The following is a 230686-nucleotide window of genomic DNA, read 5'->3' as shown; positions in this document are numbered from 1 at the left end:
CACTGAAGATGAAGAATTACTTTTTGACAAGGTCGGCAATACTCTTGAGACTCTCTCTAACAGTCACATTCAAATATCTATTGATGACTTCGGAACCGGTTACTCTAATTTGTCTCAACTAAAGTTATTAGACATAGACACCTTGAAAATAGATAAATCTTTTGTCGATGAAGTAGAAACAGGTTCTATTCGTTCGACGCTAATCCCCAATATTGTGGCAATAGCAGATAAGTTAGAAGCTAACATTATTGCGGAGGGAATAGAAAACCAACTACAAGTCACAGAATTATTAAAAATGAACATTAGGTACGGCCAGGGTTGGTATTACAGTAAAGCCTTACCCTTTAGTAAATTTAAAAATTATGTAATAAATAATAGTAGTTTCAAGTTTAGCGGTAACGCCTTCGGTAATAATTTAAATTAAAAGTAAAACATGATTTTAACTCTCACCACAATCGACAGGTAATTATTGAATTGTTGGTACTGCCAAAAATAATCAAATATCTATGACATTTCCCGACAAAGAAATCTTTTTTACCACAGGCGCTTTAAAGTGCTTGAATACAGCGCTAATTTAAAAATAACCAAGGTATAAATAAGTGCGTCCAGTTTTAACTAACTTCGATTAATACTGGATACAATATTATTATTATTCATTTACTGAGCATGCGATATTGACCTTCCGGTTACTGGAAGGTTTATTCTACGCCTAATAACCCGTAATTCAATGAGAGTAATATGAGTGAATGTTGTGGTGTGAACGCTCAAGATAAAGAACAGCGTACGTTATTATGGACGGTACTGGGTCTTAATGGTGGCATGTTTTTTGTGGAATTTATTGCTGGTTGGTTAGGGGACTCAAGCGGACTAATGGCCGATTCGTTAGATATGCTTGCCGATGCCATGGTGTATATGGTGGGTTTATACGCCGTCGGAAAGGCCATTCAGTATAAAGCTAAGGCGGCATTATTTAATGGTAGTTTACAGTTGGTACTGGCCGGTTTGATATTGGTCGATGTGATAATGCGACTGGTGGGAGGCAGTGAACCGCAAACGGGCATTATGTTATGGATTTCGTTGCTTGCATTGGCAGTGAATCTATTCTGCTTTATTTTGTTGTCTCGTTATCGCACTGGCGATATTAACATGCGTGCCAGTTGGATTTGCTCACGAAACGATATGATAGCTAATGTGGGTGTGATTATATCAGCGGGCTTGGTTGTTTGGCTAGATTCAGCGATCCCAGATTTAATCATTGGTACGATTATCGCCTTGGTGATCGTGCAATCATCAGTGAAGATTGTTCAAGAGTCTAGGGCGATACTTAAGGGCGAAAATAAACCCAAGCCTTCTTGTTGTGGTTAATTAAATAAGTGACCCAAATCAACAAAAAAGCGACTAGTAGGTAGTCGCTTTTATTCGTTCTCAGTGCAAATAGCCTAGCCCATTAATCGTAATGTGCGTGAGAGTGGCCTTTGCTGGCATCGGTCCAGTGCCCTTCCGAGAGCGATAATATCACCGCATCAGCTTCGTTCAACAACTCAACAGATTCAGCCGTAAAACAGCCTCCAATCACCACTAAACTTTGATCAGACAATTCCCCTAGCTTAGTCAATGCTTTGTGCACTAAGCTGCTTTTCACTACGTTTTTACGATCGTGAGGAAAGGTAATCAAGGTGCAGGTGTCTTCAAGATGTGATTCACAACTCAAGGCTAACTTTCTGTATTCCGTAGGTACACGTTCTTTTACTAGGAACGACTCTAAATGCTTTTGAATATGAAATTTCATAATTTACTAATAGATCATCAATAAAAAGTAACAATATGGCAGCGCCATATCAATTTAGGTGTTTCAGCACTCACGGAATAAACCGCGAGGAAAACACAGTTTAAAGCTAACTACTTTGAATTTAATCGGCTAATGACTCGTATGTAGAATACGTAAAAGCTGATTATGAATAAACTTACCCTAGCAGCCAATGGAATTAAAGCGTTGTTTTAAATTTGTGCATAATAAATGTAAGAAATATCTACACAGGCATAAAAAAGGGCGCCTGAACGGCACCCTAAATACATCATAACTCTCTAAACGCTTAAAATTTAGCCCGTAATTGCACGCCGAAGTAACGGTCAGCATCGCGTGGTATTTGATAACGGAAGTTATCGCCACTGTAAGTGGTTACAAAGGTCTTATCGGTTAAGTTCTTACCGATTAAGCTAATGCGGTAGGCATCATCCTCAAACGAAAACGCTAAGCTTGCGTTTAAAATGCCGTAGTCTGGTAACAAATCGACTGCTGTCGCTGTGCCGCCCGGCGCGCCTGCATACATCTCGTCAGTGTATACATAAGAGCTATTTAAGATAACGTTCATGTTATCCAGCTCCCATAGGTACTCGCCTGTCACTGAGTATTTAAGATCAGGTGAGAAAGGTAAGTCTGCACCAGAGCGGCCTGTACAGTTTGCATCAGTCACTGGGCATTTAAACTCATCGACTTCAGCATCAACTCTTGATAAACCGCCGGTTAAGGTGAAGTTATCGGTTGCCTGCCACATAACGTCAAACTCAATTCCTTGCGTAGTGACCGAGCCCGCGTTAGTTAAGCGGGTGATTGTTACGCCATCAAGTAACTCTGAGTTATTCGCTTGGAAACCATCGATGTTAGTTCTGAATATTGCGGCATTAAATATTAAGTCATTGCTCGCGTATTTATAGCCTAACTCGTACGCATCTGATGTTTCTTTATCGATGGGGAGTGCATCAGCATCAGCCATGTTGTAGAACACGTTAAACGCTGGGCCTTTGTAACCTTGCGAGAAAGTGAAATACGCCATGCTGCTATCCGTTAAGTCGTACTGTGCACCAATTTTACCTGAAACATTGGTTTCATCTGTTTCACCTTGATAATTGGTCTCAAAGCTACGTACACCAACACCTGTGCGCTTGTATTCGTCGTTACTGCGACGGTCATGTGAGTAGCTCACCTCATCGTCAGTGTAGCGAATACCGAAGAGTAAACGTAAGTCGTCATTAATGTGGTATTTACCGTCAGCAAACAATGCCCAGTTATCGAACTGTGTGCGCATAAAGGCAGTCGCGCCAACGATATCGTTAGCATTACAGCTTAAGTTTTCATCGGCAATAAACTGATTAACTTGTGCTTCAGATGGGTCTGCTATACCAAGGCTTTCTGTTAAGTATGAGCCAATTGCCGCAGGGAATTGACCACCGTTGTTTTGACAACTTGCATCACGGGTAAAGTTACGCTCTGATTTTTGCGTCCACCAGAATGCACCTAATTGGTAATCAAAATCACCGCCAACAGGAGACGCTATACGAAACTCTTGAGAGGTTTGTTTCCAGTTTTGTACACCGGTGTCGTGCAGTTGAAATCCTACGCCGCCGTCAGGCACACTGCCAAAGTCAACAGGTAATGGAATAGAGCCCGTAGTAGATGTGAAATCACCTTCGCGGAATTCGGTGTTGTCCCAGCTACGGTGGGCTGTAATTGAGGTAAATTCGTGATCGCCGATCATTTTGTCTACTTGCACTGAGAAACCTGTGGTTTCATCTATGGTGCGGGTTTCAAAATCATGGTCGATTTTACGTTGGTCTAAATCTAGATCGCCGTTGCCTGTACTATTTGGTGCGGCATCAGAGGAAAGATAACGGTTGCTCGGTGCCAGTTCTAAATCGGCACAACAGTTGTCGTTAGACTTTACATTTTCAAAAATAAATAGAATGTCGGTATCGTTGCCGGCATCAATGTCTAACATACCGCGAATACCTTCTTTGTCGTATCCGTTAGTCGTTTCATTGTTATAGACATTGTCGATGTAGCCGTCGTACTGAGATTTCAATACGGTTAAGCTACCGTTTACATTATCGTTTAGGGCACCAGTAACACTGGTTTTTAAGCGGTATTCGTTACCCTGAAACAAAGTGACTTCGGCGGCACCGCCAAACTCATCAGAAGGGCGTTTGGTGGTAATGTTTACCACACCGGCAGAGGCGTTTTTACCAAACAACGTACCCTGAGGGCCACGTAATACCTCGATACGTTCTAAGTCGTATAAATCAACGAATGCTTGCCCTGAGCGACCTAACACTACGCCATCGACTACGGTCGATACGCTTGGCTCTGCGGCCACACTGAATGAAATAGTTCCGATACCACGTACGGTAATTGCGGAGTTACGGTTGGTGTTACCTTTACGGAAGCTAACAGAAGGTACCAATGCTTGTAGGCCTTCGATGTTCGCAGAGAATGCAGCGTTAATTTGATCTTCACGTAACACCGATACGGCAACGGGAACTTCGTTGAGGTTTTCTACGCGTTTTTGCGACGTAACGGTAATTTTCTCCATTAGGCCTTTATCTTCAACTGGCGCTGCTTCTTGTGCGCTGGCAGCAAAGCCGATTGTCATACACGTACCAATAGCGAGTGCGCGTGTTATGCCTGAATGTAGTGTGCTAGGTTTTAGTAACATGGTGTTCTCCACGATCTCTGTTTAGGGGTAAGTCCAGCTTTCATTCACCGTGTGTCCAGACGATGAATAAATTGTGCGTTTATGATCTCGGCTTACCATTCTTCGTTTATAGGTAATTTCTCTCGATGAGCGAAACTGTCATTGCGATGACTTATAGGGCATCTTGTGTCATACATTAGATGTCTTATATAAGACAAAAGATAGACAAAATTTAACTATAAAGTTAACTAATTGCAATCTTTTTGTTAAAACTGTTTAATATGAAGATATACGTGCTTAAAAATGTAATAAGCCACGCAACGCCCGAATTAAAGGCCATGTAGGGTAGGGCTAACTCATAAAGTTAGCCCTTAGTTATAGTGGGTATAATTATAATTGATACAATTTGATAACAGGCTTAGGGTACGTTCGCATCACATTGCGCAACTGAGGCTGTTAATAACTGAAGCCAATCACTGCCGTAGTTGTCTTCAAACCATTGACGCATATTCCCCGACGCGTCTTTGAATGCTTGTTTTTCGGCTAAAGTCGGGCGATAAACCGTACCACCGGCTTTTTCAAATAGTTTGTAGGAGTTTGCTTCTTGATTGAATACGAGATCGTTAGCCGCTTTTTGCTGATGCTCAAAACCTTTGTCAATAATGTCTTGTATCTCCTTAGGTAAAGATTGCCAAACGGGCTCTGAAAACCACCACAAAGCCGCCATATACGAGTGGCCATCTAGCACGATGTATTTTAAATGCTCTTCTAATTTGGCACCGATAATATCTTGTATACCGTTCTTACTGCCTTCGACCACACCTGTTGCTAGCGCGGTATATAACTCAGCCCACGACACAGGCGTTGGGTTAGCACCAAGTTGGCGGACTAATTCTTGTTGTATTTTAGCTGGCGTAGTGCGAATTTTTTGACCGACTAAATCACCAGGATGATGTATCGGTTTGCTGGTGGTCGCGAAGTTACGCCAACCGCCAGTGTTGGTAACGCCCATTAAGCGAATTTGCAGATTTTGTTCTAAAACAGTGGTACGCATCTTATCTAGAATAGGCCCTGCTAATACGCATTGTGCTTGAGCATCGTTATCAAATACATAAGGCAAGTCGAGCACTTGTGCAGGGGCGAAAAAGTTACCTGTGCCGCCTGCGGTAGTAGGAAACATCTCCAGCACGCCTTTTTGCAAGTTCCCTATGCACTCAGGTACACCACCACAAAACTGTCCCGACGAATAGAGCTGAACTTGTACTCGACCTTCGCTGGCTTTTTCTACGTATTCTTTAAAGGCTAATAATCCCACGTAGTCTTCATCTTGAGTCGAGGCTTGGATCGCCGCCTTGATAATAAATTCGGCGCGATCAGAATTTGAGTTAACAATCCCAACAAGGCTGGCAACAGCAATAAGGGCATAAACGGTGAGTAAAACGAGGCGTTTCGTATTCATATCAAGCAAACCCAAAAAGGCGAGGTAAGGTCATAGTGACCGCTGGGAAATAGGTAATAATGAAAATTACCAGAACTTCTACTGCCAAGAAGGGCAACATCTCATAAGCAATGTTTTCAGTTTTTTCGCCAGATACTGACGCGGCAACAAATAACACCAATCCCATAGGCGGGGTTGCCAAACCCACGGTCAAGTTAACGCACATGATTACTGCAAAATGCAAAGGATCGATACCTAAAGAGATAAAAATAGGCGCAAAAACGGGGCCGAGTATTAAGATTGCGGGCCCGGCATCTAAAAACATACCGATGGCGAATAAGAACAAGTTGATGATAAGCAACAGTAATAAAACATTGTCAGTAATACCGACGATTTGTTCGGCTAACGTATCAGCCATTCCTGATACGGTTATGATCCACGCGAACGTAACGGCCGAGCCAACGAGCAATAAAATGGTTCCAGATTGCACTGCTGCATTCACCAATATATGCGGTAATTTATCCAGTTTAAGGGTGTTAGTAACAAACAAGGTAATAATGAGTGCATAACCGGCTGCAGCTGCTGCCGCTTCAGTTGGGGTAAACACGCCCAGCACAATGCCACCTAATAAAATAACCGGTGTTAACAAAGGCAAAAACGACGTTTTAAGAGCACTGCCACGTTCATACCAAGTGGCTTTTTGGTTGGCCACAGGGTAGTTACGCTTTTTGGCGATACGGCTAGTCACAATCATTAAACCAGCGCAAATCAGCAACCCTGGGGTGATACCGGCTAAAAACATACCTGCAACGGATACGTTCATGATAAACGCATACAAAATCATGATCCCAGATGGTGGGATAATTGGCCCAATAACGGATGAGGCAGCAGTAACCGCCGCGGCGAAACGTCGGCTATAGCCATTTTCTTCCATGGCGGGGATCAGCATTTTACCCAGAGCTGAGGTGTCAGCTACTGCAGAGCCTGACAGACCAGCAAAAAGTACTGATGACAATATATTTACTTGGGCTAAGCCACCACGATAGTGACCAATCAAGGTTTGGCTAAAGCGTACAATAGACTGGGTGATACCGCCTTGATTCATTAGCTCTCCAGCCAATATGAAAAAAGGAACGGCCATAAGAGGGAATGAATTCATCCCCGAATATAAGCGCGTTAACAAGGCTGAGAAAAATACTTGGTTGCCATCAAGCATCAAGCTTACACCCGGGCCAATTAACAGTGCGAACACCACAGGCGTTCCAGCGGTTAGCAACAGAATGAACACCCAAAAATAACTGATAGACATATTATTCGACTTCCATGGGGGGAATGGTTTGCTCGGTGAGATAGTGTCGAGCAAAAAGTTGTTTGATCAGGTTCTCAATAGCGACCATAAATAACGCAGCAAACATTAAAGGTGCGCACGCATAAAAATAAGCCAATTTGATGGGGATTGAGGAAGCATATATTTCCATTCCCCCTTGCCAAAAAGCAACGCTCTCTTTAAAAAATATGGCGCTGATCATAATAACCAATATGGTAATAATGACTTCAGTCGTGCGGCGCAATCCATCCGGTAAAGCATCAGCGAACATCTCAATCGATACATTTAGATTTTCGCGATAGGCCCACGGCGCGACCAAACACGCAACCCAAACCATAAGGTACTTGGCGAGTTCTTCGGTCCAGGCCAATGAATCATTTAATACGTAACGATAGAATACTTGGGCTAATATCATAAGTAACATGGCAGCCAGTAATGCACCTGCAACATTCTTACCCAGTGAGCTGACCGCGTAATTGACCTTGCCGAGCGGACGATTGAATGCCAATAATCCGCGACTGACAGCATTTTGCATGAGATGTTCTCCGGCTGTGTGGCGTTATTTGGGCCAGTAATGGCTTATTTGTGGTTGTTGATCCGTTAATGCATTGGTGTGTTCAACATCGGGACCTAAGGGGATACGTTTACCTTTAGGTACGAACACGGCCATTTCTTGCAACCCTAAGGTTAAGCTATAGGTTTTCCCACCTTGGTAGGTTTGCTCACTTGGAAAGCGCTGCCACTCACCTTCAGGCAAGTAAAACTCTACTGAGCCGCCAGGTTTTAAGCTCGGCACCACCAACATATCGTCACCGAACATAAATTGCAGTTCAAAGGCGGCGGCTAAGCGATCTTTTGGAAAGGCCAATGCCATCGCTCGCATCAGAGGCACACCGGTTTGAGTCGCTTGTTGCATGGCGCTGTAAATATAAGGAAGTAAACGATAACGCAGCACTAATGCTTGATTTACCGCTTCTTCAGCTTCAACGCCATAACTCCAAGGTTCACGTTGGCCAATGCCGTGTAGACGCATGTGAGCACTGAAAACTGCGGCTTGTGACCAACGAATAAAGAGTTCTTGGTCTCGGGTATCTTTGTAGAACCCGCCGACATCGGTGGCAAAAAAAGGTGCACCTGACATACCCCAAGATAAGGCGCCACGTATGCTAGCACCTAAGCCGCCCCAATCTGCCTGTGGATCACCGCCCCATTGACTGGGAAATCTCTGGGAACCAGTCCAAGCTGAACGACTAAATAAGAAGGGACCATTTTTGGAATACTTCTCAGCCGCTTCGTACACGCATTTGTTGTACAAAAAGCTGTATACATTGTGCAAACGGTTACCTGAGTCACCGTTGTATGCCAACATGTTGTCGTCTTCCAATTGCTCACCAAAGTCAGCTTTGATCATGTCTATGCCTAAATCAAATAGCGGCTTGTGCGACTCTAACCAAAAGGCATAAGCATCTGGGTGAGTGAAATCGACAATACCGGATTCTGGTAACGGGGTTAAGACTTCGGCAAATGCACTCATATCCCATTTATATTGATACGCCTTACCGGTGCGCTTGTCTTTCAACAGCCAGCCTTTTTTGGCCATTTCGGCAAATAGGGGGTGCTGTACCGATACTAACGGGTATTCCCAAATACAGACTTTGAAGTTATCGGCTTTGAGTTGATTGATTACAGCCGCAGGATCGTCCCAACGTTTGGGATCCCATTCGAACGCGAAACGCGTATCTGTATCTTGCCAAGCACGGCCATCAAGGGTGATTACATCGCATGGCATTTTGTGATCGCGTACGTCTTTCGCTGTGGCTAACAATTCTGGTACATCTTTGTAATACGCTTTGGATAAAATAACCCCCAAACTCCATACTGGGGGCGTGGGAGCTTTGCCCGTTAAATCAGTGTAGGTGTTGATTATGGCGTTACCGTCGTCACCGTGCATGATGAAGATGTCTAAGGTTTCATCTTCTACCAATACACCATAAGCGCGTTGTGACCAGGTGGCGTAACCGATTGCATGGGTAACTGGCGAAGGAGTATGCACAAATATACCCCAGCCATTCGGACTCCAGCAAAAAGGTGTATTTTTATACGAAATTTCAGCATTAACGCCAAGAGCATCGTGGTTATACGAACGCACGAGTTGACCTCGTTTATTCAGATTCCCCCACTTTTCGCCCAAACCGTATACGGCTTCTTCGGTGGCTAGCTCTAGGCTAATCAACCAACCTTTATCCACTTTTGCTAATGGCGGTAAGCGGTAACGGCGGACAAAGTGACCATCGTTGGCCGTTTGTTGTACCGTTTTATTGTCTTGAATAAGCTCAAACGTGAAAGGGAAGTGTCCAATGACTAACTTGCTATCGCCTGCGATAAGGGTTGTTTGTTGATCGCCGTTAATGATTTCTGCGCTGATGATATCGGGTGTTGTAACCAATAAACCATAATCAGGTTGACCGCTTGCACCGATACGCAGGCGTACGCCAAAGGCATGAAAAGCAATATGTAAATTACCCTGTGAGGTAGGCAACAAGATACTACCATCACTTGATAAACTGGCCTCCCCAGTGATTTCGGCTTGTTTTATTTGGTTCCAATTTGGGGCGGTAACATCAAATGTAGACGTTAATTCAGACATGAACTTTTCTCACTGGTGATAATGATACGACTAAGGCTAAACACGATAGGTAGCTTGGCCTGATGTATTTAAATAATGCAATCTTATATAAGATATAAGTTATAGTAGTGTTAATTTCTTGTCAATCATTGTTGCGTTTAAGTTGAAGAGGTGACTCGGCGGAGACACGTTGCAGGAATTTTAAGTTATTGATAAGTTGCTTAAAAATTTGTCAATTAAGACTAAAAATAGTGCCAAGGTATGACAATAAAATTTATCGAAAATAAACATTAATGTTAACAAATCGGTATTATCTTGTATAAGATACTTAGTTAATATTACTCTTATATTTTGCTTTGAGAAATTTGCCGTATATGAATGAAAATCGCTTCGACAACAAACTCAGCCGCCCAGGCTTGGCTTTTCAGCCGTTATATAAACAGGTTGAAGAACAAGTCACTCAGCTTATTGTAGAGCAGCGCTGGAAACCAGGTGAGATGCTGCCTAACGAGTTCCAGCTTGCCAGCGAATTTGGCGTAAGCCAAGGTACCGTGCGCAAGGCATTGAACAGCCTAACCAGTGCTAAAATTCTGACCCGACGTCAAGGTATCGGTACGTTTGTTTCAGAGCATACTGGTCATCATGGTCTTTATAGATTTTACCCTTTGATAGCAGACGGTAAAAATCCAGAGTTACCCAAAGCTGAGTTATTGGCTATATCAACTCAAACGGCAAGTAAAAAAGTTGCATCTGCATTATTGCTTAAACCTAAAGAGAAGGTGATTGTACTAAGCAGAAGGCGCATTTTGGATAATGAATTTTGTATTGCTGAAACCATATATTTACCACATAAATGGTTTAAGGCATTACTGGATGAAAAAGAAGTGCCTCATACCCTGTACCATTTTTATCAAACCAACTTTAACCTGACTGTGCATACCATTCGTGACAGTATCAAAGCGGATCTCGCCACGCAAAATGACGCAGACACCTTGGATATAAAACTTGGTGAGCCGTTGCTTGAAGTCACACGCATCGCTCAGTCACTAAACGACAAACCGATGGAATATCGTGTGAGTCGTTGTCGCAGTGATAAATATCATTACTTGGTAGAATTAAATTAAGCACGTATGAGGTGCGCTTATCTACTTAGGTCACGACTAAGATGACGTGTGCGTTTCTCGTACTATTTCTGTTAACGCGAAGAGGACTTTCATTTTAATAAAACACTAAGATAGGACCACATAAATATTGTGTAGACACCTGCCTAAGATTATTAATTTACGGTTATCTCCAGATTATAGGTTCGAATCTTGTCTGATAGGTTCGAATCTTGTCATTTCTGCCGTGGCTCGGTTGCTCCAGCGTAATAGGATCTAAATTCTGTACATTTCGCTAGTGTTGTCTTTACGGACTAACGCGTCCGCTAAAATAGTAGTCATTCCTCTTAAGAATTATCGCGATAATGGGCCTTTAAATCAGAATTTGGGACAATATACACAGTTTGAATACCATTTTTCTCAGAGATATCAGACGTTTCAATACAATAGACTAACGGGTTGCGTTTAACGGCTATTTAGATACGTACTTCTTCTATGCGTAGGTGGACCTCAACGAATTTAATATCCATCGGCATGTTTTGCTTCGTTAGTTATATCCAATAAACGCCTGTTGCTCATCATACGCTCAGTGGCCCTAGACCAAATCCTTTTTTAGGTGTCAAGCCGCGTAGGCTCACTTATTTCTGGGTACGCATCAGTTGCCCTGATTTTAGGTGCATACCACTAACAGCATGGCCTACAGTTTATATATCTTCGCGCAATAGCACTTCCATTTAACGATATAAAGAAAAGGAATTTATTTAATTTAACTCCACAGTATTCGTGGGCAAATCCCTAGCAAATATAAAAACCATATCATTAATATGGAACGCTTCATCAGTGCATATTGGCGCATATATAGATTTGACGGTTGATCATTTATTAGGTGTTGAATGTCCTGATTGACGCATTAATACACAATCAAAAATCTGCTGAAAAAAAACATGAGGGTGACAATCGAAATAGGGGGAGTTGGTGCACCGACCACGTTTATTACTAAGCAAATTTTTCTTGGCCAAGATCGGCTTGATTTTATCGAACAGGAACTTGCCCGCGAGTACAATTGGTGTTCATTCGCTCCGCTAATTTTGCTTGAATACTCAGTCATCCAAGATGAATTTAATTTGCTCATCAGCGAGTATTTGGCTGATAAGTACTGGTTTACCGACTTCGTCTAATTCAACCAAACCTATACCCGAACCGTTAACCAATCGCTCACCGGCAGAGGCATGTGAAGGCTTAAGCGGTGTAACACGCATGTTACGCCGTTTGGTTAAGGCATTTAACGGTGAGTAGGGCGCGTATAACCAGCGGTTTAATCGGTCTAGCCAATTGAGCAAATTTTCGGGGAAAGTATTGCGCAGGCCGCTACTGGTAATTTGCCAAATATCTGGGCTGTTACGTCGACGTTTTATTTTCACGTGATAAGCGTACGAATAATGCACATCACCGGATAAAATCACAAAGTTTTGCGGTGTTTGCCGATGGGTAAATAAATTTAATAAGTAATTGGCACTACCTGGATGGGCCATCCAATTTTCTGCATCGACCATCAACGGTTTCCCTAATCGTGTAAACACCCTTTGTATGGCTTCAATAAGTTTCACTCCAAATATAGGCGCAGGGGAAACCAATACCACGGCGGGTTCGTTGATAAGAGTTTGTTGTAATTCGGTTAGTGATTCCCAGTCCATCAAGCCTGACGGTTTGTTTAGTTTAGACTCCGACCACCAACGTTGAGTACGCGTATCAAGTACCAATAACTTAGGGGAAGTAGGCCAGTGGTAATGCCACTGCTCGAAATCTATTAACTGATCGATAGTCAGATTGTGTTTTGCGGCGCCCAAATCATTCAGGCTTAGTTGGATATTATCGAGTAACTCATCACTGAATTTTTCAGGGGCATTCCCCCAACCTTGACACAATAGATAAGCCATTAAAGCATTGCCTATAATGCGTCTTGAAAATGCATTGCCATAGGCTGTTTGTTCCCAACCAGCGGTTAGATTCCAGTCATCGGTAACATCATGATCATCAAACATCATGGGACACGGCAGATGCGCCATTACGCGCCTAGTGCGATGTAAACCGCTGACAAATTGTTCAATTATGACTAATTCTGCTTGGTAATTCCCCGCGTTTTGCTCATCGATTGTTTGCGGCATAATCGTACTTGCCATGCCCCAGCACTCGGGTGACCAGCAAAGCAAGTACATGGTGACCATTTCTGCAAACGAGACTAGATGATTATTAGCATGCACGGTGGTAAAAACTGGCTTTTCAGCGGATTTGAACAATGGTATACGCAATGTCTGGCTACTTGCATCGCTAGGTAATATTTGAATCCGATGATTATATAAGGCTTGCGCGTTGTGTAGCGCGTGGCTGTCAGGCACATTTGATTGAGTAAATGTCTCGTTGCCGATACCTAATGCAGGAATAATACTGTGAATGGCTGTCAGCATTGGGGCGGCTACATCATCTGCGTAAATTTGATCGCCTGACATCATTAATAAACTTGGCCATTGCATTACGTCATCCGCTATTTCTGCCAGTAGTTCGTCAGCAATTACTAACCCATCTGGGCTTTCATGGTGAGGTTTTCGGCACGACCCATGCAGAATTTTTCGTAAGCGTGAATGAATTACAAAGCCGGGTGTTGACCGCTTTGGATAGCAAATATCAGTGAGTAAATCGGTCAGTAAAATCGAGGTACTATTCTCGCAAATAAAGCTTAATTGATAGCCAATCCAACAATCCGCTGGCAGAGGGGTGGCAAGACGTAAGTGCATCAAATGAATATAAAGGTGTTCGCCTGACTTGATACACCTGTGCTCAGGATTACTCACAACTTCGCTGTCACGTTTGTTCTGGCTAAGATTGTACGTCTGCGCTACTTGCCCATCGGGTGTCAAGGTGAGAGATATGTCAACGGGCGCAGTAGTGACTAACCATAAGGTGACTTGATTGACCGTCAACTTTTTTAAAATAGGACCAGCCAGTACCTTTACATCTGGTTGTTGCAAACTGTCTTCCTAATCAAGAGTGTGGGTATGCTAATGAGGATTTATTCTAACAATTTTCCTTTAGGTTAATCTAGCAGGTCATGGGGTTTAGCCTAACGATATGACTTTGCTGCTTTGGGTGAGCAGGTTAATGACTTTAGCTTTGTATAAAAGGGCATTCATTATTTATAAAGTCAGCCGATATATAGAAAGTCAGCCGATATATAGAAAGTCAGCCGATATATAAATAAAGCAGGCTTGGTAGACCTGAAAACCAATGATTATGCTCGATTAATTACGATAAGCGTGCTGATATATGTCTTTTACATTACTTCAGTCGTGTATATTTTTTATATCGACTATATTTGAACCGTTAATTAACTATTTGGTTTGTAGGTTAATTTTATTCATCATCACTTTTAGCCAAGGTTTGAGTCATTATTTATCTAAGCGGCTTTCGTTTTTCAATATTAAACGATGTTGTGCGGTGTTGGTGCTGTTTTTAGCATGTTTGGGCGTGCATGGTTTGATGATTTATTTGTTTAACGTTTAATACGTCGGATTGTCGTTTTTAATAATATAATTTTTTGTTTTGAGTGGACTGAAAGGATTTAAATGAATTTTTTTAAAGATTTATCGATTAGATATAAACTTCTTTTGTTAGCATTAACGCCATTAATCATCGCTTTAGTCTTTATTTTGAACAGTGTGCTTAGAAACTATCAGGCGCTCAGTGTCATGCACAAGGCACAACAACTAGGTATTTTGGCGACAACAGCCAGTCAATTAGTTCATCAATTACAAAAAGAGCGCGGATTTTCAGCAGGTTATATCGGTTCAAAAGGGCTACAATTTTCGACCGCGTTAAACACTCAGCGTAAAGAAACTGATTTGCAGCTAAACCAGTATCAATTGTTTATTGAACAGCTTGAACGTGATCGTTACGATCAACGTCTTTCTACGCTTCTAACATCATTAACTCAGCGCTTTGAAAAGCTCAATAATATGCGTCAACGAATTAGCCAGCAGGTTGTTCCCGTAGGTGAAGCCATTGGTTATTACACCACAACCAACGCCTTATTATTGAGTATTAGCAGCGTTATCTCTACCACTATTGATGAACCGAGCATCAGTAACCAGACCTCTGCTTATTTGAATTTCTTGCAAAGTAAAGAGCGCGCAGGTATCGAACGCGCAGTGCTAAGCAATACGTTTTCTGCTGGACAATTTGCGGACGGAGATTACATCAAATTCATTACCCTGATATCGGAACAAACCACCTATATGAACGTGTTTTTGGATTTCGCTTCTGAAAATCAAGCCGCGTCTCTTGAAGAGATAGTTGCTGGGCAAGATGTTGAAGAAGTTGAACGTTTACGCGGTGTTGCTTTGCAGCAATTAGATGACTTTAGGATTGAGGCAACACACTGGTTTAAGGTCGCAACGGGACGGATCAATAAATTAAAGGAGTTTGAAAATTTATTAGCCGATGAACTTCTTACCTCTATCGACAACGCTGAGGCTCAAGCGAAGAGAAACTTGTTGTGGCTTATCGCGTTATCGGCGCTGACATTAATCATTAGTTTGAGTTTGAGTTTTGTATCGATACGCCAACTTAGAAAGCAAATCAGTTCTCTTTCAAAAGCGATGATGGAAGTGCAGCAAGAGTCGAAGCTTACCGCCAGAGCAAAGCAATTCAGCAAGGACGAATTGGGCATTTTAGCCGTCGACTTTAATAAAATGGTGATACATGTTGCTTCACTCACTAGCAATGTACGTAATGCTAGTCATGCGCTTGCTCAGATCGTATCTGAAATATTGAATATCACGAACACCGTAGATGAAGAGGTTCGTTCAGGTTTAAGTCAGACTGAACAGGTGGCGGTTGCCATTAATGAAATGGAAGCTGCTGTGCAAGAAGTTGCAGCCAACTGCGCGGGGACTGCCGATAAGTCAAGGCAAGCGAGTGATGCTGCCAATAATGGAGAAATGCTCGTCAATGAAGCGAGTGAAAAGGTAACAAAACTCTCTAGTGAGATTGATCATTCTAAGAGTATCATTCAATTGGTAGCCGACGACAGTGATGAAATTGGTAGTATTTTAGATGTGATAAACGGTGTAGCAGATCAAACTAATTTATTAGCGTTAAATGCAGCGATTGAGGCCGCTCGCGCTGGAGAGCAGGGCCGAGGTTTTGCCGTTGTCGCTGATGAAGTGCGTTCATTAGCGAAAAAGACAGCCGAGTCGACAGCGCGTATTAAAAGCATGATTGAGCAGTTGCAAAGCCGCAGTAAGCAAGCCGTTCAAGCCATGTTAAATAGTCAAGAATCAACCAACCAAACCGTTGTAGGATTTAAAGGTGTACTTACCCAACTAGAAAACATCACCAGTCAGTCAGCGTTGCTCAGTGATATGAATTTACAAAATGCAGCGGCGACTGAGGAGCAGTCAGCGACGGTAGATGAAGTTAATAGAAATATTATTAATATTCAACAAACCTACCTAAGCACCAACGAAAATGCTGTGTTATTAAAAAAGAGCGCCAGTACTCTAGACACGGTAGCCAAATTGCTAGATGAAGAAGTCAGCCGCTTTATTGTCTAATTTCTGAGGGATACACTACACAGTTTAATAGTGCGGCTCTCCAGTAGAACAAAATATTCAAATATTGCATGTTCATATATAGAACATGCTCAACCTACCTATTACTACGCTAGATCTTTGATTAGTCGCTAGTAAATTATAAGGGCTGAATTGTTAAGTTTTTTTAATTCTACCTAAATATAAGCGCTCTCAAAGCACTTTGTTTTTTGTCATCCGTTTATTGATATGCTCTATAAATATTCTGCCCACAACAAGGTTATTTAAGTAATCTTTGCATTGAGTAACCGCATTTAAAATTCCAACAAACTAAAATAATGATAAATTGCATTGCGACTTTTATTACCCGATACTCTTAGCTGTAGAAGGATTGCCAATGACTTCTTATGGGATGAATTGTATGCGAGAGAAGGTCTAGTAGTCAGCTCATTACTGCGGTCTCAAGAAAAGGATTTATATGCTTAAAAGCACTATTGTTTTACTCAATGTTAGCTTCTTACTATTCCCTAAAATGGCTTTTTCTAATGAAGCCGAATTATTTCAATTTTACCCTGATTGCGATTATGACGTTATTGATACCGTTAATGTTAGTGGAAGATTGCGCTTTTCAACCGGCAGTACACTTGAGGAATCATTAGATAAAGCGCGACTTAGTGTGATTGAAGATATTTTACAACTAGCACGTGAAAAGGGAGCCGATGGGGCAATTCTAACTGAGAAATCGACTTACTTAGATAATAAAACTACCGAAACGCGTATTTCTAGAAATCGCGTCATATTCAAAGCTGAATTAGTCAATAATTGTTATGTTGGTGCACCGTTATCTGAAAATGCCACTCCATTTGACGAAAAGGGCTTTAAAAAACGAGCGATAAATTTCTCATCTAATATTATGGCTGGTGCTCAGCATGTTATTACTTATGACATCGATACTCAGCGTTCTGCGCCAGCCGTAGCATCACAATCGATAAACTTCACGCAAGGCGCTTTCGGTTTACCGCTCAGCAGCACTTATCAGCAAATGTTGCAGCACTTTGGCACGCCTACAGGCACTTTTATATTAGGAAATAAGCGCAAAGTTGTTTCTTACGGTCGCGATTTCTGGTTAACTTTTCAAGATCAAAAGCTTATCAGTGTTACAAATAAAAATGTTTGGTTGAGCAATGAACTCTTAAGTATGATGGCGTTTGACCGACGGTTCGAGCTTCAAAATTGGCAAGTTTTAGACAGCATTAAATTTAATATGCCAATGACAGATATCGAATTATTGTTCAAGACTAAGCAAGATACTCAACACGTTGTTCGCATCAAACAAGATGGACTTTTGATAACCTTACACGGTGCAGCTAGTCGAGTTGTTTTAAACGAACTACCAGAATACGGCGCAACATTTTACTCCTTATCAAACGCTACTTTCACAGTTAAAAAACTAAATATTTTAACCAACCAAAGCGCAACTGACGAGCTTTCCAAATTTATCGAGGTTCAAGGCGGTAAAATGGACATTGAAGCATTGAAGTCCCAAGCTTTAGGATCAGTGCGCAGCGATAACGACAGCACAATGTTAATCATGGACAATCATATAGTGCTAGATGTTAAAGGTCAGGCACTAAATAAAGTCTATTTACTCGATTCCGCGTTTTCCAAAACGCTACTCAACACAGATTTTCCGTGGCAAATAGGCAAGTTGAAACAAGGATCATCTATTGAATACATTAAGGGGTACTTAGGGGATGATATTTTTGGCTTTGGCGATATGCTCGAAGTGAGTAATGAGCGGTATATACAAGAGCTTTATTTCAGCGACTATGACACAGGCTTGGTCCTTGATTCGTCTGAAATCACAGTATTTTAGGTTCTTCCAAGAATACCGAAATAGTGTTTTATTGGTTCAAGTGGTTGAACAGCAAAAAGCCGGCGTACCGGCTTTTTAAAATGATATAGCGAGGTAAATAAAAGTTTATTTTTTAAATCTTCTACCTAAACCCAAACCTAATAAACCCAAACCTAAAAATGCTAGGCTGGCTGGAGCAGAAACGGGGCGTTGATCCAAGCCGACTACGATGTTGTCGAATTCACCTGCAATACCTGAGGTAATCACACGGAATTTGTTAAAAGATTCATCAAAACTAAAGTTAATATTCACATACACGTTAGATGAATCAGCTACCTGATCACCAGCTTTACCATTTAACTGAGCCAGTAATTCAGGGCCAGTAATTTGTGCGACTAATACGTCATCTGAGTAAAATTCAAACGAGTTGTAAGCATCAACTGAGCCCCAATAGAAACCCAAGTAATTGATACTTGAGTTGGCTAAGTTTGGCGATATATTACCAATATTAGCTAGGAAGTCTTTGTAGTCGATGTCTACGTAACTTGCCTCGCCTATTGTGGTAGGGGTGGTATACGCGTAACAGGTAGTATCACCTGCAGGAGCTGCTGCAACATTCCCATCAGAACCTTTTCTAACGTTTAATACATTCATCTCACTGGGTGAAATAACCAGCGGTGAGTTGATGGCACAACCGTCAGATTTACCCGCTACATTATATTGCGTATCGCCGCCACCAGGAATACCTGGTATTGCTGTTGCTGTATCAAAAGTAGAAACGAAAAACCCATCACTAATAGCGTTAATTGTGTTATTTGCGTTTACATTCAAGCTGGTTTTGTTCGAGCCATCAGTCGCCGCTTGGCCACCAAAAGTAATTGTTGCTGCACCTGCTTGTTGCGCTATTGCTAGCATTAAAAGTGTTGCGATTGAAACTGATTTAGATTTATTGATTAACGCGTACATATTGTTTATTTGCCTTATAAGACAGTTGGGTTGTTGATGCTACTGAGAACGCCATAGCACAACTTGAGCCAACTTGTAAAACCCATATAAAACAAGTGGTTATGCTAAATTCTAGCTGATGTTAGATAGAAGTGTAAATTTTTTGATAGTGATTATTTTAAGGATCAGCAGCAACGGAGATTAAATGTGATAAAAATCAATCGATTGTAAAATTTACCGACTTGAAAAAGACTAAATTAACTGTAAATAAGATATTTTAAAAATTTGTAAAATCGGAGTGAATTTACGTTAAATATCAATTTAATCAATATGATATTTTTTAAGCTAGGTTAAGTTGATTTTAAAAAGTGTAAAATTTTTCGTTACAGGGCGATTAAAACCCCTCATGAATATGATCAGCAAAAAGAAATGTATCTAGTAAAGCAAGCTGAGCTAAATGCCTCATACTTGATGTGATCATTATTTAAGATTATACGACTAAATTAGCCGAAGTATGGAGGCTGCAAATCACATTAATCAACTGTGCATTATGTTAAAGAGAGTATCCTGCGGATGAAATAATCTTGTTATCTGAATTATGGAATTAAAGTGAAGCGGACATCGGCGTTTTTACATTTTTTTTCAACTATGTCGAGCCAGCCCTAACACTTCTTAGGGCTGGCTTTGCCTACGTCTAAAACGTTGCCATATCTGTCGCCATTTTCACTTCTCCAGCGAAATTCTGACGAATATAGCCAAGGGTCATTTCATTATTATTTTTCGTTCGATTCATAAAGTGCGATAACACCACAGTCTTAGCACTTGCTTGATTGGCTATTTTACCGATATCCAGTGGGCGCATATGCAGATTTATGGCAGCGCCAGTTGCGCCTTGTGGCACAGCATTGTGCATAACTAGAATGTCACTGTCTTTAGCCAATGCTGCTAAGGTATCGTTTTTGTTACTCATATCCCCTGAAAAGGTGATACTGCAATTATCTATATCAACTCGCCAGGCGAGTGCTGCAACTGGCCCATGGTGCACTGGACTGGCGGTGATGGTGATGTCGTCGCTAACCTTTTGGCTGTGCTGTTTTATCGGTGTAAGAGGAATGTTGTGCGCTTTGATGTGATAAGCCGCTTGGCTGCTGGTGTCAGTGTAATCACTTAAATAAGCAAAGGCGCCCTTATTGCCCAGTAAGCTGGCTAAATATGCGCTGGTATCGGGCATTAAGGCATTTCCGCTTGGACCATATATGGTTAAATCATTGGTGCGCTGGGTGAAGTACGACCCTTTCACATAGGCAGGCAAATCGGCACTGTGATCAACATGCAAGTGGGTTAACAGTACCGCCTGTAAGTCGGCGAAATTCGCCCCAGATGCGCCAAAGTTAACACTGCTACCAGGTCCTGCATCGATTAAGACCCGCGGTTTATTGTGATGCCAAATAAGATAACTAGCAGAGGCCCGGCCGTCGCTTAACTCAGGGCCGCCAGAGCCTAATACTTGCAGCGTAACATCTTGTTGTTGACAACGTTGTGTTTGCGCAAAAACCGAGTGAATACTCAGCGCTAATGTGAGTGTTAACAAGGCCTTAAGGCTTATTTTCCTTTTATATGAATAGCCTGAATTTATTGGGGGGATGAGCATGATAATTCCTCGGAAAGTGGCTTAATGTGTGAAAATTAGTCGCTGTTATGTGCGCGTATTCACAAATGTGATGGATTTTGTAGCATAAAAATTTCACTAGCTCCCTATAATCGTTCAAGAATTTATCATAGCTTCTTTTACAATAAGGACACATCTTATGTCAGGCGACAAGCTCAACGATACACAGATAGACAGTACCGAGGTTTGGGTAAACAAAGCAGATGTTGCACAAACCAAAATCGTTCATGGCCAATTAGACACGACCCAATTACTGGAAGGGCAGGCTATATTGCAGCTTAATCATTTTGGTTTTTCGGCGAATAATGTTACTTATGCCGTGACAGGGGACAAGATGGGATACTGGGGCTTTTTCCCGGCTGATGATCAGTGGGGCATTGTACCTGTCTGGGGATTTGGCACTGTTATCGCATCTAAGCATCCAAAGGCACAGGTCGGCGAAGTCGTTTATGGGTACTTCCCCATGGGGACACATCTGGTCGTCAATGTTGATAAGGCTAACGACGTAAGCTTTTTTGATACTCATCCGCAACGAGTCAGTAGTTCACCTGTGTATGATAATTACTTACGTTGTGCTCAAGACCCTGCTTACCAGCAAGATTCAGAGGCTTGGCTATTAAATTATCGCCCATTATTTATGACATCATTTGTGCTAGATGATTATGTTGGTGAACATATTAACGATAACGTCACCACCGTTTTACTGACGAGTGCATCCAGTAAGACCGCTTATGGTTGTGCGCATTTATTGATGAAGCATAAAGCGCAACGTGGTGGGCACTACCGTGTAGTCGGATTAACCAGTGCAACGAATAAAGCCCTTACTGAGTCATTTGGTTGCTACGATGATGTTCTTGAATATACGGATATTGATAAACTAAGCAAAGACGGCGAAAGCTGGGTGTTAGATTTCGCGGGTAATAAACAGTTATTACTCGACCTACAAGATTTGCTCGGCGATAAGCTCACCAAAGAGGTATTTATTGGAGCAACAGATGTTAAATCTCAATCTAATAAACCTAAAGGTAAGTTACATGGAGAATTGTTTTTTGCTCCTCATCAAGTAAAAAAACGCACTGAAGAATGGACGCGAGAGGGGTTCAACGAACGTTACGCGAAGGCATGGGGAAGTTTCAGTGCCCATATGCAGGACAAAATTAAGGTAGTCGAGTATAACGGCGCTCAATCAGTTGTTGACCTTTATAAGTTAGGATTAGCAGGTAATTTGAATAACGAAGAAATCAATGTTGTGTCCTTTTGAGCTATGTTGTGTCCATTTAATCAATAGGATTTCAAAAGAACAGTAGTTACTCAAAGGTGGTGAGCTATGCTTGCCACCATTTATCGCTTAAAACTGTAACTGGCAACGCTTTTATATATTTTAGGGCTATTATTCTATCTGCCTGATTTAAGAACTCCCCGAAAACGACTCGCCGCGTATCATCTATCAAACTCATTTGTATGCAGTCGAACGACCCTTGTGCTTCAATCAGTGCCACATGCGTGTAGTTGCGATCAAAGACCCAATCTTTTTGTGGTCGGTAAGTACCTGATTGCAGTTTTATTGAAGCGTCAGTGATGGTAATGACTTGCTGCTGATAAGTGTAAAGGGAAACTCGATAAGAAATAAACCACAGTAAACCTACCTCTATTCCTGCAAACGGGAGTACGAACCACGCTCCAATAAATGCCCATGCTATTGATATAATAAGCACCAAAGAAGCCACTATAGATACCAGTAATTTGGTTTGTGCCCAGTTTGCCGAGCGGTTAGGTGACAGGGTTAATACCCAATGATGATCTGATTGATCGAGTTTAACCATGATATTGCTTCTTTGTAGATTGGTATCGGGTCTGTGGGACTAATATAAGCGTTGAATGCCAATTCAACGGGTCAAAATCACTCAGTCTTAGGCTTAAATTACGTCCATCAATACCAATACCAATACCAATATCAATGCTGATAATGCAATCGTGTTCTCTAGGACGAATGAATATCATTATAATTATATTCCTATCAATTGTTTGCTTAGCCATTTTAGCTGGTAATTTTCAGCTACATAAGTCGCTATATTGCCAAGACGATGACTTTCTAAACGCGCTCCATTGTAACTAAGCAATATGTGAATGCTTGTTTTCGCTGAGTATTACCTTATTCGAATATTCGATAAATAATAGGAAACGGTAAACAGTAAACAGGGTAGATTGGTCAACGGTTTTCTGGCACAGTTCTGCCGATACAAAAATGTAGTGTAAATTTAATGTTTTCTCAACTTACTACTGTGCAAATTCGCAGGCTTATATTCGTCACTTGGTGCGTCGTATTTGCCACCTTACAAGACCCTTTACGGTTATTCGTCGACTATGCTGCCTTTGCAATGCTTGGTGTCATCGGGGCGGTTTTTGCGAATGCAACAGGTGCAGGCGGTGGCGTGGTCTTTGTGCCGTTTTTCCATCAGATGGGCTTTTCGCCAAGTGCGACCGTCGCCACCAGTTTTGCCATTCAGTGTTTTGGAATGACAGCGGGCGCGTTTACGTGGTGGCGCTTTCATAAAAAACAAAGTGTCAGCCAAGATGAAAATCTAAGCATTGAACAATATTCGGCTAAAGGCTTAAGTAAATTTGCTCTGCAAAGCGCTAGGCAACTACATTTAAATCAATGGCAGAGTTTGTATTCAGTTTTGTTATTGTCGATCCCGGCGTCGGTTGTTGGTTTACTCATCGCGCAGTTTAATCCCATATGGTTTGGTCCCTTAGCCAAAGGGGATATATTACATATTGGCTTTGGTGTGTTCTCTATTTTGCTCGCCATTTGCATGTTTTTAATGGTGGCCTTAACGGGACGCAAACTGCCGATAACGCAATTACGACCGTTAGATAGCATTTTGTTACCGATTATTAGTATTTGTGGCGGCATTATTACGGCATATTTATCTATTGGGGTAGGGGAATTGTTAGCGGTGTATTTAATTATGCGCGGTTTTAATGTGACCTTCTCTATTGCTTGTGCAGTGATGTTAAGTGCGGCCACTGTGTGGTCGGGCGTGATACACCATATTGTGCTGACTCAATATATTTATTGGCCTGTGGTGCTGTTTGCTGGGCCAGGAGCTATCATCGGGGGTGTTTTGGCTAAGCGTTTAGTACTGCATTTTTCGCCGAAACACCTAAAGCTATTTTTTGCTAGTTGGATCTTGATTTTGGGTTTATCGGGCTTAGTACTATAAGTATTCGTGCAGACCAATTTAACTTAGGTCTAATCCTTATTCTATCGCCCTTAACCAATGGGCTTGGGTTTTTATCGTTTTCGACAATAGGAGTAATCAGTGCTCACTCGGAACTTATCAGTGCGTATTTTGGATAGAAACCAGTCTTATGCGATACGAAGGTGAATAACGTTAATTCATTTCCAATTACACGGTTAACGTCACCTAGCTCAAAGGCTTGGTCGCAAGAACCGGGACAAATCGAGCAGCATATGCTTGACGATAACATTGCCAGTGAAGAGCCTCTTGAAATTTGGATTAAACACCCATTAAAAAATAACGCTAAAGCTAACTTGTTGCTTACCACAATGCGCAGCCCAGGTGACGACATCGCATTAGTGACAGGCTGGTTACACACCAGTGGCTTAATTGAAAATAGTGCTGATGTGCAAAGTGTTACTCACACTGGAAGCCAACGAATAAAAGGCACGGGGGGAAATCAAGTATTGGTTAGTTTGCATCCTCAAGCTGACTTCGATTTTAGCGCCTCCAAAAATCATGCTGCGAGTCATATTGAGTATGTGAATTCAGGTTGTGGTGTATGCGGTCAGCGCTCAATTGATTTACTACTTGATAAACGGCCTCCTAAAGCGCAAACCAACTGTCACACACTATCAGCGCACTCTATCTTGTCGTTAGCGAGTGCGTTGAGGCAAAGACAAACAGCTTTTTCGCTAACAGGCGGTAGCCATGGAGCGGGATTATTTAGTCTTGAGTCATTACCCGTTGCCGGAGGGGGGATTGCAGAAAATGACTGGCTGTTAGACGTGCGCGAGGACATAGGACGTCATAACGCACTAGACAAGTTGATTGGTGCACAGTTGCCTGTTTTATTGGGTGCCGAAGAGCATCACTACGGCGTAATATTAAGCTCTAGGATCAGCTTTGATTTGGTACAAAAAGCTGCGATGTCCAATTTGCATTTCATTTTGGCTATGGGGGCCCCGTCTAGCTTAGCCATTGAATTGGCAAAGGAATACGACATCTGTTTAGTGGGTTTTATTCAACAAAAACGCGTCAATATTTATACCTGTACACAGCGTATTAGCACGTAAATATGAGTGATGGGTTGGTATTTATTTTTTACCGGTTATTAATGAAATAAAGAATACCGGCTGTAAAGCGAATATCGACAGCTAATCGACAGGCTTATACATTTACTTTCGAGCGATTATTTATCAAAGGAGTCACCATGAAAACATCTTCGACAGCCGACAGTCAGGCTCGCTCATTTGATCCATCTGATACTCAGCGCATTGAAATCAGCCAGCCAAAGGAGTGGGCGGCTGGCATCCCTGCGGTGCTGTCAGCTTACAAAAATGTTACCAGCAAAGCTGGGCCTATTAAAGGCACGCGTTTATTATCCGATTTAAATCAGATCGAAGGCTTTGATTGCCCTGGCTGTGCTTGGCCTGATCCATTAGAAAAGCGCGCCACATTTGAGTTTTGTGAAAATGGTGCCAAAGCGGTGGCTGATGAGGCCACGACTAAGCGTGCTGATGCCGCGTTTTTTGCCGAGCATAATGTGAGTAAACTTCGAGGGAAGTCAGACCGTTGGCTAAATGACCAAGGGCGTCTTGTTCAGCCAATGTGGTTACCTGAAGGTGCAGAATATTATCAGCCCATTGACTGGCCGCAAGCATTCACCCTTATTAGTGAGCAGCTCAAATCATTAGATAATCCTAATCAAGCCGCGTTCTATACGTCAGGACGTACGGGAAACGAAGCGGCATTTCTGTATCAATTATTTGTACGCAAATTTGGTACTAATAATTTGCCTGATTGTTCAAATATGTGCCATGAATCGAGTGGCGTTGGCTTAGGAGAAACCATAGGTGTAGGCAAAGGTACTGTGAGCCTAGAGGATTTAGAGCACGCTGAAGCAATTTTTGTATTTGGCCAAAACCCAGGTACTAATCATCCACGAATGTTGTCATCGTTGCAGGCGGCTAAACGCCAAGGTGCTAAAATAGTCGCGGTTAATCCACTTGATGAGACCGGCCTTAAACGCTTCAAAAACCCTCAAGAAATATCTGGCGTTATTGGTAGTGGCACTGCTTTGCGTGATTTATATTTACCCGTCAAAATTAACGGTGATGTTGCACTGCTTAAAGGCTTGTGTAAGGCACTGATTGAGCGCGACAGCGATCACCAACCTGTTCTTGATCATCAATTTATCAAACAGTATTGCCACGGGTTTGATGCATTTAAAACTGATATAGAGCAAACCACTTGGTTGGACATAGAGCAAGGCTGTGGGTTGACTCAAGCCTTGATTCAGCAAGCCGCAGATATCGCTTGTGAGTCAAAAAAGACTATTTGTTGTTGGGCAATGGGGATGACACAACATAAAAATGCGGTGGCAAATATCCAGTTAATGACCAATTTTTTAATGTTGCAAGGCAATTTAGGAAAACCTGGCGCTGGTGTTTGCCCGGTGCGTGGTCACAGTAACGTTCAGGGTGATCGCACTATGGGTATTTGGGAAAAACCTGCCCCCGAGTTTTTAGATGCCTTAGGCAAAGAATTTGCTTTTAATCCGCCTCGAGATAACGGCGTGGACGCCGTTGAAACAGTTCATGGTATGCAAAAAGGACAGATCAAAGTATTGTTTGCTTTAGGGGGGAATTTCTTTAGAGCGATGCCCGATCACCAAGCAAATGATGCAGCGCTTACTCAATGTGAATTAACCGTGCAGGTTTCTACGAAGTTAAACCGTTCGCATTTACATACGGGTAAACAAGCGCTTATTTTGCCAGCACTAGGGCGAACTGAAATCGATACTCAAGCAAGTGGTATTCAGACCATTACGGTAGAAAATTCCATGGGTGTGATACAAACTTCTCATGGCAAAATTCCACCTGCATCTGACCTACTTAAAAGTGAGGTCGATATTATCGCCGAACTGGCACAGCATACCCTGCCGAATCATGGGATAGACTGGTTAGCGATGAGGGCCGATTATCGTCTTATTCGTGATCATATCGGTAATGTTATCCCTGGTTTTGAAAATTTTAATCATCGTATTGATACGTTAGGTGAGTTTGTATTACCGAATGCTGTCCGTGATGCGCGTCAATTTGCAACGGCCACCGGTAAAGCGAATTTTGTGGTCCATGATATTGAAAATATTGATGTACCAAAGGGGTGTTTGTTGATGATGACCATACGCAGCCATGACCAGTTTAATACTACGGTTTATACCAATAATGACCGCTATCGCGGAATTCATGGTACACGTAAAGTATTATTTATCAGTAAAGAGGATATCGCAGAATTGGGTTTAGTCCCAGATCAACATGTGAGCATTCGCAGTCACTGGCCAAATGATAAAGCAGCCCTTAGAGAAGTCAGTGATTTCGCACTGGTGGAATACGGTATACCAAAAGGCTGCGCGGCAGCTTATTACCCTGAAACTAACGACCTAATTCCTATTGGTAGCGTGGCCGATAAAAGCAATACGCCTGCGTACAAGTCTATTGTGATTAGCTTACACGCTAAAGAGATAAGTTGAAAAGTGCGCGCTTTAACAAAGAAAATATAAGGTGAAATGTGTGATAGACCCTAATGCACGAGATAAGATCAATAGACGTGGTACTTTGTTACTGGCGATACTATTAGCGGGTAGCTCGACATTACCAAGTTTAGCTTTTAGCCAGCAGCTCAGTGATGAAACAAGTAAAATTGTTGATAGTCGGGATGCCCAAAATGACGGTCCAGGTCTTGTCTTAAGCGTATCGCCTAAGTTACATGCTCTGCAACAGCGCTGGGCAAAAGTGAATTACACTTTACAAGGTGATGAACAACTCGCCGCGTTTGAAAGTCTTATTTCCCAAGCACGCGCGCTGACGCAAGAGCAACCGAATAATGCCGGTTATTGGGCTTGGCTGGGTATATGCCAATCAACCTCAGCGGCTGCAATAGGCGGCACAGGAGCGTTAGCTTTAGCCAAAAAGGCTAGAAAATCTTTGGAAAAATCAATAAAGCTTGATGATAACGCGTTAGATGGAGCTGCGATGACAACTTTGGGGGCGCTTTACCATAAATTGCCAGGTTGGCCATTAAGTTTTGGTAGCGATAAAAAAGCTAAGAAGCTGCTGGCCGAATCGGTCGAACGTCATCCAACAAGCATTGATGCCAATTTCTTCTTTGCTGAGTTCCTGTTTGACGATAACGACAATAGTGCCGCTCGGGAATACTTACTGTTAGCGCAGCAAGCTCCGACTCGCCCCGAACGGCCTATGGCTGATAAATATCGTCGAATCGCTGTTGAAACGCTGCTTAAGGAAATAGATAAAAAATGATTTAAGCTACTTGCTGAGGCTAAATTATTTCTTTAAAAGATATTTCCGTATTTAAAATACCTATGCCACACCCATATTGTCGCTGAGGTATTCTTTGCAGATCGTTTTATTGTTTATATATTTGTAGCACTTGTGCGTCGGCAGATAACCCTGCCGTAAATGCATAACATTGTGCGAGTAGCTAAAATAATCTCTGCTTAAGGGCTGTGCTTATTTATGCTGTTGATATACCACTAAGCCATTTGGATGATATCTGGCTGTTCACGTGTTCTGCTACAATACCCATGTTAATTAACTAGCTAGGAGAGAAATTTATGAAAAAAGGATTAGGCTTTTTGGTTTTGTTAGTATTGCTTATTGCAGGCGGTGCTTGGTATCTGTTAAGTGGTGCAGGGGACTTTATTCGTGCGCAAATTGAAGAGCAGGGAAGTCAATATCTTGGCTCCGCCGTATCGGTGGCCAACGTAGATTTAGCGCTGACCGATGGGCGAATGACCATCAGTGATTTAAGCGTTAAAAATCCGACAGGTTTTAGCACGGAAAATGCGTTCAGTGTAAATGCAATCACACTTGATTTAGGTGAAGTCCTTAATGAACCCTATATTGTTCAAACGGTTAACATAAGTGCACCGGAAATTTTATATGAAGTAGATGCAAGTGGGCAAGGGAACTTACTCGCGCTCAAAGACAATCTTCAAGCTAATCTACCAAAGACTCAAGATGAGCCCTCGCCGGCAGCAAAAGATGGTCCTAATCCGTTAGTTATCGTCGAAAACGTCACGGTAAGTAACGTTCGCCTGAAGCTAAATTTTGAGCAACTGCCTACAGGGGATTTAAATATAAAGACAAAGTCCTATGAGGTGACGTTACCTACTTTTAATGCAGGACCTATCGGCAAACCTAATGGTATGCCGGCTGACCAAGTTGGAATGGCCGTGGTCAATGCAATGCTTGATAACGTAATTGCCTCAGCTAAGTTAGAAGCGAAAAAACGTTTAGAAGCAGAGGCTAAGAAAAAAGTGAAAGAAGAGCTCGATAAACAAAAGGAAAAGTTGTTAGAAAAAGCAGGGGACAAACTTAAGGGGTTGTTCAATTAGGCGAGCAATTGAATGTCGTTTTGCCCCAAACTTGCATAGTGTGAGGACGGTGCAGAACGACACGTTGTGTTTGTGCCAAGAGGGTATGTGCTTTACCGACGTTGAAGTTGACGTTTTCGATTAAAAATCATTATATTGTGCAGATAAAACAAGATAAATATAAGAAGCAGAATATTTAGAATCAATATGATAGTGACTGATATTTTTACAAAATAAAGCAATAACGATTGCCTTAATCGGAATTTTCATACTATCTACTATTATTACTGGGTATTAATGAAGGCTTTAATTTAATCGATTTTTTTCAAAATTATTTAGAAAAGGTACATGAGTTTATTTTTTAAGACTAGATAAGATAAGCGCTATTATTTAAAGCGAGTTAAAAAACCACGCGTGATTTTTGCATCTTAATAATTTCACCATAGTAAAAGTCAATAATGCCATAACAAATTATTTTATTCATTCGGTCTTCATGTTCATAACGCTAATGGTATTCAATATTTGTTACGCATCTTTTATAATTTCCTAAATAATTCCTTTAATACATCCTATTAAAACCCAAGATAATAATACAGTTTCTTATCTTTGGGATTACCGCTATGCAGCCATACGATTAGTCACTGTTCGAGTAATTATACCAACTCCAGTAAACCCGAATTCAGATAATAAGTGCACCACTCAGCGAAAATGTAAAAGGACTTAATCAAGGCGTTTGAATGATAGCCATTTATTAAAAATTACATGGTGCTCTTTCAAGTTAGAGAAACACAGAGTCGGTCCTTTTAAAATTTGCCCGAAGGGAATTCCCCAACGGGATTTGTACTACGTTCTCGGTATTTGAAAGGGAACAACCATTACTGCGCACCGACGCCTTGTTCAAACCCGCTGGTTGAATTCCCAGAGGGCAATTGTTTATTGGAATTGGTATTAAACCTTGAAATGGCTTACAAGGGTTTGCAAGTTAGCGCCTAAAGTGGCGACCTTTTCACTAGTTTGGGTGGTTTGTACTGCACCAGCAGAGCTTTCTTCGGTAATTGTTTTGATGTTGTTAATACTGCGGCTCACTTCTTCGGTAACGTGAGTCTGTTCCTGAGCAGAGGTAGAAATTTGAGTACTCATATCCAATATAGTATTAATGGTTGAAGATATCGAAGCAAAAAATTCTCCTGTTTGCTCTGCTTGTTGTAATGTTGTGCTTGCGTTGGAACGACTTGATTCCATAACCATTACGGCTTCTTCTGCACCCGACTGTAACTGAGTAATAATTTGTTCAATTTCAGAGGTTGAGTCTTGAGTTCGTTTTGCCAAGGTTCTTACTTCATCTGCTACAACAGCAAAACCTCTACCTTGCTCGCCAGCTCTTGCCGCTTCAATGGCGGCATTAAGAGCGAGTAAGTTAGTTTGGTCAGCGATATTTTTAATCACATCTAGCACCGACCCTATGTTCTCACTATGTACTTTCAGTTTATCTAATACATCGGCAGAGTTGCCCACATCAGTGGTTAAAGTTTTGATTGAAATAAGCGTATCATTTACCATTTTATTGCCTGCAGCGACTTCATCATTTGCATTTGATGCCGCGGCGCTGGAGTTTTCGGTATTGCGGGCGACTTCTGCTACGGCAGAAGACATTTCGTCAACAGCAGTGGCTACTTGAGTGGTTTCACTGCTTTGTGCAAGTAAGCCTTTAGTTGATTGGCTACTAACGACAGTCATTTCTTCCGCGGCTGTTGCAAGTTGATTAGAGGAATTTACGACTTCTGAGATAATATTATGCAGTTGAGCAATAAAGTCGTTGCAGTAACCCCCTAATTCGCCAATTTCATCTTTTGTCGTCACATTAACACGTTGGGTTAAATCCCCTTGTGCGATATTCCGCAAAACTTTGTTAGTTGCTTTAATTGGCAACGTAATGCTTCGTATAACAAAAAAAGCAATAAAGCCGCTTATTACTACCGCGATTCCAGTGCCCAATATACTGAATGATTTAGCAAAGAAAGAAGTGGCATGTTGCTCATCTCCACGCGTTATTATCAACAGCTCTTCAGCATTGACTATATCTTTTAATACACTACGTATTTTATCCATCAGTAATTTACCCTTACCATTCCTCATCATATTAGTGACATCATCAATGGTTAAAGGATAATTATTCATTTCTCTACGTGCGTTAATTTCAGGTTGGGCGGCCAAATTAATCCAATCATCAATTTTCTTTTCAATCTCATTTATATTGCTAACGCTTACAGTCCCACCTTGTAAAATATTTCGCGCTTGATCTAAATGTACTTTTAAGCTTTGTTGGCCACCAATATAGGGTTCTAAGGAGGTATCTTGGCCTGATAATAGAAAACCTCGTTGCCCCGTTTCCATATAGACTAAATCCAAAGTAATGAGGGTTACAAGCTGAATACCTTTGGTGTTATTTGTTTGTCTAAATTGGTTGTCTAGGTCAGCTAGCATGGCACGAATACCATCAAAAATATTTTTTCCAATAAGTCTTTTTGAAATGTTTTTAAAATTAGCTTGGGCCTTTGCTCCTAAGGTAACTTGGCGTCTTGCCTCTATTTCGGGCCTCGCTACTTCTTTAGCCCACTGTGACTCTAAACTGTCTATTTCTTTCCAACGTTCAACCTGAGGTAAGTTATCACTTGTGAGCTGTTGCCCTTCGATTATCAATTCTTCAAATACAGCCCTTCCTGCGTTGTAAGGGTCCAGATATTCATCTTCTCCTGCGATGAGAAACCCTCTTTGCCCTGTTTCCATATCAACCATAACAGCCTGGACCGATTCAGCCTTACGTATAACCTCGTAGGTGTGGTTGACCCAACGAGAAGCATCTATTATGGATGATATGCTTATTGAAACAACAAGGGATGTGACCAACATTAATATCAGTATCACACCATAGCCTATTGAAATTTTGTAACTTACTTTCATCTTATTTAAAATATTCATTATGCTTCCATTTTAATTTAATGCATAAATTTAGCATCGATGTTCGGTGTTCGGTGTTCGGTGTTCGGTGTTCGTCGGTCAGTTTGTTATATGTTTTCATTGTTGCGTCTATTGCCGGCGAAAAAACGATAAGCATATATTCAGCTTATCGATTCTGTACCTATTCAAGTTTTGCATTTATTTTTTGAATGGCTAACAACGATATTCAATATTTGTTGAGCATCTTTCACGCTACATAGTACTTGGTATCGATTATTAAAATAGTGCACTAATATGCAAGCCGGCCCAGCTGTGATCGTTATTTTCACCTTCTGCACTTTTTAAATCACTACCACCAATATTATGTTCAAGGGTTGCACTTACCGAAAAGATATCGTTTAGCATATGGCTCGCAATTGCGCCAAAATATGTATGATTATGGCCGTTGTATTCTTTACTGGCATAGCCGAAATCGAAGGTCACTCTAGCGTAAGGTGTGATACTGAAATACGGGTTGATTTGGTATTCTTGTTCTAGCCCTAACTCTACAAATGAACCGTCGGCTTGGGTGCTATAGACAACATTTATATTTGGCGTTACCCAATCATTACCTGACCACGCAGCGCCAGCCCCTAATTCATTGTCAAAGCTGTTATCTTTAAAAAATTCCAAACGAGTGTAATTAGCAAATAGAGCAAAATTATTCCATTGATGGCTGTACTCTACTCCAACGTTGAGTTCATCATACTTGTTGCTTTGACCTTTTCCGTAGGCTGTACTTAGACTAATCGCATCCGTTACAGGATGGCTGAAATTAACCCAAATAATACCACCTTCAGGTAAGTTATTTCTCCCTTCAGATACATATTTGCTGTCATAACCGATATCTAATTCTGCAGCTAAGCTAATAAATGCTAGTGGTGTTGACATTAAGGCGATAAATAGTCGGTAGATTGAACTCAAATTGACGTCCGTGGTTAAACGGTAAAAAACAGTACCCATATTGTAGTTTTTATTATTGGTTGTACCATTAACCTAAAGTATCGTTTTAGTGGCTGTTGAATGTTTTTTTACTGATTGCCAGCTCTAAGATGTCTCGTCTCGCTGTATTACTTTCCTTGGATGAGTGCGCTGCTTAGGTCGACGAGTTCATCGGATAAACGGAGAACTTCGTCGCCGGACACCTGTACGTTGCGCACAGATGCGGTTGTACCCGCTGCTTTTTCCTGAATACTGTGAGTACTTTTCACCTGTTGCTGAATCACGTTTTTTTGCTGCAAAATCGCAGTAGATATATTAACCGTGCGTTCGCTTATATCATGTGCTGACACAGCCGCATCTTGAATATTATTCAAAACTCCCATTACGTTTTGAACCGCAGTAGTCGAGGTAGATTCGCACTTTATCATATGCTCAATAGCCTCTTTAACGACACCTTGAAGTAATGCAATGATATCGGTAATTTCAGTGGTGGAAGATTGAGTGCGTGAGGCAAGTGCGCGAACTTCATCAGCCACAACCGCAAAACCACGCCCATGCTCTCCAGCTCGCGCAGCTTCAATAGCCGCATTCAAAGCCAGTAAGTTAGTTTGATCTGCAATAGAGCTAATAACACTTAATACCTTTTCTATTTCATTCGTGCGCTCTTGCAGGCTGCCAATAGATTGAGATGCTGAGGATATGGTTTGGTTAAGGCTTTCAACTTCGTTTACAGATTGCTTTAGCTGAACGAACCCGTTTTGTAGCTGCTTAGATGACGACTCTAACTGATTTTTTGCGCTTTCAGTATTGTCGTTTATGTGCGAAACAGCACTAAATAACTGGTCTAAGGCAACGCTGATAGTATTGGTTTCGTCTTCCTGAACGGTAGAGTTATCAATCGAAATTTTAGCGTCAGTAATTAAATTTCCTGATATTGTTTTAAGACTACTGGAGGTATTGGTTAAGCGATGCGCAATATCTGCAATTTTACTAACAAACGCATTAATTGAAGTGAGTATTTCGCTAAATTCATCGTTATGTTTTGACACTAGCTTGCGATTTAAATCAATCTTACCTGTCGCTAGGCCATTAAGCATTTCAGTCACATTTGCAAGAGGCTTTAAAACTGCACTCTTAATAACGTAAATGATAATTCCCAGCAAACATAAGTTTAAAAAACTGGCCATAAAGACCACTGATTTCATATTGCTAAGAGACGCGGAATTGTCGATCGCACCTTGTTTTAAAGCTTCGGTGTTTTGCACTAAAATATTTTCGACTCGCTGGGCAATATTACTTGCAGCGGAATCAAATTTTTCCATTATTAAATTGCCGCCAATGGGACCCTGTGCAACATACGATTGCGCCATGGTTTGACCAATTTGATAATAATCAGCAAGGTCTTTTTTGGTCGACACTAACATATTTGGTGTAATGGCATTTAACGCAGCAAGGCTATCGAGATTTCGGATAGCCAGTTGGTAATGACTTTCGGCTACTTCGAAACCGTCGTCTAAACCATCTAGGCCCCTAGTTGCACTAATGTCAGTTAGCCACTGCTGAATTTGAACCACATTAAACTGAAATTTATAAGCTTCTTCTGTTGCTGGCGTAATGCGACCAGATATCTTTTCCACATTACTAGAGACTGTTAGGGTCAAGTAAGTAAGAGCGCCGCTCTGAGTCAATAGAATTGAGGCTACAGCGAAGATTAAAAACAACAATTTTTGCTTAATTGACATTGAGTATCCCGGTAATAGTAAATATATCGTAATGTTTTGCCGCTAAAATAAGGTATCGGCTTAAACATCAATATCAAGACATTTAATGCGAAAATATATTCTGTGTTATTTCGATTTCATATTTAAAGTAGCACAAAAAGTAAAAGGCAATGAATGGCTCTACTATGTTGTTATCGATAAACGGAGGCGGGATAAGGGTAGGCGTTGATTATTTGTTATCGAGTTAATTAAGTAAAATGAATATCATCTTGCTCTATGGAGTACATAATAACTGCCAGATTTAACGTTACTAACACGTTAAATCTAAGACGTAATATTTCGAATATGCCCCCACTTGTGTGTTTATCGGCAACTTTTTCGCGGTTTTCTTATACAGCAATTAAAATGTGCATCGACAAAAAACATAAAGTATTGAACCGTATTGTATGAACACTATTTATTCGAATATTATAGGAGCATCGGCAAAGTTTGGCGCGTGGAGCACTGCTATTGTAACTGCTCTATTCTTCTTAGGGTTTCTTTTAATTCTTCGCTGTCAGGGGATAGCTCTAGCGCTTTGGTAACAATGTTTTTTGCTTGTTTATACTTTTTTAAGTGCACATAAACAGTGGCGAGCGTATCCAAGTAATTACTATTCTCTGGCGAGTATTCAACGGCCTCTTTGGCAAATTTTAATGCTTCAAAGGGTTTTTTTTTGTGCCTCAACTCGATGTAAACCATATTATTGTATGGTTCAGAATACCTTGGGTTAATACTGATGGCTTTTCGATATAAAACTTCGGCTTGTTCGTAGTCACCAGCCATGTGATAAACATACGCAAGTTTGGTTTGGATCACCTCATTTTCACCATATTGTTCTATAGCTTGTCGATACGTACTTATTGCTTTTTCTGAATTACCTGATTCAGCATACACATCCGCCAAAATTACATAATCCATTGCTAAAGGATTTAAGTTCTTTTGAAGAGCAAGCGTAAAGTTGGTAATCGATTCAGTATACTGTTGTAGTTGCCGATGATAATTACCCTTAAGTTTGTAAGGTAATACCAACGCCGGCGAAGCATTAATTATTATGTTCAAAGGCTCAAGTGCTTGCGTTATGTTGCCAGCTCGTTCCAAAGCTAAACTTAATCCGTATAAGTACGAAATTTCCTGTGGTTTCGTTTCGAGCGCTTTTTTATATAACGTAATCGCGGCCGCGGCATCCCCAAACCTAGACAACTTGATGACAGCTAGTTCAACATTCGCTTCGGGCAAAGCAGGATTGATGCTTAGTGCCTTTTTGAAATCGTTGACCGCTTCATCAATGCGATTCTGCTTTAGTAAATAGCGCCCATGGGCAGTGTAGAGCTCTGCGCTATTGATTGTATGTTTAAATGCTGTAAGAAAATAAGCCTCGGCTGATTTTGAATTACCGAGGTTGTCTTCAATTTGGGCTAGGCCGATCAGTGCATTAATATTTTTTGGATCCCGTTCTAGCAATTTTAGATATTGCTGTTTAGACGACGCAATATCGCCCTTATTCCATTTTTCTATTGCGCGACTAAGTAATAGTTTGTCACCATCGAGGGGCTTAGATGTAATGGGGGCAGTGAGAGCTGGAACTGAGTATAAGGCCATGGCTATTGACGCCAACATAAATAGGTATATTTTCATAACGTCTATCTCTGAATTAAAAAAGCCTATAAACAATTTACAGGCTTTTTGTTATTTTATGCGATGACTAGCTAGGCTTACTTGCTTAATAGCATTCCTCTAGCTTTGCGACCCATGCTAAGTAAGGCTATTCCAAATATTGCAAGGGTACCTGGTTCAGGCACAGGGTTCGGGTCTACAGGTTTATTGTCGATAGAGGCTTCTGCTGTTATGGACAAGCCTGCGAAGAAGATATTGTCATTGTCGGAGGGATTTTGTGTATCGATAGTGACCAATGAGTCCCCGACATTTAAAAACGGCTCTAACGAATACAGCTCATCATCGCCATTTGATAAACTACAATCATGGTTGTTTGCCCTGTCATCGCCAATACCACCAATGGTAATGAGACCACCGTTTGACGCGAAACCATCATTCTGTCCGCCCGCACACGTAGTCAATGAGTTTCCATTTATATTTACAATTGAACTTTGTGTATTATTCGTCGATTGAAAACCGTAGCCAATGCCAAGTGAAAGCGTGGCTTCAAATCCCGGCGTAGCGAGATCTGCTGCCGTTAATGGATCTGCTAGGGAGATGAATGCACTGTCACCCGTTGTTTGACTAAACCCGTCTAAAAATGCGATTGAGCGCAATGTTTCAGCGGGATTACTATACACAATAGCAAGTGCTTCACCATCGATACTATTTGTGGGGTTTTCGCTTAAAATATCAAAGCTAAAAGGAGCTGCACTCCCCCCACCTACAGCAGCGGAGACTAAACTAGTGACATCTACTCTATAGGCCTCCAAAAATGCATTGTTAGCTCCTAGCGATGTCCAATCTGCGCCGCTAAAGGTTGTTCCATCGAAATTGACTGTTGGTATCGCTGAATTCGGGGTACCGGTTGAGTATAAAAAAGCAGCTTCAATTGTTGAGCCCGTAGGTACAACCGCATCAATTGAACAAGTCGGTGTACTGTTGCTTCCACATCCGTCTAGCGACCAATTACCATTGCCGTTAAAAGAATATGAAGGTGTTAAAGCGGCTGTGCTTGTAAACGATATTGCGCTTAATGTGGCTATTGCACAGAGTGTGAGTTTGGAATTATAAATATTCAAGTAAATCTCCTTATTACTTTTTATTCACCAAGACATCAAAACGAGGTGCGCTTAATAGAGCTTATTCTACTGCAACAGGAGGAAAGCATAAGTCAGGCCAAAAAAAATAGTTATATATTTCAGTAAGATAAAAAATTTACCGAGTTGAGGTTGTATAAAAAATGGACACTTTAGAAGGGCGGATATCGTTGTGATTTAACTTGATTGGCAAAAAATAACTATCGTTTTTTGATCTGGTCATTGATGGTTTAGTCATTCGACCGATAGAAGGTTCGTGTTAAATGGGCAACCAACTGATAGTCCGAGACTGAATAATAAAGTTAGGTTGTTAAATTTGCTATAATTAGGTTTTGTGCCGTCGACACGTAACTTGAGATAATGACCGTTTTTATGAATATACCTCAGAATGATGCGCCACTGTGTTGTCCATTTTGTAAGCAAGATAACCAATGTTCGGCTGTAGAATCAATTAGTTCGGCTCCTGTTGTTACTTCTGGGTCAACTACGCCAGATACGTTTAATAACGCGACAGTTTATCAGGCTAAGTCAAAGGCAAACTGTTGGTGTTTTGTGCAAAAGATACCCCAAGGATTGATTGACTTAGTCCCACAGGCCAATAAAGGTCAACAATGTATTTGTGCAGACTGCGCCGCCTATTTTATCCGCGATCCTGCAGGTTTTAGTGCCCAATATGGTGGCGCGGCTTGCTAACACTATTTAACAACTTAACCCTAGACGGTACATAGTCATTCACCCGTATTTCGCCTCTTAACATTAAGTAATTAATGTTATATAGGCGTCTTCTTATATGCCCTTAGTTCTTGAGTAGAGGTCAGCGTTAATAACCGGCTAGGGGACTGACAAGATCAAAAAGATGGCTGTTATCGAATAGACTTGCATTATCGCTTGTTAGAATAGCGGTTTGCGCATCCACACTAATGACCGTCAATACATGCTTTGTTTCACTGGTTAACATATTAAACATGTCACCATTTTGCGCGGGCACTGATTCACTCTTTATTAACTGGAATCTATCGCCCTCGGCTACGCCCATTTCACTACCAATATTAATCACTACATGTTGTGTGTTTTTATGAATAATCTGGCCGAGTGTTTTTTGGCAAGTAAGCGTATTGCTGATATCAATGACTGCACTGTTTACTGTGTTTAATACAACTCGGCCATAATCACTGCGCCAAAATAGGCTATTGTAGGTGTCAACGGGATAGGTTGCTTTAAAGTCCCAATCTGCTTCGCCATGATAACTGTGATTAAGTAGCATTTTGTTATTAAATGCATCGAATAAATATAACTGAAAGGTAAAGTTACGCCTAAGGGCGACATCGTCATTTATCAGTCCTTTAGTTGTTTGTTCAAAGAGGCTGATATCTCTAATATAACCAAAGAGTACAAACTGGCTGTGGTACTCATTGGCAAGGTAACGAGCGGTGTCCGAAATATATCCAAAGGTGGGTTCTTGCAGCACACTTTTTGGCATAAAAACCTGATTGATTAACTGTACTTTAGCCACAAGTTCATCTGATAGTAGCTGTTGCTCGACTCGCCGGCTAACCTGTGGACCTAAATCGAATATGGCGCCATAACTGGCTTGTGTTGGTTTCAACACCGGTAATTGTGTTACCAGTAGTGCTCGCATGTAATTGTCATGATTACAATCGAACAGAGGCTCAATATCTACTTTGACATAGACGTGCAGCACATCATCGATCACTTCTTCACTGAGAATTTCTACCCGTCTTATCTTACCTTCACTGCGTAGTTCGGTTTTACTGCTTTGCAGCAAGCCATCTAAGGAAATATCTTTGGCCGTGATCATTATCCCATGTTGAAATGAAGCATCGGCGATAGCATTTTTAATCGCAACTACCCGAATCGCATTTAAATCAGCTCCATCAACGGCCAGTTGGGCATTACCTTGATACCAAACAGCCGAAGCTTGGCTACTGCATAGGGCAAAGGTTAAAAACGATATTAAATAAATGAAGGTGTTTGCACGTAAGGCCATCATTTACTCAAGTATACCAAAGAGCTTGCCTAAAATGGACGACTCTTGATTTTCCTGTAATTCGCCTTTGCCGCTAAATTCGATGCGTGAATTACCGACTTTAACCGAACTCACTGTATTGTCGTTGTCGATATCACTGGGGCGTATCTCACCCGAGAAACGTATGTACTCTTCGCCTTTGTTAAGGGTCATCCATTTCTCACCCGCGACCAACAGATTTCCGTTGGGCATAATCTCAAGCACGTACACTGTTACGTCACCTTCCAGAGAGTTGTTTTGTTTGGTTTCTGCTGAGCTGTCGAACTCGTTTTCTTGTTCAAAATCAGCGTTGAGGTTGTCACCGGCAATTTTTAACGGGCCAGCATTGACCGTAACGGGATCGAGGGTGAAGTTTCCACTTTTGTCTCGTTTAAAGTTGAGAGATTTCTTTGACGAGGTTTTCTCCGACAATTGCACCAAAATCATGTCGCCAACCCGGTAGCGATTGTTACGCTGATATAGGCTCACAAGGTTATCGGGATCAAATAATGAACCGTTAGGCACTTTTACCGCTGGGAATGGGTCAACTCTGACAGGGCGAAACTCTGGGTCGCCGCGCTCTGGTCCTGAGCTGGAATCTTTGGTTTCAATTGCCCGTTGTTGTACGTTTGGGTTCGTTGGGCTGCTAGCTATGACTTGCTCGTCATTGGGTACAGTGGTGCTGCAAGCAGTGATCAGAAGTATCACCGCTGCAGTTAAGATTCTGATTAGCATGACTTTAAATTCAAATGAGTAAGCAAAGAATGATGGTCGCATATTCCTTTGAAGCTTGTCTGTATGGCTTGCGTCAAGGTTGTGTAATGAAAAGTCAACTTTGCAAAGTTACGTAAGTTTTCTGATTTATCCTCATAGGTTCTGATAAGACATTGATATTAAGGTTAAATTTTTATAAACGTAAATTCAGGGGACACGGTGAGCATAATCGAACAATTTTCGCTAAATAATACTCAAGGGGTTGATACGTCTTTATTACTGGGGGCTGACGGCAAGGCAGGTGTTAGCGCCGCTGTCGACTCTGCGACATCGGCTTCTCTTGAAAGTGTGACTGGGGTCGGGGCCTATTTCGCCGATATATTAGCGAGCATGCAAGGGGCGGCAACTGATCTTATTGGTTCTGGCGCAAATAGTACCAGTACCGCTCAGTCTGACTCGGCCACCTCAACTGAGGCTTCGAGTGTCGCCGCAACCGGTTTATTTGCTTCGCTTATTTCATCTGATGATGAGGCAAGTAGCACATCGACTCTTTCATCGGATAAGTCAATAATAGGGACGGCGTTGACGGCGGACGAGAGCCTTTCACAAATTCAACAGCAGTTAATGGCGTCGCTTAATGCTAGCTTGTTTGGTGGGTTATTAGGGGACACGGCAGGTACTGACGGTGCGACTAGCTTGCTATCAGGTATAGGCTCATCTTTTTCTGATGAATCACTCTCAGTTATGCAGTCTAATTTGCTGGCTAATTTACACAGTAGTTTATTCAGTGGGCTGTTAAGCGCTGATGGCACAATGTCTGAACAAAATGTTACCAGCACTCAAGATAGCACTGCAAGCAGTGAAGCAGAGTCAGGTTATTCGTTTCTACAAAATATGAGTCAGTTTTCATTCGGTGATGATGGATTTGGTTTAAATGAATTATTTGATACAGTAAACATTGCCCAGCACGTGCCAGTAGTTTCAAGCTTATATCAGGATATGACTGGCGAGCATATGAGCGCCGCGGCGAGCTTAGCGGGGGGCTTTTTGTATGGTGGCCCAACAGGGTTAGCACTGTCAGCTGTTGACTTAATGGTTGAAGGTTATACTGGCAGTACCGTAAGCGATGCAATCGTTGATTTTGATTATGCGGGTTATTTTTTTGGTAATAATCCTGCTGCCACAGCAGCTCAAGAAGCATTAAAAACTAATGACGAACCCATCGAAGGTTCGACTAATGCTTATCAGTTTGTGTCGCGGCTGTTTTAATAAAATCATGACGATGCGAGAGAAGTTAAATAACCATTATTCTAACTGAAATCAGCTTTTATTTGCGCTACTGTGGTCACTGGCCGTGTATATGAAATCAGGATCTCTCATGCATACTAATGATACGTCGAATCATTCCGACTATGCTCCTAAACCATTGGTCAATATCGATGCGCCCCAATGGAGCAAGGACGCAGTCATTTATGAAATTAATTTGCGCCAGTTTACTCAGCAAGGCACTTTGCAAGCTGCTATCGAACATTTACCACGCTTAAAAGCATTGGGGGTAAAAATATTATGGTTGATGCCGATTCATCCTATTGGTCGAAAAAATCGTAAAGGAAGCCTTGGTAGTCCTTATGCGGTGCGAGATTATTTCGGGATAAATACTGAATTTGGCACCCTGGAAGATTTACGCGAATTTGTAAACTCGGCACATCAGCATGATTTGTATGTGATTATAGATTGGGTCGCCAATCATAGTGCTTGGGATAATGGATTGGTTACCCAACACCCTAATTGGTATGCACGTAATCACCAAGGTGAGTACACTTCGACCCCGTGGTGGGATTGGGACGATATTATTGATTTTGACTATCGCCATGTTGGGCTTCGTACTTATATGGCTCGTGCTATGCGTTACTGGGTCGAAGAGGCTGATATCGACGGCTATCGTTGTGATGTGGCGGGTTTTGTTCCGCAAGATTTTTGGGCCCAAATACGTGTTGAACTAAGCCAAATAAAGCCCGTGTTTATGCTTGCTGAGTGGGAATCTCGAGATTTGCATTACGATGCATTTGATATGAGTTACGCATGGAGTTGGAACGAGGCCATGCATGGTATAGCCATGGGTAAATTGCCGCTGACTAAGCTTTATAAATACTATTCATGGAATGAAAAGACTTTTCCAAAAGCATCTATGCGAATGACGTTTGTGAGTAATCATGACAAAAACGCTTGGGATGGAACGCAATTTGAACAGTTCGGCGATGCACTAGAGTGCGCTATTGTTTTGTCTGTACTGGGGGAGGGAATGCCACTGATTTACAATGGGCAAGAAGCTGGCAACCCAAAACGTTTAGCGTTTTTCGAGCGAGACCCTATCGATTGGCAACCCCATAAAATTGGCGATTTATATGCCGCTCTTATTTCATTGAAAATGGCCAAAAGTGCGTTACACAATGGTTTGTGGGGCGCGCGCATGTTGCTAGTTGAAAACTCCCATCCACAACAAGTTTTCAGTTTTGTTAGGCAAGACGCAGTTGGAAAAGTATTTGTCCTGCTAAATTTTTCTGCCATGCACTTAACGATAACGTTACGCTCTACATTGGGTTATGGGCAATGTCAAAAATGGCCTAATAGCGAGGCCGTGATGCTTAACGCCAACAGTGCGATCACTTTAGAACCGTGGGATTGGCAGGTGTTTATTGGCTAAATTAGAAACCAAGAGAGAGCTGCCAATTATGTCTGTTTAGCGGCTAATCACTGGGCATTTTTCTGATCGTTTTTTAGTCGTTGGCTTAGGCGGTTGCTAAGGCGTGAATAATTTATCAATCAAAGAATAATTAAACTCTGAAAACTAACCCATAGTTTGGCATAATCGCTCTCTTTTTATCTCAAGGTACTTGCACTGCGCACTATGTCGAAGTCTTCTAAGCTGTTTGCCCCCGATGGCATTTTATCCCAAGCGATCCCCGGATTCACAGTGCGTCAAGCGCAAACTGATATGGCTAATGCGGTTGAAGAAGCAATTGAGCATAAGTCCGCTTTAATTGTTGAAGCCGGCACGGGAACGGGTAAAACTTTTGCCTATTTGGCACCTGCATTACAAGCCAAAAAGAAAACGATTGTTTCTACGGGTACCAAAAATTTACAAGAGCAACTGTTTCATCGAGACTTGCCGCTTATCAAGAAAGCCATTGGGGTAAATGGCAAAATTGCTCTGCTTAAAGGCCGTTCTAACTACTTATGTTTACACCGTTTACGCCAGCATGCTAGCAGCACTACCTTGCTTGATAGCACAACTATGGTGGAGTTATCAGATGTTCGGCGCTGGGCAACATCGACGAAAACCGGTGATATGGGTGAAATGAAAGCCCTAGCCGAAGACGCTAAAGTGCTGCCATTTGTCACCTCAACGATGGATAACTGCTTGGGCAAAGACTGCCCAGATTACGAAGATTGCTACATGATAAAAGCACGACGCAAAGCGTTGGATGCAGATTTAGTGGTGGTTAATCATCATTTGTTCTTTGCTGATATGGCCCTAAAAGATACCGGCTTTGGAGAGCTTATTCCTGAGGCTGACGTCGTTATTTTCGATGAAGCACATCAGATACCTGATATTGCCAGTGAATATTTTGGTGAGTCGTTATCTAGCAGACAGTTACATGATTTGAGTCGGGATCTGGAGCTCGTCTATCGTACTTCGCTCAAGGATGCTAAACAACTGCATACCGCAGGCGAAAAGTGCAAGATGATCTCTGCGGATCTTCGGATACTGTTTCCTGAAAAGGCGCAAAAGGGTAATTGGCGTGAAATGCTTTCCCGCGACGATGTGCAAACCCAAATCAGCAAACTGAATGATTCTTTAAATGTGTTGTACGAGGTGATCAAACTCCATCTTAGCAGGGACAAAGATTTAGACAGCATATTTGAACGTGTCAGTGACGCCCGTGCAAAGCTCACTCGGCTTACAGATTCGAATCAAAAAGGTGTGAGCCTTTGGTATGAAACGACCATGCGTCATATTGTATTGCATTTGACCCCGTTAAGTATTGCTGCGAAATTTTCGAAACTTATTTCTACCCCAGAGCGCACGTGGATTTTCACGTCAGCGACGCTTATGGTAGGCGACGGTTTTGAGCACTTTCAGCGTCAAATGGGTTTACAGCAAGCAAAGACACTTGCGCTTGATAGTCCATTTAACTACCAAAAACAGGCGATGCTCTGTGTGCCGCGATTTTTACCGGAACCCAATGCCAGAGAGATGCGCCAGACTCTGCTAGATATATCGATAAAACTGATTGCCGCCAGTGGTGGGCGCTGCTTTTTATTGTTTACCAGTCACGCGACATTGCGAGCTATTGCTGGCATGCTCGAAGATAAAGTAGATAATCCAATTTTAGTGCAAGGCACGACAACGAAGCGAGCCTTGCTCGAATCTTATGTAAATAGCGATAATGCGGTGTTATTGGGTACGGGAGCATTTTGGGAAGGTGTCGATGTCCGTGGCAACGATTTGACCTGCGTGTTGATTGACAAACTACCGTTCGCATCGCCAGATGATCCATTGTTGCAAGCCAGAATTGAAGATTGCCGTAAAGCAGGTGGTAATCCGTTTGGGCAGTTGCAGATCCCTCAAGCAGCCATCGCCCTCAAACAAGGGGCAGGGCGCTTAATTCGTGATGAGACTGACAGGGGGGTGCTGGTTATTTGTGATAATCGACTGGTTACCAAAGACTATGCAAAAACTTTTTTACGCAGTTTGCCTGATATGCGACGCACGCGACATTTACCCAATGCGTTGGCTTTTTTAGAAGAAATACACGCTGATGCGCAAGACGCTAAGAAGGCCGATAAAATTGTTAAGCGTAACGCTAACAATGTGGCTAAAGCTGCCGCACAATCTGCTGCAAATAAGGTTACTCAGCAGCTAGCGGAGCAAAACTTAGATAAAGAAAACGTGAGCCATTTAGGCGAGTCGACTGACGATAAGAATTTACCTGAGCATAGTGGCTTAGACACACCAGATATGTTTAACAAGGAAGCACAATGAATCTCTTGATCATTGATACCGCGACAGAGGCTTGCTCAGTCGCTTTACAAGTAAACGGACAGCGTTATCAACAATTTGATATTTGTCCCCAGCAGCATAGCCAACGTATTCTACCCATGATTGATGGTCTGCTTAAAGAAGCCAGCACATCTTTAGGTCAGCTTGATTATTTGGGATTTGGCCGTGGACCAGGCAGTTTTACCGGTGTGCGTATCGCCACGGGTATTTTACAAGGGCTAGCTTTAGGTACGGGTTTACATGTGGTAGGTATATCAACTATGGCTGCTATGGCGCAACAAGCGATTGACCTGCACCAAGCTGATGAAGTGTATTGTGCGATAGATGCGCGTATGGGCGAGGTGTATTTCGCACATTATCAAGCCGTTGACGGCTTAGCGACTTTAATTAACGAAGAACACGTATTGCCGCCTGAAGAAGCAACTGCAATATTGCTGAACAATAAAAGTAAACAAACCGCCTATGGCGTCGGAACAGGATGGGCCGCATACGATGCTCTGCTAGCCCCCCTTAACGAACAACAACGGCCACATATACTGACAGATATACTCTATCCCGATGCACAATTCATGCTGGCTTTGGTTGAAAATGGTGTGCAAAAAGGCCGAGCAAAAGAGATTGAACAGATTGAGCCAGTGTATTTACGCGACAAAGTAACGTGGAAAAAATTACCCGGTCGGGAATAAAGGCTAATAGCGCAATAGTACAAATTTGTGCTATAAGAATATTATTGAGTAACTGAATTAACGTCTTGTGGGAGTATCTGTGAGAGTCGAATCGTCCGTTAGCGCTTTACAAAGTCCTTTAAACGACAAAGCGATTAAGCGTAATAAACAACAAGATAATGTCGATTCTGCTGTGGCATCGGCTCTTGGTGGCGCTAAGGATGTACAGGACATTATTCGCAAGGGTTCAGTTGAAGTCTTTAGCCAAGCGGATTCATTTCGTCAACCGGCTACCTCAGACGATACCTCAACTTTTAGCTCACAGAACGCTATCGATACCTACCAAGGAGTATCGCGTGAAGAACGCCGTAGTGAAATTCAACAACTTCTCGGGGTTGATACCTTCGCCTGATGTATGTACCTCAGTTACGTTTAGAAACAACCCAGTCACAAAATGTTAAGTTAATATCTCGTTTAATCTGTAGTATTGTAAGTTCAATATGGTTTTTTTGAGGTGGTTATGTATTCCAAATTAGGCATCCTATTAGTGACGCTTTGGTTAGCGGGGTGTTCGACACTGCCTAAGCAAATTCAATTGCCTGATGATAGCAACTTGATTTCCTATCAAGACGCAGCATCGAAGTCTAAAGAGGTACTCGGGCAAAAAGCGCGTTGGGGCGGCATTATCGCCAAAATTGAAAATAAACCTGATAATACCTTAATTGAAATGGTTTATTACCCGTTGCGTAGTTATGGTCGTCCATTGCAAGCAGATGAAAGTATTGGTCGATTCCGCGTCTATGTGCAAGGGTTTTTAGATCCTATGGTCTATAAAAAAGGACGTACCATGACATTTACCGGCGATTTTGTTCGTCTGGAAAAAGGCATGGTAGGAGAACATGAGTATGTTTTCCCGACGCTTGCATCCACTGGTTACTACTTATGGAAAGAGATTCAACAAGTTGATGTGAATATGATCAACGTTTGGCCTTATGATTACTGGCGATACGGTTGGTATAATCGCCCATTTAATAATCGGGTCATATTACGCAGCACGCATCACACCAGAAGTAGCCCTGCAAAAATAAAGCCGGCGGCTAGCAAAAGCAATTAGTTTATCGCTACCTGCTTTAGCTCAAAGCAGGCAGTTTAAACGGCTACTCATGTCATACCTTACTCGGTATCTTTGATAGCCGTTTTTTTATGGATGAATTATGCAAGAAGTAGAATTTCCGTTACGTAATATCACTATTCGAGGTTTGGCGTTTGGCGATCCAAGTAAACCTCTTATGCTTGCATTACATGGTTGGTTAGATAATGCAGCAACCTTTATTCCACTGTCTGAGTATTTAAAAGAGTATTATATCGTTGCCATCGATTTTGCCGGGCACGGTAAATCTGACCACAGAAGTAAAGATGCGCATTATCACTTGGTCGATTTCGTTTATGATTTACATGAGTTAGTTGAATCTCAGAATTGGCATGACTTTATCCTATTAGGTCATTCTATGGGCGGTATTATAGGTTCTATGTATACCAGTTGTTTTCCGCAGAAGGTTAGTAAGTATATAACCATTGAGTCCTTAGGACCGGTTACAAAAGACAGTGAAAGTAGCCCTATACAATTACGCGAATCAATTGAGAGTCGCTTGCAGGGGGCCGCGAGCGAAGGAAAACACCCTAACAGCAAAAAAAGCGTTATTCGTGCTAGAGCGATTGCAGGGGGATTTTCCGATGCATGCGCGTCGTTGCTGGTGGAGCGTAATCTGCTAGAAGTAGATGGAAACCTACAATTTACAACTGATCGCCGCCTGCGTACTTTTTCATCCTTGCGCATGACCGAGTCTCAGGCAGCGGCTTTTTTGCAAGCCATTACTTGTCCGACCATTGTTATCATTGCAGACAACGGCTACGAAATGATGAAGAAAAATGCAGAATTACGGTTAACTTTGATTAGTAACGCTAAATTGGTTAATTCTCCGGGCTCGCATCACCCGCATTTAGATAACCCTGAGGCTGTATCTGTACATATTTTGCGCTTTTTACACGAAAATTAACTATATATAGGTAAAATGTTAATTATATGTAGTGATCTTCGTTTATCTTTATACTAGGTTTGGGTATTATGCGGCGCATTAAGTAGTATAATTGCCGTCGACCCGCACATGTCGTGCCTTTTCTTAGTGGTCGAGGTTGCGCCGAGGAGGCAAAGTGGAAAAATCTTGGTTTAAAAGTTACGACGCACGCGTGCCACAAACAATTAATCCCGACAGCTATTCGTCTATTGTTGATATTTTCGAGCAGTCAGTCAAAACCTACGCAGATAGCGTAGCCTACATTAATTTGGGTAAGTCGATTACCTTTGCACAGCTTGATCAGTATTCTAAACATTTCGCAGCTTATTTACAAAATTCAGGACTAAAAAAAGGTGACGCTGTTGCCATTATGATGCCGAATTTGCTGCAATACCCTGTTGCACTGTTTGGTGTGCTGCGCGCGGGTATGGTCGTAGTAAATGTTAATCCGCAATATACAGCCCGAGAATTAAAGCATCAGCTTAATGATTCAAATGCTAAAGCAATTGTTATTGTTGAAAATTTTGCCTGTACCTTAAGTGATGTACTCAGTGAAACGACATTAGAGACCGTATTACTAACGAAAATTGGCGATATGTTAGGTATGCCGAAAAAATGGCTAACCAACTTCGTTGTTAAATACGTTAAGAAGATGGTTCCGAGCTATTCTTTGCCCAAAGCAATACCGTTTATGGATACATTGAAGCAAGGCGCCACACAAAGCTATACGCGACCAGGTGTGACTGGCGACGATCTTGCCTTTTTGCAATATACTGGTGGCACCACAGGGGTGTCAAAAGGGGCAATGTTAACCCATAGAAATATGGTTGCTAATTTAGAGCAAGCTTCCGCTATCTTAAATACTGTGACTGTGCCAAATAAAGAGTTGGTGGTAACGGCGTTACCGCTTTATCACATCTTTGCCTTGCAAGCGAATTGCCTGCTATTCTTAAAGTTAGGGTGTGCTAACTTATTGATCACAAATCCTAGAGATATGGCTGGCTTTGTATCTGAATTAGCTAAATATCCGTTTACCGTTTTAACGGGTGTGAACACCTTATTTAATGGCTTGCTTAATACCCCTAGTTTTACCGAATTAGATTTTACCAATGTGAAGTTTTCACTCGGTGGTGGCATGGCGGTGCAACGCGCCGTTGCTGAACGCTGGTTTAAGTTGACGGGGCACGTACTACTTGAAGGGTATGGTCTTACTGAGTGCAGCCCGATAGTGAGTGTTAACCCGCCGCAACTTAAGCATTATAACGGTTCTATTGGTTTGCCTGTACCCTCTACTGACATCCGTCTGGTCGATGATGACGGGGTGGATGTTAAGCCCGGCGAATCAGGCGAGTTGTTGGTCAAAGGTCCGCAAGTCATGCTTGGTTACTTGAATCGACCAGAAGCGACAGATGAGATATTAAAAGATGGTTGGCTTGCTACGGGTGATATTGCTCGGTGTGATGACGACGGATATTTTTATATTGTTGATCGTAAAAAAGATATGATTCTAGTCTCAGGATTCAACGTATTTCCCAATGAAATAGAAGAAGTGGCTGCTATGCATGAAGACATCGTAGAAGTGGCTGCGGTTGGCATTCCTCATGAAGCGTCTGGTGAAGCTGTGAAGGTATTTGCAGTGCGTCGTCATCCGGGGTTGAGCGAGAAAGATGTCATCGATCATTGCCGCAAACATTTAACTGGTTATAAAGTTCCGAAAAAAGTTGAGTTTAGAGACGAGCTTCCAAAATCGAATGTTGGTAAGATACTGCGCAGAGAACTTCGCGACGAGAAATAGTAGAAGCCTTTAAGGCCTTTGATACTGTTTTAATGATAAACGCCGGCTTTTGCTGGCTTTTTTATGTGTTTGGAAAGACGTGCAATATATTTCGATTACCACAGATGAAGCATTGAACGCCTACTGCGCTCAATTGGCAAAAGCCCAGGCAATTGCCGTCGATACAGAATTTGTGCGTACGCGCACTTTATATCCACAACTTGGTTTGATTCAAATTTACGATGGGCAGCAAATTGCTCTAATAGATCCTTTAGAAATTAATGACTTTAGTGTCCTCAAGGCTATTTTTACTGACGCTAATATCATTAAAATTTTGCATTCGTGTTCCGAAGATATTGAAACATTTATGTGTTCACTTAATATTGTTCCAACGCCGATATTTGATACCCAATTTGCTGCGGCCATTGTGGGCATGGGGGCCTCTTTGGGTTACGCAAAGTTAGTCGAAATCATGTTGGATGTGCAAGTTGATAAAGGCGAGTCTCGGACAGACTGGCTTGCTAGACCGCTTTCACCACAGCAGTGTCAATACGCTGCTTACGATGTGCTGTATTTGTTTCAGCTTTATCCTGCACTGCGTGATAAAACGGTGGAGCAAAATCGTCAAGCTTGGGTCTTTACCGAAATGGATAACCTGACACGCAAAAAACAAAGCCAAATCCCCTTTGATTTGTTGTATCTGAATATTAAAAACAGTTGGCATGTGACGGGAAAATCACTTTACGTGTTACAGCAATTAACTGCGTGGCGGGCGAAAGAAGCCCAACAGCGAGATTTAGCGCTAAATTTTGTGGTACGTGAAGCTAATCTATTAGAAGTCGCTAAGAAGCTGCCCAGCAGTAAGAATGCGCTACATCAAATATCAGGACTCACTCCTCAGGAAATTCGTGTCAATGGTCAAGCCATGCTCGATATTATCGAAGCCGCGCAAAATGTTGATGAAAGCACTTATCCGCAGCCGGTAGAACGGCTGGTTGATTTTCCCCGATTTAAAAAAGTCACCGCTGCGGTTCGTGAAGTCTGTGTACGAAATGCTGAAAAACTCGGCGTGCCTGTTGAATTGATTGGATCTAAGAAGCAGATTAATCAGCTTATTAAATGGTGCTGGTTCAGTGTTGATGACACACGAGCACAAGGGCTACAACCCGATCTGCTGGACGGTTGGCGAGGAGAATTCTTGCAAGCCGAGTTGGCAGGGGTTGACGGTTTGAATATTCCAGAGTCTGCTAATGCTTAATTTATTGTGTGCAGTATATAAAAGTAGCAAAAAAACCGATACGTATTTATATGTTCCTGGGCGCGACGATTTTTCTCGGGTACCAGAAGCATTAATGAAGATGTTTGGTGCGCCGCGTTTTATTATGATCATGCCAATTAAAAAGGATCGCCTCTTAGGGCAAGTTGATATTCAGACTCTACGAGACGAGTTGACGAAAAACGGTTTCTATTTACAGTTACCGCCACCTGAAGAGAATTTACTCAAGCAACATTTGGCAGCACACCCCCCCAAAATATAAAATTATGGGGTGGCCATTTAGCATTATTTTCTATTCGTTAAGTATTTTTTTATGGGTCTAAGATGACTTAGGTCCAACCATGCTTATATTTGAGTTATTCTTAGGAGGATATTATGTCTCGCTTTAATGCTTATTTGATGCTTTTTATTGGAACACTGATGTTGAGTCCACCTGGTCTTGGGCAAACTGAAAAATCACAGCAAGGCTTCGAACTTTATCTGCAAAATTTTAAAACCGAAGCCATTACTAAAGGCTACGAAGCTGACTTTCTTGACCGCGTTTTCATTGATGCGACCTTTCGCAAACGTGTCGTCAAAGCAGATAAAAACCAGCCCGAAAGAAAAATAACCCTCGATACATATTTAGCCACTCGAGTACCGGATTGGAAAGTACAACAGGCCGTTGCATTATATCAAAAGCATAAAGCGCTACTTAGCCAAGTAGAGAAAAAATTCGGCGTGCAAGCGCGTTTTATTTTAGCGCTTTGGGGGAACGAAAGTAATTTTGGAAAAATCACCGGTAATTATCCGGTAATATCTTCATTGGCTACCATGGCCTATGAAGGGCGCCGCGAAAGTATGTTTAGAAAACAGCTTTATGCGGCGCTTGATATTCTGCGCCAAGAGCATATTAGCCAAAACGAATTCCTTGGATCTTGGGCCGGCGCGATGGGGCAAAGTCAATTTATGCCTACTTCGTTTTTGCATTATGCTTATGATTTCGATGGTGATGGTAAAAAAGATATTTGGAACAATCCTGCCGACGTGTTTGCGTCTATCGCTAATTTTCTTAAAACAGAAGGCTGGGATGACAGCGGAACATGGGGTCGTCAAGTTCGATTAAAGGAAGGCTTCGACCTTTCATTAGCGGGTTTAGATAAAGCAAAAATGCATACCCTAAAACAGTGGCAAGAATTAGGCGTTAGTCGTTATGATGGAAGCGCATTACCTTCAGTGGCTGTGAAAGCATCGTTAATCATGCCTGATGGTGAGAAAGGGCGTATTTACTTGGTTTACAATAATTTTCATACTTTGATGGGTTGGAACCGCTCTAGCTATTTTGGCGTGGCAGTGGGTTATTTATCAGACCGTATTAAAAAGGGCAGTTAAATGTATCAGCATCATTTTATAAGTGGCGATGCCATTGATTTACCGATAGGCAAGGTGGTGTGCGTTGGACGTAATTATCTTGAGCATATAAAAGAATTAAATAACGACGTACCCAAACAGCCATTGTTATTTATTAAACCTAGCACTGCACTTTGTGATATTCAGCAACCCATATATATCCCAAAAGGGCACGGTAGTTGTCATAACGAGCTGGAAATCGCTGTTTTAATCGGCGAGCGGTTAACTAATAGTGATGAAAAATCTGCAAAACAGGGCATTTTAGGTCTTGGCTTAGCCTTGGATCTTACGCTTCGTGATGTACAAGACCAATTAAAGGCCGATGGCCAGCCTTGGGAGCGAGCGAAGAGTTTTGATTCAAGCTGTCCTATGTCCAATTTTGTGCCTGTGGGGGACATCGATCTTGAACGAAATATTCAGTTTAGTATGGCTGTAAATGGTAAACTTAGGCAACAAGGGAACAGTGTACATATGATGCATAGCATTTTGTCTTTACTCGTCAATATTTCGCAAACATTTACCTTATTACCCGGTGATATTGTATTAACGGGCACGCCTAAAGGCGTGGGCCCATTAGAGGTTGGCGACGATTTAGACATAATGCTGATAGATCACTTTTCCGTTAAGACTAAAGTTATTTGAACACAATGCGTGCATTAGCTAGCATTTAAAGTAGTTTTTGCGCCAGAAATTAAGAGTACTCGCTAATGGCATTCACCCAACAGCATCGCTTAGATTTAGCCAATAAGTTGGTCGTTTTCGAAGCATCTGGTCATGTTGATCATGTGGACAAGATGGAAATAGTCATCAAAAAAGCGATTAATTTAGCGCATATGCACAATCTAATAGGAATACTGTTCGACCTTCGTGAAGTGAAGTTAAGTTACCAATCGATGGATATTATTAACCTTTTAGTGCGAATGCGGGACGAAGATTGGTTGGGCGGGCTAAGACTGGCGCGACTGGTAAGTGGGTTAGATCACACCAATGATTTAGTTGCTGAAATTTATGAAAAGTTTAATTTACCCGTAAAGAATTTTGAATCTAAAAGTAAGGCAATTGCCTGGTTACTATATAATTATGAATGATAAGTTTTGGCTAGATACGCCACTAGAAAAAATGAACGAAGCACAGTGGGAATCAATTTGCGATGGCTGTGCAAAATGTTGTCTTCACAAGTTTATAGACGATGAAGCGACCGAAAACGCTGGGCCTACGGCACATATCAATACTGGCGAACAAATCCACTACACTAATATTGCATGTGGTTTATTAAATACAAAAACATGTAATTGTACCCGATATGATGAACGGACAGTGTTAGTGCCAGACTGCGTCAAGCTAACCAAAGAGAATATCAGCGATATATTCTTTATGCCAACCAGTTGTAGCTATCGACGTTTGCATGAAGGACGCGGTTTGCCCTCTTGGCATCCACTTCTGAATAAAGGCAAGAAAGCCAAGATGCATAAAGTCGGTATGTCAGTGCGTGGTAAAACAGTTTTTGATCACGATGTTGAGTTAGAAGACTTCGAAGATTATATCGCCGTGTGGCCTTTGGAAGATGTAGAGTAGTTTTACTGAGCATCTAGAGAAGACAAAAATTGCTCGGCAGTCCTCAGATAGGCTTGCTTCTTACTTTCATCCATCTTATCAACTTGGTGGCACATCATCGCCCAACGATGATTTTTACGTAATGAATTTTGATTTTTAATTATCCATCGCCAATAGAGGGCATCCCAAATATCAGACCAAGGCCCCTTTTTGTAATGACTCATTTTAATGATGTAATTTGAACCACTAAAATACGGCTTGGTTGTGATTTGGCCCCCATCGGCGTTTTGGCTCATTGCGTAAACATTGGGCACCATAACCCAGTCATAGCTGTCTACAAACATGTCCATAAACCAGCGATAAATGTCATTCGGTTTGAACTCACATAGAAAGAAAAACCCACCCAAGACCATTAATCGCTCAATGTGATGACAGTATCCGGTGCCTAGAATTCGTTTTATCGTATCATCAACAGGCGTGATCCCTGTGTTACCTTGGTAAAATGACGCTGGAATGGTTCTATGATGTTGCCAGTCATTGCGGCTACGCATTGCCACACCTAAGTCACTATAAGTTGCTCGCATAAATTCTCGCCAACCAATAATTTGCCGAATAAACCCCTCCAGGCTGGCAAGACTTACTTGATATTCATTGGCATAGGATAAGGCCTGACCGACTACTTGCTTAGGTGTGAGTAGACCGACATTCAACATCGGGGTCAGTACGCTATGATAGAGCCAGTGCTGACCTTCAACGATAGCATCTTCATAAGGGCCAAATGAGGCAAAGCGTTGCTCAAAGAAAGCTGTTAACCAGTCTTGCGCTGCTGCATGCGTGACGGGGTAAATAACGCTATTACCGTCACCGGGATGGTGAGAATATTCGCTATGTATACGCTTAATGGCATCCGTGTGATATTTAGTTTCTTTTGCTAAAACAAGTATGGGCAGTTTAGTGAGCTCTTTTTTAGGGATTTTTTTGCGATTATCTTCATCTAAACTCCAACGCCCTGAAACAGGTTTGTCGCCATCGAGCAAAATATTCAAGCGGGTTCGTTGAAATCGATAAAAGTCAGCCATAAACCAACGTTTTTTGCCAGCACGATAAGCGTCATTCTGGCGTTGAGTATTAATAAATCCTGGATTTTTATACCATTTTATCTGTATTTTTTTCTCTTCTGCATGACATTCGAGACGTTGTTTGAGTAAGTAGTCGACAGGATCTAAGGTGTGAATTAGCGTAATACCTTGCTCAGTAAGCGCGTCAAATAAACGCACCAAACTACTTTTACTTTGCTTATGCTTTGGTTGATAAGCAATATAATGACATTCAAAACTATCTTTCTCTAAACGTTCACGATAATAAGCCATTGAAGCAAAGTGTAATTGTAGTTTTTGCTGATGGAAGCATTGAGGGTAATCATCGTCACCGAAAAATAGATCGTCTTCAACTAACCATATTCCATGGCTTTGAGTTTCTAAACACGGATGCTCAGCAAATAATTGGTGAGGGAAAATAATACTAACTGATCGCAAGGTTTTGCTCACTTTAATGAGTGAATAACGTTAACTATTCACTTCTACGCCACAGAAATATTTTAGATCTATTCTTACACTGCCCGGATAGTGTCAATTTAAGCAAAAGCGCTTTTATCTGCGTGGGCAACTGCAGGATTGTGCCCCGTCTTTCTACAACCCGTAAAATTGAGTTTGCTAAGATTGAGTACAACTATCTTGTGCTGCATATAAAAAGGGAGCAATGTGCTCCCTTTGATTAAGATGTAAATCGCTGTTTAAAGCGCACGCTTTACTGCTAATCGGCTCAATAGCACCACTAACCAAATAACACTGTAAATGGCAAAAACGACCATCATCCATTGAGGCATGCTCATATCCATGAATTGCCAATCGATATTCCCGCAATCGCCAGTGGCAGCAAATATGTTGGGTAACCATTCGTGTAATGGCAACCAAAAGGGAAAGTTTGGCACGATCTCGCAGGTGGCGAAAAATGGATTAGCCGCAGTTTGAATATCATAGTGTTCAAATGCGATTAACCCACCCCAAATAGCTGACACTCCCCATAGGGTAAAGGCCAGTAATCGCGTGAGTAGATTATTCGTTATCAACACGGGAATACAGGCAAACATGATCCCGAATATTGCCGTTCGTTGATAAATGCACATAATACAGGGCTGTAAATCCATAGCATGTTGACTAAATAATGCATAAGCCTCTAACACTAGAGTCGATAAAAACAGCAAGCTCCATGCAAGACGGTTCTCGGTTAAATTTGAAATATAATTCATGGTATTACTCTTAAAATATTCACTTCAAAAACAAAAAAGCACCGCTTTAAGGCGGTGCTTTCAAAGCCAATACAGCCTTAGTGGGCGACTGCGGCAGCTCCTATCGTGGCACTGTGATGCTGAATAAAGCCCATATCATACAACCAAGACGTTAAATCAGCTAAGCCAAAATAGGTCGCAGCTAAACCAACGATGGTCAGTACAATCGTATAAGGCAGTGCCATGTAGACCATCGTACCGTATGACAAACGCAATAGCGGTGCAATTGCTGAGGTTAGCAAGAACAAGAATGCTGCTTGTCCATTAGGGGTAGCAACACTTGGTAAGTTAGTACCTGTGTTAATGGCTACGGCTAACATGTCGAACTCGTCACGCGTGATATGACCATTGTTTAATGCGGCGGTTACTTCAGTAATATAAACCGAGCCAACGAATACGTTATCACTGACCATAGATAACGCCCCGTTGGCTAAATAGAACATCACCAGTTGAGAGCGGCCTTCGAAGGTCAGTACCCAATCGATTACAGGCGTAAATAATCCCTGGTCGATAATAACGGCGACAACACCAAAGAACACACATAACAGGGCGGTAAAGGGCAAGGCTTCTTCAAATGCTTTACCAATCGAATGCTCGTCGATAACACCATTTAAAGACGTCGCTAATACAATGATCGATAAGCCAATTAAGCCAACCGCTGCAAAGTGACCTGCGAGACCGATAACTAACCAGACGCCAATAAATCCTTGAACCCATAATTTAGCAGTGTCTTGCTTGGTACGGGTTGTTTCTTGTTCTTCACTGTGAGCAGTCAATATCTCGCGCACTACTGTGGGTAACTGTGCACCGTAGCTAAACAACTTAAGCTTTTCTAACATAAAAGTTGTGGCAATACCGGCGAAAAATACCGGAATAGTTACGGGTGACATACGCACAAAAAATTCGGCGAAATTCCAGCCCGCTTTGTCAGCAATAATTAAATTTTGCGGTTCACCTACCATCGTCATAACACCGCCAAGGGCAGTGCCGACTGCAGCATGCATCATCAGGTTTCTAAGGAAAGCTCTGAAATCTTCTAAGTCTTGACGCTTGGGCTGAGCCACATGGTCATCACTGGTATGGTCATGATCTGCGTGAAAGTCTTTGCCTGAAGCGACTTTATGGTAGATGGAATAGAATCCCATGCCCACAGCAATAATAACCGCAACCACCGTTAGGGCATCGAGAAAGGCTGACAGAAACGCTGACGCTGCCAAAAAGGCCATGGACAGCGTGATTTTATTCTTTAATTTAAGCAATAGCTTGGTAAACATAAATAACAGCATGTCTTTCATAAAGTAAATACCAGCGACCATAAAGACCAGCAGTAACACTACTTCAATGTTAACGACAATCTCGTGCTTCATGTGCTCAGGGGAGGTCATGCCAATAAAAAGCGCCTCGATGAGCAATAATCCACCTGGTTGCAATGGGTAACATTTCAACGCCATCGCCAGAGTAAATATAAACTCTAAAACTAATGCCCAACCAGCTAAATAAGGGTCCAATATAAATAAAATCGGATTGAAAATAAGAAATGCGAGAATAGATTTTTTATACCATTCAGGGGCTTGGCCTAAAAAGTTGCTGTAAACAGCACTAACGATTGATTGTTGCATAGATTGAAACCTTTAAAATTTTCTAGCTTTTATAACTACTTTGTAAAATTTGTAACCGAAAAATGCAAGGGAAATCGCATGCTTAGCTACATTTAACTTAAATAAAGTGATTAAAAGTTTACTTATTGATTGTGACAGTCAGTATATAACTTAACAACTTGTTAAAGATTCATTGTTCCCAATAAAAATCATCTGGTACAATCAGTTTATAACAAAATAATCTTGATAAACTTGCGAGCAATCAAATGATTTATAAGGCACAGAGTCCCGCTGGATTTGCCGAAGAGTACATAGTTGAGTCTATATGGAGTAGTCGTTTTCCTCCAGGTACTATTCTTCCCGCTGAGCGTGAACTATCAGAATTAATCGGGGTAACCCGAACTACATTACGCGAAGTATTACAACGTCTTGCTCGCGACGGCTGGCTAACCATTCAACATGGTAAGCCGACCAAAGTGAACAATTTTTGGGAGACCTCAGGACTAAATATTCTAGAGACTTTGGCTCGTCTAGACGAAGAAGGTATATCTGAACTAGTTGATCACCTTTTAGCTGCGCGCACTAATTTAAGCGCAGTGTTTATTCGCGGCGCCATACGTAACAATGCCGAGAAGACGATCGAGATCCTCGAAAAATATATTGATGTTGAAGGTGATGCAGTCACCATTGCGGTAAATGACTACCAGTTAAATCACGACCTTGCGTTTGCTTCGGGTAACCCAGTATACGTGCTTATGATGAATGGTTTTAAAGGTCTATACTCACGCATTGGGGGCTATTATTTCTCAAGTGAAAAATGCCGTGTATTAACCCAAGGTTACTACAAACAATTGTTATCTCTTGCCAAACAAGGCGACTATGAAAGTGTGCCGTTAGTTATTCGTAATTATGGAATTGAAAGTGGCAAATTATGGAATGAGATACGTGACGATATGCCAAAAGGTATAGCGGACTAACATCACTGTGTAGTTATCTACGTAAATAAAATCGTCACAATAAGCCGCAATTTATGCGGCTTATTTGTTTTCACAAGGGGGCTTACATTAATCTGACCTACACAGCTGTTTATCAGTGTCGTTACTTACATCAATCTAATCGTTCGTGACCAATAAAATTAGCAATAATGACGTTATTTCGTTAAGCGGTAAAAATTACAAATCCTGGGAAAATCTATCTAAGTGATGCTTTTCATTCATATGGCAGTATACCGAGCGTCAGACCAAATTGTTTCTCAAAAAATACAATCAAAATAATCCGTTAGCTAGGCTTAAGCTAATGAATTTTATGTGATTTTTTATCGAAATTAACGGGTGTCAGTAAAAAGAAACAGTTTTAACCCTAATCTTGTGCAGATTTACTGACAAAGTCTTATAGGCGGGACTATTTTGCGACGGATAATAATACCTGTTAGTTTTTCACACTTTTTTTAATTCCTATTTCTCTAGGTTATTCTCAGCTTATAGCATGGCTTTGAAGGTTGTCTTTTATCGCTAAATTCGTTGCATCTAATCTTACTGTTATCGCCGCTTGCCTATATTACTTGCAGTCTGAGTCCTTTTTAATAATTTAAAATGGAAATAATAAATTAGCTTATTACGGGCTGCCCGGCAACGCAATTTGCATTTCAGTACCCATCAGAATTCGGTTAACGACTTCTTATACTTTTGTCTAATACTGGGTTGGTTTGGCACAAATCTGATTTTTGGATCGAAATTTGCAAATTCATACACACAAGTTATGCCCAGTGTATTGAAACGCTACAAATCAGCAAAGGAAGTCAAAGCCCAATGAGAATCCAGAATTCCTTCAATAAGCAGCATCCCAAGACACGAGTATGTCAGTGGAATAGATTGTCGCGTCTCTCCGGTTTAGTGTTTTTAGTGGTCAGTGTCGGCGTATCTAGCCAAACGCAGACGCCCGTGCAAGAGCCTATCAATAGCAAAGAGCAGAAGGTCAAACCGGTTACCGAAAAAGTCCAGCCGGTTGCAGAAGACGTGATTGTGCCCGTTGTGGTTAAAACCAGTGAAGAGCGGGTGTTCGACTTAGTCACAGAGCAAGCGAAAGCCGCAGCAGCAAAGCCGTACGTGCAACCCAATCAAAATTTACCTGCTGAATTAGCGGATATGACCTATCAGCAGTACCGTGCTATTCGTTTTAACCCCGAGAAAGCGCAATGGAAAGACAAAGCTAAATTTGAGATGCAATTATTTCATCCTGGCTTTCTCTACCGAACGCCCGTTGGAATAAAAGTGGTCGACGATAATAGCGGTACTAAAAATATGCTGTTTGAAACGGACCGCTTTATTTACGAAAAAGATGCCGCGCCCCTTAAGGGGTTAGTGCCTAAAGACGCTGGATTTGCCGGTTTTAGAATTCATTACCCGTTAAAGACAACTGACTATAAAGATGAAGTAGCTGTTTTTTTAGGAGCGTCTTATTTTCGCTTAATTGGGCCAGGGCAGATATTTGGGATTTCTGCCCGTGGTTTAGCGGTTGATACGGCAGAGGCAAGTGGTGAAGAGTTTCCTTCGTTTACTAAGTTTTGGGTTTTAGAGCCAAAATCAGACGATAGTAAGTTAGTATTTTTTGCTTTATTAGACAGTAAGTCAGTTACCGGTGCTTATCGTTTTGAACTGGTACCCGGCTTGAACACTGTTATGCATGTACAGAGTGCCGTTTTTGCTCGTGAAGATGTGAAAAAACTTGGTGTTGCTCCGCTTACCAGCATGTATTTAAGTGGCGAGAACGATACACGTAAATTTGATGACTTCAGACCTGAGGTTCACGATTCCGATGGTTTGTCTATGCACACCTCACGCGGAGAGTGGATTTGGCGCTCGTTGAATAACCCCAAAGGCTTGCGCGTAACGTCTCTCCAAGACAATCAACCCAAAGGATTTGGTTTGCTGCAACGAGACCAAGATTTTACTAGTTATCAAGATACAGAAGCGAACTATTATGCTCGCCCTGGTATGTGGATAACGCCTGATAATCAATGGGGTAAAGGTCGAGTTGAGTTAGTCGAAATTCCAACCAATTCTGAAACCAATGACAATATTGTTAGTTACTGGGTTCCCGAGAAGCCATTCAAAAAGGGCGAAATGCGTGAATTTGATTACACCGTAAAAACTGTCAATGGGGGACTCAATGAAGACGTCACTGGTCGGGTGACACGGGTATTTAATAGTTGGGCTGCATTACCGGGGCAAGATAATGCGCCGAGTAAAAGTGAACGACAAATGGTTGTGGATTTCAGCGCTGACGCGTTTGCTAATTTAGGCCAGACAATCCGCTTAAAGCCACACTTAACTTTGTCGTCTGGTAAGTTCAAAGATTTAGAAGTCATGCAGTTGCCTGATAAGACGACCTGGCGGGCACAGTTTAAGTTGATACCTGACAGTAATGAAGCTATTGACATGCGCTTGTACTTAACGCTTTCAGATGAGCCAATCAGTGAAGTGTGGAATTACGTTTGGAGCGCCAATGAGGTCGAGTGATTCTGCCTTTAGGGGCAATCAACATAACAGTGAGGGTGGAACTATGTTTATCGATATAAAAGCTAAAGCAGCCCGCAAATGGGCATATGCTGTGATGGTATTTATCACTTCCATTGCTGGTAGCTGGATGATGTACGAAATTTTCTCTGAGAGTGGCGTCACCACGTTAGAGGTTGTGTTGCTAGTGTTGTTCAGCATTACATTCTTGTGGATTTCGGCGGCATTTTGGAGTGCGTTCATTGGATTTATATTGCAACTTTTTGATATAGACCCGCTCAAGCTAAGTCGTAACAAGCACAGCGTTGGTCAGGTGGATAAAGTGGCCATAAAGAATAGACACGCGGTAGTTATGCCTGTTTACAATGAAGACACAGATCGTATTATGGCTGGCTTCGAAGCCTGTCTTATGGATTTAGAAAACACTGGGCAGCTTGAGCATTTTGACTTTTATATGCTTAGCGATACGCAAAACCCAGATATGGCGCAAGCAGAACTAACTGCATGGCATGAGTTGTGCCAAAGGGTTGGTAACTTATCTGAAAATATCTATTATCGCCGTCGTGAAAAAAACGTTCATCGTAAAGTAGGTAATCTTGCTGATTTTTGTCAACGCTGGGGTTACCAATATGATTCGATGATCGTACTTGATGCGGATAGTATTATGACGGGGGAGTGTATGTTGACGCTGGTTAAAGCGATGCAACAAAACCCCATGTCAGGTTTAATCCAAACTGTACCTATTCCGGTTCGTCAGCAAACTTTATTTGGTCGTTTTTTGCAATTTGCCTCTTGTTTGTATTGCCCGATGCTGGCCACAGGACAGGCCTTTTGGCAAACCGATAGTGCTAACTATTGGGGACACAATGCCATTATCCGTGTCGATGCCTTTATTCAACATTGTGGGTTACCCACCTTAGGCGGCAAAGCCCCTTTCGGTGGCGATATTTTAAGCCATGACTTTGTTGAAGCTGCGCTGCTACGAAGAGCCGGTTGGGATGTATTATTATTAGCTGACTTGGAAGGGAGTTACGAAGAAATACCCAGTAATATTATCGATTACGCTACGCGAGATAGACGTTGGGTTCAAGGCAATATTCAGCATTTAGGCATCATAAACGGTAAAGGCCTTCACACCGTCAACCGATTGCATTTTTTGTTTGGTGCCTTGGCATATATGTCGTCACTCGTTTGGTTAGTCATGTTAGTGCTAAGTACTATCGACGCGGTAGTGCGAGCTACATCTGACAAAGTATTCTTCGCTTCGAATTATTCTTTATTTCCCGCTTGGCCCGTCGTTAAAACCGATTACATAATCATGCTGCTCAGTGCCACTGCCATTATGCTGCTTGGACCGAAATTATTGGGTGCTATCGTTGCTTTAGTCCGCCGTCGTGATCAATTTGGGGGCGGAATAGCGCTTATATCGGGTGCGATAATTGAAGCCGTTGTCGCCATTGTTATAGCTCCTTTAATGATGTTTTACCACGCGTATTTCGTCTTAAATGTGTTAATTGGTAAGAACGTAAGTTGGGATGCCCAAGGGCGAGAAGGGCGTATGGTTCCTTGGAAAGAAGCCTTTAAACGTACATGGGTAGCCAGTGCCATCGCTATAGGCTGGGGCGCGGTAACGTTAGCATTAACGCCCATTCTATTTTGGTGGTTGGCTCCAGTGCTATTTGGCTTATTATTAGCTGCGCCCATTATACGTTTTTCCAGTAGTTTGTATTTGGGCAAGCTTAGTCGCAGTTGGGGTATGTTTGTTAGTCCCAGTGAAGTAGAGGAAGTACCAGCACTGAGAAAACTGAGGATCCGTTTGGCCAATATGCAGCGCCAAGACGAAATTGTGTTATCAACGTCGCCTATGCCCCCTGAAAATTGGCAAGATATGCCAGAACAGAGTTTTGCTTTTCTATCGTCAAGTGTGGAGCTACCCACTCAAGGCTTAGCGAGTGAAAACAAGCACAGTTAACCTAGACTCACTGAGCGCAGAACCTCAGTGAGATAAGCCCTTGTATCAGACTAACCTTGGTCCGATAAACCAGTAACACTGCGCTTTGTGCCGGCCTTATGGCCGGCATTTTTTTATAAAAATCGCCGATAATTATCAATAGTTGAATCTACTTTATCATGTGGGTAGTTTAACAGTATTACCCAGTCTTAATTGTGCAAAAACCAATAGCAAAGGACGATATGACACAAGATCCGATGTTCAACTTACTCAGTGCTACGGCGCAAGGTGATAAGGCAGCATTCGCCAAACTTTATCAAGCGTCAAGCAAACAGCTATACGCCGTTAGCCTTAGAATGCTGAAGCGCAAAGAGTTAGCGGAAGAAGCTTTGCAAGAAGCCTATGTACGAATTTGGCACAATGCCTCTCAGTACCGAGTAGGAAAAGGTACCGTGCTAACGTGGATGATCAGCATCGCTCGTTATCGCGCTTTGGATATAATACGCTATCACGCTGTTCGCAAAGAAGAAGACTTCGAAGACAATGATGCGGCATCACCGTCCTTTGGCGAACCGATGACTGAAACCCAACAAGGTCTGTTGGAAAAGTGCATGCGAGCCTTGGACGTACAACAAAGGCAAGCTATTCACTTAGCCTATTTTAACGGTATGTCCCATCAAGAAGTAACGTCCCATTTAGATCTTCCTTTGGGGACCATTAAAAGCTGGATACGCCGAGGATTACAATCACTCCAAAGGTGTTTAAAGCTATGAACTATCTAAACCCTGAATTATATAATGCCCTTGCAGCTCAGTATGTTCTCGGTACGCTAAGAGGCCCAGCTCGCCGACGTTTTAGTCGGCTTATGATGGAATTTAGCGATATTAGCGAAGCGGTTAATCGCTGGGAGCTGTATTTAAACTCCCTTGGTGAACAATTGGCAGACGTAACGCCTGACGAAGATGTGTGGCATAAAATCGAACAGCGCCTGGGTTTCAGTCAATCTTCGGCGACGGGCACAGTCAACCCTGCACAAGACGATAAACATAAACAAGCTGAAATAATACCGCTTGCGCCTAGGAAGCCGCGCATATGGCAAAGCTTAGCGGGATTAGCATCAGCTGCCGCCTTGGTGCTTGCGGTGTTATTGGTTCAGATGGAGCTTGCGCCTACCCCTGAAGTAAAACAGTTAGCCATGTTCAGTAATCAACAAACAGATCTGCTGTGGAGTGTTGAGATCACCGATGAAAATATTGCAGTACAGGCCACCAAAGCGCTGCAAGCGAAACTCGACGCGGATTATGAGTTATGGATCGTGCCCGAAGACGGGAGTGCACCCATTTCATTAGGATTGTTGCCCAAAAGCGGGGCGCTTATTTTGGCTAAGCCGGCGTTGTTCGCACGGATCAATATTGCAGCATTGGCGGTTAGTATAGAGCCATTAGGTGGTTCACCGACTGGTGCACCGACTGAGGTATTATATACAAGTAAATTAGTGCTTCTTTAATTTAAGCATTCAAGTAATAAAATTCAGTATGTTATAAAAAGCGAAACGGCGGTTTCGCTTTTTTTTAATCTTTTTTTAGTGTTCTTGCATCCAGTGTCCTGACTTACCCGTTTAATTTAATTCAACAGGTACATAAAAAGGAAATGTCATGCATAAACCACAATTAACATTGATTACCGCTGCCATACTCAGTCTATCGATGAGTCACGCAACACAAGCTTCTAGCCACAGAGAGGCACCTAACGTCACACGCACGCCAACAGTTGATTCCACCGATTTCTACGCGTTTAACAGTTATGAGGAAGGCCGCGGCGACTACGTAACCCTGATTGCCAATTATATTCCATTACAAGATGCCTACGGAGGGCCTAATTATTTCGCCATGGATCCTGCTGCTATGTATGCGATCCACATTGATAACGATGGTGATGCCTTAGAAGACATGAGCTTCACGTTTAATTTTAGCCAGTCGTTGCCTAATGACAATGCGGGTGTTGCTCTTATGGTCGGCCCTGGAGGTGCACAAAAGTCAGTAGGCGTACCACTAAAAAATGTGGGAAGCGTCAGTGCTGGTGATCAAACGAATGCCAATTTCACGGAGAACTACACCGTTAATTTGGTGACAGGCCCCATGCGCACAGGTACGAGTGCTTCGGTAATGAACGATACGTCAGGTAGTGCAAGCTTTGGTAAGCCACTTGATTACATCGGTAATAAAACCTTTGCTAACGCTGAACAATACAAGGCCTACGCAGATAGCTTTGTATACAGCGCGACCATACCCGGATGCGATAGCCCAGCGAAAATATTCGTTGGTCAGCGCAAAGATGCGTTCACGGTTAACCTAGGTAAAGTGTTCGATTTAGTTAACTTTGTGCCCGTTGAAGGAGACAGCGCACCGAGTGCTGGAGATGCGGGGGGATTCCCAGATGGTATTACGCAATCTGCGGACAACGACGATTTAGCGGGTAAAAATGTCACCAGCATTGCCATTGAAGTGCCTAAATCTTGTTTGACTGGTTCGGGTAACGGCAGCATAGGTGCATGGACTACTGCGAGCTTGCCACAAGCACGTATTTTAAATCCAAATGCCAGTTTCGATAATACCGAGGTAAATGGTGGCGCGATGACACAAGTGTCGCGTTTGGGTTCGCCTTTAGTCAATGAATTGGTTATCGGTCTTGCTGATAAAGATACATTCTCAAGTGCTGCGCCAAAAGACGATGGGCAATTTGCTGATTACGTTACTCATCCAACATTACCAGCGTTGCTCAACATCTTATTTAAAGATGCGGTTAACACAACCTTAGGCGCTGAAATTGAGACTCTAGCTCCAACTAACTTCCCACGTACCGATTTGGTAACGGCATTCTTGACGGGTTTTGAAGGTGTGAATCAGCTTGCAATGGTTACGCCATCTGAAATGCTACGTTTGAATACCGCAATCGAAGCCAAATCAGCTGATATGCAGTCGCCGTTTGGAGTGGCAGGTGATGATTTAGCCGGATTCCCAAATGGTCGTCGTCCAGGCGATGACGTGGTCGATATTGCACTTCGCGTGGTAATGGGGCGTTTATGTTATCCCATTCCAGTTAACGGCACAGATACAGACCTAGGTTTGTGTGCGCCTGAAGATGCCAGTGTTGGTAATGTGCCCTTTACGGATGGCGCACCTAATAATGCATCTATGATGGAAACAAGCTTTCCCTATTTAGCGATGCCACTATCAGGTTCTGGCGCAGAATAAGGAGCATAAAATGAGCAACAAAAAAACCAGAAAACTGCCTCACCAAACAGGTATGAGCCAATTAAAAGTCTTAAGCTTCGGTTTGGCGGTAACGGTTATCTTAGCTGGTTGTAATTTTGGCAGTGACGATGACAACAAAAATGTCGCACCCAATGCTGTGTCTTTGGATTTAACTACTCAGACTGAGATCGCGATTACGGACATGCTCAGTGCCACCGACGACGATGGCGACGGCTTGATATTTAGTTTGGGCGAGGCGCCCACACAGGGTAGCGTAATGGTTAGTGATAACGGTGACTTTACTTATCAACCGAATCCAGAAGTAACGGGCAGTGATAGTTTTACGTTTTCGGTGAATGATGGAATTAATGAATCTGCCAGTGGCACAGTGAATATCACCATTGAAGCGCTAACGGTCTCGTTTAACACACAAAGCAGAGCTGCTTTCGCTCAGCAGTCACAAGACGAGCCGCTGGTTACAAATGGCCGTTCTTTTACTCAGGATGCGGACGACCCTGATGCTTACAACGATCTATTGCCTAACTGAAAAATAGTTTACGTACAAATCAACCGTTTGACAGCGCCAAGGAAGGCCCCCCTTCAAGGAGATATTAAAGGTGAATAAGCAAGTTTCTGCCATACGTGCAATAACGCTCTTTGGGTCGTTTTTGCTATTTATAAACACATCTTTAAGTGCCAAAAGTTATGTGCCAACATCTTTAGATACTGTGGTATCTAAGTGGACGGCGGTAATACAAATTGACTCTCCGCGGGAGAAAGTGGCCAGTTTATTAGCGCAAGCCAATATGCCCGGTTTAGCCAGTCGCTCTTATGGACAAGCCAGTGCATTAACCGAACAATTGCTCGACACATCCCCCAAAGATCGCCAATTATTATTTTATAAAGCACGAATAGCCCAGCACTATCACAGGTTCGATAAAGCCATCATACTGTTAAACGACATATTACGTTTCGAACCAAATCACGCTTCTGCACTGTTATTAAAGGCCAATATATTATTAGTTCAGGGCAATTTAGCCCAAGCAAAGCGCACGTGTCTGCAACTGCTTGGTGTCACTGAGTTATGGATAAGCGGCGCTTGTGCTTTGGAGGTAAATGCACAAGAGGGAAAGGGAAGCGATAATGCTGAGGTGAGTTATGTTCATCTGCAAAGTCTGATGCAAAACAGGTCATCAGGCAGTCATGTTGAAATTGAGCAGCAACTTTGGCTGACACAGATTTTGGCCGAACTGGCGGCTAAACAAGGGTTGTATGACATTGCATTGAAGCATTTGTTAGCATTTGATTTAACACAGGTACCCGTGAGTTATCTGGTGTTATGGGCCGATATTCAACTTGCAAAGGATTCTGCTCACCAGGTAATGAAAATCCTAGGTCCGATTGTTGAGCAGGCTGACAGTTTCGATGATGCATTATTACTGCGCTTGGCGTTGGCTGAGCAGCAGATAAGCAAAAAGACACACGTATGGGCTCAGCGTTTATCCCAGCGGATTAGCGTGCGCCTGCAACGTCAAGACACCGCTCATGCCGCTGACATAGCGCGCTATTACTTGGACATTTCACCGGATCGCAAAAAAGCACTTTTTTGGGCCAAAATTAACTGGCAACACGCGCGACTCGATGCAGATAAACGCTTGCTAGAGCGTGCTATGAACGTACAATATAACACGCAAGATGAACCCCAACAGCCAGCAGGAATATAATAGTAGTGAAGAATAACCATAATAAGATCAGATCCTTATTTATTTCTTTAGGATTCATGGTTAGCCTAATTAGTTTGCCCATTACCGCCCACCAACTTAGTACAGGTTACATCATTGCCACCCTAGATCAGAGTGGACGTATTATCGGTGAGTGGCAGTTGGGCTTAACGGATTTAGAGTTGGTTTTGGGCCTAGATGCTGACCAAAATGGTCAACTCACCTGGGGCGAGGTGACAAATAGGCGGGCCGATATCGCCAGTTATTTAGCAGAGCATATGCATATTAGTCGTGGACAGGCAGCCTGTACCACGCAATTCCAAGGTTTAGAGCGCTTAGAAGATCACGCTGATGCCGTTTATGCTGTGACAGACTTCAGTGCACAATGCCCTCTAAAGGGCACGCTTAGTATCGATTACAGCGCAATATTCGACAAAGACGACAGTCATGAAGTGGTGGTAAACATCAGTGACAAAGACAACACCCAGAGCTTTGTCCTGAGTCACTCACAGCGGCACATTAAGGTCGAGTTGGCTGATGGCAGCGGTTGGATAACCTTTAAGGAGTTTGTGCATCAGGGGATCATTCATATTTTGATTGGTACCGATCATATTTTATTTTTATTGGCGTTGCTGTTGCCTTGTGTACTGATTCGCAAAGACGGACATTGGCAGAGTAACCCAGAATTAAAAAAAGTACTTAGCACGACCATTTGGATTGTGAGTGCGTTTACGCTGGCGCATTCGGTTACATTAACAGCGACCGCGGTAGGTTGGTTAGTACCAAGTAGTCGTTGGGTTGAGTTCGGTATTGCGGTTTCAGTGCTATTTGCTGCACTGAATAACATCAAGCCGCTTATTCTGCGTTTGGGTTGGTTAACCTTTGGTTTTGGTTTACTGCACGGAATGGGTTTTGCAGGTGTGTTAGGTGAACTTGGTTTACCTGGGGATCAAAAGTTGTTATCGATTCTGGCATTTAACCTCGGTGTCGAAATTGGCCAGTTAGCTATCGTGCTGGTTGCATTACCTGTGCTTATTATGTTGGGAAAAACGGCACTGTATCGCAAATGGTTGATGCCTGGGGCTTCTATTGTCATTGCGCTGGTGGCATTAAATTGGGCGGTTGAACGCTTTTAAGCATGTAACAAAGACTACGTGATCTCATCGTCTACGAAAAGGCTAAGTATTTTTGTTATATAAAATACTCGGCCTTGGGTTACATGATGGCTAAAACGTTGTCGTTTAGCAAAAGCGATTATCCGCTAACCACTAAAGCGAAATTTGGCTTTCGGGACTGCCCCATAACATGTTTTTAAGCGGCTGCATTACGCCTTCGTTAATATCAAAACCATTTTCACGGTCAGTTTTGATTAATAGCGGGCCATCTAAATCAACGTATTTGGCACAATCGGTTAGCAGTGAAATAGGCGCCATGGCAAGTGAACTACCTACCATACAACCCAGCATTATTTCAAATCCCATGGCTTGCGCCTCTTGGGCGAGTAAAAATGCTTCACTGAGACCGCCTGTTTTATCAAGTTTAATGTTTACTACGTCGTAGCGATCCTTTAAATAGTTAAGTTCTTCTCGAGTATGGCAGCTCTCATCTGCACACAAGGAAACGGGAGAAGAATAATGAAGTAGGTCTTCATCTTCACCGGCCGGTAAAGGTTGCTCAATAAGCACCACGTTCAACGCTTTTAAGCTATCGCCGCACGCTTTTAAATCATGAATAGACCAACCTTCATTGGCATCGACAATAAATTGGCTGTCAGGGGAGGCCTGATGAATGGCCGACATTTTGGTGATAATGTCTTGATTATCCAACTTCACTTTTATCATTGGTGGGTGGCCAAGTGCTTTCGCTGCTTCGGCCATAGCCTCAGGTGTATCAATGCTCAAGGTTTGTGCGGTGACGCAAGGAGCAGGTGTATTTAAAGACAGCATATCGGCTACTGATTTACCCTGTTTTTTAGCTTTTAAGTCCCATAGGGCGCAGTCTAGAGCATTACGTGCCGCGCCAGAAGGCAGGGTATTAATCAGCGCCGATATACCAGATACGTCACCCTCAAAATCGGCTAAGCTTTTTGCTACTTCGTTGACTTGCGCTAGCACACTTTGAACGGACTCTTGATAGCGAGCATAAGGTACCGATTCAGCCCATCCTGTATGTGCCTCGTCACTTAGCGTGACGACCACTACATCAGCTTGGGTTTTCGCGCCCCGAGCAATACGAAAAACACTTTTAAGGGGAAACGCTTGTTGATATGCCTTGACCTGATAACCCATCTTGTTCACTCCAGTATTCTTAATTAACGGCTAAAGCGCTGCGAGAGCGTCGACAATAGCGGCAGTACCATCACGAAGCGGATCCACACAAGGTAGTGAAAATTGCTCACTTAACTGCTGACAAATTTCTCGGCCCTCTTCTACACTGACCGCAGAGGTATTTACACTGATACCAGCGATAACGACGTTAGGGTTCGTAAGACGTGCGGCTTGCAAATTAAGTGCAATGGTTGTTTCAATGCTGGGAAAAGCTGTGTTTGGCAAACCACGCATGTGTGTGCGGTTCAGTGCGTGGCAAATCACCAATGCATCGGGTTGAGAGCCATGCAGTAAACCCAGACTGACACCCGCAAAAGCTGGGTGAGACAAAGAACCTTGACCTTCAATAATATCCCAATGATCTTCACTCGCGTCGGGCGATAGTGACTCTGCGGCACCAGAAATAAAATCAGCTACCACACAATCAATCGCCACACCTTCTCCTGCTACCAATATGCCGCATTGGCCCGTAGCGCGAAAATCAGCCGCAATGTTTTGATCACGCATGGCTTGGTCAATGCTCAAGGAGGTATACATTTTACCCACGGAGCAATCGGTGCCCACGGTCAACAGGCGTTTGCCCGAGCGCTTACGGCCTGTACCTGTATTAAATTGCGGGTTTGGATGGCGTATATCCAGTAGTTCAACATTGTATTGCTTGGCGCATTGGACTAACTCAGGGTAACTAGTCAATTTTTGGTGAAGACCACTGACGATATGCATACCTTTTTTGATAGCGAGTTCAATTAATGGCAACCACTTTTTGTCTAAGATCCCACCGCTATTGGCGAAGCCCAAAACAAGACTTTTGGCCCCTTGTTTAGCGCCTTCTTCAATGCTTAATTTTTGCAGGCCTGTGCTGACGGTACAGCCTTCCACGCTGAGCTCACCCACACACAACTCTGGGCGCCAATGAGCGACACTTTGCGCCATTTTAATAGAAAGTGCATCGGTGGCATCACCAATAAACAGTAAATAAGGAGCGTGAAGAACCATGGATATTACCTTTTAAAAGAGCGCATCGTGATTAGATATGCTGTATGTAAATAAAATGCACGTTTTAATAGAGCGTGCTGAATATGGCATATGCTAGCGCGCTAGCAGGGAAAATAAAATGACTAAGTATTGCAGGGGTATAACCTTAGGTTATGTGTTTTTTTCACTTGTTGATTTTTGCTTAAAAATAAGGCGAAAATCCCTGAATGGCTATTAATAACAGTCAGTTTGGCAAATGCATCACAGCAATTAACATACCCGAAGTGCCTGCAAAAGACGCAAAAGCGATGTCGCTGGTTGAGATACTTATGCGGCCCAATACAACAATATTAGTTGAGCTAAAGATACTCACGGTGAAACGCCTTTATTAAACGCGGCTTTTAGAACTTGCGAGCTCGGCTAGCTCGTTGCGCTTATTTCATGCTAACGTGTGGCTCACAATACCCATTTAATTTATCTATCTGGCTGAGCCAAAAGACTTTTTTAGCTCGGAGCTAAGACCTTTATAATAAATAACACCAATAAACAATATAGGAGTGCATATGAAATCACCGCAAATTTTGACTCGCAGTCATAACAGCATTACGAGCTGTCCGACTATGAAAAAAACGCTATTAAGCTTGTCAATGCTCAGTGCTGCGTTACTTAGCAGTGCATTACTAAGCACCAGTGCAAGTGCTGATAGTGTGAGTGATAAGGTCAGTGCTGATATGCCTAAATTAATGGCTTTGTACAAAGATTTGCACGCACACCCAGAACTGAGTGGTTTTGAGGTCAATACCGCCGCTAAACTTGCCAAAAAAGCCCGTGATTTGGGTTTTGAGGTAACTGAAAAAGTTGGCGGTACTGGCGTCGTTGCGGTGCTTCAAAATGGCCCTGGACCTGTTTTGATGATACGCGCAGACATGGATGGCTTGCCCGTTATCGAACAAACAGGCTTAGCATTTGCTTCAAAGGTACGTGCCACCACTGAAGACGGGATTGAATCAGGCGTTATGCATGCCTGTGGGCATGATACTCACATGACCAGCTGGGTAGGAACGGCGCAAGCCTTGACTACGATGAAAGATAAATGGTCTGGCACCTTGGTGATGATCCTGCAACCAGCAGAAGAACGCGGTAAGGGCGCCCGAGATATGTTGGCGGATGGCCTATACGAACGTTTCCCTAAACCTAATTATGCCATAGCATTTCACGACTCAGCTGGTTTACCAGCAGGCACAATTGGCTATACCCCAGGCTTTGCTTTGGCCAATGTAGACAGCGTTGATATTATTGTAAAAGGTCAGGGCGGTCATGGCGCTTACCCGCACACCACGAAAGATCCTATTGTATTGGCAAGTCGCATTGTCGGTGCGCTGCAAACGTTAGTCAGTCGTGAGACAGATCCGCAAGATCCTGCAGTGGTAACCGTAGGTAGCTTCCACGCTGGTGCTAAGCATAATATAATTTCTGATCAGGCAACCCTGTTACTTACCGTCCGTAGTTACTCTGACGAAACTCGTCAACGGTTATTGGATGGTATTGCTCGTATCGCTAAAGGCGAGGCGATCACAGCTGGTATACCTGAAAAATTGATGCCTGAGGTCACGATTAAAGACGAATATACTCCGGCAACCTATAACACGCTTGAGTTTACTCAGAAAATGGCAAATGTACTTACCCAGCGTTTTGGTGAGAAGCGTGTAGTGGAAACCCCTGCTGTTATGGGCGGTGAAGATTTCAGCCGTTTCTACCGAGCGGATAAAAATATCGAGAGTTTGATTTTTTGGGTAGGAGGGGTGAAAGAGGCGGATTGGAAAGATGCCAAACAAAATGGCACGTCACTGCCGTCTTTGCATAGCCCTTATTGGGCTCCGCAAGCGGATGCCGTTATCGAGACCGCCACTGAAGCGTTGACCACAGCTGCTTTAAATATCCTGGCCAAAAAATAGCGGCGTACCAGATTATGACGCTTCATTAATAATTAAACGCTAGAAACAAAAAGCCCCGTGAATAGTATTTCTTCACAGGGCTTTTTTTATTGGTTGTACTTTTGTTGTGTAGCTTTAGGGCTTTTAATTAATCAAACCACGGCGTTTTAATAGCGCGTCAGTTGTCGGTTTGCTACCACGGAAATCGATATAATCTTGCATTAAATCTTTGCTATTACCCAATGACAAAACACTATTGCGGAACTTATCACCATTTTCACGATTTAATCCATCGTGTTCAGCCATATACGCAAATGCATCTGCGGCAAACACTTCGGTCCACAAGTACGCGTAATACCCGGCTGAGTAGCCACCGGCAAAGGCATGACTAAAATAGGCTGATTTATAACGAGGAGGAACAGGCGCGAAATCAATCCCGTGTTTGGCCAACGCTTTTTGTTCAAAGTCTGCGACATTATCAATTTTGGTGTCTGGGGTAATTGAGTGCCATTCCATATCAATTAACGCTGCGGCTAAATACTCAGTGGTATCAAAGCCTTGATTGAAGTGATGCGCCGCAAGCAGTTTATCGAGTAAAGGCTTAGGGATGGCTTCACCAGTTTGATAATGCTTAGCGTAGTTAGCGATTACTTCTGGGTTGATATCCCAGTCTTCGTTGAACTGAGAAGGGAACTCGACAAAATCTCGGGCTGTGGCAGTACCAGCCAAACTTGGGTATTTAACTTGTGAAAATAGACCATGAGCAGCATGGCCAAATTCGTGGAATAGTGTCGTGACTTCATCAAATGTGAGCAGCGTCGGCTGCCCAGCGGCTGGTTTAGGAATATTCAGTACGTTATATACCACAGGTTTTTGTTTAAGTAGTTCACTTTGCGTGACGAATTCGTCCATCCAAGCACCACCACCTTTGCCTTCGCGGGCATAAGGGTCAAAGTAGAATAAACCAATGCTACTGCCGTCTTGGTTAAATACTTCGAATGCTTGCACGTCATCGTGATAAACAGGTAAGTCTTTGCGTGCTTTAAACGTAATACCGTAAAGTTTTTGCATCGCAAAAAACAAGCCATCGTGTAATACCCGGTCAAGCTCGAAATAAGGCTTAATTAAACTTTCATCAAGGTCGTATTTCGCTTTACGCACCTTTTCCGAATAGTAAGCCCAGTCCCACGGTTGAACACTAAAATTTTCGCCACTGGCTTGAATTTGATCTTGAATGGCTTGAGCTTCTACTTCGGCTTTGGCAACGGCTTTAGGGGCTAGATCGTCAAGAATGTCGTAAACAGCAGCGGGGTTCTTAGCCATTTGGTCCGCGGTTACATAAGCTGCCCATGTTGGGTAGCCGAGTAATTTTGCTTTTTGAGCCCGCAGTTGTGCGAGTTTGATAAGCACTGGGCCATTTGTGCTCATGGCACGCTGAGAAGAAGCCTGCCAGATTTTTTTACGCAAGCTTCGATTCTCCAAACTACCCAAAATAGGCTGACGAGTGGTGTTAACCAATGTAATTAGGTAGCCCTCTTTCCCCGCTTCTTTTGCTGCACTGGCAAGGCTTGCTATTTCACTCTCAGATAAGCCAGCAAGCTGTGCTTTATCGTTGACAACAATAGTATCGTTTTTAAAAGATTTTAGAATATTTTGTGAAAATTCAGTGGCCAAGGTTGAAAGTTTGCCGTTAATTTCCCGTACAGTCGCTTTATCTGCATCATTGAGCTTGGCGCCAGCACGAACAAAGTTGTTGTAGTAGTGCTCAACTAAACGCTGATCCAGCGGGTTTAGCGACGCTTTGTTAGCATCAATCGTTTGAATTCGAGCAAACAAAGTGGGGTTAAGATAAATATTATCTTCATGAGCGGTTAGCTTAGGGCCCATGTCTGCTTCAATTCGTTGGTAATCGTCGTTTGAAATCACGCTGGCTAGGTTATAAAAAGTTTTACTTACTCTTGTTAGCAATTCACCGGATTTCTCCATGGCGACAATGGTGTTATCGAACGTTGGGGCTAATGAATTCTTAGTAATAAGCGCTATTTGTGCATTGTGTTCGGCTATACCAGCAGCAAAAGCAGGCTCATAATCATCGATGCTCAACTTGTCGAATTGAGGAGCTTGGTAGGTTAGGGGGCTTTTATTCATCAATATATTGTTAGTGGGTGACTGCATCGTTTTTACTTGCTTGGTATCGGTTTGGTTTTGATTAACTACATTACTCGAACAGGCGCCTAAAACAAGGGTCGCACCGACGGCAGCGGCAATAATTGAAATACGCATTAGAACTCCATAAATTGGTGGTATGCCATGCCCAAAATTGGGGGGGGAAAAATAAAATACGGTCGGCATATAAATCCAGAGTACTCTAACAAGCCTTTTGTATCGCTAACAATCCTTTCAGACCGAGAATTTGTAAGCGTTGGTGCAAATAACGCATTTAAATTGCGAGTATTTGTAACAAGTGTGTCAGATGAAACATCTTAATTGTTAACATGCTGTTTTTAATAGATTTTAAGCTATTCAATTGCAAGGCTTATAAATAGCCCTTACTCTGTGCCTTTATGCTTCTTTAAACTAACTTTGCTTGCCAAGGGAATGCTGCTTTATTATGCCAATTCAATCACTGCTGTTTGCTATTGAAGTTACCCTGCCTATTAGTTTATTGATTGTGCTGGGGATAGTGTTTAAACGTATTCGTTGGATAAATGAAGAATTTGCTATTGTAGGTTCTCGCTTAGTATTTAACGTCACATTGCCGTGTCTTTTATTCGTGAATATCGCTAAAACTGATTTAAGTGTCACGGCCCCTAGTGACTTATTGATTTTTGCTGTTGTCGCTACCACCGCCATATTTTTGTTATTTAACCTTTTGGCCTTAAATATTAAACAGCAAGAAGCAAGAGGGGCATTTGCTCAAGGCGCATGTCGAGGCAATATGGCGATAATTGGGTTGGCCCTGTGTGTCAGTGCTTTTGGGGAGTCGGCACAAGCGTTGGCCTCTATGTACTTAGCCGCCATTGTTATCTTGTATAATGTGTACTCAATTTTGACGCTTTATTACCATCAGTCGGCTACCGCTTCAATGAAGTTAGTCGCTTTAAGTGTGCTGAAAAACCCATTAGCGATTGCGATTGTATTAGCCATTATTGTGGCGCTTGTGCCGATTCAACTGCCAGAGTTACTGTATGAATCGGGTAGCTATTTAGCACAGATGACCTTACCGCTAGCGTTACTTTGTGTGGGGGCTTCAATTCGATTACAAGAGTTTAAAGCATCAAAACTGCTATATATCGCTATTGCTAGCAAGATAGTATTTATCCCGCTGGTAACGACGGTTATTGGCTACTTATGTGGTTTTAGAAATGAAGAACTGGGTGTGTTGTATATTATGATGGCAACGCCCACCGCGGCAGCTGCATATCCTATGGTGCGAGCGATAGGCGGCGATCATCATTTAACCGCCGCGATCATTGCCGGTAGTACCTTGTTTTCAATGTTTAGCACCACCCTTGGGCTGTTTTTATTGCATTACCTAGGATGGGTTTAGAAATACAACTTAACCTTGCACGGCTTTTAAAATCACTGGGGTTAATGATTCTGGCAGGGTTATTTTGCCAGCGAGGACGAATGCGTGGGCGTCTTGAGACATTTTTGCCCAGGTTTTACGGATGATATCAATCCATTTCTGTTCTGTGTACTCGGGGTGTTTAGCGGCAAAATTCAGCATATAATGTTCAATAAATACTAACCCAACGACATCTTCAAGTAGTTGAGTATCTGGGTTTGATTTAATGCCTACCTTGGCGACAGCATTTTTTGCTCGCTCAATATCTTGCTCATTAAAACCTGCTTGGGCCATGACGCTTGCGACTTTATCAGCATGAAACACATAAAGATCGCTACGCCATTTATGATAGCCCTCACGATCCATCGGGTAAGCACTGCGAGGCGACTGCCAACGCTGAATGTGTTGACCGCGAATAGCCAATTTCACCACGTGATCAGCATCACTTCTATAACGTTCTAACATGTTGGACATGCGCAGACTATACAATAGCTCTTTGGGCCAATCTTTCCCTTCTGCTTGCTCAACATTAGGATCTTCACTGTTGGCGCTATCGATAAGATTGACAGCTTGTTCAAAAGCGGCTTGGGTCATGGTGTTCTCCGAGAGGATGAAGTGGCGCAAAAATAGGATGTTAACCAACATTTTAACCTGAATTGAACCACTTTGCGTACGGATTTTAGCAACGGCGTTCAATGAGTAAAAGGGCAGGGCAATTAGGCTTATTCTCAGCAACGCATTACTTAACGAAAAAGGCCAAGGCTTACATGAATAATGCATGTTTGCCGTGGCCTTCACCTTGTCAAAAACAGGATTAAAAATAAGGATTAAAAAATTAAGTGAGTTGAATCTACTTAACCTTAATCCCCATATTATAAAGAGTGAAACCAAATATATCGGCGTACTCGTCTATGGTCTTGCTAATCGGTGTACCTGCACCGTGGCCGGCATTGGTTTCTATGCGAATCAGCATCGGATTCGACCCAGTATGTTTGGCTTGTAACTCAGCGGCGAATTTAAAAGAGTGAGCAGGTACTACGCGGTCATCATGGTCACCAGTGGTGATAAGTGTAGCGGGATAATTCACACCCTCCCGTACATTTTGTACGGGCGAATAAGTCATCAAGTAATCGAACATTTCTTTACTGTCTTGTGCTGTGCCATAGTCATATGCCCAACCCGCGCCAGCAGTAAAGGTATGGTAGCGCAACATATCCAACACACCTACCGCAGGTAATGCGACTTTAAATAATTCTGGGCGCTGCAACATAGTCGCAGCAACCAGCAAGCCACCATTAGAGCCGCCACGGATAGCAAGATAGTCAGGGCTCGTATAGTTTTGTGCAATTAGATACTCAGCCGCCGCGATAAAGTCATCAAATACATTTTGTTTTTGCAACTTAGTTCCCGCGTCATGCCAAGCTTTACCGTATTCTCCACCCCCACGTAGATTAGGCACGGCGTAGATCCCACCTTGCTCTAGCCATGCAGCATTGGTGCTACTAAATGAAGGTTGCAGGCTGATGTTGAAACCGCCATAGCCGTAAAGCATGGTCGGGTTAGTGCCATCAAGTTTAAGTCCTTTTTTATAGGTAATAATCATAGGCACTTTAGTGCCATCTTTTGAGGTATAAAATACCTGTTGGGACTCAAAATCGTCACTATCGAACTTCGCTTTCGATTTTAGGTATACCGATGACTCACCGCTTTTTACATCTAGGCTAAAGATGGTGCTGGGGGTTTTATAGTTGGTAAAGCTGTAGTACAGAATTTGCTGATCTATTTTGCCCTCAAAGCCATTGGCTGTGCCCACGCCAGGTAAGGTTACCTCACGGATCAATTTGCCGTTTTTATCTAGCTGTTTGACACTTGAAATAGCATCTACCATATAACTGGCAAAAATGTCTCCGCCACCGGTTGATACGTCCAATACGTTGTCAGTTTGAGCGATAAAGTCTTGCCAATTTTCAGGTTGGGGTTGGCTTGCATCAACGGATACTACGCGTTTATTCGGCGCATCTAGGTTCGTGACGAACAGTAATTTACTGCCCTCGTTATCTAGCAGATAGGTATCTGAATCATTGTTATCTAAAATGGTAATGAGTTGGCTATCAGGCTGCCTTAAATCTTTTAAATAAAGTTTATTACCTGAAGTAGAAACAGCCGCACTTATCAGTAAGTAATGGTTATCTTCAGTGACTTCACCTGATACATAACGATTCTTTTGCTCGGCTGTGCCGCCAAACACTAATGTATCATCAACTTGCTTATCGTTTAAAAGATGAAAATATAATTTATGTTGATCTGTTTTCGCAGACAATTCGCTGCCTTGTGGCTTGTCATAACTGGAATAATAGAACCCTTCATTACCCAGCCATGAGATACCGCTAAATTTTATATCGTTTAGGGTTGCACTGACGTTTTTTTTTGTTTCAATATCAATGGTGATCGCCTTACGCCAGTCGCTGCCACCTTCTGAAATCATATAGGTGACTAAGCTGCCATCTTTTGAAAAATCTAAGCCAGCTAATGAAGTTGTGCCATCTTCGCTAAACGTGTTGGGATCAAGAAACACCTGAGCTTTGCCGTTGCCTAATTGGCGATATAGTACCGCTTGGTTTTGCAAGCCGTCGTTTTTGAAAAAATAGGTGTACTTACCTTCTTTAAAAGGTGCGCTAACTTTTTCATAATCAAGCAACACTTTTAAACGTTCTTTTAGCTTATCGCGTGAGGGAACTTGGGCAAGATATGCTTGTGTTACTGCATTTTCGCTTTTAACCCATTGTTCGGTTTCGCTGCTGGTATCGTCTTCTAACCAACGATAAGGATCCGCTACTTGAGTCCCAAAATAGCTGTCGGTTGTATTGTCTTTACGGGTCTTAGGATAAGAGATATTCATTTTTTTTAATTGATTACTCGCGATTGAGGTGTCACGTGTTGGTGATACATGAGTAGAAGAGTTGGTGTGCGTACAGCCCATCAAAAGGGTACTGACGGTCACAGTTAATAACATTAGTTTCATTTTTTACCCTGATTATTGTCGTTTATTATTTATTATGGATACGTCTTTATCGCGCATTGGGTGCCGATAATACCTTATTCTTGGACGTGATGAGAAACGAGATAGATTGATAAAATAACTATAAATATTAGTTATGTTTTTTTATTAGTTTTAGTAATGACTAGATAAAACAAACGGTTATGTTAAAAAGCAGCTGACATTCGTTAACAGTTGGTTTACATTGTTTGTGCTTGGCGAGCTTAATGAGCCAAGCAGCGGCGGAAATGTCGAGGTAATAAAAGCACAATAAGAAGGCTCTTTTACCTCGACGCCTTTCTAGTCTGAACGCCAACAAGTTAATAGCGATCCTTGATGAATACATTTTCGTTTGTGGGAGTGTGTTAACCCAATGCGGAAGCATTTGTTATGTCACCTATACAGTCTGAGCAGTTCGATTTCATTATTGTGGGTGCAGGCTCTGCTGGTTGCGCATTAGCCGCCCGTTTAACCGAAAACAGCACATTTCGTGTTTGTCTAATTGAAGCCGGTGGCAAAGACAGCAATCCGTTTATTCATATACCTTTTGGTTTATCTTTACTTTCTCGCTTTAAAAATATCAATTGGAATTACAATACCGCTGCCCAACCACAGTTAAATAATCGAAAATTGTACTGGCCGAGAGGGAAAACCTTAGGTGGGTCTAGTGCGATAAACGCCATGTGTTACGTACGAGGCGTACCTGAAGATTACGATCGCTGGAATAATCAAGGTGCCGAAGGCTGGGGCTGGGATGCCGTACTGCCGTATTTTAAGAAGTCACAGGATCAACAACGGGGTAGTGATGCTTATCACGGTGTCGATGGGCCACTTTGTGTGGATGATTTGCGCTATGTTAATCCCATATCACATACCTTTGTCGCTGCGGCAAATGAGGTCGGATTACCCATTAGTTCAGACTTTAACGGTAACGAACATGAAGGGCTCGGTCTATATCAAGTGACCCACAAAAATGGTCAGCGTTGCTCGACGGCTAAGGGTTACTTAACCTTGGCGCAAGGGCGAGAAAACTTCACCTTGATTTCCCGCGCTTTGGTCGAAAAAATTATTATTAAAGATAAGCGAGCGGTGGGTGTCGCTTTACAAATTAATGGACGCGCACATGTTCTTAGCGCGAATAAAGAAGTCATACTGAGTAGCGGAACGATTAACTCCCCCCAATTGTTAATGTTATCGGGTATCGGCCCTAAGCAACATCTATCAAACAAGGGCATTCAGCTAGAAACTGACTTACCTGGCGTTGGGCAAAACCTTCAAGACCACTTGGATGCCATCGTGCAATACCGCTGTCAGTCTAAGGAAACTTATGCTGTCTCTGTAGGGAAATTACCACGCTATATGCAGGCTGCGGTTCGTTATTGGCATAAACGTAACGATATTTTTTCATCTAATATTGCTGAGGCGGGTGGGTTTGTAAAAAGTCAGTTTGCAGATGGGCTACCTGATATTCAGTATCACTTTTTACCGGCTATTCTTCTTGACCACGGCCGGCAAACTGCGTTTGGCTATGGATATGGACTGCATGTATGTAATTTATATCCTAAAAGCCGTGGCACAATTTCACTAGCCTCGGCTGATCCTGCTCAGCCCGTTGTAATCGACCCTCAATATTTATCTCATTCCGATGACCAAAAAGTCATGATCGATGGTATTCGTCAAGGCCGAGAAATACTGCAATCAAAGGGTTTTATACAATATCGAGGCGAAGAAGTCTTACCTGGTATTGATATGCAAACAGACGAACAGTTACTGACGTTTTTACGGGAAAACGCACAGACCATTTATCACCCCATAGGCACATGCAAAATGGGCGCGGATATAGATGAAATGGCGGTGGTAGATAATCAACTCAATGTGAGAGGAATTGAACGATTAAGAGTGGTTGATGCATCGGTTATGCCTAGCTTAGTTGGTGGCAATACTAACGCTGCGACTATCATGATTGCTGAACGAGCGGCTGATTTTATTAAAGCACATTATAGACAGGACTAAGTTTACGGTTTTGTACCGAGCACAGTGCGATTAAGTAACGTTTGTTTTTGGCGCAATTTTTTCTCTATTTTTGGTAAAAGGTTGGCATGTTTGTTACTGATAACATGGTAGAGAAAGATGCGCCTAAGATTTAGCATTTTTAAGTCATCGGGGATGATTTGGCGCTGATCGATCATAAATGTCGCATAATTGACGCGCTTACTACGCAGCATTTCTAGTGTGTTCGAGATAACCTCTTTTTTTAAAAGCCTGGCGCGTATATCAAAATCCGCTAAATAAAGCAGCGTTCTTTCGTTGGTTAATATGACATTTTTTCTGTTGCTGAGCACGGTAATATCACAGCTCACTTCTTGGCGACAGAGCAAGACTGTTGAGCCTCGGATTAACTCAGGTTTTACCAACGTTACGTTCTTATATTGTGTGGCAATTCGGCCGAATCGATATGCATCGGCATCGACTTTACCTTTGTCTAACATGGCTAATCCACGCAATGCTGGCGCTGGGATCAGATGTACTTTGAAACCTAACTCCGTGTAGATTTCTTTTAAAAGTTGTAAGTATTTTTCAGTTTGAGGATATTCTACATATGTGATTAAAAACTGTTTCTTGAACGCGTCAGAGGATGTAGTGGGGACAATTGATACTTGGTCGTTAGGTTCAGCTTGAGCAATGGCATTGATTGACAGCAGACAGTAAATCCAAATCACTAGGCAACTAACGGATATAAGTCGGGTTCTCATGTATTCAATAACATAAACGGCCATTTGAAAAAATGTAACATATTTTACCCGCTTACTATAATATTGTTGGTGAAAGAATGTTTATTTTATCCAGCAAAACCTAACACTTTTTTAATATTGTTGTGACTTTTATTCTTAACCAAACGTCTACTAAATTCATTCACTAAAAGAAGAAAAAATGATGAAAATCGCCATTTTATCTCGAAACAAAAAGCTGTATTCCACTCGCCGTCTACAAGAGGCGGCTATTGCCCGTGGTCATGAAGTCGATATCATCGATACACTTCATTGCTATATGGATATTTCAAGTAATAAACCGTCGGTACGTTTTAATGGTGAACCTTTGCCCGAGTATGACGCGATTATCCCGCGTATTGGTGCATCAGTGACTTTTTATGGTACGGCTGTGGTGCGTCAATTTGAAATGATGGGCAGCTTTAGCGTGAATGAATCAGTCGCTATTAGCCGTTCTCGAGATAAGTTGCGTTCAATGCAGTTGCTATCGCGCAAAGGTATCGGTTTGCCGCGCACAGGCTTTGCACATAGCCCAGATGACATCAAAGATTTGATCAGCAATGTAGGCGGAGCACCAGTGGTGATCAAGCTACTTGAAGGCACGCAAGGGATTGGCGTGGTATTAGCGGATACCAATAAGGCGGCAGAAAGTATCATCGAAGCTTTTATGGGCATAAAAGCCAATATACTCGTGCAGGAATATATTAAGGAAGCTGGCGGCGCTGATATTCGCTGCTTCGTCATTGGCGGTAAAGTGGTTGCTGCCATGAAGCGTCAGGGGGCGCCTGGGGAATTTCGTTCGAACCTACATCGTGGCGGTAGCGCTACGTTAGTCAAGTTAACATCAGTTGAACGGGCGACAGCAGTGGCAGCCGCCGGCGCTATGGGTTTAAACGTGTGCGGCGTGGATTTACTGCGCTCAAGTCACGGTCCCGTAGTGATGGAAGTCAACTCATCTCCTGGTCTTGAGGGAATAGAAGCGTCGACTTCAAAAGACGTTGCTAACATGATCATCGAGTTTATTGAAAATAAGAAATCTAAGCCTCATAGCACGAAAACCCGAGGTAATGGTTAGTTATGGTAACCGGTGCTCCTTTGAAAATAGGAAATCATGATATTGCACCTGGGGCGCGCATCAAGCTGCAGCTATCTGCTGCTCGCTTGTATACGGACACAGATATGTCTATTCCGGTTGAGGTCATCAGGGCTAAAAAAGATGGCCCTACGGTGTTTATCAGTGCCGCTATTCACGGTGATGAGCTCAATGGCATTGAAATAGTGCGCAGATTACTTGACTCTCCGTCGTTTAAATTAATTAGCGGCACTGTTATTGCTGTACCAATTGTTAATGTATACGGTATGTTGATGCAAAGCCGTTATATGCCTGACCGGCGAGACTTAAACCGCAGTTTTCCGGGGTCAACGAATGGTTCCTTAACGTCACGGTTGGCGCACATGTTCTTAACCGAAATTGTGTCTAAGTGTAATTATGGCATCGACTTACATACCGGGGCTATTCATCGCAGTAACTTGCCGCAAATTCGAGCGAATTTAAAGGATCCTGAAACGGCCAAACTTGCCCATGCATTTGGGGTGCCTGTGCTGCTTAATTCAGATTTACGTGATGGCTCATTGCGCCAAGCGGCAGATGAATCAGGCACCAAGGTGCTGTTGTATGAAGCGGGCGAAGCCTTGCGCTTTGATGAGTTGTCTATTCGTGCTGGTATAAAAGGGATATTCAACGTGCTCGTATCTTTAGGAATGGTATCGAAACGACGTCGTACTGAACCGAAAATAGAGCCGTTAGTCGCGTATAAAAGCTCATGGCTGCGTGCACCTGAAAGCGGCATAGTACGTGACCGTAAGAGCTTAGGGGATTACGTGAAACGGGGGGATTTACTCGCGGACGTATGCAGCCCTACCGGCGCCTACAGTAAACCGCTGCTGGCAAACCGTTCAGGGATCATTATTGGCAAGCAGAATATCCCCTTGGTACAAGAAGGTGATGCGATGTTTCATATAGCGTTGTTTGATGATCCAAAAGATGTGGTAGACAACATGGATCAGTTACACGAAAATTTGATGCCTGAAATGGATCCCCAAAGCATCGTGGTCTAAATTATTTGGTCTTTAATAGCCAATGTTAAACGCTTAAATTCTAAAAAAACGTCACTTTTGTGACGTTTTTTATATCTGTTATTTATACCGTTTGAGCGGTGATAATTACGATCATTATTGCAGCGCTTAACTGCCATCATGCTTTGAAACAACAACTTTAGATAACTTTACATTTCCCTGACAGCATTTGTACTTGATAAATGCTTTAATTCTCACATTATTCCAGCATTTAATTAGATTTTGCAGATATCACACTATGAAGAATACATCGTTAATAAAGGGACTCGTTATCGTAGCTGTTATAGCAGCCGCATTTTGGTGGTTTACCCAACCATCTCAATCTAGTGAGCGTATTGTCTATCACACTCAACCTCTGTCAGTCGGCAGAATTGAAAGCACAGTAAACTCATCTGGAACTATTTCTCCTGTGGTGACGGTCGAAGTTGGTTCTGAGTTATCAGGATTAATTTCTCAGTTAAATGTGGACTTTAACGACGAAGTAACCAGCGGACAGATTATCGCCCGTATTGATGATCGTACTGTGGTATCAAAGCTGCGCCAAAGTGAAGCAGATTTAGCGTCGTCGGATGCTAGCCTCGTGCAGCTTAAGGCGGCTCGTAAAAAGGCGCAAACCGAAGAAAAACTCGCCGAACGTGAATATCAGCGAACACGCGAACTGCGCAACAAAAATCTGGTCAGTGCCTCTGAGTTAGATATCAGTGAAACCTCCTACGAACTGGCTAAAGTCGCGATTGATACAGCTGACGCGGCTATTTTGGTTGGCAAGGCCAAAATACAACAATCTCAATCTATGTTAGAGCAAGCAAAATTAGATTTGGATCGTACCTATATTCGCTCTCCCGTGGACGGCGTGGTCATTGACCGACAAGTAGACAAAGGCCAGACCGTGTCGGCCAGTCTTTCTGCACCAACGTTATTTTCGATTGCACAAGATTTAGCCTCTATGCAGATAGAAGCTGACGTGGATGAGGCGGATATAGGACGCATCGCTAAAGACCAAACGGTTAATTTTACCGTCGATGCTTTCCCCGAGCGTAAGTTTAGCGGTGTGGTCACTCAAGTGAGAAAGTCCGCTACGGTGACCAATAATGTGGTGACATATAAAGTGATTATTGGCGTAAAAAACGACCGTTTGTTACTGCTGCCCGGTATGACAGCTAATGTCGATATCGTGCTTGGGCAACGTGATAATGTACTGCGGGTGCCTAACTCTGCATTACGCTTTTCACCCGATAGCGGGTCGAGTTCTGCCAATAGTAGCGCAGGGCCAAATGGCCGATTAGCTGAATTATTTGAACAGCTTGGGCTAAATGAGGCACAGCAAAAACAGGTGGCTGACGTGATGAGTAAAATGCGCGAATCAATGAGCGCAGCACGTGAAGCTGGCCCTGGTGGACCCGGTGGTCGCCCTTCAGGAAATGATGCGATGAAAAAAGTGCGTAGCCAGATGAATATTGCGCTGCAAAGCATCTTAACGCCAGAGCAAATGGAAAAATATAAAGTGCTTGGTCAATCACGCAGTGCTCAGAGCAAAGCGGGGGGAGATAAGCAAGATTACCAGCGTGGCGCGGTTTGGGTGTTGCGTGATGGCCAACCAAGTAAAGTAGATGTGGGCATTGGTATTGCCGATCTTGAATACAGTGAGATCCAATCTAAGCAACTCAGTGACGGTGACAAAGTTATCGTACGTGCCCAGAAGGTGACCGAATAATGTCTGAGCCGCTGCTTCGAGTTCGTCAGGCCAAAAAAGTATATACCATGGGTGATGAGTTGGTTTGGGCTCTCAAAGGCGTTGATCTCGATATATATCAAGGTGAATTTGTAGCGATTATGGGCAGCTCAGGCTCGGGAAAATCTACCATGATGAACTTGCTGGGCTGTTTAGATATCGCTAGCGAGGGCAGTATTGCCTTTGCTGGTCAGGAATTATCGACACTCAGTAAGAATGAGTTGGCGAGCGTACGTAATCAGCGTATTGGATTTGTCTTTCAACAGTTTAATTTACTGCCTCGTACTAGTGCGTTAGACAACGTTACGTTACCGCTACTGTACAGTAACGTTCCTGAAGCGGATTGGATCTCTCGTGCCAAACAATGCTTAGAAAGTGTGGGTTTAGGGTCTCGAATGGATCATCACCCAGGTCAGTTATCTGGTGGCCAACAGCAACGTGTGGCGATCGCTAGAGCATTAATAAACGATCCGCTGATGATTTTAGCTGATGAACCCACTGGTGCACTAGATACCCATACAGGGTTAGAAGTCATGGCGCTTTTTCAGCAACTTAATCAACAAGGCAAAACCATAGTGCTAGTGACTCATGAACCAGAAATTGCGGAATTTGCGAGCCGTAAATTGACGTTTCGTGATGGGGAATTGATCAGTGATGAACGTAATCAACATATACGCCAAGCAGCAGACGAGGGCGTAGCATGAAAATTGTTATTTTGCTTAAAACAGCGATAACCGCTCTTCGAGTCAATGTGCTGCGCAGTTGCTTAACCATGTTAGGTATAATTATCGGCGTGGCCGCTGTGATCATAATGGTCGCGATGGGCGCGGGGGCACAACAGAAAGTCGATGAGCAGATAAAATCGTTGGGGGGGAATGTATTTTTTGTGACGGGAGCATTTCGTCAAAGCGGCGGCGCGCGCTCTAATTCCGTGGTGAAAATAAATGAAGACGATGCCAATTTAATCGAAAAACAAGTACCAGGCGTGGAGGCTGCAGCACCCTATTTGTCCGCGTCGGGGCAAGTCATATATGGCAACTTAAACTGGTCCACAGAAATTGATGGCATCGACAATCGCTACTTCGTGGTGCGAGATTGGGGCATCGCCAACGGGCGTGAATTCACACCAGCGGAAATTAGTCGCGGCAGCAAAGTGGTGATCATCGGTGAAAGGGTGCGCAGCGAACTATTTGGCGCCAGCGATCCCATCGGCCAAACCCTGCGCGTGACAAATTTTAATGCCATTGTTATTGGAGTACTTAATGAAAAAGGCCAAGATGCCAGAGGAGAAGATCAAGACGACGTAATCTTTTTACCCATTAAAACGGTGCGCAATAAAATAACCGGTGTGAATGCGACTAATCCAAAATCTGTGAGCTTTATTCAGGTCAGTGCTTATGACGGTGAGGACATGGATTATATAGAAGATGAAATGTCGCTTTTACTTCGCCAGCGCATGCGCATTCCAGTTGGCGCAGACGACTTATTTCGTATTCGTAACGTGTCAGAAATGATTGCTACACGCGCTGAAACCATTCAGGTGTTTAATACCTTACTCGCGTGGGTTGCATCGGTTAGCTTAGTTGTGGGCGGTATCGGTATTATGAATATTATGTTGGTATCAGTGACCGAGCGCACCCGGGAAATCGGCTTGCGTATGGCGGTGGGAGCGAAGCCTTCCGATATTCTATATCAGTTTTTGATTGAATCGATAGTGTTGTGCGGTCTAGGCGGATTTATCGGGGTTATGATTGCTTATGGCTTTGTGTTTATTGGTAATCAATACGGCATTGGCGCTGGTGGAATTATTGAAACCAGAGTGGTGTTATTGAGTCTAGGTTTTTCCGGCTTGATCGGCGTGTTTTTTGGCTACTATCCTGCGCTTAAAGCGTCGCGCCTAGCGCCAATAGATGCGCTTAGGTACGAGTAAGGCCATAAAATAAAGTGTTTATACGCTTGCGTGAAAGAAATATTCCGTTATTCCTGTCTCATCAGTAGAGAATAGTAATCGAAGGAATTATTATGTGTAGCTCACCTAAAGGTGGACGTGGAAGTCGACCTCGTAGCGCGCCAAGTAAGAGTTTTTCCGAAAGCTTTACGGCACAGCAGAGGGCCAGATTTACCGATGTGGCGAATCGTGCTCAAGAGCGACGTGAACAGCGTTTAGCGACGAATAAACGCTGGCAAAAAAGCCAACACAGTGACATTAATAATAAAGTCGAATCGACCGGAAATCATTCACATAAAACGGGGATGCTTAGCTGGTTTACTGAGATATTTTCGGGGCATTAGCCAGCAAGTTTTATCGCAGCTTCTGTTAGCTTAGCGCTGGGTAATTTAGCTTCGATGTACCATGTATAAACAGTTATCCAATGTTATTTTAGTGGGATAATTTTCAACCATAAAGCCTAGTTTTTCATATGCCGTTATCGCACGGATATTATGACTAAACACAAAAAGTGAGCTAGTCGATACGGCTAACTCTTGTCTACCTACTGCGCTGAGCTTTTCAATTAATTCCGCAATAAAACCTTGTCCTCGAAACTCAGGATTAACCACCAACCGTCCTAAGTGGCATTTTCCTTCACGTAAATAGTATTGACCAAATGCCAATAATTCGCGTTGTGCTGATAATCCTGAGAATGATTGAAGGGACGTTAATTTTAGATCATATTTAAACGACGATAAGTCAAAAGGGTAGCGAAAGTTAGGACCTGACCAGATTGCCAATTGCGCTTCATCTTCGAACCACGTCATGAGTTGTCTAATATGTTTATCTGATGGGGCGATAAAGTCCATATTTGCTCCTGTGTGCCTAGTAGGTTAAACAACAAAATCGTCCCACCAATATCCATTTATCTTATCGTTGCTAGATGAAAAATACCCCATGCATACGATTATTATCAAATTCAAGCTACACTGAAATAAGGCAAATACTACATGCTAAAACAGACAGTTAGTCATAATTATGCACCTCAGTGTTAATACCTAAGATGGCTAGTACAACGTTTCAGGTTACAGAGCTGGAGTGCGATTGCCAATTTGTGATTGATATTGCACATTACCCACATGCTTGCGCCACTCTGTTTTGGCTTCTTGTATCAATTGAGGCTGTTCAAATAAGCGTATTGCACTTAATGCCAAGGTTTTGCTCGCTAGGTGCATGCCTTTGAAGCCGATGCTCATTCCGCCAGCAGCCACGGCTTGCCAACTATGAGGTGCTGTACCAGGTACCCAAGTAGCAGTAACAAATCCCGTAGTGGGCACGTTCCAGCTAATATCACCCACGTCAGTTGACGCTGTAGCATGATAAATATCGTCAGTGAATGGCATGATTTTTTGTTCGTTACCGATTTGGCGGACTGCGCGTTTACTGAGTGTTGGGCGAATTTTGTCGGCAAACTCTTGCTCTTTTTGTGAATATTCAATACCACCAAATGCCTGCATCGCTTCGTGCGTCACTTTGGCTAATGTCGCATTAGGCAGTGTGCTCCACACGCCTGACATAATTTCCCAGTCGACAGTGGTTTCTGTACCAAGGGCAGCTGCTTGTGCCGTTTTCTCTAATCGGGCCCATAAGGCAGGTAAATCTGCGGCTGAGGGGGTGCGCATATAATAATAGACTTCGGCAAATTCAGGCACCACGTTAGGTGCCCCGCCACCATGGGTAATAACATAATGAATGCGCGTATCAGACGGCACATGCTCACGCATCATATTGACCATGTAATTCATGGCTTCAACCGCATCTAAGGCTGAACGACCACGCTCTGGTGCAGCGGCTGCGTGAGAGGCAATGCCATGAAAACGAAATTTGGCCGTTTTATTGGCGAGGGTTGTCATAGGTTGCGTCGTGTTTTGATCGCCTGGATGCCAATGCAATACGCTGTCGACATCATCAAACAGACCCTCTCGGACCATATAGACTTTACCCGAGCCGCCTTCTTCCGCTGGGGTGCCGTATAAACGAATTTCGCCGTTTACCTTGTTCAGTACCAGCCAGTTTTTAATCGCTATTGCAGCCGCTAGTGAGCCTGCGCCAAATAAATGATGACCACATGCATGACCTGCGGCTTTACCTGAAATGGGGGCTTTGTGAGGAACTGCTCCTTGAGATAAGCCGGGCAGGGCGTCCATTTCTGCCAAAATGGCGATCACTGGCCCGGTGACTTGGCTTACTGAGCTAAGATGCTTCGAAGCACTACCTAAGCGATAACGAGCGACAAACGCGGTGGGCATACCTGACACGCCGACATCGACTTCAAAGCCATGCTCAATGAGGATGTCTTGCATGGCTTGACTGCTTTTTTGCTCGTGAAAGCGGGTTTCAGCCCATTGCCACATATTGTCAGCGAGAGTATTGCTCATTGTTTGTTGTTGGTTAACCTGCTGTTCAACAAATGCCGCAGCATCGCTGTTCGGGTTTAACGGGTTAGCTTTGGCCAACGTCGCGCATGTGTAAACGCAAGTCATGGCCAACAGGGCAGCTGTGCTTACGGAATAAACACGCTTTGAGTGTGCGCGTAATAGCGCCGCTAGGCTGTTATTTTTGGTCAACATAAAATGCTTCTGGTTCAACGTCTAATAGGTTTTCTACCAATGCTTTGGCTGCTTGCTTTGCAACGTAAGGAATAAGTTGGCGATTGGTGTTGTCACCCACTTCGTATGTGACGGCGTGAACTTTGTAATGATCAGCGATGTACTGCTTAAAGATGCCGCGATCTGGTGATGAGGCCGACTTATTCACGGTTTTGAAAACCCAACCTGTCTCGGCATCTAAATCGGATAACCAGCCTGCCATTAAAGGGATAGGCGCTAAATCATGATCATCTGGCATGGTGTAAAAGACATCATGAAAGGTAGAGTGAAAATCTACTGCAAATACAATTTTACCACCGTTTTGCACTATGCTGGCTATTTTGTCTCGCACCAGCCGTGTTTCTGCCTGCGCGAAGTTTTTCCAGTCGCGGTTTAGATCTATACCATTGGCGTTGTGCCGCCAGTTGCCGGTTTCAACGCCGTCTGGATTTAAGTCTGGCACCATCAGTACATTGAAACGCTCGAAGAAAGGAGTGCTCAAAGCGTCATCTAATAATAAGGCTTCACTGAAAGTAAATAGCGCCATGGCACCTGTCACTTCTGGCGGGTGTTGACGGCCTATGATCACCAGCCATTCTTTATTCTTTGCTGATTGCTTCACCAAGGCTTTGATAGGGCGGCCTTTTTCTGATTGCCCTAGCGTTTCAATCTCAAGGGTGGGTTGCTGGTTTTTGAGACTGGCTAACCAATTGTCATACTCTTGATTATCAATGGCTTCTTGAGCTGAAATCCAAATCGGCTCCTTGCCTGTGTTTAGGCTGATCCACATTTCTTTGCCTTTAGTGTCAAACGGAATGTTTTGCCACTGTGTGCCATTCGTGCTGAGTTTGGGTAGGTAACGAGGGTTGTTGCCATTGAATGTCAGCTTGATTTTTATCTGGGCATTTTGTTCTGATTGCACCTTAAAACCAAACCAAGGGCTAGGATTGACCGGCTCATTTTCTGGCAAAATACCAATATGGTATTCATGTTTAGCTAACCGTTCGCAGGTGCTTAAACGCGCGGTGCTGAAGTCGTTATGAAAAGTGACATCGTCAAACCGGCAGTCTTTGGCCTGACTTAACGCTGAAAAAGAGGTCATTAGCAGTATGGGGAGAAAATAGCGAAGCATGATAATTGTTGTCCATTCTTTGAGGGTAATAAGAAAAGCCAATCAGAGCGTTTCTGATTGGCTGAATGACTAGAACTTCTTGTTTAAGGTCATGTACAAGTAGCGGCCTGATGAAGAGTGAACACTGCTTTCATAGCCAAATGTGCCAGAAGTGAAAGGTGGCTCTTTGTCACCAATATTACGTACACCTAGGGTTAGCTTGCTATTCTCTAGCAAGCTGTTCTGCTCTTTGAACGAGTAGGAAGCGTAGGCATCAACGGTAGACCAATCGTCGATTTGTTGATAAATCAAATCACCGGCATCATCAAAGTAAGATAAGAAGACGTTTTCTAGCTCGCTGATGTATTTGTATTTAACCCCAGCGCCCCAACTGTCTTTTTGCCACTTAATACCTATGTTGCTGCGCCATTCGGGGCGACCATTTTTAGTGAGTAGGTCGCCAGCTGAACCAGGGATACCAACCGATTCACCATTGAATAGTACCGCTTCGTTACCGCTTTCTTGAGCATTGACAACCTGTTGAGTCACGGAGTCTAACCCTTGGTCAAACTGGGTTAAATTCGCGGCATTGGCGGTGAAGGTAAAATCGCCTAATTCAGTATTCATCTTGTATAAAATGCTGTAATCGACGCCTTTAATTTCACGAGGCAGCAGGTTGGTATAGTCGTTCGTAACATACAAAATTTCATTGTTTTCATCACGAATAACGTTGGCATTGCTGCCACCATTGGCACGAAGTAGCGTATCGTACAAAATCTGTGTTTGACTGCTTAAAATTCCCACCACGTCTTTTTGCTTTATGTGCCACCAATCTGCGGTTAACGTTAGGTTTTTCATAGGAGTAAACACAATGCCAGCAAAGGTGTTGGTACTGGTTTCAGGTTTTAAATCATCGCTACCATTACGAATTTCAAGGGTGCCTTGGCGAATGCCTGATATAGGATCAGAGCGGGTGTTTGAACGTGACACGTCAACCGCGGTCGTTTGCGGTAACCCCGGGGCTTTAAAGCCTTCGGCATAGGCAGCACGAAGCTGAACCATGTCATTAACTTGCCAAGCGAGGGATACTTTTGGCTTGGTAATATCACCTACGTCTGAAAAGCGTTCATAACGAGCGGCCAATTGCATGTCTAAGCTTTTTACCAGAGGTAAATCCGCTAGCAAAGGTACGGCAAATTCCACGTAGGTGGAAAACACATTGCGACTCCCAGACGAATCAGGCGTTGGGCTACTGCCTAGCACTGTACTGGCAAGAGCCGATGGATTGCCGGTGACCACATCAATAAAACTATCAGTGCCATTTAGAGCATCACTGCGGGCGTCAGAAAAACTTTCGTAGCGGTATTCGATACCCACTGCCATGCCGACGTCCCCAGCGGGTAACTCGAAAATGTCAGGGCGGGATATTTTAAAGTCATACAGGGCGAGCTCGGTTTCTGATTCGCGCTCGATATTGAACATAAAACTGTCGATAACGTCCTGGTCGTTACCTGTGTCATCGCCAATGTTTGGCAAGGTTAAGCTGCCACCGTTAAACAGGTCATAGGCTGTGCTTTGATCTGTACTGTTCACTGCTTGCTGAAACAAAGTAGTATTCACCCGATTCGCAGAGTCTAGGGTATGCGCTTTTGAATAAAGCAGTGCGGTGTCCCAATCCCAATCTTGATAGTAACCTCGCAGACCAGTTAAGAAGCGGTAGGAGTAATCTTCAACATTGATTTTACGCGGGCCAGTATCAATAGGGCGATAGCGTCTAACGGTAACGTCTTCGCCGAATGGATTGTAAAATGCATCGCTGGCGACAGTGAAACGCTGAGCGGTTAAGTTTCCGCTTTGTTCGCGTAGGCGGTCAGCTTCAGCTTGGTAATACAGAGCTTCGCCATACAATTCAACTTCATCGGTCAGGTTGTGGGTGAGCAATGCATATAAATTCACCCGACTCACTTCTGAGCTTAATGAGCGTTCTGAATTTGAATCGTAACGCAACTCACGATCTAAGCTGCCGCCGCCTGCGCATATGCCATTGCCAAGCGCTACTTCACAACCATTAAATGTATCTGGCTGAATGTGAAATGTGCCCAAGCTTTCTGAGCTTAACTCTGCCCAAGGCGTTGAGGTAGTGCGACCATCTAACGAAGTGTTGCCGACAAATTCAGGGTTCAAACCAGGATAATTACGGGTGTCTGAACTGGCTGCATATTCTCGCTCAGATGCCATAAGCATATCTTGCTCATACAGGCTGGCGCTGAGTGTCAGGTGGGTTTGTTCGTTGTTAAAAAACCAGCCGCCAGAGCCAGATAAACTGAAGGTGTCTTTGTCAGTGCCATCATTTTTACCGTATTGGAACTGCAAGTCGCCACCGGTGTTTTTGTCTTTAAGAACGTAATTAATAACGCCTGCTATGGCATCTGTACCGTATATTGCAGCGGCGCCGTCGCGTAATACTTCGACGCGTTTAAGGCCGCGTACAGGTAGGGCATTTGAGTTGACTGTAGTCACGGGCACTAAGTCTTCTGCTTGGGTACCAGGGTGCAATACTAAACGCCGGCCGTTTAGCAGAGTTAAGCTATAACCCGTACCTATACCGCGCAGATTGACCGAGGACACATCGCCACGGGCATCGTTTACACCGCCCACTACTCGCTCACTGTTAAAGCTGACTTCCCCTTGCTGGGGCAATTCAGCCAGCAAATCTGCACCGCTAGTAATGCCTAAATCTTCGAAGTCTTCTGCACTGAATGTGCTGATAGGCAATGCGCCAGAGTCTTGGTTGACGCGGATATTTGAGCCCACAACTTTGATGCGCTCAACACTGGCTTCGCCGTCAGCCTTTTTTGAGGGTGTACCTGCAGCGCTTTTTACTGGCTCAATAGGCGCAATAGTATCTTGCGTACTGGTGCTTGATGAGGTGCTCTTGCTTTTTTCGCGAATGATAAACGTACCCGCAGAGCGCTTAACGAACTCTAACGAGGTGTTTTCAAGTAAAATATTTAAGGCTTCTTCTACCGTTAGCGTGGCTGATATTCCACGAGTGGTAATGTTTGGGGTAATAGCAGAAGAAAACAAAATCTGCGTTTCACTTTCTTCAGCGAGTTCGAGCAATGCCGCATCGAGTTTTTGTGCAGGTATGTCTATGTTTTGTTGCTGTGTTTGAGCTGCAAAACTGTTCCCTGTTTGCAGCATGAGCATAATGCTGCAAGCAAGGGTGCTAAGTTTAAACGACTGATGTAATTTCATATGTGTGCCTCTATTATTATTAGAAATGACTGTTCCTATTAGAGGTATACGCAAGGCATTAAATGATCCTCCACAAAAAGTGAAAATTAGTGTCTTGCGCTCAATTCTATGTACTCAGGGTAACGGTCAATCTCAACAGGTAACGCGGCTTCAAGGGCGGACAAAATACTGTCTCCGTCTTTTAACTTAAATACCCCACTTATTTTTAGTTTGCCAAGATCTCGATTTTGAAGGGTGATTTTCTTCATGCGATAGCGATTAAATTCAGTGATAACGTTCGCCAGCGGCTCATTATTGAAACGAAATATTCCTTGCCGCCATTGTTGGTTGGCCAGCACTTCCTTAGAGGTTACACGGGTAATTACTTCACTGGTGCCGCTAAAAGCGCCGACTGAGCCAGCGGGGAGTAGGGTTTCTGCTTCTTCAAAATCTATATGCTCACTCGAGGGCAACGCCGATGGCTGTATTGCTACTAAACCTTCTGTCACAGATACCTTTAAGGTTGCATCAGACTTTCGCACATTAAATTTTGTACCAATGACACGAATGGTTTTCTCGCCTGTGTTAATGCTAAATATTCGATTTTCGTCTTTCGCTACATCAAAAAACGCTTCGCCGCGCTCTAACCATACTCGGCGCTGCTGACCCGTGAAATCTATTCTGATCGCACTGTCGGTGTTGAGTGTTACGACACTGCCATCAGGCAAGCCCACCGTACTTAATTCACCTACGGCAGTGTGATAGATATTTGGCTTAGGGATAGACGCTTGATACAACGGCGTGGGGCCAGGGATAGCTAGATACCACATCGCTAGCACGGTACACACTAAGCTTGCAGCAATGCCCGTTAACCAGTAAGCGTTTTTCTTCTTTGGTTGTGCTGTTTGAAACAGTTGATTACTGGTGTCCCAAATAGCAAGCATGGAGTCAAACTCCTGCTGGTGCTCAGGCGACCTATCGCACCAAGCGTAAATTTGCATTTCTTCTTCCGCGCTAAGCTCACCTGAATATAGACGGGCAACGTAAGTCGCCGCCTGCTTTTGTATTACTTCTTGATTCACATTGCTGCTCATACGGGAGACACCTTCGCTCTGATGGCAACCAACGCCGCTGAAATGTACTTTTCTACTGTGCTGACTGATACACCTAATGCGTCACTGATTTCCCGGTAACTCATGCCTTCTACTCTGTTTAACATAAATGCCTGTTTGTGGCTGGTTTTAATCTCTGCTAATGCCGTCTCTATTTCCCGCAACTGCTTTCTATTTTGCAGTGCTCGCTCGGGGGAAAATAAGGATGAAAAAATAGCCGTGTCTTGATCGCTTACATGGGCGTCTTTGCAGCGCACTTTAGCGCGACGGTCACGGTCGATTAATATATGGGTGGCAATTTGAAATAGATAATTACGTACGGTATCCATTCTACCTGACAGCTTTTGAGGTAAATCTTCTAGCTTCAACAGGCGCTCATATACTTCTTGCATCACATCTTCACAGTCGCTTTCACTCAATCGTGAGCGCACGCGAATAAAACGGCGCAATGCACTGCCATATTCATCGTACAGTTGTTTTACTAGCTGGCTGTTTTCATCTCTGGCAATGAGCTGTTGTTTTGCCCGATGTAGTTGGATGACTTTCACGCCTTATCCATTAAATAACCTTATGTTACTACGTATACGCAGCGAAATTAAAATACCTCAATAAATCTCGGAAATACTTTTGTATGCAATGTGAAAATATCCATGCTTTTACGCTAGGATAGGTCCACTCAGTGCAGCGTGACCTAACGACTATTCTACGAGGATGAACAGATGAGCGATGAAATACAGACATTAACCAGCACGGTTGTTTATGAAAACAAATGGATGCGCTTAAAAGAAGATAAAATTCGCCGCAGCAGCGGTAACGTAGGAATTTATAGTGTGGTTGAGAAACCTGACTTTGTGGTGATTTTAGCTGTGCAAGACGGCTTTATTCATCTAGTTGAACAATATCGCTATCCCATTAAAAAACGCTGCTGGGAATTACCCCAAGGCGCGTGGGAGGAAAACCCTGATGCTGATCATGCGCTATTAGCAGCGGGGGAGTTAAAAGAGGAAACTGGTTTGGTCGCGAATAAAATGCATTATCTGGGGGAACAATACTTAGCCTATGGGTTTTGCAATCAGATGTACCATATTTACCTTGCCACTGAACTTACCTTTACCCAAATTAATTTGGACCCAGAGGAAGAGGGGTTAATTACTAAAAAGGTGACCCTAACTGAGTTCGAACAAATGATTTTATCCGGTGAAATTAAAGATGCATCAACGGTGAATGCTTACGGGCTGGCCAAACTAAAAGGCATGCTTTAATTAAAATTGGCTAAGTATCTTATTTGTGACCACGTTTGAGATGTCTCGGAGAGCGCTTTGATTGAGTCAAAAAAACCTTGACCTAAAGTGGGCTATAAGTGGCATGATGATGTTTGTTGGCTTTTATAAAGATTTTACAAAATATTGATAAGAAGTCGCAAGACTATTTAAACGAAGTGATGGAGTAAATATGCAAGCGAGTTATTGGCATGAAAAGTGGCAAAAAGGCGAGACTGCTTTTCATCAATTTAAAGGGAGCCCTTTGTTAAAAACGCATTTTCCTGAGTTAGGATTACCTGAGTTAAGCCGTCTATTGGTGCCTCTTTGCGGTAAAACCAGAGATATTGCTTGGCTGGTGGCAAATGGTCATCATGTGGTTGCAGCCGAGTTGCATGAGCCCGCTGTTATTCAACTGTTCAAAGATATGGAAGTTGAGCCCAAGGTCATGCATTTGGATAAATTTGACCTCATTCATTATCAGGCTATGGTCGATGAGCTGACAATTGATGTTTACGTGGGGGATATTTTTCAACTAACCCCAACCTTAATAGGTCGAATTGATGCAATTTATGATCGCGCAGCGCTGGTGGCATTACCATTAGATATGCGTGAAAAGTATACCTTGCATATGCGGGAATTGACTGGTGCAGCTGCGCAATTATTGATTAGCTTCGATTATGAACAACATTTGTTACCTGGCCCACCGTATTGCGTAGATGCCGGTGAAGTTGCCAGTCATTATGGCGAGCACTATGTTGTTTCACAGCTAGCAAGCGAAGATGTTGTTGGGGGACTAAAAGGTAAGCTAAAGGCGAATGAAGAGGTTTGGTTGTTGAAAAAGAAAACCTGAAGGCGAGTCATAATTCAGGCTCGCCGCAGCTGATCGCGCAGCTAGTTGTCCAGCGGTTCGATTAGAATTGTGTTAATGGGCTGATTACGCACACATATCTTATTGTGTGATATCTTTTGGCAGAACCCGCTGTAGAGCTTGGCCGTTTTATCGCTTGTTTCTTTCACGTATTCACATGATTCGCGTAAGGCTTTTTCCTATACCAATTCCAATAAATAATTGCCCTCTCAGAATCCGTCCAGCGGATTTTGAACAAGGCGTCGGTGTGCAGCAATGGTTGTTCCCTTTCAAATACCGAGAACGTAGTGCAAAACCCGCTGGGGAATTCCCTTCGGGCGAATTTTAAAAGGACTTACTCTGTGTTGCTCGAACTCGAAAGAGCACCACTATTACGTCATTCAAGCGCCTTGATTAAGTCCTTTTAAATTTTCGCTGAGCGGTTAATTATTTACTGGAGTTGGTATTGCAAGCCAACTGAGCGTCTCTATCTACATGGCCTTCGTGCCCTAGGGCCCTGTAAGAGACCGATAACAGTAACGCTAGTGTTGCTACACCAGTTACGATTTGTACTATACGCTTGTGTTGACTGTTTTCATGATCTGAGTTCATCTGTTCGTTCTTGCTGATGTTCATAGATTGATCACTCACTGCCTATCCATTCACCTTGTTCACCATGAAAACAACCGATAAACATATTTTCACTTGGGCTGGCAACGTGATAGTGATAACCACGAGAGTCATCGGTATGACCGCGGCACTCGCCTAAGTCGGTTTCTTCAAATCCGCTGGCGTCTAACATGGCGTAAATACCATAACCGTCCAGTGCGTAACCAATCAAGCTGGCGTGCCCATCTTCCTCATCAGGACCGGTTGAGCATCCAGTAGCGGCATGATAGTGATAACCATCATTCGGGTTTATATGCCCGCCACAATCATCAAACGCCGCAATGGTATAATTGCTAAGTATTGCGTCAACTGGGGCTTGGGCTGCTAAAATAACGCCATTTAAGGAGATACCCATATTGCTGTTAACATAACTTGGGTTGGCTAAGGGAATGGGCGTAACTGGTAGCAGCAGGGTTTCATTAATGCCACCACCGTAATAGTCTAGATCACACTGTACACAATAGTTTTGATAAGCTGCATCCACGTTCGGACGTGCTGCTGCCTCGCAAGCTGTTTGGGTATCAGTGATATTAACCTCACCTGTACTTGGATCGTAAAGCAGCCATCCGTCCCCGTAAAGCGAGTCTAGGTTGCTGATAAATTCACCGTCTATGTCGTAAACTTCACCCGATCCATCAAACCAAATGCCTCCTTGCGATGCATCAGAATCAATGTTCGGTGGGCAAAAAGGACCGATTTCATCGACTACGGGTTCACCGGCAATTGTAATGCGATAACAGGTTGTTTGTGTACCGCCAGACAAGGTGCAACTTTCTGTGGTAATGGTTTCGATAACCGCATTATCGAAGAAAAAGGGGGGATCAGCAGCTTCTACTATTGTTTCAGTTTCAGTTTCAGTTTCAGTTTCAGTTTCTGAATCTGTATCCGTGGTGCTTTGTTGTTCCGTTGAATCCGTTACGCTATCGCTACACGCCAATAATAGAAACATCAAGGTGAAAATCAGCAGAGTTCGAAAATGGGGTAAGATTTGTTTCATGGCGTTATCTTTGTCTATTAACCTGATGTTACTTTAGGTTAATTAAGCGCAGATACTGTGCAGATATTCAGCAGATACTGCACATATTTAGCTTGCTGGAATTTGCAGTCACATCAGTTTATATCCGACGCCATAGACCGATTGTAATATTGGTTGTGGATCATCCGCTAGAGTGATTTTATTACGTAGGTTTTTCATATGACTGTCGATCGTACGATGGCTCACGATACGCGAATCATCATAGCAACTGTTCATCAATGACTCTCGAGAGAGAACCGCGCCAGGTCGGCCAAGTAAGCTTCTCAGTAAACGAAACTCAACGGGCGTGAGCTCTATCGGTGTGCCATTTCCCCTGCACTCGAATCGCTCAGTATCAATGGTGATGTGCTTGAAACTCAATATATTTGATTGGGTTGATGGAGTAGCAATAGAGGCTCGGCGCAATACTGCCTGGACACGTGCGACAACTTCTCGTGGTGAAAAAGGTTTGCAGACATAGTCATCAGCGCCAAAACCTAATCCCATCAATCTGTCTATCTCATCCACACGGGCTGTCAACATAATGATCGGTACTTGAGAAAATTTACGCACGTCTTTGCAGATGCTTAAGCCATCTTTACCTGGGAGCATCAAATCTAATATGACGCAATCGGGCATCTCTGATTTTATAGCGGCTTCGGCTTCGTCACCATGGTGAATAACGCGCGTTGAGTAGCCTTCTAAAGTGAGGAAGTCGACGAGGATTTGTGCAATCTTAGGCTCATCTTCAACGATTAATACGTGTTGTTTGCTGCTCATATTTATTCCTTCGCTGCCGGTAATTCTACCCTGATACAAACCCCGCCTAAAGATGAAGGCGATGCACTTATTTTGCCTTGGTGGGCGGTGACAATATTTCGACAGATTGTTAAGCCTAAGCCTGCGCCGGGAGCTGCGCGATTTCGTGAGGCATCCTGCCGATACAAAGGGTCGAACAACTTATCACAATCCGCCAGCGGTACACCGGGTAGGGTGTCGTTTATTTCAAATATTACTTTATTACCAAGTTGGCTCAGGGATAAAACAATTTCGCCCCCAGTATCGGTATACAAGATGGCATTGTTGAGTAAATTTATAAAAAGCTGTTCTAACCGCTGTGGATCCACCAAGCAATATACAGGCTCGGCAATTGAGGTTGATATTTTCAAACCTTTTTGCAGAGCTTTAGCATTTAGCGATGCCCGCACGTTATCGACGCTCTCGCTAATATCAATCAGACTAAAATGGTATTTCAGACCACCAACATCAGACATTGATAGTTGATAAAGATCATCCACTAAACGATGCAAAAGCAATGCTTCATGCTTTAATGATTCAACTTGTTCTGGACCAAAAGGGCGTATGCCTGCTTCTAATGCATCAAGCTCGCCGATTAAAATTGTTAAAGGGGTGCGTAGTTCGTGGGAAATATCGGCAAACCAGCGATTTTTTGCACTGCGCGTTTCATTCAATATATGACTTAATCCGTTTAGATTTCGCATCAGTGTGCCGAGTTCGTCTTGGCGCAGGGTATCAAGGTTGACATCATAGACACCGTGGCTTAGCCGCTCTACGCCATGCAGCACATCCTTAACGGGGGCGGTTAAACGCCTTGCAAGTAACCAAGAGGCAGCGCCTGCGATGAATAAACATAAGAAGCCGATGGCGATACTGGCATAACGTTGTTGCATGGAAAATGATGATGCCAACGAGCGCTCAGGTATCGTATCTAACCAACTACGTAATTCGCCTACTTTCTTACCTTTTAAGTAAATCGCGTGATTTAGTACCTCTTTGGCATCTGACTTTGGTTTACTACCCGTTAACCACTCTCCCTGTGCGTTAAAAAGCGCGGTAGGTGGGGCATCATTCCCATGTTCTCTTGGGCGAGGTGGCGGGCGCGCACCTTGATTGCGTGGTGACGACATCAAAGGACTTGGTTCAGATAATCTAGGCGGTCTACCACCTCTGGTCGGTATTGGGTCAAGATAATAGTCTAAGCCTTTGTTGATAACGGACTGCCAATCGTCCTTACGGGAGTAGGTCTGTGCCAATGTATCACCGAGTAGGCTAAGGCGTTGCTGCTCTAGCCCAGCAACAAAGTTGAGAAAACCTTGGTCAAAGCTCCAACGCGCTAAGCCTAGGGTAATCAGCAGCGTCAAGGCGGTAAGCCCAAGGAATGATAAAAAGACTTTACGGAATATATTCATACGCCGAGTATACCTGCGTGCAAGGAGCCTGCACTAGCGGCTTTAGGAAGATTAGCCAACTTCTCCATGTTATCTCCATCATTTCTGCACATTTGATCGTTAGAATCTGATGTAGACCTATTATTGGAGTAAAAAAAGATGCAATTATCAAAATTATTTTTCGTAACTAGCATGTTGGTTATTGACAGTACTGGCGTTCACGCACAAGAGGGCCGTGGGCAGGGTGAACGTCGTCCACCGCCTGAAGCATTTGAAGCATGTGTTGATAAATCAGAAGGTGACAGTGTGACGATTGAAACCAGACGCGGTGACACACTGAGTGCTACGTGCAAAATGATGAACGATAGTTTGGTTGCTGTCCCAGAAGATGCGAAGCGAGATTAGTCTCGCGTTTGTTTTAATACAACAAATCAAAAAAGGATAAATGAAATGCAAATAAATACTGCAAATCAATCTGTTAATACTCTCGTATCGCAAGATATTGGGCGACCCAAAGGGCCTCCGCCACCCCCTCAGGGCGGCGTGCCTCCTGGGTTAGAATCTGCCGTCTCTACTTTGTCTGATGATGAGCAGAGTTCTGTTACTGATATGCTTGCTAGCTTGAGTAAAGATCAGCAGTCATCGCTAAAAACGCAATTAGATGGATTGCGTGATGGTGCTGAAAGTTTGTCTGAAGAAGAATTGGGCGCAGCATTTAAAGATATACTAACGTCTTTATCGACTAATCAGTCTGGCTCGAGTTCACTAAACTTAGTGGACACTTTTGCCTAGATTAAGGTTAGATTACTATGTCTAGCTCATATCTTCAGTTGTGCCGATGTGGCTATTCGGCATTACTTTTTTAATTATGCTAAGTCTATATTTCGCAATCAGCAAATATCTCGTCAATGCTTTACCAACTGATGCGCCTCACGCTGGCCCTAAATCCGCTAAATAATTGCTCCGTTAACTGACAACTGTGCTTATCTAAAAAGTGAATAGTTAACTGAGAAGGTTGGAAGAAGTCTTTAATGGTTCGATTGCTATTCTTATTTCCTTGAAAGGTTGATATACCGAACGCCTCAGACGCTTTTTTACCACTATGAGACTCTAACGTTGGGATCAATACAGTGTGTAATATCTGTGCATCGATGTGCTGACAAAAGACCAAATTGTGATAGTGCTCTTTATAACGCAAACTCATGCCTATTTGCTCGCATAAGGTTTTAAGTTTTTCGATGCTTGTTGCTGAATCACTTTCTACATCGTCATTAACGCAAATGAGTGAAGAGTCAGAGCGTTTTATAGCATTAAAACCATCATCCGTTGCCACCAAGTTATGGAAAGAACTGATGCGGGCGAGTAACTCAGGTAAACCGCTCTCATCAGAAAAAGTTCTACCCTGATTTAATGCATTTATTCTGCGTTGATCCAAGTCTACACCGATGACCTTATGACCCAATGCAGCCATACAAATGGCTGATAATGCTCCTGCGTGGCCTAAACCAAATACACTGATGCGTTTGCTGTTTCGACACTGTGGCAGTTGGTAACTTTGCTCGCTTCCATTACTGAACGAAACTATGCGGTTATAGCCACGCGTATTGTCGACTGTAAGTTGAGGTTGATTAGAATAGGCACTAAAGGTTTGTGTGGTACTTAATTGCTGAGAATCAAACATGTATGGGTCCTTTGCTATCTTACTGCTGAATTTTGACGACTTATCTGCCACAGAGTAGCTAATGATTGGTAATTTGCAGTTCTTGTTCCATAATAAATTTAATCATTTAAAACATAGGCTTAAAGAATATAGCTGACGAATACATGCACCGAAATGTTGCAAATTTAAGACAACATTACACACATATATAGACTAATTTACGTTGAGCTTGTTGGTGAACTTCGACTATCTTGAGGTAGCACATTATCCGTTGGCTAAAATTGGCCTGTTGCCGGGAATGGCGCGTATTGAGGAATATCCTATGAAAGGCATTATCTTTGTAAAATTAAACCAGTTTGTTGATGAATTGTGGGGCGACGAATTTTGGGATGAGTTGCTTAACGTCGCCGATCTACCTAGTCACGGTATTTATACGTCCGTGGCCACGTATGACGATGAAGAGTTATTTACGTTAGTTGGTCTTATTATGGAAAAGAAAAACCTAACCGCGCAAGAGGCGCAAATAGCATTTGGTCAATGGATGTTTGAACAACTATTGCAAGCGGCTCCGCCAGAAGCCCACAAATTTACCGATGTGTTTAAATTTCTTTATGGTGTGCAGAATGTGATCCATGTTGAGGTTAAAAAACTTAATCCAGAAGCGATATTGCCAGAATTTGAATTTCTTGAGGAAACGCCAACCACATTAAGTTTTCATTATATTTCACCGCGAAAACTGTGTTACTTTTGCGAAGGAATAGTACAGGGGTTAGCTTCTCATACCGGCCAACAGGTAACCGTTGAGCAAACTGAGTGTGAACATCAAGGTGATGAACGTTGTGTCATGAAGGTGACAAAAGTTGTCTAAATCAATATCGGAACTAGAGGCAAGGATTGGTGTACTCGAGCGCAAAATAGAGCGTGAAAAAAAGGCTAGAGTGATGTCTGAACAACATTTAGAGGTTCACTCTAGAGCGCTTTATGAAAGCAATCAGTCACTGCAAACCTCTCTGGCTATTGCGAAAAAGAAGCAAGCTGAACTTGAATTCTTACGTCAAACATCGGGTGATGTTTCATCAGATATTTCGCTGCAAGAATTGATCACAAATACCGTAGAACTAACAGGCCAGTTTTTTTCTGTTGAATGTGGGCTATTTATTGTGACCAATAACGGTCAGGCACTTGAATCTAAAGTTGATAATATTTGGCGTGCGCCAAACAAATGGGTGAGCGATCCGGTGTTTTTCAATCAAGCAATTCAATTCTTACCGCTTGAGCAACAAGAAAGCCTCAGTATGTGGCTGGTGTCGTCTATTGACGATGAAGCCAGTCAGGCACTTTCAGGCTTTAAATGGATCGTCTTTGGAAACTTCGCTTTGCTTGGAGGGAAGATTGCCTGGTTGGCTTTTTTTAGTCGTGCGGAATTCTTAGATGAAGAAGCGTTATCTGTGCTCGGAACAGCTCGGGAGCACTTATTGAGCGGCATTACTCGCCGGGTGACGGATGTGAGTATTCGTAAGCGCACCGTAGAGCTACAAAACACTGTGGACCGTTTAAAGCAAGCTGAGAGACAATTAATCCAGTCGGAAAAAATGGCTTCGCTGGGCCAACTTGCCGCTGGTGTTGCCCATGAAATTAATAATCCAGTGGGTTTTATTCGTTCAAATATAGAAATGCTAGAAGAGTATTTGCAAGATTATCAAGGTTTACACTGCAGTATTGCCGAGGCGTTAACAGCTGAAGGTCAAATAGACACGCAGCAGTACAATGCGCTTTGCGATAAATATGATTTGGCATATATTCAACAGGATGCTCAAGACCTATTGATATCGAACTTAGAAGGCTTGGATCGCGTAAAGGAAATCGTAGAAAACTTGAAAACGTTCTCTCATAGTGGAGATGGCAAGTTAGAAAGAATAAGTCTTAATCTGTGTATTGAAGGGGCATTAAAAATTGCATGGAATGCGCTTAAATATGAGCACATAGTGGATAACCAACTAAATGCTGACTTGCCGCAAATTCTAGGAAATAATGGACAGCTACAACAAGTTTTCGTTAACTTATTTGTTAACGCGGCGTATGCCATGACAAACGGTGGAAAGCTGAGCATAAAATCTACGCTGACTGCTGACAGACTGATTATTGACGTCAGTGATACAGGCTGCGGCATGGATAAAAAAACGTTGGAGCAACTTTTCACCCCCTTTTTTACGACCAAGCCCATTGGTGTTGGGACAGGCCTAGGGTTATCGGTTTCTTATGCCATTTTAGAGTCGCACAATGTGCTGACACAAGTGCACTCTGCGGTGGGTAAAGGAACGCAATTCTCCCTTAGTTTTCCCCTTCCTGAGTAGGCACTTCTGCTTGCTCAATGAAAATAGTAAAACATTCAGTTCGTTGCTGTTCATACTGAGCCAATTGTTGAATTGATGTCTTTGAAAATACGTGGCCTTGGGGTAGAACCAAAATATGATTCTCAGTTAGAATATCCTCTTTCAAGCGCATGCCCTCTTGTAGATCTTTGACCTGTATCGCGCTTTCAATAAATTGACCGCTGATAACATCTGGATATTGGAGCAGAATGTCGATTATATTTGGCGCATAGCGCAAACCTCGATATTTTTTAAGTTCAGTAATTGCCTCAGCGTTTGACAGCGATGTTTTGCTTATTCTGCCTAATTTGTAGCGCCAAAAATCCCGTGCAACCGCTAGTATTTGCGCACCAATTGGAATTTGTTCCTGGCTGAGTTTATTGGCTCCGCTACCATCAATATGCTCATACTGGCAGGTAATAATATCTAATTCTGCACGTAAATGCGTGGCAGGACTGAGTATTTGCTCGGCAAATTTAGTTTGTTGCACAAAGATATGTTGCTGATTGAAATTGAGTTCGCAAAATGGCTTTGAATATAAGGCTGTATCCAACCCTAATAGCCCAATCTCGCCCAGTAACGCGGCAAAGCTGATTTGTGCCTGTTCTTTATCCGAAAGTGATAAGTGCTCCGCTAATTTATTAGATAAGTGACTGACACTTTGCGCAAATCCCCCGTCTAGATTGGGATTAATACTGATAAAATTATACAACACCCGTTGAGTCGCCAACGTATTGCGTTTTAGCTTTCTCATGGCGAGGGTAATTTGTTTGCTGCGTAGCTTTACCTTTTCATCTAAGTTGTGATTTAAGTCTTTGAGTAGGGCATTTTGTTTATTAATCAAACGGATTAATCGTGCGTTTTCAAGTTTAAGTTTAATTTTGGCCAGACCATCGCCGATGGCACATGTTAGCTCGGTATTGTCCCAAGGTTTTTGTAAATATCGGTCGATGTGGCCGTGATTAACCGCGTCGATAGTGGATGACATATCGGAGTATCCGGTCAGTAGAATCCGATAACAAATGGGCACTAAGGCGGTCGTTTTTTGCAAGAATTCGGCTCCCGACATAGCAGGCATTTTCATATCTGATACGATCACGTGTACCGTTTTTTGTTTTAGTATTTCAAGTGCTTCGGCACCACTTTGCGCTATTAATAATTCGTAATCCTGCTTGTGCAGAACGCGTTTAATCGCCTTGAGAATATTGATTTCATCGTCGACACACAAGACCGTATAAGTTTCTGACTCTTTCGGTGTTAATTCACTCATGGTGCTGTCTCCCAAATAAGGTTTTGCTAGTTGATTAGCGTCTCAATTGACGGTTTCTCGCTTTGTGATGATGCGGCAGGTAAGGTCAATATAAAGCAGCTACCTTTGGTTAGTTCACTGGTAACGGTGAGATCGCCGCTGTGTTCTTGAGCAATGCCAAATGAGATAGCCAGACCAAGCCCTGTGCCTTGTCCTTCAGGTTTGGTGGTAAAGAATGGATCGAATAATCGTTTAAGATTTTCGGCTGGAATACCATGCCCCGTGTCGCAGATCGACACATAAATCAGACCATTGTGGCTATATGTTTCGATAGTGATTGTGCCTCTATCACCAATTGCTTGGCCGGCATTGATCAGTAGGTTAGTTAAAACCTGACAAATTTTACCGACATTTATTTCAACTCGACTGACTTCTTGAAGCTTAGTAACAATATCGCAGTGATATTTTAGCTCATTACTGACCATACTTAAGGTTGTCTTAATACAATCGTTGATATCAAATAATTGCAGCGCTTTGCGGTCAACTTGGGAAAATTGTTTTAGTCCTGCGACGATATCTTTCACGCGGGTTAAACCTTCGCTTGATTCGCTGATAAGTTCGGGCATATCTTCTTGCATAAATTCTACGTTTTCATTATTGAGAAAGTCACCAATTTGAATTTCTAGGTTTTTTCGCTGTTCTGGGGCATCAGTTTTTTGCCAATCTGCAACAAGTTGGGTGAGCTTAACGTAAACTTTTGCATAATCTGATAAAGACGCTAAGTTACTGTTTACAAAACCTATTGGGTTGTTAATTTCGTGTGCGACACCAGCTGCGAGTTGCCCCAGAGATGCCATTTTTTCTGATTGAACTAGCTGCTCTTGAGCACTTTTTAGTTGAAAATTAATAAGGGTTAATTGCTCGTTCTTGTCTTCAAGTAATTGCGTACGGGCAACAACGCGCATTTCTAATGTTTGGTTTAGAGATTCCAATTCCGCTTGATAATTTTTTACGCGCACGCATTCAGCTTTAAGTGTTTCGATCATCTGATTAAAGGCTTGTGCTACTTCTCCCAATTCATCATTTGAAGTAATAGGGATCTGTGTATCAGTAAAATCTCCAGAGATAGCACTGTGAGATATTTTTTTTGCCCCAGCCTGAAGTAATTTAAGCTGATGGGTTAAATAATGGCCTAAGCCATAAGAAAATAGTGCGACCAGTATCAGCTCTATAAGTGCGATAGAGGTTGTCCATTGTTTTATTTTTTGGATAGCACTTAGTGCATTACTGACGCTTAAGCCGATTTCAACTCGGCCATATACTGTATCGCCTTCTATGATACTGGCGTATGTATCGAAGACTCCGTCGTTGACATCGTCCATTTGTTGATCCGCGCTAAAGTTACGGTTTAACGCTTCTTCTGAACCGCTTTGCGACAATATGCCATCACTACTGCTGATGACGCGTGCGTATACAATTCCAGGGTTTTTCAATGCTTCTAGAACAAAGTCGTCTAATGACGCAAGATCATAAGACAATACTGCATCTTTGGTAGTGGTAGAAAATAAGGTAGCCGTAGTGAATGCGTGTTTAACCAAGTCTTTGCTCACTGAACGACTTAAAAAGGTCACTGCGGTTACTACTAATGACAAAAGCAAAATAGCCTCGATAGTAGCGATCCCGATAATGGTTTTACTGCGTAATGACATGTGAATCCCCTTTATCTAACCTTGACCAGTCTTTTTCACTTAAGCGAGTTGATGCCAAGGATGCGAATATCTTCCCAGTCACTGTTATCAGCGCCCTCAAAAGCTACAAAATTGATTGCTTTTAATGCAGCTCTACCTTTTACGGTACTGTGCAAATTGACCAGGCTGGTTTGGATTTTTTGGCGTGCATCCGATGATACATCTGGATGACTGGCGATGGCGTGGGGGGTATGAGGTTGGGTTTTCCACAATATTCTAAGTTGCTCTCTTACATTCGCTGGCGCGTTATTAAATGTGCGTAAGATACCCCCACCCGCAGGAGATAGGCCTCGGGCTACACTAAGGTAGACTGAGTCATGTGACGATACGTAGCGACTCTTTACCGTGACATGATGCGCCGACAAATCAGCTTTTGGTAGTAGCGTTGCTGCGAAAGCAGCTGGAGCGGGAAAGGCCATCGTTATATCATTCAGTTCATTAATAGAGGCATAGGGTGCGTCTTTTCTTACGACGATAATTCCTTGAATATGTTTATCTTTTTGCTTAGCGAGCGCTTGGTAACCAGGGGATTCATTAAATACAACAAAATGATATGGGTTCATATAGGCAAAGTCATATTGACCTTGCGATAAACGACGCTCAAAAGTAGGAATGTTTGGTGCAGTGGTAAATATTAGCTTTACACCGCTGTCATCACTTATTTCCCGCAATAATGGTGTCCAAAGTTTGGCTAGCTTTTTAGCCGATTGTTGTGGTACTACGGCGAACGTTAATGTCTCTTGCGCGTGTGTTTGCGCACTTAAAATGATCATGCTTAATGCTAAAATTATAAACTTCATACTGTGCTCCTAAAGCAAATCACTAATGCGTTTAATTACGTAATAGTGCATCGATGGCGCTAAGTAATTCTTTATTGGCAAATGGCTTGGCTAAAGCCGCATCTGCGCCTAGATCTATGGCTTTTTGACGTTCGTCTTCTCCTAGCGCTGAAATAATTAAAATCTTTAAGGACTTGTCGGCATATTCTTGGCGAGCAAATGTCACGATGTCATAGCCATCTACGCCAGGCATGCTCAAATCGAGGGTCATTAATTGAGGTTTATAGGTTGTCAGTAAGGCGCCTGCCATAAATGGATCGGTGGCAATCACACTGTCGTAGCCGGCTCGCTTAGTTACACGGCTTATCGCTTTGGCTACCTGCAGTTCATCGTCGACGATGAGTACCCGTGTCTCGGGAGAAGCAAAATCAGCAGGAATAGGCAGCTTGTTTTCAGTTAAAAACGCAACGAAGTCTTCTTCTTTAACCCGATTGTTACCCCCTCCTGGAAGTTTGTAACCTTTTAACCGTCCGCTATCAATCCAGCGTATAACTGTGCGCAAGTTGACGTCACAGTACTTAGCTATGTCACCGGATGTTAAAGTTTTCATAAATATCTCTTAGCTGCCAAAAGTCGATGGATAAGTTATAACATCAAACGCAAAAATGACAAATAGGACTAAAGTGTAATATGTGACAATGGTGACATTGTGTAATTATTAGTCTCAAGAAATTAGCCGACATCATTTAAACGATAGGAATACTTCATGAGACAGTTAATGGCAGCTATTATATTGACGCTTAGTTCGACTGCTTTCGCTAGTAATGTCGATGTGTTTGGTGATGCGGTGTTACGTTACGAGAATGAAAGTCAGCATGTTAATTTGCCAGATAGAGAACGCTTACGCGCTATTTTCCGTTTAGGTATCAAAGGTAGCATTACCGATAACTGGACTGCCCAAGGCCGTTTGAGCACAGGATTAAAGAATAAACAGAACGTGCCGGCGATAACGCTAATTCGCTTCAATACTCAACCTCAGCCTGATAGGGATGTATTTGTTGAGCGCTTATATCTAACCGGGAAATTTACTGATGTAAATCTGTATATCGGGAAAATACCATGGAAAACCAAACACATAACAGATGTATTCTGGGATCGTAATTTAAGCCCTATCGGTGTGCATCTAGATTATCGTTTATCTGAGCGGCATCAACTGCAACTTGCTTCGCTCAAACCACTTGACGGGAATAGCGATGTGGTGGGTTTACTGAACATAGTTCAGTGGAATATGAGGTTTAGCTTTGACAAAGTAAAAGTAACATTTTCACCTTCCTATGTTGATTATAATGGCCAGTCAAATGCACAGTACGCCAAAAAAGATACCCAATTGGACAATCGCTTTTTACGTTTATCGAGTAGTCTTAGTTTTAAGGGATATCAATTGGGCGTGGATTTAGGTCAGTCCTTGAATGATTTTAACCAATTTGAACAATTCAGCGATCAGAAAACGAGTGTAGCGGTGCAATTGAAGCATGGAAAACTGGCTCAGCCAGGTGATTATTCTTGGCATTTACGCTATTTACATGTTGAGCGTTTCGGCGTTATCACTGAATTCGCCCAGAATGCTACTGCCCGGTTCGCTACATCCAACGTGCAAGGTCTAGATGTGAGATTGCGTCGAAAAATGGCAGATACATGGTGGTTGGGTGCACGCGTAAGTGATATGCGAACGATTGAAGGTCCAGAAGAACAAGGGCTGCGAATTCGTTTCGAAGGTCAGTACAAATTTTGAATCTTATTATTATGCTTTACTACACAACTTTAGAGGCAGGCCGCAATGAATAGCCAGCAAGTACACGTTACTCCAACAACAGGCAAGTTATTAATTGTCGATGATGAACCCAATATTTTATCGTCTTTAAAGCGCTGTTTAGTTAAAACACAGTTTGAGATTTTTATTGCCAATAGCGCCCAAGAGGGGTTAGCCATTATGCAAGAGCACAGCATTCAGGTGGTGTTATCCGATTTCAGAATGCCGATGATGTCTGGTGCTGAATTTATCCAACAAATTAAAGCAAGTTATCCTGATGTTATTTCCATGGTACTCAGTGGATTTGCTGATTTCGACTCTGCGATTAGTCTGCTAAATAGTGGCGCAGCCCATAAGTTTTTGCGTAAGCCGTGGAATAACCAACAGTTAATTGAAGAAATTGAGCAAGCGTTTGCTGAATATCATGCTCGCTTGCTTAATCGTCGGGTGTTAGAGGGGGAGCATAATCCAGAGTACTACGCTTTTGAACAAGCAGTGCGAGACAGGTTTGCTGAGCAACAAGAATTTTGCTTAGTGTCACTTAAAATCAACGATTATGACTTTCTAGAGCAACATGCTGGGCCAACGATTTTTACGGGCTTATTAACTGAGATTAGGGGGTTAGTACACAACGAGTTGCCTCAAGGAAGTCAAACCTTTGCTTTTGACAGCGGAAAAATCTTTATTATTATTCCGGACTATGAAAGTGAATCGATGATCCGCAAGCGCTTAACGATCATTAATCACAAGTTAAACGAGCCTAACACGCAACGTAAAGGCTGCGTGAAAATTAACAGTGTAATGGGCTATGCCTTAGCGCCCGCTGATGGAGACGACCCAAGTAGCTTGATGGAAAATTTGCGTTGTGCATTCTCTGTTGACAGCGTCGCTGTGGAGCATTTATGTCGTTTCGATTCAGCCTTAAGAGACTTACAACAACGCCAGCTCAAAATTAAAAACTCAATTAATGGGGCATTACGCGACAATCAATTTTTACTGCACTTTCAGCCTAAAGTACGCTTGCCGGATCAACTGATTGACAGCGCTGAAATTTTAATCCGTTGGCAGCACAATGAACTTGGTTGGATACCACCGAATGAATTCATCAACTTAAGTGAGCTCGATGGGCAAATAGAACAAATTGGGGAGTGGTTGATTGCCCAAAGTGTTAAAAAAATCGCTGAGCTGCACCGTTTTAGCAAAGATTTAAAGCGGGTAGCCATCAATATTTCTGCGCGCCAATTAGCGAACCATAGTGTGGTAGAGCAATTCGAGAGCTTGTTGGATCAATATGGGTTGCCGCCATCATTAATTGAAATAGAAATTACCGAATCGTGCTTGATACAAGATTTTGAGCAAACCTTAAAGGTGCTTTGGGAGCTCAAAGAGCTAGGCGTTAGTATTGCTATGGATGATTTTGGAACGGGGTATTCGTCATTTGCTTACTTAGCTAAGTTACCAATAGATGTCTTAAAGTTAGATAAAGTACTAGTGGATGGCATAGAAGACTGCAAAGAAATTCAAAGTATGATCGCAGGCCTAATAACTATGTGTCATGAGTTAGGTATTTCTGTTGTCGCAGAAGGCGTTGAACTAGCAGGACAAGTTGAACTATTGAAACAGTACAAGTGTGACTATATTCAAGGTTATTTCTTCAGCAAGGCACTGCCTAAACCTGAATTTGAAATGCTACTTTTACAACAACCATTTAGGAATTAGTACTTGCTGTTTATTTGGGGCAAATCAATCAATACCAATACCGCGCCTTGACCGCCCCATTCTAATGGTGCTTGATGGAAACCTTTAACACTGGGATGTTGAATTAACCAGTTCGGCACGTTCTTTTTCAGCACGTAACTGCCTATGCCATGTACTATACATACACAGTGATAATGCTGTTTCTGTGCGGCGTAAATTAAAGCCGCAATTTCCAGTTTCGCTTGCTCTTTATTCAGACCATGTAGGTCAAGGATGAGGTCTGGTGGGTATTCACCCCGTCGTAAGCGTTTGACCTCAAAGGTATCTGCGCCGGGTTGCACGTACTTTAGGGGTTGGCTCGTGTCAAAATATCCTTCGAAGCCATCTGAAAATTGAAATGTAGCATTCTGTTGCTTAAGGTCGCTTTGCGGACCGCGCTTTTTATCTATCAAGGTAGATTTAAGCTTGCTGGAAAAGCGTTGAGGCGGTATTTTGTCCTGCTTTAATGGCTTTACATCGGTAAACTCACTACGAAATAGTGCCGTATCGGATGAATCAGGTGTGGCATTTTTTTTCATAATGTTAGGCAGTGTGCTGAATATAAGGCGATCATGACGGCAAGTTTAACAAAGTCTTGGTGTTGAAACTATGTAAGGCGCTTGTTTAGGCTAAACAAATTTAGGTAAAAAATGAATAATAGTGTGGATATTGAACAAGCGGTAACTGATATGCATTCGATGTTAGATATGGTGCGTTGGGCGGTCAGTCAGTTTAATCAAGCTGGCTTGTTTTATGGTCATGGCACTGACAACCCTTGGGATGAGGCGGTATGTCTTACGTTATACTCACTCAATTTACCGCAAGATATGCTCAAACAAACTGGTGAGCAACTTTTTCAAGCTCGTTTAACTGAGACAGAAAAACGTGAGATAGCGGCATTAGTTCAACGTCGAGTCGAAGAGCGCATTCCTTTGGCTTACTTGATAAATCAAGCATGGTTCTGTGGTTTACCCTTTTATGTAGATGAACGTGTACTGATACCCCGTTCGCCTTTTGCTGAACTCATCGACGACAAATTTGCTGAGTGGCTATTAGCGCCTCCAACTCATATTCTAGATTTGTGCACTGGCGGTGGTTGCATCGCTATTGCCTTAGCAAATGCCTTTGACGGGGCGACCGTGGATGCTGTGGATATTAGCCCTGAGGCACTTGAAGTGGCCGAACTCAATATTATTGAACATCAGCTAAGTGATCGGGTCTATCCAATAATGTCAGATCTGATGGAGGCCCTACAAGGTCAGAAGTACGATTTGATTATCAGTAACCCACCCTATGTTGATGCTGAAGACATGGCTGATTTACCTGATGAATTCCATCACGAGCCTGAGCTAGCATTGGCTGCTGGGGTTGATGGTTTGGATCTTGTGCATAAAATGCTTCGCCAAGCGCCCGAGCATTTAACCGACGACGGTTGGTTATTTGTAGAAGTAGGCAACAGTCAATTTCATATGGAACACGTTTATCCCGATTTAGACCTACAATGGGTTGAGTTCAAGCGGGGTGGTCACGGTGTGTTTGCCATCAGTAGAGCAAATTTAGTGGCTTACTTTGCCCAATAGCTGCCCGAAGCAGCGATGAATAGCATGTAAAGCAATATATATAAATCGAATACAAGGAACACACTATGGCTGGCAACACCTTTGGCAAGCTTTTTACCTTAAGTACCTTCGGCGAAAGTCATGGTATTGCAATCGGCGGCGTGATCGACGGTTGTCCTCCTGGTTTAGAAATTAGCGAAGCGGATCTGCAGATAGATTTAGACCGACGTAAGCCTGGAACATCGCGCTACACCACTGCGCGTCGTGAAGAAGACGAAGTACAAATTTTATCTGGAGTGTTTGAGGGTAAAACAACGGGTACCAGTATTGGTTTACTGATCAAAAATACCGACCAGCGCAGTAACGATTACTCAAAAATAAAAGATACTTTTCGTCCAGGCCACGCTGATTATACCTATCAGCAAAAATACGGACTGCGAGATTATCGAGGTGGTGGTCGTTCTTCAGCCCGTGAAACGGCAATTCGTGTTGCCGCGGGTGGAGTGGCAAAAAAGTATTTGAAAACACATTTAGGTATTGAAGTACGTGGTTATTTGTCGCAACTTGGGCCGATTAAAATCGATAAAGTGGACCACAGCATTACCAACTCTAATCCATTTTTCTGCCCAGATGAGAGTAAATTAGACGCATTGGATGAATACATGCGTGAATTGCGCAAACAGGGAGATTCTATTGGGGCGAAAGTTTCAGTAGTCGCAACGAATATGCCGGTAGGATTAGGCGAACCTATATTCGATCGTTTAGATGCAGATTTAGCCCATGCGATGATGGGGATAAACGCAGTTAAAGGCGTTGAGGTTGGGGATGGTTTTGCAACCGTAGAGCAAAAAGGAAGTGAACATCGTGATTTGATGTCCAGCGATGGTTTTAAATCAAACCGTTCAGGTGGTGTATTGGGGGGGATTTCAAGTGGACAAGATCTAGTCGTACATATGGCTCTTAAGCCCACATCGAGTATTAGCGTGCCCGGAGAAAGTATTGATATTCATGGTCAAAGCGCCGAGGTTATCACTAAAGGTCGACATGACCCATGCGTTGGTATTAGAGCTGTGCCAATCGCTGAAGCGATGATGGCGTTGGTATTGATGGATCATTATCTGCGTCATCGTGGTCAAAATGCTGACGTGCAATCTATGACGCCTGTTATTCCCGCCCAAGCTAAATAGGCTTTTTGGTGGTATCTACTCAGGCAGCATTTTCCAGAGGTAATTTGGTGATGCTGTCTTTGACCTTCTTTTTATATTTTGGCCAACTCGGCGTTCTGGTGCCCTATTTAGGGGTTTTTCTTGATGGTCGCGGTTTTAGCTCCGAAGAAATAGGCGAACTGTTCGCGCTGATCACCTTGATGCGTATTATTGGGCCTAATTTATTTGCGTCCTTTGCAGATAGAACGGGAAAATCTCTGCGGATACTGCAGTTTGGCTCTTTTTTAACCTTCGCTACTTTTTGCTCAATTTTTTGGCTAAATAGTTTCTGGGGACTGACCCTCGCATTTGGTCTGATGATGCTTTTTTTTACCGCCATAGCACCCCAAACTGAGGTCATCACGCTAAGCAGCGTGCGTGGAGATGCAACTAAATATAGCCATGTGCGTCTGTGGGGGAGTGTTGGCTTTATTGTACTCACCGTATTAGCTGGCAAACTCATCGATGTGTTCTCTAGCGAAGCGCCGATTTACATTAGTGGCGTGGTATTACTGAGTTTATTTTTAATTACCTTGGGATTAAAAGAAGCATCAACCTCAGAAAATAAACAAACATCAGAACACTCCATCTGGCAAAAGGTACGCAGTAAAGTTTTCATTGGCTTTATTTTATCATCCATATGCATACAAATAAGCTTCGGGCCATATTATAGCTTTTTTGCTCTGTACGCCCGAGACCTCAATTATAGTGGTCAAGAAACAGGGGCCTTAATTGCGTTGGGCGTGGCAGCTGAAGTCGTAATTTTTTTATTGGCAGGGAGGTTAATTAACCGCTTTGGTATTAAATGGACACTCTTGATTAGTACGCTGCTTACTGCTTTACGTTGGTATTTATTAGCTATAGCAGCACAGTATTGGCCGACGTTAGTTATTAGCCAACTATTACATGCCTTTAGTTTCGGTTTAATTCACGCTGCATCAATTAATTTCATCCATCATTTCTTCGGAGGGCAATTTCGAAGTCAGGGACAAGCACTGTACACGAGTATTGGATTTGGCATTGGTGGTGCGGCTGGTAATTATGCGGCAGGTTTAATATGGCAACAGGGGCAGGGGGCGGAATTGGCTTTTACTTTGGCCACTGGGTTTGCCTTATTAGGCGCTGTGTTGGTGGCGTGTATTCCAAGTCGTCTTATGTCCAAATAATTACGCTATTTCACCTGCTGAAATTATGGAATATGGTGGTGATTTTAACATTTTTTTTACATGCGGTTTATTTTGTATGTATTTGATTTGATATTGATAAAGAAGGTCTTGTTAGACCAGTAGAAGTGATAAAAAATGTTGACGTAGGTGTGAACAATGGTATCCTAATTGCGCTTGAAAGTACGTTTGATATTTATGCACACTGTTTCGATGTTCCATTGTAGTACCTCGTCTTGTATATCATAAGTAATAGCAACACGCTTCAGCAAACCTCGCCTTGAAAAAGGTTTTTAATTACTCTTGAAAATATAGGAAAAGACTATGTCTACTACTACTGGTACAGTTAAATGGTTCAACGAATCTAAAGGTTTTGGTTTCATTCAGCAAGAAAATGGTCCTGACGTATTTGCTCACTTCCGTGCAATTACTGGTACTGGCTTCAAAACTCTAGCTGAAGGCCAAAAAGTTGAGTTCACTGTAACTCAAGGCCAAAAAGGTCCTCAAGCAGAGAATATCGTAGTACTTTAATTCAAGCTTGCTTGATTGAATACGAATTCCAAAAAAAGGCAAACTTATAGTTTGCCTTTTTTTATGCCTGACATTTAGCATGATAAATGTCAGGCATTGTTTACTTTGCTGTTGTTATTGAGCCTTGAGGTAAAGCGCAATTTTGATAAAAAAGCTAACTCAACGGATGCTAAATTGTTAGCTCGCCCTTAATATTACTGACTAATTTGCATTTCATTTCAGCGGTGCTTAAATCTTTACTTAACAAATAATGTAGTTTTGCTAAAGCGGCTTCGGGCGTCATATCGCCGCCTGACAATACGCCAACATCTTGCAAGACGTTGCCGTTAGCATAACCAGACATGTTGACCTTACCTCTCAAGCACTGAGTGCAATTTACTATCAAAATACCGTTATCATTCGCCTTTTTCAGCTCGTTTATTAATGCTGCGTTTTGCGGCGCATTTCCTACTCCGTAACTGAGTAAAATAAGGGCTTTAACGGGCTGCTGAAGAATATTGCGTATTACCTCCGCACTTATCCCTGGGTACAAACTAACTACGCCTACCGGCTGGGGGGTTACGTTGCTTACCACAAGTGGCTGCTGACTGATGGGGGTAACATTACCTGCTTTTACTTCGATATTAATACCGGCCTTTAGCAACATGGGAAAGTTAGGGGAACCAAAAGCATCAAAACCATCGGCGTCTAACTTACGGCTGCGATTGCCGCGGAACAATTTATTATTAAAATACAAACCAACTTCAGGGATTGGATAGTTAGCGGCTAGATACAATGCATTTAATAGATTTTCTTGGCCGTCAGAGCGCAACTGAGCTAACGGAATTTGTGAACCTGTGACGATCACCGGTTTACCTAGGTTTTCTAACATAAAAGACAATACCGAGGCGGTATAGGCCATAGTGTCAGTGCCATGAAGAATAATAAACCCATCGTAATCTTGATAATTCCGTTGAATATCGTCGGCGATCTGCTGCCAATCTCTGGGGCTCATATCAGCAGAGTCTATCAAACTCTCATATTCGTTAATGGTAAAGTCAGGCATTTCATGGCGATGAAATTCTGGCATATTCGCTATGGTTTCTGATAAGAATCCAGCTGCGGGGACATAACCTTTTGAGGAAGGACGCATCCCTATGGTACCGCCAGTATAGGCGACGTAAATTTGTTTCTTCAAAGCGAATACTCTTATTATCTTAATCAGCGGAATTGTAACGCAAGTAGAGCGATAATATCTGCTAACAATGTATTCGCTGTTTGTGGCTAAAATTCACTTGGATAAATCGTCCGAGCTGCTTGCGTTTCAAAGCGCGCCAGTAGCTTAGAAAATACAGGCTCCCCTAATAATATATCTAGATCACTCATCAATTGAGCAACATCACCATGTGGTGCATTACAACAAAGCTGATACTGGCGGATAAGCTTAGTCAGTGAGGTCTGATGTTCGCTGGTTAATATATTATTGGCAACAACGAAAAAATACGCGCTACCCCAATAAGCAGATGGGTATTGCTTTTGACTCATCAAACGCCTAGCGATAGATGCGGGGGGCAAGTCGCTTTTAAACCACTTTAGATGTGGCGCAATTTTCTTTTGGTAATTTTCATCAATCGTGCCATTTAGCACACCTGCATTTTCCATTACTTGGTATTGCATGAAGCTGGCAAACCCTTCGGCAAGCCAAGCGTAATTTCCCCCAAGATAAGGTATAGCTAAGTGGCTGATCTCATGATAAATAGTCCAATCGTTAATGAATTTTTCTAGCTGAAACCGACTATCGACATGTAAGTAGATGCGCTGTGGGTTGTCTCTGCGTGTGTAAGCCCAAGGCACAGGTTGATTGGACTTCTTTGGCACCAAATGGAAAATCAATCGGCTCGGATACACGCCCAAAGTATCCCGCGTTGCGTTAACGCCTACTTTCACCCACTGTTTCAATTTGTCTTTATCAGCAGGACTAAACCGCTTAAAGCCATGTATTTCAAATTGGTCGAATTCGCCGGAATTAATTTTTTTTATTCTATCTTCTACTTGTTGTACCCATAATTCTTGGCTGTCTGGATAAACTGGCTCAGCACCCAAATTTATATTTAAAAACATGAAAAGCACAGATAAGCAGCCATAGGAATAACGCGAAACGCTTTTATGTGAAGCGCTTTGCGTGTCATTCGAAAGCAGGGCTAACCACATTGGCTTTAGATTCATGTAAATTCAGCTAAGGCAACGACTAAACATCTGTATCGCCATATGATAGCAATTGAGCGCTATAGCGGGATCGTATCTGTCTCCTTCATCGCGCATAAATGCATGTTGGGCGTTTAGCTCATGCCAAGTGTAATTCAGATCATTGTCTTGCATGGTAGTGCGTATCAGGTCTCTTCCCTCACGAGATACGTGTGGGTCTTGTTTACCGAAGATCATGCATAGTTCAGCCTTTATTTTAGGACATTGGCTTAACGAGTCGTTGCCGTGATCGCAGGGCAGTGTGTTGGAGTGAATGTCTGTTGGATACAAACAAAATGCACCGTCAATTCTTGGGTTTAATGCAGCTCTAAATGCCAGATGGCCGCCAATGCAGACTCCCATGCTGCCGATCTTACCGTTGCAGTAGGTCTGTTTTTCCATAAAATTTATCAGGCTTTGAGTATCGCCGTCGTGTTGCTCTAACTTTTTTGCGAATTTATCAGCATTACCTTTATCTTTTCCTACATCGTCATAAGCAAGTACCGTTCCCATCGGATTTAACTCATGAAACACTTCTGGTACCAACACAACAAAACCATGACCAGCGAGTAATTTTGCGCTGCGAGTAATGGGCGCGGTTTCTTGAAATATTTCTGAGTAAAAAATAATACTAGGATAAGAGCCTTCGTCCAGAGGGCGATAGATGGAAGTTTGCATATCGCCACTGGGGGTTGAAATAATTTTTTGCTGGGATTGAATGATCATGGCTCACTGAAATCGTTAGAGAATGGATGAAGGTAAGAGTAAAGGAAGCGGGTCTATCTTTGAAGAAAAAGATGGTTACGACTGTGCAGGATCCTATTAAAGCTGATACATTAGCGCCGCCAAAATAAACTAACAGGAGTAAAACGATGTTTAACGTAAATGAATATTTTGAGGGTAACGTAAAGTCTATCGCATTCGATACAGCCGTAGGTAACTCTACGTTAGGTGTAATGGCGCCTGGTGAGTATGAGTTTGCTACTTCACAACATGAAACGATGAGTGTTGTGAGTGGTACTATGACCGTTTTGTTACCTGGCGCCAGTGATTGGAAAACCTTTACGGCTGGCCAAGTATTTACCGTTGATGCAAACGTGAAGTTTAAAGCCCAAGTATCTGTTAACACTGCCTATCTTTGTGATTATATTTAACCTATGTTGTGATAGGTGAGTATTTAGCATGCAAAAAACCGTTAAGAAGCTAGATAACAATGTGATTAAAGCTCTGACTAATGTCTGTGAGCTTGCTAAACGAAAAGTATCAGGCTTTCAATGGATTACCCATACAGCCAGTTATGATCGGTTTCCGGCTAGCTTAACGGTAATTTGCGTGTTTGATACGCAAGCGTCTCTTGAACAAGCCAATGTAGAAGAGCAAGATATCTATTTACGACGTCAGATCCAAACTCAATTATTGAAAGTGGGAATTAAGTTAAAGGATGCAAGGCATCACGTACGTTTTGACACTGAGCAGGCTTGTGAAGCACAAAATAATGGCAACTGGCAACTGCGTATAAAGACTCACTAACGTTCATTACACGTAGAGCAGATATAATCCAATGTTTAAATTTTGGTATAAAGAATTTCCGCAATATCCGTCTGATCATCCAGATTACTGGCGAGTACGGCTAATTATTCATGCGTTATTGATTGTTAGCTGCTATTTTTTCATCCTCACCATGACGAATTTAGTGGCGTTCAGTAATTATACATTTGCAATGCTCGATGGAGCGGGATTATTAATATCATTAGGTATTTACGTTTGCTTTCGTAAAACTGAAAAAGTAGATTGGGCCGCATGGGCTGTGACGATTTTAATTACGTCAATTGTACTGCTATTCGTTATGTCTGCAGGTGGATATAGACATTCTTTGTTTTGGGCAACTATTATCCCCCCTGTTGCATTTTTTCTTCTTGGCAAAAAGTGGGGGAGCTGGGTTAGCTTCTTTGCTTTTTCAGTTTGCATCTTTCTGGGTTATCGGCAATATTTGTCACCGCAAACGGGAACCTACGGATTCGCAGCTTTGTTGAACGTTATCGAAGTGAGTGCCGCTCATATATTGTTATTTCGCTTCTATGAGCATACTCGATCGTCGGCTTACCGACAGTTGGCTTTTCGTAACGCAGATATTCTTAGAATGGCGGAAACTGATAAGTTAACCGGCCTCTATAACAGAGAAAAATTGGATTACGTACTCGCTCAATTAATACAGATAAAATCGGATACTAATGGGTTAAGCGTGATGATTCTGGACATTGATCACTTTAAGCGCATCAATGATCAATACGGTCATCTAGAAGGGGATAGGGTACTCACTTCCTTAGCTATTGAATTACAGCAGTCAATGCGAGATGAAGATATTGTTGCTCGCTGGGGCGGAGAGGAGTTTGTGGTTGTTTGCGTTAATGCTTCACTGACTACGGCAATGGCACTGGCTCAACGTTTACGCGCCAATATTGCGAATAAGACTATTTCCGGTAAGCACTTAACGATCAGTGTGGGAGTAGCACAACGTCAGTTGGATGATAACGCAGAGTCTTTGTTAGACCGAGCAGATACTGCACTTTACAAAGCTAAGCGAGACGGCAGAAATAGAGTGTTAGCCGCCTTATAACGATATTAATATCCGAAGTGATTAATACCAACACACGTAATTTTTATGCCTTGAAAATTAATTCAGGAAGAACCTGTGAAGCAAAATAATATTATACCAAATGTACGTTTTCGCTTTTTAAATTTAGATAAAATGCAGGCATTTACGCTTTCTAGGGAAGTAGAAGGAGCATCTTATCGTGAATTAGCGGTAGCAGGCCGATACGAAGGTAGTGTGGACTTAAAAGAGCAGCGTTTGGATGCATTGAATATATTTTTTGTGCGTCAGCAAATCGCTATAGACGAATGTGATATTTTCGTCAGTGCTAATTTACCATATCAAGATAGTGTTGTGGTGACACCAAGTATAGTGAATAGATTACTTAAGCATATTGATTGTCAATTGACCTTTTCAATAGTGGACTGCGATTAGTCATGCTTTATCGCAATACACTACAATACCCACAATCATTAAGGTTTTTTATTCGCTAACCGCTCAATGATATCTTTGTGCTGAGGAAACTGTATAAGTAGTTCATCTCGACTAACGTCAATCATGTCCTCTGCTTCCCATCCAGGTGCGACAGCCTCACTGACCAGACCATAAGTTCCAGTTGTCAATTCAGCAGCTTTGTAGGTACCACCTGGAACCGCGAGCTGAAGTTGCTGACCATTTTGAATATCGGGACCAACCACCACTTTTTCATAGCGCCCATCAGGGTAAATCATGTGATATGTAATGGGGGAACCCATATGATAAAACTCAATGCCGTCAGAATATTTGGTGTGAAAATGATCAACGTTATTATCATCAGTCAACATGTAAAAGATGGCTGTCATGGTTGTTCTATCACCGCGAGATGTGGCGACTTTGTCCCTATGCTGGGCTTTGAACGTTTGGCGAAAATAACCACCCTCAAAATGATGAGATAAATTGAGTTGTGAAATAACTTGCTCTTTTGTGAGTGCAGGAACTTCCTGGTTGGCTTCAATATCTGTTGAGGTAAACGCTACGCTCGTTATCAACCCCAATGCCATTAGTGGATTGTAAATCTTGAATTTAGGCCATATTTTAAAGGAAGTATGATTCTGCATGTCGTTCATTTTACTCTTTTGTTAGCGTTTAATTAATTCACTTAAAAAGTTTACTGGATCAGGAAAGTGGGTTGACTGCTTCATCTAGAGTTACGGTTTTTGCATCCACTCGGTCGATGATTTTTATAATCGTGGTTTGCACCGTTTCATCTTTACGGATATCACTGGTGCTATTGAAACTTTCAACCATTGGCTCTGCCGCTTCTTGTTCTATAAAACCTACTTCAACCTTAGTCGCTAGCTCAGCACTGGGGCCAAAATAGCAGATACTTATCATTGGATAACCGTGAAAGCCGCGCTTGACACGCTTATCAATGCGCTTATGTGCTTTGTCTAAATTCATTTTATTTACTCGTTTCTCAGTCAATAAACTGTTGGTTAAAATGTTACGATTTGCTCAGCGCTTATTATATTCAATATAACCTTGTCAGTCGCTGGGTTAATCACTTTATTATTCGCGTCTTTAAATTGTAGTAACACACGTCTAGATTACCGTTACCTTTAAAATGAAAAAATTCATTACCGAGTGTTCGACCACCGCTTAAGCGAGAGGCCACAGCATCTGAGTATTCATTTTGAACTTGTACATGAATACGATCTTGCGAGGGGATATCCTTGGCTAGTTTAGCCCATACTATACCTGTACGCTTAGTTGGATCTTCAATAACACCACTAGGGATGTTAACGGATGCTCTTTTAATGCGTTGCACATGCTCCATGCCGTAAATGACTTTGCCGAGCACGCTCATATTTCTATCAAGGTGACGCGGCGCCTGGCCGATAGTAATATAAAACTCTGTGCTAGCCGTATCGAGGCCGTTGTTTCGACCCATAGCAACGACGCCGAGACAATGCACAAGCCATTCTTGATTGGTTCGCGGATCGCGACCTGCTGCAAAACCGTGTAAAAAACCTGTTTGCGGTGCCATAAAATCAGGTGATTGCACTAACATAAATTCTTCTGGAGATGCATTTTCACTTACTGAGCGACTTGTTTCTGCGGGGAGCTGTTTGCTATATTTATGTTGTTTACGTTCATTCACATCGCCGCCTTGGGCAACAAATCCGTCGATAACACGATAAAAATCGAGCCCGTCATAAAACTTATCGATAACTAGGTTTTTAAACTGTGCAACATTGATAGGCGACATAAAAGGGGCGAGCTCCATAATCACCAGACCAGTGTCGAGCTGCATATAGATTAAGTTGTCGCTGTCAGGATCGCGCCATTCTTCTTGAGAGTGGTGTGTGTTGTTTGATATGACATTTGGCTCAAGAGTCTCTTCTGCCTGAGTCGTAAAGGCAGATGTACAAATGAACACACTTAGAAAAGCGATAAATCGAATATTAGTACTCATTGTAAGCATTATTATTATTTGAGTGAGTGGTATGACTGCGACTATAGAAACAAAAAACTCGCCAATTGGCGAGTCTTGTTTTGACGAAGCTATAACATAAGTTGCTTAGCTTTATTTAACTTCAACACCGGCGGCTTGTTTGTCTGCATGGTAACTCGAACGTACCATAGGCCCACATGCTGCATGAGTGAAGCCAATTTCTTTAGCAATTACACCGAGTTCATCAAACTCTGTTGGATGAACATAGCGTTTTAATGGAAAGTGATGCTTGCTTGGCTGTAAATACTGACCCAAGGTAAGCATTTCTACATTGTGAGCACGTAGGTCTTTAAGTACTAAAGCAATTTCTTCTTTGTTCTCGCCCATACCCATCATCAAACCAGACTTGGTTGGAATATCAGGATGCTGTTCTTTAAATTTCTTTAGAAGATCAAGAGACCATTGATAGTTAGCCCCGGGGCGGCACTCGCGGTATAAGCGTGGAATGGTTTCTAAATTATGGTTGAACACATCTGGCACGCCATTCTTTAAAATTTCTAATGCGGTGTCCATACGACCGCGAAAATCAGGCACCAACACTTCAATTTTCGTGCTAGGACTATGCTCACGGATAGCATTGATACAATCAACAAAGTGTTGCGCACCACCGTCACGTAAGTCATCTCGGTCGACTGATGTGATAACGACGTATTTTAGCCCCATTTCAGCAATGGTTTTCGCCAGTTTAATTGGCTCTTCAGCACTTGGTGGTAATGGTTTACCATGCGCGACATCGCAAAACGGACAACGGCGCGTACATATGTCACCCAGTATCATAAAGGTTGCAGTACCGTGATTAAAACATTCTGCTAAGTTAGGGCAACTGGCTTCTTCGCAGACTGAGTGCAAATTATTTTTGCGCAAGGTCTTTTTGATATGATCTATGCGATCTGTTGTACGCGGCAGCCTGATTTTGATCCACTCAGGCTTGCGTAACATCTCTGCCTTTTCAGTCGGCATGATAGTGATCGGAATATGTTTTACTTTTTCATCATCCCGGAGTTTCACTCCGGCTTGTGGACGTGCGTTACTCATCAAAACCTTCTTTGTTTTCGACGCTTGCAATACCAAGCAATGAACATAATTTTTCGGCGATAGCGGGGCCAGCAACAGCTAAGCTGTTAGGGCCACCTAATTGAGTGCAATCTACCATTTCTAGACCAGCATAACCACAAGGATTGATACGCTGAAATGGCGTTAAATCCATATTTACGTTGAGTGCCAAACCGTGAAATGAGCATCCTCTGCGAATACGTAGTCCGATCGAGCAGACTTTTTTGCTATCAACATACACACCCGGCGCATCAGCGCGAGGGTAGGCATCAATAGCATAATCTTTAAGTGTTTCAACTATACAGCTTTCTAGCGCAGTGACTAATGTGCGCACACCTAAAGAGTGGCGTTTTAAATTAAGTAACACATACATCATTTGCTGGCCAGGACCGTGATAAGTCACTTGTCCCCCGCGGTCTACCTTAACCACTGGAATGTCACCTGGAGCGAGTAAATGCTCTTCTTTACCGGCTTGGCCTTGGGTGAATACCGGATCATGCTCAACTAACCAAATCTCGTCTGGACTTTGAGCGTCACGTGTATCAGTAAATTCTTGCATCGCTTGCCAAATTGGCAAATATGCTTGGCGGCCAAGTTGGCGAAGAATAAAGGGAGCTGTGTTGTTCAAACCTTTAGGGTGTCCTGTTTCAGAAAAAGCATGGTGCTTAAAGCACCATGCGCACTAATTCCAGTTTGGATAACTCCGTGTAAATGGTTTCCATATGGTCTTTGCTGGTTACGCGCACACTGATAGACAACGAATGATAGTTGCCTTTTGAGCTTGCTTTAACACGTGGCAAGTAATCGCCAGGAGCGTGATTTTGTAAACAGTTAACTACGTGATCGGGTAAAGATTCATCTGCGACGCCCAATATTTTGAACGTTTGGTGGCAGGGAAAATCGAGTAGTTTATCAAATTGAGTATCCATAATGTCTTTTTCAGTGTTCCTTAGCTATCAAAACCAAGCTGCAGTTTTACGAAGTCAACAAGGCGGTCAATCATGCCACCTTCTTTTACTTCTTGTAATGTAACCAAAGGATATTCGGCTACGTCTTCACCGTCCAATTGCAAAAACAATTTCCCCACTACTTCGCCTTTGGCAAGTGGTGCTTCAAGTTTTTTATCTAATTCGAAATTAGCTTCTAAATTTTTACTTTGGCCGCGAGGAATAGTAATGGGGGTATCTTGCGAGATACCAAGATCGACTGTTTCTTTATCGCCCATAAATATACGGTGTGAAACGAAGCTCTCGCCCGCTTTATAAGGGGTGATTGTTTCATAAAATCTAAAGCCATATTTAAGCAGCTTTTTATTTTCTACTTTACGTGCTCGTTCGCTATCTGCCCCCATGACTACTGCGATCAAGCGCATGTCACCTTGTGTTGCAGAAGACACCAAACTGTATCCCGCATCAGAGGTATGACCTGTCTTAATACCGTCAACATTCAAGCTTTTATCCCACAACAAACCATTACGATTGTACTGCTTAATATTGTTGTAGGTGAATTCTTTCTGACTGTAAACCTTATATTCTTTAGGCACATCGGTAATCAGTGCGCGGGCCAAAATCGCCATATCGCGTGGAGAGGTGTAATGATCGCCGTCTTGTAGACCGTGACTGTTAACAAAATGTGTTGAGGTCATACCCAATTTTTCAGCATGTAAGTTCATCATGCTGGCGAAGGCATCTTCACTACCGGCGATGTGTTCTGCCATAGCAACGCAGGCATCATTACCAGATTGCACTATAATGCCGCGGTTCAAATCACCCACAGAAATTTGGGTGCCTACCTCGATAAACATCTTAGATGAATCAGGGAAGTTTTTAGCCCAAGCATTTTCAGATATTGTCACCATGTCAGTATCTTTTAGATTGCCATTGGCAATCTCTTTACCGATAACATAACTGGTCATCATTTTTGTCAAACTAGCAGGTGGAATTTGAATGTCGGCGTTTTGTTCCGCTATCACTTTGCCTGTTTGATAATCAATTAAAATAAAGCCTTTAGCTGAAACGGTTGGTGCATCGGGTATAATTACCGCAGCACTAGCTGTATGAGAGAAAAAGGAAAGGGATAAGCAGCTAAATACCGCTAAAATTAGTGTCTTGGTGTTTCGCATGTACCTACCGTAAAGTGTTTATTTGTTAAGAATGTAGAAATGATGTGTCGTGTCTAAACCGACGGCTAATATATCAGTTTTCCAACAGCTTTACTGCGCCAGCAACAAAAATTGTTACATAAAAGCAAATTCTAAAAACCGTCAATTTGACAAGCGTATTAGCAGAAAGTTTAATTTCTCATTATTTTATTGGGTAATACTTATATGCGTCGTTATAACCGGTATTACGTAGCTGATTCAATATTCCGCTGGCTTTATGATCAGAGTCAAATGGCCCTAAGCGTAATCTATACAATCCTTCTTCTAAAGGTGCCACGTAAGGCACTTGATACAAACTAGCCAATGCAGTGCCAATTTTTTTAATACGCTGATTATTCGTCAAAGCGGCTATTTGTATAAAGACACTATCTTGCGTTGTTATGGTGGTAGCCGTGGTTGTTTTGATTGATGGAGCTACGGTCTGCGTATTTGGCGAGTTCGCTAATGGAATATCAGCTGGTGCCATGGCTGGTATTTTAGGCACTTGTGCAACTTGGACAGTTGCATTTGCTGGTGCGTCCATTTTCAAAGGCGTAGGTGCAACAGGCAGTCCATTTCCTACAGTTTGCATACCAGCCTCGTCAATATGGATGACGTCAATTTTAACTTGTGTGGTACCTGTGCTTAGCATGCCGAGCTTCATCGCGGCGGCATAAGATAAATCGATAATACGATTATCGTGAAAAGGCCCTCGATCGTTCACCCTTACGATAGTCTCTCGACCATTTTTTAAGTTTGTTACTCGCACATAAGAAGGTAATGGTAGGGTTTTGTGAGCTGCAGACATAGCATACATGTCGTAGGTTTCACCGTTTGAGGTTAGATGGCCGTGAAATTTTTGCCCGTACCAAGATGCACCACCTGTGGCTGAGTAACCTTTACCCGTTTTCAAGGGAGTATAGTGCTTACCCAATACAGTATAACTGCGCAGGTTCGCTAAAGCATAAGGTTCGAATTCTGGCTCGGCATCATCAAACGTTATGCCTTCTTTAATCGCGCTAGGAGCAGAGTCTTTACTTTGTTTATATCGGCTACTGTTATTAGGTGTTTGCGAACACGCGGTAATAATGAAAACAGATAAAATCAAAAGAATTAATTTACACATCGTTGATATCCATTTGAGCTGTTTTATCATCAATAACTGATATTCCTTGAGCCAACTGACGGCTAAATTGGAACGCTACCATCGCGTATAATTTGCTGTGATTGTATCGAGTGATGACGTAAAAATTTTTCAAGCCAAGCCAATAATCAACTCCTTTAGGTTGGGCAAAATCGAATAGTTTGCTTTCGCTTACACCAGGAATTTTTATCCATTGGCTTTGTGCGTTTTCGATAGCATACGTCTGCGCAGTTTGCACATTTAGTTGAATGCCAGCGTCTGTCAATTGTTGAAACGTATCTCGATATTTGAGCGAATTTTTAAGCCAAGGTTTAGCTTGTTCACGTGTGGCATCAACTGGAAATGCTACTGGTTCACCCGCTTTCCAGCCATTTCGTTTAAAGTAATTAGCAATACTGCCAATGGCATCGACTGGATTATTGAGTAAGTCGCGTACGCCATCATCATCAAAATCTACCGCATAATGGCGGTAACTAGATGGAATAAATTGTCCCCAACCTAACGCACCAGCGTAGGAACTCTTTAATTGAGAAGGCTCAAATTTTTCATCTCGAGCGAGCAACAAAAGTTGGGCAAATTCTTTTCTGAAGAATGATTTCCGGGGTGGGTAATGAAAGCCGAGGGTATATAAGGCATTAAACGCAGAATAATTACCAGTATAGGTACCGTAAAAAGACTCAATGCCGAGAATAGCCACAATCATTTCAGCAGGTACGCCGTATTTTTTTTCTGCCCTAGCTAGGGTATCACGGTGTGCCTGGTAAAATTTAAGACCTTTTTCTAAACGTTTATCGGTTAAAAAAATAGGATAATACTGGTGCCAAGGCTTTGCTTCCCATGGACGTTTTATGGCATCTATCACATTCTGCTCTTTTACCGCAGAAATCATTTGTTGCTTTAGCTTTTTGGCGTCAAATTGATGGTCATTAACCATCATTTTTATAAAGGCTTCTTCAGCCGTATTTACGGACTCTGCCGCACCCAATGGAGAGATTGCGCTAATGCAAAGAGCGAATATAACTTTGCTCCTGTTGCGCATTATTTGGCGCAATGATTTTGCGAGTTGTGCCTTAATTTGAAAAGACAATTGTATCAAAATGACCCCACCGTAAAAATAGTAAGTAACGTATAAAGATTCCGCCGAAAAGAATAGCAAGTTAAGACTAATATGTTAACGGGACAGTAATCGTTTTTGTGTGGCAATAGCCATTAATATGCCAAAACCTGCTAATAGCGTTACCATTGAGGTGCCGCCATAACTGACAAGAGGTAACGGCACGCCTACCACTGGCAATATGCCAGATACCATACCCATATTAACAAAAACGTATACGAAAAAAGTCAGGGTTATACTGCCCGCCAAAATCTTACTAAATGCATCTTGGGCGCGATTGGCGATGATCATGCCGCGAATAACGATAAATGTGTAAATAGCCAGTAATCCTACTACCCCCCAAAAACCAAACTCTTCACTGAATACGGCAAAAATGAAATCTGTATGACGTTCAGGTAGAAATTCTAACTGTGATTGAGTTCCTTGCAGCCAACCTTTACCGTCAGCACCACCTGAACCGATGGCTATTTGTGATTGAATAATATGATAGCCAGACCCCAAGGGATCACTTTCAGGATTGAGAAACGTCAGTACCCGTTGCTTTTGATAATCTTTCATCAAAAAGTTCCACATTATTGGACTAAAAACTGATACGCTAAGGGCTATTGCACCAATAAATTTCCAACTCATACCGGCCAGAAAAAGAGCAAATATACCTGAGCTCGCAATCAATAAAGACGTACCTAAATCGGGTTGCTGAGCGATTAATAAGGTAGGGATGCCTACGAGAATAAAGCCCACTAAAATATGTCGTAATTTAGGTGGTAAGTTAAATCGGCTGATATACCACGCTACCATCATAGGTACGGCTAATTTCATGATTTCAGACGGCTGAAAGCGCAGTATGCCTAAATCAAGCCAGCGCTGCGCGCCTTTACCTACATGACCAAAGACGATAACCGCGACCAACATAGCAACGCCGAGAAGGTACAAGTAAATAGAGAGTTTTTGATAGGCTAAAGGAGGAATTTGGGCTACGACTAACATAACTGCAAGCGCTAGTCCTAGGCGAATAAGTTGACGGTCAATTAATTGCCAATCTTGCCCGCCAGCAGAGTAAATAGTTATTAATCCCACCGCCATTAATACTAATAACCCTAATAGCAAGGGGCCATCACAATGTATCCGGTTCAGAATAGAGCGCTTATTGGGATCAAGCTTTGTACGTAACATCATATTCATAATGACAGCCAGATATTAGTGGTTGTGGGAAGGGGCGTTTTTTGCAACATCTTTGGATATTTCTCGCTCTTTTACGTCAGGACGTGGGCCAAAATCCCGATCAGCAAAGTATTCGTCCATCATTTGCTTAGCTATTGGCGCAGCTTGTGAACTCCCTCCACCGGCATTCTCTAGTACTACTGCGATGCTAATCTCTGGTTTTTCATAGGGAGCAAACGCCACATACATTGCATTATCTCGTAAGTTTGCGGCAAGACTATCAGCATCATATTTGGCATCTTGGGCGATAGCGACCAATTGCGCAGTACCTGATTTACCGGCAGATACGTAAGGCGTGTCTACAAACGCTTTACGCGCCGTACCATTTTTACGATTGACTACACCATACATAGCGTCGAGTACTAAGTCCCAGTTTTTTATGTCTTTCACATCTAGAGGACGTCTTTCTTTACTGCCATCTAGCACTATTTCGTCGCCGACATATCTGCCGCGTATAATTTGTGGAATAAATCGCCGACCATGATTGACTAGGGTCGTAATGGACTGAGCCAGTTGAATCGGCGTTGCAGTCCAGTAACTCTGGCCAATTCCTACTGGGATCGTATCGCCTATATACCAGGGTTGGTTAAAGCGAGCTCGTTTCCATCCTCGGCTAGGCATATTTGCATCTGACTCTTCGTGTAAATCGATTCCGGTATAGTCGCCAAAACCAAATTCAAACATATGGTCACTTATTTTATCTATGCCTAATCGATAGGCTAAGTCATAGAAATAAATATCACAGGACTGCTCAATTGCTGAAGTTACATCGACCCACCCATGACCCCATGTTTTCCAGTCACGCCAGACATGCTCTACGTTTTTTAAGCGGTATTTACCGTTATCAAATATTCGCGTTTCGGGCGTCACAACATGTTCTTCTAAACCGACTAAGGCTAAATGTGGTTTGACTGTAGACGCGGGAGGATATTGACCTTGAGTGGCTCTGTTAATGAGGGGGCGCGCTTTTGAGTTTAATAACGCGTTGTAGTTTTTACTACTGATCCCGTGAACAAATAAATTAGGATCGTAACTAGGGCTACTGTACATCGCGAGGACACCGCCATTTTGAGAGTCGAGCATGACAATAGTGCCTTTATCGCCATCCATAATTTTTTGGGCTTGTTGCTGTAATTTCAAATCGATATTAAGTACGATATCTTGCCCAGGTACAGGCGGATTGAAATTTAAGGTACGAATAATTCGCCCTTGGTTATTGACTTCAACTTCTTGATACCCGACTTGCCCATGTAAAATATCCTCGTGATATTTTTCTACGCCTAATTTACCAATGTCGTGAGTTGCGGCGTAATTTGCTTCAAGACCCGCTTCACTAAGTTTTTGTAAGTCTTTTTTATTAATTTTTGAAACATAACCCAACACATGCGTAAGAGTTTTACCGTAAGGGTAATAACGCGTAAGGCGAGCCTCTACGCTTACGCCAGGAAATTTGTGCTGGTTGGCAGAAAAAAGAGCCACTTCTTCTGGTGTTAATCGCTTGCGCAGTGAAACGGGTTTAAAACGCCTGTTCCGTTTGATTTCACGATAAAAATCAGTGACTTCATCTTCATCGATATCTAATAGTATACTTAACAGGCCTAGGGTTTTTTCGAGGTTTTTGACTTTTTCAGGGATGACTTCAAGATTAAATACCGGACGATTTTCTGCTAATAAAATACCATTTCGGTCATATATTAATCCTCGGTTTGGCGCGACCGGAAGAATTTTAATTCGATTGTCATTCGAGCGAGTCTGATAGTCTGCGAATCGGGTGATTTGTAAATAATAAAGATTGCTTAAAACCATGGCAATCATCATGAATATTGCGAGCATGGCAATCACAGTGCGCCTGGCAAACAGATTTGCTTCAGCAGTATGATCTTTTATCGTCACGCGTGGGCGGGCCATTGCTATTCTCTGTGGTAGGGGTGGTTGGTATTCACTGACCAAGCTCGGTAGAGGCTTTCAGCCACGATAATCCGTACTAGAGGGTGAGGTAAAGTTAATGGTGACAATGACCATTTTTGTTCTGACGCAGCAATGCATTCAGGCGCTAATCCTTCAGGTCCACCGATCAGTAAGCTTACATCCCGGCCATCCATTTGCCATTTTTCCATATTGCTGGCAAGCATGGGGGTATCCCAAGGTTTGCCTGTCACCTCAAGGGTTACTATGCGGTTACCCTTGGGGATAGCCGCCATGGTTAGTTCACCTTCTTTGTGTAAAATGCGTTTTATATCCGCATTTTTGCCACGTTTGCCAGCAGGTATTTCTGTTAGACTAAGGGGCATATCAGCAGGAAAGCGTTTAACGTATTGTTGGTAACCTTGTTCGACCCAACCTGGCATTTTACTGCCCACGGCTATTAGTTGAATTCGCATGGCGTTATCTACTTTGCAATCTAGAAGCTATCGGTTTGAGGTCTTATTAGCCCCAAAGTTTCTCTAATTGGTAAAAATCTCTAGCTTCGTCTTGCATTACATGTAGCACTACGTCACCTAAATCAACTAATACCCAATCACCGACTTCACGACCTTCAATACTCAAAGGTGGATTGCCTGCTTGCTTAGCTTCAACTACAACGTTTTCGGCAATTGATACCACATGACGTTTTGAGTTACCTGAACATATCAGCATGGTTTCAGTGACAGTTGATTTCTCTGATACGTCTAAATCTATGATATCGCGAGCTTTTAGGTCTTCAATTTTTTCTACTACAAAGGCTTTTAACTGTTCGTGATCCAAAGGGATTCCTTTTATTAACTTTATCTTAAATGAATTAATGTCGAGTTTATCAGAAAGTGGTACGTGGCTGATATAACTTATGTGTTTGTATGTAAGATCGCACCTTTGGGGGCAACATGTTTTCGGTCGACAAGCCCCGTTGAATACGTTGGCGAATGTCGCTCGAGGAAATTGCCATTTCAGGGGTATCGGCTAAATAAATTTTACCGCATAGCGCATTGTGCAACGCGTTATTGGTCTCCACCTGTCGCGCATTTAATAATTGTTGTAAGTCGCTCGATATAGACGTTTGTGTATCTGGTCGGCAACTGACAACAAAATGGCAGTAATCGAATAACGCCTGCCACTCGTGCCATTTCGTCAGTGAATGAAGCGAATCCATACCAATAAAAAAACATAACGGATGCTTGGGATATTCAGCGCGCAGAGCGCGCAACGTATGTATGGTAAACGAAGGTGCTGAGTTATGAATTTCACGTTCATCGATATAAAGTTGAGGGTATTCTTCTATGGCGAGTTTGAGCATCGCTAAGCGATGTTCAGTTGCACTGGGAACATGATTTTTATGTACCGGAATATGGCATGGCAACATTGCTACGGATTGCACACATGCTTGCTGAGCGGCATCTATCACAGGCTTTATGTGACCATAGTGGATGGGATCAAATGTACCACCAAATATGCCTAATGCGGGGCGTAAATTATTCAATTTAAAGCAAAATCTTTTAAAGGCATGGGAATAAATAACAAGCATAAATGACATAGTTCTACGTATGGACGCAAAACTTGCGACTGCTTCAACGCATTATCCATGACGTTTAGTTTTTGCTGTAGTTGCTGCATATGTAAAGGGGTCAGGCGCTGTAAGGCTGATAAATACAAACCTTGTCGATTTTTCCATATTCGGTGTTGATTCCAATTAATTGGTTGACCGAGTTGCTTACTCGCTTGGAGTGCTCTTAGCACTTGCCATTCGCGGGTTAATGCCCACATGACGATATTGGGTTCAATTCCTTCGCTTTCTAAGCGATATAGCATTTTGACAGACTTTTGACTGTCACCAGCAAGCAATACGTCTATCAACTGGAATACGTTATATCGGGATTGATCAACAACAGCTTGTTCCACCTGTTCCAATGTGGGATTTCCATTGGGATAAAGTAAACACAGTTTTTCAATTTCCTGACTGGCTGCCAATAAGTTACCTTCGCAGTATTCACCTAGTAATTGGGTGACGTCAGATGACGCATGTAAGCCTTGGGTGCGCATTTGTTCCATTAACCATTGTTGTAAGGCATTGCCTTCTAATGGGTAACAGGGAACATATACGCCTTGTTTATCAAGACTCTTAAACCATTTACTATTTTGTACGTCTTTGCCTATTTTTGCGCCATAAATAACCAATAAAATGTCTGGATTACTTTTCGCGCTAAGTTCTGACAGTATTTTACTTCCTTGTGTGCCTGGTTTACCCGTAGGCAATTCTAGCTCTATGTATTGTCGAGATGAAAATAAAGATAAGGTTTGCGTCGCCTCAAGCAGTTTCTGCCAATCAAATTGTGCGTCAGCAACTAACGTTTGACGTTCGTCAAAGCCGTTTTGCAAGGCTATTTCCCGCACTTGATTAATGGCGGTCAATTTTTGCTGGGGCTCGTCGCCAAATATGAGATAAAAAGGCTGGAGACCCTTATTCAAAGAGGCCGCGAAGCGATTAGGATAAACTTGCATTAAGAACGACGGGGCGGCGTGTTTGCTAACGAACGTTGAGAAATCGATATTTGATGAATAATCCGATTGGCTGCTTGTTTGCGCATTTCAGATAATACGAGCTCTAGCTCTCGAGATTTTGCTAAAACCGCATCAGGATCATCTTGATATTCGCGTTTAATATCAAACTCTACAAGTTGCGCATCGCTTTGCGGAAACTGTAACTCGTAGCGAACGGTATAAATTAATTCGTATTCAGCAACTTGCCCTGTGGCAAATAAGGATAGTAAACGTCTGTCGAGTGTATCACTGAGCAAAAATACATTAAGCGCATTGGGTTGTTCTTGTACACTTTGCTCAATGATCTCAATACTATACGGTTTAAGTTCTTTACGAAGTGCGCGTTCTAGTGCTGAGTGAGCCTCTGAAGACGCTAACCTCAAATGTGTAATGCTCTCTGGTAGTTCGTAATTGCCACGCAATGAAAAACCGCATCCACTGAGGATGAAACTACATAATAAACAGGTGATTAGGTTTCGCATTGCGTATTTTTACTCGTTAGTTAGCGACGATATTTAGCAGTTTACCCGCAATATAAATAACTTTACGTATTGTTTTATCTTCGACAAATTGTTGGACATTTTCTTGTGCTAAACCAAGGGCTTGTACTTGCTCTTGGGTTGCATCAGCAGGCACTGTGATCTTAGACCGTACCTTACCATTAACCTGAACGACAATAAGTTTTTCATCTTCGACGAGCGCTGTTTCATCAACGATTGGCCAAGGCGCGGTTTCAATATCATTGTTATGCCCTAAATCATGCCACAACACGTGGCACATATGCGGTGCAATTGGGTTTAGCAATAATACCATCGACTCAATCCCTTCACGTAATACAGCTCGGTCTTGGGGGGCACTTTGTGGTGCCTTTTGTAAACTGTTTAACAGTTCCATGATCGCGGCTACAGCGGTGTTAAAGGTTTGACGACGGCCTACGTCATCAGTCACTTTTGCGATAGTTCGGTGAATCGCTCGGCGTAGGTTTTTCTGTTCGCTGTTTAGCGCTTTTTTATCAACGGCGGGTATGTCACCAAGATCGATAATATCTTGTGATAATTTCCACAAACGCTTAATAAAACGGTTCGCACCTTCAACGCCTGAGTCAACCCACTCTAGTGTTTGCTCTGGAGGCGCAGCAAACATAGTAAACACGCGGATCGTATCAGCGCCGTATAGATCGATAACATGCTGGGGATCTATGCCGTTGTTTTTAGACTTCGACATTTTAGTCATACCGCCGTGTTCCACTGGCTTGTTATCAGCTTTTAAACAGGCACTTGTTATGCGGCCTTTTTCATCTTTTACAGTGTCAACATCGGCAGGTGAAAACCATTCTTTTTTACCGTTTTCATCTTCTCTAAAGAATGAATCCGCGAGAACCATACCCTGGCACAACAAACGCTTATATGGCTCATCGGAGCTAACAAGGCCCTCATCACGGAGTAATTTGTGGAAAAAGCGTGAATATAACAAATGCAAGATTGCGTGCTCGATACCGCCTACATATTGATCCACTGGTAACCAATAATTGGCTTGTTTAGGGTCAAGCATAGCGTCTTGATTTTGTGCACTACAGTAGCGAGCATAATACCAAGATGATTCCATAAATGTATCAAAGGTATCCGTTTCACGAAGAGCGGGCTGGCCGTTATATTCAGTTTTTGCCCATTCTGGATCGGCTTTAATCGGTGAAATAACGCCGTTCATTTTTACGTCTTCAGGCAGCACTACGGGTAATTGGTCACTGGGTACCGGAACAGACTCGCCATTCTCTAAGTTAAGCATGGGGATAGGAGAACCCCAATAACGTTGACGGGATACACCCCAGTCACGTAAACGGTAGTTAATTTTTTTGTTTCCAGAACCTTGAGATTCTAACTTAGCGGCAATGGCATCAAATGCCTCTTGAAAGGCCAAACCGTCAAAGTCGCCAGAATTAACCAACAGCCCTTTCTCAATGTAGGCAGCGACAGCCAAATCACAGTCTTGGTTGTCTTCAGGCGCTGGTTTTACTACCTGCTTGATAGGCAAGCTGTATTTTTGTGCAAATTCCCAGTCGCGTTGATCGTGCCCAGGTACAGACATGACTGCCCCTGAGCCATAACTCATCAGTACGAAATTAGCGACCCACACAGGCACTTTGTCACCTGTTAATGGATGAATGGCAAATAAGCCTGTGTCACAGCCTTTTTTCTCCATGGTGGCAAGTTCAGCTTCTGCGACCTTGGTGTTCTTGCATGATTCAATAAACTCAGCTAAATCAGGGCGGCTTTGCGCTGCATGCAATGCCAAGGGATGCTGCGCTGCTACTGCTACATATGTCACACCGTAAAGAGTATCAGGGCGGGTGGTGTACACATCGAAACTGTTGATGTCAGCGGCTTCTTCACTTAATTTAAAGCTAATATCGACCCCTTCAGAGCGGCCAATCCAATTTTTCTGCATGGCGCGCACTTGTTCTGGCCATTCATCTAATTGTTCTAAATCTGACAGTAATTCTTCTGCATAATCTGTGATTTTAATAAACCACTGAGGAATTTCTTTTTGTTCAACTAGAGCGCCTGAGCGCCAACCGCGACCATCAATAACTTGTTCATTTGCCAAAACAGTTTGGTCAACTGGATCCCAGTTAACGGTCGAGTTTTTCTTGTAAACCAAACCTTTTTCGTACAAACGCGTAAAGAACCACTGTTCCCAACGGTAGTAATCTTTTTTACAGGTGGCAACTTCACGATCCCAGTCATAACCGAAGCCTAATAATTTAAGCTGGTTTTTCATATAATCGATGTTCTGATAAGTCCATTTCGCTGGGGCCGTATTATTATTCAGTGCGGCATTTTCAGCCGGAAGGCCAAAGGCATCCCAACCCATAGGTTGCAATACGTTTTTGCCATTCATACGTTGAAAGCGGCTGACTACATCGCCAATGGTATAATTACGCACATGACCCATGTGCAAGCGCCCACTTGGATAAGGGAACATAGACAAGCAGTAGAATTTCTCTTTATCTTCTTGCTCTGTTGCTTTAAAAGTTTGATTGGTTTCCCAAAGCGCTTGTACCTCTTGTTCGATTTTCTGAGGTTCGTAAATTTTTTCGGCCATTAAAAAGAGTTTCCGCGAAGATAATGTATTAAATAAGATAGCCTGCAAGAATACCCTAGCGAGTTGCTGGGTCACAATAGCAGAACGTTGTTTTCCTAGCATTTATCGTAAAAAATACTGTCAATGGCGATAAATTTATCCACAAAATGTGAATACAATGCTGATAACACCCAAACCGGCCGCACACGTTAGAGGAAAACCTGGCTGTGGATAATATAAATTTATGAATGGATAAAAAGTGGGGCATGCTATTAAGTAATATTTGTTATTATAGCGATATTACGCTGCGCAGACCGCCAATTTTACTTGTTCGAAAAAGGAAATCTCACCTCTACCATGCATCTTAAATACGCTTTGAGTTTAAAAGATATAACCGCTAAGCCCAGTCGCCGCTTGATCAATCAAGCTTTAAAAGATGAACAAGCTATGCAAGCAACCTTTATCGGTCAGGCGCGAGCTCGGGAAGCGCTAGACTTTGGTTTGGGGCTTAATACCAAGGGGTATAATTTATATGTAATGGGCGAACAAGCAACTGGTCGCTTTACCTTGGTTCATGAATATATCGCCAAGTACGTTCGCAGAGCGTTAACCCCAGATGACTGGTGCTACATCAATAATTTTGAAGATGAGCGCGAGCCGTTTGCACTGCGCTTGCCGCCAGGCGAAAGTAAACGCCTTGTGAAAGAGATGGGGACATTGGTCGATGAATTACTCGATACCTTTCCTGCGGCATTTGATAATCCAGGGTACCAGCGAAAAAAAGTAGCCATCACTCGGGAATTTGATCAGCGTTATGAGCATGCTATCGACACGGTTGAACAACTCGCTCTAGCGCAAAAAGTCGCCTTGTATGAAGAGAATGGCAATATAAGTTTTTCTCCCATAGTGAATGAAAAACCGATTACGGATGCAGATTTTGCAAAATTAAGTGAAGATGAACGTCAGCAGTATTATACCTTGATCGATGAATTAGAGAATCGATTAGCTGAAGCGTTAATTGAGCTACCAAAATGGAAACGAGCATCGTCAGAAAAACTTCGCCAACTCAAGAAAGATACTGCTGAGCAAGGTATCAGACCTCTGCTTAAAGAGCTTGAGCATCAATATGTTGGTGATTTAGGCATATTGAAATTTTTGCGTCAATTAAAGCCTCATTTGGTCGAAACCATAGTAGAGATATTGGCTGATGAGAAGAAAGACGAAAAACACGATGAGTATGACAGGCGTTCGATTCTAGAAGAACAATATCTACCTAATATACTCGTCAGCCATGAATTAAATAGCGGGGCTCCGGTCATTTATGAGCCTAACCCAACGCACCAAAATTTATTTGGTCGGGTTGAATATACCAACGTCTCGGGATCCGTTTTTACCAATTACCGCATGATTAGGCCCGGGGCATTGCATCGTGCAAACGGCGGGTACTTGTTGCTAGATGTAGATAAGTTGATTTTACAGCCCTACGCATGGGAAACGTTAAAATTAGTGCTTAAATCAGGTTACCTAAAAATGGACCTGCCTCAGCCCGATGTAGGTATGGTTAACTCAATTACACTGAATCCACAGCAAATTCCTATTAGCGTTAAAGTGGTGCTGCTTGGTTCGCGAGAACTGTATTATAACTTGCAAGATTATGACGATGAATTTTATGAGCTGTTTCGTGTATTAGTTGATTTTGATCATGAAATTCAATTAGACAAGCAAACTCTATATGACTTTGTGGGTCGTGTTAGGCATCAAGTAGCCGCATTGGGATTAAACAGTATTTCCCCTAAAGCGATGTATCGCTTAGTGGAGTACAGTTTGCGCATGGCGGAACATCAACAACGGTTATCTGCTCGTTTCTCTGATGTGATTGAACTGCTTAATGAGAGCTTCTATTTTTGTCGTAAGGATCAAGTTTTAGATTTAGACGTAACCCAAATCGAAGCGGCATTAAGCGCAAAAACTCGCCGCACTGGACGGGTAAGCGAAGCCGTATTAGATGATATTAAGCAGGGGCAAATATTAATTGCCACTGAAGGTGTCGACGTAGGTAAAGTGAATGGCCTTACCGTACTTGAAGTGGGTGATTGTTTGTTTGGTACGCCTGCACGGATCACATCCACCGTTTATGCTGGCGCTAACGGTGTGGTAGATATCGAGCGCGAGGTTGAGTTGGGACAACCCATTCACTCAAAAGGGGTTATGCTATTAACGGGTTACTTAGGGCATAAGTACGCGCAGTTATTTCCACTAACATTATCGGCAAATATTGCCATTGAACAATCCTACGGACACATTGACGGCGACAGTGCGTCATTAGCTGAATTAGTGGCGCTCATCTCTGCGTTAACCAATATTCCAACCCGGCAAGATTTAGCCATCACAGGCTCAATTAACCAGTATGGTCAGGTTCAGTCCGTGGGTGGCGTGAACGAGAAAATTGAGGGCTTCTTTAAGCTATGTCAGCATCGTGGTTTAACCGGTAATCAGGGGGCTATTATCCCAAAATCTAATCAAATCAATTTGATGTTAGATAAAGAGGTTATTGCTGCGGTCAATTTAGGCAAGTTTCATATTTGTGTAGTGGAAACGGTCGATCAAGCCCTGGAATTATTGATGAATAAAGAAGTCGGCTTGATGAATGCCAAAGGTCGATATCCCAAAGGAACAATTAATTACATGGCGGTCAGTAGTTTACTCAACATCGCGAATGTGGTGAACGGCAACGACGACGAATAGAGCCCAACACAATTTTTGTGGTCAAATAAGATTTCACAATTCTGTGTTTTTGATAGACTGCCGCGCACATTATTTATGACGAGATAACCGATATGCAAATAGCAAAAGATACCGTAGTACAGTTCAAATATATTATTACCGATTTAGATGGCGTAGAGCTTGAAAATAACCGCGATGATGAAGCTGTTGCCTATCTTCATGGTCACAGTAACATGATGCCAGGCGTGTCCGCAGCCCTTGAAGGGAAGGCGGTAGGCGATCGTTTTTCTGTGGAACTTGAACCTGCTCAAACATACGGCGAAATTCAGCCAGACGCAGAACAACGCATTCCTATGAAACATTTGCAAGATGCGCAAGGTACTAAAAAATGGAAGGCAGGTATGACGGCAGTGGTCAATACTGATAATGGCCAGCGAGAAGTCACCGTAGTAAAAGTAGGAAAATTCATGGTTACCGTGAATTTGAACCATCCAATGGCGGGTAAGACGTTGAATTTTGATTTAGAGGTCGTTGATGTACGTCAAGCGACGTCAGAAGAAATTGAACATGGTCATGCTCATGGAGCCGGTGGTCACCACCATTAATACAATTATTAACGCAGCTGTGAAAATAAGTACTAAATGCGCAGAGTAAAAGCCCCGTATTAAATCAACTCGATTCGTTGTTTTAATACGGGAAGTTAATCACAGTAAAATTATTTTCTTGGTAGTTCGATTTTTTTCTCGTCACTTTGACGAAATAGCACCAAGGTATGGCCTATAGATTGTAATTTTTCTGCTTTTGTTTCACGGATAATCGCATCCATGATCAAACTTTTCTCTTCTCTGTCGTCAGTGGGTACTTTAACTTTAATGAGTTCATGATGGCTAAGTGCGCCCTCAATTTCAGCCAATACGCCTTCGGTCAATCCATTAGCCCCAAGTTGTATAACAGGTTTAAGTGAATGGGCGAGGCCTTTAAGGTGTTGTTTTTGCTTGTTTGATAGAGTCATTGAGTAATATTTCTTACAATTATATTGAATGTGAACAGTTGAAAACAAGTATTCTAGCGCCATCTTGCAAGTATTCCTAATGACAAACGAAGCCAATGGGTAAAAATAAGCAATCTGAAAGCAGTAAACGCTGGCTCAAAGAGCATTTTGACGATAAATATGTCATGGAGGCGAAAAAAAAAGGTCTACGTTCTAGGGCTGTTTTTAAGCTCGAAGAAATTCAAGCCAAAGATGGTCTTATAAAAAAGGGCATGACGGTAGTTGACTTAGGCGCCGCACCAGGTGGATGGTCGCAGTATGCGGCAAAACAAGTCGGCGATGATGGGCAGGTGATCGCTTGTGATATTTTGGCGATGGACCCATTACCAGGCGTTGATTTTTTAATGGGAGATTTTCGTGAAGAATCAGTTCTTGACGCATTACTGAACAAAATTGACGGAAAGAACGTAGACGTAGTGATGTCAGATATGGCTCCTAACATGATCGGAAATGACACGGCAGACCAAGCTAAATCAATTTACTTAGTCGAACTATCGTTAGATATGTGCCGACAAGTGTTGAAGAAAAATGGCAGTTACGTCGTAAAGGTCTTTATGGGGGAAGGTTTCGAGCAATTCTTTAGTGATGTGAAAAGCGCATTTAAAGTAGTTAAAACTCGTAAGCCTGATTCATCACGAGCACGTTCCAGAGAGGTATATCTGGTAGCGACGGGCTTTAAATTATAGTAGTCTCAGGCGTGAGATACGCAACAGAATTGAAATAACAGAGGTCAACAACTTGAGCGACATGGCAAAAAATTTAATCTTATGGTTGGTCATAGCTGTCGTTTTGATGTCAGTCTTCCAGAGTTTTTCTCCGGGAGAGTCATCAAAGGTACAAACGGATTACACAACATTTCTTAAGGAAGCTAATCAAGGGCAAATCCGTGAGGTGCGCATTGATAGTGAATCAAGAGAAATTAAAGGGACTAAACGATCAGGCGAAAGCTTCTCCACTTATATTCCATACTTTGACGATCAACTCATTTCAGATTTGGTTAAACAAGATGTGAAAATTCTCGGAGAGCCACCTGAAGAACCTTCATTACTAACATCGATCTTTATTTCATGGTTCCCCATGTTGCTGCTTATTGGTGTGTGGATATTCTTCATGCGTCAAATGCAGGGTGGCGGCGGTGGTCGAGGCGCCATGTCATTTGGTAAAAGCAAAGCTAAGCTGATGGGTGAAGACCAAATCAAAACAACGTTTGCAGATGTTGCTGGTTGTGATGAAGCAAAAGAAGACGTTTCTGAATTAGTCGACTTTTTACGTGACCCTAGTAAATTCCAGAAGCTCGGCGGACGTATTCCTACTGGTGTGCTGTTAGTTGGCCCTCCTGGTACGGGTAAAACGTTGCTAGCCAAGGCGATTGCCGGTGAAGCGAAAGTCCCATTCTTCTCAATTTCAGGCTCTGATTTTGTTGAAATGTTTGTGGGTGTTGGTGCGTCTCGCGTGCGTGATATGTTCGAGCAAGCTAAAAAGGCTGCACCTTGTATCATCTTTATTGATGAAATTGATGCCGTTGGTCGCCAACGTGGTGCCGGTATGGGTGGTGGTCACGATGAGCGCGAGCAAACATTAAACCAGATGCTAGTTGAAATGGATGGTTTCGGCGGCAACGAAGGCGTTATCGTTATTGCAGCGACTAACCGTCCTGATGTACTTGACCCTGCACTTTTACGCCCGGGTCGTTTCGACCGTCAGGTTCACGTTGGTTTACCTGATATTCGTGGACGCGAGCAAATATTAAAAGTGCATATGCGTAAAGTCCCTCTTGGAGACAATGTAGAACCGTCATATATTGCCCGTGGTACACCCGGTTTCTCAGGTGCAGATTTGGCTAACTTGGTAAACGAAGCTGCGCTATTTGCTGCTCGTGGTGGCAAGCGTACTGTATCGATGGAAGAGTTTGATAAAGCTAAAGACAAGATCATGATGGGCTCCGAGCGCAAAAACATGGTTATGTCTGAAGAAGAGAAAACCAATACTGCTTATCATGAAGCTGGCCACGCTATTGTGGGTCGCTTAGTGCCTGAGCATGATCCTGTTTACAAAGTATCGATTATTCCTCGTGGACGAGCCTTAGGTGTGACCATGTATCTACCGGAGCAAGATAGATACAGCCACAGTAAACAGCATCTAGAAAGTATGATATCTAGTCTGTTTGGTGGTCGAATCGCTGAAGCGTTAACGTTAGGCGAAGAGCGCGTTACCACAGGTGCGTCGAATGATATCGAGCGTGCTACTGATATCGCCCGCAAAATGGTCACTCAGTGGGGCCTATCAACCAAGATGGGACCCATGCTCTACGCCGAAGAAGAAGGCGAAGTGTTCCTTGGGCGCAGTATGGCAAAGTCGAAGCATATGTCGGACGATACTGCCCGCGCAATTGATGCTGAAGTGAAATCATTAATTGATAGAAACTATGCTCGCGCTGAGAAAATATTGACCGATAATATTGATATTTTACATGCAATGAAAGATTGTTTGATGAAGTATGAAACGATTGATGCAAAACAAATCGATGATTTAATGGCACGCACGGATGTTCGTCCTCCTGCTGATTGGATTGAAGACGCAAAGAACGATAGCACACCTCCTACTGGTGGCTCAGCTGTTAAAGAAGAGCCAAGCGAAAAGGACGAGACTAAGAAGTCTGATCCGGCGGTTGGCAAACCTGGTGATGCGACTAACTAACCAATTGGTGTTTTAATGAATAAAGACGCTTTGTTGAGAAATCAACAAAGCGTTTTTTTTACTACGCTTAAAGTCAATCAGCAAAGACAATTAAACGATGAAATTTAACAATAAAACACTGGAACTCAATAGTCCCAAAGTCATGGGGATTCTCAATGTTACGCCTGATTCTTTTTCTGATGGCGGCACTTTTGCACACATCGATAAGGCGATTAGCCATGCCAGCGATATGATTGAGGCAGGTGCTGAATTTATCGATATTGGTGGTGAGTCGACTCGACCAGGCGCCATAGATGTTTCTGAACAAGTAGAATTGGACCGAGTAATCCCTGTTATAGAAGCTTTGAATGCTAGGTTTGAGACTGTCATATCTATCGACACCAGTAAAGCAACTGTTATGCAAGCGGCCGTGCTAGCTGGTGCAGGCCTAATTAACGATGTTAGGGCACTTCAAGAGCCTAACGCCTTAAATACGGCGGCACAGCTAGACGTACCTGTTTGCTTAATGCACATGCGCGGACAACCCCGAAGTATGCAAGACGCGCCTCATTATGCAAACGTGCGTCTTGATGTAGAAGATTTTTTACTCGCCCGGGCGCGTGAATGTGTTCAGGCTGGGGTCAGGCACAACAATATACTGTTCGATCCGGGTTTTGGCTTTGGTAAAAATTTGGCGCATAATTATCAGTTGCTCGCCCAATTGGATAAACTGCATCGTCTAGGCTATCCATTATTGGTAGGAATGTCGCGAAAATCCATGATCGGTCAGCTTCTCAATAGACCGGTGGAAGAACGCTTAGCGGGTAGTGTGGCACTTGCCACTATTGCGGCTTTGAAAGGCGCGCACATTATTCGCGTGCATGATGTAAGAGAAACCGTCGATGCGGTAAAAATCGTGTCGATGATACAAAAGGAAAAATAATAATGAGTGACAGAAAATATTTCGGTACTGATGGTATTCGCGGCAAAGTCGGAGAAAACCTAATCAATCCCGAATTTGTAATGAAATTAGGCTGGGCCGCGGGTAAAGTGTTAGCTAGCAGCGGCACTAATAAAGTTCTTATCGGTAAAGACACCCGAATATCTGGTTATATGCTTGAATCTGCTCTCGAGGCGGGTTTATCCGCAGCCGGCATAAACATTGGTCTACTCGGACCTATGCCCACTCCAGCCATTGCTTATCTTACAAAGACATTTCGTTCAGAAGCCGGCATTGTTATTAGTGCGTCACATAATCCTTATTACGACAATGGCATTAAGTTTTTTTCAGCTGATGGCACTAAATTAGATGATGACATCGAATTGGCCATCGAAGCGCAAATGGATTTACCAATGGAATGTGTTGCTTCTGACAAACTAGGTAAAGCGGTACGTATTTCCGACGCAGCGGGGCGCTACATAGAGTTCTGCAAAGGAAACTTTCCTTCAAACTTGTCTCTTAAAGGGTTAAAAATCGTCGTCGATTGCGCCCACGGTGCTACCTACCACATAGCGCCCAATGTATTGAGTGAATTAGGTGCTGATGTGATTGAAATCGGCACCCAACCCGATGGCCTTAACATTAACCGAAAGGTCGGTGCTACGTCGATGAAAGCGATCGTAGATAGTGTTATAAAAAATAAAGCTGATCTTGGGTTTGCGCTTGACGGTGACGGTGACCGCCTTATGTTGGTTGACCACAACGGTAATGTCATCGATGGTGATCAGATTGTTTATATTATTGCACGCGATGCCCTTAAATCAGGTAAGTTGAAAGGTGGCGTAGTGGGCACGGTTATGAGTAACCTAGGCTTAGAAGTGGCGCTTGGCACATTAGGGGTGCCGTTCGAGCGTAGTAACGTTGGCGATCGTTATGTACTTGAGTTGCTGCGTCAAAAGGGTTGGTCGATTGGTGGGGAAGGTTCTGGACATGTATTAAATCTAGACGCCGCCTCTACGGGTGATGGAATTGTCGCTGGCTTACAAGTGTTAGCTGCTATGTTGAATGCTAGCATGACATTAAGTGAACTGAGCCGCGGAATGACTAAGTTTCCACAGACGCTCATTAACGTCCGCTTCAACGTAGGTGATACTCCTTTACAGAGCGACGAAGTGCAAAATAGCGTACTGGAAGCTGAAAAAGCATTGGGTCAGCGAGGACGTGTTTTACTGCGTAAAAGTGGTACTGAACCGTTGATCCGCGTTATGGTTGAAGCGAATGATGCCACTGACTCAAAGAAGTGGGCTGAGCACATTGCAGACGCTGTGCGTAAAGCAACTGGACAATAAGTCAGCAATATTAAACCAGACTGACTATTTACTGAATAAAAGTCGTTAAAATTCAATTCTGCCACTTGTATATTAGTGGTAGGTTGGTTAATATCTCGCGCGCTTTTCACTGGCACTACAGGAGTTAGATTGCAAATGAATAACCGTCGGCCATTAGTGGCAGGTAATTGGAAAATGAACGGAAATCTGGCATTAATTAAGCAGATTGAGGAAACATTTTCAAAAACGGATATTTCTCACGTAGATGTTGTTGTCTGTCCTCCATTTCCTTATTTAGGTGGATTTAGTGATAATGATTTTGCCTTAGGTGGGCAGAATATTAGTCACTTTGAATCAGGCGCACATACCGGTGAAACGGCCGTCAGTATGTTGAAAGAAATGAATTGCCAATATGTTATTTTGGGACATTCAGAACGACGTGCTGATAATTATGAATCAAATGAACTTGTTGCTAATAAAGTAGGGCTAGCTTTAAAACACAAACTGACTCCGTTGTTTTGTGTTGGCGAACCAGAAGATATTCGTGATAATGGTCAGTTTTTTGATTTTATCGCTGAGCAATTAAATGCGGTGATAAAAGAAGTTGGTATCGCTGCGTTTAACGACATTGTTATTGCCTATGAGCCGATTTGGGCAATAGGCACTGGTAAAACAGCGAGCCCAGAGCAAGCACAAGAAGTGCATGCATTTATACGTCAACATTTGGCAAAGCAAGACAGTAATATCGCCAACCAATGTGTAATTTTATATGGCGGTAGTGTAAAAGGCAGCAATGCTGTTGAACTGTTCTCCCAACCTGATGTTGATGGCGGTTTGATTGGCGGTGCCAGTTTAAACCCAGAAGATTTTTTAAGCATTTGCCTAGCGGCAAAGCGATAGAGGCGACACATGTTTTACGAAGTATTGATTGTAGTTTATTTAATTGTAGCGATTATGTTGATCGGCTTTGTTCTTGTTCAACAAGGCAAAGGCGCAGATATGGGCGCATCATTTGGTAGTGGTGGTTCAAACACCGTTTTTGGTTCATCGGGTTCGGGCAACTTCCTTACGCGTACTACTGCGATATTAGCTACATTATTCTTCGTGATTAGTTTAATCTTAGGCAATCAAACTGCTGATAAAGAAAAAGCAGTTGATGATTGGCAGAATATTGAAGTGCCAGTTTTAGATGAGCCTGTTGAGTCTATGACTACGCCGGCGGAATCTGATGTACCCGTTACCACATCAGATGCACCTGCAAGCGATATACCTCAAAGTTAAAAAAAGTACCACGCGGATGTGGTGGAATTGGTAGACACGCAGCCTTGAGGGGGCTGTGGCTTAGGCCGTGGGAGTTCGAGTCTCCCCATCCGCACCATTTAAAAGAATAGGGCCGTAACGTAAGTTACGGCCCTTTTTTATTATTGTGGCTTTTTGCCGCTATTCGGCTAATCGTTATTTAAATCTGGTTAATTATGAGTCAAGTTAGTTTACGACAAGTCACAAAAATTTTAGGAAGTGGTGCTAATCAATATCATTTTCCGAGTATAACGGTGGAATTTGCCACTGGAGAGTTTGTGGCTATAGTCGGTCCTTCAGGTGTTGGGAAATCAACCTTGCTGCGCCTTATTGCTGGGCTTGAAACCCTCGATAGCGGAGAAATACACTTCGACAATGTCAAAGTAGACAGTCTCGCTAGCCATGAAAGAAATGTCGGCATGGTCTTTCAAAACTACGCGTTGTTTCCGCATCTAACCGTGGCGGAGAATTTGGGTTACTCTTTAAGTGTCAAAAATGTGGACAAAACGCTTATATCTGGTGATGTTAAAGATGTTGCCAAACGTTTGGCTATTGGTAATTTACTTGACCGATATCCAAGACAGTTATCTGGAGGTCAGAGACAAAGAGTGGCTATAGGCAGAGCGATGTTGTCAAAACCCCAGCTCTTTTTGTTTGACGAGCCTTTTTCTAATCTTGACCCCGAACTTAGAAAACAGATGCGTCAGGAGTTAAAAGATTTACACCTTAGTTTGGCCGCTACCACCTTATTCGTAACCCATGATCAGCATGAAGCCATGGCACTTGCCCAACGTATTCTATTGCTGAGTGAAACCGGTATCGAACAATTCGACACACCGCAAAATATCTATCAGTATCCCAGTAATCTGTATGTAGCACGCTTTTTTGGCGATCCTAAAATCAACGAATTCAAAGCCTGGGCCGACAGTGAAGGGGTGCATATTGATTGTGGTACTACTTATACTCTTAAATGTGATTTACCGAGTGAACTATACAATTCAGTTGTGACTGTTGGGGTGCGTCCAAGAGCCTTTAGTCTGAGTGTTGATGCAAAAAATCATGGCCTAAATATGCAGCTTGCTCAAATCGAATACTTAGGGGATACACAATATCTCTACTTATCACCGCTAGAAGGAAGTCATAAAAATATAGCCGTGGTTGCAGATGACGAACGGATGTCGGTAAATCAAATGGTTTACGTCACTTTTAGATTGCAGGACATTCTGTTATTTGACGAAAATAGTCAGCGGATCCCGTTAGAGAATTATACGCTAAGCGATATCGAGTAACTAACCGCATTTATCTCGCTAATTAAAAGGCGACTTTCTCTACCTTGATATTCTGGTGCCAGAACAGCAGACGTATTATTCAAAGCAATTAATATTAGCATTTGAAATCTAAAGACTATTCATTGCTAACTATACTTGCAATCAAGCACAAAATCCGTACAATACGGCGTCCTTTTATCTAGCAATAAATCGTTAGGTAGCTAAAAAGGGATATAAGTTAACGTTAACGCTCTAACGAGTTTGAGGCATTTATGGTTACTATTCGTTTACAGCGTGGTGGCGCTAAAAAGCGTCCATTTTATCAAGTAGTGGTTGCTGACAGCCGTCGTTCACGCGATGGTCGTTTTATTGAAAACATTGGTTTCTTTAATCCAACAGCACAAGGTCAAGAAGAGCGTTTACGTCTTGACCTTGACCGTGTAGAGCATTGGGTAGGAAATGGCGCAGGCTTATCCGACCGTGTTGCTCGCTTGGTTAAAGATGCACAAAAAGCAGCTGCTTAATTGCAATTGTTAAGAAAGATTGAGGTATAAATGAGTCACGCGTCTGACACATTAGTGATGGGCAAAATCGGCGCACCTTATGGTGTAAAGGGTTGGGTCAAAATCACATCATATACCGATGAATTAGACGGTATTTTTGGTTATACCCCTTGGCTCGTGGGTCAAGAAGGTAATACTAAAGAAATTGTCGTTGACCAATGGCGAACCCACAATAAGGGATTAGTTGCCAAACTGGTTGGGGTTGAAACTAGAGATGATGCCGAAGGTGTCAAAAATCTCGATATTTCAATTAAAGCACAACAGCTACCTCAATTAGATGGTGATGAATTTTATTGGAGAGAGTTAGTTGGCATGCAAGTCGTGACCGAACAGGGTTACAACTTGGGTGTTGTTAAAGAGTTGTTTGAAACGGGTGCGAATGACGTCATGTTAATCAAAGCCAATTTAAAGGACGCTTTCGGTCAAAAAGAACGCATGGTGCCTTACTTAATCGACCAAGTCGTTAAGCGAGTGGACCGTGAGGCAAAGACCATACAGGTTGATTGGGATCCCAGCTTTTAATGAGTTCGGATACACAACGTTGGTTTGGTGTAATAAGTCTGTTTCCAGAAATGTTTCAGATTTTTACCGAACAGGGCGTAACAGGGCGAGCCGTTAAAACCGGTAAGTTGAAAGTAGATTTCTTTAATCCAAGAGATTTTACTCACGACAAACATCGCACTGTTGACGACCGGCCATACGGTGGTGGCCCAGGAATGCTGATGATGGTTCAGCCGTTATTAGACGCAATTCGTGCAGCCAAACAGGCGGCCGAGAAAAAAACTAAGGTGATTTATCTCTCACCTCAGGGGAAAACATTAACGCAACGTGGTGTGAAACAACTTTCTGAAAATGAAAGTGTGATTCTAGTCGCTGGTCGCTACGAAGGTATCGACGAGAGAGTGATAGAAGCTGAAATAGACGAAGAATGGTCTGTTGGTGACTACATCCTCAGTGGTGGTGAACTACCTGCGATGGTGTTGATGGATGCTGTAGCAAGACTGGTACCAGGCGTATTAGGGCATGCACAATCTGCTGAGCAAGATTCGTTTAGCGACGGTTTGCTAGATTGTCCGCACTATACACGGCCAGAAAATTTGCACGGTCAATCAGTTCCTCCTGTGTTGTTGAGCGGTGATCATCAAAAAATCAAACAGTGGCGGGAAAAACAGTCGTTAGGTAGAACCTGGCAACGACGCCCTGAATTATTAAACGACCTAGCTCTGACTGAGGAGCAGCAACGTTTGTTAGATGAATATCAGCAAGAGTTGTTGCAGCAAAATGGCAGTTATTCTGGGATGAGAGGATATGATGAGTAAAGTCAATCAAGATATCATCAAGCGCATTGAAGAAGCTCAGTTAAAAACTGATGTTCCTGCATTTGGCCCTGGTGATACAGTTGTTGTTCAAGTACGCGTTAAAGAAGGCGAGAAAGAGCGTCTTCAGGCATACGAAGGCGTTGTAATCGCTAAACGTAACCGTGGCCTACACTCTGCTTTTACAGTTCGTAAGATTTCAAACGGCGAAGGTGTTGAGCGTACGTTCCAGACCCACAGCCCTGCAATTGGTTCAATTGCTGTGAAACGTCGTGGCGATGTTCGTCGTGCTAAGCTTTATTACTTGCGTGACCGTTCAGGTCGTTCTGCACGTATCAAAGAAAAGCTTAACTAATATTAATTTTGCGTTACCGTTAACTTATAAAAAAGCCCGCATTTTGCGGGCTTTTTACTGCTATATATCTAATTACTGTAACTGACCACTTCAGTCTCTATCCCGTCACTGAGCATAAAGTAAAAACGCTTTCCGGGCGTATAATCACCGTGATTAAACGTGTTAAACCCCATTGCTAGTACCTTTGTCTCAACTTCACTTAACTCATTTACTAAAATACCAACATGATTAACGTGGGCTATATTCAAATGATCACAGACTTCAGTGTTGAACCTTTTTGGTTTGTATAAAGCTAGATAAGCTGTCTCTGAACCTACATGCACCGTGTATCAGTCATCTTTAGCTGGACCGGACCAACGGATATGCCAATTAAATAGCTGACAGAGTATGTGGGCTATTTTATCTGGATCGCTGACGGTTAAATTTAAATGTTCAAGCATTGCTGCGCGCATAATATTTCCTTTTATGTGACTGGATTATTGTAAGGCAACAGCTTAAGATCTAAAGCTAACTTTAGATCAAGATAAATGTTGAGATAATTGTATGGCCCCAGAACCTTTGGTCGGCATTGGGTTTATCGCCAAGCGAACAGGAAATGCGGTTTCACTTATCCGTTATTATGCGAATCAAAATCTTATTCCTTCTATTCGCACTGACGGAGGGAATAGAGTATTTCCGCGTTCGGTTATCCGGCGTGTGTCGTTTATTTTAATCGCACAAAATATGGGCTATGCATTAGATGATATTCGCCAACTATTGAGTGCTTTACCTGATAACCGGACGCCGAATAAAGCGGATTGGGCACGTTTAAGTAAGGTGTTTAATATACATATCGAGCAGAAGATAACGGAGATAAATCTGCTGAAATCTTCGCTAGCAGGCTGTATAGGATGCGGCTGTCTGTCTTTACAAAGGTGTCGACTGTACAATAAAGAAGATAAAATTGCCTCAAAAGGCAACGGAGCGCGGTATTTACTTGGTGACATTCCTACGCTTTAAATGTAGACCTCAGATATATTTCTATAGTAATGAGTAAACTGAAATGGCTAAACGGTATTGATTCACAATAATGCGCTTAATGATTAAAAAGGAATGTCCTGTTGGCCATAACACCTTCAAAAAATAGTATGCATGTTCGCAATGTGCACAAAGACGGATATCCTATGGCTGAGTTGTGTCAAGATTACCCCGCCTTGAAAGCTTACTTAATTAGCGCGAATAGTGGCAAGCAGAGTATTAATTTTTCACAACCTGATGCGGTTAAAGCCCTCAATGCGGCGTTACTTGTCCATTATTACGGTATAAAAACATGGGATATACCCCAAGGGTATCTATGCCCACCGGTACCGGGTAGAGCGGACTATATTCATGGTATAGCGGATCTCTTAGCCACTCAAAATGGTGGACTTATTCCAATAGGAAATCAAGTTAACGGGCTTGATGTGGGCATTGGGGCAAATGCAATTTACCCGATTATTGGCAGTGCTAGTTATGGGTGGCGTTTTATCGGCAGCGATATTGATGACTTATCCGTAAAATCAGCAAAAAAATTGGCCAGCGTCAATTCAAATTTGGCTCCCTTATTGACGGTACGCAAGCAAGCAGACCAAGAGCAAATTTTTAGCGGTATTATCCAACCTGATGAACACTTCGCCTTTACCATGTGTAATCCACCTTTTCATAAATCTGCCGAAGACGCTGCACTTGGTAGCAAACGTAAAATAAAAGGCTTAGAAAAAAACCGTCACAAACGTAACGTTAAAGCCAGACATAGTGCACCGCTAGCGACAGCACTTAATTTCTCAGGTACGGCTAACGAGCTATGGTGTGAGGGCGGTGAGTTAGCATTTATTCAGCGCATGATTAGTCAAAGCGTCGCCTTTAGGGATCAAGTAGATTGGTTTACGTGTTTGGTTTCTAAAAGTGCCCATCTTAAGGCGATTGAAACCAGTGTTAATTACTATGGTGCGAGAAATTTTTTAAAAATGGATATGGGGCAGGGGCAAAAGCAAAGTCGCTTTGTCGCTTGGACCTTCCAAGAAAAATACCCAAATAACAGTTTGTCTGCTGACTAAGGAACATAAATGCAAATATTAACCGAAAAAGAAAAGATGCTCAGAGGGCAATACTATTTTCCAAGTAACAAAATATTGCAGCAAGACAGAGCGAAAGCAAAAGCAATATGTCAGGTATTTAATATAGCCCCTGAAGCTGAGAGAAAAGCAGCACTTAAAGCATTACAAAGCTTGTTTTCGGCGTCTCCTAATTCATGGATTGAGCCAACTTTTTTTTGCGATTATGGTTATAACATTCGAATGGGGAAAAATTTTTACGCCAACCATAATGTTGTGATCCTTGATGCTGCGCCAGTGATTTTCGGAGACGATGTAATGCTTGCCCCTGGGGTATTAATTTCCACTGCATCCCATCCGCTAGATGCAAAAAGGCGCAATAAGGGGTTAGAAACCGCAAAAGCTATCACCATTGGTAATAGTGTATGGATAGGCATGGGCGCAAAAATACTTGATGGCGTTACAATAGGTGATAACGCTGTTATTGCTGCAGGGGCGTTAGTAAATAAAGATGTACCTGCTAATACTGTGGTCGCTGGGGTACCAGCTGTTGTTATACGGCAAATAGACAATGACTCTAGTGTAACGAATTAATCGAATATTTCATTTTGAGGGCAAATAGATATGAATAGGGTTGGCGCAAAGCAGGGTTTGCCAGCCCAACGATTGTTAGCGATACTTGAGCCTTTATTAATTACCCATCCCAAGGGTATAAGTGAATATGCACTACTTAAATATTTGCAAAATGACGCTGGCGATGACGAGATATCTAGCCATTTATCGCTAACGGATCCGTTTTCTATGTTCCAAAGCCATTTTTTGTTGTTTCACGCTTTGTATCATTTGCGCCAGCAATGGCGCGCATCAGGCCAAGGCGATATCAGTATTCATACCCTTAAAATCCAGGCCATAGCATACACACCCATTTCTAATAAAAGCCCGGTGGTAGCTGTTGACCCGTTAGCTGCATATTACTTAGATTGGCAAAACTTGCTAGGTACTACAACTGAGGATGTAAACCAACTTCTTAAGGATTTTTGGCTGCATTTCGACTGTGACGAAAACGCGCTAGCCAATCAACATTTCAGTAAGACCGATCCGCAGCTTGAACTCAGTTATGCCGTGCTCAAGCTTCCGTTTAATTCCAGTCCTGATGAGGTTAAGCGGCAATATCATAAATTGCTCCATCAATTTCATCCTGATAAAGGTGGCGATACACCTTATGCGCAGACGCTACAAATCGCTTATGCCTATATACGTCGCTGTGGATAGTTCCTCAAACGGCACTTATCAAAATCACTTTTTAATACCTTAAAATATAACCTAATTAAAAAGCCCTGTAATACAGGGCTTCATTATGTTCAAACATGTAAAGTGGGTGCTGAAAAATAAAGCTACTGGCCCTTAGCAGCCTTTAACGCTTCTTCGCTCAATAGGCCGCGACGTTCTAGCAAGGGCCAAACTTGTGGGTCTTTCCCGCGAAAACGATGATACATAATCATCGGGTCTTCAGTACCACCAGTCTCCAGAACATGCTTGCGGTAACCATTAGCTGTATCCTGATCGAAAATACCGTTTTGACTAAATACTTGCCACGTATCTGCGTCATAAATGTTCGACCAAATATAACCGTAGTAACCTGATGCGTATCCACCAGAAAATATATGAGAGAAGTAGCTTGTACGGTATCTAGGGGCGATTTCGGGAATTAACCCAATCTCATCCATAGCGGCCTTCTCAAATGCATCTGCGTCCTGTTTAGTGGCTGTTTCTAGGGTATGCCACTTCATGTCCAGCAGTGCCGCAGCCATATATTCAGTGGTTGAAAAGCCTTGGTTGAATTTACCTGCCGCTTGGATTTTATCAATGAGTGTTTGCGGGATCACTTGACCAGTTTGATAATGCTTAGCAAATTGGCCTAATACCTCAGGTTCCATCATCCAGTTTTCCATAACCTGAGACGGATATTCCACATAGTCTCTGGGTAAAGCGGTGCCAGTTTGAGATTGATAATAGCCATCAGAAAGTAAGCCTTGGATGGCATGACCAAATTCGTGGAATAGAGTCGATGCTTGATCAAAAGTCAGTAAAACAGGGCTGTCGCCAACGGGGCGAGGAAAATTAAGTACATTATAAATAATCGGCTTAACATTCTCACCGAACATTTTTTGTTGCTTACGGAATGAGTTCATCCAAGCCCCGCCACGTTTACTTTCGCGAACGTAGTAGTCGGTCATGTATACGCCTATGCTTGAACCATCTTTATCGAATACTTCAAAAGTACGTACATCAGGATGGTATTTAGGAATGTCCTGGCGTTCTTCGAAGGTTACGCCCCACAATTTATTAGCGGTGTAGAAAACGCCTTCACGGGTAGCATCTAAAGAAAAATAAGGCTTAGTTTGCGCTACATCAAGATCATAGCGTGCTTTACGAATTTTCTCGGCGTAATACCACCAATCATACCCAGCTAATTTAAAACCGTCGCCTTGTGCATCGATCATTTGTTGCATATCGGCGGCCTCTTTTTTCGCCTGTGCAAGCGCAGCCGGCCAAACCTGATCAAGCAAACCGTAAACATTTTGCGGCGTTTTAGCCATGGCTTTTTCAAGTACAAAGTCAGCATAGGTTTTGTAGCCGAGTAAATGGGCTTTTTGATAGCGCAGTGACGCAATTTCAGACGCTAATTTTTTATTGTCATTAGCATTATCGTTGTCGCCCCGTTTAATATATCCCTCATACAAGTCTTTGCGTAGCTGACGATTTTCAGCATACGTTAAAAATGGATTTTTACTTGGGCGGTGAGTCGTGAAAACCCACTTACCATCATGACCACGTTCGGTAGCTGTTACCGCTGCTGCGGCAATAATATCTTGAGGCAAGCCTGCTAATTCCTCTTCGGTATTAACGACTAATTCAAATGCATTGGTTTCTGCTAATAAGTTTTCACCGAATTGAACCGACAACTTAGATAACTGTGCATTAAGGGTACGTAACGTGGCTTTGTCTGCATCATTAAGGTTTGCTCCGCCACGAACAAACGATTGATAGCTATCATCAAGTAAGGTTTTCTGATCGACCCGTAAATCAAGTTTATCTTTTTGCTCATAGACAGCCTTAACCCGAGAAAACAGCGCTGCATTTAGATAAATATCATCGTTAAGCGCTGATAGGCGAGGAGATATCTTCTTAGCAATACTTTGCATTTGTGCATTGGTATCGGTGCCGTTAAGCGCATAAAAAACAGTTGTCACATGATTCAGGGCCTGACCTGACTTTTCGATAGCTTCAATGGTGTTTTCAAAGGTCGGGGCTTTAGTATTATTGGCTATATCTGCTATTTGTTGTTTATTTTGCGCGATGGCGAAATCAAATGCAGGTTGGTAATGCTCAATCTTGATTTTTGCAAATTCTGGTACGCCAAATGGGGCGCTTGATGCAACCAGTAAAGGGTTATTATGCTCAACTGAACTTTCTATTTCCGCAGAATTTTTTTGTTGGGGTATTTGGTTTGTATTCATTTGGCTAGTGGTGTCTGGTTGACACGCACTAAGCATGACAGCCATTGTGATTGGGCTGAGTATTGCTTTGTTCATAAGGATCCCTGATATCAATAGAGTGACGACTATATTGCCGTTCGGTTTTATTCTCGCACTGTATTACAGGCAAGTAATACTAAAGACTATCGCGATCTGCCTTATAACCGCAAATTTGTTGCTCTATACTTGTACGGCGAAATGTAAGCGATAATGTGCAAGTGTAAGAGGTGCTTATTTATCAACACTTAATAGTGCGTAAAGTGAGCAAAATGTCGATTAAATTAATTAAGTCTTGCGAAAAAAATAATCAACTGTTAAAAAGTCAATTAAATTACATAAAAAGTTAATTTGCAGTTGTAATTATATGTTTACATTTAATCGGCCGCTTACTTCATACGTGTTATTTCCAGTGCGACTGCAGCGCAGATCGTGTTTATCCATTACTATTGTGAGTCAAGATTATGTTACGCGACAACATTAACAATATTAACGTCACCTCTGAAACGGTACTGATTACCCCTGAAGCCTTAAAAAATGAGCTTCCTGTTACAGATCATGCATTATCCGTTATTCAATCATCTCGACAAATTATTTCCGATATTATCCATCGCAAAGATCATCGCTTTCTGGTTATCAGTGGACCATGTTCTATTCATGATATAGCTGCGGCAAAAGAATATGCCCTTAAACTTAAAGAGTTGCATGAATCCTGCAAAGATACACTGTATATCGTGATGCGCGTTTACTTTGAAAAGCCACGTACCACAGTGGGCTGGAAAGGCTTGATAAACGATCCACATATTGATGACACATTTGATATTGAGACAGGTTTGCGTAAAGCCCGAGAATTACTGATTTGGTTAGCAGAACTAGAAATCCCTGTTGCTACTGAAGCGCTTGATCCTATTAGCCCACAATATCTCGCTGAATTATTTAGTTGGTCAGCCATTGGCGCTCGTACGTCTGAGTCTCAGACTCACCGTGAAATGGCCAGCGGATTGTCTATGCCTGTAGGCTTTAAAAATGGTACGGACGGTAGTTTAGATATCGCAATAAACGCTTTGCAGTCTGCAGCATCAGGCCACAGTTTTATGGGAATTAACGGCGAAGGGCAGGTTAGTGTGATCAAAACTCAGGGTAACCCCGACGGTCATATTATTTTACGCGGCGGTAAGCAGCCAAACTACGACTCAGTATGTGTGGCAGATTGTGAAGAAGAAATGCGCAGCGCGAAGCTCAGCGCTGGTTTGGTGGTAGATTGCAGTCACGCCAACTCAAGCAAGGATTACCGCCGTCAACCATTAGTAGCTAAAAATGTTGTTAATCAGATACTTGAGGGCAATCAGTCAGTTATTGGTATTATGCTCGAAAGCCACTTGAAATCTGGTAATCAAAGTAATAAAGGTAAATCAGCTAGCGAGCTAGAATATGGTGTGTCGATCACCGATGGCTGTATAGATTGGGAATCTACGGATGAGTTAATTAACCATATGCGTGATAAACTAATTACTGTATTGCCGTTGAGGTTAAACAAACTTAATAGCCCTGATTAAAAGGAACTTGCATGCCAACCGAACTTGATAAATTACGTGACCAAATCGACGCAGTCGATTCTGAATTTGTGGCGTTATTAGCAAAACGTGCTGCGTTGACTGAACAAGTCGGCGTGTATAAAAGTAAGGTTGGCATGCCAATTTACGTGCCGGCACGAGAGGTCGAGTTAATTGAAAAGCGTTGTGCCCAGGCAGACATGCTTGGCGTACCTCCTTCTTTGGTTGAAGATTTGTTAAGACGTATCATGCGAGAGTCTTACCACACGCAAAATAAACGTTACATGTGTTGTGCGCCTCAGATAAATAAAATTGTGGTTATCGGGGGGGCTGGGGCATTAGGCCGGATTTTTGTCGACATGTTCACTCGCAGTGGTTACACAGTCGAAATTCTAGAGCAAAAAGACTGGCCCAAAGCGGATGAAATATTTGCTCAAGCTAACTTGGTCTTGGTTGCTGTGCCTATTCAGTTAACGGAGCAAATCATTGCTAAATTGGATAATCTGCCAGAGGATTGTATTTTGGCAGATATCACCAGTACCAAAGCTGTCCCTTTGAATGCCATGTTAAATGTACATAAAGGGCCTGTGGTCGGTTTACACCCTATGTTTGGGCCTGATGTTTCGAACATGGTCAAACAGGTTGTTGTGGTGTGCCACGGACGTGAGGAAGACAAGTACCAGTGGTTATTAGAACAGATGCGAGCTTGGGGGGCGGCGTTACAAGAAACCGATGCTCAAGAGCATGACGACTCAATGGTCTTTATTCAAGTAATGCGTCACTTCTCTAGTTATGTCTTTGGTGCGCATTTATTGACGGAAAATCCATCGCTGGATCGACTAATTTCCTTGAGTTCACCAATTTATCGACTGGAACTTGCTATGGTGGGGCGTTTATTCGCACAGGATCCTGGCTTGTATACTGATATCATTTTTAACAACAAAGACAGTATCGCGGTGCTCACTAGTTTTCGAGATACCTTTGATAATGCGCTCGACATGCTTAAAAAGGGTGACAAAGCTTCTTTTATTAAGCTCTTTTTCAAAATAGGTGCTTGGTTTGGAGATTATTCAAAACAATCTCTGGTCGATAGTAAAAAATTACTGCTTAAAGCCAATGATGATCGCACCATCAGTGAGTAACAAAATTTAGTTCTTTTATCCGTTTCATTACCGTATTACTAATATCATGATTTCAAAATTACCAAGATGGGTGGAGTACGGTGCATTTGTACTTGCCCTTATCGCTGGCAGTGTAAATGCAGTGGGTTTGCTGGGGTTTACGCACCAAGCTATTTCGCATTTATCAGGCAGTGCAACGCTTGTTGGTGCGTCGTTACTTAACGCACCTATAAGCGATACACTCCACTTAGTTGCTATTTTGCTTAGCTTTGTATTCGGCGCAGCCTTTTCGGGCTTCTTTTTGCGTAGTCGCACTCTTAAATTATCTCGCCATTATGATTTTTTACTGGTGGTTGAAGGTATATTATTACTGGCCTCTATCTGGTTGCTTAACGACAATTTACCAGCAGGGCACTACACTGCATCTGCTGCATGTGGTCTACAAAATGCGTTGGCGACCACGTATAGCGGCGCGATTATTCGCACTACGCATATGACAGGCATATTTACTGATCTCGGTATCATGTTAGGTGCTCGCCTGAGACATGAAGCGTTTGATAACCGCAAAGCAATTTTATTTTTATTGTTGATAAGTGGTTTTATTAGTGGGGGAGTTTTTGGAGCGTATTTGTTTACGCATTTAGGGTTTAATACTTTATTAGCCCCTGCATTTTTGTGTTTCGTGTTAGCGTTATTTTATCGAATTTATCGAAATAAGATGAAAAGAAGGCACTAATCAGTGCCTTCTTGAGTGGTCACTATCCCATTATTCGCTTTATTCCTGTGCTAATGCACTGACTGCCGCAATCTTGGTAGGATTAATTTCATCGTTTGGATAACAGCCCAATACTTTAAAATATCGAGTAGTACTTTTAAGCTCTTCTAATGCAACTTGCATAGGTCCATCTTGAATATTCCCTTCTACATCTATGTAGAACATCTCTTCCCACGGGTTTCCCGTAATCGGTCTGGATTCTAGCTTAGTCATATTGATGTTATTGTTTTTGAGGATCAGTAGGGCTTCTACTAACGCACCGGATTTTTGCACCGTAGACATTAATAACGTCGTTTTAGCAGGTACCTGTAAAGGTACATTTACCGCTTTGCGCGCCACTACGAAGAAGCGACTGTGATTTTCTTTTTGGTTGGCAAGATTAGATTTAATCGCATGTAGCCCATATAAGGCACCACCTGCTTCGCTACCGATAGCTGCAACCGTATCACTTTGTAGCTCGTTAACCGTCATCATGGCGGCAGAGGTACTATCGCAAGTGATAACTTCGACGTTGCCTAGCTCAGCTAAAAAGTGGCTGCATTGTGCAAACACTTGGGGATGAGCATACAAGGTTTTAATACGGTTAATATCAGTAGGATCAGCAACCAACAATGCGTGTTTAATAGGATGCGTTAACTCACCAATAATCGACAAATTAGTATGCTGCAGTTGATCGTAGACTTCATTGATACTGCCAGACGAGGTGTTTTCGATGGGCAATACCGCGTAATCTGCTTCGTTGGTCTCTACCTTTTTAATTATTTCGCCAAAGCTTTGACATCCTAATTCTAAGAGCTCTCCTGGACGACGAGAAAAGTATTTTTGAGTCGCTAGGTAACTGTAAGACCCTTTGTCACCTAGAAAAGCAACCCTATTTAGTGGCAAGCTGCTGCCAGGGTTCGCTCGAGCGGCAAGCATTGCTTGCTGATTGAGCACTGAGTCTTCGATGATAACGTGAAATAATTGCGTTACATAATGAGGGTCAAGACCATGGCCTTGGCCTCGCTTAATCAAGCTGACCAGCAGTTGCTCTTCTCGTTTATGATCTCTTACCGGAATTTGATGGGTAATTTTAGTTTCAGCAACTTGATTGGTACATTGCTGACGCTCTGCTAACAGTTTTAATAACTGCTGATCAATTGAGGTAATTTGTTCTCTTAGTTTATCTAGCTCCACGACCGACATTTTGATTCACTTCCATAAATGGGTTAAAAAGCCTTTTAAGTAAGGCATAAGTTCTTTGTACATAAATGATTTAACACAGGCTTGGCGCGCTGAAACTACTATCTGTTGAATACATCACATCGTCGAATCTATTAACTCGGGGAAGCAATGTCAATATTTACCTTATGCTAAAATAGCCTTTAGAGTAGATATTTCCTATAAACCCGTTAAAAGTTTATGTTTCTATATCAATTTTATTCGTTTAATAAGGAACTAAGCAACATTTTGACTTGCTCAACTTCAAACGGTTTGTCACATAAGGCGTTTACGCCGGCCTGATGTATGTTGGTCATATGCAAACTATCGACTGACTCTGAGGTCACCATAATGATGGGTAGATGAGAGGTTTCACTGTTAAATCGAATGAACTCCGATAATTCCCTACCATCCATTTCAGGCATATTATAATCAGTGACCACTAAATCGAAGGTATTATCTTTAAGTATTGTTAGCGCCATTGCGCCGTTTTCGGCTTCGATAATCTGTTCAATCCCCAGACCTTTTAATACACGATTAATGTGGTTTCTAGCTAATTTACTGTCGTCGACAAGAAGCACTCTAATTTGACGTACGTCAAATAAATTCAGCTCTAGTTCTTCAGTATTAATTAAGTCCAAAGAGGTTTTGAGTGCGCGGGACAAATGTTCAGTATTAAAGGGTTTAGGTAATATAGCTGCCACCCCCGCTTGTTTAAACTCTTCTAGTTTACGTGAGCGACTTTCGCTGGATACAAGCATAAAGGGCAGGGCGCAATGTATCGGTGATTGTTTTATCGATTTTAGAATATCGAGCCCCGTGCCATCTTCGAGATACATTGAACTGACGACCAAATCACTTCCTTGCTGATCAATGGCCTCAATAGCTTCTTTAACGTTGCTCACGGCGAAGACATTTTTTACATTCTCGTTGAGCAGTAAAGTACTGATTATTTTTCGTTGAGTATCCGATGGTTCGACTAAAATAATACTCAAGTCTGCTAACAAAATATTCTGCATAGTTACCTTCTTGTCAGATTGGTCAATGACTCAACCGCCAGCGAGCTTCACGGTGTAGCCACGTTTTTCTAAAGCGAGTTTTATCTTGTCTCTATTATCACCTTGAATTTCTATTACGGCGTCTTTTACAGCCCCACCTGTACCGCACATTTTTTTCAAATCTGTGCACAAGGCTTTAATTTTCGTTGCGTCCATATCCATACCTGACAATGTGGTGACCCCTTTGCCTTTACGTCCTTTTGTTTCGCGACGAATTCGGATTATGCCATCAGTTTTAGGTCGAGCAAGTTGCGCCTTTTGAGCAGGAATTCTTCCACCGTCGGTGCTATAAACAAGATCATTTTGACTCATATTGATTTTCGCTTTGACTTGAATAGATAATATAAAAATCTGATTCTATTAAAAAAAAGACAATCTTTATAGGCAAATTAAACAAACTGCTATTTAATACATCAGCAATGTAGAGCGGTAATATGGAGTAAAGTATGAGTTTGGAAAGAAAATTTTCAGCTGACAAAAAGCAATTAACTGTCGTGGCCGATGATATCTTCGATTTCGGCAAGGTGCAGGATTTCCGTATTGCATTCTCTACTGATATCGATGAGGTTGAAACGGTCATTATCGATTTGCATAAAACCGCTTATATGGATAGCTCTGCCTTAGGCATGTTATTGAATATGCAAAAATTATTATCTGGTCAAGTCACTATATTTAAGATTATCAATACGCGTCCCCAAGTACTCAAAATCTTGCAAATAGCGCGCTTTGATAAAAAATTTTTAATTAGTTAACGCCTCTTTGTGACTTAATTTTAATGCGCATTCTTATTGTCGATGATGACCCTCTTAACCGTTTTTTATTAGTCCATATGTTGGAACAAAAAGGGTATGTTGATTGCTACGAAGCTCAAAGTGGCGGTGACGCTCTGTGCTTAGCGAAACAAATTGATCCCGAGTTAATTTTGCTCGACGTGATGATGGAAGACATGAGTGGCTTCGAGGTGGCACCTTTGCTTAAAGCGCAGGCTGGTGACATTTACCTTCCAATAATTTTTATCACCGCTTTAGATGATGAAGAAAGCTTAAGCCGATGTTTGGATGTGGGGGGGGACGACTTTGTTGCAAAACCATTTAATAAAACGATTCTCGCTGCCAAAATTAGTGCACATGCTCGTACGCGAGAGCTGAGTAAAAAAACATTTCTACAAAATCAACAATTAATCTTTTATCGCAATGCAGTAGAACGCGAACACAAAATAGTTGAACATATTTTTTCAAACGCAGTCACTAATGATCATAAATTATTACCCTATTTAGATTTTAAATTGCTTCCCGCAACAGATTTTAATGGTGATTTACTGCTATTTTGTGCTGCCCCAGATGGTGGTTTATACTATCTTATTGGTGATTTCACTGGTCATGGACTTGCGGCTGCCATTGGCGCGCTGCCAGTTTCACAAGCGTTTCACACGATGGCAAGTAAGGGCCTTTCGGTGCTTGAAATGGCGCATACGCTAAACGATACTCTACTTAAATTGCTGCCAGCGGATATGTTTTTTGCTGCAGCTATCGTGCAGGTCAACAGTGGTGGAACGCAGCTTGAAATATGGAATAGCGGTATGCCAGACTTGCTGCTTCTTGACTCAAAGGGCAAAGTTATTCAGCGTTTGTCATCTCAGCATATGGCGTTAGGGATATTAGATGCGAGCGAGATGGACAGAGATACCCAACGATGCCAAACCGTTATCGGTGATCGTTTACTGGCGTTTTCTGATGGGCTTATCGAAATTATGGATGTTGAGCATAATATGCTCAGCGAAAAACAGATTGAAAAATGGATTGCGCAGCGATCAAATATTACCGTAGATGAGCTTTTTCAGCGGATTGGGGACTTTAGTCAGGGGGTCGCACCTCTAGATGATCTCACTTGTGTGTCGTACACATGCCAATCATTGATAAAACTTGAACACAGCCAATCTATCGCGCCTGTACCTTTCGAACTGCGTTTTGAGATGAGTGTAGAGACCATTAGAAAAGGCGAGCCTGTTCAAAGTGTGATTAATATGGTGTGTAGTCAAATTGGTATGTATGCTTTACACGCAAGGTTATTCACTGTCGTCAGCGAATTATACAACAATGCTTTGGATCATGGCTTACTAAAACTAGATTCAAAATTAAAACATTCCTCAGATGGCTTCGAAGCGTATTTTGCATTAAGGGCGCTACGTTTAATGCAGTTAAAGGATGCTCAAATTACACTTAGTGTCACCTATACACCGAATGAAAGGCTCTTGAAAATTATGGTGTGTGATTCTGGCGAAGGGTTCGATCATCAATCTTATTCAATTCAGACAGAAATTGGGGATCCCTTCGGGCGTGGTGTTCAACTCGTAACAGAGTTATCAGATTCCGTACGTTACCTAGGTAGCGGCAACGTAGTGGAAGTCATATTTAATGTATAAGGTATAAAAATGCTAACAACTATCAGAAAAGCTCAAGTAAGCGACATCAATGCATTGGTGAACTTTAATCAGTTAATGGCTAAAGAAACGGAAGATATGGAACTTGATGGTGACACATTGACCTTGGGGGTCAGTAACCTGATAAATGATGTGAGTAAAGGCTTCTATTTGGTTGCTGAAGTTGACAGTCAAGTGGTAGGCAGCCTTATGGTAACCACCGAGTGGAGCGATTGGCGTAACAGTGAATTTTGGTGGATACAAAGCGTCTATATCGTTCCTAAATTCCGCCGTAAGGGTCTTTACAGTGCGCTGTATAATGAAGTGAAGTCTCTTGGTGATAAAGCACAAAACGTGTGTGGATATCGTTTGTACGTAGAACGTGAAAATCGTGTCGCCCAACGTACCTACGAAGCATTGGATATGCATGAAAGCCACTACCTCATGTATGAAGGTAAATAGCCTAAATCTAATTGATAACAATTCTCAATTAGGGTAAGCTTGGATTATAGGTACACAAAATTTAAACAGGTTATGAGTTTGAAGCGTTTTCTAAAGATGATTGGATTGGTTAGTTGTGTTTCTGTGGCTTCTTTAGCCAGTGCACAAGAAGTGAATGTGTATTCGGCGCGCAAAGAAGCGTTAATAAAACCATTACTCGATACGTTTACTGAAACTACGGGTATTTCGGTAAATCTGGTGACCGGTAATGCTGACGCGTTAATTACACGCTTAAAAAGTGAAGGTAAATACAGTCCTGCTGATATTCTTATTACCACTGATGTAGGCAGGCTTTATCGCGCGAAAGAACAAGGGTTGACCCAAAAAATTGAAACTGAAGGGGCAAACAAACTGATCCCGCGCAATTATATCGATCCTGACGGTCAATGGATAGGTTTCACACTTCGCGCCAGGCCAATGATGGTTGCGCCGCAGCGGGTTGACGAAACACAATTGACTCGCATGGAAGACTTAGCTGACAAGCAATGGCGCGGCAGAGTTTGTGTGCGATCTTCGAGCAATATTTATAATCAGTCTATGGTTGCGGCGATGATTGAGCAACAAGGTGTAGAGAAAACTCAGTCCTGGTTGAACGATTTTGTGAAGAACTTTGCACGCACACCAAAAGGTGGAGACCGAGATCAAATTAAGGCCGTTGTTGCGGGACAGTGTGATGTTGCTATTGCCAATACCTACTACCTAGCAGGTATGGCGAGTAGCGATGACGAAGCAACGCGAGAAACGGCTAGCAAAGTAAAGGTTATTTGGCCAAACCAGCAAGACCGAGGGGCTCATGTGAATATTTCCGGTGCGGTGATAAGCAAATACGCTCCTAATTTAGCCTCAGCCCAAAAGCTCATTAGCTTTATGCTGCAAGAAGATTCACAAGTCTGGTACGCTAAAACAAATCACGAATATCCATTGCGTGAAGGAGTCAAACAAAGTGCTGTATTAAGGTCTTTTGGTGATTTCAAGGCCGAACAAATTGACCTCTCTCGAGTCGGTGAGCTTAATCGTCAAGCCGTACTGATGATGGATAAGGCAGGCTGGAAGTAAGCTATTATTTAAATCTATATAAGATTTCTCTCTTTTGAAAAGATCTAACTGGCGCGAGCCGTGGATATGGGCTGTTACTGTCTTTAGCTTGTTATTGGCAGTGCCGGTCTTATTAATTTTTGCCAGTCTATTTGTGCCTCAATACGAATTGTGGCACCACCTCTATGAAACTGTTTTAAGTGATTATGTTTACCACTCATTATTGATTGCTTTTAGCGTCGGTGCGTTAACGTTATTGTTAGGTACAAGTTTGGCTTGGTTAATAGCGCGATATGAGTTTACTGGCAGGCAAACACTGCAATGGCTTATTTTACTGCCAATGGCGATGCCAGCCTACATATTGGCATATACCTACACAGGCATGCTCGATGTGGCAGGACCTATTCAAAGCCAGCTTCGCCATACGTTTAATTGGACTTATCATGACTATTGGTTTCCCGATGTACGCTCCGTAGGCGGCGCTGTCGTGATGTTATCACTGGTGTTGTACCCGTATGTTTATATGCTCGCCCGTACTGCTTTTAGTGAACAATCTGCAAGTTTTTATGAAGCAAGTCGTAGTATGGGCGTGAGCGGCGCCGCGTATTTCCGCAAAGTCGCATTCCCATTAGCTCGCCCTGCAATTTTAACGGGCACTGCACTGGCTATGATGGAAGCTTTCGCCGACTATGGCACAGTGCAATACTTTGGTATTAATACGTTTACTACCGGCATCTTTCGAACTTGGAATGGTTTAGGGAATGCCATTGGGGCTGCACAATTGGCGGCAGTATTGACCAGTTTTGTGCTGGTCTTATTATTACTCGAAAAACATTCTAGACGACGGTTGAAGTACTTTCATCAAGGACAAACGCACCATAGTAGTAAGCGCGTATCATTGTCACCAATAAAACGCGTTTGGGCTACTTTGCTGTGCTTGTTACCGGTATTATTCGGTTTCATTATTCCGACTGTGCAATTAAGTGTTTGGACGCTTGACCGTGTATCCACTCAAGTGGACGAACAGTTTATCCACCTTATTTGGAACAGCTTTTATTTGGCGGCAAGTGCAGCGTTAATCGCGGTTGGACTAGCTTTGCTTTTTGCCTATGCTAAGCGTTTACACCAACATTGGTTGCTTACCAGTCAAGTTCAACTCGCAAGTCTAGGTTATGCTATTCCCGGTACAGTTATTGCGATAGGCGTTATGTTAATGCTCAGCGCTGCTGATGATGCATTGAATGCCTTCACTGAGTATGTATTTGATACCAGTGTTGGCTTGATATTTTCGGGCACCTTGGTTGCCTTATTATTAGCTTATTCAGTCCGTTTTTTGGCGGTAGCGTTACATAATGTTGAAGCTGGTTTGCAACGCATAAAGCCGAGCATGGACGATGCGGCTCGCTCGATGGGCTTATCTTCCTTCGGTGTATTAAGAAAAATTCATATACCGTTGTTACGCGCCAGTGTACTCAGTGCAATATTGTTGGTCTTTGTGGATGTACTTAAAGAGCTACCAGCTACGCTTATTCTCCGACCATTCAATTTTAATACATTGGCTGTTCGTACCTTTGAACTGGCCTCTGAAGAGCGGTTGCAAGATGCCGCAGTGCCCGCTATTACTATCGTGTTAGTTGGTCTACTGCCGGTTTTCTTGTTAACTCGCGCTCTCGAATCGAGTAAGAAAAAATGAAATTATCTGTTGCTAAGCGGTTGAATACTTATGCTTGATTTAAGCCATATCTGTGTTGCCTATGACGATAAAGTGGTGGTGAACAACGTCTCTTTTTCGCTAGCAAGTGGTGAGATTGGCTGCTTATTGGGCCCTTCGGGTTGCGGCAAAACTTCAATATTACGCGCTATAGCCGGCTTCGAGCAGATCATTCACGGTGAAATTAAGCTTAGGGGGGTCCAAGTGGCTAGCCCTGATAAGCATATCTCGCCAGAGCGTCGAAGAGTGGCGGTTGTTTTCCAAGATTTTGCACTATTCCCGCACTTAAACGTCGGACAAAATATTGCGTTCGGTTTACAACACAAAACTGCTAAACAAAAGTCTCAACGGGTGAATGAATTATTAGCATTGGTGGGGTTACCTGATATCAGTGAACGATTCACCCATTCATTGTCCGGAGGACAACAACAACGAGTTGCCTTAGCGCGAGCACTTGCTCCTCGCCCCGACTTATTGTTGCTAGACGAGCCTTTTTCCAGCCTTGATGCTGAACTGCGAGAAGACTTAGCCCAGGACATTAGGCGTATTCTTAAACACGAAGGTACAAGTGCATTATTAGTCACCCACGATCAGCATGAAGCATTCGCAATGGCGGATAATATTGGGGTGTTAAGGGAAGGGCGGTTATTGCAGTGGGCGAGTGCTTATCAACTTTATCATCAACCCGTAGATAAATTCGTTGCTGAGTTTATTGGTCAAGGCACGCTGTTGCCTGGCAACGTTATTGATGGCCACTATGTTGAAACCAAGCTCGGCGTTTTTTCAATGACGAAAGTACAATCTGCACAGTTTGCCTTGGAACACTCACTGGATGTACTGGTGCGCCCAGATGATATTGTGCATGACGATAACAGCACTAACGTGGCTAAAGTCATCGCTCGTGCTTTCAAAGGAGCGCATATTTTGTACGAACTTGCTCTGAACGACGATCCTGCATCCAAAGTGTTATGTCTCGCCCCGAGCCATCACGACCATGCGTTAGGTGAGCGTATCGGCATACGGCTAGACTTGAAGCATTTGGTGCTGTTTAACGTATAAACGTAGCACTTTACCGATACTTGACTGACCTAACCTTGTTTTTGCATAAAAGGTCGCTAGATATAGGTTTGCTTAAGTATTTAAAGAGGAAAGCTAATGATTAAAAAGTTAGTTAATTGGTTTGAGGAAGTCACGCGTCAAGACGCAGAATCAGGTCAAGATAGCAGCCGAGAAGTTGCGACTGCCGTTTTACTGTATGAATTAATGCGGGCTGATGGCGAGTTAAATGTGCAAGAAGAAGAGGCATACGAGCAGGTATTACGTACTCATTTCTCATTAGATGAGAGTCAGTTATCTGATTTGTTGGTATTAACGAAAAACAAAGCTGCAGAAGCGGTGGATTTCTCGCAGTTTACGCGTGTTATCAATGATGGAAGCTCTCTTGGTCAAAAACGCGGTATAATTGATGGCCTGTGGAAGATAGCTTATGCAGACGATGTCTTGGATCCCGAGGAAGAGCACTTGATCCGACGAATTGCCGATTTACTCTATGTACCTCACAGCCTGTTTATTCAAAGCAAGCTTGCCGCATCAGGACAGCTTTAAGTCTATTTATTTAATGTTGCTAATTAAAGACACTTAAAGAGGAGCTCTTTTCCCATAGTTGGTTTTTTTTTGCACGATTCAACCCCGCTGCTTCGCTGGTCATCAGTACTGTCTTTTATTTCAGACACAATTAATATTTTGCCGTTCTACGCATTTTTAGAATTCAGTCTAACCATATGATTTATATGGTTTTTGCGCATGTGGCTCAATTATTGTTATACCAAGGTCGTAATCGTGCTTTTCTCGTCTGGTTCCTCGAGAGTTATGCATGGATAGCAAGTACGGTGAAAATGGTAAAGATGAAATTTACAACGGTCATTGGCTGCAATAGCGTTTGCGACTGATGACTCTTATCATTTTTAAGTTGAGCTTACGGGCTGCGCTATCTGCAAGGCACGGACGCTATTTTAATTATTTTCAATAAATCCAACTTTAGTTTGACACAGCGGATATTAATCACATGAAACGAGCTTTTCCTCTAGTTATTGCCCTTTCCTTAAGTTTGTTAACTGATGTTGCTTTGGCTACTCCTTATCAGTCACAGGACGACATTTTACAGCGTCTCGATAAAAATGCTGATGGCCAAATATCCATAAAAGAAGCCGTCGCCGATCCTTTTATTCTAGAGTCGTTTAGTCATATAGATGTTAATGGTGATGGCATTATTAGTCGCCATGAGTTATCTAGCGTACAAATACGACGATCTCATGGACATGGCTTGAATTGAACTGATTTAGCGTAGTAGTGAACGCGGAACACGCGCGGATATTTACTGCCTAGTGTCTCAACCTTTTGTTATTATGCTGGCGAATTAGGAAGGATTAGATTGATAGGATTGCCAATGCAGCTTGGATCGTTACGCCAGCTAACTTTAGTCAGCTTTGCCCTTGTACTTGTGCCGTTAGTGGTGCTGCAATGGAATAGCCATATTACATTAGGACGAATGGGAGAAATCGCTACCAATGAGGCGGAGTTCTCGGTTGCTATGGTCCGCCAAGTTAATAGCTTAGAAAGTTTTTCGGTGGATATTGAACGCCTAATACGTCAATACCATGTGCTTGACAAAGAAGAATTAAAAGAATTGTCCGATAAGTACGTTCAACGTTTCACTGACTCGCTAAACAATTTATGTATTAAACTTGATTACTCACAAGAATGTAGCGTATTAACCGAACGCTTAGCGTGGTTTAGAAGCTATGACAGATTGAGTGATCAATTGCTGCTTGATGCTCAATTGGCTGAATTTCGACGTGCGCTGACTGAACTGGGTCAAAGTGTTGATTCGTTGTTGGATGACAGAATTAAAAAACGTCAAGCTTATGTCGGTTCGGTGCAACAAACGCAAGCGTGGTTAACCGCGTTACTAGTCAGTATTAGCTTATTGTTGATTATGTTCGGTAGTCAGCTGATATTGCGTCCCGTGCGCAAGCTAGAGCGAGTGATCGAAGCGATTTCTCAGCAAGAAGATGAATTACCAGAAATTTCTAATTCAGGGCCCAAAGAACTTATTTTAGTTGAGCGTAAGTTACATCGTCTCGCCGACCGTTTAACGCAATTGGAACATCTTCGTCATGCATTACTGCGTCACGCCTCTCATGAACTCAAAACACCGCTGGCGAGTATCAAAGAAGGTTGTTCATTGCTCACAGAGCAAGTAGTAGGGGAGCTTAACGAGCGACAGATGGAAGTGATGTCATTACTCAACAGTAGCACTGACCGCTTGAATACCTTGATTATGCAGTTGCTTGATTACAACTTATTATTGCAACAAGCCAAACCTGATTTTCAATGGCTTAAAACTGCGTCCTTAATGGATGAGTTTATTACGGATAACCGATTAGCTTTAGAACAAAATAAGCATGAACTTGATACTAAAATTGAATTACCGCAAGTGTATGCCGATGCCAATTTGTTTCGTCGAATTCTTGATAACCTGCTGTCTAATGCCATTGCTCATGGTAGTAAAGGTCGTCCAATAAACATTAAATTGTATCAACACAAGCATGTACAAGTATTAGATGTGGCAAATCGAGGGCAAAAAATATCACCGGAGCAGAGAGCCATTTTATTTGAACCTTTTAACCGTGGAGGTGGTAAGCGCAATGATCGTATTATCGGATCCGGGTTGGGGTTGTCGATAGTTGCCGATTGTGCGCGTATGATGCGTGGTAAGGTCGAAATTGTCGATGTGGATTACGCGGATGTGTGTTTCCGCGTATCAATCCCTTTAAATGAGAAAAAACAATGAGTTCTAATATAATAAAAGCAGGGGTAAGCCTGCTCGTTCTAAGTTTATCCGGTTGTAAATTGGTTCCTGAAAACGATATCGATTATGTCGAACAAAGCAATAATCAACAAAGAGCCTTCTGTTTATATCAATCCCCTGATGCGTCAGTCGAACATAATTGTGATATTGATTATTGGTTGAGTTATTGGCTCGACGGGGATGAGATGACATGGGAACAGCGAAAAGCCGAAATTGCTCTTCTAACTGAAACCCCTCATGACCAATTACGTAAAGTTTTACTTTGCCAAGGTAAAGACACTCCTTATCAAGACAAATTACGATCTCAGTCTTGGGCACTAAGTCTTATTAAAGACCTTGATGGTGGCATGCAAGACATCCTCAGTGTGATGATTTATAACCCGAGTCAAATGTTACTTGAGTCTGAATCTGCAGTGGTTACGTTAAGCAAAATTAATGACGAGCACTCTACTCGTGTCGAAGAACAAGATAAACGCGTTGAACTGCAGCAAAATGAAATTGATCAACAACGAGAACGAATTGAACAACAGCGCAGCCAAATCGAACAGCTATTAAAAATTGAAGCATCGATTATGGACAACGCCAAAGGAGATCCTCAGTGAGTAAAATTGAAGCGTCGTTAAAGCCACAGATATTGCTTGTCGATGATGACGAGAGTTTGTTACGACTGATGGCCATACGCTTAGAAGGTGAAGGTTACAGTGTGCAAAGTGCCGAAGGTGGCAAAGAAGCTTTACGTCTAATGAATACACAAAATTTTGACGCTGTGTTAAGCGATCTCAGAATGCCAGGTTTAGATGGTTTAAGCTTGTTTGAAGAGATTATGTCTTTGGGCAAGGACCTTCCTGTGATTTTGATGACTGCTCATGGCACAATCCAGGATGCGGTAGAGGCTACCCAAAGAGGGGTATTTGGCTTTCTTACTAAGCCAATAGATCACACTGAGTTACGCGATCTATTAGCCAAAGCGGTAAGCCAAAGCCAGGGATCACAAACAGGGGCGTGGCGGGAACAAATTATCACCCGTTCCATGCAAATGGAGCAACTATTGGACCAAGCGCACCGGGTAGCTCAGCGCGACGTTAGTGTATTGGTTAGTGGCGCTAGCGGAACAGGAAAAGAATTGTTAGCGAATGCAATTCACAAGGCCAGTAAACGTGCAAATAAGCCGTTTGTGGCGATTAACTGTGGTGCCTTGCCAGAAAATTTACTTGAGTCAGAATTATTTGGACACGCTAAAGGCGCATTCACCGGCGCGATAAATGAACATCAAGGGTTATTTCGTGAAGCCGATGGCGGAACTTTATTCTTAGATGAAATAGGGGATATGCCTACGCCACTACAAGTTAAGCTTTTACGTGCACTACAAGAGCAAGTAATACGTCCTGTTGGCAGCAGCAAACAAATTCCTGTAGATGTGCGCATCATTTCAGCGACCCACAAAAATTTATCTCATGAGATGAGTGAGGGTAACTTTCGCGAGGACTTGTACTATCGCTTAAACGTGGTGAATTTAACCTTGCCAACTTTACGGGAGCGCTCAGAAGATATTCCATTACTTGCGCGTTACTTATTGAAGAAAAGCTCAGAACGCCATGAAGTACGAGTTAGCCGTTTCTCTGATGATGCAATGCAACTTTTAACAACGGAATTGTGGCCGGGGAATGTTCGTCAATTAGTCAATGTGGTTGAGCAATGTGTGGCATTAACTCAGACATCAGTTATTGCAGTGCATTTGGTCGAACAGGCACTTTCTACTTCTGAGCAAAAGTGGCCGACTTTAACTGAAGCTCGGGATGCCTTCGAGCAGAGCTATCTGCTTAAATTACTTAAAATGACCGACGGTAATGTGACTCGAGCGGCAGAAATAGCTGGGCGTAACCGAACTGATTTACACAAGTTAATGAAAAAGCACGACTTGCATTCAACTGATTTTAAACATGAATAATTTTGTTGCTTAAGTACTGAATAATAAAAACGCGAATAATACTATTCGCGTTTTTTGTTTGTCACCATTTTTTGTTTGTCACCTTAATTAAACTATTTTTTAAGGGCGTTAGATAAATACCAGTTCGTTTTAGTACTACACATTTTTATTTCCTGCCTTACAATACGCAACAATTTATTAAAGGGGTAATTAAGTCGATGCGAATAGCGTTAGGGGTTGAATACGATGGTGCCCGCTTCCATGGCTGGCAAAGGCAAAATGAAGTAATAAGTGTGCAGCAACACTTAGAGGAAGCCTTGACGCGTATTGCCAATGAACCTATACGCGTCACTTGCGCTGGCCGCACTGATGCAGGTGTTCATGCAACAGGGCAGGTTGTTCATTTTGATACCACTAATCAGCGCCCTGACCGCGCTTGGACGCTAGGAGTGAATACCTACCTTCCTGCCACTATATCGGTGCGTTGGGCCAAACTTGTACCTGACGATTTTCATGCTCGGTTCTCAGCAACAGCCAGACGCTATCGTTACATCATTTATAACAGCACCTTGCGCAGCGGTATTTTTGCCAATGGTGTAAGTCATATTTATGGGGATCTTGACCATGATCTGATGCATCAAGCTGCACAAAAGTTAGTGGGTAAACACGACTTTAGTTCTTTTAGAGCAGTGAACTGCCAGGCTAAAACCGCCACGCGTATCATGTCGCACATTCGCATTAAACGCATGGGCGACTATATTGTGATTGATGTAAAGGCTAATGCTTTTTTACATCATATGGTGCGTAATATTACGGGGACTCTCGTTGCTATCGGACATAAAGAACAGCCTGTTGAATGGATAGATGAATTACTCGAGGTGAAAGACCGAACAAAAGCGGGTATCACCGCTTTGCCAAATGGCCTCTATTTAGTGCATGTTACTTACCCTGACGCGTTTGAGCTTCCACGTTTGAAAATGGGGCCATTGTTCTTAGCTGATGACTTCTAAGACCAGTTTTACTTTCGTAACTTTCGATATCTGTGTTTTAATACGGATTAGATGTGTCTAGAAAATTAAATACAGTATCAGTCGTTGCGTATGCCTAATAAAATCAACGATATGATTGCCAAAGAAGGTTTAAATTAATGAGTTGGATTGAAAAGATATTACCGCGTACTAAATCACCCACTAAAAGTAACGTACCTGAAGGTATTTGGACTAAGTGCGGTCAATGTGATGCGGTATTATATAAAACTGAGCTAGAAAAGCAGTTGGGTGTTTGTCCTAAGTGTAATCATCATATGCGTGTTTCTGCACGAGTTCGGTTGAATCAATTTTTGGATCAAGGCGAGCGCACGGAGTTAGGTGCAGATCTAGAGCCAAAAGATTTACTTAAATTTAAAGATTCCAAAAAATATAAAGATCGACTGGTAGCCGCACAAAAAGCAACCAATGAAAAAGATGCAATGGTGGTTATGAAAGGCAAGTTGAAAGGTATGCCGGTAGCCGTTGCTGCGTTTGAATTTGCTTTTATGGGCGGATCAATGGCGTCAGTTGTTGGGGCGCGCTTTGTTAAAGCTGTTGAGGCGTGCTTAGAGCACAATATGCCATTGATTTGCTTTTCGACCAGTGGTGGTGCCCGTATGCAAGAAGCCTTATTGTCATTGATGCAGATGGCTAAAACCAGTGCCGCACTTGCGAAAATGAGCGAAAAAGGGTTGCCGTATATCTCAGTAATGACCGATCCTACTATGGGCGGAGTATCAGCAAGTCTAGCTATGCTAGGGGATGTGAATGTTGCTGAGCCCAAAGCGCTAATTGGTTTTGCGGGGCCTCGTGTCATTGAGCAAACTGTACGTGAAACTTTACCAGAAGGTTTTCAGCGTAGTGAATTTCTGCTGGAAAAAGGTGCTATTGACGTGATTATCGACCGCCGTGAAATGCGCGACCGATTGCACAGTATGTTAGTTAAATTACATCATCAACACGTATAACCCTGCACGACTTTAATGACGATATTATCCCCTATCCAAGCCTCAAATATTGAGGCTTGGTCTTTAAATGATTGGCTTGATCATCTCAGCGTATTACATCCTAAAAACATAGAAATGGGTCTTGAGCGCGTTGTTGAAGTTTACCAACGGCTCAATATTTCGTTTTCTGCTCAAACTGTGGTGACCGTTGCGGGTACAAATGGCAAAGGTACGACATGTGCTTTTCTTGAACAAGCATGCTTAACTGCAGGTAAACGTGTAGGAGTATATAGTTCACCGCATTTAATCCACTATACCGAAAGGGTTCGCATTCAAGGTCACGATGCTGACGAAGCTGCTCATTGCTTGGCTTTTCAAGCTGTTGAGCGCGCGCGACGGGATATACCGCTGACCTATTTTGAGTTTGGGACATTAGCAGGCCTGAAACTGATTAGTGATGCTAAGGTAGAAATAGCACTACTTGAGGTGGGACTGGGTGGTCGTTTAGACGCGGTGAATGTCGTTTCTCCTGATATTGCCGTGATCACCAGTATTGATCTCGATCATCAAGATTGGCTAGGAGATACGAAAGAGCTAGTGGCGGCGGAAAAGGCTGGCATAATGCGCGATGGTATCCCTGTCGTTATTGGTGAGCCAGTGAAATATCAAGGGCTTGTCGACGCTGTGATGCGTTTTCACGCTGATGCGTACTGGCAGCATCAGGACTTTGAGTATCATTTACGCAAAAACCAGCTAGATTGGCGCAATACGCAGGTAAGTTATACCGCTTTGCCTGTTCCACATATTCCGGTGCAAAATGTGTCCACTGGGCTGCAGGTTATTCAGTTGCTTAAACTAGAACTCTGCGAAGTACAATTAGCCCAAGTGATCGAGTTAACTCGCTTACCAGGACGTTGCCAAATTATTGCTCAGTTTCCTACTGTCATGGTGGACGTTGCACATAATCCGCATGCAACCGCATATTTACTTACCCAAATTCGCCAGCGCGCCTATGACAATTTGTATCTTGTTGTTGGCATGTTAAAAGACAAAGACATTCGCGCCAGCTTGGCAAGTTTTATAGAATTGGATGCTCAGTGGATGTTGGGCTCGCTTGATGTGCCTCGAGGAGCAAGCGCTTCTAAGATTAAATCGATATTAGACGATAACCAAAAAGTGTTAGAGTTTGATTCGATAGTTCACGCATATCAAAAAGCCAAAACGATGGCGCATGAACATGATTTGATTGTTGTTTTTGGTTCATTTTTTACCGTATCAGACATTCTTAAGCTGATTAATGAAGGGATAGGCGAGTGACATCTGCGTTAAAAAACCGATTGATAGGTACTGTTATTATTGTGGCGATAGCGGTCATTTTTTTACCGGATTTATTAAATGGTAAAAAACAGGGCGAAAAAGAGTTATTTGTAGAATTACCCGATCGACCTGCTGTTAAAACTGTACAAAGACCCGCTAGTTTCTCCACTGAGGAAGTCGCCAATTTAGCTTCCCGGGATATTGAGATTGTGGACGATAAGGCCATTGATGATCAATTACCTGCTGATGAAATAAATACGGCAACGGCATCCGTTAGTGCAGCTCAAGCAGTTCCTTCCCCAGAGAAGAAAGAGTACGCGGATAAACCATCGACCAGCCAAGCACTTCTGGAAGGCGCTGGTTGGGTAGTACAATTGGGTACATTCAGAGATAAAAAGAATGTAGATGAGTTGCTTGATAAATTGAAAAAAGGCGGTTATCGAGCGTTTTCTAGGCCTGTGCATACCAGCAGTGGCATACTGACTAAGGTGTTTGTAGGGCCTGACTTGCAAAAAGAGCGGCTAGACAGTTCTGTCGCTGATTTAACTAAGCTAACACGTTTAAAAGGACGCGTAACACCGTTTACCGTTCAGTGATCTATTCTATATTAAAGCAAAAATTAGCAAGATTTTAGGCCTGAGTTTTGGTAATATGCGCGCGAATTTAGTGTCATGGCGTGTGCGTTAAGTATTTAGGCCACGTTATGCTTCACCAGCGGATTTATCAATTTATATGAACTGGATAGACTACGCCATCATCGGCGTGATTCTGCTCTCCACCGTTATCAGTTTGGTACGCGGTTTTGTTAAAGAGGCTATTTCGTTAGCTGTCTGGTTTTGTGCTTTCTTTATTGCCAGTCGCTTCTATGCTGACCTTGCGACCTATCTGACGAGCATTGATGATCAGACTATACGTAATGGGGTCGCCATAGCCATCCTTTTTGTTGTAACCTTGATCCTCGGCGGGTTACTCAATTATTTAATTTCTCAGCTAGTTCACTACACTGGCCTATCGGGCACAGATCGCGCTTTAGGTGCAATATTTGGTGTTCTTCGTGGGGTGCTTATCGTTAGCGCTTTACTCTTTTTTCTCGATACGTTTACGCCATTAGCGGACGCAAACGGATGGAAAACATCATTACTTATTCCAGAATTCAGTTTAGTTATAGAGTGGTTCTTTCAATATTTGCAAGGCAACTCAAGCTTTATCCAACCCGTATAAAAAGGTAACTCTCATGTGTGGTATTGTCGGAATCGTAGGTAAAAGCCCTGTAAACCAATCGTTGTACGATGCATTAACTGTGTTACAACATCGGGGGCAAGATGCCGCTGGGATCGTCACCATAGATGAAGGCGTATTTCATCTTCGTAAAGATAATGGCCTTGTGCGTGATGTTTTTCACACTCGCCACATGAAACGCTTAACCGGACAGTTCGGTATCGGTCATGTTCGTTATCCCACCGCTGGTAGCTCTAGTTCTGCGGAAGCTCAACCCTTTTATGTTAACTCACCTTTTGGTATTGCTTTTGCTCATAATGGTAACTTAACCAATGCCCACGAGTTAAAAGATGATGTTTTTCGTATTGCTAAGCGTCATATTAATACGACTTCTGATTCTGAATTACTGCTCAATATCATCGCTCATGAGTTAAATAACTGTAAAGGTTTAACGCTGACACCTGAAGAAGTATTTACTGCTGTTACAACTGTTCATAATAAGATACGTGGCGCTTATGCTGTGGTCGCTGCGATCATTGGTAATGGTATGCTGGCCTTTCGGGACCCGTTCGGCATTCGTCCATTGGCGTTGGGTAAGCGTAAAACAGAATTTGGTGATGAGTATATGGTTGCCTCAGAAAGCGTCGCCCTTGATGCAGTTGGGTTCACCTTTATTCGTGATGTAGCACCAGGCGAAGCCATATATGTTACCGAAAATGGTGAGCTGTACACTCAACAATGTGCCCACGGAGCGATTAATGCCCCGTGTATTTTCGAATTCGTATACTTTGCACGTCCAGATTCATTTATCGATGGTATTTCTGTCTATGCTTCTCGCGTCAATATGGGTCGTAAATTAGGCCAAAAAATAGCCCGCGAGTGGGCGGATTTAGATATTGATGTGGTTATACCTATTCCTGAAACATCAACAGATGTCGCATTACAGATTTCTCTTGAGCTTAACTTGCCCTATAGACAAGGTTTTGTGAAGAATCGATATATCGGTCGGACTTTTATCATGCCTGGTCAAACGATGCGTCGTAAATCGGTACGCCGTAAATTAAACGCTATTCGTTCAGAGTTTGCAGGTAAGAACGTTTTATTAGTGGATGATTCTATTGTACGGGGTACAACGTCTGAGCAAATCATTGATATGGCTCGTGAATCAGGAGCTAAGAAAGTCTACTTTGCCTCTGCGGCACCTGAAATTCGCTTTCCTAATGTATACGGTATTGATATGCCGTCGGTTAATGAACTTATTGCTTACGGGCGTGAAATTGAAGAAATCAGTGATTTAATTCGCGCCGATGGTCTTATTTTTCAAGATATCAGTGACTTGATTGATGCCGTGAAAGAGCTTAATCCATCAATTGGTCGATTTGAAACATCGGTATTTGACGGTAATTATATAACCGGCGATGTTGATCAAAGTTATTTAGAGCGAATTGATACACTGCGTAATGAAGGTGCAAAAAATGCTGGGATTCAGACCGAATTAAGCAACCTTGAAATGCACAATATGGAACAAGATTAGCGTTTTAACGAAGCAGGAAAAAATAACTTCCTTGGTAATTTGACATTGCTCTTGTACAAAAATAATTGAACTGTAAAAAAAGCGCTAATTTTAAAGAGCCTCTAATAGTTGGATATTCCAATTTTTGAGAGGCACTTTATTTTCAGCGCTTTTTCGTATCTGTTAATAGCGTAAAGTAACCACTTTACGCTTTAAACTGTCATCCGGTAAATACTGGACCCATGCCCATACTCCACAAAATAACCGAAGCGGCCATCAAAATAGTCAGCAAAACCAAACCAGAGGTCACCACTGAACTGGCATAGATAAAGCCTTTTTCTTCAGGGATGTGCATCAGGATTGGGGTGCCTGTGTAAAGCAAATACACCGAATAAGTTAAACCTATTAAACCAACAAGCATCACAAACCACAGAACTGGATAAAAAGCAGCAAACCCCACCATGAATAACGGTGTAGCAGTATAGGCCGCTAACTCTAAAGATTGTGTATAAGTAGGTGTCGAATCGAACGCTTTGGCTAATTCATGGACTAACACCGACAGGGCTAGCACGCCAACCACAAGACCAAGATAAGTGCCGATACTCATTATTGCGGCGCTTTCCTTTGTAAGCTTGATAATATCTCCCACCCCTATACTCCAACCAAGATATGCTGTGGAGTAATAAGTCATAATGGCTGGAATAAGGGAAATAAGCGCAATGTGGCTTAAGCTATAAAAATAGGTTTCATGTCGACTGTCAATACTTTGCCATTCTTCTTTCGGGTGGGCGTATAAACCCCATAGATGGTTCAGGATCATATCGTTACTCGCTGTTTGTTTTAACAATGAATTTACAACTAATTAACACTCATTCTGTTGTAGGTTGGTTAGTTCGTCAACAATTTTCGCTCTCTACCTTAGTATTAGAGTCACGTACAATCGTAGATAAAGCTTATTTCGGGTTAGATATGGATTTTGTTGCTAACGGCTTAGTTTTACTATCGAAAAAAATAGAAATGTCACTATTGAAGTAAATTTAGTTTTTTATGTCACGACATTACAATTAATTGACTCACGTCATTAAGTGAATTTGTAATTAACTTAAAGTAGAGTAAATAGCACGTACAATGAAAATGTAAACAATGGATGGCAGCTTGAAAAAGATACTTACACTGATAATGATTTTACTGGTAATCGCCGTGGGTTGGTTTGCATGGCAATATTTTCAAGCGCCAGAAATAGATGCTGGCTTTGCATCCGGGAATGGTCGAGTTGAAGCTGTTCAAGTTGATATATCGACTAAAATTGCCGGTCGAGTGGAGGGGGTTTATGCCCTCGAAGGTGACTTGGTAGAAGCCCAACAAAAACTAGCTAAAATTGATACTAATCAACTACATGCACAGTTGCTTCGGTATGAAGCTGATGTAGCAAGTGCGCAAAGTCAAGTTGCGTCTGCAAATGCTGGTATAGCCCAAGCTAAAGCTGAAAAATTACTTGCTGAACAAGAACTTGCGCGGGCGAAAGAGTTGATTAAGCAAAATAATATCAGTAAAGAAACTTATGACACCCGAGCGAGCACGGTGACGGTTGCAAATGCTAACGTAGACGCGGCTGAAGCATTAAAAATATCGCGCTTACGCAGTGTAGATGCTGCCAAAGCGGTGGTCGAAGAAGTTCAAACCCAGATAGACGATGCTACGCTCTTTGCCCCGACAATTGGACGTGTATTGTATCGTTTGGCCGAGCCGGGTGAAGTTTTAGGAAGTGGCGGAAAAGTGCTGACCTTAATTGACTTATCTGACGTTTACATGGAAATATTTCTACCGACAGAACAAGCCCACCGTATTGAAATTGGGGCTCAAGCTCGAGTGAAATTGGATGTACTTGACGTTGCCATACCGGCAAAAGTGAGTTTTGTTTCGCCTGAGTCGCAATATACGCCAAAGCAGGTTGAAACTGCTACCGAACGTGAAAAGCTTATGTTTCGCGTTAAAGTACGTATTCCTCAAGAACTAGTGTTACAACATATTGATAAGGTGAAAACAGGTGTAAGAGGAGTGGCGTATATTCGGCTCTCAGCAATTGACGGAGAACCTGCAGCAGAATGGCCTGACTTTCTTAAAAAATTACCAGCCAATTATAAGCTTGAAACTGATAGTGAGCGCTAATGGGAATGGCCGAAGAAGCACCTTTGCTCGCTAGTCTCAAGGGCATTACTCATCGTTACAATAATGTATTGGCTGTTGATGATGTCACACTAGACATCCCGACAGGTATGATGATCGGGTTGCTTGGACCTGATGGAGTGGGTAAATCAACATTATTGGGGCTAATTTCAGGTGCCAGAAAACTTCAAGAAGGGTCCTTACAGGTTTTTGGTGGGGATATGGCTAAGGCGTCTCACCGTAATATGGTTGGTCCCCGAATTGCCTACTTACCCCAAGGGTTGGGAAAAAATTTATATTCAGATCTTAGTGTGCAAGAAAACCTCGATTTTTTTGCTAAGTTGTTTGGGCAAAATTCATCAGAACGAAGAACTCGGATTGCCAAATTAACTAAAGCGACTGGGTTAGGGCCGTTCTTAAACCGTCCTGCTGGTAAGTTGTCTGGGGGGATGAAGCAAAAGCTTGGGCTTTGCTGCTCACTTATTCATGATCCAGACCTACTTATTTTAGATGAGCCGACCACAGGTGTTGACCCATTATCACGCAGACAGTTTTGGGATTTGATTGCTAAAATTCGCTCTGAACGCCCGGTTATGAGCGTCATTGTATCAACCGCGTATATGGACGAAGCCGAAGGATTTGATTGGTTAGTGGCAATGGATGCGGGAAATGTGCTGGCTTCTGGTACCCCTAAAGAATTAAAAAGTAAAACCCAGACTGAAGATCTTGAAAGTGCATTTGTTGCGTTATTGCCAGCTGAAAAGCGTGGAAATGGCACTAAATTAGTGATCCCAGCCTTGGAAGACAATCAGGGAGAACCCGCCATTGTCGCCAAAGGGATCACGCGACGTTTTGGTGATTTCACGGCCGTAAGCGACGTTAGTTTTGAAATAAAAGCAGGTGAAATTTTCGGCTTTTTAGGCTCGAATGGTTGTGGTAAAACCACAACTATGAAAATGCTCACAGGGCTTTTGCCGCTATCTAGTGGGGAAGCGTTTCTATTTGGTAAGCCCGTGGATGCTAATGATTTGCAAACACGGACTAGGGTTGGCTTTATGTCTCAAGCGTTTTCGCTCTATGGGGAGTTAACCGTAGAAGCCAACCTGCTACTCCACGCGCGATTGTTTCATTTGACACCTGAAAAAACCGAGCAAAGAATTCATACACTCGTTGAGCGTTTTGGTTTAAAGCAGCAAATGCATACCAAAGCAGAAGCGCTTCCACTTGGGATCCGCCAGCGCTTATCGCTGGCTGTTGCGGTGATCCATGAACCTGAAATGCTTATTTTAGATGAGCCCACCTCTGGGGTCGATCCTGTCGCTAGAGACGTCTTTTGGAGACTTCTTGTAGAGCTGTCCCGCAAAGACAAAGTCACTATCTTTATTTCCACACATTTTATGAACGAAGCGATGCGCTGCGATCGTATTTCACTTATGCATGCCGGTAAGGTATTGGTATATGATGAGCCACAACATTTAGTTGAAGCCAAAGGCGCATCTTCTCTTGAAGAGGCTTTTATTAGCTATTTAAAAGACGCTATTGGCGATAACCCCGATGAGACACAAGAGAAGACTTCCGACAGCGATGAGCTGATTGTGAGCGAGATTAGCGGGGCAGGTGATCCGAACAAGACTAAGGGCGATAAAGCTAATCCAAGTCACTTTAGTTTTAAAAGACTTTTTGCTTATAGTTATAGAGAAATAAAAGAGGTGATGCGCGATCCAGTGCGTCTGACATTCGCATTTATAGGCAGTGCACTTCTGCTGATCGTTGTCGCATATGGTATATCTCTTGATGTTGAGGACTTAAGTTATGCCGCATTTGACAATGATCAAACGCCACAAAGTCGCGAGTATTTAAGTCAATTTCAAGGCTCCCACTATTTTATTGAACGGCCAGAAATACACAGCGAAGCAGAATTAGAGCGTAGAATGCAGTCTAATGAAATTACCTTGGCACTTGAAATTCCCTCGGGTTTTGGTCGTGACTTGAAAAAGGGTGAGACGCCATCCGTTTCAGCCTGGATTGATGGCGCAAACACGACTCGGGCGAGCACTATCGCTGGCTATGTTTCTGGAGTGCATCTTTCCTATATAATTCAATTGGCTACTGATGTTGGCATAGACGCTAGTGCTGCTGCTAACGTCAATATAGAGCCTAGATATCGTTATAACCCTTCTTTTGAAACAATTTATTCTATTGGGCCTAAAACGCCCGCTATGTTGCTGTTGTTGTTTCCGGCAATTTTGATGGCAGTGAGTATGGCTCGTGAAAAGGAAATTGGCACTATTACCAACTTCTTTGTTACGCCAACGACGAGAATCGAGTTCTTACTGGGTAAGCAGTTGCCATATATCGCGATTGGAATGATTAATTTCGTTACCTTAACCTTGTTGGTCGTGTTTTTGTTGCAGGTGCCGTTAAAGGGTAGCTTTATAGGCTTAACGTTAGGGGCATTCTTTTATGTTTTTGCCGCTACAGGGTTTGGCTTATTGATATCTACTCTTACCAAGTCGCAAGTTGCTGCCGTATTCGCCACCTCAGTTTTTGCTCTTTTACCCACGGTTATGTTTTCAGGCATGATCCAGCCAACGTCTACTCTAGAAGGGGGAGGTTTCTTGATTGGCACCATGTGGCCCGCAACTTATTATATGCACCTAAGTGTCGCGGCATTTACCAAGGGTTTGGGTCTTTTTGATCTTATGCCAGATATCTATGTTCTCGCGCTTTTTGGGCCAATTTTTATTATTATTACCGCGCTGTTTTTAAAGAAGCAGGAAAAATAAGTGATGAGATCCTGGGTTAATATTTATTGGTTGGGTAGAAAAGAGTTACGCAGCGTCTTGGGTGATTTCATTTTGGTTTTACTGATAGCCTATTCATTTAGTGTGGCTATATACGCTGAAGCAACGGCCACAAGTGAGTCTGTTAATAATGCGTCGGTGGCTATTGTTGATGAAGATCACTCTGCGTTGTCGCGGGCAATAGCGAATGCGCTTTTTCCGCCGTATTTTAAAGTGCCAGAAGTCATTTCGGCACGTGAAGTTGATGAAGCAATGGATCACGATCGTTTTATGTTTGTGATTGGTATTCCTCCCAACTTTGAGCGTGATGTACGCAATGGCGATCAGCCCAGCATACAAATTAGTATAGACGCGACAGCGGTTATTCAGGCGAGTTTAGGCAATGCCTACATTCAAAATATAGTGACTGATGAAGTTAATCACTATATTAATCGCTCGGATGAAGAGACAGTTTATCCCGTTGTATTAGTGCAAAGGCGTGCTTTTAATCCCAATGGGACCGGCATGTGGTTTGGGGCGTTCAACTCATTGCTTAACCAAATTTCAATGTTAACGATCATATTGACTGGCGCAGCATTGTTGCGTGAACGAGAGCATGGCACGATTGAGCATTTGCTTGTTATGCCATTAACGTCCTTTCAAATTGTTATGTCAAAAGTATGGGCAAATGGATTGATTATTCTGGTTTCGTTCGTGTTGTCTACCTTCTTTATGGTAGAAGGAATATTGGATGTACCCATTGCGGGCTCCCGCATGTTGCTCTTTGGTGGTACCGCGCTCTATTTACTCGCGGCAGCCGCCATTGGTATATTTTTAGGCACAGTTGCCCGCTCTATGGCACAGTTCGCACTGTTATTATTAATGGTTATTGTTCCAATCATGTTGCTTTCTGGCGGCCTGACACCTATCGAAAGCCAGCCTGAAATTATTCAACCGATAACCTGGTTGTTACCGTCTCGTCATTACATGGCATTTGCACAGGCAGTTGTTTTTAGAGGGGCGAATATCAGTATTGTTTGGCCTCAAATGCTGACTATTTTGGGCTTGGGTACAGTATTCTTTGGCGCAAGCTTAATGTTATTCAGACGCTCTATTAGTGTCAGTAAGTAGTGAGCCCGATACCTTTCCCTGCTTGGCAAATCCTGCACACTGAAGCTTTCTAGCAGAGGCTTCAGTCGTGGTACTTTTAAGTTCTGAATTTTCGACAGATAAGCGTTCGTTATTTTTGCCCAAGTCGGCATATTATAAAATTACACATACTGCTGCCTGAACTCAGGCAAGCCTATGATATAATACAGCGCTGATTTTAAGGGTGTGTGTTCTTGGCCTTTTATTTAAATTTAAGCTTGTCGATTCATCAGAAGGTTAATGTTAATTTGGAAAACTTATTAGCACCCATTCAAGGGTTTTTAAACTGCGAAACCCCAGATGCGTGGGTAGCGGAAGCGGTCAAAAAAGAGAATTTAGCGGTACTGTTAACAGATCATCTAATTTGTGAATTAAAGGCAGCACAAAGCGCAATGTTCCTAATACGTCGCTATGCCGTAGATGCGGATAGTGCGAAAGCACTTCTTGATTGGTTAAAGCCATATGAAGATTTCACCTATCGTCAAATTGGTAATTGGCGTGAGCTTGAAAAGTTTAAGTTGAACAAATCCATGCTGGTTAAATCAGGCAGTCGTTATGGGCAAGAGTTAGTCGATAAAATGGTCATGCTTATTCGTGAAGAACTGCATCATTTTTATCAAGTTCTAGAGATGATGAATGACTATGGTGTTGAGTATGACAAAATTGAATCAAGCCGCTACGCCAAGGGTCTTTTAAAGCACGTTAAAACCCATGAACCTGACGCTTTAATCGACAAGTTAATTTGCGGAGCATATATCGAAGCGCGCTCCTGTGAACGTTTCGCCAAAATAGCCCCGTTTTTAGATAAGCCTTTAGGGGATTTTTATATATCCCTTTTGCGCTCAGAAGCTCGGCATTATCAAGACTACCTTACGCTTGCAACAGATATTGCAGGCAAAGATATATCACAACGCGTTGCATATTTCGGTGAAGTAGAAGCAGATTTGATTTCGTCATCTGACGAGGATTTCAAATTTCACAGTGGGCTTCCTATTATGAGCGCTGTCTAATAAACCAGTGTCATATTTGTCACGCAATGTTAATTTAATAGTCAGAAATAAATGAGATGCAAAGTTACTGGCGACTGGCGATGAAGCTGAAGACCAAAATTTTTTAGTTGAGCCTCGTGTAGAATAATTTGAACGATTTTCCAAACCAAAAAGTGATGTGATTAAAAGTTTGATTAACAGCCAGTGATCTTTATGTAAGTCGCTCGGCACTATATATTTAAAAATTGAAGTCAGTTTTTTCCTCAATATGAGGGTTTTAAGTTTCTCTCAGGTTTACTTGTTTGTGAAGTAAATATTTAACCATGTACGCCCCTAGTTATTCTGCGAAAACTGTTTATAAAAAGGAGCTTTTAGCGCAGTCTGTTGAATAATCAGACATTACGGCTCCTAAAAAGTATGCCTCCCGAAGTGAGCACGAATAAATCCAAATCTCTTCTAGAAATAGTTTTCGAACTCTACGTCTTGGCTTAATAATCTGTTACAATTACATCATTGCGCAGCCTTTCAGGCGAAGCAGAAAGTATAAACTTAATGGTCCTTGCTAGTCTGCGCTCGTTAATTTTTTTACTCTCACTAAATTCTTTCATTAGTGATTTCGTACGTTTGAGGTATTCAGTACACCCTTCCTTATCGCTTTCAATCTTACATTTACGAAGGTTTTCAATAAACTCACTTCGGTTTTCTCTTACATCGATTTTAAATTTTTCGTGGCTGTTTTCAGGTGAAATAGTACTCGCCGCGCAAGCTGCAATCAGCAATAAAAGACCTGCAGTGAAAATTATATTTTGTTTTTTCATTTATAAATTCCTAAAGGAAGTAAACTATCGGCTTATTCGAAACATTACTCTTTACATGCCGCTGGGCGATCCTCTTCTTGAGCACCTGATACATTCATATCAAAGATTTCATCGTCACACCCTGATGCGTCACATACTCTCACGCCATACTTGTTGTTTACCACGTCAATCGCAGGTAGGTACATTTCGGCTTTGGTAAACACCCCTTGAACATCAATGCTTCCTGTTTCAAAAGTTTGCGAAGCATCTACACTAACCAGTTCGTAATGCGTACCTTCCGAAATGTTCCCTGAAAAAAATGTGACTTTATAAAGCGAGCACATTGGGATGCTGCCACCAAAGTTATCTATGAACCAGCTTTGCTCACAATTGTCATTTTCACCTAGAGCAAAAGATATTGTGTTTAGTTCCCCGCTCATCGATTTTTGAGCAAACGATATTGCAGCTGTCAAATCTGGAATACCGCTGCCACAATGCCCATCAACACAGCCTGTCACTGTATTACCATAAGCTGTAGTCTTAAAAGCAGTTTCTAGTATCTCACTGTCTGCACCTGTAACACTCTTCGCTGCGGCAAATAAACCAGCTACTAGAGGTGAAGAGAAAGACGTACCGTCCCAGTAGCACTCTGAGTTACTTTCCGTACTTGCAGAGCAAGCGGCTGCGATGTTCACGCCTGCTGCCATTAGGTCAATACTCGTTCCCGTATTAGAAAAATAAGTTAAAGTCCCATCGAGGTCAACAGACCCAACGTTTATTACACCTTCGCAATTCCCCGGGGCGTAATTATTCGAGTCATCAGTGACATTCCCTGCTGCCGCAACTAAGGTCCAACCTAAAGCTTTCAACTTATCTATGGATTCTTGCATATAAAATGGGCACGTTTCAGATTCCCCTGCAAGACTCATATTAACAACCCCAACACCGCCTTGGTAAGGGGTTACGCCTTCTATTTCATCACCTGCCAACCAGTCCATCGCTCTGGCAGTATCAGAAAGATACCCATCGCCGCAATTCATAACTCTAGCAACATGTATGCGTGCGTTATCGATAATCCCCGCTGACCCAATGCCGTTATCTGTCAGCGCTGAAATAGTCGATGCTACGCCCAAACCATGACCGTTGCATACCCCTTCCCCGGCATCAAGAGCTGATTGCGCAGGGGCGAAATCATCTTTACTGACCTCATCGCCCGTTGTTACAAAACTAGCACCGCTGTAATAAGGAACATCATCATTTATGAAGAAGGATGAATCCATAACAACCACGTCTACCGTTTCGCCATCTCTAAATCCGTTGTGAGTTTTCCACTCAGGTACAACATTCATGCCAGCACTATATTTATCCCTAGCGCCAAGATAATCCTCTTGATAAATTTCGAAACCTGGGTCGTTTGGCGCACCATCAGCCAAACTTTGTGATTTTACTTGGGGGGACCCAGCAGTCGATACGCGAACATCTGCTTCCACCGTCCCAAAGCGACCATCATCACTTAGTAATTTCGCAACTTCCTCTGCGCTATAACCATGACTTTCCAAATTGACAATTGATTTTTCAGCACCTGACACTGATGTAGCTTGCACTCTAATCGAGTTGCTTGAGTTAGAGCTTCCAATACACCAATCAGCAGTACCTCTAGGCGTGGATACACAGCCCCCTTGAGACACAGATGCTTGACTAACAAAGCCTTTTGCTGAGGTGTGCTTAGGTGTAACCACCAGTCGAACAGTATCGGTCGCTAATGCCGGTGAAGAAATTGCCGCTAGGGCGCTAAGTGCTACAGTAGTTATAAAAGTATTTTTCATTATAATGTTCCGTTATTCCGCTGAACAAGTTTCTAGTTCAGGGTTAGCTACCACTGACAAGAATTGATATGTGTTGGAAAATGCCCATGTACCAGAGTCGTAGCTCCCAAGGGATTCATTGCCTACAAGTTGAGATACGGTGTTACTTTGCGCATCTATGTAAACCGTCCCTAATTCAACAGACGGTACAGCCCCACCAGTTAAGGAGATCACGCTCGTAATGATATTATTGATGGGGGCGGCATAATTGCTCAACTGAGTAAGTAATGCGTCCGTTTCTTCTTTTAATTTTGACTCACTCATTATCCCTACCGAATATGCCGACACATTATCAAACGAGTAAAGTTTAATTGTTTCTAAATTACTTATTACATCATTTGATATCACACTGTTAATTTCATCATCTTCTAATGAAACATCGGCACCCATCATAAGAGCGACTTGTCGAACTCGCTTATACAACTCCCTTTCTGGGGTTAGATCCAAAAACTCCGTAATTGACTGAATGGCAGTATTGTAATTGGCAAGGATTGACACGCCAGAGGTGTTCTCAATGTTGTATTCTATAGACACAAACACTTCTCGATTGTCACCATCTATATATGACAAATCAATTGAGCCACTCTTTGGGTTATCTTCGTTCCCTACGACCATTGATATTGTGACGCCTTCTGAAGTTAAATTCTCAAATGTATAGTCGAAAGAGTCTGAATTTGTCCATGATGTCAAGGTCGATAGGGAAACATTGCCTACTGCGCCATCAAAGGTAATAAAAACGTCTTTTGATGAATTATCAGGGATAGTCAATGTACCCTGCTCATAATTCACAGTGAAATCTGTTGGGGGGGGAGTTTCAGCCCCTGCATCATCATCAACATCTGTAGAATCATCAACATCTGTAGAATCATCAACATCTGTAGAATCATCAACATCTGTAGAGTCATCAACATCTGTAGAATCATCAACGCCAGCAGAGTTATCAACACCACCTGATGTATCTGGAGTGTTAGTGCTTGAGTTGTCACTGCTCCCGCCGCCACAACCTGTCAGAAGAACAATGGAACAGGCAAGGGCTAATTTAGATAGGTTTAAACGTTTCAACATAATGTTTCCGTGATTTTTGCTTTAAAAGAGAGTGTCGGTAAGTGGGGGATACAATTTGTACATCCGTGTAGCAACATTATTACTAAATTTAATCTAAATCATCATCTAGTAAAATATGCCGAAGTATACGTTTGTATGTTTTTGCAGTGAAATTGCAAACATTTTGGAACGGTATTGTGGTAACTAAAATATTATATTTGCACTGTACCAACGAACATTAATGTATGTTGGTCCACAGATGGACAAACTTTATCTTTCGGTATTTCATGGTTGCATTGCCGTACAATGCTTCGTCTCGACTACCTCAGATTAGCTCAGGATATTGCCAAAGGTGATATTACGGAACGTATTGCTTATTTTGGTGAAATGGAAGCTGAGTTGATTACATTTCCCGATGATGATTTTAAATTTCACAGCGGCGTGCCTAACTTCTAGGCAAAGATTTTAGTAAAGACGCTACCTAGAGTGATGTTTAAACCTGCAACGCTTGTAGGGTGTGAATTTCACTGGATGACTGCCCCTCAATTAGCGTTGGAATAATTGCTGTTTGTGGCGCATTGTCAGGGTTGTACCATATGGCGTTCATTCCTGACGCTAGGGCAGGGCGAATGTCTTTTTCGAAGTTATCACCCACCATAACGATTTTATTTAGCGGTATTTTTAAGCGCTGTTGAATCGCCCAATAAAAATTCACAGACCCTTTATATATCCCGATATTCCCGTAACAAAAATATCCTGAAATATACTCAGATAGGCCAACTCGTTTGAATGCCTTTGCAATATCTGCTTCGCAAGAATCCACCGCGCTAGTGGCTATATAAATTTTATGAGCGCGGGCTAAAAAACATAAGGTTGCTTTTGCTCCCTCAACGCATTTTACTGTTTCCCATTGATACATCTTTCCGCGTGATCCTGGGAAGTCGACCATTAATGTATCTCCCCAATCGAATAAATATGTTCTGTCCATCGTTTTGCCTAAAATGAAATATGAGAGGTCCTTAAGTCAGATCTTAAGACCTTATTTACGCTAATTTATATCAATTAGGCATTTATGTTCGTTTATTGATGAAAGTTTTTTCGATTATCTGCTATCTATTGAATAACAGTTTTTAACGGAAACAATATGAGTATGGTCAATTTAGCAGTTCGTGCACAGCGCACGTTAGAGAAAACCGCAGTCTTTAAGGGCGTCGCACCTTTACTTCTTCGTTTATACTTAGCGCCCATTATGATTCAAGCTGGTTGGACAAAGTTAGGCAGTTTTGAAAATACAGTGGATTGGTTTGCGAATGCTGACTATGGGTTAGGTTTACCTGCTCCCGCCTTATTGGCATCTCTGGCTATTGCTGCTGAATTGCTAGGTGGTGTATTTATTTTGCTTGGCTTAGCGACGCGCTGGGCATCAATTCCATTAATGGTTACAATGCTAATCGCCGCATTCTCAGTACATTGGCCAAACGGCTGGCCGGCTATAGCAGATGCATCTAGCTGGTTATCAGACGGTACCATTATGCTGAACGAGAATGTGATGAGTGCTCCAGATAAGCTAGCTGCAGCGAAAAATTTGCTGCAAGAACACGGAAATTATGACTGGTTAACCTCAAGTGGTAAGTTCGTGGTTCTCAACAACGGTATTGAATTTGCGATGACGTATTTCTTTATGCTGTTGTCATTGTTTTTCACCGGCGGCGGTAAATTTACGAGTGTCGACTATTTTTTACGTAGAAAATTTATGCCGAACTAAATATAAATTCTTTATAAAGCAAGGCGTATTCTGCGCCTTTTTTTATTGCCCCGGCTTTCGATAGTCGCCATAATAATAATCTAAATTCTATTCTTCTTTGAGGTCTTTTTATTCCATGGATGCCTTAGATTTACTGCTGAATCGCAGTTCTCATCCCAGACTACAAGCGCCTGCACCGGCAGGTGACGAATTAAATAATATAATGCAAGCCGCACTACGAGCGCCTGATCATGCATGTTTATCGCCTTGGCGTTTTATCATTTGTGAGAAAGAGGGGTTAGCCAAGTTAGGCGATATATTTGAACAAGCTGCGATTGCTGCGGACATGACTGAGAAAGAAATAGCGCGAGCACCAGAGTTGCCTAAGCGCGCCCCTATGGTTATTGTGGCAATTACTAAGTATGTGGAGCATCAAAAAGTGCCCTGGGTAGAACAGGTTGCTTCTGCCTCATGCGCAGTGCACGCGATGCAAATGGCAGCGGTCGCGCAAGGGTTTAACGGAATTTGGCGGACCGGGAGTTATGCTCAAAACGCTTATGTAAAAGCTGCCTTAGGCTGTGCGGAGCAAGACGAAATTGTAGGATTTTTATATCTTGGAACGCCAGCTACAGATCTCTCACCAAAAACCGCTCGAGATGCTAGCGAATTTTTTGAATACTGGAGGTAGCGATAACTATTTACCTGTTTAACGCTGAGCAATGAGTATTGCCCAGCGTTAAACCTGTTATTTATCTGCCGGCGGCTAACGCTGAAAGAAATAGACGATAGCCGCGCAACGTGACAGCAGACCTATTCGTCGTTGTCTTCAATTACTTGACGAGGTTTACGCTTCATGGGGCGATCGCCTACTTCCGTACCTTGCATAGGTTTTACCCGCTCAGGTCCTTGATTACTTGCCCCCCCAGCAGATTTCGCTCGCGCACTCGCATCTTTATTTGATGACTTTTCAGCAACTGATTTTGCTTTTTTCGGTGGACGTAAGCCTTTGAATTTGGCGGTCAAACCTTCAACTTCACTGAAGCTGACCTCTTGCTGCAAAAAGTCTTTAATCGACAAATAGCTCGCCCAGTCTTTTGGACCAACAAAAGACACTGCTTCACCTTTGTTACCAGCACGCCCGGTACGACCTACACGGTGCACGTATTCATCGGCTAACTTAGGTAAGTCGAAGTTTACTACCAACGATACATTGAGTAAGTCGAGTCCCCGTGACGCTATGTCAGTGGTCACAAGAATATGTTGTTGACCGCGGCCAAATTCGCTCATTATATTATTACGCTGACCTTGGGTTAAATCACCGCTTAAGGCAATGCTGTATAACCCTTGCTCTTTTAGCAGATTCGACAAGCGCTCTGTATCGGCTCTGGTTGCGGTAAAAACAATGACTTGACGATGATCTTTCTCGTTGATCATATGTGTTAACAATCGTTCTTTATGTGTCACGTTGTCAGCTAATAAAAAACGTTGTTGAATGTCTTTATGTTCAGCGCCTGATACACCGATACTAATACGTTGCGGTGCTTTGAGCATAGATTGGGTGAGGTAATGTAATGCAGCATTATCTAAAGTGGCTGAGAACATCATCGATTGACGTTTACGATGATCCGCAGCGGCATTAATTTGTTTTAGCTGAGCGGAAAAACCTAAATCAAGCATGCGATCTGCTTCATCTAAGATAAGCATTTCCAAACCGTTTAAATATAGAGACTTACCGGTTAGGTGATCGGCTATGCGACCGGCGGTGCCGACAACAAATTGCGGGTGATGGCGTAAAGCTTTAACTTGATCATTAAAGTTTTCGCCTCCAAGAATTAATGCTGCTTTCAATTGGTGTTTAGAGATCAACCACTTAAGTTGTAAAAAGACCTGTTTCGCCAGTTCCCGAGTCGGTGCGAGAATGAGCACTCGTGGATCTTTTCGGCTAAGAGGTTGCTTGGTTAGCACCCTTTGTACCGCAGGTAACAAAAAGGCTAAGGTTTTACCTGAGCCTGTTTTCGACGAGGCAATCAAATCCTTACCCATAAGGGCATAAGGGATGGCTTGCGCTTGAATTTCGGTCGCTTGAGCAAAGCCTTTTATTTCTAAGGCTTTACCTAAGCGGTGGTCTAATGGTAAATCGCTAAATTGCAAAAAATAAGTACTCTAAGATGTAATTGAGCGCATTATACAATCGCCGCGCTAATTATGGAGTTTTTATTTTAGTTTTCGCTTTCAAGTGACAATATTACACCTGCATTTCTGGTACATCAGCAGCGAAAATCAGTTTACCCGCTGTTTTATTTTTAATTTCATCAATACTCACCCCTGGTGCTCGCTCTAATAAATGAAATGCGCCGTCCTTAACCTCGATAACCGCTAGATCAGTAATGATACGGTTAATACAATTAACCCCCGTCAATGGTAGGGTACACGCTTCAAGTAGTTTTGAATTACCATGTTTATCTGCGTGGGTCATGGTAACGATAATATTCTTTGCCCCAGCGACAAGATCCATGGCGCCTCCCATTCCTTTAATCAATTTACCGGGTATCATCCATGACGCAATACTTCCTGTAACGTCGACTTCAAATGCGCCAAGCACGGTCACGTCAACATGACCACCACGGATCATCGCAAAACTCTCAGCTGAACTGAAAATTGATGCGCCCACACCAGCAGTAACGGTTTCTTTACCGGCATTGATCATATCAGCATCAACGTTTTCTTCTGTAGGATAAGGACCCATGCCCAACAAACCATTTTCAGATTGCAACATGACTTGCATGCCTGCTGGAACAAAATTTGCTGCAAGGGTAGGAATACCTATTCCTAGGTTGATGTAATCACCGTCGTGAAATTCTTGCGCCACACGCATCGCGATTTGGTCTCTAGATAGTGCCATGATGATCTCCTATTACCCTTGCTCGTTAGCTGTTTTTGCTAATACTCTACGTTCAATGCGTTTCTCAAATTTGCCAACAATCACTCGATTGATATAAATACCTGGCGTGTGAATTTGACTGGGTTCAAGTTCGCCTGGTTCGACGAGCTCTTCGACTTCAAGTACTGTGACCTTGCCAGCCGTAGCAGCCATTGGGTTGAAATTTTGCGCCGTATGACGATAAATGCAGTTACCGTAACGATCTGCTTTCCACGCTTTTACAATAGCGAAGTCACCAGTAATAGACTCTTCCATTATGTAGGGCCGACCATTGAACTCTCTGACCTCTTTGCCTTCTCCGACAGGGGTGCCGAAGCCCGTTGCGGTATAGAAGGCCGGAATACCTGCACCGCCTGCACGCATTTTCTCTGCAAGTGTGCCCTGAGGGGTTAATTCTACTTCCAGTTCACCATCTAATAACTGGCGTTCAAATAACGCATTTTCACCGACGTAAGAAGAAATCATCTTCTTCACTTGTTTGTCTTCTAAAAGTAATCCTAAGCCAAATCCATCTACACCACAGTTATTAGAAACGATAGTGAGGCCCTTGGTGCCCATTCTTTTAATCTGTCCAATAAGCCCTTCAGGGATCCCGCATAAACCAAACCCGCCAGCAATAACGGTCATGTTGTCTTCTAAGCCTGCCATCGCTTCTGCGTAGCTGGTTACAACTTTATCAAACCCTGCCATGTTTATTCCTCGTTTACGTATATTTAACATCAATATAGAGACTATCTTTTGATAGTAAAGTTGAATTAATATGCTTATTAATAAATAAAATTTATTAATGACTGGAAGGAATAGATAATGAATGTGTCATACCGTCAGCTCCAGGCATTTGTGCTAGTGGCTCAGTCGAATACATTTGCTGAAGCGGCGCAAAAAATGTTTCTATCGCAGCCTGCTTTATCAAGTGCTATTAAGAAGATGGAAGAACAGGTGGGAGGCTCGTTATTTTCTCGCACGACGCGTAAGGTGCAGCTGAGCCCAGAAGGTCTAGATTTTTTACCGACGGCGATACGTTTAGTCAACGACTGGCAAGATGCGTTTAGTGATTTACAACAAGTGTTTTCAATGGGGCGGGGTAAATTATCCATAGCTGCGATGCCGTCCTTTGCAGTTGGACATTTGCCATCAATATTATTGCAATTCCAATCGCACTTTCCCAATGTAAAGGTGAGTGTTTCTGACATTGTAATGGAACAGGTTATTAAAGCGGTCTCTGACGAAAGGGTAGCGCTGGGTTTTACATTTGAAACTGAGCAATTAGATGGGTTAACGTTTTTTCCCATGTTCACTGATAAATTTATCGCAGTTGTACCCCAAAGCCACCCATTAACTAAATGTACTCAGCTGAGCTGGGCGCAACTTGCAAAATATCCGTTTATTGCGATGAATCGCGGTTCCGCTATCCGTCGATGGGTGGATAGTCACTATGAAACATTAGATGTAAAACTGAGTATGGTAGCTGAAGCATCGCAATTGGCAACGTTAGGGCAATTTGTAGAGCATGGGTTGGGTGTGTCGATTGTACCAGGGTTATGTCAGCAGCAAATGCAAAGATTAGGATTAGTTTGTCTACCGATAAAGGGAGAAGGATTGAGAAAACGGGTAGGAATGCTTAAGAAAGAGCAGAGTAATATGTCAGTTTCAGCCCAAGCATTATGGGATTGGGTCAGTCAAAATATGCCGAAATCTTAAGTTCGTAGCAGGTGCTCGTTCTTGTAATAGAATAATTAAGTGGTGTGGCTTGTTACCACTTTTTCTTCTCAGAAAATAATTCATCTAATTCATTGCGTTCAGATTCTTTACGCTTCAGTACATCTTCTGTATTTGCACTGCGCAGATTATCTTGGATCTTTTTGAGTTGTCCTTCAAGTTCCAATTTTCTTTGTATAATGTAATCGTCAGGCTGGGACTGACTATCAAGGGCGGTAATGGCTTTTTCAATACATTGACGAGCCGAACCTAATTGTTGAGCCTGCATGGATGTATCTGCTCGGCGCATAAGTGTTTCAACGTTCGCACGCAGTTGTAAGCGCTCCAAATATTTATCTTCATGCATGAAAGCGCTGCTATCTACTCGCCCCTTGGTGTATTCTGAGCGCACCAGCCCACGCATCTTTTTTACACATTTTATATACTGCACCACCTGTTTGTCATTAGAAGGTAATGTGAACGTGTCAGGAAAGGTTGATTCTTTATTCTCTGCTAAGGTTTTGAGTTTACCTGTCGAGTTTGCTATCCGGCTACGAATGTCCATTACCCCAGGATTAACTTGGCCGATAATTTTTAAGGCGTTGAGTATTCGTTGTTGTAAAATGAATTTGAGTTGCTGACTAACGGGAATGTGTTCTGCCGCAAGCAAGATTTCTTCTGTTTCATCAATTACGTTTTTCTGTTTAGCGACTTCTACACGCTTTTCGGCCTCGACCTTATTACGGTGCTGCTGCACGGCATTAACGATGATCGCCATGACAATCAACGACACTATAAGCACAATTATTATTGGGAAAACCATTTATTACTCTATTCTCACCGCTTGCCTGAATATAAAATTTTTAAACAGGTATTTTTAAGGTAAATACGCTGCCGCCTAAATTGCCACCATTGGCGAGCGATATAGAACCAACGCTATCGTGCGCTTTGTGGGCTTGTGCTATTAACCTAGCAAAAAATAAGCCAAGGCCTGTTCTACCCTGACTTAGATCGAAATCATGCATGGTCGCCGTGTTTGCTTCAAGCATACTCTGAGGATAACCTGGCCCATCGTCTTGTACTTCAAATATTAGATACTGATCGTTCTGGAATACCCTGAGCAAAATATGCTTGTTGGAGTAACGCATGGAATTAATCAACACATCATTTAACAACAAGCCAACTAAATCTGAGTCGAAGTATCCCATTAATTCAGGCTCTTGCTCAACGTTTAGGGTGATTTTTTTATGATTTATATAGCTTTCATTGGCGGCGAGAATTTCCTCAACTACATCTTCGACATAATGTTCGTCTATGCTTAACGGCATATTATTCATGCCAGCACGATATAATGACAATAGTTGCACTAAACCAGTGTTTAGACGTGCCGCTTCATAGTGTGCAGATGCGAAGTGTTCACCAACCTCTATGTCTCGATCATTAAGGGTATGCCCAAGTTCTTCGATGGATTGAATCAATAAGCACAAAGAATTTTTCATGTCGTGCACCGCTGATGCTAATACTGTGGCAAAATCAATCTGTCCGTTGTTGTTCATACTTGACCTTGGGTTTGCAAATGACTTGAATACACTAGCATAAAAATCGAGTATTCTTTAATTTACAATGATTTAGTGACTTACCATACAGAAGTTTTTTGGCATTTTTCGAAAATTTAATGGAATTAATTGGCCACTAGGTATATAAGAAATTAATATATATATAACTCTGAATATAACTATCAAGGCATAGCCATGAAATTACAACAGCTCCGTTACATCGTTGAGGTGCTCAACAATAATCTTAATGTGTCGGCTACGGCCGAAAGTTTGTTCACCTCTCAGCCGGGCATTAGTAAACAAGTACGTATGTTAGAAGATGAGCTAGGAGTACAAATTTTTGGCCGTAGCGGTAAGCACCTTACGCATGTAACCGATGCTGGGCAGGATGTAATTAATATTTCACGGGAAATTTTGGCCAAGGTTGAAAGTATCAAAGCGGTATCCAGAGAACATACCTTGCCTGATCAAGGTAAGCTAAATATTGCTACAACCCATACTCAGGCTCGTTATGCATTGCCCGATGTAATCAAGGGGTTTATGAATAAATATCCTCGAGTGTCATTGCATATGCATCAAGGTACACCCTCACAAATCAGTGACTTAGCCGCAAAAGGCGAGGCTGATTTTGCTATCGCTACTGAAGCATTGCATTTGTATAATGACTTGGTATTTTTGCCTTGTTACCATTGGAATCGTAGTATTATCGTCAACCGTGATCACCCGCTGGCAAAGAATACTTCTATCACAATTGAAGATATTGCACAGTATCCATTGGTTACTTATGTATTTGGTTTTACGGGTCGTTCAGAGTTAGACCAAGCCTTTAGCCGTGCAGAATTAGATCCTAAAATCGTTTTTACCGCGACTGATGCTGATGTGATAAAAACTTACGTGCGCCTTGGCGTGGGTATCGGCGTTATTGCGTCAATGGCGGTAGATGATAAGCTCGACAGTGATTTGGTTAAAATAGATGCCAGCCATTTATTCGAATATAGCACCACCAAAATCGGTTTCCGCAAAGGCTCCTTCTTACGCAGTTATATGTACGATTTCATTGAGCGTTTTGCCCCCCATTTAACCAAAAGCGTGGTTGAGAAAGCCATGATGCAGAAAAACAATGACGAAGTTGAGCGTATGTTTAAAGGCCTGACATTACCCGTTAAGTAATAACAGGGATAGGCTGCAGTTGATATATTGTTATCGGGTATAAATCGTCAATAAAACATAAAAAAGAGGCAACGTATTGCCTCTTTTTTATGTGCAGGTCCTTTTATTGACTCGAAACTAGGTTAACACTCGATAATATTAACTGCTAGGCCCCCTCGAGCCGTTTCTTTGTATTTTGATTTCATATCATTACCTGTGTCCCACATGGTTTTAATGACTTTATCGAGGGACACTTTATGTTGTCCGCTTCCACGAAGCGCCAATCGTGATGCGTTAATTGCTTTTATCGCGCCCATTGCATTGCGCTCAATGCAAGGCACTTGCACCAAACCTCCTACCGGATCGCACGTTAAGCCAAGATTATGTTCCATACCTATTTCTGCGGCGTTTTCTACTGCGTCCACTGAACCGCCGATAATTTCGGTTAATGCCCCAGCCGCCATAGAGCACGCCACGCCGACTTCACCTTGACAGCCAACTTCGGCACCGGATATTGACGCGTTCTTTTTATACAAAATTCCGATGGCTGCTGCGGTGAGAAGATAGCGACTGACGATATCTTCATCTACTGGGCGCACGAACTTATCAAAATAGCCCAACACAGCGGGCAAAATGCCAGCTGCTCCGTTGGTTGGTGCAGTTACTACGCGTCCGCCTGCAGCATTTTCTTCGTTAACCGCCAGTGCAAAAAGATTAACCCAATCCATAGCTACCATCGGATCGGCATTTTTCTCACTTTGTAGGCGACGGTGTAATCCCGGTGCGCGTCGAGTCACTTTTAAACCGCCTGGTAAGATCCCCTCGGTTTTAATGCCTGTTTGTATGCACTCATGCATGACTTGCCATATATGCCAAAGCTTGGCGGTAATCTCATTCTTTGATTGAAAAACTTGCTCGTTTTTATACATCAACGAACTAATTGAAAAGCCATTTTCTTTACACAAACGTACCAGCTCTTCGGCACTTGAAAAAGCGAAGGGTACAGGTTTTTCGACCAAGGTAAGTGCCGCCGTTTTCTGCTCTAAAAAATCTTCTGCACGGATGATAAAGCCACCACCAATAGAATAGTAAGATTGTGAGGCAATGATATCGCCCTTGTGCAGAGCATGAATTGTCATACCGTTAGCGTGATGAGGAAGCGTTTTGCGTCGATGGAATACAATGGCATTTTTAGCCGCGAAGCGAACGGGAATAGTTTGGTCTAAAAGTAGCTTTTGACTTTGCTCCACCGCGACTAACATATCGTCGACGGCCCCGGCATCAATGGTTTCAGGTGCATGACCCAATAAGCCCAATATGACGGCTTTACCCGTACCATGGCCTTTGCCTGTTTGCCCTAGGCTGCCAAATAATTCCGCGCGAACTTCATCCGTCTTTTCAAATAAGCTCAGGTTTCTTAATTGCTGACTAAATTCTTTTGCCGCTCTCATTGGGCCCACTGTATGAGAGCTTGAAGGGCCGATGCCAACACTGAACATATCAAAAACACTGATCATAAAAACGCATAACCTATTAAATAATGAGGAGCACAATTGTGCAGGTTTGTAGCGGGATGAACAACGTACACTTTAGATATATTTTCATTGAGTAATGTAAACATTCTGTTGCGATGAAAATATGATACTGACGTGACTAGGTTTGTGTTCAAAAAATAGTGTTCTCGCTAGAATAAGCATCAGATGCGATATGATTAGACAAAACACGCACAAAGGCTGCCGTCGCTCCCCAGATCACCTGATCATGCCATTTTATAAAGTACACCGGATGTTGTTGAGCATTCTTACGCGTCACCCAGTGAATAAAATGATTATTTTTATCGAGCAAAAAGTTAAGGGGTACTTCAAATACGGATTCAACTTCGTTGGTGTCGAGGGTTAGTTCGAGTGGCATTTGCACAAAACCTACATAAGGTACAACCTCATAGCGACTTACCGTGCGATAAAGCGGAAGATTGCCAATTACTTCAATGCATTGCGGGTGAACACCAATTTCTTCATGGGTCTCCCTAAGGGCTGTACTGAGTAAATTATTATCACTTGGTTCCTGCTTACCGCCAGGGAAACTGACTTGACCTGCATGGTGTTTTAAATGCCTAGAGCGCAGGGTAAATAACATACTGAGTTGCCCACGCCTTTCTATCATAGGCATTAGCACCGCAGCTGGCTTTCCAGCACTATGTAGAGGGTAGTCAGGCTCGATCGGGATGGTGCGAGCATGATGAAAACGTGAGAGAAATTCATTTTTAGTCATGCGTTTACATATTCTCTTTTAATAGCACGGGCAATATTTTACACACTTTGTCGAGGCTTTCTTGATATTCTTCTAGTGCCGTTGAATCTAACACAATACCACCCCCAGCCCAGCAGTAAAGATTTGAGTTTTCTAACAGCAGCGTACGTATGCAAATATTACTATCCATATCGCCGTCGACACCTACGTAACCAATGCTACCGCAATATATATTACGTCTGTCAGGTTCAAGCTCTTCTATTATTTCCATCGCGCGAATTTTTGGTGCGCCGGTGATCGAGCCACCAGGAAACGCACCTTGCAATAATGAAAGTGCAGAAATGTTAGATGCGAGTTGCCCCGTCACGGTCGATACAAGGTGATGCACGGCGGCAAAGCTTTCAATCTCAAATAACGCAGGGACCGCCACCGACATGGGTTCACAGGTTTTACTCAAATCATTACGCAGCAAATCCACAATCATTAAATTTTCAGCCTGATCTTTGGCTGATTGTTTCAGTTGCTGACTATTTTTCAGGTCGATTTCATTATTGGTTGAACGAGGTCGGGTCCCTTTTATCGGCTTGCTTTGTACTTTGCCATTTTTATCTACCGATAAAAAACGTTCGGGAGAAATACTAATAATGACTGAATCTGGAATGCGGATGAATGCAGAAAATGGCGCTTGATTAGCATTCCTTAAACGCAAATAGGCTTGGTATTCGTCTCCTCTATAAGAGGCATTAAAGCGTTGTGCTAAATTGACCTGATAGCAGTCACCAGCATGCAAGTAATCATGAATTTTACCAATTTTATTAATATAGGCGCTTTTATCCATATTGGATTGCCATTGACTATTAAGGGTAAAAGGTTCGCTTTGATGGCTGGTAGCGTGGACTGATAAATTTACTATATTTTGTAGCGCACTGATACTTGGGACAGTATCGCCTTGTTCAATTGGCAAATGACACAAGTAAAACTGGTCAACTTCGTTATCTTTTATGACTGCCCAATTATAAATACCCACCGCCATATCGGGCGCAGAATATGGGTTGTGTGCAATATTAGGAAGAGTTTCAAAGCGACGACCTAAATCATATCCAAAATACCCCAATGCCCCCGCTTTAAAAGGCAGTGACTGAGCCTCAACGATTGATTGCTTACCAACAAAACATGAATCGATTACCGACTGAATTAATTCAATTGGGTTGGCTGCACTAAGGTAATCGTTTTCAGGGGCGTTGAGGAAACTGATTTTAGTTTGCCTACCAACGGTCACCAAGGTCGCTATAGGGTCTGCGACCATGATATCGAATCGCCCATCTACATGGCTGCTATTGGCTGAGTCCAATAACATAGCCCAGTTTTGATGGGCATAATGCGCGAACAAATAACTCATGGCACAGTGCTTGGGCATGTTAAATGGAGTGATGGTTAAAGTTGGCAATTCAAGGTTTTCCATTGTGTAACGCTTTATTTCGCTATTTAATTTGCGCCAATACGTCTCATTGCAAGGTGTATTAGGCGATTTGTCGTGGAGCAAAGTTGTTTGACAGGTTATCATAAGCGCCACTAACGAACGACAATTGTCGATATCTTTGGCATCACATTGTCGAATTTTTGTGACATATCAAACAAGAGGCATTTATGGCTGTTATCCGTCAACAGGATTTTATCGATAGCATTGAAGATTCTTTGCAGTTTATCTCCTATTACCATCCATTGGATTATATTAAGGCAGTCGAAAAGGCCTACAATAAGGAAGAAAGTCAGGCAGCAAAAGATGCTATGGCACAAATTTTAATCAACTCCCGTATGTCGGCTGAAGGTAAACGTCCTTTATGTCAGGATACCGGCATCGTGACGTGCTTTGTTAAAATTGGTATGGCCGTACAATGGGATAAAACCGATTTGACCGTTCAACAAATGGTTGATGAAGGAACTCGCCGTGCATACAACAATAAAGAGAACCCCTTACGTGCTTCAATCGTATCTGACCCTGCTGGCGCCCGTAAAAATACTAAAGATAACACCCCAGCTGTTGTCCACATTGATACAGTACCAGGTGAAGGTATTGAGATAATGATTGCCGCTAAAGGTGGTGGTTCAGAAAATAAATCTAAAATGGTTATGTTAAATCCTAATGACAGCATCGCTGATTGGGTTGTTAAGACATTACCTACCATGGGGGCGGGTTGGTGTCCTCCTGGAATGCTAGGGATAGGTATTGGCGGTACTGCAGAAAAATCAGCGGTACTGGCTAAAGAAAGCTTGATGGATCCTGTCGATATTCAAGAACTCATGGAACGTGGTGCACAAACCACGGAAGAAAAATTACGACTTGAGATATTTAAAAAAGTAAACGATTTAGGCATAGGCGCGCAAGGACTGGGCGGTTTAACGACAGTTGTTGACGTTAAAATAAAATCGTTACCTACGCACGCTGCATCACTACCTGTGACGATGATCCCTAACTGCGCGGCAACCCGCCATGCACATTTTCATTTGGACGGTTCGGGACCTGCAGAGTTTACTCCGCCAGACTTAAGTGATTGGCCAGAAGTTACTTGGGAAGTGAGTAAAGATACCCGCCGAGTAAATTTGGATAATGTCACTAAAGAAGATATTCAAGAATGGAAAGTGGGCGAAACCGTCTTGTTGTCCGGTAAAATGTTAACGGGACGCGACGCTGCTCATAAACGTATTCAAACTATGCTCGACAATGGTGAAGGCTTGCCAGAGGGTGTTGATTTAACCAATCGATTCATTTATTACGTGGGGCCTGTTGATGCAGTGGGTGATGAAGTGGTTGGCCCTGCAGGTCCTACTACCGCTACCCGCATGGATAAATTTACCGACATGATGTTAGATCAAACGGGTCTTATTGGTATGATCGGTAAAGCTGAGCGCGGTCCTGCTACCGTAAGCAGTATTGCTAAGCACAAAGCCGTGTACCTAATGGCGGTAGGCGGTGCGGCATATTTAGTCTCAAAAGCGATTAAAAAGTCACGCGTCGTGGCATTTGAAGATTTAGGTATGGAAGCGATTTACGAGTTCGATGTACAAGATATGCCGGTCACTGTTGCGGTAGACAGTACCGGGGCAAATGCTCATGAAACGGGCCCAGCAATTTGGAAAGTTAAAATTCAAGAGGCTTACGCAAAGGGCTAGTATCAAAACAGATACTAGCAAAAAGGCGCCGTATTGATGGCGCCTTTTTTTATGGTGTTTGCCAAGGGGGTATTCAGCTACGCTAATCCACCATTGCTGAGTGTCCTTCCTTTTTTGCTATTACTGTTTGATTAACTGTTATTTTTAAGGATTATTACCACCCTATGAATTTTCTTGAACTGCCCTTTTTTGACGATCCTAATCTACTCATTTTATTAGGGGCTGCAGTGACGACTGGCTTGCTTTTAGGATGGCTAGTGAATTCTTTTTTTTCAGCCCGCAGGCGCGCAGAGCTTAAGACTCAACTTGAATATAATTTTCAGCAGTCCCAAGCCTATACTCAACAACAAATATTTGACTTAAAAGCTGCGCTGCAAGAATCTCTTAGTGAAAACAGAACCGCACAAGAGCACCAGGCAAGTTTACAAAATAGGCTCGGACAACTCACGCAACAAGTGGCACGAGTGCCGACGTTAGAGCAAGACAGTAAACGTTGGCAAGGTCATTATCAGCAAATTCAACAACATGCTGGTGAGTTACGTGAAGAACTAGCCGAGAAAACAGCGCGGTTTGAGCAAGAAAAAATTTCAAATAACGAAAAACTCGCTTTACTGGAATCATCAGAGCAACGTTTACAGCAACAGTTTGAAAATTTAGCAAATAAAATTTTTGAACAAAAAAACACGTCGTTTCAGCAGTCTAGTAAAGCAGGACTTGATGCGCTGCTAAATCCGTTAAAAGACCAGATTGAGGGCTTTAAGAGACAAGTAAGTGAGCAATATGTGCGTGAAGGACAAGAACGCGCTTCGTTGAAAACTGAAATTCTAGGCCTAAAAGAGCTTAATCAGCAGATCACGCATGATGCAGCAGCATTAACGAAAGCCCTCAAAGGTGACAACAAACAGCAAGGAAATTGGGGCGAGGTGGTACTTGAGCGAGTATTGAAAGAGTCTGGTTTGCGTGAAGGGCATGAATTCAATACCCAAGTTGCGCTTAAAAATGACAGTGGCAAACGCTATCAACCCGATGTCGTCGTGCACTTACCCAATGACAAAGACGTCGTTATCGACTCTAAAGTTTCGTTAGCGGCTTATGAACGTTATTTTAATGAAGAGCATGAAGAATCAAGAGTTGTATATTTAAATCAACATGTCGCATCTTTACGTAATCACATTAAAGAGCTCGGTAGTAAAGATTATCAAGATCTAAAGGGACTGCGTACCCTTGACTATGTGTTGATGTTTATCCCTATTGAGCCAGCGTTTTTATTGGCGGCGGAACACGCACCAGAACTAATTAAACTGGCATTTGATCACAATATTATGCTGGTTAGCCCAACAAATTTATTGGTGGCATTGCGAACTATTAATAATATTTGGCAGTACGAATATCAGAATCAAAATGCACAAAAAATAGCGGCTAACGCGGGCAAACTTTACGACAAGTTTCATGGCTTTGTGAATGATATGGAAAAGGTCGGTAAGTCTATGGAATCTACCCAGCGCAGTTATGATGCTGCAATGAATAAATTGACAACGGGCAAGGGAAACCTTATTCGCCAAGCTGAACAATTTAGAGAGCTTGGGGTTCAGTCAAATAAAAAGCTAGATGCGCGCTTATTACAAGACATTGATGAAGATCAAAGTGAAAATAGCCTACTCACTGGCTCCCAAGACGCTAATAACCCTGACCCTATAGACTTTGGGCAAAAGAGCGAGAAATCGTTATGACCCAAATCATTGATACGTTTATTGCTCCGCCTTGTAAAGAGTCGATAACAATATTGTATCAAGACGATTATCTGTTAGCCGTTGATAAACCGAGCGGCTTATTAAGTTTGTCGGGCAAGAATCCGTTAAATAAAGATTCGGTACATTATCGACTTGTTCAGCAGTTTCCCTCTGCCTTAATGGCCCATCGACTAGATTTTGGTACATCGGGCGTGTTGCTATTGGCACTTGATAAAGCCAGTAATGCTTGCCTGACTAAGCAGTTTCAGCAACGCAGTGTCGAAAAGCGTTATATCAGTATTTTGTTAGGGCATATTGAAAATGCACAGGGCAGGGTCTCTGTGCCCATAGCAAGGGATCCACCTAATTTCCCTCGTCAAAAAATTTGCTGGGGAACAGGTAAAGAAGCAATCAGTCAGTATCAAGTGGTGGATTATCTAGACAATCCACCACGAAGTAGGGTGGTGTTTACGCCTGAGACCGGCCGCACTCATCAGTTGCGCATACACAGCTTAGCCATGGGGCATCCTATTCTAGGTTGTGATTTATACGGTAGTAATGAAAGTGAGCATTTAGCGTCGCGCTTAATGCTACATGCCCAGCAAATAAAGTTTGTACATCCCCATACTAAAGAGGCGATGCAAGTAGAAGCGCCATGTCCATTTTGATGGTTTTATTGTTTACGAAGCGCTAATTACGGTGGCGTTAAATGACGCCATACTGTCTATTGAACATTAAGAATAAAATCTAATTCTACCTGCTATGCCAGTGAGTTTATTCTTTTGCTTAGTAGGTTATTTTTTTTATCAATTACCCATTCTTTTTTTGTAGGTTTTGATTTTATTTTTGTCGTTTTAAAAGGAAAGAAATAAAACGCTTAAAATGACGTTTGTGGCATCGATTCAGCGCCAATTATATACCAAAGGTTAATACCTATTGTTTTGAATTCATTCATAATTTTCTCGAATAATCATGTCTGCTAGGTAATTAAGTTATATCCTCTTAATGTAAACCTGTTTATAATTTATTGCGTTTAGTAAGGGTAAAAAAAACAGTCTTTTGTATCTGAGGCGTTAAGTATTGCTTTGTCGTGATGTTGCGGGGTATTAATGTTGTACGCCTTGCAAATCTATTGAGTACTTACCTAACCTATTGCTTTGCCAGTTCAGTCAGCACCTTAAAATAAAACTCATGGAGTGAATATTATGAAAATAAAATATCTAATTGGCGGTATTCTGCTAATCAGTTCCTTACCCATCATGGCCAAACACGGGCATCAAAACCACAAGAATAACGAATGGCAAACTATTTCTATCGCCCCGCAAATGGAGATTATAGACGACGAAGGGGTTTCTAAGACAATTGCGCCAGCCTGTGCTTTTGATTCACTCCCAAGCCCTATTGACGGATCACCGCTGGACAATTCTTTTAGATTTTATTTTAAAGAAGGTAAAAGTAAAAATGTACTGGTCTATTTCAATGGCGGTGGTTCTTGCTGGAATGATGCAACGTGTGTTGCATCACTTGCACTTGCCAGTGTTGAAGGAAATCGGCCCACATATAATCCATCGGTATTAGAGGAAAATTCTCCTATTGATGCAGGTGGTGTCTTTGATGACGAAAACCGCAAAAATCCATTCAAAAATTGGAGTAAGGTCTTTATCCCTTATTGCACTGGGGATCTCCATGCTGGCTCGAACGAGGTTACTTACCAGGACGTAGACGGTAGTATTACTGGGTTTGCTGGAGCCCCTGTCGCGGTCAAACATCATGGTTATGACAATGCTATGGCTGTGCGTGAATGGATGAAAAATCATTTTTCTGGTCGTAAAAAGAAAATTAAAAAGTTACTTGTCGCAGGTTCTAGTGCTGGTGGTTATGGCGCCACCTTGAACTTCCCTTATATTCAAGCTGCATTTCCTAAAACAAAAGTGGCTTTGTTCGCGGATGCTTCTGCATCGGTTGTTACCGAAGGCTTCGTAAATGAGGTATTTAGTTCACAGAGCAAATGGAATTTGCAAGAAACATTGGCGCCGATTTTCGCTAATGACCTAAGTACATTTAGCGCCTCAGGACTCAATATAGATTTATTTGAACGACTTTCACAGCACTATCCAAGAAACCGCTTTGCGCAGTATTCTACTGAACTAGATTTCGTACAAGTGCTGTTCTTTAAGGTGATGGATCAAAATGACTTAGGCAATTTTAATCCATTCACTTGGGAATTAGGTGCCCCAGATTACTTGTATTTTGCTGAGTGGAATGCGCGCATGACAGCATCATTTGAATATTTGTCTGAGACAACACACAATTACCAATATTATATCGGAGAAGGTAACGTACACACTATACTCACAGATGATTTTGCAACGGATGACATTCCTCATCCTTTTTACGATGAGCGCAGTGCACAAAATATAAAATTCAGTCGTTGGTTAGCACATTTTGTGTATTCAGGACGAATTCATGACCATAGTGTGCAGCCCGATGGGGAGTAGTCACTAGCGTGTTTGAACCGTTTAGAAAATGAAAGCATAAGACGCGAAAGAGGTCAGATATTAGATCTCTTTCGTATCCCCTCATTTTAATTAGAATGCTTTTTAGTTTGACTTATTGACGCTTCAAAGAATTATTTGCACATAAAACTTTCACAGAAATGGCATGCGGTGACTCGATACACATCCAAGCACAATTAAAAGTACGTTTTTCTAGGTTATTTCCCTCCAGCTGCTATTTTTAGACACGCCATACCGCTATACTATGCGCCGCAATTAAAAGCGATATAGAAAGCATTAGTTAAAATTTAAAGGAAAAAAATGACTCCTATTACTAAATCATTTCAGTATGGTCAGCATACTGTAACGTTAGAAACGGGCGTAATCGCTCGTCAAGCAACTGCTGCTGTTATGGCAAGCATGGACGACACATCAGTATTGGTTTCTGTTGTTGGTAAAAAAGACGCCAAGCCAGGTCAAGACTTCTTCCCGCTAACGGTTAACTATCAAGAAAGAACCTATGCTGCTGGTAAAATCCCTGGTGGATTCTTCAAGCGTGAAGGTCGTCCTTCTGAATACGAAACCTTAACGTCTCGTTTGATCGATCGTCCAATTCGTCCATTGTTCCCTGATGGGTTCATGAATGAAGTTCAAATTATTATCACTGTTGTTTCAGCTAACCCCGAAATTCCAACTGATGTTATTTCACTTATCGGTACTTCTGCTGCACTTGCTATTTCAGGTATGCCATTTAATGGTCCTGTTGGCGCAGCACGAGTAGGTTATACCGATGGTCAATACGTATTAAACACACGTACATCTGAATTAGAAAACAGCCAGTTAGACTTAGTCGTTGCCGGTACCAAAGGTGCGGTATTAATGGTTGAGTCTGAAGCTGATATCTTGTCTGAAGACGTGATGTTAGGTGCTGTTATGTTCGGTCACGAGCAAATGCAAACTGTTGTTAATGCAGTGAGCGAATTTGCTGCTGAAGTCAACACGCCTAAGTGGAACTGGGTTGCTGAGCCTGCGAACGTTACTTTGAAAGATAAAATCAAAGTGCTAGCTGAAGCACAAATGACAGAGGCTTATCAAATCTCTGATAAGATGGCACGTAAAGACGCTATCGCTGCATTAACTGAAAAAACAGTTGCTGCGATCGTTGAAGCGGACGCTGAGCAAGACGCCAAAGAAGTATCTGAGTTATTGCATGAGCTTGAAAGTGACGTAGTACGTTCACGCATTCTAGCAGGACAGCCGCGTATCGATGGTCGTGATCCTGCGATGATCCGTGCACTTGATGTTGCAACTGGCATTTTACCACGTACTCATGGTTCTGCTTTGTTCACTCGTGGTGAAACACAAGCAATCGTTGCTGCAACACTCGGTACTGAGCGTGATGCACAGATGATTGATGGCTTGAACGGTAAAGTCGATAGCCGCTTCATGTTGCATTATAACTTCCCTCCTTACTGTGTAGGCGAGACAGGTTTTGTAGGTTCACCTAAACGTCGTGAAATCGGCCATGGCCGCCTAGCTAAACGTGGTATTCAAGCGGTTATGCCGTCTGAGAAAGAATTCCCATACGTAGTGCGTGTTGTATCTGAAATCACTGAGTCGAATGGTTCGTCTTCAATGGCGTCTGTTTGTGGTACGTCTTTGGCATTAATGGATGCAGGTGTTCCGATTAAAGCATCGGTAGCTGGTATCGCCATGGGCCTTGTGAAAAACGATGAAAACTTCGTTGTTCTTTCTGATATTTTAGGTGATGAAGATCACTTAGGTGACATGGACTTTAAAGTAGCGGGTACCACTAATGGTATTACTGCTCTTCAAATGGATATCAAAATCGAAGGTATCACTCAAGAAATCATGCAAGTTGCCTTGAAACAGGCAAAAGAAGCACGTTTGCATATTTTGGGTGTAATGGACGAAGCGATTTCTGGTCACCGTGATGAAATGTCTGAATTCGCGCCGCGTATTTACACACTCAAAATCGACCAAGATAAAATTCGTGAAGTTATCGGTAAAGGCGGAGCTATGATCCGTTCTATTACTGAAGCGTCTGATACAAACATCGAAATCGAAGATGATGGTACGATCAAAATCTTCGCTACCGAGCGTGCTAAAGCCGATATTGCGATCAGCAAAATTGAGCAAGTAACGGCTGATGTTGAAGCAGGTAAAACTTACCAAGGTAAAGTGACACGTATTGTTGATTTTGGTGCATTCGTTGAAATACTACCGGGTAAAGAAGGTCTAGTACACATTTCACAAATCGCTCATGAGCGTGTGAATAAAGTGTCTGATCATTTATCTGAAGGCCAAATCATTGACGTAAAAGTCATGGAAATTGATCGCCAAAACCGTGTACGTTTAAGTATTAAAGAGTTGCTAGAAAAACCAGAAGCGTCAGCTGAAGGTAATCAGTAACAATAGAATTAACCCGCTAGGTTATTGCAATAACCTAGCGTAAGTTAGTATCTACGTAAACGATTTAAAAAGGAGCTTAAGCTCCTTTTTTTGTGCTCAATAAACAGGACTGAATGAGGGACTTCGTAGCAAGTTTACGTTAACTAATCACTTGCTCAAGCATGTGTTTATGGCCGGGCAAAACGGTTTCATTTTGCGTGACAGCCGTTTCAACGCAGAGCATTTTGCGGTAACCGTCATCTTCCATGTCTTGCATTTTATGGGATTTTTCTGCCCATGGATTCCATACCACTATGCTGTCATGACCCCTTGATTGAATGTGAGTAGCGTGACCATTACATTCTATCGTTAATGCCCTTGGAGTAACTAAATGTACTCTGTCAGTCTCACCACAAATTGAATACGGGGTAGGGGAATCGAGGCGCTTGTAAGCTTGTAACTTATCTTCGTACTGACCTGTCAAACCATTAAGTCTACATTTATCAATATCATCAACATGAAAATAACTGTGCAAAGCCCCGGTATATGTAAAAGGTTGGTCGCCGATATTTTCTGTGAGCAATTGAATACATATTTCACGACCAACGGTAATTATTAAGCTTAAGTGTGTTTGGCCGTCAAACCCTTGGCCTTTTGTGGTAGTTGGCTTTAAGCAAACAATGGTATTCCCATCTTTCTCATTACAGTCTGTAACGTGCCAATCTTGGATACGTACGTAACCATGAGAGCCTAATTCACTTTGGGTTTTATGAGGACCAAACCAAGGCCAGCAAATGGGAATACCGCCACGGATAGGGTGTTTGCCATCAAGCTGAGCATTTTTACTTAACCACAAACGTTGAACTCCATCGTGTTTGGGGATAAAGCTCAGTATATGACCACCGAATAATGAAATGGTCGCGTGGGCGTGGTCATTATCGATAATGAGCATTTCAATATCGCCCTGGGGGATCAAAGAAGCAGTTTGTGAAAGTAACATAGGGGTCCTTAAGATCAAAAAAAGGCAGTTATCTAGTGTAGATGACTGCCTTTTCGGAATAAAGCTTTATGGATTTATTTGCTAATGTGAGCAACCAAGTCCAATACTTTGTTTGAGTAACCAATTTCGTTGTCGTACCACGATACTAATTTAACGAACGTATCAGTTAACGCGATGCCTGCGGTTGCATCAAAGATAGATGTGCGTGTATCACCGATAAAATCTTGAGACACAACAGCGTCATCTGTATAGCCCATAATACCTTTCAACTCGCCTTCAGATGCAGCTTTCATAACGGCACAAATTTGTGCGTAAGTCGCTGGCTTAGCAAGGTTAACGGTCAAGTCTACAACTGATACGTCAGCCACCGGTACGCGGAATGCCATACCTGTTAATTTACCGTTCAGTTCCGGAATAACCTTTCCGACTGCCTTAGCTGCCCCCGTTGATGAAGGAATAATATTTTGTGAAGCACCACGTCCGCCACGCCAGTCTTTATGAGATGGACCATCAACCGTTCTTTGTGTTGCTGTAGTTGCATGGACAGTGGTCATTAAACCATCAACAATACCAAAGTTATCATTCAATACTTTAGCAAGAGGTGCTAAACAGTTTGTGGTACATGACGCATTCGAAACCACTTCTTGGCCAGCGTATGTTTTATCATTAACCCCCATAACAAACATAGGTGTGTCATCTTTTGAAGGAGCAGAAAGAACGACTTTCTTAGCACCAGCAGTGATATGTTTACGGGCAGTCTCATCCGTTAAGAATAGGCCTGTTGCTTCAACAACTACCTCGGCTTGAACATCGCCCCATGCAAGATCCGCAGGATCGCGTTCAGCGCTAACGCGAATGGTCTTACCGTTTACGACAAGATGACCGTCTTTTACTTCAACCGTACCGTTGAATCGGCCATGCGTTGAATCGTATTTCAACATATATGCCATATATTCTGCGTCTAATAAATCGTTGATACCGACTACTTCGATATCACTGCGCTCACACGCTGCACGAAAAACAAATCTACCTATACGGCCAAAACCGTTGATACCAATTTTAATAGTCATATATACATCCTCTAGACGGGTCGCAATTGCGAATTGTGAAATATAATTACGAAATTATGGACTAAATCGCTAAATAAGGCAAAATAATCACTGTAAAATGTTATTTTGTTACAGTTTCATTTAATGCAAACGTATTCAACTTCGCCTAGCGCTACATTTGTCTAATAATAGTAAGCTGAAATCAGTCCCATCTATAGGAATTAAACGTTAATGACAGTTTCATTGATTGACCAACTCGTTGAACATCGTGGTATCGAATCTCATTTCACCGATGCGTGGGGGAAACCTGCAACAATCGAATCTTCAGTTAAGAAAAAATTGTTGAGTGTGATGGGGTATCAAGTAGACAACCAATCTTCCCTCGAACAGCAAGTTAAACAAGAGATGATTAAAGATTGGTTATCGCCGCTTAACCCTGTTCATGTGCTGCGTTTTAATGATGCGTTTTCGTTTTGCGTTAGATTGCCTATTGAATTGGTGACTGATGAGTACATAGCGACTATCACGTTGGAGTCTGGTGAGAAAGTTGAACACGCCTTCGAACCTATCGACGGAGAGTTAGTTAATGTTAATCATATTGATGAAATAGAATTTCATGAATATTTGATCCATATAAATCGTGAATTACCTTTGGGCTATCACACGCTAGCACTGATTATTGATGGTGAGTCTTTAGCTGAAATGCGCATCATTGTTGCACCAAAAGCGTGTTATCAACCGCAGACCTTATTGGATGGTAATAAGATATGGGGTCTAAGCGTTCAACTTTACTGTTTGCGCAGTGACAATAACTGGGGAGTAGGCGATTTTAGTGATCTTGCTTATTTAACAGCAGAGGCGGCTAAAACAGGTGCGGACTTTATTGGCTTAAACCCAATTCATTCTCTATACCCTGCTAATCCATCTAGTTGTAGCCCTTATGGGCCATCTTCTCGTCGCTGGCTTAACTTTATTTATATTGATGTTAAAGCCACGGATGGATACGCGCAAAATAGCGTCCAAGATTTGGTCAATGAACCTTCGTTTCAAAATACATTAACACAGGCGCGCGACACCAGTTTAGTGGATTACCCTAGCGTAGTTAAGTTGAAGCTTGGGGCATTAAGCGCAGTTTTTGATTGGCAGCGTAAGCAATATTTTTCACAAAGCTCAGCTCAAAACGATGCGTTTAACGCCTTCATTGAACAAGGTGGTGAGAGTTTGCATACCATCGCTGTGTACGATGCGTTACAAGAAAGTCTTGCTAGCCAAGGGCAAGCGTCTTGGGGGTGGCCGGTTTTTCCTGAAGAATATGCCGATTTTAACGCTTCTGCGGTTGAGTTGTTTGCTAAAGAAAATGCAGTACGAGTGCAGTTTTTCAAATGGTTACAGTGGCAAGCAGCACTGCAATTTGAGAAAGCGAATAATGTTGCCCAAGATAATAACATGCAGATTGGTCTTTATCGTGATTTAGCGGTAGGTGTTAGCGAAGGTAGTGCCGAAATTTGGGGTAATAAAGATTTATATTGCACAGATGCAAGTGTTGGAGCTCCGCCAGATATTTTAGGCCCGCTAGGACAGAGTTGGGGTTTGCCACCAATGGATCCGCATAAACTTTATGAGCAGGCTTATCAGCCGATCATTGAATTGTTTAGTGCGAATATGCATGCAACGGGTGCGTTACGTATTGATCATGTTATGGCCTTACTGCGTCTATGGTGGGTGCCCAAAGGCGATAGCGCTAAGCAGGGGGGGTATGTTTATTATCCGGTAGATGATTTGTTAGCCATCTTGGCTCTTGAAAGTCATCGTAATCAGTCGATGGTGATTGGTGAGGACTTAGGCACGGTACCTGATGAAATTCGTGATAAATTAGCTGATAATGGGGTGTATTCATATCGCGTGTTTTTTTTCGAACAGGCTAAAGACGGAGGGTTTTATTCACCAAGTGATTACCCCGTACAGTCTATGTCGACACTGACAACTCACGATATGCCGACTTTGAAGGGCTTTTGGCATTGTGATGATTTAGAGTTAGGCAGAGAACTCGGCCTGTATCCGACAGAAGAGATCCTTGCACAGTTGTATCAGAGCAGACATGATAACAAACAAGCTATTTTAGATACGCTTCACGGTCATGGTTCGATTTCGAATAATATCAGTCGAGATGTGAATCAAGTTGGCATGACGAAAGAATTAAATTTTGGTATGCAGACCCATATGGCAAAAGGATCAAGCTCATTGCTAAGTTTGCAGTTGGAAGATTGGTTAGAAATGGATAAACCCGTTAATATTCCGGGAACGTTTAACGAGTACCCAAACTGGCAACGAAAGTTGACTCAGAGCTTACAGGTGATATTTAATAATCCTGAGCTACAGGCATTAGCTCAACGCTTGACAGAGGCAAGACGTCAAGCCAAGCAATAAACAATCCCGGCGGTCTGTCAGTCAGACCGTCAACACTGCAAGGCGACACAATGCAAATAGAAAAACAGCTACAACGTGCACAATGTACCTTTCCATTCTCTTATCTTGGATTAACCAAATCTGAAACGGCCTTTTCAATTTCCGCTTGGATACCCAATGCCACAGCAGTCAACGTTGTTGACCTTGCTACGCAGAGTGTGATTGGGACGCTCAATAAGCAAGGTACAAGTGATTTATTTAGTGCTGAGTTTACTGATGGTAAGCCACCTAGTGTGTACGCCTTTGAAGTGAAAAATCCCCAAGGTTCGTATCGCATCATCGATCCTTATCAATTCCAAGACCAAGCATTCCACGCGGTACATTTTGTTGATCATTTGCCTAAAAATGTATACGAGCAGCTTGGCGCTCAACTAATCGATTTAGATGTGGGGTTAAAGGATCCTATTAGCGCGACTCGATTTGCCGTTTTTGCTCCGAATGCTAGCTCGGTGGCGATCGTAGGTGATTTTAATTACTGGGATGGTTCCCGTTTACCGATGCAAAAAACCGATTTTGGTTATTGGGTACTGGTAGTACCGGGCGTTAAAGCAGGTGATAAATACAAGTATCAGATAAAAGATGGAGCAGGCAACGAATTGCCCCATAAAGCTGACCCGGTTGGGTTTTATGCTGAGCAATACCCTTCTCATGCTTCCGTGGTGTTTGATCACAAACAATACCAATGGAATGACAGCAAGTGGCAAGAGCAAGTAAAGGGCGATAAATACAAACAAGCTATGAGTATCTATGAGGTTCATTTGGGCTCTTGGAAGCGCCCTAGCGATAGCTCTGAAGCGAGATATTTGAGTTATCAAGAATTAGTCGAACAACTTATTCCGTATGTAACGGATATGGGGTACACCCATATCGAATTATTGCCTATTTCGGAATTTCCGTTTGATGGCTCTTGGGGTTATCAACCTGTTGGTTTGTTTGCCCCTACAAGCCGCTTTGGCAGCCCTGATGACTTTAAATATTTTGTTGATCAATGTCATCAGAATGGCATTGGCGTGATCATCGATTGGGTGCCAGCGCATTTCCCTGAAGATGGACATGGTTTAGCGCGGTTTGACGGTACACATGTTTATGAATATGAAGACCCACGTAAAGGTTGGCATCCTGATTGGAATTCTTGTATTTATGATTTTGGTAAAGACACCGTACGTCAATTTTTGGTTGCGAATGCATTATTCTGGTTAGATAAGTACCATATTGATGGGCTGCGCGTAGATGCCGTCGCATCGATGCTTTATTTAGATTACTCCAGAGAAGAAGGCGATTGGATACCGAATGTTGATGGCGGTAACCATAACTATGAAGCCATTAGTTTATTGCAATGGATGAACAAAGAGGTTTATTCCCATTATCCAAATGCCATGACAATAGCAGAAGAGTCTACGTCATTCGCTAAAGTATCTCGACCGGTATTTGAAGGCGGCTTAGGGTTTGGATTCAAATGGAATATGGGCTGGATGCATGATTCACTGCATTATATTTCCAAAGATCCATCTTATCGTCGTTACCATCATGGGGAGATCACCTTCAGTATGGTTTACGCATTCGACGAGAGTTTTGTATTACCTATTTCTCATGATGAGGTCGTCCACGGTAAAGGTTCCTTATTACGTAAGATGCCAGGAGATGAATGGCAACAAGCGGCAAATCTGCGCTGTTATGCGGCATTTATGTACGCTCATCCAGGGAAAAAGCTGAATTTCATGGGGAATGAAATTGGACAGGCTGAAGAGTGGAATCACGATAGTTCGATTAACTGGCATTTGCTTGGCTACGAAAAGCACAAAGGGATCCAGTCATTGTATCGTGATTTGAATAAGATGTACGCTGACTACCCTGCGTTACATGAATTGGATCACCACTACACAGGCTTTGAATGGATTGACCATGAAAATTCTGAGCAGAGTACCTTGGCCATGTTGCGTCAATCGGCAGGTGGTAAGCAGCAAATTTATGCTCTAAATAATTTCACCCCGATACCACGAACAAATTTTCGTCTTGGCGTAAAAGAACTTGGCGAATATACCGTTTTGCTTAACACTGATGATAAAAAGTATTGGGGAAGCGGTCTTAATCTTAGTGCTCAAATGACGGCAACGAAAACGCCATGGCACAACCAACAGTATTCAATTAGTGTTTCATTACCGCCGTTGGCGACGGTATTTATTTTATATAAGGGTAAGTAAACGATGACAGGGGTGAATTATCGGGTTCAATCAGGAACCAGCACCTATTTAGGCGCTGTACTTGATGAAAACGGCTGTAATTTTGCATTGCATTGTCCTAATGCTGAAAGCGTAAAATTGTGTTTGTTTAGCAGTAAAGATGAAGAGCAAATTGCGATTATTGAAATGCCGGCTAAAACGGGAAAAATATGGCACTGCTACATTGAAGGCATTCAAGCGGGGCAATTATATGGTTATCGCACTTCTGGTGGAAGTAAAGATACCCCCGGGTTTCATTTTACCCCTGAAAAATTACTCATTGACCCTTATGCAAAATCCCTAAGTCGACCAATGCATTGGGATGCAAAGTTGTATGCAGGGGATAGTCAAAAGATGATCGCCAAGAGTGTGGTGGTGACCAATATTTTGAGCAAAGATCGCCCCCCCAAACCTAATACCCCCCTCGATCATACTGTGCTTTATGAAGCGCATGTCAAAGGTATGACAGCACAACACCCTAATGTCCCCGTCGAGTTGCGAGGTACCTTTTTGGGGCTATGCCAGCCTGAAGTGATTAAACATCTAAAAAGTTTGGGTATCAGTGCGGTTCAACTCATGCCTGTAGCTGCATTTATGCCTGAGCCATACATAACTAACAAAGGTCTAACCAATTATTGGGGCTACAATCCTATTAATTATTTTAGCCCTGAGCCCAGATATGCCGTGAAGGATGCCATCGGTGAATTTAAAACTATGGTAGATGCTTTTCACGAATCCGGGATTGAAGTTATTTTAGATGTGGTGTTCAACCATACTGCAGAAGGGGGATTAGATGGGCCAACTTTGTCGTTTAAAGGATTAGATAATTCATCTTTTTATCTGTTCGAACGCAATGAATACGGAACAATTGATTATAACAAATTCGTTAATAATTCTGGCTGTGGTAACAGCGTCAACACGGCATTTCCTTATGTACTTAAAATGGTCATGGACGCATTACGGTATTGGGTGCAGGAAATGGGGGTTGATGGCTTTCGTTTCGATCTAGCGGCTAGTCTGGGTCGTGATCCTTACGAGTTTTCAACAATGTCAGGCTTTTTTAGAACGATACGTCAAGATCCTGTACTTGTGGGATGTAAGCTTATTGCAGAACCCTGGGATATCGGCAATGGCGGTTATCGTTTAGGGCAATTTCCATCGAATTGGTTGGAATGTAATGATAAATATCGCGACACCGTGCGGGCATTCTGGCGCGGCGATAAGGGAACAACCAGTGATTTTGCTACTCGCTTACTTGGCTCCAGAGATGTATTTCCTAAAGAAACACGTTCTATTTTAACCTCGGTAAATAACATCACTTATCATGATGGCTTTACCCTACACGACTTAGTCAGTTATCAAGAGCGACACAATGAAGCCAATGGCGAGCAAAATCGTGACGGACATGGTCACAATTTATCGTCTAATAATGGTGTCGAAGGACCAACTGACGATCCCGCGATCATTGATATTCGTGAACGACAAAAACGAAATTTGTTCACCACTTTGTTATTATCGCAGGGGATTCCCCACGTACTAGGGGGAGATGAGTTAAGTCGCACTCAGCAAGGTAACAATAACGCTTACTGTCAAGATAACCCCATTAGTTGGTTAGACTGGGATTTAAACAAAACAAGTCAAAAATTCCTAGATTTTTGCCGCTATGTTATCGCTATTCGTCAACAGAGTGTCTTGTTGCACCATTTGCAGTTACAAGATGATAACTATGATTTAGCCCATAATGTCGCCAAAATTTATTGGTATCGACCTGATGGCGCTCGAAAATTAGAAGACGATTGGAATGACCCAAATAATCAATGTTTTGCTTTTGAGTTGCGGGGCGAAGAGTCCACTACTGGAGAGACAACAGAACATTGGTTAATGGTGTTCAATGCCAGTGATCATGATGTAAAGTTCAATTGCCCAGCGTATTTTGGTAATCAGCGCTGGAAGCTAATACTGGATACTCAGTATGCTGATTTAAGCGAGCAACCTGATGTGATTGTAAATAATTGCTACAAACAGATCAGTAATAGCATTTGTTTGTTTAACGCCATCTAGTAGGTTATTGATACTGCATGACTTGATGCTGTTTATCCTTTTGACAGCATCAAGTTGGCCGCCCGACATACTCCACTATTATTCATTCGATGATGACACCATCTATATGCCTGTCAGTGCTGTACATAGTATGCTTGCTTGAAATAGATAAACGATGTTGATTGTTTGTATAGTTTAATAGGTGGGATATACAGGCTTTGACCTAGTAAATATGATCTTACTCCCCATATTTATAATTGAATTCAAATATATGAGGTTTCGCGATGAAGTTATCTAAACAGCAGTGGCGGGAAAAACTTAACGACGAAGAGTTTCGTGTGGCGCGTCTTAAAGGCACAGAAAGACCGTTCACTGGTGAGTTATTAAATAATGATGCCCTAGGCGATTATGTATGTCGATGTTGCGGTGAGAAATTATTTGATTCAACTGATAAGTTTGATGCGGGCTGCGGCTGGCCCTCTTTTTCTGCTCAAAGTGCGGACAATAACGTTGAATTCCACCAAGACAACAGTCTTGGTATGCAGCGAATTGAAATTGTTTGTAAGCACTGCGATGCGCATTTAGGGCACGTTTTTAATGACGGACCACAACCAACAGGACAGCGGTATTGTGTTAATTCTGTCTCCTTGGCATTTAAAGAAAACGATAAATAGTCAGAATTTGCGTTTAAGCAGTCGATAATTATCAGCAAAACTGAAAAAAACGGAAAAAAAACACTTTTTTTTCTGAAAGTTTTTTTCAGTTATTGGTTATTTTTTAAGCATTAAGACTATTTGTCATTATTCTAATGAGAAAACGTTCTATCTCCAATATCATCAACTAATTGCTCTGCTCGTTCTTCTAATATTCTTAAATTACTAGTGGCAGGTAGGGTCTGCTTAATGTTAACTAGATTAACGTTCGCGACCTTAAACTCATTTGCGACAAACGCCCAAACGTAAGCTTCTGGGTAGTTTTCTTGTTTTAAATTGATAGTACTAAGACTAATAAAAATCTCAGTATCGATTTCATCCTCTTGATTGTAAAGGGAAAGCGCTTTAAATAGCGCTTTTTTAGCCTTTTCTAAATCAAATTTAACATAGTAAGAGGCTAGGCCAAGTTGTAGGCTAGGGGTATTGAGTTTACCTTGCTTTTCTTGTCGCAAAAATTCATTGAGCGCTTCTTTTTTACCAAATCGAGACCAATGATATAGGAGCAAATGTGGTTCGTGAGAGTGTTCGGTCTTACGTATCAAACGGTTTAATTCTCTTTCAGCGCTAACAGCCGCTTCTCTGCGTCTGGTTTGCTTTTCTATCTGCACAATATGTTCTATTTGAGCAGCTTTATTGATACACACTTTGTATTTCTCGAAATCTTCAAGCAGGTAAAAATCGATTAACTCACTGGGCGATTGTAGGTAAGCATATCTGTGCTTAATGATACGGCTCTTCTCGGCTAGGCACCATCCGTCAGGGTTAAGATCGGCACAAAATTCAGTATGTTCTTTACAGATTTTTTCCGCTGTCATAGGAAACAACATGTCACATGCGGTGATAACAAACATCGACAGCAAAATACCAGCAATACGCATAAATTCCCTTGTAGTTAAATTACCAATATATCGTCATTTTAGATGACAAATTGCTGAATTTAGTAAATTTTCAACAATTTGGCGCAATTAGTTACTTTGATTAGAATAACGACCCATTTTGCTTTGTCCAAGCAATCTCGTCGCTTTTTATGAGCCAACCACGTTTTTGAGAGTTTTTAAAGATCATGAATCAACAATCTGAACAAGCATTAATGAGCAGTTGGCAAGAACGTCAAGAATACGCTGAGCGTATGTTGCCGCTATTGGGTAATTTATATCGAAATAAAGCGGTCGAAATATCGATTTATGGTCGCCCTATGTTGGGGGCATCAACCATAGATATTATTAAAGCCCATCGTACTGTTCGTTTGAAAGAAGGTACAAAGCTGCGTTTGCGTGAGAGCTGGCCTCTGCTAGAAGAACTCAGTAAATTGCCTTTAGCCCCAGCACAGATTGATTTAGGAAAATTGGCTTATGCCTATCACTTTAAAGATGAGCATAAAAGCAAAGGCATTGAACAATATTTGCGCGAAGAGCTTGCTGATATTTTAAATGTTAAAGATAACCACCCGGCTCAAGATGTTGTGCTGTATGGCTTCGGTCGTATAGGAAGATTGCTGGCACGTCTGTTAATTGAACGCCAAGGTAAGACGAATAAATTGCGTTTACGGGCAATTGTTGTCCGTGGTGGCAAAGAAGGCGATTTAGAAAAACGTGCTAGTTTGCTACGCCGCGATTCAGTCCATGGCCCATTTAACGGCAGCATTACAGTAGATAAAGAACGCAATGCTATTAAAGCGAATGGCTCGTATATCCAAGTTATTTATGCAAACTCGCCAAACGAGGTTGATTACAATCAATATGGTATTGAAAACGCAATTGTCGTGGACAACACTGGAATGTGGCGTGATGAAGAAGGCCTGGGTCAACATTTAAATGCTAAGGGTGTTAAAAAGGTATTGTTGACAGCACCAGGTAAAGGGTCAATCAAAAATATTGTTTACGGCGTAAACGAAAACGATATTACCCCGGAGGATAAGATCCTGTCTGCGGCTAGCTGCACCACCAATGCGATTACGCCTGTATTGAAAGCGCTGGACCAAGAATATGGTATTAATGGCGGGCATGTCGAGACCGTACATTCTTTTACTAATGATCAAAATTTAATTGATAATTTCCATAAAGCTGACCGCCGTGGACGCAGTGCGGCACTTAATATGGTGATAACCGAAACTGGAGCTGCTAGCGCTGTGGCAAAGGCTTATCCTCAATTAGAAGGCAAGCTTACGGGGAGCTCTATACGAGTACCTACGCCAAATGTATCGCTCGCTATATTGAATCTGCACTTAGCTAAAGCAACCGATAAGTTGCAGATTAATGAATTTTTGCGTGATATTTCGCTGTTTTCGTCTTTACAACATCAGGTTGATTACACCAGTTCGAAAGAGATTGTGTCGACAGATTTGGTTGGTTCTAGAGCTGCTTCAGTAGTTGACTCTCAGGCGACAATTGTCGCCGGTGATCGCGCTACCATATATGTTTGGTATGACAATGAATTTGGTTATAGTTGCCAGGTTCTGCGTGTCGTCCAAGATATGGCGGGACTGCATTATCCGAGCTTACCGAAGGTAGAATAATTCAGTTTAGTTAAATAGTGTTTCTAAGTGGGCGTGCTACTTTCTTGTTTTAGTAGCGCGCTTTTTCGTTTCCAGGGATGCTTGACGTACGCCGCTTGACGTAAAAAGGTCAATGCTTTGTTCAATCGGTAAATTAGTTAAAGCATGCTAGGAGATTTACAGGTAGTAAATTATTGCAAATGACCGCTACAAAAAGCTTTGCACCCTTGGCTTTTTACGTGGACATTATGCTAAATTGTCCGCGGTTAAATTAGATGGACAGTAAATGTGAGAATTAGCAGCAATTTTGATAGTGGTAACATTCGCGTTATCCAAGCAACAAGCGAAAATGATATTCAGTTAGCTATTAAAAAAGATAATCAGTCAGACTTTTATCAGTGGTTTCATTTCAAGTTAGATACCCGTCCATGGATTTCCCATCGTCTTACCATCGTTGATCTTGCTAAATCTGCTTATCCCGACGGTTGGCAGAATTATCAGGCTGTGGCGTCATACGATAGAGAAGAATGGTTTAGAGTCGAAACCCAATTTGATGGTGATAAACTGGTAATTGAGCACACCCCAGAGCACGGGCATATTTATTTTGCTTATTTCGCGCCTTACTCCTACGAGCGTCATCTCGATTTACTTGCTTGGGCACAGACCAGCGATTTATGTGAGCAATCATTTTTAGGTCATACATTGGACGGTCGTGACATGACACTGTTGACGATTGGTGAAGCTGGCGAAGGTAAAAAAGCTATTTGGATTACTGCTCGTCAGCATCCAGGCGAAACAATGGCCGAGTGGCTTGTTGAAGGGCTATTGGAACGACTGCTGGATAAAGATGATGGACTGGCCCGATTATTACTTGATAAAGCGGTATTTTACGTCGTGCCTAATATGAACCCCGATGGTTCTGCCCGAGGGCATTTACGCACGAATGCTAACGGGGTTAATTTAAACCGTGAGTGGGCTAAGCCATCGATGGAAACTGGCCCTGAAGTATTTTTAGTCATGCAAATGATGCAACAAACAGGTGTCGATCTTTTCTTAGATATGCACGGCGATGAGGCGTTGCCATACAACTTTGTAGCGGGTAGCGAGGGTAACCCGAACTATGACGGGCGTATTGGAAATTTAGAAACGATATTTAAAAATGCGTTTTTAACGGCTACTCCTGAGTTTCAAGATACCTTCGGTTACGATAAAGATGCACCGGGTGAGGCCAATATGTCGGTTGCCACTAATGCTGTGGGTCACGCGTTCTCATGTTTAGCTTACACCTTGGAAATGCCCTTTAAAGATAATATAGAAATACCCGATTCAGCTTATGGCTGGTCACCCATACGTTGTAAGCAATTAGGTCAAGATGTACTTGTTGCTATACGTGCTGTGGTAGATGAATTGCGTTAAAGCAGTTTGTTTGCCGCGTTTAATATCCAACTTAAAATAATAAAATTATAACAATTAAAAACAAAATAAAGTAAGGGGAACTGTGTGGAAGGCTTTCATGATTTACTGAAGTTATTGGATAGTATGTTAGGGGGCGCTTGGTGGTTTCCCTATGTATTGTTAGGAACAGGTTTGTTTTTTACGATTTACCTTAAATTTCCGCAAGTTCGCTTTTTTAAACATGCGTGGCTGGTTGTCACAGGGAAATACGATCATGAGGGCTCACCTGGTGATACGACGCACTTTCGTGCTCTAACCACTGCTTTATCCGGTACTGTCGGTACGGGCAATATAGGCGGCGTGGCCTTCGCAATATTTTTAGGCGGCCCAGCAGCCCTTTTTTGGATGTGGGCAACCGCTTTTTTTGGTATGACAACCAAATTTGTAGAGGTGACGTTATCGCATAAGTATCGGGTAGAAACCGCGGATGGCACTATGGCCGGTGGCCCAATGTACTATATGGACCGACGCTTAAATATGAAGTGGCTAGCAGTCGCGTTCGCTATTGCAACGGTTATCAGTTCATTTGGAACCGGAAACCTACCACAAAGTAATAATATCGCGGCGAGTATGGAATCAACCTTTGGCTTTGATCCATTAGTAGTCGGCAGTGTGCTAGGGGTAATGCTAGGATTAGTTATTTTGGGCGGGATAACACGTATCGCTGCCGTTACTTCAAAAATTGTACCCTTAATGGCGTTTATTTATCTTATAGGGGCACTGGCGGTTATATTTGCAAACTTAGAAAATATTGGGCCGGCATTTGCCTCGGTTATTGGTGATGTGTTTACTGGCTCGGCGGCAACGGGCGGTTTCTTAGGGGCAACAATAGCGTATGCATTTAACCGTGGGGTAAACCGAGGTCTGTTTTCAAACGAAGCAGGTCAGGGTTCCGCGCCGATTGCTCACGCTGCAGCTAAAACTGATGAACCTGTTTCAGAAGGTATGGTGTCTATTTTAGAGCCATTTATTGATACCATTATTATTTGTACCCTTACGGGCTTGGTTATTTTATCTTCCGGTGTATGGAAAGAAAAACACCACAATGTGTTCGATCGTAGTGATATGATGATCGTCTCTGGTGCTTACACTGATACTGATGAAAGTGATCGCCAGCAGCTTTATGCGTATATTAACGATCTCGATACCTCAGAAGTAACCCCATTTAACGGTGAAATACAGGTTGTTAACGGCAAAGCTATTACGATGGGTTATACCTTGTTAAATGCACGCTCTGTGGCCGAAGATGTAAAATTTACTTTTGGTGAAGATGAAGATTTATTTACCGGTAAATTGAAGGTTGTTGATGGAGGGTTGATAAAAGATAATATAGTCGTATCAGGTAATTCATTAATACACTCTGCGAGTTTGACTGCATTGGCCTTTACCAAAGGATTCTTTGGTGAGTCCGGTAAGTATATTGTCTCTGTTGGTTTATTGCTGTTCGCATTTTCTACCGCTATTGCTTGGTCATATTATGGTGACCGTGCTATGACTTATTTACTCGGACCACGCGCCGTTATGCCATATCGTGTGGTGTACGTATTTGCCTTTGTTTGGGCGGCCGTTTCAGATACAACGCTCGTCTGGACGTTATCCGCAGTGGCGATAGTGGTAATGACCTTGCCTAACTTATTAGGTATATTTTTACTGCGCAAAGAAATGAAAGAATCAGTAGATAAATACTGGGACGATTTTAAAAAAGAACATAAATCAAAATAATTTTATAAGAAATTGAAGCGCGGCATTGTCCGCGCTTTCGTGATCTTATGTCATGGTAAGTTATTTAACCGAAATGTAGTGGAGTGAATAATGGCGTTAATTGATTGCCCATCGTGCAATAAAAAAATCTCTGATAAAACAGACCTGTGCAATCACTGCGGTTTCGCAATGGGTGATGCCAGTGAAGAAGATATTGCCCGTAAACGCAATTTACAAAAATATATGCAATCTCAAAAGATCCAAACCCAGTCCATGATTGCAATGCTAATGTTTGTATCAGGTTTCGGTTTTATGTATTGGGGAGGCGCTGCACCGGGAGAGCTTCAATACAATATTGCCGTTG

202 protein-coding genes, 1 tRNA gene and 2 pseudogenes (2 of these 205 only partly in view) are annotated in these 230686 nt (G+C 42.6%); 120 read left to right on the top strand and 85 right to left on the bottom strand.

Features of this window, described 5'->3' with window-relative positions:
* Positions 1–424, top strand: partial view of an EAL domain-containing protein gene (locus GQS54_RS07125; protein ID WP_166423313.1) — the end only. Its footprint begins 1145 nt before the window's first position; only the last 424 of its 1569 coding nucleotides appear in the window; its start codon lies off the left edge, out of view; it ends in the stop codon at positions 422–424.
* Positions 425–738: 314 nt separating this feature from the next.
* Entirely contained in the window at positions 739–1365 is a 627-nt protein-coding gene (locus GQS54_RS07120; RefSeq protein WP_166423312.1) for a cation diffusion facilitator family transporter, read from the top strand.
* An 82-nt stretch (positions 1366–1447) separates the two neighbouring features.
* On the opposite strand, the gene GQS54_RS07115 is transcribed toward GQS54_RS07120, so the two are convergent.
* The 6 genes from GQS54_RS07115 to GQS54_RS07090 all read right to left on the bottom strand — a co-directional run bounded on the left by GQS54_RS07115 (position 1448) and on the right by GQS54_RS07090 (position 9881).
* Positions 1448–1789 (bottom strand): hypothetical protein, encoded by a 342-nt coding sequence (locus tag GQS54_RS07115; protein WP_166423311.1) that lies wholly within the window; start codon positions 1787–1789, stop codon positions 1448–1450.
* A gap of 304 nt (positions 1790–2093) precedes the next feature.
* The gene (locus GQS54_RS07110; RefSeq protein WP_166423310.1) at positions 2094–4490 is read right to left on the bottom strand and encodes a TonB-dependent receptor; all 2397 of its coding nucleotides are present in this window, start codon (positions 4488–4490) and stop codon (positions 2094–2096) included.
* 397 nt (positions 4491–4887) lie between these two features.
* The gene (dctP, locus tag GQS54_RS07105; RefSeq protein ID WP_166423309.1) at positions 4888–5928 is read right to left on the bottom strand and encodes a TRAP transporter substrate-binding protein DctP; all 1041 of its coding nucleotides are present in this window, start codon (positions 5926–5928) and stop codon (positions 4888–4890) included.
* A 1-nt stretch (position 5929) separates the two neighbouring features.
* Positions 5930–7216: a TRAP transporter large permease gene (locus GQS54_RS07100; protein WP_166423308.1), complete on the bottom strand. Its 1287-nt coding sequence runs from the start codon at positions 7214–7216 to the stop codon at positions 5930–5932.
* A 1-nt stretch (position 7217) separates the two neighbouring features.
* A complete protein-coding gene (locus tag GQS54_RS07095; protein ID WP_166423307.1) occupies positions 7218–7769 on the bottom strand; it encodes a TRAP transporter small permease in 552 nt (183 codons plus the stop codon).
* 24 nt (positions 7770–7793) lie between these two features.
* Positions 7794–9881 carry an alpha-xylosidase gene (locus GQS54_RS07090; RefSeq protein ID WP_166423306.1) on the bottom strand — a complete coding sequence of 696 codons (2088 nt, stop codon included), beginning with the start codon at positions 9879–9881 and terminating at the stop codon, positions 7794–7796.
* Between the two features lie 353 nt (positions 9882–10234).
* Here GQS54_RS07090 and GQS54_RS07085 point away from each other — a divergent pair, with 353 nt between their 5' ends.
* Entirely contained in the window at positions 10235–10984 is a 750-nt protein-coding gene (locus GQS54_RS07085) for a GntR family transcriptional regulator (RefSeq protein ID WP_166423305.1), read from the top strand.
* Between the two features lie 1076 nt (positions 10985–12060).
* On the opposite strand, the gene GQS54_RS07080 is transcribed toward GQS54_RS07085, so the two are convergent.
* Positions 12061–13986, bottom strand: a complete 1926-nt coding sequence (locus GQS54_RS07080) for an alkaline phosphatase D family protein (RefSeq protein WP_166423304.1) — start codon at positions 13984–13986, stop codon at positions 12061–12063.
* Between the two features lie 594 nt (positions 13987–14580).
* Here GQS54_RS07080 and GQS54_RS07075 point away from each other — a divergent pair.
* Positions 14581–16569 carry a nitrate- and nitrite sensing domain-containing protein gene (locus GQS54_RS07075; protein ID WP_166423303.1) on the top strand — a complete coding sequence of 663 codons (1989 nt, stop codon included), beginning with the start codon at positions 14581–14583 and terminating at the stop codon, positions 16567–16569.
* A 454-nt stretch (positions 16570–17023) separates the two neighbouring features.
* Positions 17024–18421, top strand: a complete 1398-nt coding sequence (locus GQS54_RS07070) for a hypothetical protein (RefSeq protein WP_166423302.1) — start codon at positions 17024–17026, stop codon at positions 18419–18421.
* Between the two features lie 105 nt (positions 18422–18526).
* On the opposite strand, the gene GQS54_RS07065 is transcribed toward GQS54_RS07070, so the two are convergent.
* Both GQS54_RS07065 and GQS54_RS07060 read right to left on the bottom strand, forming a co-directional pair.
* Positions 18527–19366 (bottom strand): PEP-CTERM sorting domain-containing protein, encoded by an 840-nt coding sequence (locus GQS54_RS07065; RefSeq protein WP_166423301.1) that lies wholly within the window; start codon positions 19364–19366, stop codon positions 18527–18529.
* Positions 19367–20039: 673 nt separating this feature from the next.
* Positions 20040–20996: an MBL fold metallo-hydrolase gene (locus GQS54_RS07060; RefSeq protein WP_166423300.1), complete on the bottom strand. Its 957-nt coding sequence runs from the start codon at positions 20994–20996 to the stop codon at positions 20040–20042.
* Positions 20997–21153: 157 nt separating this feature from the next.
* Here GQS54_RS07060 and GQS54_RS07055 point away from each other — a divergent pair, with 157 nt between their 5' ends.
* Positions 21154–22275 (top strand): DUF2855 family protein, encoded by a 1122-nt coding sequence (locus tag GQS54_RS07055; RefSeq protein ID WP_166423299.1) that lies wholly within the window; start codon positions 21154–21156, stop codon positions 22273–22275.
* Positions 22276–22339: 64 nt separating this feature from the next.
* On the opposite strand, the gene GQS54_RS07050 is transcribed toward GQS54_RS07055, so the two are convergent.
* Both GQS54_RS07050 and GQS54_RS07045 read right to left on the bottom strand, forming a co-directional pair.
* Positions 22340–22837 carry a DUF2244 domain-containing protein gene (locus GQS54_RS07050; protein WP_166423298.1) on the bottom strand — a complete coding sequence of 166 codons (498 nt, stop codon included), beginning with the start codon at positions 22835–22837 and terminating at the stop codon, positions 22340–22342.
* A complete protein-coding gene (locus GQS54_RS07045; RefSeq protein WP_166423297.1) occupies positions 22830–23015 on the bottom strand; it encodes a hypothetical protein in 186 nt (61 codons plus the stop codon). The genes GQS54_RS07050 and GQS54_RS07045 overlap by 8 nt, the downstream gene beginning before the upstream one ends.
* Positions 23016–23275: 260 nt before the next feature.
* On the opposite strand from GQS54_RS07045, the gene GQS54_RS07040 reads away from it, so the two are divergent.
* The 5 genes from GQS54_RS07040 (at position 23276) to GQS54_RS07020 (ending at position 29681) form a co-directional block, all read left to right on the top strand.
* The gene (locus GQS54_RS07040) at positions 23276–24241 is read left to right on the top strand and encodes a sulfite exporter TauE/SafE family protein (RefSeq protein ID WP_166423296.1); all 966 of its coding nucleotides are present in this window, start codon (positions 23276–23278) and stop codon (positions 24239–24241) included.
* A 161-nt stretch (positions 24242–24402) separates the two neighbouring features.
* Positions 24403–25335 (top strand): formate dehydrogenase accessory sulfurtransferase FdhD, encoded by a 933-nt coding sequence (locus GQS54_RS07035; protein WP_346766557.1) that lies wholly within the window; start codon positions 24403–24405, stop codon positions 25333–25335.
* 137 nt (positions 25336–25472) lie between these two features.
* Positions 25473–27794: an FdhF/YdeP family oxidoreductase gene (locus GQS54_RS07030; RefSeq protein WP_166423295.1), complete on the top strand. Its 2322-nt coding sequence runs from the start codon at positions 25473–25475 to the stop codon at positions 27792–27794.
* 40 nt (positions 27795–27834) lie between these two features.
* A complete protein-coding gene (locus tag GQS54_RS07025) occupies positions 27835–28584 on the top strand; it encodes a hypothetical protein (RefSeq protein WP_346766556.1) in 750 nt (249 codons plus the stop codon).
* A gap of 314 nt (positions 28585–28898) precedes the next feature.
* Positions 28899–29681, top strand: a complete 783-nt coding sequence (locus GQS54_RS07020) for a hypothetical protein (protein ID WP_166423294.1) — start codon at positions 28899–28901, stop codon at positions 29679–29681.
* Between the two features lie 927 nt (positions 29682–30608).
* On the opposite strand, the gene GQS54_RS07015 is transcribed toward GQS54_RS07020, so the two are convergent.
* The 5 genes from GQS54_RS07015 to GQS54_RS06995 form a co-directional block, all read right to left on the bottom strand.
* Positions 30609–32639, bottom strand: coding sequence for a CHASE3 domain-containing protein (locus GQS54_RS07015; protein WP_166423293.1), 2031 nt, complete (start codon positions 32637–32639; stop codon positions 30609–30611).
* Between the two features lie 255 nt (positions 32640–32894).
* Positions 32895–33581 (bottom strand): hypothetical protein, encoded by a 687-nt coding sequence (locus GQS54_RS07010; protein WP_166423292.1) that lies wholly within the window; start codon positions 33579–33581, stop codon positions 32895–32897.
* A gap of 146 nt (positions 33582–33727) precedes the next feature.
* Positions 33728–35341 carry a methyl-accepting chemotaxis protein gene (locus GQS54_RS07005; protein ID WP_166423291.1) on the bottom strand — a complete coding sequence of 538 codons (1614 nt, stop codon included), beginning with the start codon at positions 35339–35341 and terminating at the stop codon, positions 33728–33730.
* A 486-nt stretch (positions 35342–35827) separates the two neighbouring features.
* Positions 35828–36997 carry a tetratricopeptide repeat protein gene (locus GQS54_RS07000; protein ID WP_166423290.1) on the bottom strand — a complete coding sequence of 390 codons (1170 nt, stop codon included), beginning with the start codon at positions 36995–36997 and terminating at the stop codon, positions 35828–35830.
* 77 nt (positions 36998–37074) lie between these two features.
* Positions 37075–38097, bottom strand: coding sequence for a PEP-CTERM sorting domain-containing protein (locus tag GQS54_RS06995; protein WP_166423289.1), 1023 nt, complete (start codon positions 38095–38097; stop codon positions 37075–37077).
* Positions 38098–38487: 390 nt separating this feature from the next.
* On the opposite strand from GQS54_RS06995, the gene GQS54_RS06990 reads away from it, so the two are divergent.
* The gene (locus GQS54_RS06990; protein WP_166423288.1) at positions 38488–38808 is read left to right on the top strand and encodes a cysteine-rich CWC family protein; all 321 of its coding nucleotides are present in this window, start codon (positions 38488–38490) and stop codon (positions 38806–38808) included.
* A 127-nt stretch (positions 38809–38935) separates the two neighbouring features.
* Here the strand turns inward: GQS54_RS06990 and GQS54_RS06985 are convergent, their stop codons facing one another.
* Complete coding sequence (locus tag GQS54_RS06985; protein ID WP_166423287.1) at positions 38936–40126, bottom strand: flagellar assembly protein T N-terminal domain-containing protein; 1191 nt, start codon at positions 40124–40126, stop codon at positions 38936–38938.
* Positions 40127–40876: a flagellar basal body L-ring protein FlgH gene (locus tag GQS54_RS06980; RefSeq protein ID WP_166423286.1), complete on the bottom strand. Its 750-nt coding sequence runs from the start codon at positions 40874–40876 to the stop codon at positions 40127–40129.
* Between the two features lie 198 nt (positions 40877–41074).
* Between GQS54_RS06980 and GQS54_RS06975 the strand changes: the two genes are divergently transcribed.
* The 14 genes from GQS54_RS06975 to GQS54_RS06910 all read left to right on the top strand — a co-directional run bounded on the left by GQS54_RS06975 (position 41075) and on the right by GQS54_RS06910 (position 54674).
* Positions 41075–42124, top strand: a complete 1050-nt coding sequence (locus GQS54_RS06975; protein WP_166423285.1) for a hypothetical protein — start codon at positions 41075–41077, stop codon at positions 42122–42124.
* Positions 42125–42233: 109 nt separating this feature from the next.
* Entirely contained in the window at positions 42234–43559 is a 1326-nt protein-coding gene (locus GQS54_RS06970) for an alpha-amylase family glycosyl hydrolase (RefSeq protein ID WP_166423284.1), read from the top strand.
* A 204-nt stretch (positions 43560–43763) separates the two neighbouring features.
* Positions 43764–45902: an ATP-dependent DNA helicase gene (locus tag GQS54_RS06965; RefSeq protein WP_166423283.1), complete on the top strand. Its 2139-nt coding sequence runs from the start codon at positions 43764–43766 to the stop codon at positions 45900–45902.
* Positions 45899–46606 (top strand): tRNA (adenosine(37)-N6)-threonylcarbamoyltransferase complex dimerization subunit type 1 TsaB, encoded by a 708-nt coding sequence (tsaB, locus tag GQS54_RS06960; protein WP_166423282.1) that lies wholly within the window; start codon positions 45899–45901, stop codon positions 46604–46606. The genes GQS54_RS06965 and tsaB overlap by 4 nt, the downstream gene beginning before the upstream one ends.
* Before the next feature lie 79 nt (positions 46607–46685).
* A complete protein-coding gene (locus GQS54_RS06955) occupies positions 46686–46997 on the top strand; it encodes a hypothetical protein (RefSeq protein ID WP_166423281.1) in 312 nt (103 codons plus the stop codon).
* A gap of 108 nt (positions 46998–47105) precedes the next feature.
* Entirely contained in the window at positions 47106–47699 is a 594-nt protein-coding gene (locus GQS54_RS06950) for a Slp family lipoprotein (RefSeq protein ID WP_166423280.1), read from the top strand.
* A gap of 100 nt (positions 47700–47799) precedes the next feature.
* Positions 47800–48642, top strand: coding sequence for an alpha/beta hydrolase (locus GQS54_RS06945; protein WP_166423279.1), 843 nt, complete (start codon positions 47800–47802; stop codon positions 48640–48642).
* Positions 48643–48796: 154 nt separating this feature from the next.
* Complete coding sequence (gene fadD / locus GQS54_RS06940; protein ID WP_166423278.1) at positions 48797–50455, top strand: long-chain-fatty-acid--CoA ligase FadD; 1659 nt, start codon at positions 48797–48799, stop codon at positions 50453–50455.
* Between the two features lie 79 nt (positions 50456–50534).
* Positions 50535–51692 (top strand): ribonuclease D, encoded by a 1158-nt coding sequence (rnd, locus tag GQS54_RS06935; protein WP_166423277.1) that lies wholly within the window; start codon positions 50535–50537, stop codon positions 51690–51692.
* The gene (locus GQS54_RS06930; RefSeq protein ID WP_166423276.1) at positions 51685–51972 is read left to right on the top strand and encodes a YcgL domain-containing protein; all 288 of its coding nucleotides are present in this window, start codon (positions 51685–51687) and stop codon (positions 51970–51972) included. Before rnd ends, GQS54_RS06930 begins: the two co-directional genes overlap by 8 nt.
* Positions 51973–52085: 113 nt before the next feature.
* Entirely contained in the window at positions 52086–53081 is a 996-nt protein-coding gene (locus GQS54_RS06925; RefSeq protein WP_166423275.1) for a lytic murein transglycosylase, read from the top strand.
* Entirely contained in the window at positions 53082–53741 is a 660-nt protein-coding gene (locus GQS54_RS06920; protein ID WP_166423274.1) for a fumarylacetoacetate hydrolase family protein, read from the top strand.
* 65 nt (positions 53742–53806) lie between these two features.
* Positions 53807–54187: a hypothetical protein gene (locus GQS54_RS06915; protein ID WP_166423273.1), complete on the top strand. Its 381-nt coding sequence runs from the start codon at positions 53807–53809 to the stop codon at positions 54185–54187.
* The gene (locus GQS54_RS06910; RefSeq protein WP_166423272.1) at positions 54180–54674 is read left to right on the top strand and encodes a YcgN family cysteine cluster protein; all 495 of its coding nucleotides are present in this window, start codon (positions 54180–54182) and stop codon (positions 54672–54674) included. Before GQS54_RS06915 ends, GQS54_RS06910 begins: the two co-directional genes overlap by 8 nt.
* Before the next feature lie 2 nt (positions 54675–54676).
* On the opposite strand, the gene GQS54_RS06905 is transcribed toward GQS54_RS06910, so the two are convergent.
* The 3 genes from GQS54_RS06905 to nhaB all read right to left on the bottom strand — a co-directional run bounded on the left by GQS54_RS06905 (position 54677) and on the right by nhaB (position 58619).
* Positions 54677–56188, bottom strand: a complete 1512-nt coding sequence (locus tag GQS54_RS06905) for a cryptochrome/photolyase family protein (RefSeq protein ID WP_166423271.1) — start codon at positions 56186–56188, stop codon at positions 54677–54679.
* Positions 56189–56445: 257 nt separating this feature from the next.
* Entirely contained in the window at positions 56446–56961 is a 516-nt protein-coding gene (gene dsbB, locus GQS54_RS06900; protein WP_166423270.1) for a disulfide bond formation protein DsbB, read from the bottom strand.
* Between the two features lie 77 nt (positions 56962–57038).
* Positions 57039–58619, bottom strand: a complete 1581-nt coding sequence (nhaB, locus tag GQS54_RS06895; protein ID WP_166423269.1) for a sodium/proton antiporter NhaB — start codon at positions 58617–58619, stop codon at positions 57039–57041.
* Positions 58620–58864: 245 nt separating this feature from the next.
* Between nhaB and fadR the strand changes: the two genes are divergently transcribed.
* The 9 genes from fadR to GQS54_RS06850 all read left to right on the top strand — a co-directional run bounded on the left by fadR (position 58865) and on the right by GQS54_RS06850 (position 70175).
* Positions 58865–59575 carry a fatty acid metabolism transcriptional regulator FadR gene (gene fadR / locus GQS54_RS06890; protein ID WP_166423268.1) on the top strand — a complete coding sequence of 237 codons (711 nt, stop codon included), beginning with the start codon at positions 58865–58867 and terminating at the stop codon, positions 59573–59575.
* Positions 59576–60406: 831 nt separating this feature from the next.
* Entirely contained in the window at positions 60407–62116 is a 1710-nt protein-coding gene (locus tag GQS54_RS06885) for a glucan biosynthesis protein G (RefSeq protein ID WP_166423267.1), read from the top strand.
* A gap of 43 nt (positions 62117–62159) precedes the next feature.
* Complete coding sequence (gene mdoH / locus GQS54_RS06880; protein WP_166423266.1) at positions 62160–64085, top strand: glucans biosynthesis glucosyltransferase MdoH; 1926 nt, start codon at positions 62160–62162, stop codon at positions 64083–64085.
* A 221-nt stretch (positions 64086–64306) separates the two neighbouring features.
* Positions 64307–64837, top strand: coding sequence for a sigma-70 family RNA polymerase sigma factor (locus GQS54_RS06875; protein WP_205967653.1), 531 nt, complete (start codon positions 64307–64309; stop codon positions 64835–64837).
* Positions 64834–65571 carry an anti-sigma factor gene (locus GQS54_RS06870; RefSeq protein WP_166423265.1) on the top strand — a complete coding sequence of 246 codons (738 nt, stop codon included), beginning with the start codon at positions 64834–64836 and terminating at the stop codon, positions 65569–65571. Before GQS54_RS06875 ends, GQS54_RS06870 begins: the two co-directional genes overlap by 4 nt.
* Positions 65572–65770: 199 nt before the next feature.
* Complete coding sequence (locus GQS54_RS06865) at positions 65771–67318, top strand: DUF4331 domain-containing protein (protein WP_240919852.1); 1548 nt, start codon at positions 65771–65773, stop codon at positions 67316–67318.
* A 10-nt stretch (positions 67319–67328) separates the two neighbouring features.
* Positions 67329–67865, top strand: a complete 537-nt coding sequence (locus GQS54_RS06860) for an Ig-like domain-containing protein (protein WP_166423263.1) — start codon at positions 67329–67331, stop codon at positions 67863–67865.
* A gap of 70 nt (positions 67866–67935) precedes the next feature.
* Entirely contained in the window at positions 67936–69042 is a 1107-nt protein-coding gene (locus GQS54_RS06855; RefSeq protein ID WP_166423262.1) for a hypothetical protein, read from the top strand.
* A gap of 5 nt (positions 69043–69047) precedes the next feature.
* The gene (locus GQS54_RS06850) at positions 69048–70175 is read left to right on the top strand and encodes a HupE/UreJ family protein (protein ID WP_166423261.1); all 1128 of its coding nucleotides are present in this window, start codon (positions 69048–69050) and stop codon (positions 70173–70175) included.
* Between the two features lie 132 nt (positions 70176–70307).
* Here GQS54_RS06850 and dgcA read toward each other — a convergent pair whose 3' ends face one another.
* Both dgcA and dgcN read right to left on the bottom strand, forming a co-directional pair.
* Positions 70308–71327, bottom strand: coding sequence for an N-acetyl-D-Glu racemase DgcA (gene dgcA, locus GQS54_RS06845; RefSeq protein ID WP_166423335.1), 1020 nt, complete (start codon positions 71325–71327; stop codon positions 70308–70310).
* A 30-nt stretch (positions 71328–71357) separates the two neighbouring features.
* The gene (gene dgcN / locus GQS54_RS06840; RefSeq protein ID WP_166423260.1) at positions 71358–72362 is read right to left on the bottom strand and encodes an N-acetyltransferase DgcN; all 1005 of its coding nucleotides are present in this window, start codon (positions 72360–72362) and stop codon (positions 71358–71360) included.
* Positions 72363–72988: 626 nt separating this feature from the next.
* Between dgcN and GQS54_RS06835 the strand changes: the two genes are divergently transcribed.
* The gene (locus tag GQS54_RS06835; RefSeq protein ID WP_166423334.1) at positions 72989–74296 is read left to right on the top strand and encodes an amidohydrolase; all 1308 of its coding nucleotides are present in this window, start codon (positions 72989–72991) and stop codon (positions 74294–74296) included.
* 123 nt (positions 74297–74419) lie between these two features.
* On the opposite strand, the gene GQS54_RS06830 is transcribed toward GQS54_RS06835, so the two are convergent.
* Positions 74420–76558, bottom strand: a complete 2139-nt coding sequence (locus GQS54_RS06830; protein WP_166423259.1) for a M3 family metallopeptidase — start codon at positions 76556–76558, stop codon at positions 74420–74422.
* Positions 76559–76886: 328 nt separating this feature from the next.
* On the opposite strand from GQS54_RS06830, the gene GQS54_RS06825 reads away from it, so the two are divergent.
* A complete protein-coding gene (locus tag GQS54_RS06825; RefSeq protein WP_166423258.1) occupies positions 76887–77825 on the top strand; it encodes an AEC family transporter in 939 nt (312 codons plus the stop codon).
* Between the two features lie 9 nt (positions 77826–77834).
* On the opposite strand, the gene GQS54_RS06820 is transcribed toward GQS54_RS06825, so the two are convergent.
* Both GQS54_RS06820 and GQS54_RS06815 read right to left on the bottom strand, forming a co-directional pair.
* On the bottom strand, positions 77835–78437 hold the full coding sequence (locus tag GQS54_RS06820) for a DUF4202 domain-containing protein (RefSeq protein ID WP_166423333.1): 603 nt from the start codon (positions 78435–78437) through the stop codon (positions 77835–77837).
* 256 nt (positions 78438–78693) lie between these two features.
* The gene (locus GQS54_RS06815; protein ID WP_166423257.1) at positions 78694–80865 is read right to left on the bottom strand and encodes a prolyl oligopeptidase family serine peptidase; all 2172 of its coding nucleotides are present in this window, start codon (positions 80863–80865) and stop codon (positions 78694–78696) included.
* Between the two features lie 405 nt (positions 80866–81270).
* Here GQS54_RS06815 and GQS54_RS06810 point away from each other — a divergent pair, with 405 nt between their 5' ends.
* Entirely contained in the window at positions 81271–82893 is a 1623-nt protein-coding gene (locus tag GQS54_RS06810) for a choline dehydrogenase (protein WP_166423256.1), read from the top strand.
* Positions 82894–82895: 2 nt separating this feature from the next.
* Here GQS54_RS06810 and GQS54_RS06805 read toward each other — a convergent pair whose 3' ends face one another.
* Positions 82896–83633, bottom strand: coding sequence for a hypothetical protein (locus GQS54_RS06805; RefSeq protein WP_166423255.1), 738 nt, complete (start codon positions 83631–83633; stop codon positions 82896–82898).
* 181 nt (positions 83634–83814) lie between these two features.
* Here GQS54_RS06805 and rimK point away from each other — a divergent pair, with 181 nt between their 5' ends.
* From rimK to GQS54_RS06775, 6 genes are all read left to right on the top strand, one after another.
* Positions 83815–84723 (top strand): 30S ribosomal protein S6--L-glutamate ligase, encoded by a 909-nt coding sequence (gene rimK / locus GQS54_RS06800; protein ID WP_166423332.1) that lies wholly within the window; start codon positions 83815–83817, stop codon positions 84721–84723.
* 2 nt (positions 84724–84725) lie between these two features.
* On the top strand, positions 84726–85766 hold the full coding sequence (locus GQS54_RS06795; RefSeq protein WP_166423254.1) for a succinylglutamate desuccinylase/aspartoacylase family protein: 1041 nt from the start codon (positions 84726–84728) through the stop codon (positions 85764–85766).
* A 256-nt stretch (positions 85767–86022) separates the two neighbouring features.
* Positions 86023–87498 carry an efflux RND transporter periplasmic adaptor subunit gene (locus tag GQS54_RS06790; RefSeq protein WP_166423253.1) on the top strand — a complete coding sequence of 492 codons (1476 nt, stop codon included), beginning with the start codon at positions 86023–86025 and terminating at the stop codon, positions 87496–87498.
* The gene (locus GQS54_RS06785; RefSeq protein ID WP_166423252.1) at positions 87498–88220 is read left to right on the top strand and encodes an ABC transporter ATP-binding protein; all 723 of its coding nucleotides are present in this window, start codon (positions 87498–87500) and stop codon (positions 88218–88220) included. Before GQS54_RS06790 ends, GQS54_RS06785 begins: the two co-directional genes overlap by 1 nt.
* The gene (locus GQS54_RS06780; RefSeq protein WP_166423251.1) at positions 88217–89446 is read left to right on the top strand and encodes an ABC transporter permease; all 1230 of its coding nucleotides are present in this window, start codon (positions 88217–88219) and stop codon (positions 89444–89446) included. The genes GQS54_RS06785 and GQS54_RS06780 overlap by 4 nt, the downstream gene beginning before the upstream one ends.
* Positions 89447–89538: 92 nt before the next feature.
* The gene (locus GQS54_RS06775) at positions 89539–89808 is read left to right on the top strand and encodes a hypothetical protein (protein ID WP_166423092.1); all 270 of its coding nucleotides are present in this window, start codon (positions 89539–89541) and stop codon (positions 89806–89808) included.
* Between the two features lie 45 nt (positions 89809–89853).
* Here GQS54_RS06775 and GQS54_RS06770 read toward each other — a convergent pair whose 3' ends face one another.
* The 6 genes from GQS54_RS06770 to GQS54_RS06745 form a co-directional block, all read right to left on the bottom strand.
* Positions 89854–90315 (bottom strand): GNAT family N-acetyltransferase, encoded by a 462-nt coding sequence (locus GQS54_RS06770; RefSeq protein WP_166423250.1) that lies wholly within the window; start codon positions 90313–90315, stop codon positions 89854–89856.
* A 216-nt stretch (positions 90316–90531) separates the two neighbouring features.
* Positions 90532–92076: an amidohydrolase gene (locus tag GQS54_RS06765; protein ID WP_166423249.1), complete on the bottom strand. Its 1545-nt coding sequence runs from the start codon at positions 92074–92076 to the stop codon at positions 90532–90534.
* Positions 92060–93226, bottom strand: coding sequence for a M14 family metallopeptidase (locus GQS54_RS06760; RefSeq protein ID WP_166423248.1), 1167 nt, complete (start codon positions 93224–93226; stop codon positions 92060–92062). The genes GQS54_RS06765 and GQS54_RS06760 overlap by 17 nt, the downstream gene beginning before the upstream one ends.
* 69 nt (positions 93227–93295) lie before the next feature.
* On the bottom strand, positions 93296–96463 hold the full coding sequence (locus GQS54_RS06755) for a TonB-dependent receptor (protein WP_166423247.1): 3168 nt from the start codon (positions 96461–96463) through the stop codon (positions 93296–93298).
* 86 nt (positions 96464–96549) lie between these two features.
* Positions 96550–97536 carry a FecR family protein gene (locus tag GQS54_RS06750; protein WP_166423246.1) on the bottom strand — a complete coding sequence of 329 codons (987 nt, stop codon included), beginning with the start codon at positions 97534–97536 and terminating at the stop codon, positions 96550–96552.
* Positions 97533–98102 carry an RNA polymerase sigma factor gene (locus GQS54_RS06745; protein WP_166423245.1) on the bottom strand — a complete coding sequence of 190 codons (570 nt, stop codon included), beginning with the start codon at positions 98100–98102 and terminating at the stop codon, positions 97533–97535. Before GQS54_RS06745 ends, GQS54_RS06750 begins: the two co-directional genes overlap by 4 nt.
* Positions 98103–98273: 171 nt before the next feature.
* On the opposite strand from GQS54_RS06745, the gene GQS54_RS06740 reads away from it, so the two are divergent.
* Together GQS54_RS06740 and tmpT are read left to right on the top strand one after the other, a co-directional pair.
* Positions 98274–98816, top strand: coding sequence for an NUDIX hydrolase (locus GQS54_RS06740; RefSeq protein ID WP_166423244.1), 543 nt, complete (start codon positions 98274–98276; stop codon positions 98814–98816).
* A gap of 190 nt (positions 98817–99006) precedes the next feature.
* Complete coding sequence (gene tmpT / locus GQS54_RS06735; protein ID WP_166423243.1) at positions 99007–99666, top strand: thiopurine S-methyltransferase; 660 nt, start codon at positions 99007–99009, stop codon at positions 99664–99666.
* Between the two features lie 444 nt (positions 99667–100110).
* On the opposite strand, the gene GQS54_RS06730 is transcribed toward tmpT, so the two are convergent.
* The 4 genes from GQS54_RS06730 to GQS54_RS06715 form a co-directional block, all read right to left on the bottom strand.
* Entirely contained in the window at positions 100111–100314 is a 204-nt protein-coding gene (locus tag GQS54_RS06730; protein WP_166423242.1) for a hypothetical protein, read from the bottom strand.
* Entirely contained in the window at positions 100307–101329 is a 1023-nt protein-coding gene (locus GQS54_RS06725) for a YHYH protein (RefSeq protein WP_166423241.1), read from the bottom strand. The genes GQS54_RS06730 and GQS54_RS06725 overlap by 8 nt, the downstream gene beginning before the upstream one ends.
* Positions 101330–101437: 108 nt before the next feature.
* On the bottom strand, positions 101438–102127 hold the full coding sequence (locus GQS54_RS06720; protein ID WP_166423240.1) for a response regulator: 690 nt from the start codon (positions 102125–102127) through the stop codon (positions 101438–101440).
* A 2-nt stretch (positions 102128–102129) separates the two neighbouring features.
* Entirely contained in the window at positions 102130–103557 is a 1428-nt protein-coding gene (locus tag GQS54_RS06715) for an ATP-binding protein (RefSeq protein ID WP_166423239.1), read from the bottom strand.
* Positions 103558–103695: 138 nt separating this feature from the next.
* Here GQS54_RS06715 and GQS54_RS06710 point away from each other — a divergent pair, with 138 nt between their 5' ends.
* The gene (locus GQS54_RS06710; RefSeq protein ID WP_166423238.1) at positions 103696–103941 is read left to right on the top strand and encodes a hypothetical protein; all 246 of its coding nucleotides are present in this window, start codon (positions 103696–103698) and stop codon (positions 103939–103941) included.
* 45 nt (positions 103942–103986) lie between these two features.
* Positions 103987–104328 (top strand): hypothetical protein, encoded by a 342-nt coding sequence (locus tag GQS54_RS06705; protein ID WP_166423237.1) that lies wholly within the window; start codon positions 103987–103989, stop codon positions 104326–104328.
* A 121-nt stretch (positions 104329–104449) separates the two neighbouring features.
* Here the strand turns inward: GQS54_RS06705 and GQS54_RS06700 are convergent, their stop codons facing one another.
* Positions 104450–105217: a GDP-mannose dehydrogenase gene (locus GQS54_RS06700; RefSeq protein WP_166423236.1), complete on the bottom strand. Its 768-nt coding sequence runs from the start codon at positions 105215–105217 to the stop codon at positions 104450–104452.
* Between the two features lie 214 nt (positions 105218–105431).
* Between GQS54_RS06700 and GQS54_RS06695 the strand changes: the two genes are divergently transcribed.
* Both GQS54_RS06695 and GQS54_RS06690 read left to right on the top strand, forming a co-directional pair.
* Positions 105432–106064: a heme NO-binding domain-containing protein gene (locus GQS54_RS06695; RefSeq protein ID WP_346766555.1), complete on the top strand. Its 633-nt coding sequence runs from the start codon at positions 105432–105434 to the stop codon at positions 106062–106064.
* Complete coding sequence (locus tag GQS54_RS06690) at positions 106057–107550, top strand: ATP-binding protein (RefSeq protein WP_166423235.1); 1494 nt, start codon at positions 106057–106059, stop codon at positions 107548–107550. The genes GQS54_RS06695 and GQS54_RS06690 overlap by 8 nt, the downstream gene beginning before the upstream one ends.
* Here GQS54_RS06690 and GQS54_RS06685 read toward each other — a convergent pair.
* The 4 genes from GQS54_RS06685 to GQS54_RS06670 are packed head-to-tail and all read right to left on the bottom strand — an operon-like array spanning position 107528 to position 111954.
* On the bottom strand, positions 107528–108838 hold the full coding sequence (locus GQS54_RS06685) for an HD domain-containing phosphohydrolase (RefSeq protein ID WP_166423234.1): 1311 nt from the start codon (positions 108836–108838) through the stop codon (positions 107528–107530). The genes GQS54_RS06690 and GQS54_RS06685 overlap by 23 nt on opposite strands.
* Positions 108839–108864: 26 nt before the next feature.
* Complete coding sequence (locus GQS54_RS06680) at positions 108865–110526, bottom strand: ATP-binding protein (protein ID WP_166423233.1); 1662 nt, start codon at positions 110524–110526, stop codon at positions 108865–108867.
* A gap of 35 nt (positions 110527–110561) precedes the next feature.
* Entirely contained in the window at positions 110562–111365 is an 804-nt protein-coding gene (locus GQS54_RS06675) for a phosphate/phosphite/phosphonate ABC transporter substrate-binding protein (RefSeq protein WP_166423232.1), read from the bottom strand.
* A 31-nt stretch (positions 111366–111396) separates the two neighbouring features.
* Positions 111397–111954, bottom strand: coding sequence for a response regulator (locus tag GQS54_RS06670; RefSeq protein ID WP_166423231.1), 558 nt, complete (start codon positions 111952–111954; stop codon positions 111397–111399).
* Positions 111955–112110: 156 nt separating this feature from the next.
* On the opposite strand from GQS54_RS06670, the gene GQS54_RS06665 reads away from it, so the two are divergent.
* Complete coding sequence (locus tag GQS54_RS06665; protein WP_166423230.1) at positions 112111–113136, top strand: putative porin; 1026 nt, start codon at positions 112111–112113, stop codon at positions 113134–113136.
* Positions 113137–113181: 45 nt separating this feature from the next.
* Positions 113182–114873, top strand: coding sequence for an EAL domain-containing protein (locus GQS54_RS06660; protein WP_166423229.1), 1692 nt, complete (start codon positions 113182–113184; stop codon positions 114871–114873).
* Here the strand turns inward: GQS54_RS06660 and smrB are convergent.
* A complete protein-coding gene (gene smrB / locus GQS54_RS06655; RefSeq protein ID WP_166423228.1) occupies positions 114870–115430 on the bottom strand; it encodes an endonuclease SmrB in 561 nt (186 codons plus the stop codon). The two genes, GQS54_RS06660 and smrB, sit on opposite strands and share 4 nt — an antisense overlap.
* Before the next feature lie 111 nt (positions 115431–115541).
* On the opposite strand from smrB, the gene prmB reads away from it, so the two are divergent.
* The 4 genes from prmB (at position 115542) to GQS54_RS06635 (ending at position 119349) form a co-directional block, all read left to right on the top strand.
* Positions 115542–116471 carry a 50S ribosomal protein L3 N(5)-glutamine methyltransferase gene (prmB, locus tag GQS54_RS06650; RefSeq protein ID WP_166423227.1) on the top strand — a complete coding sequence of 310 codons (930 nt, stop codon included), beginning with the start codon at positions 115542–115544 and terminating at the stop codon, positions 116469–116471.
* A 65-nt stretch (positions 116472–116536) separates the two neighbouring features.
* Positions 116537–117637, top strand: a complete 1101-nt coding sequence (gene aroC, locus GQS54_RS06645; RefSeq protein WP_166423226.1) for a chorismate synthase — start codon at positions 116537–116539, stop codon at positions 117635–117637.
* Between the two features lie 8 nt (positions 117638–117645).
* Positions 117646–118821 (top strand): MFS transporter, encoded by a 1176-nt coding sequence (locus GQS54_RS06640; RefSeq protein WP_166423225.1) that lies wholly within the window; start codon positions 117646–117648, stop codon positions 118819–118821.
* A 321-nt stretch (positions 118822–119142) separates the two neighbouring features.
* Positions 119143–119349 (top strand): cold-shock protein, encoded by a 207-nt coding sequence (locus GQS54_RS06635; RefSeq protein WP_006994582.1) that lies wholly within the window; start codon positions 119143–119145, stop codon positions 119347–119349.
* 169 nt (positions 119350–119518) lie between these two features.
* Here the strand turns inward: GQS54_RS06635 and ansA are convergent, their stop codons facing one another.
* The 3 genes from ansA to GQS54_RS06620 form a co-directional block, all read right to left on the bottom strand.
* Positions 119519–120526: an asparaginase gene (gene ansA / locus GQS54_RS06630; RefSeq protein ID WP_166423224.1), complete on the bottom strand. Its 1008-nt coding sequence runs from the start codon at positions 120524–120526 to the stop codon at positions 119519–119521.
* Between the two features lie 86 nt (positions 120527–120612).
* Positions 120613–121449, bottom strand: coding sequence for a hypothetical protein (locus GQS54_RS06625; RefSeq protein WP_205967652.1), 837 nt, complete (start codon positions 121447–121449; stop codon positions 120613–120615).
* 111 nt (positions 121450–121560) lie between these two features.
* The gene (locus tag GQS54_RS06620) at positions 121561–122298 is read right to left on the bottom strand and encodes a dienelactone hydrolase family protein (RefSeq protein ID WP_166423223.1); all 738 of its coding nucleotides are present in this window, start codon (positions 122296–122298) and stop codon (positions 121561–121563) included.
* Between the two features lie 146 nt (positions 122299–122444).
* Here GQS54_RS06620 and GQS54_RS06615 point away from each other — a divergent pair, with 146 nt between their 5' ends.
* From GQS54_RS06615 to GQS54_RS06600, 4 genes are all read left to right on the top strand, one after another.
* Complete coding sequence (locus tag GQS54_RS06615) at positions 122445–122726, top strand: pyrimidine/purine nucleoside phosphorylase (RefSeq protein ID WP_166423222.1); 282 nt, start codon at positions 122445–122447, stop codon at positions 122724–122726.
* 28 nt (positions 122727–122754) lie between these two features.
* Positions 122755–123102, top strand: coding sequence for a Fis family transcriptional regulator (locus GQS54_RS06610; RefSeq protein ID WP_166423221.1), 348 nt, complete (start codon positions 122755–122757; stop codon positions 123100–123102).
* 31 nt (positions 123103–123133) lie between these two features.
* The gene (locus tag GQS54_RS06605; protein WP_166423220.1) at positions 123134–124189 is read left to right on the top strand and encodes a GGDEF domain-containing protein; all 1056 of its coding nucleotides are present in this window, start codon (positions 123134–123136) and stop codon (positions 124187–124189) included.
* A gap of 75 nt (positions 124190–124264) precedes the next feature.
* Positions 124265–124600 carry a hypothetical protein gene (locus GQS54_RS06600; protein WP_346766554.1) on the top strand — a complete coding sequence of 112 codons (336 nt, stop codon included), beginning with the start codon at positions 124265–124267 and terminating at the stop codon, positions 124598–124600.
* Between the two features lie 38 nt (positions 124601–124638).
* Here GQS54_RS06600 and GQS54_RS06595 read toward each other — a convergent pair whose 3' ends face one another.
* The 17 genes from GQS54_RS06595 to leuS all read right to left on the bottom strand — a co-directional run bounded on the left by GQS54_RS06595 (position 124639) and on the right by leuS (position 140945).
* Complete coding sequence (locus tag GQS54_RS06595) at positions 124639–125262, bottom strand: cupin domain-containing protein (RefSeq protein ID WP_166423328.1); 624 nt, start codon at positions 125260–125262, stop codon at positions 124639–124641.
* A 58-nt stretch (positions 125263–125320) separates the two neighbouring features.
* Positions 125321–125605, bottom strand: coding sequence for a hypothetical protein (locus GQS54_RS06590; protein WP_166423219.1), 285 nt, complete (start codon positions 125603–125605; stop codon positions 125321–125323).
* Between the two features lie 100 nt (positions 125606–125705).
* On the bottom strand, positions 125706–126620 hold the full coding sequence (locus tag GQS54_RS06585; RefSeq protein ID WP_166423218.1) for a peptidylprolyl isomerase: 915 nt from the start codon (positions 126618–126620) through the stop codon (positions 125706–125708).
* Positions 126621–126731: 111 nt separating this feature from the next.
* Positions 126732–127694 carry a lipoyl synthase gene (gene lipA, locus GQS54_RS06580; protein ID WP_166423217.1) on the bottom strand — a complete coding sequence of 321 codons (963 nt, stop codon included), beginning with the start codon at positions 127692–127694 and terminating at the stop codon, positions 126732–126734.
* Positions 127687–128340, bottom strand: coding sequence for a lipoyl(octanoyl) transferase LipB (lipB, locus tag GQS54_RS06575; protein WP_166423216.1), 654 nt, complete (start codon positions 128338–128340; stop codon positions 127687–127689). Before lipB ends, lipA begins: the two co-directional genes overlap by 8 nt.
* A 37-nt stretch (positions 128341–128377) precedes the next feature.
* The gene (gene ybeD, locus GQS54_RS06570; RefSeq protein WP_346766558.1) at positions 128378–128644 is read right to left on the bottom strand and encodes a DUF493 family protein YbeD; all 267 of its coding nucleotides are present in this window, start codon (positions 128642–128644) and stop codon (positions 128378–128380) included.
* A 17-nt stretch (positions 128645–128661) separates the two neighbouring features.
* Positions 128662–129834, bottom strand: coding sequence for a serine hydrolase (locus GQS54_RS06565; RefSeq protein WP_166423214.1), 1173 nt, complete (start codon positions 129832–129834; stop codon positions 128662–128664).
* Between the two features lie 181 nt (positions 129835–130015).
* Entirely contained in the window at positions 130016–130978 is a 963-nt protein-coding gene (locus GQS54_RS06560) for a septal ring lytic transglycosylase RlpA family protein (RefSeq protein WP_166423213.1), read from the bottom strand.
* Complete coding sequence (gene mltB / locus GQS54_RS06555) at positions 130971–132035, bottom strand: lytic murein transglycosylase B (RefSeq protein ID WP_166423327.1); 1065 nt, start codon at positions 132033–132035, stop codon at positions 130971–130973. Before mltB ends, GQS54_RS06560 begins: the two co-directional genes overlap by 8 nt.
* Before the next feature lie 132 nt (positions 132036–132167).
* On the bottom strand, positions 132168–133292 hold the full coding sequence (gene rodA, locus GQS54_RS06550; RefSeq protein WP_166423212.1) for a rod shape-determining protein RodA: 1125 nt from the start codon (positions 133290–133292) through the stop codon (positions 132168–132170).
* Positions 133293–133307: 15 nt separating this feature from the next.
* Positions 133308–135239 carry a penicillin-binding protein 2 gene (gene mrdA / locus GQS54_RS06545; RefSeq protein ID WP_166423211.1) on the bottom strand — a complete coding sequence of 644 codons (1932 nt, stop codon included), beginning with the start codon at positions 135237–135239 and terminating at the stop codon, positions 133308–133310.
* Between the two features lie 2 nt (positions 135240–135241).
* The gene (rlmH, locus tag GQS54_RS06540) at positions 135242–135712 is read right to left on the bottom strand and encodes a 23S rRNA (pseudouridine(1915)-N(3))-methyltransferase RlmH (RefSeq protein WP_166423210.1); all 471 of its coding nucleotides are present in this window, start codon (positions 135710–135712) and stop codon (positions 135242–135244) included.
* A gap of 46 nt (positions 135713–135758) precedes the next feature.
* The gene (gene rsfS / locus GQS54_RS06535; RefSeq protein WP_166423209.1) at positions 135759–136076 is read right to left on the bottom strand and encodes a ribosome silencing factor; all 318 of its coding nucleotides are present in this window, start codon (positions 136074–136076) and stop codon (positions 135759–135761) included.
* Between the two features lie 49 nt (positions 136077–136125).
* Positions 136126–136785, bottom strand: coding sequence for a nicotinate-nucleotide adenylyltransferase (gene nadD / locus GQS54_RS06530; RefSeq protein ID WP_205967651.1), 660 nt, complete (start codon positions 136783–136785; stop codon positions 136126–136128).
* The gene (gene holA / locus GQS54_RS06525) at positions 136782–137804 is read right to left on the bottom strand and encodes a DNA polymerase III subunit delta (RefSeq protein WP_166423208.1); all 1023 of its coding nucleotides are present in this window, start codon (positions 137802–137804) and stop codon (positions 136782–136784) included. Before holA ends, nadD begins: the two co-directional genes overlap by 4 nt.
* On the bottom strand, positions 137804–138325 hold the full coding sequence (gene lptE / locus GQS54_RS06520; RefSeq protein ID WP_166423207.1) for an LPS assembly lipoprotein LptE: 522 nt from the start codon (positions 138323–138325) through the stop codon (positions 137804–137806). Before lptE ends, holA begins: the two co-directional genes overlap by 1 nt.
* Before the next feature lie 16 nt (positions 138326–138341).
* Positions 138342–140945: a leucine--tRNA ligase gene (gene leuS / locus GQS54_RS06515; RefSeq protein WP_166423206.1), complete on the bottom strand. Its 2604-nt coding sequence runs from the start codon at positions 140943–140945 to the stop codon at positions 138342–138344.
* Positions 140946–141281: 336 nt separating this feature from the next.
* On the opposite strand from leuS, the gene GQS54_RS06510 reads away from it, so the two are divergent.
* Together GQS54_RS06510 and GQS54_RS06505 are read left to right on the top strand one after the other, a co-directional pair.
* A complete protein-coding gene (locus GQS54_RS06510; RefSeq protein WP_166423205.1) occupies positions 141282–143669 on the top strand; it encodes an ATP-binding protein in 2388 nt (795 codons plus the stop codon).
* Positions 143670–143761: 92 nt separating this feature from the next.
* Positions 143762–144253 (top strand): peptidylprolyl isomerase, encoded by a 492-nt coding sequence (locus GQS54_RS06505; protein WP_166423204.1) that lies wholly within the window; start codon positions 143762–143764, stop codon positions 144251–144253.
* A gap of 110 nt (positions 144254–144363) precedes the next feature.
* Here the strand turns inward: GQS54_RS06505 and yhbY are convergent, their stop codons facing one another.
* Complete coding sequence (gene yhbY / locus GQS54_RS06500; RefSeq protein ID WP_166423203.1) at positions 144364–144660, bottom strand: ribosome assembly RNA-binding protein YhbY; 297 nt, start codon at positions 144658–144660, stop codon at positions 144364–144366.
* A 95-nt stretch (positions 144661–144755) separates the two neighbouring features.
* Between yhbY and rlmE the strand changes: the two genes are divergently transcribed.
* From rlmE to rplS, 12 genes are all read left to right on the top strand, one after another.
* A complete protein-coding gene (rlmE, locus tag GQS54_RS06495; RefSeq protein ID WP_166423202.1) occupies positions 144756–145385 on the top strand; it encodes a 23S rRNA (uridine(2552)-2'-O)-methyltransferase RlmE in 630 nt (209 codons plus the stop codon).
* Positions 145386–145437: 52 nt separating this feature from the next.
* Positions 145438–147396 carry an ATP-dependent zinc metalloprotease FtsH gene (gene ftsH, locus GQS54_RS06490; RefSeq protein ID WP_166423201.1) on the top strand — a complete coding sequence of 653 codons (1959 nt, stop codon included), beginning with the start codon at positions 145438–145440 and terminating at the stop codon, positions 147394–147396.
* Between the two features lie 97 nt (positions 147397–147493).
* Positions 147494–148318 carry a dihydropteroate synthase gene (gene folP / locus GQS54_RS06485; RefSeq protein ID WP_166423200.1) on the top strand — a complete coding sequence of 275 codons (825 nt, stop codon included), beginning with the start codon at positions 147494–147496 and terminating at the stop codon, positions 148316–148318.
* 2 nt (positions 148319–148320) lie between these two features.
* Entirely contained in the window at positions 148321–149664 is a 1344-nt protein-coding gene (gene glmM, locus GQS54_RS06480) for a phosphoglucosamine mutase (RefSeq protein ID WP_166423199.1), read from the top strand.
* Positions 149665–149793: 129 nt separating this feature from the next.
* On the top strand, positions 149794–150543 hold the full coding sequence (gene tpiA / locus GQS54_RS06475; protein ID WP_166423198.1) for a triose-phosphate isomerase: 750 nt from the start codon (positions 149794–149796) through the stop codon (positions 150541–150543).
* A 9-nt stretch (positions 150544–150552) separates the two neighbouring features.
* Positions 150553–150924, top strand: coding sequence for a preprotein translocase subunit SecG (gene secG, locus GQS54_RS06470; RefSeq protein ID WP_166423197.1), 372 nt, complete (start codon positions 150553–150555; stop codon positions 150922–150924).
* A 12-nt stretch (positions 150925–150936) separates the two neighbouring features.
* Positions 150937–151021 (top strand) — tRNA-Leu (locus GQS54_RS06465).
* Between the two features lie 97 nt (positions 151022–151118).
* The gene (locus GQS54_RS06460; RefSeq protein ID WP_166423196.1) at positions 151119–152231 is read left to right on the top strand and encodes an ABC transporter ATP-binding protein; all 1113 of its coding nucleotides are present in this window, start codon (positions 151119–151121) and stop codon (positions 152229–152231) included.
* A 251-nt stretch (positions 152232–152482) separates the two neighbouring features.
* The gene (gene rpsP / locus GQS54_RS06455; RefSeq protein WP_006994621.1) at positions 152483–152734 is read left to right on the top strand and encodes a 30S ribosomal protein S16; all 252 of its coding nucleotides are present in this window, start codon (positions 152483–152485) and stop codon (positions 152732–152734) included.
* 30 nt (positions 152735–152764) lie between these two features.
* Positions 152765–153295 (top strand): ribosome maturation factor RimM, encoded by a 531-nt coding sequence (rimM, locus tag GQS54_RS06450; RefSeq protein ID WP_166423195.1) that lies wholly within the window; start codon positions 152765–152767, stop codon positions 153293–153295.
* Complete coding sequence (gene trmD, locus GQS54_RS06445) at positions 153295–154092, top strand: tRNA (guanosine(37)-N1)-methyltransferase TrmD (RefSeq protein WP_166423194.1); 798 nt, start codon at positions 153295–153297, stop codon at positions 154090–154092. Before rimM ends, trmD begins: the two co-directional genes overlap by 1 nt.
* Positions 154085–154444, top strand: a complete 360-nt coding sequence (gene rplS, locus GQS54_RS06440; protein WP_007103295.1) for a 50S ribosomal protein L19 — start codon at positions 154085–154087, stop codon at positions 154442–154444. Before trmD ends, rplS begins: the two co-directional genes overlap by 8 nt.
* 68 nt (positions 154445–154512) lie before the next feature.
* Here rplS and GQS54_RS06435 read toward each other — a convergent pair.
* Positions 154513–154896, bottom strand: a pseudogene (locus tag GQS54_RS06435) (VOC family protein).
* Between the two features lie 91 nt (positions 154897–154987).
* Here GQS54_RS06435 and soxR point away from each other — a divergent pair.
* The 4 genes from soxR (at position 154988) to GQS54_RS06415 (ending at position 157788) form a co-directional block, all read left to right on the top strand.
* Positions 154988–155443 (top strand): redox-sensitive transcriptional activator SoxR, encoded by a 456-nt coding sequence (soxR, locus tag GQS54_RS06430; RefSeq protein WP_166423193.1) that lies wholly within the window; start codon positions 154988–154990, stop codon positions 155441–155443.
* A 128-nt stretch (positions 155444–155571) separates the two neighbouring features.
* Entirely contained in the window at positions 155572–156519 is a 948-nt protein-coding gene (gene rlmF / locus GQS54_RS06425; RefSeq protein WP_166423325.1) for a 23S rRNA (adenine(1618)-N(6))-methyltransferase RlmF, read from the top strand.
* 9 nt (positions 156520–156528) lie between these two features.
* The gene (locus GQS54_RS06420; protein ID WP_166423192.1) at positions 156529–157110 is read left to right on the top strand and encodes a sugar O-acetyltransferase; all 582 of its coding nucleotides are present in this window, start codon (positions 156529–156531) and stop codon (positions 157108–157110) included.
* A gap of 30 nt (positions 157111–157140) precedes the next feature.
* A complete protein-coding gene (locus GQS54_RS06415) occupies positions 157141–157788 on the top strand; it encodes a DNA-J related domain-containing protein (protein ID WP_240919847.1) in 648 nt (215 codons plus the stop codon).
* Positions 157789–157910: 122 nt separating this feature from the next.
* Here the strand turns inward: GQS54_RS06415 and GQS54_RS06410 are convergent, their stop codons facing one another.
* Positions 157911–160112 carry a M3 family metallopeptidase gene (locus GQS54_RS06410; protein ID WP_166423191.1) on the bottom strand — a complete coding sequence of 734 codons (2202 nt, stop codon included), beginning with the start codon at positions 160110–160112 and terminating at the stop codon, positions 157911–157913.
* Positions 160113–160516: 404 nt separating this feature from the next.
* Here GQS54_RS06410 and GQS54_RS06405 point away from each other — a divergent pair, with 404 nt between their 5' ends.
* From GQS54_RS06405 to GQS54_RS06395, 3 genes are read left to right on the top strand one after another with little or no spacing between them, the layout of a single operon-like run.
* Positions 160517–161608 carry a 3-deoxy-7-phosphoheptulonate synthase gene (locus GQS54_RS06405; RefSeq protein WP_166423190.1) on the top strand — a complete coding sequence of 364 codons (1092 nt, stop codon included), beginning with the start codon at positions 160517–160519 and terminating at the stop codon, positions 161606–161608.
* An 11-nt stretch (positions 161609–161619) separates the two neighbouring features.
* On the top strand, positions 161620–162747 hold the full coding sequence (tyrA, locus tag GQS54_RS06400) for a bifunctional chorismate mutase/prephenate dehydrogenase (protein ID WP_166423189.1): 1128 nt from the start codon (positions 161620–161622) through the stop codon (positions 162745–162747).
* Positions 162748–162793: 46 nt separating this feature from the next.
* On the top strand, positions 162794–163462 hold the full coding sequence (locus GQS54_RS06395; protein WP_166423188.1) for a YoaK family protein: 669 nt from the start codon (positions 162794–162796) through the stop codon (positions 163460–163462).
* A gap of 39 nt (positions 163463–163501) precedes the next feature.
* Here the strand turns inward: GQS54_RS06395 and pheA are convergent, their stop codons facing one another.
* The 3 genes from pheA to yciH all read right to left on the bottom strand — a co-directional run bounded on the left by pheA (position 163502) and on the right by yciH (position 166071).
* The gene (gene pheA / locus GQS54_RS06390; protein WP_166423187.1) at positions 163502–164686 is read right to left on the bottom strand and encodes a prephenate dehydratase; all 1185 of its coding nucleotides are present in this window, start codon (positions 164684–164686) and stop codon (positions 163502–163504) included.
* A 233-nt stretch (positions 164687–164919) separates the two neighbouring features.
* Positions 164920–165720, bottom strand: a complete 801-nt coding sequence (locus GQS54_RS06385) for a response regulator (RefSeq protein ID WP_166423186.1) — start codon at positions 165718–165720, stop codon at positions 164920–164922.
* 30 nt (positions 165721–165750) lie between these two features.
* Positions 165751–166071, bottom strand: a complete 321-nt coding sequence (gene yciH / locus GQS54_RS06380) for a stress response translation initiation inhibitor YciH (RefSeq protein WP_166423185.1) — start codon at positions 166069–166071, stop codon at positions 165751–165753.
* Positions 166072–166205: 134 nt separating this feature from the next.
* Between yciH and GQS54_RS06375 the strand changes: the two genes are divergently transcribed.
* From GQS54_RS06375 to purF, 17 genes are all read left to right on the top strand, one after another.
* Complete coding sequence (locus tag GQS54_RS06375; protein WP_166423184.1) at positions 166206–166511, top strand: STAS domain-containing protein; 306 nt, start codon at positions 166206–166208, stop codon at positions 166509–166511.
* Between the two features lie 23 nt (positions 166512–166534).
* Positions 166535–168181 (top strand): fused response regulator/phosphatase, encoded by a 1647-nt coding sequence (locus GQS54_RS06370; protein ID WP_166423183.1) that lies wholly within the window; start codon positions 166535–166537, stop codon positions 168179–168181.
* Positions 168182–168190: 9 nt separating this feature from the next.
* Positions 168191–168640 carry a GNAT family N-acetyltransferase gene (locus GQS54_RS06365; RefSeq protein ID WP_166423182.1) on the top strand — a complete coding sequence of 150 codons (450 nt, stop codon included), beginning with the start codon at positions 168191–168193 and terminating at the stop codon, positions 168638–168640.
* Between the two features lie 78 nt (positions 168641–168718).
* Positions 168719–169735 (top strand): Fe(3+) ABC transporter substrate-binding protein, encoded by a 1017-nt coding sequence (locus tag GQS54_RS06360; protein ID WP_166423181.1) that lies wholly within the window; start codon positions 168719–168721, stop codon positions 169733–169735.
* Positions 169736–169769: 34 nt separating this feature from the next.
* On the top strand, positions 169770–171407 hold the full coding sequence (locus tag GQS54_RS06355; protein ID WP_166423180.1) for an iron ABC transporter permease: 1638 nt from the start codon (positions 169770–169772) through the stop codon (positions 171405–171407).
* Between the two features lie 30 nt (positions 171408–171437).
* Positions 171438–172484, top strand: a complete 1047-nt coding sequence (locus GQS54_RS06350; RefSeq protein ID WP_166423179.1) for an ABC transporter ATP-binding protein — start codon at positions 171438–171440, stop codon at positions 172482–172484.
* Between the two features lie 96 nt (positions 172485–172580).
* A complete protein-coding gene (locus tag GQS54_RS06345) occupies positions 172581–173030 on the top strand; it encodes a TerB family tellurite resistance protein (RefSeq protein ID WP_166423178.1) in 450 nt (149 codons plus the stop codon).
* 460 nt (positions 173031–173490) lie between these two features.
* Entirely contained in the window at positions 173491–173757 is a 267-nt protein-coding gene (locus GQS54_RS06340; RefSeq protein ID WP_166423177.1) for a hypothetical protein, read from the top strand.
* 114 nt (positions 173758–173871) lie between these two features.
* Complete coding sequence (locus GQS54_RS06335) at positions 173872–175278, top strand: HAMP domain-containing sensor histidine kinase (RefSeq protein WP_166423176.1); 1407 nt, start codon at positions 173872–173874, stop codon at positions 175276–175278.
* Complete coding sequence (locus GQS54_RS06330) at positions 175275–175898, top strand: hypothetical protein (RefSeq protein ID WP_166423175.1); 624 nt, start codon at positions 175275–175277, stop codon at positions 175896–175898. Before GQS54_RS06335 ends, GQS54_RS06330 begins: the two co-directional genes overlap by 4 nt.
* On the top strand, positions 175895–177244 hold the full coding sequence (locus GQS54_RS06325; RefSeq protein ID WP_166423174.1) for a sigma 54-interacting transcriptional regulator: 1350 nt from the start codon (positions 175895–175897) through the stop codon (positions 177242–177244). Before GQS54_RS06330 ends, GQS54_RS06325 begins: the two co-directional genes overlap by 4 nt.
* A 197-nt stretch (positions 177245–177441) precedes the next feature.
* On the top strand, positions 177442–178233 hold the full coding sequence (gene truA, locus GQS54_RS06320; RefSeq protein ID WP_166423173.1) for a tRNA pseudouridine(38-40) synthase TruA: 792 nt from the start codon (positions 177442–177444) through the stop codon (positions 178231–178233).
* A gap of 137 nt (positions 178234–178370) precedes the next feature.
* Positions 178371–179219 carry an acetyl-CoA carboxylase, carboxyltransferase subunit beta gene (gene accD / locus GQS54_RS06315; protein ID WP_166423172.1) on the top strand — a complete coding sequence of 283 codons (849 nt, stop codon included), beginning with the start codon at positions 178371–178373 and terminating at the stop codon, positions 179217–179219.
* Positions 179220–179234: 15 nt separating this feature from the next.
* On the top strand, positions 179235–180515 hold the full coding sequence (folC, locus tag GQS54_RS06310; RefSeq protein WP_166423171.1) for a bifunctional tetrahydrofolate synthase/dihydrofolate synthase: 1281 nt from the start codon (positions 179235–179237) through the stop codon (positions 180513–180515).
* Positions 180512–181111, top strand: a complete 600-nt coding sequence (locus GQS54_RS06305; RefSeq protein WP_166423170.1) for an SPOR domain-containing protein — start codon at positions 180512–180514, stop codon at positions 181109–181111. Before folC ends, GQS54_RS06305 begins: the two co-directional genes overlap by 4 nt.
* Before the next feature lie 136 nt (positions 181112–181247).
* Positions 181248–181736, top strand: coding sequence for a CvpA family protein (locus GQS54_RS06300; RefSeq protein ID WP_166423169.1), 489 nt, complete (start codon positions 181248–181250; stop codon positions 181734–181736).
* Positions 181737–181749: 13 nt separating this feature from the next.
* Positions 181750–183267, top strand: coding sequence for an amidophosphoribosyltransferase (gene purF, locus GQS54_RS06295; protein WP_166423168.1), 1518 nt, complete (start codon positions 181750–181752; stop codon positions 183265–183267).
* A gap of 199 nt (positions 183268–183466) precedes the next feature.
* Here the strand turns inward: purF and GQS54_RS06290 are convergent, their stop codons facing one another.
* Positions 183467–184066, bottom strand: coding sequence for a Yip1 family protein (locus GQS54_RS06290; protein ID WP_166423167.1), 600 nt, complete (start codon positions 184064–184066; stop codon positions 183467–183469).
* A 335-nt stretch (positions 184067–184401) separates the two neighbouring features.
* On the opposite strand from GQS54_RS06290, the gene GQS54_RS06285 reads away from it, so the two are divergent.
* The 4 genes from GQS54_RS06285 to miaE (GQS54_RS06270) all read left to right on the top strand — a co-directional run bounded on the left by GQS54_RS06285 (position 184402) and on the right by miaE (GQS54_RS06270) (position 190354).
* Positions 184402–185415, top strand: a complete 1014-nt coding sequence (locus GQS54_RS06285) for an HlyD family efflux transporter periplasmic adaptor subunit (protein WP_240919846.1) — start codon at positions 184402–184404, stop codon at positions 185413–185415.
* Positions 185415–188198: a ribosome-associated ATPase/putative transporter RbbA gene (gene rbbA, locus GQS54_RS06280; RefSeq protein WP_166423165.1), complete on the top strand. Its 2784-nt coding sequence runs from the start codon at positions 185415–185417 to the stop codon at positions 188196–188198. The genes GQS54_RS06285 and rbbA overlap by 1 nt, the downstream gene beginning before the upstream one ends.
* 3 nt (positions 188199–188201) lie before the next feature.
* Positions 188202–189326 carry an ABC transporter permease gene (locus tag GQS54_RS06275; protein WP_166423323.1) on the top strand — a complete coding sequence of 375 codons (1125 nt, stop codon included), beginning with the start codon at positions 188202–188204 and terminating at the stop codon, positions 189324–189326.
* A gap of 266 nt (positions 189327–189592) precedes the next feature.
* Positions 189593–190354, top strand: a complete 762-nt coding sequence (gene miaE, locus GQS54_RS06270) for a tRNA isopentenyl-2-thiomethyl-A-37 hydroxylase MiaE (RefSeq protein WP_166423164.1) — start codon at positions 189593–189595, stop codon at positions 190352–190354.
* A gap of 467 nt (positions 190355–190821) precedes the next feature.
* Here the strand turns inward: miaE (GQS54_RS06270) and GQS54_RS06265 are convergent, their stop codons facing one another.
* From GQS54_RS06265 to GQS54_RS06255, 3 genes are read right to left on the bottom strand one after another with little or no spacing between them, the layout of a single operon-like run.
* Positions 190822–191151, bottom strand: coding sequence for a hypothetical protein (locus tag GQS54_RS06265; RefSeq protein ID WP_166423163.1), 330 nt, complete (start codon positions 191149–191151; stop codon positions 190822–190824).
* A 44-nt stretch (positions 191152–191195) separates the two neighbouring features.
* Positions 191196–192956, bottom strand: a complete 1761-nt coding sequence (locus GQS54_RS06260; RefSeq protein WP_166423162.1) for a S8 family serine peptidase — start codon at positions 192954–192956, stop codon at positions 191196–191198.
* Between the two features lie 12 nt (positions 192957–192968).
* Positions 192969–194060: a hypothetical protein gene (locus tag GQS54_RS06255; protein ID WP_166423161.1), complete on the bottom strand. Its 1092-nt coding sequence runs from the start codon at positions 194058–194060 to the stop codon at positions 192969–192971.
* A gap of 297 nt (positions 194061–194357) precedes the next feature.
* Between GQS54_RS06255 and miaE (GQS54_RS06250) the strand changes: the two are divergent.
* Positions 194358–194495, top strand: a pseudogene (miaE, locus tag GQS54_RS06250) (tRNA isopentenyl-2-thiomethyl-A-37 hydroxylase MiaE); the annotation flags it as partial.
* A gap of 37 nt (positions 194496–194532) precedes the next feature.
* Here the strand turns inward: miaE (GQS54_RS06250) and GQS54_RS06245 are convergent.
* Positions 194533–195027, bottom strand: a complete 495-nt coding sequence (locus GQS54_RS06245; RefSeq protein ID WP_205967650.1) for an HAD family hydrolase — start codon at positions 195025–195027, stop codon at positions 194533–194535.
* Between the two features lie 156 nt (positions 195028–195183).
* On the opposite strand from GQS54_RS06245, the gene GQS54_RS06240 reads away from it, so the two are divergent.
* Positions 195184–195804, top strand: a complete 621-nt coding sequence (locus GQS54_RS06240; protein ID WP_166423159.1) for a DoxX family protein — start codon at positions 195184–195186, stop codon at positions 195802–195804.
* 115 nt (positions 195805–195919) lie between these two features.
* Positions 195920–196471 (top strand): NAD(P)H nitroreductase, encoded by a 552-nt coding sequence (locus GQS54_RS06235; protein WP_166423158.1) that lies wholly within the window; start codon positions 195920–195922, stop codon positions 196469–196471.
* Between the two features lie 122 nt (positions 196472–196593).
* Here GQS54_RS06235 and GQS54_RS06230 read toward each other — a convergent pair whose 3' ends face one another.
* The 3 genes from GQS54_RS06230 to GQS54_RS06220 all read right to left on the bottom strand — a co-directional run bounded on the left by GQS54_RS06230 (position 196594) and on the right by GQS54_RS06220 (position 199414).
* The gene (locus tag GQS54_RS06230) at positions 196594–197934 is read right to left on the bottom strand and encodes a DEAD/DEAH box helicase (RefSeq protein ID WP_166423157.1); all 1341 of its coding nucleotides are present in this window, start codon (positions 197932–197934) and stop codon (positions 196594–196596) included.
* A 94-nt stretch (positions 197935–198028) separates the two neighbouring features.
* Positions 198029–198685, bottom strand: a complete 657-nt coding sequence (locus tag GQS54_RS06225; protein WP_166423156.1) for a 3-oxoacid CoA-transferase subunit B — start codon at positions 198683–198685, stop codon at positions 198029–198031.
* 12 nt (positions 198686–198697) lie between these two features.
* Positions 198698–199414 carry a CoA transferase subunit A gene (locus GQS54_RS06220; RefSeq protein WP_166423155.1) on the bottom strand — a complete coding sequence of 239 codons (717 nt, stop codon included), beginning with the start codon at positions 199412–199414 and terminating at the stop codon, positions 198698–198700.
* A gap of 117 nt (positions 199415–199531) precedes the next feature.
* Between GQS54_RS06220 and GQS54_RS06215 the strand changes: the two genes are divergently transcribed.
* The gene (locus tag GQS54_RS06215; protein ID WP_166423154.1) at positions 199532–200425 is read left to right on the top strand and encodes a LysR family transcriptional regulator; all 894 of its coding nucleotides are present in this window, start codon (positions 199532–199534) and stop codon (positions 200423–200425) included.
* 52 nt (positions 200426–200477) lie between these two features.
* Here the strand turns inward: GQS54_RS06215 and GQS54_RS06210 are convergent, their stop codons facing one another.
* Both GQS54_RS06210 and GQS54_RS06205 read right to left on the bottom strand, forming a co-directional pair.
* A complete protein-coding gene (locus GQS54_RS06210; protein WP_166423321.1) occupies positions 200478–201200 on the bottom strand; it encodes a hypothetical protein in 723 nt (240 codons plus the stop codon).
* An 85-nt stretch (positions 201201–201285) separates the two neighbouring features.
* Positions 201286–201978, bottom strand: a complete 693-nt coding sequence (locus tag GQS54_RS06205) for an ATP-binding protein (protein ID WP_166423153.1) — start codon at positions 201976–201978, stop codon at positions 201286–201288.
* 195 nt (positions 201979–202173) lie between these two features.
* Between GQS54_RS06205 and cysB the strand changes: the two genes are divergently transcribed.
* Positions 202174–203148 carry an HTH-type transcriptional regulator CysB gene (gene cysB, locus GQS54_RS06200; RefSeq protein ID WP_166423152.1) on the top strand — a complete coding sequence of 325 codons (975 nt, stop codon included), beginning with the start codon at positions 202174–202176 and terminating at the stop codon, positions 203146–203148.
* A gap of 122 nt (positions 203149–203270) precedes the next feature.
* Here the strand turns inward: cysB and GQS54_RS06195 are convergent, their stop codons facing one another.
* The 3 genes from GQS54_RS06195 to pabB all read right to left on the bottom strand — a co-directional run bounded on the left by GQS54_RS06195 (position 203271) and on the right by pabB (position 206839).
* Positions 203271–204644: an L-serine ammonia-lyase gene (locus GQS54_RS06195; RefSeq protein WP_166423151.1), complete on the bottom strand. Its 1374-nt coding sequence runs from the start codon at positions 204642–204644 to the stop codon at positions 203271–203273.
* A gap of 148 nt (positions 204645–204792) precedes the next feature.
* Entirely contained in the window at positions 204793–205398 is a 606-nt protein-coding gene (locus tag GQS54_RS06190; protein ID WP_166423150.1) for a CoA pyrophosphatase, read from the bottom strand.
* Between the two features lie 4 nt (positions 205399–205402).
* The gene (gene pabB, locus GQS54_RS06185) at positions 205403–206839 is read right to left on the bottom strand and encodes an aminodeoxychorismate synthase component I (protein ID WP_166423149.1); all 1437 of its coding nucleotides are present in this window, start codon (positions 206837–206839) and stop codon (positions 205403–205405) included.
* 185 nt (positions 206840–207024) lie between these two features.
* On the opposite strand from pabB, the gene GQS54_RS06180 reads away from it, so the two are divergent.
* The 5 genes from GQS54_RS06180 (at position 207025) to pnp (ending at position 215206) form a co-directional block, all read left to right on the top strand.
* Positions 207025–208548, top strand: a complete 1524-nt coding sequence (locus GQS54_RS06180; RefSeq protein WP_166423148.1) for a fumarate hydratase — start codon at positions 207025–207027, stop codon at positions 208546–208548.
* A 164-nt stretch (positions 208549–208712) separates the two neighbouring features.
* A complete protein-coding gene (rmuC, locus tag GQS54_RS06175) occupies positions 208713–210278 on the top strand; it encodes a DNA recombination protein RmuC (RefSeq protein ID WP_166423147.1) in 1566 nt (521 codons plus the stop codon).
* Positions 210275–210946, top strand: coding sequence for a pseudouridine synthase (locus GQS54_RS06170; protein ID WP_205967649.1), 672 nt, complete (start codon positions 210275–210277; stop codon positions 210944–210946). Before rmuC ends, GQS54_RS06170 begins: the two co-directional genes overlap by 4 nt.
* A 537-nt stretch (positions 210947–211483) precedes the next feature.
* The gene (locus tag GQS54_RS06165; protein WP_166423146.1) at positions 211484–212776 is read left to right on the top strand and encodes a pectin acetylesterase-family hydrolase; all 1293 of its coding nucleotides are present in this window, start codon (positions 211484–211486) and stop codon (positions 212774–212776) included.
* A gap of 318 nt (positions 212777–213094) precedes the next feature.
* Positions 213095–215206 (top strand): polyribonucleotide nucleotidyltransferase, encoded by a 2112-nt coding sequence (pnp, locus tag GQS54_RS06160; protein ID WP_166423145.1) that lies wholly within the window; start codon positions 213095–213097, stop codon positions 215204–215206.
* 139 nt (positions 215207–215345) lie between these two features.
* On the opposite strand, the gene GQS54_RS06155 is transcribed toward pnp, so the two are convergent.
* Positions 215346–216185 (bottom strand): D-hexose-6-phosphate mutarotase, encoded by an 840-nt coding sequence (locus tag GQS54_RS06155; protein WP_166423144.1) that lies wholly within the window; start codon positions 216183–216185, stop codon positions 215346–215348.
* A 74-nt stretch (positions 216186–216259) separates the two neighbouring features.
* A complete protein-coding gene (gap, locus tag GQS54_RS06150; RefSeq protein WP_166423143.1) occupies positions 216260–217255 on the bottom strand; it encodes a type I glyceraldehyde-3-phosphate dehydrogenase in 996 nt (331 codons plus the stop codon).
* Positions 217256–217465: 210 nt separating this feature from the next.
* Between gap and malQ the strand changes: the two genes are divergently transcribed.
* From malQ to msrB, 4 genes are all read left to right on the top strand, one after another.
* Positions 217466–219661, top strand: coding sequence for a 4-alpha-glucanotransferase (gene malQ, locus GQS54_RS06145; RefSeq protein WP_166423142.1), 2196 nt, complete (start codon positions 217466–217468; stop codon positions 219659–219661).
* Between the two features lie 50 nt (positions 219662–219711).
* Entirely contained in the window at positions 219712–221901 is a 2190-nt protein-coding gene (glgB, locus tag GQS54_RS06140; protein WP_166423141.1) for a 1,4-alpha-glucan branching protein GlgB, read from the top strand.
* Positions 221902–221904: 3 nt separating this feature from the next.
* On the top strand, positions 221905–223980 hold the full coding sequence (glgX, locus tag GQS54_RS06135; RefSeq protein ID WP_166423140.1) for a glycogen debranching protein GlgX: 2076 nt from the start codon (positions 221905–221907) through the stop codon (positions 223978–223980).
* A gap of 263 nt (positions 223981–224243) precedes the next feature.
* Positions 224244–224633, top strand: a complete 390-nt coding sequence (gene msrB / locus GQS54_RS06130) for a peptide-methionine (R)-S-oxide reductase MsrB (protein ID WP_166423139.1) — start codon at positions 224244–224246, stop codon at positions 224631–224633.
* Between the two features lie 131 nt (positions 224634–224764).
* Here the strand turns inward: msrB and GQS54_RS06125 are convergent, their stop codons facing one another.
* Positions 224765–225550, bottom strand: a complete 786-nt coding sequence (locus GQS54_RS06125; RefSeq protein ID WP_166423138.1) for a DUF2989 domain-containing protein — start codon at positions 225548–225550, stop codon at positions 224765–224767.
* 185 nt (positions 225551–225735) lie between these two features.
* On the opposite strand from GQS54_RS06125, the gene GQS54_RS06120 reads away from it, so the two are divergent.
* The 4 genes from GQS54_RS06120 to GQS54_RS06105 all read left to right on the top strand — a co-directional run.
* The gene (locus tag GQS54_RS06120) at positions 225736–227187 is read left to right on the top strand and encodes a glyceraldehyde-3-phosphate dehydrogenase (protein ID WP_166423137.1); all 1452 of its coding nucleotides are present in this window, start codon (positions 225736–225738) and stop codon (positions 227185–227187) included.
* 267 nt (positions 227188–227454) lie between these two features.
* Positions 227455–228582, top strand: coding sequence for a M14-type cytosolic carboxypeptidase (locus tag GQS54_RS06115; RefSeq protein WP_166423136.1), 1128 nt, complete (start codon positions 227455–227457; stop codon positions 228580–228582).
* An 84-nt stretch (positions 228583–228666) separates the two neighbouring features.
* Complete coding sequence (locus GQS54_RS06110) at positions 228667–230343, top strand: AGCS family amino acid carrier protein (protein WP_166423135.1); 1677 nt, start codon at positions 228667–228669, stop codon at positions 230341–230343.
* Between the two features lie 90 nt (positions 230344–230433).
* Positions 230434–230686, top strand: partial view of a hypothetical protein gene (locus GQS54_RS06105; protein WP_166423134.1) — the 5' portion only. The gene runs 74 nt beyond the window's last position; only the first 253 of its 327 coding nucleotides appear in the window; it begins with the start codon at positions 230434–230436; its stop codon lies off the right edge, out of view.

It is taken from the genome of Paraglaciecola sp. 20A4 (genome assembly GCF_011378905.1).
Lineage (GTDB): Bacteria > Pseudomonadota > Gammaproteobacteria > Enterobacterales > Alteromonadaceae > Paraglaciecola.
The sequence above is the reverse complement of the archived record's forward strand: the minus strand, read 5'-3'. Positions and strand labels throughout refer to the sequence as shown.

Excerpts from the sequence above, each read along its gene's own strand:
- mltB (WP_166423327.1), bottom strand. The coding sequence starts at position 132,035 with ATGCGCAACAGGAGCAAAGTTATATTCGCTCTTTGCATTAGCGCAATC.
- GQS54_RS06605 (WP_166423220.1), top strand. The coding sequence starts at position 123,134 with ATGTTTAAATTTTGGTATAAAGAATTTCCGCAATATCCGTCTGATCAT.
- GQS54_RS06235 (WP_166423158.1), top strand. The coding sequence starts at position 195,920 with ATGGATGCCTTAGATTTACTGCTGAATCGCAGTTCTCATCCCAGACTA.
- yhbY (WP_166423203.1), bottom strand. The coding sequence starts at position 144,660 with ATGACTCTATCAAACAAGCAAAAACAACACCTTAAAGGCCTCGCCCAT.
- GQS54_RS06585 (WP_166423218.1), bottom strand. The coding sequence starts at position 126,620 with ATGAGTACTAATATTCGATTTATCGCTTTTCTAAGTGTGTTCATTTGT.
- GQS54_RS06825 (WP_166423258.1), top strand. The coding sequence starts at position 76,887 with ATGCCAATTCAATCACTGCTGTTTGCTATTGAAGTTACCCTGCCTATT.
- accD (WP_166423172.1), top strand. The coding sequence starts at position 178,371 with ATGAGTTGGATTGAAAAGATATTACCGCGTACTAAATCACCCACTAAA.
- lptE (WP_166423207.1), bottom strand. The coding sequence starts at position 138,325 with ATGCGAAACCTAATCACCTGTTTATTATGTAGTTTCATCCTCAGTGGA.
- GQS54_RS06815 (WP_166423257.1), bottom strand. The coding sequence starts at position 80,865 with ATGAAACTAATGTTATTAACTGTGACCGTCAGTACCCTTTTGATGGGC.
- GQS54_RS07115 (WP_166423311.1), bottom strand. The coding sequence starts at position 1,789 with ATGAAATTTCATATTCAAAAGCATTTAGAGTCGTTCCTAGTAAAAGAA.
- rmuC (WP_166423147.1), top strand. The coding sequence starts at position 208,713 with ATGAATTTTCTTGAACTGCCCTTTTTTGACGATCCTAATCTACTCATT.
- prmB (WP_166423227.1), top strand. The coding sequence starts at position 115,542 with ATGAATAATAGTGTGGATATTGAACAAGCGGTAACTGATATGCATTCG.
- soxR (WP_166423193.1), top strand. The coding sequence starts at position 154,988 with ATGGCCCCAGAACCTTTGGTCGGCATTGGGTTTATCGCCAAGCGAACA.
- GQS54_RS06265 (WP_166423163.1), bottom strand. The coding sequence starts at position 191,151 with ATGAAAAAACAAAATATAATTTTCACTGCAGGTCTTTTATTGCTGATT.
- rimK (WP_166423332.1), top strand. The coding sequence starts at position 83,815 with ATGAAAATCGCCATTTTATCTCGAAACAAAAAGCTGTATTCCACTCGC.
- GQS54_RS06875 (WP_205967653.1), top strand. The coding sequence starts at position 64,307 with ATGACACAAGATCCGATGTTCAACTTACTCAGTGCTACGGCGCAAGGT.
- pnp (WP_166423145.1), top strand. The coding sequence starts at position 213,095 with ATGACTCCTATTACTAAATCATTTCAGTATGGTCAGCATACTGTAACG.
- smrB (WP_166423228.1), bottom strand. The coding sequence starts at position 115,430 with ATGAAAAAAAATGCCACACCTGATTCATCCGATACGGCACTATTTCGT.
- GQS54_RS06510 (WP_166423205.1), top strand. The coding sequence starts at position 141,282 with ATGCATCTTAAATACGCTTTGAGTTTAAAAGATATAACCGCTAAGCCC.
- GQS54_RS06595 (WP_166423328.1), bottom strand. The coding sequence starts at position 125,262 with ATGCAGAATCATACTTCCTTTAAAATATGGCCTAAATTCAAGATTTAC.
- nhaB (WP_166423269.1), bottom strand. The coding sequence starts at position 58,619 with ATGCAACAATCAATCGTTAGTGCTGTTTACAGCAACTTTTTAGGCCAA.
- rlmH (WP_166423210.1), bottom strand. The coding sequence starts at position 135,712 with ATGCGAATTCAACTAATAGCCGTGGGCAGTAAAATGCCAGGTTGGGTC.
- GQS54_RS06805 (WP_166423255.1), bottom strand. The coding sequence starts at position 83,633 with ATGAGAACCCGACTTATATCCGTTAGTTGCCTAGTGATTTGGATTTAC.
- GQS54_RS06190 (WP_166423150.1), bottom strand. The coding sequence starts at position 205,398 with ATGACTAAAAATGAATTTCTCTCACGTTTTCATCATGCTCGCACCATC.
- GQS54_RS06770 (WP_166423250.1), bottom strand. The coding sequence starts at position 90,315 with ATGGACTTTATCGCCCCATCAGATAAACATATTAGACAACTCATGACG.
- GQS54_RS07075 (WP_166423303.1), top strand. The coding sequence starts at position 14,581 with ATGAATTTTTTTAAAGATTTATCGATTAGATATAAACTTCTTTTGTTA.
- GQS54_RS06740 (WP_166423244.1), top strand. The coding sequence starts at position 98,274 with ATGAGCGATGAAATACAGACATTAACCAGCACGGTTGTTTATGAAAAC.
- GQS54_RS06885 (WP_166423267.1), top strand. The coding sequence starts at position 60,407 with ATGAGAATCCAGAATTCCTTCAATAAGCAGCATCCCAAGACACGAGTA.
- GQS54_RS06860 (WP_166423263.1), top strand. The coding sequence starts at position 67,329 with ATGAGCAACAAAAAAACCAGAAAACTGCCTCACCAAACAGGTATGAGC.
- GQS54_RS06330 (WP_166423175.1), top strand. The coding sequence starts at position 175,275 with ATGAGTTCTAATATAATAAAAGCAGGGGTAAGCCTGCTCGTTCTAAGT.
- GQS54_RS06615 (WP_166423222.1), top strand. The coding sequence starts at position 122,445 with ATGTTTAACGTAAATGAATATTTTGAGGGTAACGTAAAGTCTATCGCA.
- GQS54_RS06245 (WP_205967650.1), bottom strand. The coding sequence starts at position 195,027 with ATGGACAGAACATATTTATTCGATTGGGGAGATACATTAATGGTCGAC.
- GQS54_RS07070 (WP_166423302.1), top strand. The coding sequence starts at position 17,024 with ATGCTTAAAAGCACTATTGTTTTACTCAATGTTAGCTTCTTACTATTC.
- GQS54_RS06610 (WP_166423221.1), top strand. The coding sequence starts at position 122,755 with ATGCAAAAAACCGTTAAGAAGCTAGATAACAATGTGATTAAAGCTCTG.
- rlmE (WP_166423202.1), top strand. The coding sequence starts at position 144,756 with ATGGGTAAAAATAAGCAATCTGAAAGCAGTAAACGCTGGCTCAAAGAG.
- trmD (WP_166423194.1), top strand. The coding sequence starts at position 153,295 with ATGAGTTCGGATACACAACGTTGGTTTGGTGTAATAAGTCTGTTTCCA.
- GQS54_RS06405 (WP_166423190.1), top strand. The coding sequence starts at position 160,517 with ATGTTACGCGACAACATTAACAATATTAACGTCACCTCTGAAACGGTA.
- GQS54_RS06335 (WP_166423176.1), top strand. The coding sequence starts at position 173,872 with ATGCAGCTTGGATCGTTACGCCAGCTAACTTTAGTCAGCTTTGCCCTT.
- GQS54_RS06420 (WP_166423192.1), top strand. The coding sequence starts at position 156,529 with ATGCAAATATTAACCGAAAAAGAAAAGATGCTCAGAGGGCAATACTAT.
- GQS54_RS06675 (WP_166423232.1), bottom strand. The coding sequence starts at position 111,365 with ATGAAGTTTATAATTTTAGCATTAAGCATGATCATTTTAAGTGCGCAA.
- aroC (WP_166423226.1), top strand. The coding sequence starts at position 116,537 with ATGGCTGGCAACACCTTTGGCAAGCTTTTTACCTTAAGTACCTTCGGC.
- dgcN (WP_166423260.1), bottom strand. The coding sequence starts at position 72,362 with ATGGTTCTTCACGCTCCTTATTTACTGTTTATTGGTGATGCCACCGAT.
- GQS54_RS06215 (WP_166423154.1), top strand. The coding sequence starts at position 199,532 with ATGAATGTGTCATACCGTCAGCTCCAGGCATTTGTGCTAGTGGCTCAG.
- GQS54_RS06680 (WP_166423233.1), bottom strand. The coding sequence starts at position 110,526 with ATGTCATTACGCAGTAAAACCATTATCGGGATCGCTACTATCGAGGCT.
- GQS54_RS06660 (WP_166423229.1), top strand. The coding sequence starts at position 113,182 with ATGAATAGCCAGCAAGTACACGTTACTCCAACAACAGGCAAGTTATTA.
- GQS54_RS07090 (WP_166423306.1), bottom strand. The coding sequence starts at position 9,881 with ATGTCTGAATTAACGTCTACATTTGATGTTACCGCCCCAAATTGGAAC.
- cysB (WP_166423152.1), top strand. The coding sequence starts at position 202,174 with ATGAAATTACAACAGCTCCGTTACATCGTTGAGGTGCTCAACAATAAT.
- fadR (WP_166423268.1), top strand. The coding sequence starts at position 58,865 with ATGATTTATAAGGCACAGAGTCCCGCTGGATTTGCCGAAGAGTACATA.
- GQS54_RS06795 (WP_166423254.1), top strand. The coding sequence starts at position 84,726 with ATGGTAACCGGTGCTCCTTTGAAAATAGGAAATCATGATATTGCACCT.
- rlmF (WP_166423325.1), top strand. The coding sequence starts at position 155,572 with ATGCATGTTCGCAATGTGCACAAAGACGGATATCCTATGGCTGAGTTG.
- GQS54_RS06785 (WP_166423252.1), top strand. The coding sequence starts at position 87,498 with ATGTCTGAGCCGCTGCTTCGAGTTCGTCAGGCCAAAAAAGTATATACC.
- GQS54_RS06220 (WP_166423155.1), bottom strand. The coding sequence starts at position 199,414 with ATGGCAGGGTTTGATAAAGTTGTAACCAGCTACGCAGAAGCGATGGCA.
- GQS54_RS06910 (WP_166423272.1), top strand. The coding sequence starts at position 54,180 with ATGAATGATAAGTTTTGGCTAGATACGCCACTAGAAAAAATGAACGAA.
- pheA (WP_166423187.1), bottom strand. The coding sequence starts at position 164,686 with ATGTCGGTCGTGGAGCTAGATAAACTAAGAGAACAAATTACCTCAATT.
- GQS54_RS07095 (WP_166423307.1), bottom strand. The coding sequence starts at position 7,769 with ATGCAAAATGCTGTCAGTCGCGGATTATTGGCATTCAATCGTCCGCTC.
- GQS54_RS07030 (WP_166423295.1), top strand. The coding sequence starts at position 25,473 with ATGAAAACATCTTCGACAGCCGACAGTCAGGCTCGCTCATTTGATCCA.
- GQS54_RS06620 (WP_166423223.1), bottom strand. The coding sequence starts at position 122,298 with ATGATCATTCAATCCCAGCAAAAAATTATTTCAACCCCCAGTGGCGAT.
- GQS54_RS06290 (WP_166423167.1), bottom strand. The coding sequence starts at position 184,066 with ATGATCCTGAACCATCTATGGGGTTTATACGCCCACCCGAAAGAAGAA.
- GQS54_RS06865 (WP_240919852.1), top strand. The coding sequence starts at position 65,771 with ATGAGTCACGCAACACAAGCTTCTAGCCACAGAGAGGCACCTAACGTC.
- GQS54_RS07100 (WP_166423308.1), bottom strand. The coding sequence starts at position 7,216 with ATGTCTATCAGTTATTTTTGGGTGTTCATTCTGTTGCTAACCGCTGGA.
- GQS54_RS06345 (WP_166423178.1), top strand. The coding sequence starts at position 172,581 with ATGATTAAAAAGTTAGTTAATTGGTTTGAGGAAGTCACGCGTCAAGAC.
- GQS54_RS06385 (WP_166423186.1), bottom strand. The coding sequence starts at position 165,720 with ATGCAGAATATTTTGTTAGCAGACTTGAGTATTATTTTAGTCGAACCA.
- GQS54_RS06395 (WP_166423188.1), top strand. The coding sequence starts at position 162,794 with ATGATTTCAAAATTACCAAGATGGGTGGAGTACGGTGCATTTGTACTT.
- GQS54_RS06165 (WP_166423146.1), top strand. The coding sequence starts at position 211,484 with ATGAAAATAAAATATCTAATTGGCGGTATTCTGCTAATCAGTTCCTTA.
- tsaB (WP_166423282.1), top strand. The coding sequence starts at position 45,899 with ATGAATCTCTTGATCATTGATACCGCGACAGAGGCTTGCTCAGTCGCT.
- tmpT (WP_166423243.1), top strand. The coding sequence starts at position 99,007 with ATGCAAGCGAGTTATTGGCATGAAAAGTGGCAAAAAGGCGAGACTGCT.
- GQS54_RS06560 (WP_166423213.1), bottom strand. The coding sequence starts at position 130,978 with ATGTGTAAATTAATTCTTTTGATTTTATCTGTTTTCATTATTACCGCG.
- leuS (WP_166423206.1), bottom strand. The coding sequence starts at position 140,945 with ATGGCCGAAAAAATTTACGAACCTCAGAAAATCGAACAAGAGGTACAA.
- glgB (WP_166423141.1), top strand. The coding sequence starts at position 219,712 with ATGCAAATAGAAAAACAGCTACAACGTGCACAATGTACCTTTCCATTC.
- GQS54_RS07065 (WP_166423301.1), bottom strand. The coding sequence starts at position 19,366 with ATGTACGCGTTAATCAATAAATCTAAATCAGTTTCAATCGCAACACTT.
- GQS54_RS06945 (WP_166423279.1), top strand. The coding sequence starts at position 47,800 with ATGCAAGAAGTAGAATTTCCGTTACGTAATATCACTATTCGAGGTTTG.
- GQS54_RS07015 (WP_166423293.1), bottom strand. The coding sequence starts at position 32,639 with ATGAATATTTTAAATAAGATGAAAGTAAGTTACAAAATTTCAATAGGC.
- dsbB (WP_166423270.1), bottom strand. The coding sequence starts at position 56,961 with ATGAATTATATTTCAAATTTAACCGAGAACCGTCTTGCATGGAGCTTG.
- GQS54_RS06155 (WP_166423144.1), bottom strand. The coding sequence starts at position 216,185 with ATGTTACTTTCACAAACTGCTTCTTTGATCCCCCAGGGCGATATTGAA.
- GQS54_RS06125 (WP_166423138.1), bottom strand. The coding sequence starts at position 225,550 with ATGCGTATTGCTGGTATTTTGCTGTCGATGTTTGTTATCACCGCATGT.
- GQS54_RS06120 (WP_166423137.1), top strand. The coding sequence starts at position 225,736 with ATGAATCAACAATCTGAACAAGCATTAATGAGCAGTTGGCAAGAACGT.
- GQS54_RS06340 (WP_166423177.1), top strand. The coding sequence starts at position 173,491 with ATGAAACGAGCTTTTCCTCTAGTTATTGCCCTTTCCTTAAGTTTGTTA.
- GQS54_RS07020 (WP_166423294.1), top strand. The coding sequence starts at position 28,899 with ATGAAAAAAGGATTAGGCTTTTTGGTTTTGTTAGTATTGCTTATTGCA.
- GQS54_RS07045 (WP_166423297.1), bottom strand. The coding sequence starts at position 23,015 with ATGATATTCATTCGTCCTAGAGAACACGATTGCATTATCAGCATTGAT.
- GQS54_RS06835 (WP_166423334.1), top strand. The coding sequence starts at position 72,989 with ATGCTCAGTGCTGCGTTACTTAGCAGTGCATTACTAAGCACCAGTGCA.
- GQS54_RS06725 (WP_166423241.1), bottom strand. The coding sequence starts at position 101,329 with ATGAAACAAATCTTACCCCATTTTCGAACTCTGCTGATTTTCACCTTG.
- GQS54_RS06665 (WP_166423230.1), top strand. The coding sequence starts at position 112,111 with ATGAGACAGTTAATGGCAGCTATTATATTGACGCTTAGTTCGACTGCT.
- lipA (WP_166423217.1), bottom strand. The coding sequence starts at position 127,694 with ATGAGTAACGCACGTCCACAAGCCGGAGTGAAACTCCGGGATGATGAA.
- mdoH (WP_166423266.1), top strand. The coding sequence starts at position 62,160 with ATGTTTATCGATATAAAAGCTAAAGCAGCCCGCAAATGGGCATATGCT.
- GQS54_RS06180 (WP_166423148.1), top strand. The coding sequence starts at position 207,025 with ATGGCTGTTATCCGTCAACAGGATTTTATCGATAGCATTGAAGATTCT.
- GQS54_RS06590 (WP_166423219.1), bottom strand. The coding sequence starts at position 125,605 with ATGAATTTAGACAAAGCACATAAGCGCATTGATAAGCGTGTCAAGCGC.
- glgX (WP_166423140.1), top strand. The coding sequence starts at position 221,905 with ATGACAGGGGTGAATTATCGGGTTCAATCAGGAACCAGCACCTATTTA.
- GQS54_RS06750 (WP_166423246.1), bottom strand. The coding sequence starts at position 97,536 with ATGAGCAGCAATGTGAATCAAGAAGTAATACAAAAGCAGGCGGCGACT.
- GQS54_RS06920 (WP_166423274.1), top strand. The coding sequence starts at position 53,082 with ATGTATCAGCATCATTTTATAAGTGGCGATGCCATTGATTTACCGATA.
- folP (WP_166423200.1), top strand. The coding sequence starts at position 147,494 with ATGAAATTTAACAATAAAACACTGGAACTCAATAGTCCCAAAGTCATG.
- tyrA (WP_166423189.1), top strand. The coding sequence starts at position 161,620 with ATGCCAACCGAACTTGATAAATTACGTGACCAAATCGACGCAGTCGAT.
- GQS54_RS06700 (WP_166423236.1), bottom strand. The coding sequence starts at position 105,217 with ATGTTTGATTCTCAGCAATTAAGTACCACACAAACCTTTAGTGCCTAT.
- GQS54_RS06170 (WP_205967649.1), top strand. The coding sequence starts at position 210,275 with ATGACCCAAATCATTGATACGTTTATTGCTCCGCCTTGTAAAGAGTCG.
- GQS54_RS07120 (WP_166423312.1), top strand. The coding sequence starts at position 739 with ATGAGTGAATGTTGTGGTGTGAACGCTCAAGATAAAGAACAGCGTACG.
- GQS54_RS06260 (WP_166423162.1), bottom strand. The coding sequence starts at position 192,956 with ATGAAAAATACTTTTATAACTACTGTAGCACTTAGCGCCCTAGCGGCA.
- rbbA (WP_166423165.1), top strand. The coding sequence starts at position 185,415 with ATGGGAATGGCCGAAGAAGCACCTTTGCTCGCTAGTCTCAAGGGCATT.
- GQS54_RS07085 (WP_166423305.1), top strand. The coding sequence starts at position 10,235 with ATGAATGAAAATCGCTTCGACAACAAACTCAGCCGCCCAGGCTTGGCT.
- pabB (WP_166423149.1), bottom strand. The coding sequence starts at position 206,839 with ATGGAAAACCTTGAATTGCCAACTTTAACCATCACTCCATTTAACATG.
- GQS54_RS06225 (WP_166423156.1), bottom strand. The coding sequence starts at position 198,685 with ATGGCACTATCTAGAGACCAAATCGCGATGCGTGTGGCGCAAGAATTT.
- GQS54_RS06370 (WP_166423183.1), top strand. The coding sequence starts at position 166,535 with ATGCGCATTCTTATTGTCGATGATGACCCTCTTAACCGTTTTTTATTA.
- GQS54_RS06760 (WP_166423248.1), bottom strand. The coding sequence starts at position 93,226 with ATGCTTCGCTATTTTCTCCCCATACTGCTAATGACCTCTTTTTCAGCG.
- GQS54_RS06780 (WP_166423251.1), top strand. The coding sequence starts at position 88,217 with ATGAAAATTGTTATTTTGCTTAAAACAGCGATAACCGCTCTTCGAGTC.
- GQS54_RS06635 (WP_006994582.1), top strand. The coding sequence starts at position 119,143 with ATGTCTACTACTACTGGTACAGTTAAATGGTTCAACGAATCTAAAGGT.
- GQS54_RS06970 (WP_166423284.1), top strand. The coding sequence starts at position 42,234 with ATGCATACTAATGATACGTCGAATCATTCCGACTATGCTCCTAAACCA.
- GQS54_RS06415 (WP_240919847.1), top strand. The coding sequence starts at position 157,141 with ATGAATAGGGTTGGCGCAAAGCAGGGTTTGCCAGCCCAACGATTGTTA.
- GQS54_RS06830 (WP_166423259.1), bottom strand. The coding sequence starts at position 76,558 with ATGCGTATTTCAATTATTGCCGCTGCCGTCGGTGCGACCCTTGTTTTA.
- GQS54_RS06275 (WP_166423323.1), top strand. The coding sequence starts at position 188,202 with ATGAGATCCTGGGTTAATATTTATTGGTTGGGTAGAAAAGAGTTACGC.
- GQS54_RS07050 (WP_166423298.1), bottom strand. The coding sequence starts at position 22,837 with ATGGTTAAACTCGATCAATCAGATCATCATTGGGTATTAACCCTGTCA.
- mrdA (WP_166423211.1), bottom strand. The coding sequence starts at position 135,239 with ATGGCCCGCCCACGCGTGACGATAAAAGATCATACTGCTGAAGCAAAT.
- GQS54_RS06820 (WP_166423333.1), bottom strand. The coding sequence starts at position 78,437 with ATGACCCAAGCCGCTTTTGAACAAGCTGTCAATCTTATCGATAGCGCC.
- dctP (WP_166423309.1), bottom strand. The coding sequence starts at position 5,928 with ATGAATACGAAACGCCTCGTTTTACTCACCGTTTATGCCCTTATTGCT.
- GQS54_RS06965 (WP_166423283.1), top strand. The coding sequence starts at position 43,764 with ATGTCGAAGTCTTCTAAGCTGTTTGCCCCCGATGGCATTTTATCCCAA.
- GQS54_RS07110 (WP_166423310.1), bottom strand. The coding sequence starts at position 4,490 with ATGTTACTAAAACCTAGCACACTACATTCAGGCATAACACGCGCACTC.
- GQS54_RS06685 (WP_166423234.1), bottom strand. The coding sequence starts at position 108,838 with ATGAGTGAATTAACACCGAAAGAGTCAGAAACTTATACGGTCTTGTGT.
- GQS54_RS06375 (WP_166423184.1), top strand. The coding sequence starts at position 166,206 with ATGAGTTTGGAAAGAAAATTTTCAGCTGACAAAAAGCAATTAACTGTC.
- rplS (WP_007103295.1), top strand. The coding sequence starts at position 154,085 with ATGAGTAAAGTCAATCAAGATATCATCAAGCGCATTGAAGAAGCTCAG.
- GQS54_RS06925 (WP_166423275.1), top strand. The coding sequence starts at position 52,086 with ATGTCTCGCTTTAATGCTTATTTGATGCTTTTTATTGGAACACTGATG.
- GQS54_RS06255 (WP_166423161.1), bottom strand. The coding sequence starts at position 194,060 with ATGTTGAAACGTTTAAACCTATCTAAATTAGCCCTTGCCTGTTCCATT.
- rimM (WP_166423195.1), top strand. The coding sequence starts at position 152,765 with ATGAGTCACGCGTCTGACACATTAGTGATGGGCAAAATCGGCGCACCT.
- folC (WP_166423171.1), top strand. The coding sequence starts at position 179,235 with ATGACGATATTATCCCCTATCCAAGCCTCAAATATTGAGGCTTGGTCT.
- GQS54_RS06985 (WP_166423287.1), bottom strand. The coding sequence starts at position 40,126 with ATGATGGCCTTACGTGCAAACACCTTCATTTATTTAATATCGTTTTTA.
- truA (WP_166423173.1), top strand. The coding sequence starts at position 177,442 with ATGCGAATAGCGTTAGGGGTTGAATACGATGGTGCCCGCTTCCATGGC.
- msrB (WP_166423139.1), top strand. The coding sequence starts at position 224,244 with ATGAAGTTATCTAAACAGCAGTGGCGGGAAAAACTTAACGACGAAGAG.
- GQS54_RS06810 (WP_166423256.1), top strand. The coding sequence starts at position 81,271 with ATGTCACCTATACAGTCTGAGCAGTTCGATTTCATTATTGTGGGTGCA.
- GQS54_RS06210 (WP_166423321.1), bottom strand. The coding sequence starts at position 201,200 with ATGGCGATCATCGTTAATGCCGTGCAGCAGCACCGTAATAAGGTCGAG.
- GQS54_RS06505 (WP_166423204.1), top strand. The coding sequence starts at position 143,762 with ATGCAAATAGCAAAAGATACCGTAGTACAGTTCAAATATATTATTACC.
- GQS54_RS06950 (WP_166423280.1), top strand. The coding sequence starts at position 47,106 with ATGTATTCCAAATTAGGCATCCTATTAGTGACGCTTTGGTTAGCGGGG.
- GQS54_RS06915 (WP_166423273.1), top strand. The coding sequence starts at position 53,807 with ATGGCATTCACCCAACAGCATCGCTTAGATTTAGCCAATAAGTTGGTC.
- GQS54_RS07000 (WP_166423290.1), bottom strand. The coding sequence starts at position 36,997 with ATGAAAATATACCTATTTATGTTGGCGTCAATAGCCATGGCCTTATAC.
- glmM (WP_166423199.1), top strand. The coding sequence starts at position 148,321 with ATGAGTGACAGAAAATATTTCGGTACTGATGGTATTCGCGGCAAAGTC.
- GQS54_RS07005 (WP_166423291.1), bottom strand. The coding sequence starts at position 35,341 with ATGTCAATTAAGCAAAAATTGTTGTTTTTAATCTTCGCTGTAGCCTCA.
- GQS54_RS06870 (WP_166423265.1), top strand. The coding sequence starts at position 64,834 with ATGAACTATCTAAACCCTGAATTATATAATGCCCTTGCAGCTCAGTAT.
- GQS54_RS06365 (WP_166423182.1), top strand. The coding sequence starts at position 168,191 with ATGCTAACAACTATCAGAAAAGCTCAAGTAAGCGACATCAATGCATTG.
- GQS54_RS06710 (WP_166423238.1), top strand. The coding sequence starts at position 103,696 with ATGCAATTATCAAAATTATTTTTCGTAACTAGCATGTTGGTTATTGAC.
- GQS54_RS06670 (WP_166423231.1), bottom strand. The coding sequence starts at position 111,954 with ATGAAAACTTTAACATCCGGTGACATAGCTAAGTACTGTGACGTCAAC.
- GQS54_RS06410 (WP_166423191.1), bottom strand. The coding sequence starts at position 160,112 with ATGAACAAAGCAATACTCAGCCCAATCACAATGGCTGTCATGCTTAGT.
- GQS54_RS06300 (WP_166423169.1), top strand. The coding sequence starts at position 181,248 with ATGAACTGGATAGACTACGCCATCATCGGCGTGATTCTGCTCTCCACC.
- GQS54_RS06205 (WP_166423153.1), bottom strand. The coding sequence starts at position 201,978 with ATGAACAACAACGGACAGATTGATTTTGCCACAGTATTAGCATCAGCG.
- GQS54_RS06765 (WP_166423249.1), bottom strand. The coding sequence starts at position 92,076 with ATGTTGACCAAAAATAACAGCCTAGCGGCGCTATTACGCGCACACTCA.
- GQS54_RS07055 (WP_166423299.1), top strand. The coding sequence starts at position 21,154 with ATGTCAGGCGACAAGCTCAACGATACACAGATAGACAGTACCGAGGTT.
- GQS54_RS06195 (WP_166423151.1), bottom strand. The coding sequence starts at position 204,644 with ATGATCAGTGTTTTTGATATGTTCAGTGTTGGCATCGGCCCTTCAAGC.
- GQS54_RS06705 (WP_166423237.1), top strand. The coding sequence starts at position 103,987 with ATGCAAATAAATACTGCAAATCAATCTGTTAATACTCTCGTATCGCAA.
- GQS54_RS06930 (WP_166423276.1), top strand. The coding sequence starts at position 51,685 with ATGCTTAATTTATTGTGTGCAGTATATAAAAGTAGCAAAAAAACCGAT.
- malQ (WP_166423142.1), top strand. The coding sequence starts at position 217,466 with ATGACAGTTTCATTGATTGACCAACTCGTTGAACATCGTGGTATCGAA.
- GQS54_RS06240 (WP_166423159.1), top strand. The coding sequence starts at position 195,184 with ATGAGTATGGTCAATTTAGCAGTTCGTGCACAGCGCACGTTAGAGAAA.
- secG (WP_166423197.1), top strand. The coding sequence starts at position 150,553 with ATGTTTTACGAAGTATTGATTGTAGTTTATTTAATTGTAGCGATTATG.
- purF (WP_166423168.1), top strand. The coding sequence starts at position 181,750 with ATGTGTGGTATTGTCGGAATCGTAGGTAAAAGCCCTGTAAACCAATCG.
- GQS54_RS06990 (WP_166423288.1), top strand. The coding sequence starts at position 38,488 with ATGAATATACCTCAGAATGATGCGCCACTGTGTTGTCCATTTTGTAAG.
- GQS54_RS06755 (WP_166423247.1), bottom strand. The coding sequence starts at position 96,463 with ATGAAATTACATCAGTCGTTTAAACTTAGCACCCTTGCTTGCAGCATT.
- GQS54_RS06790 (WP_166423253.1), top strand. The coding sequence starts at position 86,023 with ATGAAGAATACATCGTTAATAAAGGGACTCGTTATCGTAGCTGTTATA.
- rpsP (WP_006994621.1), top strand. The coding sequence starts at position 152,483 with ATGGTTACTATTCGTTTACAGCGTGGTGGCGCTAAAAAGCGTCCATTT.
- GQS54_RS06715 (WP_166423239.1), bottom strand. The coding sequence starts at position 103,557 with ATGAATATATTCCGTAAAGTCTTTTTATCATTCCTTGGGCTTACCGCC.
- GQS54_RS06625 (WP_205967652.1), bottom strand. The coding sequence starts at position 121,449 with ATGTTTTTAAATATAAATTTGGGTGCTGAGCCAGTTTATCCAGACAGC.
- GQS54_RS06775 (WP_166423092.1), top strand. The coding sequence starts at position 89,539 with ATGTGTAGCTCACCTAAAGGTGGACGTGGAAGTCGACCTCGTAGCGCG.
- GQS54_RS06460 (WP_166423196.1), top strand. The coding sequence starts at position 151,119 with ATGAGTCAAGTTAGTTTACGACAAGTCACAAAAATTTTAGGAAGTGGT.
- GQS54_RS06565 (WP_166423214.1), bottom strand. The coding sequence starts at position 129,834 with ATGCGAAACACCAAGACACTAATTTTAGCGGTATTTAGCTGCTTATCC.
- rodA (WP_166423212.1), bottom strand. The coding sequence starts at position 133,292 with ATGAATATGATGTTACGTACAAAGCTTGATCCCAATAAGCGCTCTATT.
- GQS54_RS06980 (WP_166423286.1), bottom strand. The coding sequence starts at position 40,876 with ATGCTAATCAGAATCTTAACTGCAGCGGTGATACTTCTGATCACTGCT.
- GQS54_RS07060 (WP_166423300.1), bottom strand. The coding sequence starts at position 20,996 with ATGCTCATCCCCCCAATAAATTCAGGCTATTCATATAAAAGGAAAATA.
- GQS54_RS06720 (WP_166423240.1), bottom strand. The coding sequence starts at position 102,127 with ATGAGCAGCAAACAACACGTATTAATCGTTGAAGATGAGCCTAAGATT.
- holA (WP_166423208.1), bottom strand. The coding sequence starts at position 137,804 with ATGCAAGTTTATCCTAATCGCTTCGCGGCCTCTTTGAATAAGGGTCTC.
- GQS54_RS07040 (WP_166423296.1), top strand. The coding sequence starts at position 23,276 with ATGTTTTCTCAACTTACTACTGTGCAAATTCGCAGGCTTATATTCGTC.
- GQS54_RS06350 (WP_166423179.1), top strand. The coding sequence starts at position 171,438 with ATGCTTGATTTAAGCCATATCTGTGTTGCCTATGACGATAAAGTGGTG.
- yciH (WP_166423185.1), bottom strand. The coding sequence starts at position 166,071 with ATGAGTCAAAATGATCTTGTTTATAGCACCGACGGTGGAAGAATTCCT.
- dgcA (WP_166423335.1), bottom strand. The coding sequence starts at position 71,327 with ATGGGTTATCAGGTCAAGGCATATCAACAAGCGTTTCCCCTTAAAAGT.
- gap (WP_166423143.1), bottom strand. The coding sequence starts at position 217,255 with ATGACTATTAAAATTGGTATCAACGGTTTTGGCCGTATAGGTAGATTT.